General features: G+C 37.4%; 176 protein-coding genes, 1 pseudogene and 1 riboswitch (1 of these 178 cut by a window edge). Of the genes and pseudogenes, 37 read left to right on the plus strand and 140 right to left on the minus strand.

The annotated features are described in order from the left end of the window. The 3 genes in view from bshB2 to ACNHOZ_RS18790 are tightly spaced (at most 46 nt apart) and all read right to left on the minus strand, a layout consistent with a single transcriptional unit that may run on beyond the window. On the minus strand, positions 1–628 hold the 5' portion of the coding sequence (bshB2, locus tag ACNHOZ_RS18780) for a bacillithiol biosynthesis deacetylase BshB2 (RefSeq protein ID WP_048021287.1). Its footprint begins 35 nt before the window's first position; only the first 628 of its 663 coding nucleotides appear in the window; its start codon is at positions 626–628; its stop codon lies off the left edge, out of view. A gap of 23 nt (positions 629–651) precedes the next feature. Then, positions 652–999 carry a YojF family protein gene (locus ACNHOZ_RS18785; protein ID WP_013056714.1) on the minus strand — a complete coding sequence of 116 codons (348 nt, stop codon included), beginning with the start codon at positions 997–999 and terminating at the stop codon, positions 652–654. 46 nt (positions 1,000–1,045) lie between these two features. After that, the gene (locus tag ACNHOZ_RS18790) at positions 1,046–1,933 is read right to left on the minus strand and encodes a 5'-3' exonuclease (protein ID WP_048021288.1); all 888 of its coding nucleotides are present in this window, start codon (positions 1,931–1,933) and stop codon (positions 1,046–1,048) included. Between the two features lie 243 nt (positions 1,934–2,176). On the opposite strand from ACNHOZ_RS18790, the gene ACNHOZ_RS18795 reads away from it, so the two are divergent. Beyond that, positions 2,177–2,488 (plus strand): hypothetical protein, encoded by a 312-nt coding sequence (locus tag ACNHOZ_RS18795; protein WP_016763842.1) that lies wholly within the window; start codon positions 2,177–2,179, stop codon positions 2,486–2,488. 50 nt (positions 2,489–2,538) lie between these two features. On the opposite strand, the gene ACNHOZ_RS18800 is transcribed toward ACNHOZ_RS18795, so the two are convergent. Together ACNHOZ_RS18800 and panE are read right to left on the minus strand one after the other, a co-directional pair. Beyond that, positions 2,539–3,339, minus strand: coding sequence for a GIY-YIG nuclease family protein (locus ACNHOZ_RS18800; RefSeq protein ID WP_028413633.1), 801 nt, complete (start codon positions 3,337–3,339; stop codon positions 2,539–2,541). After that, on the minus strand, positions 3,339–4,268 hold the full coding sequence (gene panE, locus ACNHOZ_RS18805; protein ID WP_048021290.1) for a 2-dehydropantoate 2-reductase: 930 nt from the start codon (positions 4,266–4,268) through the stop codon (positions 3,339–3,341). Before panE ends, ACNHOZ_RS18800 begins: the two co-directional genes overlap by 1 nt. 251 nt (positions 4,269–4,519) lie before the next feature. On the opposite strand from panE, the gene ACNHOZ_RS18810 reads away from it, so the two are divergent. Beyond that, complete coding sequence (locus tag ACNHOZ_RS18810; RefSeq protein WP_014460454.1) at positions 4,520–5,440, plus strand: CobW family GTP-binding protein; 921 nt, start codon at positions 4,520–4,522, stop codon at positions 5,438–5,440. A 32-nt stretch (positions 5,441–5,472) separates the two neighbouring features. On the opposite strand, the gene ACNHOZ_RS18815 is transcribed toward ACNHOZ_RS18810, so the two are convergent. Further along, the gene (locus ACNHOZ_RS18815) at positions 5,473–5,631 is read right to left on the minus strand and encodes a hypothetical protein (protein WP_013056708.1); all 159 of its coding nucleotides are present in this window, start codon (positions 5,629–5,631) and stop codon (positions 5,473–5,475) included. Positions 5,632–5,925: 294 nt separating this feature from the next. Here ACNHOZ_RS18815 and ACNHOZ_RS18820 point away from each other — a divergent pair, with 294 nt between their 5' ends. After that, the gene (locus tag ACNHOZ_RS18820; RefSeq protein WP_013082852.1) at positions 5,926–6,252 is read left to right on the plus strand and encodes a MerR family transcriptional regulator; all 327 of its coding nucleotides are present in this window, start codon (positions 5,926–5,928) and stop codon (positions 6,250–6,252) included. Between the two features lie 91 nt (positions 6,253–6,343). Here ACNHOZ_RS18820 and rarD read toward each other — a convergent pair whose 3' ends face one another. The 14 genes from rarD to ACNHOZ_RS18890 all read right to left on the minus strand — a co-directional run bounded on the left by rarD (position 6,344) and on the right by ACNHOZ_RS18890 (position 17,281). Continuing rightward, positions 6,344–7,270 (minus strand): EamA family transporter RarD, encoded by a 927-nt coding sequence (gene rarD / locus ACNHOZ_RS18825; RefSeq protein ID WP_048021292.1) that lies wholly within the window; start codon positions 7,268–7,270, stop codon positions 6,344–6,346. A 147-nt stretch (positions 7,271–7,417) separates the two neighbouring features. Further along, a complete protein-coding gene (locus ACNHOZ_RS18830) occupies positions 7,418–7,987 on the minus strand; it encodes a cob(I)yrinic acid a,c-diamide adenosyltransferase (protein ID WP_048021293.1) in 570 nt (189 codons plus the stop codon). After that, a complete protein-coding gene (locus ACNHOZ_RS18835) occupies positions 7,984–8,409 on the minus strand; it encodes a bifunctional adenosylcobinamide kinase/adenosylcobinamide-phosphate guanylyltransferase (RefSeq protein ID WP_033578770.1) in 426 nt (141 codons plus the stop codon). The genes ACNHOZ_RS18830 and ACNHOZ_RS18835 overlap by 4 nt, the downstream gene beginning before the upstream one ends. Beyond that, a complete protein-coding gene (locus ACNHOZ_RS18840; protein ID WP_048021295.1) occupies positions 8,361–8,975 on the minus strand; it encodes a histidine phosphatase family protein in 615 nt (204 codons plus the stop codon). Before ACNHOZ_RS18840 ends, ACNHOZ_RS18835 begins: the two co-directional genes overlap by 49 nt. Next, entirely contained in the window at positions 8,933–9,706 is a 774-nt protein-coding gene (gene cobS, locus ACNHOZ_RS18845) for an adenosylcobinamide-GDP ribazoletransferase (RefSeq protein WP_028413639.1), read from the minus strand. The genes ACNHOZ_RS18840 and cobS overlap by 43 nt, the downstream gene beginning before the upstream one ends. Then, entirely contained in the window at positions 9,703–10,263 is a 561-nt protein-coding gene (locus tag ACNHOZ_RS18850) for a bifunctional adenosylcobinamide kinase/adenosylcobinamide-phosphate guanylyltransferase (RefSeq protein WP_028413640.1), read from the minus strand. Before ACNHOZ_RS18850 ends, cobS begins: the two co-directional genes overlap by 4 nt. Then, a complete protein-coding gene (gene cobD / locus ACNHOZ_RS18855; RefSeq protein ID WP_028413641.1) occupies positions 10,260–11,339 on the minus strand; it encodes a threonine-phosphate decarboxylase CobD in 1,080 nt (359 codons plus the stop codon). Before cobD ends, ACNHOZ_RS18850 begins: the two co-directional genes overlap by 4 nt. Next, positions 11,314–12,300 (minus strand): adenosylcobinamide-phosphate synthase CbiB, encoded by a 987-nt coding sequence (gene cbiB / locus ACNHOZ_RS18860; protein WP_033578767.1) that lies wholly within the window; start codon positions 12,298–12,300, stop codon positions 11,314–11,316. The genes cobD and cbiB overlap by 26 nt, the downstream gene beginning before the upstream one ends. Before the next feature lie 4 nt (positions 12,301–12,304). Next, positions 12,305–12,913 carry an adenosylcobinamide amidohydrolase gene (locus ACNHOZ_RS18865; RefSeq protein WP_048021298.1) on the minus strand — a complete coding sequence of 203 codons (609 nt, stop codon included), beginning with the start codon at positions 12,911–12,913 and terminating at the stop codon, positions 12,305–12,307. Between the two features lie 88 nt (positions 12,914–13,001). Further along, the gene (locus ACNHOZ_RS18870; RefSeq protein ID WP_028413644.1) at positions 13,002–13,961 is read right to left on the minus strand and encodes an ABC transporter substrate-binding protein; all 960 of its coding nucleotides are present in this window, start codon (positions 13,959–13,961) and stop codon (positions 13,002–13,004) included. 259 nt (positions 13,962–14,220) lie between these two features. Then, positions 14,221–14,353, minus strand: a riboswitch (cobalamin riboswitch). Between the two features lie 90 nt (positions 14,354–14,443). Further along, positions 14,444–14,758 (minus strand): thioredoxin family protein, encoded by a 315-nt coding sequence (locus tag ACNHOZ_RS18875; RefSeq protein WP_013056696.1) that lies wholly within the window; start codon positions 14,756–14,758, stop codon positions 14,444–14,446. Between the two features lie 188 nt (positions 14,759–14,946). Continuing rightward, the gene (locus ACNHOZ_RS18880) at positions 14,947–15,549 is read right to left on the minus strand and encodes a YpjP family protein (RefSeq protein WP_028413645.1); all 603 of its coding nucleotides are present in this window, start codon (positions 15,547–15,549) and stop codon (positions 14,947–14,949) included. 380 nt (positions 15,550–15,929) lie between these two features. Beyond that, positions 15,930–16,715 carry a class I SAM-dependent methyltransferase gene (locus ACNHOZ_RS18885; RefSeq protein WP_221833481.1) on the minus strand — a complete coding sequence of 262 codons (786 nt, stop codon included), beginning with the start codon at positions 16,713–16,715 and terminating at the stop codon, positions 15,930–15,932. Positions 16,716–16,843: 128 nt separating this feature from the next. Then, positions 16,844–17,281, minus strand: a complete 438-nt coding sequence (locus tag ACNHOZ_RS18890) for a BrxA/BrxB family bacilliredoxin (protein WP_013056693.1) — start codon at positions 17,279–17,281, stop codon at positions 16,844–16,846. Between the two features lie 241 nt (positions 17,282–17,522). Between ACNHOZ_RS18890 and ACNHOZ_RS18895 the strand changes: the two genes are divergently transcribed. Further along, the gene (locus ACNHOZ_RS18895) at positions 17,523–18,407 is read left to right on the plus strand and encodes a polysaccharide deacetylase family protein (RefSeq protein WP_028413647.1); all 885 of its coding nucleotides are present in this window, start codon (positions 17,523–17,525) and stop codon (positions 18,405–18,407) included. Positions 18,408–18,437: 30 nt separating this feature from the next. Here ACNHOZ_RS18895 and ACNHOZ_RS18900 read toward each other — a convergent pair whose 3' ends face one another. The 6 genes from ACNHOZ_RS18900 to ACNHOZ_RS18925 form a co-directional block, all read right to left on the minus strand. Further along, a complete protein-coding gene (locus ACNHOZ_RS18900; RefSeq protein ID WP_034269350.1) occupies positions 18,438–19,562 on the minus strand; it encodes a conserved virulence factor C family protein in 1,125 nt (374 codons plus the stop codon). 63 nt (positions 19,563–19,625) lie between these two features. After that, the gene (locus ACNHOZ_RS18905) at positions 19,626–21,524 is read right to left on the minus strand and encodes an ABC-F family ATP-binding cassette domain-containing protein (protein WP_033578764.1); all 1,899 of its coding nucleotides are present in this window, start codon (positions 21,522–21,524) and stop codon (positions 19,626–19,628) included. After that, complete coding sequence (locus tag ACNHOZ_RS18910) at positions 21,505–22,158, minus strand: HD domain-containing protein (RefSeq protein WP_033578763.1); 654 nt, start codon at positions 22,156–22,158, stop codon at positions 21,505–21,507. The genes ACNHOZ_RS18905 and ACNHOZ_RS18910 overlap by 20 nt, the downstream gene beginning before the upstream one ends. 124 nt (positions 22,159–22,282) lie before the next feature. Beyond that, on the minus strand, positions 22,283–22,759 hold the full coding sequence (locus ACNHOZ_RS18915) for a glutathione peroxidase (RefSeq protein WP_028413651.1): 477 nt from the start codon (positions 22,757–22,759) through the stop codon (positions 22,283–22,285). Between the two features lie 61 nt (positions 22,760–22,820). Then, positions 22,821–23,339: a hypothetical protein gene (locus ACNHOZ_RS18920; RefSeq protein ID WP_168760665.1), complete on the minus strand. Its 519-nt coding sequence runs from the start codon at positions 23,337–23,339 to the stop codon at positions 22,821–22,823. Between the two features lie 130 nt (positions 23,340–23,469). Beyond that, on the minus strand, positions 23,470–25,158 hold the full coding sequence (locus tag ACNHOZ_RS18925; protein ID WP_447697275.1) for a formate--tetrahydrofolate ligase: 1,689 nt from the start codon (positions 25,156–25,158) through the stop codon (positions 23,470–23,472). 351 nt (positions 25,159–25,509) lie between these two features. On the opposite strand from ACNHOZ_RS18925, the gene metA reads away from it, so the two are divergent. Beyond that, the gene (gene metA, locus ACNHOZ_RS18930) at positions 25,510–26,421 is read left to right on the plus strand and encodes a homoserine O-acetyltransferase MetA (RefSeq protein WP_025752026.1); all 912 of its coding nucleotides are present in this window, start codon (positions 25,510–25,512) and stop codon (positions 26,419–26,421) included. A 172-nt stretch (positions 26,422–26,593) separates the two neighbouring features. On the opposite strand, the gene ACNHOZ_RS18935 is transcribed toward metA, so the two are convergent. Then, entirely contained in the window at positions 26,594–26,782 is a 189-nt protein-coding gene (locus ACNHOZ_RS18935; protein WP_014460480.1) for a hypothetical protein, read from the minus strand. An 84-nt stretch (positions 26,783–26,866) separates the two neighbouring features. Continuing rightward, a complete protein-coding gene (locus tag ACNHOZ_RS18940) occupies positions 26,867–27,277 on the minus strand; it encodes a hypothetical protein (protein ID WP_048021305.1) in 411 nt (136 codons plus the stop codon). 160 nt (positions 27,278–27,437) lie between these two features. Here ACNHOZ_RS18940 and ACNHOZ_RS18945 point away from each other — a divergent pair, with 160 nt between their 5' ends. Together ACNHOZ_RS18945 and ACNHOZ_RS18950 are read left to right on the plus strand one after the other, a co-directional pair. Then, complete coding sequence (locus ACNHOZ_RS18945; RefSeq protein WP_048021307.1) at positions 27,438–28,169, plus strand: polysaccharide deacetylase family protein; 732 nt, start codon at positions 27,438–27,440, stop codon at positions 28,167–28,169. A gap of 464 nt (positions 28,170–28,633) precedes the next feature. Continuing rightward, positions 28,634–28,798: a hypothetical protein gene (locus ACNHOZ_RS18950; protein WP_013056680.1), complete on the plus strand. Its 165-nt coding sequence runs from the start codon at positions 28,634–28,636 to the stop codon at positions 28,796–28,798. A gap of 123 nt (positions 28,799–28,921) precedes the next feature. Here the strand turns inward: ACNHOZ_RS18950 and ACNHOZ_RS18955 are convergent, their stop codons facing one another. After that, positions 28,922–29,617 carry a peptidoglycan-binding protein gene (locus ACNHOZ_RS18955; RefSeq protein ID WP_048021309.1) on the minus strand — a complete coding sequence of 232 codons (696 nt, stop codon included), beginning with the start codon at positions 29,615–29,617 and terminating at the stop codon, positions 28,922–28,924. A 135-nt stretch (positions 29,618–29,752) separates the two neighbouring features. Beyond that, positions 29,753–30,502: a Cof-type HAD-IIB family hydrolase gene (locus ACNHOZ_RS18960; protein ID WP_048021311.1), complete on the minus strand. Its 750-nt coding sequence runs from the start codon at positions 30,500–30,502 to the stop codon at positions 29,753–29,755. 245 nt (positions 30,503–30,747) lie between these two features. On the opposite strand from ACNHOZ_RS18960, the gene ACNHOZ_RS18965 reads away from it, so the two are divergent. Beyond that, the gene (locus ACNHOZ_RS18965; RefSeq protein WP_048021313.1) at positions 30,748–31,590 is read left to right on the plus strand and encodes a sulfurtransferase; all 843 of its coding nucleotides are present in this window, start codon (positions 30,748–30,750) and stop codon (positions 31,588–31,590) included. Positions 31,591–31,665: 75 nt separating this feature from the next. Here the strand turns inward: ACNHOZ_RS18965 and ACNHOZ_RS18970 are convergent, their stop codons facing one another. The 4 genes from ACNHOZ_RS18970 to ACNHOZ_RS18985 all read right to left on the minus strand — a co-directional run bounded on the left by ACNHOZ_RS18970 (position 31,666) and on the right by ACNHOZ_RS18985 (position 33,965). Further along, on the minus strand, positions 31,666–32,310 hold the full coding sequence (locus ACNHOZ_RS18970; RefSeq protein WP_048021315.1) for a FusB/FusC family EF-G-binding protein: 645 nt from the start codon (positions 32,308–32,310) through the stop codon (positions 31,666–31,668). Between the two features lie 135 nt (positions 32,311–32,445). Next, complete coding sequence (locus ACNHOZ_RS18975) at positions 32,446–32,724, minus strand: CD3324 family protein (protein ID WP_285852074.1); 279 nt, start codon at positions 32,722–32,724, stop codon at positions 32,446–32,448. A gap of 366 nt (positions 32,725–33,090) precedes the next feature. After that, positions 33,091–33,219: a YuzL family protein gene (locus ACNHOZ_RS18980; RefSeq protein WP_013056674.1), complete on the minus strand. Its 129-nt coding sequence runs from the start codon at positions 33,217–33,219 to the stop codon at positions 33,091–33,093. Positions 33,220–33,284: 65 nt separating this feature from the next. Next, positions 33,285–33,965: a class I SAM-dependent methyltransferase gene (locus tag ACNHOZ_RS18985; RefSeq protein WP_028413664.1), complete on the minus strand. Its 681-nt coding sequence runs from the start codon at positions 33,963–33,965 to the stop codon at positions 33,285–33,287. 104 nt (positions 33,966–34,069) lie between these two features. Here ACNHOZ_RS18985 and ACNHOZ_RS18990 point away from each other — a divergent pair, with 104 nt between their 5' ends. Both ACNHOZ_RS18990 and ACNHOZ_RS18995 read left to right on the plus strand, forming a co-directional pair. Continuing rightward, entirely contained in the window at positions 34,070–34,294 is a 225-nt protein-coding gene (locus ACNHOZ_RS18990) for a DUF3892 domain-containing protein (RefSeq protein ID WP_013056672.1), read from the plus strand. A gap of 12 nt (positions 34,295–34,306) precedes the next feature. Continuing rightward, entirely contained in the window at positions 34,307–34,453 is a 147-nt protein-coding gene (locus ACNHOZ_RS18995) for a hypothetical protein (RefSeq protein ID WP_013056671.1), read from the plus strand. Positions 34,454–34,756: 303 nt separating this feature from the next. Here ACNHOZ_RS18995 and ACNHOZ_RS19000 read toward each other — a convergent pair whose 3' ends face one another. From ACNHOZ_RS19000 to ACNHOZ_RS19010, 3 genes are all read right to left on the minus strand, one after another. Then, positions 34,757–35,632, minus strand: a complete 876-nt coding sequence (locus tag ACNHOZ_RS19000) for a helix-turn-helix domain-containing protein (protein ID WP_014460489.1) — start codon at positions 35,630–35,632, stop codon at positions 34,757–34,759. 249 nt (positions 35,633–35,881) lie between these two features. Continuing rightward, on the minus strand, positions 35,882–36,973 hold the full coding sequence (gene ribD / locus ACNHOZ_RS19005) for a bifunctional diaminohydroxyphosphoribosylaminopyrimidine deaminase/5-amino-6-(5-phosphoribosylamino)uracil reductase RibD (RefSeq protein ID WP_048021317.1): 1,092 nt from the start codon (positions 36,971–36,973) through the stop codon (positions 35,882–35,884). Further along, positions 36,970–37,713, minus strand: a complete 744-nt coding sequence (locus ACNHOZ_RS19010) for a GTP cyclohydrolase II (RefSeq protein ID WP_033578753.1) — start codon at positions 37,711–37,713, stop codon at positions 36,970–36,972. Before ACNHOZ_RS19010 ends, ribD begins: the two co-directional genes overlap by 4 nt. A 362-nt stretch (positions 37,714–38,075) precedes the next feature. On the opposite strand from ACNHOZ_RS19010, the gene ACNHOZ_RS19015 reads away from it, so the two are divergent. After that, complete coding sequence (locus ACNHOZ_RS19015; RefSeq protein ID WP_014460492.1) at positions 38,076–38,399, plus strand: winged helix-turn-helix transcriptional regulator; 324 nt, start codon at positions 38,076–38,078, stop codon at positions 38,397–38,399. A gap of 118 nt (positions 38,400–38,517) precedes the next feature. Here ACNHOZ_RS19015 and ACNHOZ_RS19020 read toward each other — a convergent pair whose 3' ends face one another. The 4 genes from ACNHOZ_RS19020 to ACNHOZ_RS19035 form a co-directional block, all read right to left on the minus strand. Continuing rightward, a complete protein-coding gene (locus tag ACNHOZ_RS19020; RefSeq protein WP_048021319.1) occupies positions 38,518–39,729 on the minus strand; it encodes an MFS transporter in 1,212 nt (403 codons plus the stop codon). Positions 39,730–40,002: 273 nt separating this feature from the next. Further along, positions 40,003–41,058 (minus strand): tartrate dehydrogenase, encoded by a 1,056-nt coding sequence (locus ACNHOZ_RS19025; protein ID WP_048021321.1) that lies wholly within the window; start codon positions 41,056–41,058, stop codon positions 40,003–40,005. 149 nt (positions 41,059–41,207) lie between these two features. Beyond that, positions 41,208–42,707, minus strand: coding sequence for a glucose-6-phosphate dehydrogenase (zwf, locus tag ACNHOZ_RS19030; protein WP_048021323.1), 1,500 nt, complete (start codon positions 42,705–42,707; stop codon positions 41,208–41,210). A gap of 125 nt (positions 42,708–42,832) precedes the next feature. Next, positions 42,833–43,744 (minus strand): AEC family transporter, encoded by a 912-nt coding sequence (locus tag ACNHOZ_RS19035; protein ID WP_014460496.1) that lies wholly within the window; start codon positions 43,742–43,744, stop codon positions 42,833–42,835. A gap of 256 nt (positions 43,745–44,000) precedes the next feature. Between ACNHOZ_RS19035 and ACNHOZ_RS19040 the strand changes: the two genes are divergently transcribed. Next, the gene (locus ACNHOZ_RS19040) at positions 44,001–45,518 is read left to right on the plus strand and encodes a peptide chain release factor 2 (RefSeq protein ID WP_048021325.1); all 1,518 of its coding nucleotides are present in this window, start codon (positions 44,001–44,003) and stop codon (positions 45,516–45,518) included. A 23-nt stretch (positions 45,519–45,541) separates the two neighbouring features. Here the strand turns inward: ACNHOZ_RS19040 and ACNHOZ_RS19045 are convergent, their stop codons facing one another. Continuing rightward, positions 45,542–45,721, minus strand: a complete 180-nt coding sequence (locus tag ACNHOZ_RS19045) for a hypothetical protein (RefSeq protein ID WP_080968667.1) — start codon at positions 45,719–45,721, stop codon at positions 45,542–45,544. 119 nt (positions 45,722–45,840) lie between these two features. Continuing rightward, complete coding sequence (locus tag ACNHOZ_RS19050) at positions 45,841–46,530, minus strand: DUF421 domain-containing protein (protein WP_228123063.1); 690 nt, start codon at positions 46,528–46,530, stop codon at positions 45,841–45,843. A 139-nt stretch (positions 46,531–46,669) separates the two neighbouring features. Here ACNHOZ_RS19050 and ACNHOZ_RS19055 point away from each other — a divergent pair, with 139 nt between their 5' ends. Continuing rightward, a complete protein-coding gene (locus ACNHOZ_RS19055) occupies positions 46,670–47,296 on the plus strand; it encodes an NUDIX hydrolase (RefSeq protein WP_048021329.1) in 627 nt (208 codons plus the stop codon). 4 nt (positions 47,297–47,300) lie between these two features. Here ACNHOZ_RS19055 and ACNHOZ_RS19060 read toward each other — a convergent pair whose 3' ends face one another. From ACNHOZ_RS19060 to ACNHOZ_RS19075, 4 genes are all read right to left on the minus strand, one after another. After that, a complete protein-coding gene (locus ACNHOZ_RS19060) occupies positions 47,301–47,699 on the minus strand; it encodes a PaaI family thioesterase (protein WP_048021331.1) in 399 nt (132 codons plus the stop codon). A 117-nt stretch (positions 47,700–47,816) separates the two neighbouring features. Next, positions 47,817–49,970, minus strand: a complete 2,154-nt coding sequence (locus tag ACNHOZ_RS19065; protein ID WP_048021333.1) for a DNA topoisomerase III — start codon at positions 49,968–49,970, stop codon at positions 47,817–47,819. 265 nt (positions 49,971–50,235) lie between these two features. After that, positions 50,236–51,534: an arsenical efflux pump membrane protein ArsB gene (locus tag ACNHOZ_RS19070; protein ID WP_033578744.1), complete on the minus strand. Its 1,299-nt coding sequence runs from the start codon at positions 51,532–51,534 to the stop codon at positions 50,236–50,238. Between the two features lie 15 nt (positions 51,535–51,549). Beyond that, positions 51,550–51,900, minus strand: coding sequence for an ArsR/SmtB family transcription factor (locus ACNHOZ_RS19075; RefSeq protein WP_013056623.1), 351 nt, complete (start codon positions 51,898–51,900; stop codon positions 51,550–51,552). A gap of 291 nt (positions 51,901–52,191) precedes the next feature. Here ACNHOZ_RS19075 and ACNHOZ_RS19080 point away from each other — a divergent pair, with 291 nt between their 5' ends. After that, entirely contained in the window at positions 52,192–52,878 is a 687-nt protein-coding gene (locus ACNHOZ_RS19080) for a hypothetical protein (protein ID WP_223546544.1), read from the plus strand. Between the two features lie 72 nt (positions 52,879–52,950). Continuing rightward, on the plus strand, positions 52,951–53,652 hold the full coding sequence (locus tag ACNHOZ_RS19085) for a hypothetical protein (RefSeq protein ID WP_063247254.1): 702 nt from the start codon (positions 52,951–52,953) through the stop codon (positions 53,650–53,652). Between the two features lie 168 nt (positions 53,653–53,820). On the opposite strand, the gene ACNHOZ_RS19090 is transcribed toward ACNHOZ_RS19085, so the two are convergent. Then, entirely contained in the window at positions 53,821–54,603 is a 783-nt protein-coding gene (locus tag ACNHOZ_RS19090; protein WP_048021337.1) for a YibE/F family protein, read from the minus strand. Beyond that, on the minus strand, positions 54,600–55,592 hold the full coding sequence (locus ACNHOZ_RS19095; protein WP_034264529.1) for a YibE/F family protein: 993 nt from the start codon (positions 55,590–55,592) through the stop codon (positions 54,600–54,602). Before ACNHOZ_RS19095 ends, ACNHOZ_RS19090 begins: the two co-directional genes overlap by 4 nt. A 550-nt stretch (positions 55,593–56,142) precedes the next feature. Here ACNHOZ_RS19095 and ACNHOZ_RS19100 point away from each other — a divergent pair. After that, positions 56,143–56,709, plus strand: a complete 567-nt coding sequence (locus ACNHOZ_RS19100; protein ID WP_048021339.1) for a peptidoglycan-binding domain-containing protein — start codon at positions 56,143–56,145, stop codon at positions 56,707–56,709. 224 nt (positions 56,710–56,933) lie between these two features. On the opposite strand, the gene ACNHOZ_RS19105 is transcribed toward ACNHOZ_RS19100, so the two are convergent. The 3 genes from ACNHOZ_RS19105 to ACNHOZ_RS19115 all read right to left on the minus strand — a co-directional run bounded on the left by ACNHOZ_RS19105 (position 56,934) and on the right by ACNHOZ_RS19115 (position 59,858). Further along, positions 56,934–57,254 carry a 2Fe-2S iron-sulfur cluster-binding protein gene (locus ACNHOZ_RS19105; protein WP_048021341.1) on the minus strand — a complete coding sequence of 107 codons (321 nt, stop codon included), beginning with the start codon at positions 57,252–57,254 and terminating at the stop codon, positions 56,934–56,936. Positions 57,255–57,850: 596 nt separating this feature from the next. Then, positions 57,851–59,158, minus strand: a complete 1,308-nt coding sequence (locus tag ACNHOZ_RS19110; protein WP_034264501.1) for an MFS transporter — start codon at positions 59,156–59,158, stop codon at positions 57,851–57,853. Positions 59,159–59,300: 142 nt separating this feature from the next. Then, positions 59,301–59,858 (minus strand): YdhK family protein, encoded by a 558-nt coding sequence (locus tag ACNHOZ_RS19115; RefSeq protein ID WP_047751138.1) that lies wholly within the window; start codon positions 59,856–59,858, stop codon positions 59,301–59,303. A gap of 228 nt (positions 59,859–60,086) precedes the next feature. Between ACNHOZ_RS19115 and ACNHOZ_RS19120 the strand changes: the two genes are divergently transcribed. Beyond that, on the plus strand, positions 60,087–60,515 hold the full coding sequence (locus ACNHOZ_RS19120) for a hypothetical protein (RefSeq protein WP_028413685.1): 429 nt from the start codon (positions 60,087–60,089) through the stop codon (positions 60,513–60,515). Between the two features lie 137 nt (positions 60,516–60,652). Here ACNHOZ_RS19120 and ACNHOZ_RS19125 read toward each other — a convergent pair whose 3' ends face one another. From ACNHOZ_RS19125 to ACNHOZ_RS19175, 11 genes are all read right to left on the minus strand, one after another. Further along, positions 60,653–63,070, minus strand: coding sequence for a heavy metal translocating P-type ATPase (locus ACNHOZ_RS19125; RefSeq protein ID WP_255900515.1), 2,418 nt, complete (start codon positions 63,068–63,070; stop codon positions 60,653–60,655). Between the two features lie 85 nt (positions 63,071–63,155). Beyond that, the gene (gene copZ, locus ACNHOZ_RS19130) at positions 63,156–63,362 is read right to left on the minus strand and encodes a copper chaperone CopZ (protein ID WP_013082796.1); all 207 of its coding nucleotides are present in this window, start codon (positions 63,360–63,362) and stop codon (positions 63,156–63,158) included. Between the two features lie 14 nt (positions 63,363–63,376). Beyond that, positions 63,377–63,709 carry a metal-sensitive transcriptional regulator gene (locus ACNHOZ_RS19135; protein ID WP_014460516.1) on the minus strand — a complete coding sequence of 111 codons (333 nt, stop codon included), beginning with the start codon at positions 63,707–63,709 and terminating at the stop codon, positions 63,377–63,379. Positions 63,710–63,828: 119 nt separating this feature from the next. After that, entirely contained in the window at positions 63,829–64,509 is a 681-nt protein-coding gene (locus ACNHOZ_RS19140) for a response regulator transcription factor (RefSeq protein WP_047751141.1), read from the minus strand. A 1-nt stretch (position 64,510) separates the two neighbouring features. Then, on the minus strand, positions 64,511–65,887 hold the full coding sequence (locus tag ACNHOZ_RS19145) for a sensor histidine kinase (RefSeq protein WP_255900510.1): 1,377 nt from the start codon (positions 65,885–65,887) through the stop codon (positions 64,511–64,513). A 483-nt stretch (positions 65,888–66,370) separates the two neighbouring features. Further along, positions 66,371–66,790, minus strand: a complete 420-nt coding sequence (locus tag ACNHOZ_RS19150) for a universal stress protein (RefSeq protein WP_028413689.1) — start codon at positions 66,788–66,790, stop codon at positions 66,371–66,373. 226 nt (positions 66,791–67,016) lie between these two features. Further along, complete coding sequence (locus ACNHOZ_RS19155) at positions 67,017–67,214, minus strand: IDEAL domain-containing protein (RefSeq protein ID WP_013082792.1); 198 nt, start codon at positions 67,212–67,214, stop codon at positions 67,017–67,019. Between the two features lie 344 nt (positions 67,215–67,558). Continuing rightward, positions 67,559–69,055: a CoA transferase gene (locus tag ACNHOZ_RS19160; RefSeq protein ID WP_255900507.1), complete on the minus strand. Its 1,497-nt coding sequence runs from the start codon at positions 69,053–69,055 to the stop codon at positions 67,559–67,561. A 243-nt stretch (positions 69,056–69,298) separates the two neighbouring features. Continuing rightward, positions 69,299–69,502, minus strand: coding sequence for a DUF2164 domain-containing protein (locus tag ACNHOZ_RS19165; protein WP_255900504.1), 204 nt, complete (start codon positions 69,500–69,502; stop codon positions 69,299–69,301). Positions 69,503–69,662: 160 nt separating this feature from the next. Then, complete coding sequence (locus tag ACNHOZ_RS19170) at positions 69,663–71,027, minus strand: glycoside-pentoside-hexuronide (GPH):cation symporter (protein ID WP_033578731.1); 1,365 nt, start codon at positions 71,025–71,027, stop codon at positions 69,663–69,665. 95 nt (positions 71,028–71,122) lie between these two features. Then, a complete protein-coding gene (locus ACNHOZ_RS19175) occupies positions 71,123–73,072 on the minus strand; it encodes a beta-galactosidase (protein ID WP_255900501.1) in 1,950 nt (649 codons plus the stop codon). A gap of 1,056 nt (positions 73,073–74,128) precedes the next feature. Between ACNHOZ_RS19175 and ACNHOZ_RS19180 the strand changes: the two genes are divergently transcribed. Both ACNHOZ_RS19180 and ACNHOZ_RS19185 read left to right on the plus strand, forming a co-directional pair. Further along, positions 74,129–74,323, plus strand: a complete 195-nt coding sequence (locus tag ACNHOZ_RS19180; RefSeq protein ID WP_033578725.1) for a twin-arginine translocase TatA/TatE family subunit — start codon at positions 74,129–74,131, stop codon at positions 74,321–74,323. A 110-nt stretch (positions 74,324–74,433) separates the two neighbouring features. After that, the gene (locus ACNHOZ_RS19185; protein WP_025751972.1) at positions 74,434–75,525 is read left to right on the plus strand and encodes an AI-2E family transporter; all 1,092 of its coding nucleotides are present in this window, start codon (positions 74,434–74,436) and stop codon (positions 75,523–75,525) included. Between the two features lie 61 nt (positions 75,526–75,586). Here the strand turns inward: ACNHOZ_RS19185 and ACNHOZ_RS19190 are convergent, their stop codons facing one another. Next, positions 75,587–75,937, minus strand: coding sequence for a VOC family protein (locus ACNHOZ_RS19190; protein ID WP_063247246.1), 351 nt, complete (start codon positions 75,935–75,937; stop codon positions 75,587–75,589). Positions 75,938–76,313: 376 nt separating this feature from the next. Here ACNHOZ_RS19190 and ACNHOZ_RS19195 point away from each other — a divergent pair, with 376 nt between their 5' ends. Together ACNHOZ_RS19195 and ACNHOZ_RS19200 are read left to right on the plus strand one after the other, a co-directional pair. Next, entirely contained in the window at positions 76,314–77,744 is a 1,431-nt protein-coding gene (locus ACNHOZ_RS19195; RefSeq protein WP_028413700.1) for a hypothetical protein, read from the plus strand. An 899-nt stretch (positions 77,745–78,643) separates the two neighbouring features. Then, the gene (locus tag ACNHOZ_RS19200; protein ID WP_221833504.1) at positions 78,644–79,783 is read left to right on the plus strand and encodes a hypothetical protein; all 1,140 of its coding nucleotides are present in this window, start codon (positions 78,644–78,646) and stop codon (positions 79,781–79,783) included. 573 nt (positions 79,784–80,356) lie between these two features. On the opposite strand, the gene ACNHOZ_RS19205 is transcribed toward ACNHOZ_RS19200, so the two are convergent. From ACNHOZ_RS19205 to ACNHOZ_RS19230, 6 genes are all read right to left on the minus strand, one after another. Beyond that, complete coding sequence (locus tag ACNHOZ_RS19205; protein ID WP_045289477.1) at positions 80,357–81,061, minus strand: FadR/GntR family transcriptional regulator; 705 nt, start codon at positions 81,059–81,061, stop codon at positions 80,357–80,359. A gap of 218 nt (positions 81,062–81,279) precedes the next feature. Then, entirely contained in the window at positions 81,280–82,653 is a 1,374-nt protein-coding gene (gene gudD / locus ACNHOZ_RS19210; RefSeq protein WP_063247244.1) for a glucarate dehydratase, read from the minus strand. A gap of 36 nt (positions 82,654–82,689) precedes the next feature. After that, positions 82,690–84,063, minus strand: a complete 1,374-nt coding sequence (locus ACNHOZ_RS19215; protein WP_063247306.1) for an MFS transporter — start codon at positions 84,061–84,063, stop codon at positions 82,690–82,692. 119 nt (positions 84,064–84,182) lie between these two features. Next, a complete protein-coding gene (gene gucD, locus ACNHOZ_RS19220) occupies positions 84,183–85,649 on the minus strand; it encodes an alpha-ketoglutaric semialdehyde dehydrogenase GucD (RefSeq protein WP_063247243.1) in 1,467 nt (488 codons plus the stop codon). A 40-nt stretch (positions 85,650–85,689) separates the two neighbouring features. Then, a complete protein-coding gene (gene kdgD / locus ACNHOZ_RS19225; protein ID WP_255900489.1) occupies positions 85,690–86,622 on the minus strand; it encodes a 5-dehydro-4-deoxyglucarate dehydratase in 933 nt (310 codons plus the stop codon). A gap of 156 nt (positions 86,623–86,778) precedes the next feature. After that, positions 86,779–88,698: a sigma-54-dependent Fis family transcriptional regulator gene (locus tag ACNHOZ_RS19230; RefSeq protein WP_255900486.1), complete on the minus strand. Its 1,920-nt coding sequence runs from the start codon at positions 88,696–88,698 to the stop codon at positions 86,779–86,781. A gap of 209 nt (positions 88,699–88,907) precedes the next feature. Between ACNHOZ_RS19230 and garD the strand changes: the two genes are divergently transcribed. After that, a complete protein-coding gene (garD, locus tag ACNHOZ_RS19235) occupies positions 88,908–90,443 on the plus strand; it encodes a galactarate dehydratase (RefSeq protein ID WP_063247240.1) in 1,536 nt (511 codons plus the stop codon). 59 nt (positions 90,444–90,502) lie between these two features. Here the strand turns inward: garD and ACNHOZ_RS19240 are convergent, their stop codons facing one another. The 12 genes from ACNHOZ_RS19240 to ACNHOZ_RS19295 form a co-directional block, all read right to left on the minus strand. Continuing rightward, positions 90,503–91,537: a DUF3231 family protein gene (locus ACNHOZ_RS19240; RefSeq protein ID WP_221833506.1), complete on the minus strand. Its 1,035-nt coding sequence runs from the start codon at positions 91,535–91,537 to the stop codon at positions 90,503–90,505. 107 nt (positions 91,538–91,644) lie between these two features. Continuing rightward, a complete protein-coding gene (locus ACNHOZ_RS19245) occupies positions 91,645–92,805 on the minus strand; it encodes a Ger(x)C family spore germination protein (RefSeq protein ID WP_255900481.1) in 1,161 nt (386 codons plus the stop codon). Next, positions 92,805–94,328 (minus strand): spore germination protein, encoded by a 1,524-nt coding sequence (locus tag ACNHOZ_RS19250; RefSeq protein WP_447697276.1) that lies wholly within the window; start codon positions 94,326–94,328, stop codon positions 92,805–92,807. The genes ACNHOZ_RS19245 and ACNHOZ_RS19250 overlap by 1 nt, the downstream gene beginning before the upstream one ends. After that, the gene (locus ACNHOZ_RS19255) at positions 94,315–95,412 is read right to left on the minus strand and encodes an endospore germination permease (RefSeq protein ID WP_255900475.1); all 1,098 of its coding nucleotides are present in this window, start codon (positions 95,410–95,412) and stop codon (positions 94,315–94,317) included. Before ACNHOZ_RS19255 ends, ACNHOZ_RS19250 begins: the two co-directional genes overlap by 14 nt. Positions 95,413–95,606: 194 nt before the next feature. Beyond that, positions 95,607–96,179: an HTH-type transcriptional regulator Hpr gene (locus ACNHOZ_RS19260; protein WP_255900472.1), complete on the minus strand. Its 573-nt coding sequence runs from the start codon at positions 96,177–96,179 to the stop codon at positions 95,607–95,609. 232 nt (positions 96,180–96,411) lie between these two features. After that, on the minus strand, positions 96,412–97,626 hold the full coding sequence (locus tag ACNHOZ_RS19265; RefSeq protein WP_048021365.1) for a cystathionine gamma-synthase family protein: 1,215 nt from the start codon (positions 97,624–97,626) through the stop codon (positions 96,412–96,414). 196 nt (positions 97,627–97,822) lie between these two features. Continuing rightward, positions 97,823–97,954 (minus strand): hypothetical protein, encoded by a 132-nt coding sequence (locus ACNHOZ_RS19270; RefSeq protein ID WP_255900469.1) that lies wholly within the window; start codon positions 97,952–97,954, stop codon positions 97,823–97,825. A gap of 128 nt (positions 97,955–98,082) precedes the next feature. Continuing rightward, complete coding sequence (locus ACNHOZ_RS19275; RefSeq protein WP_255900466.1) at positions 98,083–99,960, minus strand: sigma-54-dependent Fis family transcriptional regulator; 1,878 nt, start codon at positions 99,958–99,960, stop codon at positions 98,083–98,085. Between the two features lie 264 nt (positions 99,961–100,224). Continuing rightward, positions 100,225–101,604 carry a dihydrolipoyl dehydrogenase gene (gene lpdA, locus ACNHOZ_RS19280; RefSeq protein ID WP_048021369.1) on the minus strand — a complete coding sequence of 460 codons (1,380 nt, stop codon included), beginning with the start codon at positions 101,602–101,604 and terminating at the stop codon, positions 100,225–100,227. Between the two features lie 16 nt (positions 101,605–101,620). Further along, on the minus strand, positions 101,621–102,847 hold the full coding sequence (locus ACNHOZ_RS19285) for a dihydrolipoamide acetyltransferase family protein (protein ID WP_048021372.1): 1,227 nt from the start codon (positions 102,845–102,847) through the stop codon (positions 101,621–101,623). A 25-nt stretch (positions 102,848–102,872) separates the two neighbouring features. Continuing rightward, entirely contained in the window at positions 102,873–103,907 is a 1,035-nt protein-coding gene (locus ACNHOZ_RS19290; RefSeq protein ID WP_028413711.1) for an alpha-ketoacid dehydrogenase subunit beta, read from the minus strand. 18 nt (positions 103,908–103,925) lie between these two features. Next, the gene (locus tag ACNHOZ_RS19295) at positions 103,926–104,918 is read right to left on the minus strand and encodes a thiamine pyrophosphate-dependent dehydrogenase E1 component subunit alpha (RefSeq protein ID WP_033578716.1); all 993 of its coding nucleotides are present in this window, start codon (positions 104,916–104,918) and stop codon (positions 103,926–103,928) included. 456 nt (positions 104,919–105,374) lie between these two features. Between ACNHOZ_RS19295 and ACNHOZ_RS19300 the strand changes: the two genes are divergently transcribed. Next, positions 105,375–106,709 (plus strand): ArsB/NhaD family transporter, encoded by a 1,335-nt coding sequence (locus tag ACNHOZ_RS19300; protein ID WP_033579516.1) that lies wholly within the window; start codon positions 105,375–105,377, stop codon positions 106,707–106,709. A 79-nt stretch (positions 106,710–106,788) separates the two neighbouring features. Here ACNHOZ_RS19300 and ACNHOZ_RS19305 read toward each other — a convergent pair whose 3' ends face one another. The 3 genes from ACNHOZ_RS19305 to ACNHOZ_RS19315 all read right to left on the minus strand — a co-directional run bounded on the left by ACNHOZ_RS19305 (position 106,789) and on the right by ACNHOZ_RS19315 (position 110,221). Further along, positions 106,789–108,165: an NCS2 family permease gene (locus ACNHOZ_RS19305; RefSeq protein ID WP_048021374.1), complete on the minus strand. Its 1,377-nt coding sequence runs from the start codon at positions 108,163–108,165 to the stop codon at positions 106,789–106,791. Between the two features lie 255 nt (positions 108,166–108,420). Then, on the minus strand, positions 108,421–108,747 hold the full coding sequence (locus ACNHOZ_RS19310; RefSeq protein WP_014460548.1) for a Na-translocating system protein MpsC family protein: 327 nt from the start codon (positions 108,745–108,747) through the stop codon (positions 108,421–108,423). A gap of 37 nt (positions 108,748–108,784) precedes the next feature. Continuing rightward, a complete protein-coding gene (locus tag ACNHOZ_RS19315; RefSeq protein WP_048021375.1) occupies positions 108,785–110,221 on the minus strand; it encodes an NAD(P)-binding domain-containing protein in 1,437 nt (478 codons plus the stop codon). Positions 110,222–110,612: 391 nt separating this feature from the next. Between ACNHOZ_RS19315 and ACNHOZ_RS19320 the strand changes: the two genes are divergently transcribed. Beyond that, positions 110,613–111,515, plus strand: a complete 903-nt coding sequence (locus ACNHOZ_RS19320; protein WP_014460550.1) for a COX15/CtaA family protein — start codon at positions 110,613–110,615, stop codon at positions 111,513–111,515. 44 nt (positions 111,516–111,559) lie between these two features. Here ACNHOZ_RS19320 and ACNHOZ_RS19325 read toward each other — a convergent pair whose 3' ends face one another. From ACNHOZ_RS19325 to ACNHOZ_RS19380, 12 genes are all read right to left on the minus strand, one after another. Further along, a complete protein-coding gene (locus ACNHOZ_RS19325; protein ID WP_048021377.1) occupies positions 111,560–112,444 on the minus strand; it encodes an SDR family oxidoreductase in 885 nt (294 codons plus the stop codon). Positions 112,445–112,783: 339 nt separating this feature from the next. After that, the gene (locus tag ACNHOZ_RS19330) at positions 112,784–113,278 is read right to left on the minus strand and encodes a universal stress protein (protein ID WP_026106550.1); all 495 of its coding nucleotides are present in this window, start codon (positions 113,276–113,278) and stop codon (positions 112,784–112,786) included. A 147-nt stretch (positions 113,279–113,425) separates the two neighbouring features. Beyond that, positions 113,426–113,722 carry a cytochrome o ubiquinol oxidase subunit IV gene (gene cyoD, locus ACNHOZ_RS19335; protein WP_048021379.1) on the minus strand — a complete coding sequence of 99 codons (297 nt, stop codon included), beginning with the start codon at positions 113,720–113,722 and terminating at the stop codon, positions 113,426–113,428. Further along, positions 113,723–114,322: a cytochrome o ubiquinol oxidase subunit III gene (gene cyoC, locus ACNHOZ_RS19340; protein ID WP_048021381.1), complete on the minus strand. Its 600-nt coding sequence runs from the start codon at positions 114,320–114,322 to the stop codon at positions 113,723–113,725. A 1-nt stretch (position 114,323) separates the two neighbouring features. Next, positions 114,324–116,291, minus strand: coding sequence for a cytochrome aa3 quinol oxidase subunit I (qoxB, locus tag ACNHOZ_RS19345; protein WP_048021383.1), 1,968 nt, complete (start codon positions 116,289–116,291; stop codon positions 114,324–114,326). Between the two features lies 1 nt (position 116,292). Beyond that, a complete protein-coding gene (locus ACNHOZ_RS19350) occupies positions 116,293–117,231 on the minus strand; it encodes a cytochrome c oxidase subunit II (RefSeq protein WP_048021513.1) in 939 nt (312 codons plus the stop codon). A gap of 397 nt (positions 117,232–117,628) precedes the next feature. Next, positions 117,629–118,726, minus strand: coding sequence for a chitobiase/beta-hexosaminidase C-terminal domain-containing protein (locus tag ACNHOZ_RS19355; RefSeq protein WP_048021385.1), 1,098 nt, complete (start codon positions 118,724–118,726; stop codon positions 117,629–117,631). A 28-nt stretch (positions 118,727–118,754) separates the two neighbouring features. After that, the gene (locus ACNHOZ_RS19360; protein ID WP_048021387.1) at positions 118,755–119,066 is read right to left on the minus strand and encodes an AtuA-related protein; all 312 of its coding nucleotides are present in this window, start codon (positions 119,064–119,066) and stop codon (positions 118,755–118,757) included. Further along, positions 119,047–120,381 (minus strand): acyclic terpene utilization AtuA family protein, encoded by a 1,335-nt coding sequence (locus ACNHOZ_RS19365; RefSeq protein ID WP_048021389.1) that lies wholly within the window; start codon positions 120,379–120,381, stop codon positions 119,047–119,049. Before ACNHOZ_RS19365 ends, ACNHOZ_RS19360 begins: the two co-directional genes overlap by 20 nt. A 10-nt stretch (positions 120,382–120,391) precedes the next feature. After that, positions 120,392–121,687, minus strand: a complete 1,296-nt coding sequence (locus ACNHOZ_RS19370) for a CitMHS family transporter (RefSeq protein WP_048021391.1) — start codon at positions 121,685–121,687, stop codon at positions 120,392–120,394. A gap of 315 nt (positions 121,688–122,002) precedes the next feature. Then, positions 122,003–123,412, minus strand: coding sequence for a sigma-54 interaction domain-containing protein (locus tag ACNHOZ_RS19375; protein WP_048021393.1), 1,410 nt, complete (start codon positions 123,410–123,412; stop codon positions 122,003–122,005). Positions 123,413–123,947: 535 nt separating this feature from the next. After that, positions 123,948–124,412, minus strand: coding sequence for a hypothetical protein (locus ACNHOZ_RS19380; protein ID WP_048021395.1), 465 nt, complete (start codon positions 124,410–124,412; stop codon positions 123,948–123,950). 216 nt (positions 124,413–124,628) lie between these two features. Here ACNHOZ_RS19380 and ACNHOZ_RS19385 point away from each other — a divergent pair, with 216 nt between their 5' ends. After that, positions 124,629–125,051, plus strand: coding sequence for a CBS domain-containing protein (locus ACNHOZ_RS19385; protein ID WP_013056563.1), 423 nt, complete (start codon positions 124,629–124,631; stop codon positions 125,049–125,051). A gap of 65 nt (positions 125,052–125,116) precedes the next feature. After that, positions 125,117–125,242 carry a hypothetical protein gene (locus ACNHOZ_RS19390; RefSeq protein WP_255900447.1) on the plus strand — a complete coding sequence of 42 codons (126 nt, stop codon included), beginning with the start codon at positions 125,117–125,119 and terminating at the stop codon, positions 125,240–125,242. Between the two features lie 62 nt (positions 125,243–125,304). Here ACNHOZ_RS19390 and ACNHOZ_RS19395 read toward each other — a convergent pair whose 3' ends face one another. Then, positions 125,305–126,360 (minus strand): aldose epimerase family protein, encoded by a 1,056-nt coding sequence (locus tag ACNHOZ_RS19395; RefSeq protein ID WP_048021397.1) that lies wholly within the window; start codon positions 126,358–126,360, stop codon positions 125,305–125,307. 189 nt (positions 126,361–126,549) lie between these two features. Next, a complete protein-coding gene (locus ACNHOZ_RS19400; RefSeq protein ID WP_028413738.1) occupies positions 126,550–127,074 on the minus strand; it encodes a DinB family protein in 525 nt (174 codons plus the stop codon). Positions 127,075–127,375: 301 nt separating this feature from the next. Between ACNHOZ_RS19400 and ACNHOZ_RS19405 the strand changes: the two genes are divergently transcribed. Beyond that, complete coding sequence (locus ACNHOZ_RS19405) at positions 127,376–128,269, plus strand: sigma-70 family RNA polymerase sigma factor (protein ID WP_048021398.1); 894 nt, start codon at positions 127,376–127,378, stop codon at positions 128,267–128,269. Positions 128,270–128,332: 63 nt separating this feature from the next. On the opposite strand, the gene fsa is transcribed toward ACNHOZ_RS19405, so the two are convergent. The 11 genes from fsa to ACNHOZ_RS19460 form a co-directional block, all read right to left on the minus strand. Then, positions 128,333–129,001 (minus strand): fructose-6-phosphate aldolase, encoded by a 669-nt coding sequence (gene fsa, locus ACNHOZ_RS19410; protein ID WP_013082751.1) that lies wholly within the window; start codon positions 128,999–129,001, stop codon positions 128,333–128,335. 60 nt (positions 129,002–129,061) lie between these two features. After that, positions 129,062–129,571, minus strand: a complete 510-nt coding sequence (locus tag ACNHOZ_RS19415) for a hypothetical protein (RefSeq protein ID WP_063247220.1) — start codon at positions 129,569–129,571, stop codon at positions 129,062–129,064. A gap of 256 nt (positions 129,572–129,827) precedes the next feature. Then, positions 129,828–130,730, minus strand: coding sequence for an AEC family transporter (locus ACNHOZ_RS19420; RefSeq protein WP_168760648.1), 903 nt, complete (start codon positions 130,728–130,730; stop codon positions 129,828–129,830). Between the two features lie 80 nt (positions 130,731–130,810). After that, positions 130,811–131,557, minus strand: coding sequence for an SDR family NAD(P)-dependent oxidoreductase (locus ACNHOZ_RS19425; RefSeq protein WP_033578703.1), 747 nt, complete (start codon positions 131,555–131,557; stop codon positions 130,811–130,813). A 29-nt stretch (positions 131,558–131,586) separates the two neighbouring features. Then, entirely contained in the window at positions 131,587–132,780 is a 1,194-nt protein-coding gene (locus tag ACNHOZ_RS19430) for a sialidase family protein (protein WP_168760647.1), read from the minus strand. Positions 132,781–132,825: 45 nt separating this feature from the next. Continuing rightward, positions 132,826–134,250, minus strand: a complete 1,425-nt coding sequence (locus ACNHOZ_RS19435) for a sodium:solute symporter family protein (RefSeq protein ID WP_033578701.1) — start codon at positions 134,248–134,250, stop codon at positions 132,826–132,828. Between the two features lie 323 nt (positions 134,251–134,573). Continuing rightward, complete coding sequence (gene pdxA, locus ACNHOZ_RS19440) at positions 134,574–135,587, minus strand: 4-hydroxythreonine-4-phosphate dehydrogenase PdxA (protein WP_168760646.1); 1,014 nt, start codon at positions 135,585–135,587, stop codon at positions 134,574–134,576. Positions 135,588–135,631: 44 nt separating this feature from the next. After that, the gene (locus ACNHOZ_RS19445; RefSeq protein WP_034264664.1) at positions 135,632–136,945 is read right to left on the minus strand and encodes a four-carbon acid sugar kinase family protein; all 1,314 of its coding nucleotides are present in this window, start codon (positions 136,943–136,945) and stop codon (positions 135,632–135,634) included. A gap of 17 nt (positions 136,946–136,962) precedes the next feature. Next, a complete protein-coding gene (locus tag ACNHOZ_RS19450; protein ID WP_221833696.1) occupies positions 136,963–138,129 on the minus strand; it encodes an iron-containing alcohol dehydrogenase in 1,167 nt (388 codons plus the stop codon). Positions 138,130–138,163: 34 nt separating this feature from the next. After that, positions 138,164–139,054, minus strand: a complete 891-nt coding sequence (gene dapA, locus ACNHOZ_RS19455) for a 4-hydroxy-tetrahydrodipicolinate synthase (RefSeq protein WP_221833549.1) — start codon at positions 139,052–139,054, stop codon at positions 138,164–138,166. 256 nt (positions 139,055–139,310) lie between these two features. After that, on the minus strand, positions 139,311–141,083 hold the full coding sequence (locus ACNHOZ_RS19460; RefSeq protein ID WP_221833551.1) for a PrpR N-terminal domain-containing protein: 1,773 nt from the start codon (positions 141,081–141,083) through the stop codon (positions 139,311–139,313). A gap of 356 nt (positions 141,084–141,439) precedes the next feature. Between ACNHOZ_RS19460 and ACNHOZ_RS19465 the strand changes: the two genes are divergently transcribed. Beyond that, complete coding sequence (locus tag ACNHOZ_RS19465; protein ID WP_028413740.1) at positions 141,440–141,736, plus strand: hypothetical protein; 297 nt, start codon at positions 141,440–141,442, stop codon at positions 141,734–141,736. A 106-nt stretch (positions 141,737–141,842) separates the two neighbouring features. Here the strand turns inward: ACNHOZ_RS19465 and ACNHOZ_RS19470 are convergent, their stop codons facing one another. Then, a complete protein-coding gene (locus ACNHOZ_RS19470) occupies positions 141,843–143,294 on the minus strand; it encodes an NADP-dependent glyceraldehyde-3-phosphate dehydrogenase (RefSeq protein ID WP_165635838.1) in 1,452 nt (483 codons plus the stop codon). 1,138 nt (positions 143,295–144,432) lie between these two features. On the opposite strand from ACNHOZ_RS19470, the gene ACNHOZ_RS19475 reads away from it, so the two are divergent. Then, entirely contained in the window at positions 144,433–144,588 is a 156-nt protein-coding gene (locus ACNHOZ_RS19475; RefSeq protein ID WP_016763750.1) for an aspartyl-phosphate phosphatase Spo0E family protein, read from the plus strand. A gap of 136 nt (positions 144,589–144,724) precedes the next feature. Here the strand turns inward: ACNHOZ_RS19475 and ACNHOZ_RS19480 are convergent, their stop codons facing one another. From ACNHOZ_RS19480 to ACNHOZ_RS19530, 11 genes are all read right to left on the minus strand, one after another. Next, a complete protein-coding gene (locus ACNHOZ_RS19480; protein ID WP_275211204.1) occupies positions 144,725–145,693 on the minus strand; it encodes an extracellular catalytic domain type 1 short-chain-length polyhydroxyalkanoate depolymerase in 969 nt (322 codons plus the stop codon). A gap of 412 nt (positions 145,694–146,105) precedes the next feature. Beyond that, the gene (locus ACNHOZ_RS19485; RefSeq protein WP_048021405.1) at positions 146,106–147,452 is read right to left on the minus strand and encodes an MFS transporter; all 1,347 of its coding nucleotides are present in this window, start codon (positions 147,450–147,452) and stop codon (positions 146,106–146,108) included. A 576-nt stretch (positions 147,453–148,028) separates the two neighbouring features. Next, entirely contained in the window at positions 148,029–148,439 is a 411-nt protein-coding gene (locus tag ACNHOZ_RS19490; protein WP_048021407.1) for a GNAT family N-acetyltransferase, read from the minus strand. Positions 148,440–148,532: 93 nt separating this feature from the next. Next, a complete protein-coding gene (locus ACNHOZ_RS19495) occupies positions 148,533–148,817 on the minus strand; it encodes a DUF5316 family protein (protein ID WP_048021410.1) in 285 nt (94 codons plus the stop codon). Between the two features lie 165 nt (positions 148,818–148,982). Further along, a complete protein-coding gene (ybaK, locus tag ACNHOZ_RS19500; RefSeq protein ID WP_048021514.1) occupies positions 148,983–149,465 on the minus strand; it encodes a Cys-tRNA(Pro) deacylase in 483 nt (160 codons plus the stop codon). Between the two features lie 96 nt (positions 149,466–149,561). Continuing rightward, complete coding sequence (locus tag ACNHOZ_RS19505) at positions 149,562–150,110, minus strand: hypothetical protein (protein ID WP_048021412.1); 549 nt, start codon at positions 150,108–150,110, stop codon at positions 149,562–149,564. A gap of 630 nt (positions 150,111–150,740) precedes the next feature. Then, positions 150,741–151,730 carry an ABC transporter ATP-binding protein gene (locus ACNHOZ_RS19510; RefSeq protein WP_047751176.1) on the minus strand — a complete coding sequence of 330 codons (990 nt, stop codon included), beginning with the start codon at positions 151,728–151,730 and terminating at the stop codon, positions 150,741–150,743. Further along, positions 151,723–152,721 (minus strand): ABC transporter ATP-binding protein, encoded by a 999-nt coding sequence (locus ACNHOZ_RS19515; RefSeq protein ID WP_048021416.1) that lies wholly within the window; start codon positions 152,719–152,721, stop codon positions 151,723–151,725. Before ACNHOZ_RS19515 ends, ACNHOZ_RS19510 begins: the two co-directional genes overlap by 8 nt. After that, on the minus strand, positions 152,718–153,626 hold the full coding sequence (locus tag ACNHOZ_RS19520) for an ABC transporter permease (RefSeq protein ID WP_034264721.1): 909 nt from the start codon (positions 153,624–153,626) through the stop codon (positions 152,718–152,720). The genes ACNHOZ_RS19515 and ACNHOZ_RS19520 overlap by 4 nt, the downstream gene beginning before the upstream one ends. Before the next feature lie 9 nt (positions 153,627–153,635). Next, complete coding sequence (locus ACNHOZ_RS19525) at positions 153,636–154,589, minus strand: ABC transporter permease (RefSeq protein ID WP_028413754.1); 954 nt, start codon at positions 154,587–154,589, stop codon at positions 153,636–153,638. Between the two features lie 59 nt (positions 154,590–154,648). Beyond that, on the minus strand, positions 154,649–156,187 hold the full coding sequence (locus ACNHOZ_RS19530; RefSeq protein ID WP_098112789.1) for an ABC transporter substrate-binding protein: 1,539 nt from the start codon (positions 156,185–156,187) through the stop codon (positions 154,649–154,651). A 291-nt stretch (positions 156,188–156,478) separates the two neighbouring features. Between ACNHOZ_RS19530 and ACNHOZ_RS19535 the strand changes: the two genes are divergently transcribed. Further along, the gene (locus ACNHOZ_RS19535) at positions 156,479–157,225 is read left to right on the plus strand and encodes a gamma-glutamyl-gamma-aminobutyrate hydrolase family protein (protein WP_048021418.1); all 747 of its coding nucleotides are present in this window, start codon (positions 156,479–156,481) and stop codon (positions 157,223–157,225) included. A gap of 140 nt (positions 157,226–157,365) precedes the next feature. Here the strand turns inward: ACNHOZ_RS19535 and ppsA are convergent, their stop codons facing one another. The 3 genes from ppsA to ACNHOZ_RS19550 form a co-directional block, all read right to left on the minus strand. Further along, positions 157,366–159,972 (minus strand): phosphoenolpyruvate synthase, encoded by a 2,607-nt coding sequence (gene ppsA / locus ACNHOZ_RS19540; RefSeq protein WP_048021420.1) that lies wholly within the window; start codon positions 159,970–159,972, stop codon positions 157,366–157,368. A gap of 369 nt (positions 159,973–160,341) precedes the next feature. Further along, positions 160,342–160,725: a hypothetical protein gene (locus ACNHOZ_RS19545; RefSeq protein WP_033578688.1), complete on the minus strand. Its 384-nt coding sequence runs from the start codon at positions 160,723–160,725 to the stop codon at positions 160,342–160,344. Positions 160,726–161,015: 290 nt separating this feature from the next. After that, positions 161,016–164,018 (minus strand): DEAD/DEAH box helicase, encoded by a 3,003-nt coding sequence (locus tag ACNHOZ_RS19550; RefSeq protein WP_048021422.1) that lies wholly within the window; start codon positions 164,016–164,018, stop codon positions 161,016–161,018. Between the two features lie 386 nt (positions 164,019–164,404). Here ACNHOZ_RS19550 and ACNHOZ_RS19555 point away from each other — a divergent pair, with 386 nt between their 5' ends. Together ACNHOZ_RS19555 and ACNHOZ_RS19560 are read left to right on the plus strand one after the other, a co-directional pair. Beyond that, positions 164,405–164,581 (plus strand): hypothetical protein, encoded by a 177-nt coding sequence (locus tag ACNHOZ_RS19555; protein ID WP_196299115.1) that lies wholly within the window; start codon positions 164,405–164,407, stop codon positions 164,579–164,581. A gap of 52 nt (positions 164,582–164,633) precedes the next feature. After that, entirely contained in the window at positions 164,634–164,834 is a 201-nt protein-coding gene (locus tag ACNHOZ_RS19560; RefSeq protein WP_048021424.1) for a hypothetical protein, read from the plus strand. 222 nt (positions 164,835–165,056) lie between these two features. Here the strand turns inward: ACNHOZ_RS19560 and ACNHOZ_RS19565 are convergent, their stop codons facing one another. The 8 genes from ACNHOZ_RS19565 to ACNHOZ_RS19600 all read right to left on the minus strand — a co-directional run bounded on the left by ACNHOZ_RS19565 (position 165,057) and on the right by ACNHOZ_RS19600 (position 169,704). After that, positions 165,057–165,500 (minus strand): hypothetical protein, encoded by a 444-nt coding sequence (locus ACNHOZ_RS19565; RefSeq protein ID WP_048021425.1) that lies wholly within the window; start codon positions 165,498–165,500, stop codon positions 165,057–165,059. A gap of 90 nt (positions 165,501–165,590) precedes the next feature. Beyond that, positions 165,591–166,025: a hypothetical protein gene (locus ACNHOZ_RS19570; protein ID WP_048021427.1), complete on the minus strand. Its 435-nt coding sequence runs from the start codon at positions 166,023–166,025 to the stop codon at positions 165,591–165,593. After that, the gene (locus ACNHOZ_RS19575) at positions 166,012–166,521 is read right to left on the minus strand and encodes a hypothetical protein (protein ID WP_048021429.1); all 510 of its coding nucleotides are present in this window, start codon (positions 166,519–166,521) and stop codon (positions 166,012–166,014) included. Before ACNHOZ_RS19575 ends, ACNHOZ_RS19570 begins: the two co-directional genes overlap by 14 nt. 77 nt (positions 166,522–166,598) lie before the next feature. After that, the gene (locus tag ACNHOZ_RS19580; RefSeq protein ID WP_033578686.1) at positions 166,599–166,931 is read right to left on the minus strand and encodes a hypothetical protein; all 333 of its coding nucleotides are present in this window, start codon (positions 166,929–166,931) and stop codon (positions 166,599–166,601) included. 132 nt (positions 166,932–167,063) lie between these two features. Then, positions 167,064–167,441, minus strand: a complete 378-nt coding sequence (locus ACNHOZ_RS19585) for a hypothetical protein (protein ID WP_048021431.1) — start codon at positions 167,439–167,441, stop codon at positions 167,064–167,066. 13 nt (positions 167,442–167,454) lie between these two features. Further along, positions 167,455–167,970 carry an SMI1/KNR4 family protein gene (locus tag ACNHOZ_RS19590; protein ID WP_048021433.1) on the minus strand — a complete coding sequence of 172 codons (516 nt, stop codon included), beginning with the start codon at positions 167,968–167,970 and terminating at the stop codon, positions 167,455–167,457. A 121-nt stretch (positions 167,971–168,091) separates the two neighbouring features. Continuing rightward, complete coding sequence (locus tag ACNHOZ_RS19595) at positions 168,092–168,424, minus strand: YolD-like family protein (protein WP_048021435.1); 333 nt, start codon at positions 168,422–168,424, stop codon at positions 168,092–168,094. Between the two features lie 14 nt (positions 168,425–168,438). After that, positions 168,439–169,704, minus strand: a complete 1,266-nt coding sequence (locus ACNHOZ_RS19600; RefSeq protein ID WP_048021437.1) for a Y-family DNA polymerase — start codon at positions 169,702–169,704, stop codon at positions 168,439–168,441. A gap of 193 nt (positions 169,705–169,897) precedes the next feature. On the opposite strand from ACNHOZ_RS19600, the gene ACNHOZ_RS19605 reads away from it, so the two are divergent. The 3 genes from ACNHOZ_RS19605 (at position 169,898) to ACNHOZ_RS19615 (ending at position 171,814) form a co-directional block, all read left to right on the plus strand. Beyond that, complete coding sequence (locus tag ACNHOZ_RS19605) at positions 169,898–170,461, plus strand: hypothetical protein (protein WP_230684700.1); 564 nt, start codon at positions 169,898–169,900, stop codon at positions 170,459–170,461. 35 nt (positions 170,462–170,496) lie between these two features. Continuing rightward, a complete protein-coding gene (locus ACNHOZ_RS19610) occupies positions 170,497–171,066 on the plus strand; it encodes a hypothetical protein (protein ID WP_048021438.1) in 570 nt (189 codons plus the stop codon). A gap of 391 nt (positions 171,067–171,457) precedes the next feature. Continuing rightward, the gene (locus tag ACNHOZ_RS19615; RefSeq protein WP_048021439.1) at positions 171,458–171,814 is read left to right on the plus strand and encodes a DUF4181 domain-containing protein; all 357 of its coding nucleotides are present in this window, start codon (positions 171,458–171,460) and stop codon (positions 171,812–171,814) included. Between the two features lie 884 nt (positions 171,815–172,698). Here ACNHOZ_RS19615 and ACNHOZ_RS19620 read toward each other — a convergent pair. From ACNHOZ_RS19620 to ACNHOZ_RS19640, 5 genes are all read right to left on the minus strand, one after another. Next, positions 172,699–172,923 (minus strand): hypothetical protein, encoded by a 225-nt coding sequence (locus ACNHOZ_RS19620; RefSeq protein WP_048021441.1) that lies wholly within the window; start codon positions 172,921–172,923, stop codon positions 172,699–172,701. A gap of 65 nt (positions 172,924–172,988) precedes the next feature. Then, positions 172,989–173,579: an HMA2 domain-containing protein gene (locus ACNHOZ_RS19625; protein WP_048021443.1), complete on the minus strand. Its 591-nt coding sequence runs from the start codon at positions 173,577–173,579 to the stop codon at positions 172,989–172,991. Then, complete coding sequence (locus ACNHOZ_RS19630; RefSeq protein ID WP_230683563.1) at positions 173,551–175,665, minus strand: heavy metal translocating P-type ATPase; 2,115 nt, start codon at positions 175,663–175,665, stop codon at positions 173,551–173,553. Before ACNHOZ_RS19630 ends, ACNHOZ_RS19625 begins: the two co-directional genes overlap by 29 nt. Continuing rightward, a complete protein-coding gene (locus ACNHOZ_RS19635; RefSeq protein WP_048021447.1) occupies positions 175,665–176,198 on the minus strand; it encodes an HMA2 domain-containing protein in 534 nt (177 codons plus the stop codon). Before ACNHOZ_RS19635 ends, ACNHOZ_RS19630 begins: the two co-directional genes overlap by 1 nt. Positions 176,199–176,216: 18 nt before the next feature. Beyond that, positions 176,217–176,501, minus strand: a complete 285-nt coding sequence (locus tag ACNHOZ_RS19640) for an HMA2 domain-containing protein (RefSeq protein WP_048021449.1) — start codon at positions 176,499–176,501, stop codon at positions 176,217–176,219. A 667-nt stretch (positions 176,502–177,168) separates the two neighbouring features. On the opposite strand from ACNHOZ_RS19640, the gene ACNHOZ_RS19645 reads away from it, so the two are divergent. Then, entirely contained in the window at positions 177,169–177,453 is a 285-nt protein-coding gene (locus ACNHOZ_RS19645; protein ID WP_048021451.1) for a hypothetical protein, read from the plus strand. A 375-nt stretch (positions 177,454–177,828) separates the two neighbouring features. Here the strand turns inward: ACNHOZ_RS19645 and ACNHOZ_RS19650 are convergent, their stop codons facing one another. Both ACNHOZ_RS19650 and ACNHOZ_RS19655 read right to left on the minus strand, forming a co-directional pair. Next, the gene (locus ACNHOZ_RS19650; protein ID WP_048021453.1) at positions 177,829–178,638 is read right to left on the minus strand and encodes an arylamine N-acetyltransferase family protein; all 810 of its coding nucleotides are present in this window, start codon (positions 178,636–178,638) and stop codon (positions 177,829–177,831) included. 195 nt (positions 178,639–178,833) lie between these two features. Continuing rightward, positions 178,834–179,076: pseudogene (locus ACNHOZ_RS19655) on the minus strand (superoxide dismutase). 120 nt (positions 179,077–179,196) lie between these two features. Between ACNHOZ_RS19655 and ACNHOZ_RS19660 the strand changes: the two are divergent. Beyond that, a partial coding sequence (locus ACNHOZ_RS19660; RefSeq protein WP_447697277.1) for an aminotransferase-like domain-containing protein occupies positions 179,197–179,995 on the plus strand: 799 nt, incomplete at its 3' end.

Genomic DNA, 179,995 nt, shown 5'->3' on the forward strand with positions numbered 1-179,995 from the left:
TTAATAGACGTTCCATTTGCGGATAGTCAGATAAGCGATCGAAGTCAATTGCGTTCATCATTCCTTCTGTTTGAGAACGATGGGCTTTTAACGCTTCAATTTTTTTATCTTTCATCGCTGTTACATCAAAAATAACATCTGGTTCTCCAATATGTTCAATACGATCTTTTGAAAACGCATGACACCAAACAACCGGCCGCTTTTCTTTTGGCATACGTTTTACCGCTTGGATCGTAGCTGCTCCCGTGGCATTGTGATCAGGGTGTACTGCAAAGCCAGGGTAATGCGTTAAAATGTGAGTCGGCTTTACATCGTTAATAATTTCTTCAATTTTATCTGCAAAAACATCAATATCAAGAAATTCTAGCGTTTTATCACGAAGCCCTAGCATACGCAAGTCTTGAATGTCTAAAACGTTTGCTAAATCTAAAAGTTCTTTTTCTCGGATTTGAGGTAGAGTTTCACGGTTAGCAAACAGCGGTCTACCCATGTTTCGTCCCATTTCACCTAGCGTAACACAAGCATATGTAACGGGCGTTCCTTTTTGTCTAGCTTGCGTGATCATTCCTGCTGCTCCATATGCTTCATCGTCAGGATGCGGAAATACAATTAATAATCTTTCTTCCATGTTCTATTCTCCTCTCTTTTCTGTTATGAAAACGGATGTTCACTTAATTGAAGGGCAACTGCTAAACGACCTTCAAAGTCATGCCCTGCTAAAAGAAGTCTGCCTTCTTCATCAATTTCCCAATCTGTTAATCCCTCTGCATAAATCCATCCTAAATCAATTTGAAGACCTACACGATAAGGACCTTCTCCAGTTATCTTTCCGTTTGAAATAGTGACTTTACCATTGCGAATAAAAGCCCCAACTGTCATTACTTTTTCATTTACGTGTGAAGCATATGCACCGTTTGTCGTTTCAAGGTGTACATATACGTCTTTATTTAAAAATGTTTGTATTTTTTTTTGAACTGTTTCTTTATGAATTGGTTGCACGCTTGTTACTCCTTTCTCATGTTCATAAATTGTATTGTACTAAAAATCAGGAGCGAATCCTAATGTTTAGTTCTAGACTTTGAATTTCTTTATTCCATCGTTCATAATCATACATAAATGTTAATTCTTCCCAATTCAACATACTGATTTCTTGAATGTCTATAATAATCTCAGCGAGTTCACGGCTAAGCATACCTAGTTCTTTTCCTTCTGCTAGCTTTTTTTTGTAACGATTAAAAGCTGGATCTAATTGTTCAATTTGTGCATAAATTTCATGGATAGAGCCATATTGTTGAATAAGAGGCAGTGCGGCTTTTTCTCCTACACCTGGAACGCCCGGAATATTATCAGATTTGTCACCAAGCAATGCTTTTACGTCCACCCATTGACGAGGATCAATATTATATTCTTCTTGAAAGTGCTTAAAGCCATAAACAAGATCGCCAACCTGCTTCTTAGCAATAATTTGCGAAATATGTTGATCTAGGAGCTGAAGCAAGTCTCGGTCGTTGCTATAGATGTACCCTGGACTTTGCTTTTCCTTACTCCACTTGCTTGCAAGTGCTCCAATTAAATCATCTGCTTCATAAGAAGACAATGACATTTGATAAATGCCTACTGTATCAAAAAATTGCTTTAACGTTTCGTACTGCTGAATCAGCGGATCAGGCAGCTCTGCTCTTGTTTGCTTATATAAAGCGTATGTATCTTTACGTTTTGTATCCTCGCGTTTAACATCCCAAGCGACGAAAATATGGCTTGGCTCATATTGGTGAATCAATGTATGCATTTTTTGAATCGTTACTCTCAGGGCATTCGTAAATTGGCCCTTACTGTTTCTTGTCAACGCTGCTTCATCTCTTCCATAAGAAGTAGCAAAATAACAGCGGCTTAATAAATTAAATCCATCAATTACTAATAGTGTTTCGTTCACATAGTCACGTCCTTTGAAAACTTTGCTCCTTTAGCTTTTAGAGCAAACATACTATAGCACTTGTTCTTTGCACGCGTCAATGAAGTACACAAAGCTCAAAACCCGCCCATTTTTTTCTCTCAATGTAAATGTAGTATAAAGATGTTAAATTGTTGTTATGATTTATTCGTTTGACTTTTAGAACTTTTGACTATCCTATAAAATGAGGATGAAAGATCAATCCTACAAATGAAGGTGAAAAAAGTGAATAAAAACACGATGATTAAAACATTAAAAGTTATATCTGTTGTGTCGCTTCTCGCTTTGTTATTTATCATTGCTTATGATCGTTCCATGTCTACATCCATGATTATTTTGTTCAGTTCGCTCATTTTCTTTGTATTTGTACTTAGCGACTTTTTTTTCGATCGCAAGCCGTGGGGATTAAAAGGCCTTCAATTATATATATCACTGATGTTATTCATCATTGCCATTTTTGAAATGCATCAAGTTGTCAGTTCACTTTGCGTTATTTCCATTATGGCTCTACCAAAAGTTATTGACGAATTAGCTTAAGCGCGAATGATAAATGATAAAATCCATGATCACAATGATCATGGATTTTATTACGTTTTGAGTAATTTTTCAGAGATGCGAAGAGCTTCTTCTATGCCAAATTTACGCACTAAACTGATGGCTTCCTTTATTTCTCTCTTTTTCAAATCATGAGTCGGATTTAAATTTAACAACACTTGAATAACAACTAAATCCCGCATCGTAAACATCATATTCTTTTTCATATCTCGCTGAAATGTATACTGTTCTTTTAAGAGCCGGTCACTTATTGCTAACACTTTCGACTCCGGAAGATGTAGCTGCGCTCCTGCTTCTTGACAAGACCACAATTTTTTCACTCGATCTTCAGCATTCATATTTGCGACTCGTGCATATGTAATATCGCTGTTTTCTTGACGAATCTCTATCTCTTTTAACGTTGGCTTTAGCACCGTTTTTCGCTTAGAGACTTTTTTCTTGTTAACTCCTGTATCCCTAAGGACTCTGCCGTGAACGGTGTAAATGTCGTATTCATTTTCTCTTTTTACATCTTGTTTATTGTATTTTGGAAAATAACCATTCACAAGCATCGTTCTCAACATATCTAATTCTTTTTTTAATCCATGAACTTCAATATATCCAACCGCATGAATTTCTTTGTGGAATTTTTTTGTATTGCTAACACCTTTTCCTGCAACGTGAGCTCTTACTCTTTCTGATAGAGAGCCCGTCGTGGTTCCGATATACAAAAGCCGGCCGGGTTCATCGAAGAAAAAATAAATGCCAGGAGCGGAAGGCAATTGTCCCATTTCTGCTGTACTTAGCAGCTTTTGCAATACTTGCATGACTGCTAAATCAATTTTTGCTGTCATTATTTTTGATAACCTTTTAACATTTCTTCATATACTTTTAGATGCGTATGTACAGTTTGAAGAAGCGGTACGTGTATAGACGATTTTTCAGCTAACTTCAGCAAATATCCTTGAAGGTGGTCTCCTTCAATTTGAGAGCTTTTTTCCATGTCGCGCTGCATCGATGACTTCATGTCATACGTCATTTTGTCCATCGTATTCATATGCTGTTCAATGATTCCTTCGGCTAATGGTGCATCGTAGGCCATCATAATATTTTCCACTTCTTTAAAAAGTTCTTGCACAAATTGACGCCCGCCTTTTGCTGCTAAAACTGGTCCAACAGGTGCGCGCATAAGAGTAGTCATGCCTGACATAACCGTAATAAACAAATACTTATGCCACATATCCTGTTCAATATATGAACTTTTCACAAACGAAGCTTTTGTACCACTGAACGCTTGCTCAATCAGTTGTAATCGTTCTGTGTCCTTCTGCTTAAATTCACCAAATACAAGTCTGTGAGCAGGACTCGTCTGGACGACCTCTCCATCTTGGTTTAAAGTAGTTTCAATAAAGCACAGCCCTCCAATGACTTTCTCTTCCCCAAAAGCTTCCTGCAATGGAGCGACATGAGCCATACCGTTTAACAAAGGTATTACAACGGTCTGATTCCCTACAAAAGGACGGACATCTTCAATTGCTTGTGTAAGATGATAAGCCTTCGTTGTGAACAAAATAACATCATAAGGTCCTTTTACCTCAGATTTTATAATAGCTTGTACAGGTGAAGTGAAGTCACCGTGTGCACTTTTAATCACAAGTCCGTTTTGTTCCAGCTCTTTTTTTCTGCGTTCTCTGACAAGGAAAGTAACATCTTCTCCTTTTTCCACAAGCCTGCCTCCAAAATAACCGCCAACGCCGCCTGCGCCTAAAACTAATATTCGCATAACTTTTGCTCCCCTTTTCTTTTTCTTTTATTGTAGCACAGCTAGTTTGAAATTTTATAATATTCTTATTTCATTGTATTTTGAGTTTTCTACAAAAGATAGCCATAGCGCTTTTAAAGTTGTTATAATGAATACAAAAAAGCATAAAAATTTACGTTTAGACATTTATCCCCTCTTGGATATACGATTTACCAACCCGTAATCGGAAAAATTCCGATTTAAATAATGTTATTTACATAGGAGAGACTGAAATGAAAACAGAAATCTACATTTTATCTGGATTTTTAGGCAGCGGAAAAACAACGTTGCTTAAACAGCTGCTTCAGCAAGAAAAAGATCGTAATCGCAATATTGCTGTTGTGATGAATGAGCTTGGCCAAGTTTCGATTGACTCAAATGAAGTAGAAGAAGACACGCCGTTAAAAGAATTGCTAAATGGCTGCGTGTGCTGTACGATTCAAGGTCAATTTGAAACGCAGCTTCATTCACTTTTACAGGAGAACACATTGGATGCTATCTATATAGAAACAACGGGAGTTGCCCATCCCATTGAAGTATTAGATGCTTGTATGTCTCCTCTTTTTGCGCATCAAGTTACGATTAAAAGTATTATCACCACACTGGATGCGACAAGATGGAAAGAACGTGGTTCCTTAAGCATTCAACTTCAAAAACTTCTTCAAGAACAAGTAAAACATGGGGATGTAATTTTATTAAATAAAACGGACATGCTGTCTGAGTCAGAAAAGTCTTCCCTGCTTTTTGAGATTCAATCCATTAACGCTAGTGCAAGGACATTATTAACGACATTTTCCCGCGTGAAGCTTGATGTGATTCAAAAAGCTCAGCTGTCTCAAAAACAGCCGCACCATAAGGCTCATGTTGAAGATCATCTTCATTTGAAAACATTTGTATATGAGTTTACAAAAAAAGTGGATCTTGAATTATTTGAAAATTGGCTGCGCCAAATGCCAGATACCATTTATCGCATTAAAGGCTATATGCGCTTCACTCATTCGAATGATACGTATTCGTTTCAATATTCATACGGCATGCCTCTATATATGAAAGAAATGATGAAGCTGCCCACCACTCTTGTCTTTATAGGTGAAAACCTCGATCACGCTAAGATGAAACAAGAATTATTTAATCTTGAACAACAATCTCATTAAAAATCCCGCTCTAGGCGGGATTTTTTTATTACTTATAAACAGGCATTTTGTACTCTGCGCAAAATTTCATATGCACGATTTCCGGCTAACTCTGTCAATTCTTCAAATTTTTCATCTCTTTTCAAATCGAGTTCAATAATTTCTTTTGCCAGCTCAATAATCTCTTCTTTTTTCAATTGTTGCACAGCCATGTAAAACGCCCTTCCCTTTTAGAATTTATGTATATTCTCACATTTATTTTCTATTCATCATTTTGAAAGCAAGTGATTAACCACAAGGCTTTATCCTGTATGGTTAACCACTTGGGATCGAGTTAATCATTAGTTTATAGGACTCTTTTCCCTATTTCATTATTTATGTCACTTTTTCTCACATAGTAATTCAAAAATATAACATATATATGTTAGAATGTATTACATGTTATAATTTTTTGTATTTTTTTCCTTTATAATAACATACTACTACGTACTCAGGGGTGAGGGAGATTGTCTACGAATGAAGCGTCATATCGAGATAAAAAAGTCATGTCTATTGGGATTGTAAAAGAATTAACCGGTTTATCAGAAAGACAAATTCGCTACTATGAGAAAAGAAGCCTGCTCTTTCCGGACCGAACCAATACGGGTATCCGGAAATATTCGTTTTCAGACGTCGAACGATTAATGGATATTGCCGATCGTATAGAAGAAGGAGTTCAAACGAGTGAAATACGCACAGAACTGGCTAAAAAAGATGAAGCGAGAAAAATGAAAGAAGTAAAAAACCAAATGCTTCAAGGTCAGTTGAACGCTCATTTCAAGCGGAAGCTATAAAGTATACATACGGTGACTTTTCCGTCTCCGTTTTTATTTCTTTACAGCAGACAAAAAAGCGCATATCTAAAGATATCCGCTTTTTTGTCCGTTAAGCTGAACGCCCTTTAAAGAATTTCGGCTGATGAGAGCTCATGAACTTAGTTTTAGATAAAATGAACATCACCGACCCGCCCCAAATGAACAAAAAGGCAATCATTTCCACGCTAGAAAACGGTTCGTGATACACGAATACCCCTAATAAAAGCGTCATGGTAGGAGCAATGTACTGCAAAAAACCGACCATCGATAGCGGAATAAGCGGGGCCCCTTTAGCGAAATACAATAGTGGCATAGCTGTAGCAACACCGCCTCCAATTAAAAGAGCACTCACATCAAGCGACTGAAGGGAAAAACTTGAAGATCCTTTCACTAAAAGAAAAATAAAATAAATAACTGCAATAGGTGCAACCATCATTGTTTCAATCGTTAATCCTACTTTTGCTTCTAACTGAATAGTCTTTTTTACAAGACCGTACAAACCAAAGCTAAACGCTAAGCTTAATGATACCCATGGGATATGTCCGTATGTAACTGTCATAACGATAACACCTATAGCAGCCAATCCAACCGAAGCACCTTGCCAAAAATTAAGCTTCTCTTTTAAAACGACTATGCCAAGCAAAATACTAACGAGCGGATTGATGTAGTAACCTAAACTTGTTTCAATAATATGATTATGGTTAACCGCCCAAATGTAAACGAACCAGTTGATGCTGATCAGCACTGAAGCCACAAATAAAATGGCCGCTTGTTTCGTATTACGAAATAATAAACCAAGCGTCTTCTTTAAAGAACTCATTTGCTTTGTCACAAGCAAAAGTAAAAGCATAAAAACAAATGACCATATAACGCGGTGAGCGAGTATTTCATTCGCATTCACCTCGCCAAGAAGCTTCCAGTAAAGCGGAAAAAGCCCCCACATAACGTAAGCGCTGGCTGTATAAACAATACCTGCTCGTTTAGAATCTTGATTCATTTCTCAACCTCTTTTCTTTATCTCTCTGTCTCTTATCATTATAGATGCATTTACCTCTTTTTTATAGCTTTATTTTGCCTATCGAAATAGCTCAAAAAAAAAAAAAAAAAAAAAACGATCGCTTTTAGCTCGACCGTTTTTTATACATTATTTTTTAGGTTGTTTAAATACTTTGGCACTGCGAATATACTCTACGTCTTGTACATTTTCTCGCGCGTTAGCGATTCGAGCCGCAGCAAAGAAATAATCGGATAAACGATTTAAATACTGAAGCACCGCCACATTAATTTTATGCTCACGCTGCACGCCAACAACAAGCCGTTCTGCGCGGCGTGTAATCGTCCGACAAATATGAAGCGTTGTCGCTGCAGGTGTGCCTCCAGGTAAAATAAAACGCTCAATGGCCGGCGCTTCTGACATATAGACATCAATGCGCTTTTCAAGTACTGCTATCATGTCATTCGTTACTTTGTACGGATGATCATCTTTTGCAAATGCTAAATCACTTCCACAGTCAAAAAGCTCATGCTGAATCGTAATTAGCTCTTCTTTTACATCTTTTAATGTTGTTTCATCCAGCTGATAAATCGCTTGACCTACAAAGCCATTTAGCTCATCAATCGTCCCGTATGCTTCCACTCGAATATCATCTTTATTTACTCTTCCTCCAATTAAGCTTGTCTGCCCTTTGTCCCCTGTTTTTGTGTAAATGTTCATTGTATTTCCTCCTTCAATCGATTAGCAATTCCGTACCAAATGTGATCTACTTTCTGGGCATGTGCCGCCAAATGCTGATACGCATACCCGCATTCATCTCTCCACTGCCGCTCTATTGGATCTAAAGGAACAATGCCTTTGCCGACTTCAGTTCCAATCACTATTAACTGTTCCCATACACCGCTGTCTCTCCACTTCTGTATGACCTTTTTAACAACAAGATGCGGAGCCTCCAGCTCGCTATGTATTAATTCCTTAACATAGTGCTCAAATCCTTCTAGCACAATGTAACTTTCTTCAAACTCAATGGCCGGTAAAACGGGGTCTTCATACAAACAATGCCATTTTATCGACTCACTGGCATACTGCTGCTTCACCCATTTTCTTTTGCCGGTAAATGCACCGCCGAATACGAAATGCATGCTCTTCTCTCCTTTGCCTGTTTGTATGTGCACGTTACTGAAAAACCTTCTCCATAAGAAAAAGAAACATCCCAAAGCGACGCTGTCTGTTTAAAATGGGACGCAAGTAAACGCAGTGGTCCGCCGTGTGAAACAATAGCAATGTGACGCAATTGCTGACTAGCCGCCAAATCGACCGCTTCTTCCCAAGCTTCCCAAACTCGGTTTGAAAATCCTGAGAAGCTTTCACCATTCGGAGGCGTATGTTCTGCCCAGTGATCGATCCAATTTCTATATGCCCGTATGTTTTTTAAATCTTCATACGTCTTCTCTTCCCAATCTCCAAAATGCAGCTCACGCCAACTTTCCCTTTTAATCACCTGAGATTTAGGAAAAACAATTGAACTTGTTTCTAGCGCTCTTTTTAAGTCACTGGAAATAACGAGCTCCGGCTCTAGAGAAAGCTCTTTTAATTCATTTTTCCCTTCTATACTTAAAGGCGGATCACTCCACCCTATATATTTTTTTTGTTGATTTTCAAGCGTCATGCCATGGCGAATACATGTGATAACCAAAGGATTATCCATAAAAACGTTTCTCCTCCTTCAATGGTTGCACCTATAACATCTCCTGTTACGCCACCAAACTGCGAACGATAAAACCGTATCCAGAGCCATAAAAAACCGGCAAAGAAAAAGATAATGAATTTATTGTCTATAAAAACAATGAAAATAGCAACTAAGAATAGGCTCATGACGATAAATGCATAAATAGACCATTTGGTGACTCCTTTTTGAAAATAAGCAGCAAGCCCCGTATCTTTAGCGGGCTTATCTCTCATGACTAAGAAAGCGGCTCCGATTCTTGGAAGTGTAAAGACGGTTATACATGCCCAAACCGATAAAGAAGAAAGAGACGTTAATTCATAGATTGCACTAAAGCGCAGCAGAAGCAGAACAATAAGAGAAAGAATAGCAAAAGACCCAACGTGCGGATCGCTTAAAATCTGCAGTTTCTTTTCCTTTGACTGATGGGAAAAATACGCATCACTTACATCCATCCACCCGTCTACATGAAGACCACCCGTTAAAACAAGCGGCAAAAGCAAAACTAAAATACTGCTAACAATAGCAGTGATAGGTGAATAGTGAAGCAGCTGTAAAAAGCTATAAAACATTAAACCTAGTAATATGCCAATCCAAGGCAGGACAAAAAGTGAGCGTGCCGTTCTTTTTTCAGTCCATTGAACGGTTTTAGCCAGTGGTAAGATCGTAAAAAACTGAAGAGAGATTCGTAGTATGGCTATCCATTCTTTCATTTGCTTACACATTCCTTTCCTTTTTTAAAACGGGAAAGTCCCGCTTCTACACAAATAGCCACATCTGCTTTTTCTACAATATACTGATGTAATTTCCCTAACATATGCATATAGCTATATGTCGGCTCCTCTAACACGCCCGCTTCAAACAGTTCATTAGATACTAGCACGACCGTCTGAGACTGCGCAAACAGCTTATCGAGCGCTTCTATCATCTGACGAAAAACCTCTTGTTTACCTTCTTTTGTTTGCCACCTTTTTTCGGTTAAAAAAAGCTCATTGGCAAGCCAGTTTGTGACACAGTCCAAGAGTATAGTATCATCACTTCGAAGGTTTGGAAGAATTTGTTGTAAATCTACAGACTGCTCGATCGTTGCCCAAGGCGTGTTCGCCGCTTGACGTTCTGTTTGATGAAGCTGGATACGTTTTTGCATTTCACTATCTGTTTGCCGGCTTGTGGCAATATAAACAGCGCGCTTTGTACAAAAAGTTTGAACCATATTCTCCGCTGCACGTGATTTGCCGCTTCGAACCCCTCCGCTAATAAAGATGATCATATTTCATCGAGTCCTTGTTTGATTACGTTAAGTAAATAGTCATTTTCTTCTTTCGTTTTCACAGCCAAACGGATATAGCGTCCATTTAAAAATGGGAAGTTTTCGGTATGCCGAGCTACCACACCGCGGCTTGCTAAATAGATAAGCCAATCGCGCGTTTTAATAGAAGACGGAACGCTGCAAAGATAATAGTTTGTTTGAGACGGAGAAACCAAAAGCCCCCATTCTTCTAATTGACTCAAGATCCGTTTTCGTTCTTGTTTAATATAATGTACGGTTTTTTTCACAAAATCTTTTTCATCTACACATATCATCCCTACTTGCTGCGACAATCCGTTTACACTCCAAGGAGGTTGTTTTTTAGACATCTTGCTAATGATTTTTTCATTTGCCAAAATATAGCCAAGGCGAAGCCCCGCAATATTAAACATCTTTGTCATCGAACGCACAACAATGAGATGTTCATAGTTTAGAATAAGAGAATCAAATGAAGGCTGATGTTCGACAAAATCAATAAATGCTTCATCAATTATTAAGTATGTACCATGATGAGCAGCAGCTTTTACTACTTTCATCCATTCCTCGTGACTATACATAACGCCCGTTGGATTATTTGGGTGACAAATCCATAGTACTTTTATATCCGGAAGAATACTCATAATCAACTCTATATCCCAGCTCCAGCCATTTTCTTCAGCTAAAGGAACGTATGTCACTTCACATCCATACGCTTTACTTGCCTGTTCGTATTCGACAAACGTCGGCTGTACAATCCCCGCTTTCTCTCCTGAAAATAAAGAAGCAATAAGGAAAAACGCTTCAGCGGCTCCATTTGTGGGCAGCACTTGAGCAGCGGAAACATGATGATGAGCTGCAAGTTTATTTTTTAGTTCTGTTACTTCAGGATCAGGGTAACTAAACGCAGCTTCCTTGAATTCGTTCCACTTTTCGTGAAGAACAAGGGGAGCCCCTAAAGGATTTGTGTTTACGCTAAAGTCTTTTAGATGCGACAAATTCTCGGCCCCTATTGCTTTTAAAAAGACATTGGGGTTAGCTCCATGTGTAGGTAATAGCACTAATAACTCCTCCTAACAAAAGATAGAATAACCACGTAGCATAGACCGTCCTTTTCATAATGAAAACAGCTTGTTCAATATGACCGGCTTGCAGGGGAATGAGTGGTTCGCCCATTTTTGCACGATTAGATTCTATGCCTTTATATGTATTAAGCCCGCCGAGTTGAATACCTAAAAGGGCAGCCACTGCACTTTCCCCGTATCCGCTATTTGGACTTGGATGCTTCTTAGCATCGCGCTTAATCAAACTCGTTACATGCCAAAGAGAATATTGGCTTTTTGCTACATTAACAGCGGTCATCACCACTGCAGTTAACCGACTTGGAATATAGTTTAATACGTCATCGGTTTTTGCACTAAAATAGCCGAACAGAAAGTAGCGGTCATTTTTATACCCAACCATTGAATCGCATGTGTTAATAGCTCGGTAAAAAAAGGCTAGGGCTCCTCCTCCTATAAATGCATAAAAAAGCGGAGCTGTAATACCATCACTTGTATTTTCAGCCACGGTCTCTACCGTCGCTCTGGCAATTTCTCCTTCTGATAAACGATCCGTATCTCGTCCCACAATCATGCTTACTTCATATCTAGCTTTCTCCATATCTCCTAGCTGAAGCGGCTTTTGCACCTTATAAGCAGCTTCGCTTAAGGAACGAGTGGATATAGTAGTCGCAATCATTACCCCCTCTACTAAAACACCTAGTATAAAATGAACTCCGTACAAAGCATGAAGGAATAAAAAAGGAATAACTCCTGCGAGCACCACCATACTTATCACAAGAAGCAATCCTTTGAATCGTTTTCCTGCGCCTTTATTTAATCTGGAATCCATCCAATAAATCCACTTGCCAAACCAGCGAACGGGATGCGGCCAATTTTCTGGGTCGCCTATGATTCGGTCAATGAGTAGAGCAATCGTCATGGCTGTCAGGTGTGCAATCATCGCTTGTGCAATACTCATTTCTTCACCTCTTTTCCTTAAGTGCCTGCTCTAAGCTTATTTTTACCAGCTTGGCTACCGCTTGACCTAAAGCGGTCATAGAGCCTGCATATTCATATAATGGTCCTTGCTGAGACGCTGCAACTGAGATACTGTCCGTAGATGTTCCCGTAGCAATCGTCTTTGTAGCTGGATCTATGACACCCAGCTGTGACAGCGTTTTTGTTTTGGCTTCTGTAGCGGCAATAAAAAGCTGTAAAAACGCTGCATCCGTAAGCGTGCCTTCCACGAAAAAAAACATATTAATTGTACCGGGAGAGGAATAAAATGGAACAGCTTCGTCAGCTGTAATATCTACTGCGTTTCCTACTCCAGCCGTTATCACGGAAGCTACTCTTACTCCGTAGCCTTCGTAACAGTAAACCGCTCTTTCTTTTAACCAAACCGCTGTCATCAACCCTACGATTTGCTCATGGCGCACATTTTCTTTCATCAAATATTGCTCATACTCTAAAGAAGGAGTATCTGAATAATAGTCTTTATGAACAAATCGATTGTAAAAGGTGTCCGTTTCCATGATGCCTGTTCCTAAAACGCCTGAGCTGTATGTTTTATAAGAAGTCTCGGTTTTCATGATTAAAAGCTCAGGCCGTTCTTCAATTTTAAGATGTGAAAAGGGACCAATCCCCTTTTCAATTCGAACTGGAATATGGTCCCTCTTTTTATTTATTGTACACCTCAGGGTATACTGCTTTTGCTAAGTCCTCTAAGCCATCTACAATACGAGGTCCTAAGCGGTTGATTTTGTTTTGATCAACCTTTTCGATGTTCCCCTCTTTTACAGCAGTCATGCTGCTCCAAGCGGGACGCTTCATAATCTCATTTTTGTCTGCATCATACGTTGCGATAATAACGTCAGGGTTTAACTTAACAACTTGCTCTTCAGAAAACTTAACCCAACCCTTTTCACTAGCCGCTACGTTATCAGCACCGATCATAGTAAGCATTTCGTTCATGAACGTACCTTTTCCTGTTGTATAAATCTCAGGAGCTCCCGATACCTCTATCCATACTTTTTTACGATCTTCTTTTGAAATCGTTTTTGCTTTTTTCTCAATTGAAGCTACTTTTTCTTTCATGTCTTTAATTGTTTGATTAGCTTCTTTTGTTTTACCCGTTAATTTACCAATTTGCGTAATAGAATCATAAACCGTATCAAACGTTGTTGAATCTTTTACAACAAATACCGGAATACCCGCACTTTCAATTTGTTTAAATACTTCATCTGAAACGCCCATACTTGAAGCGTGTGCCAGCACTAAATCAGGATTTAAAGCAATAACTTTTTCTGCATTAACGTTCATATCTCCCACCTGCGCTTTTTTCTTTACGCTTTTAGGATAATCATCGTTGCTTGTGACACCGACTAATTCTTTCTCAAGGCCAAGGGCATATACAATCTCCGTATTACTTGGCATTAATGAAACAATTTTCTTAGGCTGTTTTTTCAACGTAATTTCTTTATCACGCGCGTCTTTTACCTTCACTGGAAATGCAGCTTGTGACGTTTGTTCTGTATCTTGCTTCGTTTTTTTATCACTGTTGCTTTGGCTGCCTGCACCGCATGCAGCAAGTACGATGACTAACAGCGCAATAATGGAATACGAAAGCCATTTTTTCATCTAAATACTCCCCCTATATATTGTTCATTGTGAATACGAAACCTCCACGTTAAAGAAAAAGCAAATGATCATGCAAAAAGCAGCGCTATCCCGTTTTTTCCGCTTTGACTATGTATACTGCTCGGCAGCAGCTTCAAAACAAAAAAGCTTTACTTTCAATTGAAAGCAAAGCAGGTAACGTCAAGATAAGCAGGAAAAGAATCCGTTCACTATACTTGATATGTATGTTCATTACCCTGCTTCACCCTTCCTCGAAGGTTTCACAGCTAACAATAAGGCAGGTCTCCTGACTTACGCACAAAGCGCTTACAGTGGCGGGACCGCGCTGGTTTTTCACCAGACTTCCCTTTTCACTCAATCTTTAAATTGAGACCTTATTGCTTTACGATTATTCACTTGTCCTAGTATACCCCACTCATCGAAAAATGGAAATAGCCATTCTCACAAAAAAAGCTGCGAGAATGCTCTCGCAGCTTAGGGAATTAAAGAGTTGCTAAAAATTCACGGACCGCTTCAGGCGTTTTAGCATTTGCACTGTGCAGGTGCGCAATTTTTTCACCGTTTTTATATACAAGAAGAGAGGGAATACCCATTACATTGTTTTCAGCAGAAAGTTCTTCAAACTCATCCTTGTCAATTTTAAACCATGCTTTATCTGTATTTTCGTCAACGATTTCATCAATAAACATATCCAAACGTTTGCAATCAGGACACCACGTTGTCGTAAAAATCCCAACGCTTAGTGTTTCATTCTTAATTTGTTCGCGAAATTGTTTTTCTTCCGTAAATTGTTTCATTGTGTTACCTCCAGCGTCTATTCGTTCCTTCCTACAACTCTATAGTAAGAAGTCTGACTTCATTATAAACGATTTTTTTATCGTTGTGCTAATGTTTCAGCTTATTTAGACCATAACGGTTTTAGACGTAAAAAAATGCTAGCTTAAAAAAGCTAACATTTCGAAATTGTAGAATGTTGTGTCTATTATCAGCTGAACCACTTAGGCGGCATGTTTCGGTTCCAATAAATTTTCCCTAAATCATAATGCTTTTGAAAATTATCTGCGGCCGCATGATAGTGAAAATTAAACCAGTATCCATCTTTTGGAGGATTTTCACGCCGTACATGAAACCGTATTAAGTCCTGACCGGTTTCCCGGTCATATACATGGAAAATCTTTTCACCGTAGCCAGCAGCAGGGTGCTCGCTTATCTCGAGATTCTGAATTGACTGTTCACGTTCAGTGCCAATGTCGGTCAGCACTTCTTCAATTTTAGGTAACACTGCTTGACGAAATTCATCTTCAATGACAGGACCAATTTTTGTTCCGAATTTTTCCACTGACTGTTTTTCAGCTGATTCCATTGCATACGTAACAAATGATGAAACGTCTTCATATTTTGGTTCTTCATATGGCAAATGAATATCTTCTATAACAGCTGTGACAGGAGTTGTTTCTCTTACATACCCTGCTTTATGTTGCTTGTCCGCTTTTGCATCATCAACGTATAAATATTCTGGTGGAGTGACAAGCCCAAATGTAAATACTGTAATAAATACAATTAGCATTCTTTTTATCCATCTAGGCATTCGTATCTTTCCTTTCTCATCTTTTCCCATATGGTCTTTTCATATTGTAAAATTCATTATCATAACTCACTAGGTATTGTAACATACTTATTAATTTTTTACCTATATTTGCTTATTCATTTATGCTGTCTACGGGCATTTGACGACTTTTCAGTTACCACCTTCCTTCTTCTGTTTGAGGTTGTCACACCGAGCGGAAACCTATACAAGATATTCCTTTTTTGCTGGATGCTTAAACACAAAAGTATTTTTATGTTCAAAAATATATCATACTTTTATGAACTTTAGATGAAATTCATAAAAAAAACTTCCAAAACTTTTTAATTCCTAAAAGGTTTTGGAAGTCTTTTCAATGAGCGTAATTAATTTTACTTTTTTGGTTATTTTTGTATATAAATTGTCCCGTAATGAAATTTTGATGTTTTTCGTTTTTGCACAGTAAATCCATGCTCTTTAAAACGACTGCTTTTCCAATGATCTTTTAGCACGACCTTTTGTTTGGCTACTCTTTTTGCTTCTTGTATAGCCATTGGCGTCAGCGTGGTATACAGTGCTATTGCTTTAATACCATTAATTCCATTCGATTCCTCAATTTGTTCTTGAAACATCGGATCAAAGTAGACAACATCAAAAGAATTATCTTCACAACACGCCAAAAACGATTCAAAATTTTGATGAACCACGTTTATACGCTTCATTGCATCATTCAACTCTCGTACGTCACTTTCCCAATTTAAAAGTCCTTGTTTGACTAAATAAGCTACATAGCGGTTGCCTTCTAGTCCGACAACTTTCCCACTTTTCCCTACCGCTACGCTCGCCATCATACTATCCGATGCAAGACCAAGTGTACAGTCAAGCATGCTCATTCCTTTTTCTAAACCAGCAGCTTCAATAAACGGATCACGTTCTCCCCGCAGCCATCTCTTCACTCTAAACATAGCGGAGTTTGGATGAAAAAAAATAGGTTCCTCTTCATTTTGGACGTGCAACTCTACTCTATTTTTACCGACAACCAGCACGTCTGCCGCTTCAAGATTTTGAAGATCTGCAACAGATTTCTTCTCTCTTGTTACAAAAGGTATACTTAAATCAGCGGCTACTTGTTTGGCTTTTACAATCATCTGTTCATTTGTTCGACCAGCAGTCGTAACAATCACTTTCATAACTCCCCCTACACTGTTTGGCTATTTACATAAAGAAAAAGGATGCCGATAGACATCCTTTTTCTTATAAAGTATATGCGATTTTTCTTTAAAAATCTATATACTAGATGTGACAAAAGCAGGACATTTTATGAACAGTGCTGCTTAAAGCCATTTAAAATGTTTTCAAAAATAACTTCTAACGGCTGACCTTCAATTTCATGTCGAGGAATAAAATGAACAACTTCTTTTCCTTTTAAAAGTGCCATAGACGGTGATGAAGGCTCAATGTCCCCAAAATATTCACGCATTTTAGCTGTTGCTTCCTTATCTTGACCGGCAAAAACAGTTACCACTTGATCTGGTTTTTGCTCAGACTGTAAGTACGCTTGCGTTGCTGCAGGACGTGCTAAACCAGCAGCGCATCCACAAACTGAATTAACGACAACAAAAGTTGTTCCTTCTACGTTTTCCATAAAATCAACTACGGCTTCCTCTGTTGTTAATTCTTCATAACCAGCTTGAGTTAATTCTTGACGCATTGGTTTAACTAACTGACGCATATATTCTTCATATGCCATTGACATATTAACATTCCTCCTAACAATCATTCACGCTAAAAGCATACTATAAAAACCAGGAAAAATCTAGCTACTCACTCTTCAAATCCTTATCGCTGTCTCGTTCTCCTTTTTCATTTGACAAAAAAAGATTAAAACCGGGTCATATCATCTAATTTTTTTCCATAAAAATGTCGATTTTTACTATTAATATTCCATTTTTTGTACTATAGTAGTAAATAGTAGTTTAGTAGAAAGGATTTTCAAATTGAACCAGCGATTTAAACCGAACAAACGATTTAAGCCAAACAAACGATTTTATGCATTTTTGTCTTTAGTGTTAGTGATCGTCGCTTCTTTATTTTTTATTACAGAAGCCAAAGGAAGTGAATCCGCTGCATCTCAGCAAGTCTTAGCATCTACTGCATTGCCGCTGAAAGAAGCTGCATCTTCAGCACAACCTGAGAAGCTGCTTAATACACTTCACCATAATATGTATGTAGGAAATACCGTGAACGATCAAAATCAAGCTCTTACACAGCCTGTTTACCTTACGTTTGACGATGGCCCAACGCCTGATACCCTTCACATTTTAGATGCTTTGCGTCAATATAACGTAAAAGCAACTTTCTTTATGTTAAAGTATCAAATTGACGCTCACCCTGAAATTGCTAAAAAAGTAGCACAGGAAGGACATGCCATCGGCTGTCACGGCGTCTCTCATGATATTCATGTCATGTATAGTGAAGACGGCGCCGCGTTAAAAGAAATGCAGGAGTGTCAAGCGACAGTTAAGAAAGTAACCGGTGTTGACAGTAAGTTAATCCGCGTTCCTTACGGCAGCGTTCCTTATTTAAAAGAGCCGCACCGTACAGAGTTGCTAAGCCACTTTAAATTATGGGACTGGAATGTAGACAGTGAAGACTGGGCACTTCGTTCTGCACCTAGAATTATTCAGGGCCTTGAACCTCATATTCAAGGGGTTAACTCCAACGGAAGAACACCCGTCATTTTATTTCATGACAAATCCTTTACGGCACAGTCTCTGCCGACTATTTTGACTTACTTAAAACAGTCCGGTTATCAGCCTATTAAAATTGATAACACGATGCAGCCTATGCAGTTTCCAACTCCCGCTGCAAAACAGTCATAAAAAAAGATCATTCAAGTGAATGATCTTTTTTTATGCTTTTCTGCTTTCCGTCATTTGTTTCCAAACAGAACCTTTTGCTTCTTCTCCGCCTTCGATACGTTCAATCGCTAGCTTGATTTGTAAATCCACCTCAAATTCTTTGTCATTCTCTGCTGCTTTTAATGCAGGAAGAGCCGTCTCATCCCCTACCTCGTATAAATACATCGCTGCACGCCAGCGCACAAGCTTGTTTTTATCACCAAGGGCTTCACACATTGCCGGAATACCTTCTTCAAAACCTAAATCCGACATGCAGTCTCCAGCAGTACGGCGCACAGTGACTGATTTATCTTTTAATGCTTTGTATAAATAAGGCAGTACCGCTTTTGATTCAATCATTCCTAAGTAGACCGTAGCTAAGCGGCGAATAGATGCTTTTTCATCATCAAGCGCTTTATTTAAAACGTCTAAATCAGCTTCTGTTGGATCCATTTGTTCTAAATGGGCATAGCGCACTGACCAATCGTTGTCTTCTAGCATCTCTTCTGTAACTTTATAGGTTTTACGCGGCTGTACCGTTTTTCCGCCTTCTTTTTCTTCTTGTGCATTGGCTACAAGGCGAGTTAATCTTTCTTGCGGATATGCTGCTGCTAATTCTTCCACTACTTCGTCTCCGATAGCCGCTAACTCTCCGTAACGAACGCCTTGTTCTTTCCATTTCCGTTCTAGCACTACATTATCTGAAAAGCTTTGAAGCTCTGCTACCGCTTTTGCGAATCGTTCAGGCAGACCAAATCGTTTTTCTTCATTTCCATCCGTTAGCTTAACTTGCATTGGTACGTTTTTGAACATTTGAACGGACACATTGACCTCACCAAAATGCTCATTCATTTTGTGCTGTTCGCTGCTGCTTTGCAAATCTTCACCAAACGCTGCACGAACTTGCGGCAAAATTTGCTTCCAGTCATATTTAGCATTTCGCTCTACTGCTAAGAAGTCCGCTACGTGATAGACTCCTTTTACCCCTTCTACTTTCAAGATGTCTTGAACAACTTCAGGCGCTGCTTCAGCATTTTTTTCCGTATAGTTATTGCTTTTTCCGCCTGATAGCACTTCGTCTAAATTAATTTTCATTGTATTCGGACTTGGCGTTGGCTCAATTGATTTAATGTTCATATCGTATCGTACTCCTCTCATTAAAATTGTAGCATGTGGCTTATACTCAGTCTAACGACTTGTTTACGCGTTTTCAATTTCTTCAATCAGCTCTGAAAGCTCTGCCCAGCGATCAAGCAATGCATTTAATTCTTCATTTGCTTTTTCTTGTTCTAACGATAGGTTATGCGCTTTTGTATAATCGCTGCCCACCTGTTCAATTTCACTTGTTAAGCGTTCAATTTCTTCTTCTTTTGCTGCAATATGATCTTCGATTTCTTCCCATTCTTTTTGTTCTTTATACGTTAAGCGACGCTTTTTCGTTTTCTCCGGCTGTTTTGGCTTTTCTTCTTTCACTTTAGCCTGCTGAGCCATTGCCTGCTTCTTTTTCACCGCTTCTTCTAATTGATCTGTATAAGCGCCAAAATAAGTCGAAATGTTTCCTTCTCCTTCAAAGACAAGTAAGTAATCTGCTACTTTATCTAAGAAATAGCGATCATGTGATACCGTGATAACAACACCTGGAAATTCTTCCAGGTAGTCTTCAAGCACCGTTAGCGTTTGAGTATCCAAATCATTAGTCGGCTCATCTAGCAGTAAAACATTTGGCGATGTCATCAACAATTTCAATAAATATAAACGACGGCGCTCTCCTCCGGACAACTTTTGAATCGGTGTTCCGTGCGTATGTGAAGGAAATAGAAATCTCTCAAGCATTTGCGATGCAGAGATCATTTTCCCATCCGTCGTATGCACAACTTCTGCCGATTCTTTAATATAATCAAGCATGCGTTGATTCAAGTCCATATCATCGCTTTCTTGAGTATAGTAAGCAATTTTAACCGTTTGTCCTCTGTCAATTTCACCGCTGTCCGGCTCAATGCGTCCTGCAATCATATTCAATAGGGTAGACTTTCCGCTTCCGTTCTTACCGACAATTCCAATTCGGTCTTGTTTTTTCACGATGTGCGTAAAGTCTGAAAGAATGATTTTATTTTCATACGTCTTAGACACATCTTTTAATTCAAACACTTTTTTCCCAAGGCGGCTGCCTGCTAAACTTAAATCCAATGATTCTTTTTCAGAAGAATCGAGTTTTCCTTCTAATTCATCAAATCGCTGAATACGCGCTTTTTGTTTAGTCGTACGCGCTTTTGCTCCTCGGCGAATCCAAGCCAATTCATTGCGATATAAGTTGCTTAATTTTGCTTGAGTTGCTTTTTCCTGCTCTTCTCGAATCGCTTTTCCTTCTAGGAAAGCAGCATAGTTTCCTTTATAGCTATATAAATTTCCACCGTCTAATTCAAAAATTCGGTTTGTAACAGCATCCAAGAAATAGCGATCATGAGTAACAAGCAATACGGCTCCTTGATATTTGGATAAATATTCTTCGAGCCATTTAACCGTCTCATAATCCAAGTGGTTAGTGGGCTCATCTAAAATTAATAAATCAGGTGTTTGAATTAGGCTTTGGGCAATTGACACGCGCTTTTTCTGTCCACCTGAAAGTTCGCCGATTTTTGCACTCATATTTGAAATTCCCAGCTTCGTTAAGATCGACTGTGCGTTAGAATTGGCTTCCCACGCGTTCATCGCATCCATTTTCTGCTGTAAATCATACAGTGTCTGCTGGTTCTTCTCGTTTGCAGAATCTTGCTCTAACGCATATAGAGCTAGCTCATAGTTTTTTAATAAATTAAGAAGGGGCGTATCTCCGCTGAAAACTTGCTCTAAAACCGTTAAGTCTTCATCAAAATCGGGATGCTGAGGTAAATATGTCACGCTGTAGTCTTTAGCATGAACAATATCCCCTTCATCTCCCAGCTCTAGACCTGCGATAATTTTAAGAAGCGTCGATTTTCCTGTTCCGTTTACACCAATTAAGCCGATTCGCTCATTTTCCGTAATTGTAAACGTTAGCTGATGAAACAGCTCTTTTTCTCCATATGTTTTTGTTAAGTTTTCAACAGTCAGCATTTTCATAATGATAATTCCACTCTTTCTTAAATTGAACTAAAAATTCTTTCATATATGTATGTCGCTCTTGCGCTAGAGACCGTGCTGTTTGAGTATTCATTAACGCAGTCAGCTTTAACAACTTTTCATAAAAATGAGCAATAGCCGTTGATTTTCCGTGTCTGTATTCTTCCTCTGTCATCTCACTTCGTACAGCAATGTTTTCGTCATACAGAGCCGTGCCTTTAGAACCTGCATACATAAACGTACGTGCGATACCAATCGCACCAATTGCATCTAAGCGATCTGCATCTTGAACAACTTGACCTTCAAGCGTGGCCATAGCCGGACGGTTTCCGCCTTTAAATGACATCGTTTGTAAAATATGAACGATATGCTTGCAGTTCTCTTCTTCTACGCGCTGACTCTTCAGCCACTCCCGCACTTCTTCATACGCTTTTTCAACATCTTCCACTAGCTTATCATCTACCACATCGTGTAAAAGCGCGGCTAGTTCAATAACTTCCCGGTTGCCGCCTTCTTTTTTATATAAAAGCACTGCATTTCGACGCACGCGATCGATATGCTGCCAGTCATGTCCCGTCGTGTCATGCGCAAGCTTTGCTTGAACCCACTTTTCCGTCTTTTCTATTTTGTTCATTTGCTCACCTCAATTATATCCACCATTATTTTAGCACAAAGTAAGGCGCTCGTCTCACTGACAGCTGAGCACCCTTTGAAAACCCTGGCTGAAAAATAAAAAACAGATGGAGATCCACCTGCTTTTACAGCAATTCTTTTATATCTTTTTGAATATCTTTTGGTGCAGTTTGAGGTGCGTATCGCTTCACGACTTCACCTTGACGATTCACTAAAAACTTTGTGAAATTCCACTTTATCGCTTTAGAACCTAGCAGGCCAGGTGCTTGTTCTGTTAAGTATGCAAATAACGGATGTGCATGCTCACCTTTTACATCTACTTTTGCAAACATTGGAAACGAAACGCCGTAGTTTAACTCGCAAAATTGTTCAATATCATTTGAACTTCCTGGCTCTTGACCACCAAATTGATTGCAAGGAAAACCTAGAACCGTTAGACCGTTTTCTTTTTCTTCTTCATACAGCGCCTGTAAATCTTTATATTGAGGGGTGAAGCCGCATTTGCTAGCTGTATTCACAATCAAGAGTACGTCACCTTGATAGTTAGATAGTGATACGTCTTCGTCTTTAATTGTTTTTGCAGAGTATTCATACACGCTCATTAAAACGCCTCCTTTTCCCTATTGTAATTCACTTTATTTCTGAAGTACAACTGAAACGCTCTTATGATTTGTCGTAAAGAACCTTTAGCTGATCAGTCGTTTGCAGCATATAATCAATCATTTCGATTAAATCTCCTACTTGATCTTCGTAAATGAATCGGTTAAAGGTTACCGCAATATTGTTTTCATATTCGTTTCCTCCAACTTCATGAGTAATACGCTGCTTAACCACTCTTGTTGTTCCCCAGATCCTTTCACACATTTCCTGTATGTTTTGAAACTCAGCTTCTTCAAACGTTTTTTGTTTTTTCAGCTGAAAATGAATATAAACTGTACAACCTGGTTTTTCTACACGGGAAGGCGTTAATTCCGCATGAATATTATCTAAGTCGGTTGATAAAGTTAGCGACGCGGTACAGCAAAAATGCTGTTGAAAAGAAATGCGGTACGTTCGAGTAAACTGAGCTAAGTCTACAAAATCTTCGCGATTTGTAACAGATACTTGCCCAGATAAGTCAAGATCATAGATCTCTCCTTCTACAACCACTTTTAAATTATCAAATACAATTGGATCAAACATTTCAACTACTTCCTTTTTTTATAAAATACGAACAGTCAACTCTTCTTCTTTCTTGCCAAATTAATTCATAACATACCTGTTATTTTGTTTTATCTCATAAGAAAAGCGATGCCAAGGCATCGCTTTTCTCTTAAAAAATACCTAGTGCGTGTCCATTCTCGTCAATATCCATATTGAGCGCAGCAGGTTTTTTTGGAAGTCCAGGCATTGTCATAATTGAACCTGTTAGCGCAACGAGAAACCCAGCTCCGAGTGAAGGACGGAATTCCCTTACCGTAATCTTAAAATCTGTTGGTCGTCCAAGCTTCGTCTGATCGTCACTTAATGAATACTGCGTTTTGGCCATACAGATCGGCAGGTGATCCCATCCGTTTGCTTCAAATTGCTGTATTTGCTTTAACGCTTTTGGAGCAAAATCTACGCCTTGTGCTCCGTATACGGTTTTAGCAATAGCTTCTACTTTTTCTGGAATCGAAGCTGACACATCATAAAGAGGAGAAAACTGACTTTCTGTCTCGTTCATGACTTCAAGAATTTTTTCAGCAAGCATGACGCCGCCTTCTCCACCTTTTTCCCATACTTCTGTTAAAGCAACTGGAACATTCTTTGAAGCGCACCAATTCATAAGCGCTTCTACTTCACCTTTTGAATCTGTTACAAAACGGTTCACGGCTACCACATAAGGAACGCCGAATGCCTGAATCGTTTCAATATGTTTTTCAAGATTTTCAATTCCCGCTTCTAAAGCCTCAATGTTTTCTTCATTTAAACGCTCTTTAGGAACACCCCCATGCATTTTCAGAGCGCGAATTGTGGCAACGATTACTACCGTTTCTGGTTTAATATCTGCCACACGAGCTTTAATGTTCAGGAATTTTTCTGCGCCTAAATCTGCCCCAAATCCCGCTTCTGTTACTACATAGTCGCCTAGTTTTGCAGCCATTTTTGTTGCAATGACGCTATTGCAGCCGTGGGCAATGTTAGCAAAAGGACCTCCGTGAATGAGGGCTGGAGTATGTTCCAACGTCTGTACAAGGTTTGGTTTAATCGCATCTTTTAAAAGAAGGGTAAGCGCTCCTTGTGCACCTAAGTCTGCAACCGTTACAGGCTCATTGTCTATGTTATAAGCTACCACAATAGACGCTAAGCGACGCTTTAAGTCTTGTAAATCTGACGCTAAGCAGAAAATAGCCATAATTTCTGATGCAACGGTAATATCAAATCCATCTTCTCGAGGAACACCTTGCATCGGACCACCTAATCCAACGACAACCTGACGCAGCGCACGGTCGTTTAAATCCACCACTCGTTTCCACGTAATTTTACGTGTATCAATACGCAGTTCATTACCTTGATGTATATGGTTATCTAAAATGGCTGCCAGCGCGTTGTTAGTTGTTGTGATGGCATGCAGGTCTCCAGTAAAGTGTAAATTAATATCCTCCATTGGTAGCACTTGAGCATAGCCACCTCCAGCGGCACCTCCTTTAATTCCCATTACCGGACCAAGAGAAGGTTCACGCATGGCGACAATCGCTTTTTTACCTAATCTATGTAATGCCTGAGCTAAGCCAACCGTCACTGTCGACTTCCCTTCTCCTGCTGGAGTTGGATTAATAGCTGTAACTAAAATCACTTTTCCATCTTGTTTTGTGTGTAAACGTTCCATAACGGACAAAGAAAGCTTGGCTTTATAATGTCCGTACGGCTCTAGCTCGGCCTCTGAAATATCGAGCTGCTCGGCAATCTCTTTAATCGGTTTAATCGTTGCCTCTTGTGCAATTTGCAAATCACTTTTTATTTGCTTCTTAGTTGTCATATAAAAACCCCTTTTCTGCTGAGAATTCTTTTTAAACACTTCATCAAAAAAGGATAAAATCCGTTTTCTGGGGGAGATATGAAGTTTAATAAATACAGGAACGACTACTCTATAAATTTTACTGAGTTTCAGTCATGCTAAAAAAGCATAGCAACGCTCCAATTTAACCTTATTGTACCATTTCATTTTAACCATTACGCATATTAATGCTCTTTTTTTTCAAAATTCAATTGCTTAATATTCTGTATATTCCTATAATAGTATATTGTACATAAATGTTGAACCTCATCTTCACGTGAGAAAGAACATTTATACGCGTCATTACTTCGAAATCGAATAGGAGGAATTTTATTGCCTATTAATATTCCACGTGATCTTCCGGCAAAAGAAATTTTAGAAAAAGAGAGAATTTTCATCATGGACGACGTGCGCGCGGTTAACCAAGAAATTCGCCCGCTTAATATTGTTATCCTAAACTTAATGCCGGAAAAAGAAAAAGCTGAAACGCAATTATTACGTTTACTCGGGAACTCACCGCTGCAAGTGCATATTACACTTCTTTACACGGCAAGCCATAAAGCAAAAACAACGAGTAAAAATCACCTAGATCAGTTTTATAAAACGTTTGAACAAATTAAAGAACGAAAATATGACGGAATGATTATTACAGGAGCACCTGTAGAACATATACCATTTGAAGAAGTAAACTACTGGAAAGAACTTCAAGAAATTATGGATTGGTGTAAAACAAATGTGACTTCTACCCTTCATATCTGTTGGGGAGCCCAAGCCGGACTTTATCATCACTTTGGCATTGACAAGCGACCTCTTTCTGATAAATGCACGGGTGTATTTACACATGTTGTATCGAGTGAAGAACCGATTAAGCTCCTGCGAGGATTTGATGATGTCTTTTATTCTCCTCATTCCCGTCACACTGATGTAGACATGAATGAAGTGAAAAATCATCCTGACCTTGAGCTTCTTTCCTACTCTGAAGAAGCTGGTGTTTATATGGCGATGTCTAAAGACGAAAAGTTTGTTTTCGTGACAGGCCACCCAGAGTACGACGTTCAAACACTGCAAGAAGAATTTCTTCGAGATACAGAAAGAGGACTAGAACCAAAGCTTCCGGAACACTATTTCCCAAACAATGATCCTGACAAAAACCCTTTAAAAACATGGCGTTCTCATGCCAACCTGCTGTTTATGAATTGGCTAAACTATTATGTTTACCAAGAGACTCCATATCTGTGGGAATGAAAGAACCGAGTGGCCGTATATCAAACATAAAAAATGACAAGTCCTTATATGGATTTGTCGTTTTTGCATTGATTATATTTCTCTTTTGTAAGCAGCTAGCTTTCTTTTCGATTATTATTTAGAACATAGTTTTATCAAATAAATAAAACACAATCTTCTAAGAGATTGTGTTTTACAGCTCTTTAATATATTCAATGACCGAATCTGGAAATTCGTTTCGTATTCCGCAATTCCCACAATAAAATCCGCTATATTCGTCTGTCGCAACGTATTGCCTTAAAAGAAACAATGTTAACCTATTTGGGAGACCGCATTCTGTGCAAAACGCCAGGTATTTGCTGCGCTGTCTGTTTGCTGACATACGTTTCATCCTTTCGATTAACTATAGAAAGCGTTTTCTTATTTATATGGAGCTTTCTTACTAGTTTATGACAGCAATTACGGTCTATCTCCAATTATTGTCGCGACGAGAAGGGCGGAATAAACGCAGAATTAAATTAATTACAAGTACAATAGCCAAAATGTTAATTAATAACCCAAAAATCCCGCCCAGTGCACCCATATGACCAAGCAAACCGCCAAATAACATCCCTGCCAGACCGCCGTACAGCAGTCCACGAGCGAATCCTCCTCGTTTTGAACGGGTAACGCCTCGATTTACAGTTCCATTTCTGCGATTTGAAAAATTAGATCTCGGCTCATTTTGTCTAACGCTTGGCTGTCTATTAAACGACCGCTTCCCCGAACGATACGACCTTGCACTTACGTTATAGTCGTCTTGATAGGAAATATATTCAGCTAAGGGAGATAAACTTAGCGAAAAAATCAATGCTACGGCAATCATTATTTTTTTCATCTGCTTTTTCCTTTCTTCACCTAATAGTAACTGTTTATTATAGTGCGCTGTTTCATGCATATCATACGTTTTGACACAAAAGGGAAATTCAGCTTCATACAAAGTTTTTAATCGGGTATCATAACGTTATACTTTGCCCTAGAAAGGAGCGTGCATGTACATGATACGGAGAATTAGTATACTGCTGTTCACACTGTGCTTCTTATTTAATGGAGCCCTTCCTGCACTATGTAAAGCAGAACAAGTAAAAAGTGTAGCTGTGCGTGACCGTTTGCTTTATCAAGGTAATAACCACCTAAAGCAAACCGCCCTAACATTTGATGATGGACCGGATCCGCGCTTTACTCCACATGTATTAGATCAATTGAAAAAGCATGGTATTAAAGCAACCTTTTTTCTTATTGGGGCAAAAGCTCATGAACATCCTGAGCTGGTGAAGAGAATGGTAGCTGAAGGTCATGCTGTTGGGATTCATACCTATTGGCACCCCAACTTACTAAAAGAATCGACTGAAAAGTTTCACTGGGAAATTGCCAAAACTCAGGCTATTATTAAAAATATTACCGGGTTTGAAACACAGCTGTTTCGTCCTCCCTATGGAAATTTAACGCAAGAAATGATCAGCGAGCTGCCAAATGAAAATGTCTATGCGATTAACTGGTCTTCTGATTCATTAGACTGGAAGCAAATCCCAGAAGCAGAAATCACCAAGAATGTATTTAAGAACATGCACGCTGGAACAATTGTTTTGATGCACGACGGCGGCCATTGGACCATGGACCTTTCCAACACCCCAAAGTCGCTGGATACCATCATTCCTAGACTTAAACAAGAAGGATATCATTTTGTGACCGTCCCAGAACTATTGCACATCCCTTATCCAAAAAATTAAGCTCCAACGAGTTTCTGATATAGAAACTCGTTGGAGCTTTACGATTTACCTTAATAGAAAGTAAATATGCCTCTCCTACAAAAAGTGCGTGTCAAAAGATCTAATTCAAATCCATCTTAAAACTCAAAGATATGCCCTATTTCTTCAAAACGTTATCATACTAAAGATACAAAATGAGGCATTCTTTTTTTGTTCCATCACTCTACAATAAAGGGAATTTAAGGATAACCTCTAAAATAGGTTTTAAGTTGCATAATTAGGAGTAAATATTACTATAACTACTCTCATATTTTTAGACAAGCTGCATATGTATAAAATGAGAGAGTCGAACGCATTCCACATATCCCTAAATTTCTTCTTCTCACAAAAAAATTGACGAACTTTTTCTGTCAACAGGTGCGTATAGATATGATAGAATTCCTATATAATGACCTGGATTCATTTCTAAACAAGGAGTTTTGACTATGATTAATGAACAAGAGACGTTGTTATTTATTAAAGAACTTGGCCGCTTGTTGAAAGACTATCAAAACTGTTCAAACGCCTCTGTAAAAAGTGAAATATATAAAGATATCGTGTTGTTGAGCAATGTTATCCAGTTAGATCACGTGAACGTTTCTTACGCTTAGAAAATCCTTTTTATTTCTTTATAAATTTCAGTTTTTCTACCATAACTACAGAAAAGGAAGAAAAGAGACGATTTCCATCCATCTCTTTTCTTCCTTTTCTCGTTCTCATATTTTTATGGTTATTTAGAACATAGTTTTATTAAAATTGCTATAGAGTTTTTCGAGTGTCTTCGGTCCAACTATTCCATCTACCTGCAGATAAAGTGCTTGTTGAAAAGCTTTTACCGCTTTGAGAGTGGAAGACCCGAATATACCGTCTGCTCCTCCAAAAAGAGAATAGCCTAAGTGAATAAGCATACGTTGAATTAACTGTACTTGATTTCCTCGATCTCCGTATTCAATTAGCACTCTTGAAACCTTTTCCGTCTGTTTCTCAGGTTTTTTTCCACTTCGAAGCTCCGACAAAGATAAACCGAATGTATATTGAAAATGAGGATAATCTTTTAAGCTTTTCCAATCTCCTCCCCATTCCAACCCGATCCTTTTTCCTACCTCTCCCGCTTTGTTCCATCTTCGATCAATGGTCCAGTCAACTTCTCCGTTGTTATCAAGCAGCGCAATATCAATAGCTAGTCCATAATTATGATAAGAATAGCCGCCTTTGGCATTAGTCACGATACTTCCTGGTGTTGTTCGGCCTTGTGAATATAGTTTATGCTGCTGCTCTATCGATCTAAATCCTTCAGTGATCACAATAAATATACTTTCTTTATATGCTTGCCTAATGAGTTCGTACGCTTTTTCTTGCACTATTTCATGTACATTCTGCAGCTTATTTTCTGCTTTTTTTAACAGCTTGTCTAATGATAAATCGCTCATACTCCCCACTCCTTAACTAGATGGCTTCTCCTTATATATACGTATAAGACGAACTCTAAGGGAGGCATCCAGTATCAGTTTATGCGGAAAGTAGTTAAGTGGTGCAACAGTGCCGCCTGCTGTGTAGAGCTGCTGTTATTTCAGTACCCAGTGGCTGATAGCCTTCGCTACTCCGTTATTGACATTTGTATCTGTCACCCAGTCCGCTGCTTCTTTTACAGCTTCCTGAGCATTTCCCATGGCGATTCCACAACCTGCCGCTTCAATCATAGCCATATCATTTAAGCTGTCTCCCATTGCAATGACTTCATCCATTGAAATGCCCAAACGTTCACATACAGTCATGATCCCTTTTGCTTTGTTAATACCAAGTGCATTAATTTCTAGATTCGTTAAACTAGAGTTGCTGATTTCAAAATCTGAAATGCCTGCTATTTGTTTCAGCACTTCTTCTCGTAAAGCATCATCTGGAATATCGTAGCCAAACTTCAGCCATTCCTGTGAAGCAATATCTTCTGGAAATTCATCTCTCCATACTTTATCCGTCGTCACAGCCCAGAAGTTAAGCTTATGCTCTTGCGTTAAATTCCACATTTTCTCAATGTGTGAAGCATCAATTAACTTTCGTTCTACAAGCTGTCCAGATTCATCCCAAATTTCACTTCCGTTTACTGTAATAAGGTAAGAAGACAGCTGAAGAGACTGCGCGTATTCACGGCATGTTAAAAGAGATCGCCCCGTGCTTAATACCACATGAACACCTTGTTCTTGAGCTTTAGCAATGGCCGCACGATTTTCTTCAGAAACTTCTTGCTGATTGTTCAGCAGGGTTCCATCCATATCTAGTGCAATCAGTTTAAATTCTTTCTTTTCATTTGTTTGCATCTTTCTCTCTCCTTCTCATCAATAGTAAGTATGACATTACGCTGAGTATTTAACTTATACTATGTAACTCTTACTATAACTGTAGCACAGGAACATTTCACTCTGCATCAGATAAGCGCTAAAATGGTCAATTATTCTCTGGGGAATAATTGAAGGAAAGCAGCATACCTTTGCCGTAATTTATATTTAAAGCTTTTCATTTTTATTTATTTCAACTAGAATTTTGGTAAAAGGATGTGAATGTTATGAACACTATTATTTCACCGGCTGACTTACATACTGCATTACAGCAACCCCAACACTGCATTGTGTTGCTTGACTGCCGATTTACCCTTGGAAAGCCTGAGGCAGGAGCAGATGCTTATCAAAATGAGCACCTCCCGGATGCTCATTATTTGGATTTAGAAAAAGATTTGTCCTCTGTGGCTACTTCTCACGGAGGCAGACACCCGCTGCCCGATGTTCAAAAGCTCGCTCAGAAGCTCGGCAACTTAGGAATTAATGCTGATTCCAGAGTCGTCGTTTATGATGAACAAAACGGAATGATGGCTTCAAGAGCATGGTGGCTACTGCGATATATAGGAATTGAATACGTACAAATTTTAAATGGAGGTTTTAATAACTGGAAACAATCGGGATATGAAACAACTAAGAGCGTTCCAGCATCTTCTCCTCAAACTTTTGTACCTTTCGTTCAACAAGATTGGGGAGTTGCAGGAGTTGAATACATAAAAGAGAATCTTCATAATCCTAATGTTGTTCTTGTCGACTCTCGTGAAAAAAAGAGATATCTCGGCTTAGAAGAACCCATTGATTTTGTAGCAGGACATATTCCAGGCGCCATTCATTCTTTTTGGCAAGATGTGTTAACTTCAGAAGGTTTATGGAAAACAGATAAAGAGTGGAAGGAGATGTTTTCAGCTATTGATTCTCACGCTGAAATCATTGTATACTGCGGATCGGGTGTATCTGCTTGCCCTAACGTTTTGGCTTTAAAATCAGCCGGTTTTCCAAATGTAAAATTATATGCCGGCAGCTGGAGCGATTGGATTAGCTATCGTGACAATCCAATCGAGAAAAACAGATAGATAAAGAAGGCTCAGTCTCACCAAAAGTATAGAGACTGAACCTTCTTTTTTTATATTTTTCTTATTAGCCGCATGCTATTTACTGAGCCTCAACATAAAATCATGAAGCCGATCTAAGGTAAGCAAGTTTTGATTACACGCTTCGCTATCTTGACAAATATAATTTCCTCGTTGGGTAAATGTTCCTTGAACAGTTCCTTTGATTTCAGCAGTGAACATACCGACTTCCTCGTAGCTGTGGCAAAGTGTGCATATTCCCTTCTGGTTGATAGGCTTAAATGTTCCTTGAATACCTTTTAGCTTCTGAGTATAGAGATCCTGCGCTACGATAAACTTTTTGTTTGAGCCTTTATCGACCCAGCTAACATATGAAATGCTCCCTAGATCAATGGTATCAACTGAAGGAATCTTTAACTTTTTCACTTTCGGAAACAATTTTTTCACGCCAGCTTCTGTAAACGATTTAAATGAAATCACGTAAGGCTTTATCGTTTCTAAAAACACCTCTGCTTGTTCTTTATTTTTAACTTCAGCAACCGGTAGCAATAACTCTTCCTGTTCCTCAGTAAGAACTCCAAACGCGTTTAATACTTTTTCTTTTGCAAGAGCTTTTAAAGCCTGCAGCACATCGGAATTGTTCACTGTTCCATACCCATTGATAAGAATTTGCGTTTGGCTTTTGATAAAGTTATATTGATCATTTCTTATAAACGCTTCCACGTTCTTCACTCCTTCTTCAGGTAATCAGCTACTTTTTACTTTACCGTATGGATTCCTTTTACGAAATGTAAAAAATAAATCAGAAATAAACTATACCTAAAAAAGCGCGGGCATTCAGTCGCCCGCGCTTGATTTTTACCGTTGCTTTTTATATACAATTTTTTTGATGGTTTCGGTTGATAAGAAGTATTCACGGGCTAGCTCCTCGATTGAAGCTCCTTTTTTGAACAACGTCTTAATCTGTTCGTTTCGCTCATCAATCAACTTTCTTCCACCAGAGCAAGTGCCCCATTTCTTCCTTGCCTTCTGCGGCTTCGGAATATAAATGGTTTCTCCTTGAATATATTTTTGAATTTCACTAATCAGCTCTTCAGGTAAAATATTTGTTGCTTTTACATACGTCATTTCTGCCAGCTCCTTATGTGATTTTGCTTATACAATAAGGGGCAAAGCCGTATATATTAGAAATGAGATATGCTCGGTTAGGCGATGTCTATTACTAAACCGTCCACCCCATGCAAAGTATCGCCTCTCTAATATCAGGCTTTGCATGAGACGCTGCAGTATCCGGTAAATATCTTTTATTCACCATTTATTACACCTCCGCTTTACATCGAATGGAAACCAAGCTTGTAGAAAATTACAATTATTGGCTCAGATTTTATTATAAGCTATCTGCAATCTTGCAGACAATACTTTCTTACTTATAAAGATGACACCGTAAATAAAACGAACTTGCAGTGAGCTCGTTGTTCTCCCTGCAAGTTCGTTTTATTTTTGTTATGAACGCTTCTGCTTTTTGTTAGCTGAACTGCTTTGAACACCTTGTTCAGAAGTGGTCGTCCCTTGTCCTTCTACATTTGGTGAACCTAGCTCTGATTTTGAGCGGTCTTTTTTAATTTTACTCATGTCACTCACCTCCAGTTTGTAGTGTACCCTTTGTACAGCTACATATAAGGAGACGCGTGCTGTTTTTATTGTTTCTTGAGCATAAATAGCCATAGAAACGTTAAGGCTTGCTTTAATTCATTTGGGAGCTGTCCAATCAGCTTATCAGTAACATTTCGCTTATATACACCTTCGCCATCGATTACTTCCCATCCATTTTCTTTTGCAAGCTGTTCAAACTCCCACGGCATCATCGTATTGCAAATAACGTCTTCCCCATATAGTCTTTGATAACTGTTGGTACGAGGCTGAGCAGTTGGCCCAAGAATACCTACGCATGCATATCCTCCTGGTTTTACAACTCGGTACAATTCCTTCAAAGCTAATCGAGGATGCTCAGTCCATTCTAACGCATTGATTACCATAACCCCTTCTACTGATTCAGAAGACAGCGGGAGCTTCATAATATCAGCTTGAGCGAACGACAAATTTTCACTTTTATGCAGCTGCGATGCTTTTTGAATCATTTCTTCCGATAAATCAAGACCGATTGTTTTGTATCCAGAAGCAGCTAGAAGAGATGTCCCAAACCCATCACCGCAGCCCACGTCTGCCACTATACCACCTGATTTAAGATGTTTTTGAACAAATGGAATCACTGTTTTCCGACTTCCGTTTTTCCACATTTCTTCACTTCGACTATTCCAAAATGATACTTTTTGGTTCCACTCGTCTTGAGCTTGATCATGCCAATTAAATGTTGTCATTTTTTATCCCCTTTGCACTCTTTTCTTTACCTTATCACTTTTTATAATGAATAAAAACGACTATTTCAGCAACCATATAGATGTAAAGGAAGGTGTTTATTTGTATGAAAGAACGTTTCGTTGCAGTACGTAAAAATGCAGACGGTGACCTCTTAGAATTCCAAACGGCTTCAGGAGACGTTTTAACCTATGAAGAAGCGTTAAAGAAAGTAGAAGCTGGGGACGTTGAGCATGTGAGTACCTTTGTAGGGAAAGACGGCGGTACGTATATTCGCAGCATTCCTGACCATGACAAAACAAATAATCTCGATGCATTGCCATCGTTTTAAAGGAGAATGGATATGACAAAAAAGAATAACAAAGGAAGCGCTAATCAAAGTAATCCAAAAACGCAGCACCACCTTGTTGAAATGGGTGAAGAAATTTCAAGCGGGGATAATTCAAAGGGAAACAAACGCAACAAAGATCAGTCTAGTAAAACACAATAAAAAAAGCCGTGCTTTTTAGCACGGCTTTTTTTATTAATGTTGGCTTGGAAGACCTAATGTTGAAAAATCTCCTGTTGCTACGCTTGTTCCAACTGAAGCAACACCTGCTACTAATGTAAACGCTAATGCCATACCGACTAATACTTTTTTCATAATTATTTCCTCCTCTTTCTTTGATTTGACTCTAGTGTATCACAGGATAAAAGTAGATGAATTCCTTTCTATCAGCATTTATCACCTTAAAACCATGGATTTCCTCCATTTTGATAGAAATTTCTCAAAAATTATAATGATAGGAATATTTTAAACAAATAGAGCTTCAAGTTCTTTTTCTACTAGCTTGACGAATCGCTCGTTTCGCTGCAAGGTGAAAATGGTCATAGACTTTTCCATATATTCTTTACCTTGTTCAATTTTACCTAATTTGATTAAGCTCTCTCCTGCTTGGTAATGAAGTTCTCCAAATAAATACATTGATTCATTACTAATGCACAAATCGATTCCTCGGTTGCTATATATCAATGATTCATCATAGTTACTCATATCTCCAAGCGTTTTGGCAAGTGCATTTAAAATTCTAATTTTTATATTTTCGTCTTTTGTTTGGGGCAGCTCATTTAAGCTTTTGAGTGCTGTTTGATATGTATCTAGAGCCTGTTCATACTCTTTCTCTTCATAAAGAATAATCCCAATGCTATTTAAAATTTCAATTTCTCTTTCTTTATAAAACGTTGCCGATTGCTTAGTAAGCTCGATCGCTTGGTACATTTTAGACAGCGCATCTTCTTTATTATGATGAATGTAATACACGCAAATACCCTCGTGCCACATTAAAAATTGCTTGTTCAGCGGATTTTGAAACAGGGGACTTTCTTTTTCTTTTACAATGATATTATGAATAGCATCATAATCTCTCTGACGAATATATTGACGAATTAACGATTGAACCGCATCTACGTAATCAAGTCGAGGTGATTCTACACTATCAAAAAAGTAGTTAACATCTACGCCAAGGCGCTTAGAAATTTTATAGAGGGTAATGCTTGATGGATATTCTTCACCATTTTCAATTTTGCTGATTTGCGCTTGTGTACAAATGTCTCTTGATAATTCTTGTTGTGTCAACCCTGCCATTTTGCGAAGGTCTCTCATAACACTCCCAATTCTATACTCTCTCATCTCTTTTCTCACCCTTACTTTCACATAATATATTCTCTCTATAAACATATAGTGCTTTTATTTAGATAGTCAACTGTAAACACGTTAAAAATTTATGCAATGTTTCGAAATTGACCATTCCCTATAATAGCAAATTAATCTATAAGAGTAAAATAGTGTATTATTTTTCTTCTCTAAAAAATCCGAACGATAAATCGTTCGGATTTTCCTTCAACTAACATATTTTTGTTCCAGCCTCATTTACATTTTTCATTTATAAACAGGATATCCAACAAATTTAAAGTCTTTACCGATTGAAATAACAGAAAGACGCTCCACGTCCACTGCATCCCACATCTTTTCTACGCCTTTTCCTTCTAGAAAAGTAGGAGCTTCTTTTCCTCCTGAAAGCTTTGGAGCCATATACAGCACCAATTTATCAATTAAACGATTTTCTAGAAATGCGGCATTCACTTCGCCGCCTCCTTCAATTAAAAGAGACGACACAAATTTCTCACCTAGTATAGAAAGCATATCTTCAAGATTTACTTTGTCCTCACCGCTTGTGACAAATACTTCGACGCCTTGTTTCTCAAGCTGTTCTTTTTTTTCTTTTGAATAGCCCTGACTTGTAAATACCCATGTTGGGGCTAAAGAATCCGTTGCTAGCTTGGAATCAAGGGGCATACGCAACTTCGAATCCATCACAATACGAATCGGGCTTCGGCCGCCTTCGATGCGAGTTGTCAGCTCGGGGTTGTCCTTAATGACCGTGTTCACCCCTACTAAGATACCCGCCGTTTCATGACGAAGCTGATGTACATCCAAACGAGCTGCCTCAGACGTAATCCACTTGCTGTGAGAAAAAGCAGTAGCTATTTTACCGTCTAACGTAATCGCTGACTTTAACGAAACAAACGGCTTCTTCGTTACAATATACTTATTGAAGACTTCGTTCATTTGACGTGACTCTTCTTCACATACACCTGTTATGACCTCAATGCCTGCTTTTTCTAAAATTTCAACTCCATTACCTGCTACTAAAGGGTTGGGGTCTAAAGTTGCTATGACCACTTTTTTTACACCGGCTGCAACCAGCGCTTCAGCACAAGGACCTGTACGTCCGTGGTGTGAACAAGGCTCTAGCGTTACATAAGCAGTCGCTCCTTGTGCTTGTTCGCCAGCCATTCGCAGCGCATGAATTTCAGCGTGAGGCTCTCCCGCTTTTAAATGCGTACCGATTCCAACGATTCGATTATCGTTTACAATGACAGATCCTACAAGCGGATTTGGATCTGTTTGTCCTTTTGTTGCTTTTGCGTTTTGTAAAGCTATATTCATATAAAATTCGTGATTGATCAAAGAAGAACCTCCTCTTTTAAGTGTCCTGAACGTTTAACTTTGGTGTCTAGATACTTTTCATTAAACTGAGATACATCTCCCCAAAGTGGAACGCGCCCTGATAAAAGTGCGCCGTTTTTCTCAAGTGCGATTAGCTTTTTCGGATTATTCGTAATCAGCGTAACAGGTTTTTGACGCAGTACTTTTAACACACTGATGGCCTCGCTATAACTGCGAGTATCATCTTCAAATCCTAACCCTTCATTCGCCTCTACCGTATCAAATCCGTTTTCTTGAAGAACGTATGCCATTGCTTTGCTGAATAGGCCAATGCCGCGTCCTTCATGATTTGCTAAATAAAATAGCGCTCCGCTTCCATTTTCGACAATCATTTTCATCGATTGTTTTAATTGAAAACCACAGTCGCAGCGTTTGCTTCCGAATATGTCTCCCGTATGGCAGATACTGTGCATACGAATGAGTGCCTCATGCGATTCTTGAAAATCTCCGTACACAAGAACACTCGATTGCTGCATGTCAGCTAAATTAGCTCCTTGCATTTTTTCAATAAGCTCTTCCGTACTTAAAGATCCTTCTTTTACATTATCAGAACGCAACCATGAATACCAACTAAATACTTGTGTCTCTCCATCTAGATTCACCGGAAGCGTGATAGGTCCTACTATATAAATAAAATGATCATCATTTTTTACTACATTAATTTTATCTTTTAAAATTGAAACAACTTTTTCGTTAATCACAGTCATTTCCTCCTCTTATGTGTCTTTCACTTATCTACTCTTTTCACATTGTGCTCAATCTCTCACATGAACAAATATTTCTTCTAGCACTTCACTACATTTATCTTTTTTAATTGATGTATTAGCTTACTAAAAGTAAGTAACTTTACTTGCTTAAAGTATTATATGACGATACATTTATCTTGTAAAGCTTTTATGTTCTCTTTGTTACTTTTAGTAATTAACTTCTTTAATTATATAAATTATATAATTAAAACATAAAAACGTAAAGTAATTTATGTTCTTTAAGTAATTAAATTACACAACACTAGATAAAATGCTGACTTTGTTTTATAATATAGGAAGAGAATGGAGGTAATAACATGGACGGTTTAGCACTCTGCCCGCGTTTTGAAAAGGCTGTTACTATACTAACGAAACGTTGGACGAGTTTGATCATTTTTCAGCTGCTTTCCGGCTCACAGCGGTTTTCTCAAATGCAAGAAGCACTTCCAGTAAGCGGAAGGCTCTTATCCGAGCGCTTAAAAGAATTAGAGCATGAAGGAATCGTCATTCGTACGGTTATTCCGGAAACTCCTGTTCGAATCGAGTATTCGCTATCCGACAAAGGATTAGCACTGGCGCCGGTAATTCAGGAAATTCAGACATGGTCCAGTGAGTGGATTACAAAAGAAGAAGTGGAATAAAAGAAATCTCTAAAGAAATCAGGAAGGCTTCAATATCGATGTGCTCACAGCCGTTTTCTTTAGAGCTCCATAAATAAAAAAGGCATGCTCCCCTTGAGCACGCCTTTTTTTATTTATGTTATTTTCCTAATGATTCATTTTGAGAAATAATACGCTGTTTCTGGCTTTTTCGGCCGTGCAATACAAGGTATACTGCTATAGCTAAAAGAGCAACAATGGAACAGAATACATACATTCCTTTATATCCGGCTGCTGTAGATAAAATGCCTAATAAAAAGGACCCTAAACCCATTCCAGAGTCAAAAAACACAAAAAACGTAGCGGTGGCGACACCTCGGCGATGAGGAGAAGCTTTTTTTACAGCAATGGATTGAAAACTTGATGTAATCGTTCCAAATCCTAATCCAATCAATGCTCCAGCTAATAAAAACACCCAGCTTGTTGTCGCTTGGCTAAGCAAAAAGATACCGATAGCTAGAGATAAAATGGACGGATATACCACGCTGTTTTCTCCGTATTGATCAAACCATTTTCCAGTAAAAGGTCTAGAAGCTAATAAGCACACCGCGTATACAACAAAGAAAAAGCTTGAAGCTTGCGTAAAGCCCATTTCTTTTGCATACATAGACACAAACGAAATAACACTTGCATATGAAAAAGCTACCACAAGGCCAGCAACAGAAATAGGCAGCGAACGGTATTCAAAAAACGCCGCAAGACCTTTAGCTGGCTGTATTTTATTTGTTGCAGAAGAAGCTGGCTCCACCTCAGGTACACGAAGTACTAAACTGCATAATGCTGCTAAAACAGAAGATACAATCGCAACGGTAAAGACCGCTGCATGACCCAAAGTATTTGTTAACGTTAAGCCTACAAACGGACCCACTACCATCGCTAAATTCATGAACGTCGCATAGTATCCCATCCCTTCTCCTTTTCTCTGTTCAGGGATTACATTTGCAACAATTGCTCCTGTAGCAGTTGTGCTCATTCCAAAACCAATACCATGAAGCACACGCAGCAGCAGCAGCGCTGATAATGAGTGAATATTCATATATAAAATAGAACCAATTAAAAAGATGAAGACACCTATTAATAGGACTTTCTTTTGTCCTAATGTTGTCATCCACTTACCGGCTAGCGGTCTGAACACAATGCCGGAGACTAAAAAAATTGTCACAATTAACCCTAAGCTTTGCTTACTTGCATGAAGTTCATCCGTTGCAAACAGCGGCAATGTGACAGTTAACATATAAAAAATGACAAAAACAAAAAAGCTAGTCAGTGAGACCGCTAAAAAATCTTTTGTCCATAATTTCGATTTCTGCATGATTTTCCTCCTTTTATCTTTTCATTCGTACCTATTTATTAAAACAAACTAAAGCATAGTCCATAAATAATATGTATACGAATTATCTCAACTCAAACTATTATAGGGTTCATATATGTAAGTGTCAACATGTATTTATCGATTTCATTTTTCTATAGAAACAAATCAATAAATGAAACCTACATTCAACATCACAATGAAAAAATCCGAACGATTAATCGTTCGGATTTCCCTTCAACTACATTACTTTTATCCCAGCCTCTTTTAGAAGCGTCACTTTTTTAAATGAGAAATAATTTGATCCGTTACTTCACTAGTAGTTGCGCTGCCTCCAACATCTGGTGTAATGATACCCGATTCCGTCACTTGCTCAATAACCTCTAACAAATGACTGCCTACTTCTTGTTCACCAAAATGATCCAACATCATTTTAGCCGTCCAAATCTGTCCGATTGGATTTGCAATTCCTTTTCCGACAATATCAGGAGCAGACCCGTGCACCGGTTCAAACATCGAAGGATATTTTCCGTTCACATTAATATTTGCAGCAGGAGCAACGCCAATACTCCCCATAATAGCAGCTCCTATATCTGTTAAAATATCTCCAAATAAATTGCTTGCCACAATGACATCAAAACGACTTGGATTTGTTACGAAGAAAGCCGCCAGCGCATCGATGTGCTGGGAATCTGTTTCAATATGAGGATAACTCTTTGCAACATCTTGAAACACTTCGTCCCAAAACGGCATGGAATGAACAATTCCGTTTGACTTCGTGGCGCTTGTAACTTTGGCTTTTCTTTTAGAAGCTAATTCAAAGGCATAGCGCATCGCTCGTTCTGTTCCTTTTCGAGAAAAAACCGCATTTTGAATCGAAATTTGATCTTCTCCTTGATATATCCGGCCTCCTACTTCACTGTATTCCCCTTCGCTATTTTCACGAACAACAATTAAATCAAAGTCTTTTGGGTTCGTTAGTGGAGATGCGATGCCTTTTAGCCTCTTGGCCGGACGAATATTAATTACCTGCTGAAATTCTCGACGAATCTTAATAAGCAGACCCCATAACGACACGTGGTCTGGCACAAGATTTAAATTTCCTACGGCTCCTAAAAAAATTCCGTCAAAGTCTTGAAGCTGCTGTAGCCCATCTTCCGGCATCATTTGTCCGTACTTCAAATAATAATCACAGCTCCAAGGAAATTCTGTAAATTCAAATTTTAATCCCCCGTGAAGCTCTGCAATCATATGAAGAACTCTAACTGCCTCTGGAACAACTTCTTTCCCTACTCCATCTCCTGGTATATTCGCTATTTTTAACGTTTTCATCAAAAGTCCCCCTGCGTCTTTTTATATAGATCTATACACAATACCTCATGGATTATACTCTTTTGATTATACGCAGGGAAAATAATCATCTCAAGAAAATTCAGAATATACAAACCGTAAAAAAGACATCCCTCAAAGAGATGTCTTTTTCAAATCGGCAAAAACACTCCAGGTGCTTCCCCATGTTCATCGTCATCGAGCCACCATTTAAAGCCTTCCTGTGCAACTAATTTTTGTGCTTCTTCAGGGCCTTGTGAACCAGATGGATATTCATAAAGCGGCAGCATATCAGCTTCAAATGCATCTAATACTGGCTGTACCCACTGCCAAGATAGCTCTACTTCTTTCCAATGGGCAAAAAATGTGGAGTCGCCGATTAATGCGTCGTAAATAATTCGTTCATATGCCTCCGGCACACTTTCTTCTTCTCTTGAAAACGTAATACGAACCGGCTCAATCACACCATTTTTTAATGGATTTTTGCTATTAAGCTGCAAAGCGACGTTTTCGCTTGGGCTAATTTCAATAATAAATAAGTTTGGCGCTACTTTATCATAAGGAGTTTCATACAGACCTTTTAACGAATCTTTAAATTCAATGACGATACGAGTTGATTTTTCTTTCATTCGTTTACCCGTTCGAATATAAAAAGGAACACCTTTCCAAAATGGATTATCAATCCATAAGCGAGCGGCTACAAACGTGTCATTTTTAGAGTTTGCTTCTACGCCGGGCTCTTCTTTGTATCCTTTAACAGATTTGTGATCAATTTCTCCGCTTCCGTATTGTCCTCGTACAACATCGCGAGCTACTTCTTGTGCTGGAATTTTCCTCAGTAACTCCATTACTTTTTGCTTTTCTTCTAAAATGTTTTCTGAGCAAATTCGTTTTGGAAGATGCATGGCTGTCATCATGAGAACCTGCAGCATATGATTTTGAATCATGTCGCGTATGGCTCCCGTATGATCATAATACCCTGCACGATTTTCAACACCGACTGTTTCACTTGCTGTAATTTGGACATTCGCAATGTGTTTGTTATTCCACAATGATTGCAGTACAGGGTTCGTAAATTCAAGCGCTTCTAAATTTTGCACCATCGGTTTACCTAAATAATGATCAATTCGATAAATTTCTTCTTCTTTAAACGTACTGCTTAGCTTTTCATTAAGCTTTCTTGCAGAAGCAAGATCATGTCCAAATGGCTTTTCAATCATAAGACGCTTCCAGCCGCTCGTTTGGTCTAAGCCGCTTTTTTTTATATGCAGCGCAATTACATCAAAGTATTCTGGTGCTACGGACAAATAAAACAAACGATTTCCTTTACTTCTATGAGTTGTTTCTTGCTCATTCACAAGCTTTAGCAGCTGTTTGTAATCTTCTGTTTTGCTTGCGTCTACTGCTTGGTAATGAAACAGCGACAAAAAATCTTCCTCGTTACTTTCCATTTTCCTTCTTGAAAAATCGTTTATAGATTGCTTTACACGTTCTTTAAAATCCTCATGAGATAGCTTCTCGTATCCTGATCCAATAATAGAAATAGCATCAGGGAGCTTTTTGTCTGTAAATAAATTATAAAGAGCAGGAAAGATTTTTCTTTTTGCTAAATCACCCGTTGCGCCAAATAAAACAAAAGTTAAGGACTCCACTTTTTTTCCTCCCGTCAGGTTGTATGTATGATGGATTTTCTCTTCTCCTAGCTTACCTCTGTTTATTTGGGAATATCCTTTTTTCATCAAAAAGGACGCTCACAAGTGCGAGCGTCCTTTGTTATTCACATTAAAATATTTGTCATTCCCCACAGCAGCAAAAAGCTAAGCAGAATGGTCATATTTGAAACGGTCCCGACAAATTTCTGATCGTATTTGAATTCTACTGCGTAAGGTAAAACGGATCCCGCTACGGGTAGAATGAAACAAACTAAAATTGTATACCGGAACATATCTTCAAATGGAAGCAAGAAAAACAGCGCAATTCCTACGCCAAGTCCGATCACGTAGCGAATGCTTAAAAACATGATAATTTTTTTTAAGTAGCTTTTTTGGAACGAAAAATTTAAATATACGCCTAAAAGCAAAAGAGAAAGCGGCATATTCGCTTTAGAGATAATACCTGAGACGTCTAATACATATGATGGTAAATGAATGCCTATAATCGCAAGAAGACAAATGATTACATAGGTCAGAAGCGGCATCGATTTTAATACTTTGTATAAAATCTTTTTAAATTCAATGTCAATATCATCCCCTGAGTAGTAGCTGCCAATTACATAGCATAAAACAAAAATAACAAAAGCATTTCCGACATCAAACATACCAAAGTATTTAAGCCCTTCTTTTCCCCAAATGCCTTCTACTAACGGATAAGCAAACATTCCAATATTAAACCCTGGAATCATCATCGTCAGCATGCCTTTCACCTTTCGCTCATCTTTTCGAAAAACAAAAATTCCGACTGCAGCTAACAGCAAGCCATAGACAATCCCAATAACTAATAGTAAAATAAGCGATCCATCAATTTTAATACTGCTGAATGTAACAATAATCAAGCAAGGCATTGTAATATTAAAAATAATTCTTGCTAAAGCTTCCCCGTCTTTTTGCTGAAGGAGGTTTGTTCGTTTTAGTATGTATCCTAATAGAATAATTGTAATGGAATACAAAAACTGACTGTTAAAGCTACTCATAGACCTACTCCCTTACCTTCTTTTATACTTATTTAATCGATTGTTTTACCCTGTCTTTTTTAATCCTTGTTTCATTATAATATAAGCAGCCTAAAAAGAAACTAGAGAATTGGATGCAGTTTACCTATTTGTCAGACAAAAACAGCTTAGAAACAAACGCAAAAACTTTCTTCTAAATTGATTTTAAAACAGGATATTTTTCTTTTTTATGGAATTTACTTAAAAGGTGTGAGTATTTTCATGAGGAGGAAGAAACGTGAAACGAAAAATGATAGCGCTTACTTTTTCTGCTGCTCTTTGTTTTTCCGCTTCAGGATCTCTTGCTGAAGCTGCTAACAAAACAGATGTCATTCCAAATGCTGATCAGTCAGCAGAAACCTATTTTGACGGAGCGAACGGGAATTGGCTGACGACTAAAAACCCCGCTCAATATCAGCTGGCTACGCTCTATGGAAACATCGGGCTTACTCCTTATAACTGGGGAAAAGCTGAAGATGAATCAGGCTGGTATCGAATCAATCAGCCCGCTGCGGTTAAAGGAACGCAAGTAAATGGAATTTTTGAAGACGCTCAGTTCGTCATCCGTGTTCCTGATAACTGGAATGGAAAACTTGTGGTAGCCGGCATTCCTGCTACGCGCAACGAAACGTCCACCGATTTATTATTCAGCGATTACGTTCTTAAAAAAGGCTATGCGTTTGCCGCGATTGATAAAGGAACGCAAGGAGAAAGTGACCCTAACGATCCTTTTGCTAAAGTAAAAAATGCGCTTGCTAACGATGACGACAGCGTAGCAGAATGGAATATGCGCTATCGTCAAATGACAAAAGCAGCTCAGCAATACTTGACTACTCATTACTCGGACAAACTAATCAATCCGGCTAATCGAAAAAACCCTGCAAGCGATTTGATTCGCAACGATCATAAAGTACCCACGTATGCAATTGGCATTTCAAACGGCGGATACGTTGTCAGATACGCACTTGAACACGACGATCCAAAACAAACCAAAGAGCCTCGTTTATTTGATGGAGGCGTCGATTGGGAAGGCGTATTGTGGAGTGCAAAAGCGCCAAATTTAATCAGCTCACTAACACCGGTTGTAAACAACGCGGAAGAAGCGCTGTACGGAACCGGAAAAGAGCAGAAAAAAGCTATTAAACAAATGTATAAAGCCGGCCTTCCGAAAGGATCAGAAAAACTGTGGAGTTATCATGATCAAGTGTACTGGGCGGTCACTTTAAACATTTACCGTGACCACTTTGATCCGACAGCTCCAGGAAGAACAAACTGGCACAACTATTTAAACTTTACTTCATCAGGCCTGCGCGACCGTTCATGGGACTACATCTTTGAAAACTATCGCTATCAAACCCGTCCAAAAAGCGTAAAAGAAAATGTAGCAAAAGTAGAAAATACGGGCGATATCGATGTGCCTCTTATCAGTATGACTGGCTCTCTCGATTCACTTATCTTCCCGTCTATTCACGCCGAAGGCTATGAAAAACTCGTTAAAAAAGCTGGCAAGGCAAATCTTCATCGCCTTTATACTGTGAAAAACGGAAATCACGTTGATAGCTTAGTGTGGAATAAACAAACGGATCCAAATCAAGAGCTTCAGCCCCTGCTCCCATATGCTCATCAATCTTTTGATTTGTTAGTAGACTGGGTAGAAAATAAAAAAGCAGCGCCTGCAAGTAAAGATATTAAAGCACCAAAAGACAGCCTTAAAGTCATCGACATAAAATCTGGACGAGAAGTAGATCCCCGCTGAGGCTGAGACATAACGAAATGAATTCAGCCTAAAGGCGAACAAATGAGATACATGAGCTGGACTGCTTGTGACACCGAAGTTGATTTCCGTGCAAGACTTCGCTTTCTGCGGGCGGCCGCTGAGCCTCCTCGTCGCTTGCGCTCCTGCGGGGTCTCACCTGATCCGCTTTTTCCGCAGGAGTCTTTACCTTGCCCTCCAATCAACTGCTAGAGGGAACGAAACAGATAAAACGATATGTACCATCACAAAAAAACGAACCACTATTCAACATGTTGATTAGTGGTTCGTTTTTCACTTGGGCTAAAATACGTTTGTCCTAGCCTCAGTCTTCATAATAATCAAGATAGAGATGACCCGCTGAGTCTGCTTGCCCTAAAAATACTTTGTCGACTGCAGCACCTTTCTCTTTGAGCTGTTCTTTAACCCACGCTACGCTATACCCCAGCTCATGAACCGCTTCTTTCATTATATTTCCATCCATGATAATCGTTTGAGGTAATCTTGTATGTTCTTCTTTCAGTACTAAATCTTCACGCGTAACGTTCTGCTTTTCTTTTTTTAACAGCACGCTTAATTCGCCGTTTGTTTCGAGCATGGCAAAAGCGACGTCTTCCACATAAAAGATGTCTTTTTTGCGAAGCTGTTCCATGAGCTCATCTACGGTATATTTTTCTTTTTTTACATTTTCCTCAAGGATTTTTCCTTCTTTAATGAGGATCGTCGTCGTCCCTTCCACCGCTTTTCGAAAGCTTATACTTTTTAACGATACGTTTGAGACAAAAATAAGAAACGATGCCCACACTAAAATCGCGACTACCCCATGACTTGCCTGTAAATCTACGTCCATTGAAATGGTTCCCGCAATATCACCAATCGTAATGCCAACGATATATTCAAAAAAAGAAAGTTTAGATAACTGTTTTTTTCCTAACAGCTTTGTAATAAAAAACAAGCCAAGTAAAATCAGCACTGAACGAAGTACTACTTCCATCCAATGATTCAACGCATGCACCTTCTTTACTAAAATTGATGTGTCCTTTATTTTGTGCATATTTGTATGTATCAAAGCAGATTTTCATCTTCCATTATTTACATACCTTTCACGGCAGGTTAGAGTAGAAAGAAGTAGGAAAAAAATTGGGGGACTTACGATGAACGATGAAGTGTTAACCATATTTAACAACCAACAGGAGCGCATAGGAACCGCGTCTCGCAAAGAAGTTCACGAAAAAGGCTATTGGCACGAAGCGTTTCACTGCTGGTTTGTCAGCCGCGAAAATGATATAGACTATATTTATTTCCAAATTCGCAGCGAGCAAAAGCAAGATTACCCCGGTGCACTCGATATCACAGCTGCCGGACATTTGCTTCATACAGAAACCGCTAAGGACGGTGTAAGAGAAATTCACGAAGAGCTCGGCGTCAACATTTCATTTGATGAATTGCTTCCTTTAGATGTCTTTAAATACGAAGTATCTCAGCCGCACTATGTTGATAAAGAATTTGCGCATGTATTTTTATACTACAGCTCTCACCCTCTTAGTGCGTTTACGTTGCAGCAAGAAGAAGTATCAGGACTTGTAAAAGCTCCGTTTTCTCACTTTTGCGAACTGTGGCTTGGAAATCAAACAGAACTGATCATTGAAGGGATAACAAATGAAAAAGAGCCAATTCACCGTACAGCACATAAAAGTGAATTTGCTCCCCATCCCAAAGCTTACTATAAAACAATTATTGCATGTATTAGTCAGCAGCTGAATTCAGCAGAAAAAGCTTAGAATCCTAAGCTTTTTTTGCTGAAAAAATCATATATGTTGCACTGCCAAGCGCAACAAGCTTGCCGCTGCTGTCTTCAATTTTCACTTCTCCAACAGCAAGCGTTTTGCCGCGGTGAGACAATGTAGACTTTGCAACTAAATAATCACCTATACCCGGCCTTGTGTAATTTACTTTTAACTCAACTGTACTGGCACTTTCCTCCTCAGAAAGAGAAGAACGCACAGCCGAACCAACAGCCGCGTCGATAAGCGTGGCAATAACGCCTCCATGAACCGTTCCTCTTCCTTGCAGAAGCTGTGGTTGAATCGTAATTTTCAACTCTGCATATCCTTTTTCAAGCAGCGTTTCTTCAATGCCAATATAATCCCAAAACGGAATCATCCCTTTACTCGTTCGTTTCATTAATCTCATCCTTTACATAAATAAGCTATGTAGGAAATTCTAGAAAGGCTGGAAAACTCCTGTTTTTACATACAAAAAGCGCCTGCTCTTTATCTTTAGCAAGCACTTTTTATTTCTCTATTTTTCAAATAAAAACTGTACTTTGTTTTCTTTCCATTCTAACTTAGCGTTAAAAGTCTTGTCGCCTTTTTTAAAACCTTCAATCAAATCTGTCTGTCCTTCGCTTAACAGCTTTTTTAAATTAGCTTGAGTAACTGTTTTACCTAAAATCTTTTTTGATACGGTAAATGTACATTTTGTTTTTGCATAGTTTGAGCATCCGTAAAAGGAACCTTTATCGACTACTTTTCCGTCGCAAAGCTTACATGGACCAAACGATTTAGAGGAAAAACTTTTACCTTTTCCCTTGCCTTTTCGCTGAATGGATTCAGTGTCATATCCGCTGAAGTTCCACTTGCTTTCTGCTTCGACAGCGTCTTCAATAATTTTAGCTGACAGTTTCTTTGTTTGTTCCATAAAGGCAGCGGCCGATGCTGCTCCTTCTCCAATTTCAGCTAGACGCTGCTCCCACTTAGCCGTCATTTCTGGTGAAGCTAAAATTTTATCTCCAATCGCGTCAATCAATACCTTTCCTTTATCAGTCGCAAACACTTGGTTTTTTTTCACATCAATATATTTACGATCTTTAAGCATTGTAATGATTCCAGCACGCGTTGCTTCTGTTCCTAAGCCTTCTGACTTTGCTAGAATTTTCTCCAGCTCATCGTTATCTAAATGCTTACCCGCTGTCTTCATCAGTGTAATCAACTGACCTTCGGTGTAGCGTTTTGGAGGCTGTGTTTTGCCTTCTTTTACGTCTACCTTAATAACTTTACCTTCTTCGCCTTCTTGAACATTCGGAAGAATGACATCGTCGTCTTTCTCATTTTGAAAAATTACCTTGCGCCAGCCTTCTTGAATTTGCTGCTTTCCTTTTGAAATAAAAGCTGCTCGCTTTTCCACAAGTGTCGTAATCGTTGTGTAGTCGAAAATCGCTTTTTCGTAGTGTGCTGCAATTAGCCGTCTTACGACTAAGTCATAAATTTTCTGTTCGTCTCCTGACAGTTTGCTAGGGTCCTTCACTTGTTCCGTTGGGATAATCGCATAGTGATCGCTCACTTTTTTTGCATTTACGTAGCGTTTATTTCCTAGAATTGAAGAGTACGGAAGCGGAAATAAATGTTCGTATTCAGAAAAAGCGCTCAGCTTTTCTAAAATCTCAGGAAACGTTTCCGCTTCGCCTTCTGTTACGTAGTTTGAGTCTGATCGTGGATAAGAAACAATTCCTTTCTGGTACAGCCCTTGCAGCACATCAAGCGTCTTTTTAGGTGAAAACTTAAACGCTTTATTCGCCGTTGCTTGAAGTGATGATAAGTTAAATAATAAAGGCGGCTGGAACTCTTTTCGCTCCGTTACGAGTTCATGAACTTGTGCGTCTTTTCCTTCGCAAAACTGAGCAATTTTATACGCCATTTCTTTTTCTTTAAGACGCGACTCTCCGTCTTGATACCATTTGCCTTCATACTTTTTTCCTTCAATATCAAACTTAGCAAGCACTTCCCAAAAAGGCTCTGATTTAAAATTATCAATTTCCTTTTCACGCTTTACAATTAAAGCAAGCGTTGGTGTCTGCACGCGCCCTGCTGAAAAAACATCTGACATCCCATGCTTTTTCAATAAGATACTATACACGCGTGAAGCATTCATCCCAACGACCCAATCCGCGCATGCTCTTGTATAGGCTTCATAATAAAGGTTGCGCGTGTCGCTTTCGTCTTTTAACTGTTGAAACCCATCATAAATGGCTTTTGGCGTTAACGAAGAAATCCACAATCGCTTCATCGGCTTATGCACACCTGACAGCTGAATGATATTACGAACGATTAATTCTCCTTCGCGCCCCGCATCTCCCGCATGTATAATTTCTGTGACCGTCGGCTTTTTAAGCAATTTTTTTACCACTTGAAACTGCTTTGCTTTTGAGCGCGTCACTTCATATTGAAAACGGTCTGGAATCATCGGCAGCGTGTCAATTGACCACTTTTTCCACTCCGGCTTATAATCTTCCGGGCTCACAAGCTGACATAAATGCCCCACTGCCCACGTTACATATGCTCCGTCTGTAAACACTTCATTCGGTGGAATCTCTAAATAGCCGTCGTGACGCTTCGGCTTGAACTGTGAAGCGAGCGTCGATCCTTGATCCGGCTTTTCTGCAATAATTAACTTCATGTATTTAATCACCTTACATTTCAAATTTCCATGTGAAACTTATTCAGTTTTATTATTTTATCATAGAAAGAGCTGTTGGAGTATGAATGGGGAGAAAAGTAGTTTCAATGAGAAATACATATCCCATTTTAAAAGCGTGTCAGTGTCCGTTATACTTTTTCAATAAAAAAGCTGTAGATTATTTTCTACAGCTTCGATACACATCTAAAATTTTCTAATAACAGCGATTATCCTATTGACTGAAACACGTCTCTTTTAGGACATGTTATGAAATAATTAATAGCCAAATATACAAACCAACAAGCGTAATAAACAATGTCGGAATCGTTAAAATAATACCCGTTTTAAGATACGTTCCCCAGGAAATTTTCACGCCTTTTGTTGACAGAACATGAAGCCATAAAAGCGTTGCTAAAGAACCAATCGGGGTAATTTTCGGACCTAAATCCGATCCAATGACGTTTGCATAAACGAGCGCTTCCTTGATTGTGCCAGCTGCGTGTGTTGCATCGATTGCTAGTGCATCAATCATAACGGTTGGCATATTGTTCATAATTGATGAAAGAATAGCGGCAGTGAATCCCATGCCAATTGTTGCCGCAAACAGTCCATGACTAGCCGTTGCTTGGATCACATCAGCCAGAATTTCTGTTAAACCAGCATTACGCAAGCCGTATACAACGACATACATGCCGATAGAAAAAAAGACAATGGCCCATGGAGCTCCCTTTAGCACTTTTTTTGTATGAACCGCTCGGCTTTTTTTTGCCATCATCAAAAACAGAATAGCAATAATACCTGCGATGATTGAAACAGGGACGCTAAAGAATTCTCCAATTAAATAGCCTAGCACTAGCAAAACTAAGACAATTCCAGATAGTCGGAACATCTTTTCATCTTTGATGGCATCCACTGGCTTCTGCAAATCTGCTACATTGTATTTCTTAGGAATTCTTTTGCGGAAATACAGATACAAGACCATAATACTTGCAAACAGAGAAACTAAATCTGGAACAATCATGCGTGATGCAAATTCAGAAAAGCTAATGCCAAAGAAGTCGGCTGATACGATATTCACTAAGTTACTAACAACAAGCGGCAGCGAAGTTGTATCCGCAATAAATCCACTTGCGATAATAAACGGAAAAACCATTTTGTCGTCGAACTTTAATGCCCGAACCATGGCTAAAACAATGGGTGTTAAAATCAAAGCTGCTCCGTCATTAGCAAATAGCGCTGCTACAACGGCTCCAAGAAGAGATACGTAGACAAACATACGCACGCCGTTCCCTCCTGCAGCTCTAGCCATATGAAGCGCTGCCCATTCAAAGAAACCAATTTCATCTAAAATTAAAGAAATAATAATAATAGCAATAAACGTAAGAGTCGCATTCCACACAATGCTGGTTACCTCAAGAACGTCTTGAAAATCAACAACGCCTGCCAGTAAAGCAAGGATAGCTCCCCCGCAAGCCGACCAGCCGATTGACAAATTCTTCGGCTGCCAAATGACAAAAATTAGTGTTACTAAAAAAATCAATGATGCTAGTACAACTGATGCCACTTTTTAAACCTCCAATTATTCACAACAACTAATACGCAGTCCTTGTTTTTCTAGCTCTTTTAAACGTTCGTCCTGACTTGGTACAGATTCAAGTATACCTAGAACAAACTCATAGTACTGGCTTTCTTTATTAAGAGAATAAAAAACCCATTGCCCTTTTCTTCTTTCCTTCACAAGCTCAGCATCTCTTAATTTTCGCAAATGCTGACTAATTGAAGGTTGGCTAGCTTGATAGATATCCACGAACTCACACACACAACATTCATTGTTCTCTATTAATTTCACCATCGAAAGCCTTGTTTTATCTCCCAATAATTTTAAGATTTGAGCCGCCTTTTCAATACTATCTATAGATTTTGTACTCATTAATGAACACCTCCTACTCCCTTTCAGCTGATGTATAAATGGGCTTATGTATTAATGCTTCATTACTATAATTGATTTTTAACTGATTTACAATTTTTTAGTGAACTAAGAGTGATTTAGTAGTTGTTTAAGGATTGGATTTAAGAAATTATTTTTCCCTACTAATTTAAGTCAAATCTAACATACGATAATATAGATATGTTTTCTCGTAAAAATGCTCCTAATGTCCTTGGACAAACATACATACTTATTTTGTCTATCTGAATAAAATATAGAGAAAAATAAGAAAGGATGATTACGATTAAAAAACATTATTCCTATTATAATCCGCAAGATGGTAAATATTATGTAGACAAGCCTTACTCTCTTAGAGACGATAAAGTATCTCCCTCTGCTGCCCCTAAAATCCCTTTAAAAAATACAGCCGACAGAGCTTATAAAATTCCTGTATTCCTCAGCCACCCTTCTATGCTTAATGCTACTCAAACAAGATTTCTTAATCGTTTAATTGATGAAATTGAACGTGCTCTTCTTTTCCCTCGTACACTGCCTGATACGGAGCAATATCCTAATAAAACGATTACAAGCGTTCGCCGAATGATCCTCTCTAGCTATGGATTGATTGCGGTGAATATGCAGCAAGTCTTCGCCAATTATACCATGACGAATATTCCCGGCGGTACACCTCCGCCACCATCATGGGAAGGTGCTCCATTTTTACAAATAGAGCCAAGCATGGGTTACCAACGAGGCCTGCCTTTACTTCTTATCAAAGAAGCAGGTGTCAATAGTATAGGCGTATGGAATCCATCAGTAGTTCCGTTCTTTATCATTGAATGGGATTCTTCAAAGCCGCTTGATGAGTTTTTTAACCGTGTTGAATGGAGAGAAATATTTCAAAACTGGGTAGCTCAAGTACGAAATGGCTATTTTATTCAAACACAGCCTTCCTATCGATATGGCCCAGATGATCTATAGAAATCACTTCAAACGAAGAGTACTTTCGAAAGCTATTTCTATAAACAACGTTGAAATGTGAGGTGAATATAATTGACTCTAATTACTAGTGGGACATGCGTAGGAGTTCTATATCGAGCTAATGCCGGTGCATCATGCAGAAACGGGTACTGTGTTCATAATGGAAGATTAGTAGGCGGTGTCATAAGCTCAAATGCCGGTACCTTAACGGTTACAAGAAGCATCGATAACACAAAGTTACAGACCTATAATGGTATTCTTCTAAGTCACCGAGCCGTAAATCGAACGACAGGGCAAGTCACGCAGCAATATTTGTATTTTAGAAAAAATCAATTGGAAAAGGTAGAAGTCACACCTTATACACAATATAGTGACCCTAGCTGTCAAAGAGAAAGTCATTACAACATCCCTGATATTATCTATCCCGGTGAATGTGTAGGAATCAGATATCGGTCAGAAGATGAATGGCATATAGGAAACGGGCGATATCTATATTGGACAGGCCAAGTGAATCACTGTATATTTGATGAACGTCCACAAAGTACAAATAGACAATTTTTACGTCAGATTTGGTACGTACACTGGATACTTGACCCAAAAAACGAACGAAATATTATACCTCAAAAGACCTCCAGAGGGCCTGGATCTCCAAGAGGTGAACGTAGAATTTATGCTTTTAAGAATCTGCTTCCAGCTAATGGTGAGACGGTCCTTGTAAAAGCTGCTTCTCCTGTAAATTCTGCTTCTTGGCCTTTTCGTATTATCTATCAGTAAGAAAAACAGATTGTAATCCTTAATGCTATTACAACTCCCATCCTCCACCTAGTTTCCTCTCAAAATCCCACAAATAGGCCGAGGTTAATTTGAACTGCCCCTCCAATGGTTAACCATTGGAGGGGCAGTTTCTTATGACTTTCTGTTTTTATTTGTCCATACGCTTCTCTACTTTATTTCCTTGTACTGCTTCCCTTTTTCTCTTTTTTGTAAGAAAATAGAGGCACTAATCCAAGAGGTAATCGGAATAATAATGGCTACACCAATGCCCCCGCTTAAAATAGAAATGACTTCTGCACAAAAGGTTTTTGAATTGATAATGTCTCCAAACGAATACGACAATCTCTTAAACCAGATAATTAACGTCAAATATCCGCCTACAAAGGCAAAATACAGTGTATTGGTTGTGGTGCCCAAAATATCTCTTCCGATTTTCAAACCAGAATTGAAGAGATTCTTTTTAGTTACGGACGGATCATGAACAAATAATTCATTCATAGAAGACGAAATAGATAGCGAAATATCAATGATCGCTCCTATGGCACCCATAATAATTGTACAAATGGCTATTTTAGCAAAGTCAATTCCAACATAAAGTGAAAAAGCGTTAATTTCTTCTTCCTGTTCTTCTCCAAATCCTTGAATCATTGCATGATGTTCAATAATAAAAATAAAGAGTACTAAAACAGCTAAGGTAATAATCGTTGAAACAAACGCAGCAAGCGTTTTATGATTGAATTTATTAATATAAAATAAATTAATGCAGCTAATGATTGTACAAGCGATTAACGTAACAACAATCGTATTTTTTATAGACAGCATAAAGAGAATGGTGAGAAAAATAACGCCAAAATTCAAGAACAGCGCAAGGAAAGACCGGATTCCTTTTTTTCCGCCCACAACACTCATCAGAATAAATAAAATAAGAGCAAGCAATAGTAAAACGTTCACTTTCTGTTCCCCTTTCTAAAAATAAAAAGAATCGAAAGATAGAGTGTAATGGGAATCGTTAAAACAATGCCAATGCTGCCAGTAAGAGCACGGATTAACTCCAAGGAGAAATTCATCGAAAACGTATATCCTAAAGGAGAGCCATTCTTTAAATAAAGAAGAACCATTGGGATTGTTCCGCTTATATATGAAAAAAATAAAATATTCGTCATAGCTCCCATGATGTCTCCACCAATTTCTTTGCCTGATTTCAGTAAATCTTTGCGCGCAATCTCTTTATTTTTTTCATATAGTTCATAGACAGAAGAAGTAATCGTAATCGCTACATCCATAACAGCTCCTAAAGATCCTATTAATACCTCACTCATAAATATTTTTTGAGGAGGAATCGTCACAAACTCCATTCCTTCATAATGAAGGCCATTAGAATCTGTTAGTTGCATGACACCATACGCGATTAAAAGAGAAACAAATGTACCTATTAAAGTTGAAATAATTGCTACATGCGTTTTTTCTTTATTACCGCTTACTAATAACAAAGAAATAACCGTAAAAAGAACGACCGCAACAATACATACAGCTAGCAAGCTCACATTTCCTAGTGCTAAATATACATTGAGGGCCCCGATTAAAAGAACAATATTAATAAATAAGCTAATGATTGAATAAAAACCTTGTTTTCTTCCAATAGCCAGCAAAATTAATATAAATAAACCAGCGACAGCGGTAACCTGCTTGTCCCGCTTCACTCCTTCAATCGTTCCATTTAGAGCATGCTGTGAATTCTTTTCTAAGGAGACAAAAAGATCTGTTCCGACAGTATACTTTTGATCATAAGCACCTGAATATGAGTACGTATTCTCTAAATGGATAAGCCTTCCTTTATATTTTCCGTTCATTATTTTAGCAACAATTTCCTGAGAGTATACGGTATCTTTGTTATGATTTAAATCAGCAGATTTGTTTTTTTCTACAACATTCGTCTTCACTACCTGAGCTATTGGTTTTTTATAAAGAGAATAATTGTGGTTTGTTACAATGAGCGCTATACACAAACAGCAAATCCCTAATATGTAGAGAAAAATTTGTTTCCGTGATGATTTATTGGACTTTATTTTCGAAAAAAGGTTCCTTATGTGCTGAGCATACAAAGTAGACATAAATACTTTCCTTTCTGGTTATCAGTTGAACGCAGAGCTTTTGAACATGAAGAGACTGCAAAGAGATCCAAATTCCCTTTGCAGTCTTTTCATTCGTTTATTATGAGCGTTATAGAGCAAGACATACTCCAGGTACACAAGACGCTTAAACCTGCTGTTTTTTCCTTCCGTACTGTATCAGAGAAAAATGAAATTATAGTGAAAACATAGAACGATTTATCTACTTCACTAGTTTTTTATGACTATCTTATATAATCATAGGAATATAAAAACAAATAGAAAACTGCCTGCGCTATAATAAGTTGACTTTATAGCTACTAATTAGTTATAAAGCTCATGAAAAGCGACAAATAGTTGCTAAAAACAAGGAGGTTATTTCATGTTAACGAAAAAAACACTTGTCATGCTTTCTACTCTTACGCTTGCAACAACATGCGTAGCATTCAGCACTCCAACTACTGAAGCAGCTACTAAAGATGCCTACTCACAAAAAATTGAAGCTAAAGCAGAAACGAGGCCTACGCTTCGTAAAGGTTCCCACTCTAGCTACGTAAGAGACTTACAGCAAAGCTTAAAGGATGTGAAGTATAACACATCAGTTGATGGCATTTTCGGTACGCGAACGCAAACTGTAGTAAAAGAATTTCAAACCGATCACCGCTTGTCTCCAGATGGTATTGTTGGCCCCTTAACATGGGCAGCTTTAGATGAGAACAAGGTAGAAAGAAAGCAATTTCCTGTCAGCACGGCTATTGCATTCGGTAAAAAAGAACTCGGTGACAACATTGTCTTCAGTACAGACGACCGCTTACGGAAAGATAACAACGATAAAGCTTACTATAGATTCGTAGCAAAAAATAAAGACTGGATGGATCAAGGGGGATCAGGTACCATAGGCTGGTATCATATTTACAAAAGTGGAGATGTGATTGAAGAATCCAATTAAATCTATTTGCAGATAACCGTTCGAAAAAAGCCTTTATAATCACTCTTTTGAGTGATTTACTGCCCGCCTTACAGAATGCTAAAATTTAAAGGAATCATTCCGTAGGTATTTTACTTGAACAAGAACAGCTGCTACTCCCCTTAGCTGTTCTTGTTATTTTTTTAAGTAAACATACAAAAAGCAGCATGTAAACATTCCACACGCTGCTTTTTGCAATTACATGACTACTCTGTGGGTCGAGGTCCTGCTTCTCGTCCTGAGCTTTCTACCGTTAGTATTGGCCGAACGGTGACATCTTCATTTACACGAATTTGGCACGATAAGCGCAAATGATCTTCAATTGAACTTTCTGAGTATGCATTTTTCTCCGCATGTGTTAAATCACAATATTCACCTTCGAGCACTTCTACCCTGCAAGTCGTGCATTTAGCTTTCCCACCGCACCGATGAAGAATATTTATACCGTTGTCTTCGAGTGCCAAGACAAGCTTTTTTCCTTTTGCCACTTCAAAACTGCCGTATCCTAAAACGGTTACTCTTGGCATATATCTCCCTCTTTCCCTCTACTGTATCCAAGCGATTTGAATTACACTCTATGCAGTTTTTTTGTTGCATGCCTAAGTTGCAATCCATTATTTCTACTGATTGCGACGTCTGTTTGTACGTTACAGACCCCTTTTACATGCCTAGATCCAATTAAGAAGACCATCGTTTTGTAATACGGCCACTAAAACGACAAGCCCAAGTATAATAACAGGTATCAGTGCCTTTAAAATTTGGTACTTAGATAATTCTATGCGCTGAGGCTCCTTTAACAAATGACTTTGATTTAACTCAGTATTGCTTTCACTTTCTTTATGATTCATGTTCCTCTGCCTTTCTATTTTTTTATAGTGCGGTTCGTATCTACTTCTGCTGAAATAACAAAACTAGACACAAGGTTTCTTCATAAAAACCATCTTAACCTTTTTAAGAACATGCTATACTAACAATTCTGTTTTAAAATAAGTCTCTATCATATGTTTTAAACAAACAAATTTACCCTATTTCCCTTCTTAATAGCGTTTCTCACATCGCTAAACGCACAAGCAAGGTCGTTATTTATAATCAAAAGTAAAACCCCATAACGAGTCATGGGGTTTTACTTCGTACGTTGATTTTTTGGAATTTTAATTTGTTTAATATCTCCTAGCACATAAATATAAAAAATTAAGCCTAGCAACAATACAATTCCCGCTACCATAAAGCTTAGGTTAAAAGAACCTGTTTTATCTAAAAGGTACCCTGTTAAAGCTGTAGCTATAATTCCTCCAAACAAATTATTAGCTAAATTAACAATAGAACTAAGAAGGGAAATAGAGCCTGCAGGTGCAATTTCTGCAGAAATAGACCAGCCGATTGGTGCGGTTGCAGATATACCTGCCAGTCCAATCGAGATACAAATCATCGCTAAGACGACACTATTAGTGAAAATAGAGCCTAAAAAAACAAACCCTAAGCATAATCCTATAACAATGATGGTGCGATATACTTTTTGACTGTCATAACCTTTTTTTATGAGGTAATCAACAAGCCACCCACCTACTAAAATGCCAGCAAATGTAGCAATTAGCCAAGGTACTGCCGTAAGCAGGCCCGATGACATGATATCCATACCGTATTTTTCTTTTAAAAAAGTTGGCAGCCACGTTAACAGTAAATTAAACGTATATCCATAGCCTGTAAACCCAATCATTAGCCCCCAAACTTTTCGATTCGTAAATAATACTTTCAAGGTATGTAAAAATTTTGATGTTTGCTCATCGTTTGCATTTAGATTATTTTCTTGAATATACTTCAGCTCATCATCTGATATGCGTCTATGCTTTTCTGGCTTTTCGTAATAAAACCAAAACAGCAGCGTAAACAGCACGTTTATAATTCCAATAGATAAAAATGCTGTGCGCCAATCAAATTTGGTGATGAGAAACGCTACAAGAGGCGCGCCAAGTACATTCGAAAATTTGGCCGCTGAATCAAACAAAGAATTTGGTAAGCTTCTTTCATTTGGAGGAAACCATAGCGACGTAGCTTTTGATGCTGCCGGAAATGCAGAAGCACTCATTATTCCTATTAAAAATCGGACAATATAGAGAAGAAGTTTTCCTTGCAAAAAAGCCATCGACATCGTTAATAAACTCCAAATCACCATACCGACTCTTGTCACCCATGCTACTCCGAACCGATCAAGCAAGCTTCCCGCAGGTATTTGCATAATCGTATAAGAATACGTATAAATAGAAAAGACGATTCCAAGCTCTGTTCCCGTTAAGTGAAATGCATCTTGTATTGCAGGAGCGGCCACTGACACCGCTACACGATCAAAATAGTTTAAAATAATCATACTGCTTAACAAAGATGAAATGAACCATCGTGTGCGTCCTGTTCGCTTTACTGTATGTTCACTCATAGCTAGCTCCTTTCATCAGTAGTTTGTTCGTTTTATTACCGTAGCATTCTACTTAATACCGCAGCTAGAAGACACTACATAAAACCTACGCTCACCATACCCATAAAAAATACTTTTGTCCAGCTTTTTTCTCGCTAACAGTCTATTTTGCTGAAAGCTCATCTTCCGTTACCCACTTATGATTTTTCACTTTCTCTCCGCCTGTAGTCGGCGTGTAGTCTACCATATATACCGTTGTTTTTTCGGCTGAATCAATCGTTGCTTTTGCCCCTTTCATACCTTTCATATGATCTGCTTCAAGCGTCACTTCGCTGCCTGGCTTTAACTGCTCGTTACCCGCATCTTTTATTTCTTCTTGAATAACCCACTTATGATTTTTTACTTTTTCCCCGCCAGTCTTTGGCGTATACGAAACGGTATAGGCCGTAGTATCGTAAGCACCAACAATCGTTGCTTCAGCCCCGTTCATGCCTTTCATATGATCAGCTTTCATAACGGCTTTATCTCCAACTTTATATGTTGGATTCTCAGCTTGCTTTAATCCTTTTGGAACCTCTCCTGAACTAGAGTGATTCATCTCTGAGTGATCGTGCATGGATTCATTTTTGTCAGCTGAAGGTTTTTCATGACTAGAATCGTTTCCGCATCCGCTTAGTCCAATAATGACAGATGCACCAAGAATAAATAGCTGTTTTTTCATGACAGTCCCTCTTTTCCACCTAATAAATTTTAAAATAAAAATCCTTTAATCCTTAGAAACAACTTATCTTTGCATACTCTTCTTCTTTTCTTTATTGTAGCCAGACTTTGTGCAGATTTTGTGAAGATGAAGGTAATTAGGTACGAAAATTTCCTATGCCTAAAAAAGGCCTTCGTATGAAACACTTACCACTAGGAAAAAGTATAAAAATAAAAGGAGGAAAGAAACATGCTAAAAATACGCTTTGCTCTATCCTCACTCTTACTTGTAGTTAGCTTGGTGATGGGAGCCCCCTTTGCTTCCGCACAGTCCACGCTCTCACCTAGCGTACAAAAGATAGAAGTAACGTCCATTAAAATGAAAACACTCAAAACGTTTATCGATGAACAAGATATGAATACATTCACCAATAGTATAAAAAAGGCTGAGCGCATGAAACTTCTCTTAGATGAAGAGTCTGCTGGGAGCATCGATTGCAAAATGACTATTACCTATGGAGATGGTTCTAGCCGTCATTATTTCATTTGGATTATGGATGATGGACGTGATGTGTTAATTGCTCAGCAAAAGCATCCAGAAGACCTTCATCTTAAAGGATATGAATTGAATCAAAAAAATTCCTTGCACCTGACAAAGCTGCTAAAGAATATTCTTTAGCAGCTTTGTTTTACATCACTTTCACCGAAAATGGCTTGGTGACCCAAATATTTTTTAGTTTATATTTCCCACACAGCATATACTGCTATAACGGCAAGCACGTACAAAATAGCTGAGAGGATCCACTTTTTCATACCTTATAGCCTCACTCTCTGCAATCGCAGTGCATTTAATACAACCGATACGGAACTAAAAGCCATCGCGGCACCAGCAACCCAAGGAGCTAACAGCCCAACTGCTGCAATTGGAATACCGAGCGTGTTATAACCCATCGCCCAGAATAGATTTTGCTTGATATTAGAAATCGTTTTTCTACTCATTTCAATCGCATCTGCAATGCTCATCAAGTCTCCTCGCATCAGCGTAATATCAGCGGCTTCCATCGCTACATCCGTTCCTGTTCCGATGGCCATTCCAATATCAGCTAACGCAAGTGCAGGAGCATCGTTAATACCGTCTCCTACCATTGCGACTTTTTTACCTTGCTGCTGAAGCTTTTTCACTTCTTCTGCTTTGCCTTCTGGCAACACTTCTGCTATAACGTGCTCAATACCCGCTTGCATCGCAATAGCCTGAGCTGTTTGACGATTATCTCCGGTAATCATCATCACTTCTAAGCCCATCTCTTTTAACCTAGAAACTGCTTCTTTAGAAGTCTCTTTAATAGTGTCTGCAACAGCAAGCATGCCGGCATATTTTCCGTCAAGAGCAACGAGCATGGCCGTTTTTCCTTCTCGTTCTAAATTTGTCATTTCTTCTAAAGCTGCATCAATATTCACTTTATGTTGGTTCATAAGCTTTCTTGTTCCTACTAACAGCTCTCGTTCTTGTACAGTTGCCCTTACTCCATGCCCTGGAATCGCTTCAAAAGATAACGGATCTTGAATTTCTATACCTTTATTCTTTATACCTGCTACGAGTGCTTGAGCTAGAGGATGCTCTGATAAACGCTCAGCCGATGCGACTAACTGCAATAGCTCATTTTCTTCGTAGCCCTGTGCAATACGTACATCGGTTAGCTCAGGCGTTCCATTTGTAACAGTTCCCGTTTTATCTAAAAGAATTGTATCGATTTTATGCGTCGCTTCTAAATGCTCGCCGCCTTTAAACAAAATACCAAATTCTGCTGCGCGGCCCGACCCCGCCATAATGGAAGTTGGAGTAGCTAAACCTAATGCGCATGGACATGCAATCACTAATACGGCAATAAGCTTTTCTAAAGCCGGTGCAAATTCGCCAGGCACAATCCAAATGTACCAGACAAAGAACGTAAGAAGAGCAATTCCAACCACAATTGGCACGAATATACCTGAAATATAATCAGCTAATCTCTGAATAGGGGCTTTAGACCCCTGCGCTTCTTCTACTACTTTAATAATTTGCGCAAGCGCCGTCTCTTTTCCAACGTTTGTAGCTTTTATTTTTAGAAAACCATTTTTATTGAGTGTGGCTCCAATTACTTTATCTCCAATACTTTTATCTACCGGTACGCTTTCCCCTGTCAGCATGGACTCATCTAAAGCCGATTGTCCTTTAATAATCTCTCCGTCTACAGGTACTTTTTCACCGGGTTTAATAAAAATAACTTCGCCTTTTTGCACTTCTTCCACTGGAATTTCAATTTCCGCTCCGTCTCTTACTACAACGGCCGTTTTAGCTTGTAAACCCATCATCTTTTTAATTGCTTCTGAAGAACGGCCTTTGGCATTGGCTTCAAATAATTTCCCTAAAAGAATCAGCGTAATTAATATAGCACTCGTTTCATAGTAAAGCTGAGTAGTATGAGCAGATGAGCCAAGCGATTTAAGAGAAGAGTATAAACTATAGAAATAAGCTGCGCTTGTACCTAGTGCTACTAAAACATCCATGTTGGCACTTTTGTTACGAAGAGCTTTAAATGCGCCTATATAAAATTGCTTACCTACGACGAATTGAACAGGCGTAGCTAAAGCGAGCTGAACCCACGGATTCATCAGCATATGAGGCAAAGGAATAAACGACGTAAACGTAAAATGACTAACCATTGCCCATAATAACGGTACGCTTAAAATAAATGAAAACCAAAACTTCCCTTTTTGTTTACTCAGTTCTTTTTCTCTGTAGCTTTGCTCTTCTTCTTTTTCTTCTGACTTTAGCTTGGCTCCGTATCCAAGCTTTTCAACTCGCTGCGTTATGTCTTGCGGATCTATTTGAGAAGGGCTGTATTCAACAGAAGCCGTTTCTAAAGCAAGGTTAACACTTGCCTTTGTCACGCCTTCTAATTTGTTTAACCCTTTTTCAATCCGAGTCGAACAAGCGGCGCACGTCATGCCCGTAATAGCAAATTCGGCTTTTTCACTTACAACTCCGTACCCAAGCTTTTCGATTTTTTCTTCAAAGGCCTGTGGACTTGTTTTAGACGGATCAAATATGATAGTAGATCTTTCCAAAGCCAAATTCACATTTGCTTCTTTTACACCTTCTATTTTTTTTAACCCTTTTTCAATCCGGTTAGAACACGCTGCACATGTCATACCCGTAATTTGCAAGGTGGCTTCTTTTTGTTTGTCACTCACCGTGTTTCGCCTCCTGTCACATACCTACAAGGGGTATATTTTTCTCCTAAATCAAGCGTGCGAAGGTATTCGCACGCGATGCTGTTTATGCTACGTCATAACCTTGGTCATCAATAGCTTCTTTAATATCTTCGACCGTTACTTGACTTGGATCAAATGCAACCGTTACTTTTGCATCTTCTAAGCTTACTTCTACGCTTTTAACGCCATTAAGTTCTCCTACGCCGCCTTCAACAGCTTTGACACAATGACCGCAAGACATTCCTTGTACTGATAATGTTACGTTTTCCATTTCTAGCATCTCCTTTATTTCATTAATCGTTTAATGGTTGTTAATAATTCATCCACTACTTCTTCATCACCAGCTTGCACACGTTCTACAATGCAATGCTTCAAGTGACCTTCAAGCAAAATTTTACTTACACTATTCAAAGCAGACTGCGCAGCTGCGATTTGAGTAATCACGTCGTCACAATACGTATCTTTTTCAATTAATCCTTTAATTCCTCGAATTTGTCCTTCAATTCGATTTAATCGGCTTGTCAGGTTTTTTTTCACTTCTGGAGAATGGTGACTTTTTCTTTCACTATTTATCGTACAACATTTTTCTTCACTATTCATGTGATTCGCTTCGACCATCTAACATCCTCCCTTCATAACTTCATGATACTATACCCCCCTACCCTATGTAAAGCGAAAAGCTGGCTTCTGCTTACTTTATCTTTTCACCAATTTCAGTAGCTATGCTCATATCATTTTCAACTAACATCAACCCACTTATAGCCTATTCCCCATACGGTTTGCAAGTATTCGTCTACGGGAAAGCCCGCTTTTCTAAGCTTATCCCGAACATTTCGCACATGAGAGTCAATAGTACGGTCTCCAATCTCCGCCTCATATCCCCACACTAACACAAGCAAGTCGTCTCGGCTGAACACACGATTTAAATGCTGAAGAAGTAACCCCACCAATTCAAACTCTTTAGGCGTTACTTGAATCTGCTGATCTTTATATTGTAATACGTGATTTTCCTTGCTCCATACTAACCCTTTGTAGGTGATTTCATGTTTTTCCTTTAACGAACGTCTAAGAACCGCACCGATGCGTGCAACCAATTCTTCTTCGCTAAACGGTTTGGTAATATAGTCGTCTGCCCCTATATTTAATCCTTTTACTACATCTAACGTTTGACTGCGAGCTGTGAGCATAATGACCGGTAGATCAGACATTTTTCTTACTTTTTGACAAATCTCCCACCCATCTTCGCTTGGCATCATAATATCTAATAACATCAAATCTGCTTTGTTACCTTCATAAAGATAGCGCAGCGCTTCTGTGCCTTTTTCAAATTTTATACATGTAAATCCGTTTGGCAGCAGATAAAGTTCTAGTAAATCCAGCATCCTTGCTTCATCATCTACTAATAAAATAGTTGCCATCCTATCCATCCTCTCTTAATACAATCTCTACAGTCGTTCCTTTTCCCGTCTCGCTTGTGATTGTTATTTCTCCTCCATGAGCTTCTACAATCTCCTTTACAATTGATAAGCCTAATCCGTAGCCTCCGCTTTTTCTCGAGCGGGATTTTTCCACTCGATACAGCTTGTCAAATACGTAAGGTAGATCTTTTTCTGGAATGCCTATTCCTTGATCTTTAATAGTTATTGTCAATGATTCAGCTGATTTTTTTACACTTAAATCAATTTTAGTCCCTTCTTTTGAATAGTTCATTGCGTTATCAAGTAAATTGATAATCACTTGCTGAAATCTTTCAGGATCTAGTGAAACGTAAAGACCTTGAGGGCAGCTTATCTCCAGCTCCAGCTCCTTTTCTTTTAAAGCTAAATGAAAATGCGCGCATACGGTGTGCAAATACGTAGCTAGCTCTACTTTTTGTTTTTGAATAAAAAATGTATGCTGATCCAGCTGAGCCAGCTGAAACAAATCTTTGACTAACTGTGAAATTCTTCCTGCTTCTTCTTCCACAATAGCAAGATACTTATCACGTTCTTGCGGTGTATTAGAAGGCCTTCTTGCTACGTCTGCATAGCCCTTTAAATACATCAAAGGCGTTTGAAGTTCATGTGAAATGCTGCTTAAAAATTCATTTCTCTCTTTTCGTAACCGCTGCAGCTCATTCGCTAACGACTGAATGGACATTCCTAATTGTCCGAGTTCATCTCTTGAATGAGCGCCAAGTTTCACAGACAAATCTCCTTGACTCAGCTTCTCAGTTGCTTTTTTCATTTTGATTAAAGGAGCGGTTATAAATTTAGACAGAGCAAAAATAGTCACAATGGAAAATAAAACGGACACAGCTCCCGCTACGTAAAAATGATGCTGTAGTCTCGCAATCATTTCGTGAATATCCTTTGTGTTTTTGAACATATAAACCGTTCCGAACTGTTGATGGCCTTCTTTAATAGGTGATGCCGTGGCGATATAAGGTTTGCTTTTCCAGTCGCCTTGCATAATTTCACCTTTATATGTAAAAGACTTTCCTTTCCATTTCTCTACTGCTTTTCTTGCACCTTGAATTAAAGGTCTAGACGAACTGATAATTTCCCCTGTTTTATCCGTTATGATAACATCAGTTTCTGCTTCTGATTCCATCAGTGCAACATGGTTAAGCGTAGCAGAATCATGATGCTTCTCTAATACTTCCCGGTGACTGTTTCCTCTTAAACGCAAGCTTTGCAGCTCCTCTGAAATTCGTGTATTGGCAAGACCGCTATATAAATAGAAAAAGAGAGCGGCTTCAATTAGTAAAATGAACATTAAAAACAAGAGTCCAAGCTTAATAGAAATACGATTCATTTATTCACATCCCTTGCTTTCATTATAAAAGTAATAAATGAAGAAACTGTGCAGAATAAAACATACCTAATTAAATAACGATTATTCTTTGACATTTTACCACGGGTATCTGACAGCTTAGCGTATGAAGTAAGTTTATCATACAGCAAATTTCGAACTTACGAAGCGTACAGCAATACATAATCCAAAAGCAAAAAGAAATTGAGACCTAACAAAATCACTCTAATCTAAAGACGAACAAATTGGATAAGGGAGCTAGTATAAATTACTGGTCACACCGCAGTTGATTTTCGTGCAAGACTTCGCTTTCCCCGCAGGAGTCTTCGTCTTACCCTCCAATCAACTGCTAGAAGCAACTATATACATGAAACCTACGTTCACCATACCAATAAAAAAATCCAAACGAGTTGGATTCTTCATCAAGAATCTCGATTCATCGTTCGGATTTTTCTTTAACTAAACTACTTTTACCCCAGCCTCTTTTTATTTAACAATAATAACAGGACATTCTGCAGATTGAGCAACTTCGTGACTTACACTTCCTAGAAAGGTCTCTTTAACAAAGCCCTTTCCTCGGCTTCCTATCACAATGACGTCTTGTTGATTGTCACGTGCGTATTCAATAATTTTCTTTGAAGCGGTGCCTTCTACACCGTATGCCTCATATGGAATACCTGATTGAGTTAAATGATTGTGAGCTTCAGATAAAATATCGCGGTTTTCTTCTTCTATCAGTGCGTCCAAGTCAACGCTAAAAACAGGCTGCTGCAAGTGAATTCTTTCCTTAATATGTACAATTGTCAGCTTATTAGCATTTACGCTTTCAGCTAGTTTACTTGCATGTTGAAGAGCACGAATAGAAGGTGCGGAACCATCAAAGGCGACTAAGATTTTGTTATACATATCAAGAACCCTCTCTCTTTTTGTTCTTTCATGATGTATTACCATCTAGATGCTGTAGATGATAAAGCAACAAATAATAAAGTAAGAGACTTCTTGATTTTTGCTTTATCATCCATACTATACTTTTACCGCTTTCAGAAAAAACAAAACATTTATCCGTTTTTTCCCATATAAAAAGCCTTTGCTCACTAGAAGCAAAGGCTGATTGTTTATGTTGGTAGGTTATTTAACAAACTTCTTTTAACTCTTCAGTTAAACGTAAAAAAGTTTCTTTATCTCTTTTTTCTAAAGACTGATCGATTTGCAGTAAAAGCTGTGCTTTTTTAAAGTCACGAAGAGATTTGTTTAGCACTAGTTGAGCTGCTGTCGCGTCTGATACTTTTACTTCTTCTCGTGTCATTTTGCGGGACGTATAGTTTTCCATTACAAGTCAACTCCTCATCCTTTTCGCTATTATATAAGAAATCATATAATTATTCAAATATTTTTTCTTATTTTTCATTTTAAATTTTACCCCCAAAAACCGAGATTAAGACATAGCGAAATCAATTCAATCTAAAGACAAACAAATTGGATACATGAGCTGAACCGCTTGTGACACCGCTGTTGATTTCCGTGCAAGCGCTAGAAGCATCTACCCACATAAACGAAACCTACGTTCATCACAATAATAAAAAAATCCGAACGAGTTGGATCCTTTATCAAGAATCTCGATTCATCGTTCGGATTTTCTTTCCACTAAAATAATTTTGTCTCAGCCTCTTGTTATCACAACCACTCTGGGCGTGAAGAACCTCGAGGAACGAGAACCGTCTTATATTCCCCTGGAGTTTCCGACATTTCAATTTGTTCTGTAAGCCCTTGGTACAATCCTAAAGGTGTTTGGGCTGTAAAGAGATCCGGTGCAATGTACTCATGCTTCTCTGACGAACCAGCTGTTTGATGAGCATATGTTTTATCATAGATGCCCATTGATAAGATCCATAAAGATACGCGATCTAATGATACACGCACGCGGTAGCTGCCTCCTTCTTTTGCTCTTCTTTCTAGTGCCATTAAAGCACCAACTTCAAGCAGCCAAGAAACCGCATAATCATTTACCACTACAATAGGAGGCAGCTTAGGATTTTCTGGCGATCCTTCTAACGCCATGACTCCCGTTACGCTTCCCGCTGTTTGGTCAAATCCATTTCTTTTTGCCCACTCTCCTTGCGTTCCGTGCAGGTTAACGGTGCAGTGGATGATTCCAGGTTTTAATTTTGCACACTCTTCAGCTGTTAGACCGTATCTCTCTAGGAATCCGTAGCGACGGTTCCCAAAAAAGATATCGGCTTCTTTTAGAAGATCAACCATTTTTTCTTTTCCTTCTTTTTCACCGATATCCAGCGTTGAAGAGCGCATACCGACATTAGACGTAGCGTAAATCGTATCATGCTCCCAATCCGTTGGCTTCCAAATATTTAAGACGTCCGCACCGTGTAAAGCGAGAGCTCTACCAAATCCGGCTCCTGCAATAACGTGACCAAGCCCTAATGCTCGAATACCGTCTAGCGGCGTTTTAGGGTTCTTGGAAAAAGGAATTGGCTCACTTTCTCCAATCTTTTCAATTTCAATCAAAGGAAGCTGCGCTACTTCTTCATACACGGACTCATTCATAAACTCTTCAATTGTCCGCACAACAGGCATAATAACTCCTCGCTCCGCTGCAGCTTTTTCCAATTCTTCTGCATTCCATCCGCGAATCGCTTTTGCCACTGCATCAGGGTCTTCTATACAATTTAATAGCTTGAGCGTTTCATGCTTAGAGCGTGGATACGGATTCAGCGGCATTACCCATTTGCCATCTTTTGTTTGATAAAAGCGAAAGCCTAATGGATTATAAGGATCATTTGCTTTACTCGGTGCGTACCCATTAAGCTTTTCCCATTTTTTATCGTAAAAAGGTGATAATCTTCGAATCGCTTTTCGTAAATCCATATGAATATCTTGACCTTTTCCTCCGCGTATTCTCCAAATTTTTGAGACAGCTACTGACTTAGCAACCAGTGCAATAGCTGCTGCTGAGGCAAGTCGCAGCGTACTAGGAACAATTGGATCTTCTCCGTAAAATGTAATGTTTCCTCCACTGTCTTTTGCTGATAAGCCGACTCCTTGAAGCACATTTTCCAGCTCTTGATAGATATCAAAATCACTATTATCCGTTAAACGATTTTCATTTGCTTTCACAATAGATTTTGTTAGCTGACCTTTCGTAATGTTGCTCATGTGTAGTCCCTTCTTTCCTCGTATAATTACCTCATTATGTCCCTGCTTGCTGAAGTTATGCCCTCATCGAGTTAAATCAAAACACTTTAAATATAACCTTTACGTTAACGTTAATATTATCTTAAAACGAATTTATCATATATCACTTGGGCGAACAAATAATTTGTTTCATAAACAAACAAAAGCGTTTTATGTTTTTGTACATAAAACGCTTTTTTCCTATTTTATATTTTCTTTTTCGAACTACTTTTCGATTGGTTTTTTTAATGCATGTAAATTTTCTTCTGCAGAAAGCATGACCTGGTTCATAATATCTTCCGCATCTTTAATGGCTTGGTTATAAAAGTGAGGACCTATATGTTCTTTAATAAACTCCAATACATTTTCCGCTGCAAATTCACTGATTTCTTCATCTCGTTCGTTATAAAAAAAACGTTTGAATTTCATTCAGCATTTTATCTTTGTCTTCTTTTGAAAAATTAATAAACATAAACAAAACTCCTCTTTACATTGATATCTGTCTACCTGACATCATAGCAAGAGGAGCTGAGAAAATGCAGTCTTTTTTTCTTGTGATTTTTGTGTACAATGCTTGTGTTGATTTGAATTAGCTAGACACTTTCATAGCCGGTTTTTCTTTTATGCGGCTTGAGCGTTTTTTCATATCCTGTAAAATCTCTAAATATCTCTTTTCCGTCAACTCATATTTTACGAGTGGGACAAGTGATAACAAGCAAAGAATACCCGGAATAATCGTAAAGATTAAAGCAATCCAAATGAGCGTGCTGTGTGACTGAATTTGATTTGGCACGTACCCTACTGCTGAAAGGATGTACCCACCTACTGCTCCACCCACTGCTGAAGCGACCTTTGTTTTGAAAATATTCGTAGAAAACACCATTCCTTCTGCTCGGTTCCCCGTTTTCCATTCGCCGTATTCTACACAGTCAGCGAGCATAGATGTTTGAGCAATGTTACTAACCCCACCGCCAAAAGAAGCTAAAAAGCTTAAAATCATCACTGGCATAACGTGGAAACCCGTTGCAAACATTGTAAGAGTGGCTACAGCATTTAGGGCAATTCCCCCTATTGCTGCACGTTTCTTTCCAAATTTATTTGAAATGAAAGGAGACGCGATCGCTCCTACAATTTGTGCTGTAAAAAATAAGGTTAAATAAAGAGACGCGATATTCTCTGCATTTAAATTGTATTTAAAATAGTAAATAGAAAACGTAGTTCGAATTGTTAAAATCGTTTCAACTAAAAGCATTGAGAAAATTAGGTAGCGCAACGGTTTATTTTGAATAAATAAGTTCCAAACTGCTTTTGGCGTCTGCTTTTCCTGTCTTTTTACGGTATAGTTTTCTTTTACTCCTGAAAATGTAATAATCATTGTAATCATTAAGATACACGCATAAATAAGACTAAGCATAAACCAGTTTCCAAAATAATGAGCTAGTGGAAGAGTTAATAAACTAGCAAATAAAGACCCTACTGCTGCAATGGTTCTAGGAAAAGCCACAACTTTGTTTCGTTCTTTTACATCTTGTGTAATCGTTGCTGAAAGCGACCAATAAGGAATATCCATGATAGCAAAGCTTGTTCCCCACGCGATATAAGTGATATAAGCATAAATTAATTTTCCTGTGTGAGAAAGATCCGGACTAATAAAACACGCGACTGTAGCAACAGCTGCAAAAAATCCGCCTATTAAAAGATATGGCCTAAACTTACCAAATCTCGTTTCTGTATTATCAACAATCATTCCGATAATAATATCCGCAATCCCATCCCATATCCTAGCAATAAGAAATAAAGTTCCTACGGCTGCAGCGTTTAATCCTACACTATCCGTATAAAAAATCATTAAATATGTACTTGTTAATGCATAAATAATATTGTTTCCAAAACTCCCCATTCCGTATGATAATACGGTTTTGAGAGAAACTTTTGACTGTACCCCCATGTTCATGTAACCTAACTCCCTTCTCCTATAAAACGCTTTCATATCATATTATGAGTGACTAGAATCTCATTGCTTTATGAGATTCTAGTGTCCTGTTGCTACTACATGTTTTCTACAACTCGACTTTCGTAAGGCTGCAGAACAATATCTTTAAATACTTTTACTTCTGGCGTATGGTTCATAAGGAAGTAATAACTTGTCTCTCCAAGCTTGCGAGGATATACTTCAACTCCATCTTCACTTTCCGTATGCTCAATCTGCTGCTCTGTTACAATATCAAGCGCCATTTTTTCAAACGTTTGCCCTTCAATTCCACAGCCTACATAATAAACCGTCCCGCGACCAAACTGATTTTTTGTTACCGCCGCTTGATTATAGAATGGATCATCATACTCATACAGCACTTCAGCTGTTACAGGCGTGATAATATCTCTCCACACGGACGCACTTGCTTGTTCTCCTTCATACGGTCCTTTTCCTTTAATAGCTGCTTTTTGAGTAGAAGACAGTGCTTCCACTTCATGAATTTCAATCCCTGTTATTTCTTTTACATATCCGGGCAGCGTCTGTTTAAAGTGAATATTATTTTGTTTGTCTTTAATGCCGGTTCTAAACGTAAAAATGATGACGCCTCCGTTTTCAGTAAATTCAGTAAATCTTTTACCTAGTTCTTTATCAATGATTTGCAAAGCTGGAACAACCAGTACTTTATAGCTTGAAAAATCTCTTGTAGCAGGAATAACATCAATAGGTGTATTCAACTTATAAAACGGTGTATACCCTCTAAGAAGCTCTTGCGTAAAGTCAAACCCTTCACTTTGCTGCTGAAAACGCCATGACCATATATTTTCATAGTCATATAAAACGGCAATCTCCGATTTAATATCAGACTCAAGCACATGTTCGTAATGAACGATTTCACTAAATAACGACTGAACTTCTTTGTAACGTTTTCCATAATGATTATCGTGACCTACAATTCCGTAGCAGTATTGCTCAGCTCCTCTTGTCATTCCGCGCCAGCGAAAATACAGCATATTCGTGCATCCATGAGCAAAAGCTTGATAAGACCACATTTTTGCCTGATTAGGTCGCGGTAGATAACCGATGATATCATGACCTTGAGCACCCATTAATTCCTCTACAATCCAGAAATTTTTATGTAACAAGCCTCTATTAAAATCATGACCTAGTGCAATATGAGCCGGGGTAATTGGCTCTGTTTGACCGCCCCATACCGGATAATTATCATAGGATACAAAGTCCATTACTTCTAGGTTTTCTTCATGATCGAACCATTTATCAAAAAAGCCTCCTGATACGTTCGTGGTCAACAGCTGGTGATCACCTTTATATTTCTTCACAATCGCTGTTTGTTCGTGAGCGTATCTGTTTAACGAAAAAGAGCGAAAGCGGGCCCAGTCTAGCTTTAACGAAGGGCTGTGTGTCGTAATTGTTTTTACAGGCATAGGCACTTCGGTAAAGTCGTTATACGTTTGTCCCCAGAAAATAGTGCCATACTTTTCATTTAACTCATTAATATCTTTATATTTTCTTTCCAAAAACTGCTGAAACTCTTTATGACATTGTTCGCAGTAACACATATCACTGCCTTCATGGCCAAATTCATTGTCAACTTGCCATGCTACGATTGCTTCTTCTGAGCAGTAGTGCTTTACTAGTTGTTCTGTAATCTGAGCGCTATACTGCCGGTAAAGAGGAGAATTAAAACAATATTGACGTCTTCCTCCAAATGCTCTGACCGCCCCATTTTCATCTTTTGATAAAATAGAAGGATGCTGCTTCGCAAGCCAAGCCGGAAAAGTGGCAGTAGGGGTACCAAACATAACGTCAATATTCTGTTTTTTAAGCTTATTGATAACGCTATCAAAAAAAGAAAAGTCATATTGCCCTTCTTTAGGCTCCATAAGATGCCAAGCGAACTCCCCTATTCTCACCATATTTGATCCTAACTCTTTAATACCTTGAATATCTTCTTCTATCATATTCTCTGGCCAATGTTCAGGGTAATAATCGACGCCGATGTACATTTTTCTCTACTCCTATCTATTTCTTTATTTCATTAAATGAACGTTTTGCTGTTACTTGTTAAGGTATTCTTGGAAACGGTGATCAAAAGCAAAAAAATCACATTTCCTGTCTTCATAAATAATTCTCTATTCAACTTTTAAGATACATACTTTCTAATCTTTTAAAACGCTTACAAGTTTATTTTATGAACTTTATTCAAAATATTCAATGGTAAAATTTTAGAGAAAAACATCCTTTTTTTGCTCTTTATTAAAATAAAGAATAAAACGCTTACAAAGACAAATGTTTTTATAATTCTTTTATATATCTTCCCTCACACTCCCCACATCCACATTTAGGTAATAAATTGCTTAGAAAACAATCTTCAAAAGTCATTTCTTTCATACATGTTATCTATCAATTAGTAAGAGTCATTTTACTTATCTATAAAATAGGAAAAATTCCAGAGCAGGTTTTTACCATTATTAACACATTGATCCTACGTTCACCATCACAACAAAAAAAAGACCGCACAATGAATCGATAATCTCGATTCATTGTGCGGATACTTCTTGGGCTAAAATACGTTTGTTCTACCTCTTACTTGCATCTGATTATGAACACGCCCTTTTACGGATTTGTATTCATGCAGCTGCCATTTATACAAAACTCTTCAAACACAGGGTTCTTTACATTCTCCATTAACAATTGGGTTGCAACATGCTGGAAATTAGAATGGCGAATTGTTAGGTTTGTAACGGGAGAACGTTCATAGGCTCGAATCCATAAGCCGTATTTCCCTCCATTGCTTTGCAAATTCTTATGAAGACTTTTTTACATAGAGCTTATAAGGTTACTAAGACGAATAGCTATCTTTAATGCTATAATTAGCGTCGGATGCGAAAGAAAAAAGTATCACTACAAGCATTTAAATCATACATAATCGCTGCACCTTATTTTCGCATCATTTAAAATAAAGGAATTTTAAAGAGAAAAGTGAATAGTATAAACATGCACTTTATTTACTATCTCTTTTTAATTTTCATATATTCATTGCTTTTAAAGGAGAGGATATCATGCCAGGAGCCACAAGCATGGTCGTAATCGGGATTACTGCCTTAATTGTATTTGGACCAAGTAAATTGCCGGACATAGGACGAGCATTTGGACATTCCCTGCGAGAATTTAAAAATGCAGCAGAAGGAATTATACAGGATGACGACAAAAAAACTCCAGAGGATACTACTGAAGATAAAGAGGAAAAAGCCTAATTTTTATTTAAATGAAAGTTATACAGACTAAAAAAGCCCACTTTTAACGTGCAGTGGGTTTCTTTTTTGATGTATGATAGTAAAAAATAGTAAAGAAAGAGGGTAACTTTTTGTTTAAATCGAAACTGCATTTTTGGACATTAGAACTATTAATGATTGCTTTACTGATTTACATTTGTAAACATATTTCGTTTGTTTTTCTACCAATCGGTGTGTTTATCTCCACTTTGTTTTTCCCTATTCTTGTAGCTGGTTTTCTTTTCTTTTTATTCGAACCAATTGTGTCATTTCTCACAAGAAAAAAAGTGCCAAAAACACTGGCCATTTTACTATTATACGTTGTTTTTATCGGCGTAATTGCTTCTATTGTGGGCGGTGTGGGACCTACCTTATCTAAACAATTAACTGATTTGGCTAAGAATATTCCGTCTTACATTGTAGAAACGAGAGAGTACATAAATGATTTATCTAACTCAAGATGGTTTAACTGGCTGGTTGAACAAAAATATGTGTCGCTCGATCATATTGAAGAGTCACTTTTAAACTACGCGTCTACTTTACCTACGAATCTCACAAACAGTATTTCATCTGTTTTAAGCGTCGTAACAAATATTACACTTACGGTTGTAACCGTTCCTTTCATTCTTTTTTATATGCTCAAAGACAGCCATAAACTTCGTAAAAATACGCTGCGTATGGTTCCTGCTTCTTATCGAAAAGAAACGTTACGTACAATGAAAGAAACAACAAATACGCTAGCTACTTATATTCAAGGCCAAATGCTCGTTTGTTTGTTTGTCGGTATTAGTACATTCATTGGTTACCTCATCATCGGGTTGCCTTATGCATTAATACTCGCACTAATAGGAGCCCTTACTAATATTATCCCGTACGTCGGCCCTTTTATTGGCGTAGCACCCGCTTTAATCGTAGGCTTATTATACTCTCCTACAAAAGCGATATTAGTAATTATTGTCGTCGTAATCGTTCAACAGCTAGATGGGAACATTATTTCTCCGCTGGTAATTGGAAAGAAATTAAACACTCATCCTTTAACGATTATTATTTTATTGCTTGTTGCGGGTAATATTGCAGGAATACTCGGAATGATCTTAGCGATTCCGGCTTATGCTGTAACAAAAACAATTGTGATAAATATTGTAAGAATGATTCAATTCAGAAACAAATCTATCAAGTTATAAAATGCAAAGGCAATACAATAAAAGGACCTTCTCTTGAAGGTCCTTTTATTATTCCATAGGTTCAGCATTCACACACCATAAGATGATTTCCATCTGGATCTTTAAATATAAACCAGTGATTGTGTTCAATTCCTGTCGTTAGCTCTACTTTTTTCTGTTTCATATACTCATAAGCTTCTTTGATATCGTTTGTATTCAAATGAAAAGCCGGTGTTTTAAAAAGCGTATTTTTTGAATAAGTTTTGCTATCTAATACAATTCCTGTTCCATTCATAGGTATCACATATAAATGATCATATAAAATGTCTCCATCTGCCGGCAAACCTAGCACGTCACAATACCAGTCTCGTGCTTTTTGTATATCTTCTACAGGAATAAAAATCGTGCCTACTTCATTTAATATAGGGTTCATTCATGACCTCCAGGGTATGTTTAGTAGTTTTAGAAAGTATTCTCTTTTAACCGCTGATATCCTTTTATGTTAAATTGCTTGCTATTCATCCAGTAAACTCCGCGGCAGAATTAGCAGTCTTGCGAACAGAGTTATCCTTCTTACATAAGCTACACAGCAAATGTATATACTTCATGACCAAATTTAGATTACGAAAAAAGAAAATAAGAAAATTCCCCCCTTCGCCCCCTTTGCACGTGTATAATGAAAAATAGACTATAGATAGTAGCCGTCTTTTGTTTGTGGCATCGAACTTTCGTGCATTACAATAGATTTAAAGCTACTATCCGACTAAGGATTAAAATGACTAACTTAAGATTAAGGAGGTTAGATGTGTATGGATTATTCATCTTTACTCATACGCGAAGTCATTGATAGAGTATCTAAATTACGCCTCTTATCCGTTTATAACGAAAGTATAAAAGGTGATTTAGAGAGCACCATCCTCCCTCTTTATCAGCAGCACTTTGAAAATAAGGATGTAAACGAAGCGTTGAGGATTTTAAAAAAAGACTTTCTCAATCGTACGAAACGCAGATGGTTAGATGCTGCTATACGCGACTATGAGCAAAAAAAGCCCAAGAAGAATAAAGAGCTGATTGGGGAATACAGAGCGCTAACAGCTTATTATAAAACAAACGGAAAAGAACTCTTTTGCAAACAGTTTGAAAACATACCGTCTCCGGAAGAAGTCATTAATAAACGAATTGATATCCTACGTGAATGGAGTCAAGAAGATAGCTTCTTCTTAACTGATTATCCTTATATTCATCAAAAAACCAAAACGCAGCGAGAAAAAGCAATTCATACGGATATATCTATTATTATTGGGCTGACTATACTGGACCCTAGCTTCCAAAACGGAAACCATAGTATTATTGAAAGCCCTTTTTCAACTGTAGAGAACCCTTTTTTCTCTAACTCAAGAGCAAAGCTTCTCGTCGAGCAACCCCTATTAGAGAAAGAAGGAAAAGAATATTTCTTAAGTACTTATAACTCTGAAGACGGGACAGATTACGAATTGTTAATAGAAAAAGAATACGCTGAAGAAAATGGAAATAAAATTAGTGATTTAGATCGGTTTGATTATAAAGTGTTTTTAGAGATCATGAGCCAACGCGACGAGTTGTTCGCTACACAAAAAATCATTAATGTAAAGATTGGTGACCTTGTGAAAGCACTTTATAAAACAGACAGTAAGCGCAACTATCAGATGATAGAAGAAAGAATTACAAAAATGAAGCACTACAGCATGTCAAAAGTACAGCATAATAAGACAATTGCCTATGGTATTTTTGACTTTGTGGATATTACTACGATGCCAAACGGAACGCGAATTGCTGAAATTCACGTCAATGAAGTGATATATAGAGACTATATTCAACGCCAAACGGTGCGTATTTACAAAAATAAAGTAGAAAAATTAAGTTTAGACGCCGCTTACCATTTGCTATTCGTTATGCAAAAAGAGCGTCTCATTTGCTATGAAACAAAATCTTCATACAATGTCACAAGAGATTATTTATATTTTTCGACAAGAGTCCGCTTTCGAAAAAGACGCAAAAAAGAAAACCTTGTCGAAATTGAAACAGCCTTAGATGAGCTAGTCGAACAAAAACTAGCTGTCCAATCTTATAAAAGAGTGGGCCAAGTGTTTCAGATTACCTTTATTCCTGTGGGAGAAAGTGAAGTAAAAGACTTATTAGCCGGTGATTACGAATATGCTCCCCTTTCTATCTATCAAAACGTAACAAGTTCTATAGGCTAAAAAAAGAATGCTCTTATGATCTTTATAAGAGCATTCTTTTTTTAGCCTACCATTAGTTACTGCATTTTTTGCTCCACATTTCCGTGCAAAAGTGTTTTTTTGCTCCAATTCTCCATATAAACATACTATTTCCTCTGCTGATATAGTTATTAAACTTCACCTTCCCTATCATTTTGTGAACTTTTTGTGTCTAAAAGAAGTGTTATAACTAATTTTTGCTCCAGGTTCCCGTGCAAAAGTGTTGTTTTTCTTTCTATACTGCATTTACTATAAGTTTGGCTCCAATCTTCCGTGCAAATATGCCACTTTTACATAATTTTTCTTGAGACAGCGACTTTCCCCCTTCGTTTTCTGCATTTTTTGCTCCAAATCTCCGTGCAAAAGTGTTTTTTGCTCCAGATTTCCGTGCAAACATGCCACTTTTTAAAAAAAGCGCGATTTTTTCTGCAAATGTTCATTTATTCTTTGTAAAAATGTGAACTTTCTGTGTCTAAAAAAGGGCATTTTTTTGTTTTATGTCCCTATTTTCCGTGCAAATGTGTCACTTTGTTGCCCAAATCTTTATTTTTATCATTTTTGCTCCTATTCTCCGTGCAAATATGTCATTTTTACATCAAATTTTTTTTTGAATTTTTCACATTACGTGTATTTCATCCGTCATAATACGACATTTGTCTTAAGAATGCTGTTTTATCAACGTTTATGAAATGTAACGCTATTTTTGCTCCACATCTCCGTGCAAATATGTCACCTTGTAAATAGATGTCTCGTCCCTTGGTATCACTAGTCTTTTAAAAAAATGCACCATTTTTCCGTGCAAATATGTCATTTTACAGCCTATATGACTGTGTCTATACTGTAAAAGATGACGTATATAGTTTTGGAAAGGAGGTAACTACATGAGTATACAAAAGCTGGCACTAAAACGGCACACTCTGATAGCAAACAAGCTGCTGATTGTCATGAGCGGTTTAAATAGAGAGACGAAACGAGACAACAGCTATTACTATGAAAAACATTCATTTGGTCTAGCAAAAAACTTTGTAGACATAAAGTGGACGGGTTCTCTGATGAAGCAAATTTTAGCTTACGTAGCCAAATGTAACAGCCAAGGTCATATTTCAATTATTTCTGAGCAAGAACTGGCTAATACAATCCAATGTTCCGTTCGGACCGTTCAAAATAATAATAAGCTTTTAGAAGACTATGACATCATTCGCTGGGATCGTTTATGGGGAGACTATATTCAAGTTTCTTTAAACAACTATTTAGAGGATTTTTTAGATTTACATATAAAAGAAGCTGCTGATGCTCAAAACATATCATATACTCCGGAAATGCTTGATAAAGATCACAATACATATACTTCAAAAGGTGGTTACACTTCTGTTTCAATGGAAGTGATTTATCAATTGCTGGCTATCAAAAATATTAACATGCTGCGCCTGGCTTTACGTGCTTTGTATGTATACGAATCTGATGTAAACGTAAAGAAAGATTCAGAAGCACTTTTATCTTACACTGAGGTAAAACACATTCTTCCAAAATACATTGGCTATAAAGCTGCTATTAAAGAAATGGCTAGTAAATTGAGTACAATTTTCCGTATCGATATACTAGAAAAAGATGATTGTGTCAAAACATTATTAGAAGAAAAGCAGCCAAGAAAATCAATTATTGAAAAAATCAAGGATGGTTTTATTCTAAGCTTTAATTTAACTGGTGCTCATGATAGTAAAAAACAAAAAGAAATCGAAAAGATCCGTGGAGAGCATGCATTTGCTCAGTTTAAGAATTTCTTTAAATCTTTTGGTCATTATTCAATTAAAAAGGAAGATATTCATTCCATTGTACATGAGTTCGGTTTAGATATAATTGAAAAATCATTAACGTCCGTTCAGCTTTACCTGCAACAAACTTACATAGAAGAAAGTATGGATGCATTTCGCCCTCTTGTGCATGAAATGGAGTCAAACTTCTTTACGTATATCCGCAAAATTGCCAACGGGTATTATCAGGCAAAAATTAACGCTCTATAATACTCTTTTTTGTTATGCCTTTTTTCCTCATCTCTACTCTATTTCCCTCCTACTCTTCTTTTCTCTTTAACTTACTAAAACATATTTGTCTCTCAGCTATAATAAATCTCTTTAAATGATAATGATTTTCGTTTTCATGAAAAAAATCAACTAAATGAACAAAAAATACAATAAATAAACGTTATTTTCCGATCGATTGCGTAGAAAATATGACTGTTATAAAAAAATCCTATATTTTTTCGTGAAAATTCTTGTTGTTAACTGCAGTTTTTTTGATTCCTTAATACCCCTTAAACTCAGTCAGCAGAAGGCTTTTACCAATATAATTTTTAACAATGTTTATAATCTCTTTAATTTCTTTTTAATCTCTTATAAATGTATAGTAATTTCTTTAAAATAAAGAGCAGCGAATAAATATAATTCATATATCTGGATGCATTAAATTAAAATATATAACTCACTGAAAAAAGCGATCCTATAAAATGGAAACTCTCTTTCTTACTTCATGTATCTGTATCACTTCATAAAAAAACACACAAAACAAATTCTTTACATCTGCTTTGTGTGTTTTTTTTATTTAGTAGGATTATATTGTTTAAGAACTTTATCACGTACATATTTAAGATGATGATACATTTTCTTGAATGCATCATCTGGGTCATGATTAGCTAACGCATTATAAATAGCGGTATGATGTTCTACAGTAAGTGCTGGTTCTCTAAAGGTAATTTCGCTATCTGTTTTTTCATGAGTGAAAAGCAGGGAATTAATCATACCTTCTACCACCGGATTATCCGCGCTAACAGCAATAATTCGATGGAATTCCTTATCCGCTGCACCGTAATTGTTATCTGTGCTCTTTTTTATTTCCTCGATCGTTTCTTTTAACTGGCTTAATTGATCATCGTTTATTTTTTCCGCTGCCATGGTTACTAAGCCCAGTTCTAGTGCCATGCGCGCCTCCACTACTGCAGGTAAATTATCGATTGATAACGCTAACATAACGGAAAAAGGATGTGCTCCTATTTTGTTATTAAAATACGTACCTCCACGAGTTTTTCGTGTAATTACACCAAGTACTTCTAATGCACTCAAGGCTTCTCTCAATACAGGGCGACTTACATTCAGTACGTCTAATAACTCCATTTCAGTTGGCAGTTTGTCTCCTGGCTTTAATTGCCCGCTGACCAATAACTGAATAATACGGTCGACTACTTGTTTTGCCAGCGTATTACGATTAACGGATTCAAATGACACTTTTTTAGTCGAACCACTCATCTTCATCCACCCTTTTCTGAATATTGTTTATTTGTAAGACTAATTATATCATATAGAATTTTTTTATGTATTACCAACCGCTACTTCTTAACTATTCTTATTTCTTGTCTACATAAGATTATGTATTAAACTGCTCGTTATTATAAAAACAGAAGCTCGAACAAAGACGTAGAATTGTTCGAGCTAAAAGCACCCTATAATTATTTTTGAAAAAATTTTTAACGTACCAGACAAGGACGTTTATTATCAAAGCTCCAATTTTTAATTAAATACTGCATAGCTTTTGAATCATCACGTGCTCCTAATTGCATTTTCTTATATAGCTGATGTGCTTGCTCGATTCGTTCTAAATCCACCTCTATGCCAAGTCCTGGTTTCTTAGGTACTGCTACTCTTCCTCCCTCAATTTTAAAAGGATCTTTTGTCAATCGCTGACCATCTTGCCAAATCCAATGCGTATCAATAGCCGTTATTTTTCCAGGAGCGGCAGCAGCCACATGAGTAAACATGGCCAGGGAAATGTCAAAATGATTATTTGAATGTGATCCCCATGTAAGACCCCAATCATGACACATTTGAGCTACACGAACTGAGCCTTGCATCGTCCAAAAATGGGGATCTGCTAGAGGAATATCTACAGCGTTTAACTGGATAGCATGCCCCATTTGACGCCAGTCTGTAGCAATCATATTCGTAGCAGTTGGCAGTCCAGTTGCCCTGCGAAATTCCGCCATTGTTTCTCTTGCTGAATATCCATTTTCGCTTCCGCAAGGGTCCTCTGCATAGGCCAATATATGATGTTTATTTTTACATAGTTGAATAGCTTCTTCCAAAGACCAAGCTCCGTTGGGGTCTAAGGTAATGCGAGCTTCAGGGAATTTTGCAGCTAATGCTGCTACCGCTTCTATTTCTTGCTCACCTTGAAGTACACCGCCTTTTAATTTAAAATCATTAAATCCATACTGCTGATGAGCTGCCTGTGCAAGTTTTACAATTGCTTCAGGAGTCAGAGCTTCTTCATGACGAAGTCGGAACCACTCCACTTTTTCATTTTCACCACCTAGATAGTCCAAGTCGGTTTTTTTGCGATTTCCAATATAAAATAAATAACCTAGCATTTCCACATATTCTCTTTGTTGTCCTTCTCCTAATAATGCTGCAACTGGTACATCAAGAAATTTCCCTACTAAATCTAATAACGCCGCCTCCAACGCTGTAACGGCATGAATAGTCGTCCGTAAATCGAATGTTTGAAGGCCTCGACCTGCCATATCTCGATCTTCAAATTTTTTACGTACTGTATTTAAAATGTTATTATAATTTCCGATTGATTGACCTACTACAAATGTTTTCGCATCTTCAAGCGTTTGACGAATGTTTTCACCTCCAGGTACCTCTCCCACCCCTGTGCTTCCGGTACTGTCTTTTAAAATAACAATATTTCGAGTAAAAAAGGGACTGTGAGCTCCGCTGAGATTAAGCAGCATACTATCATACCCAGCCACTGGTATGACCTGCATATCTATAATTTGAGGCGTAGACGATTTTTTTTCGTTTTGAATTTCACTATTTGTAAGGACATAATTGTTCATGATTTCCACTCCTAATTTAGGTTTTATTGTATCCGCTTACATATTAAACGTACTTTCATCCTTTGCGGGGATATTCTTTAGTTCTACTCGTTTAATCTCTCCCACTAAAAGAAGATAGCAGAGAATAGCTACAAGAGCGTTAGCGCCCACAAAAACCAATGCTCCATTAAAAGAGCCTGTTGCATTGACAATGTACCCAATAATAATAGGTGTTGTAATAGAAGCAATGTTTCCAAATGTATTAAAAAGCCCGCCACTTAAACCCGCTATTTCTTTAGGGGAAGTGTCAGCGACAACAGCCCACCCTAATGCTCCAAATCCTTTTCCAAAAAAAGCAAGTGACATAATTACTACAACAATCCATTCAGCATCTACATAATTGCAAGCAACCATGCTACAGGAAAGCAACATGCCAATAACGATAGGTGTTTTACGTGCAAACGTTAATGAACGACCTCTCTTTAAAAAGAAATCAGATACAATTCCCCCTAACACCCCTCCTAAAAATCCGCATATAGCAGGTAGAGAAGCAATAAATCCAGCTTCCAAAATTGACATTCCGCGTGCTTGAACTAAATAAACAGGAAACCATGTTAAAAAGAAATAAGTGAGCGTCGTAATACAATATTGTCCAATATAAACCCCTAACAACATTCTGCTCTTAAGAAGTTGTTTAATTTGATTCCATCCCGGGCCGGTATTTTTCTTTTTTTCTATTTTTTTATCATCCATATCAATGAGCCCGCCGCCCTGCTGGATATAATTTACTTCTCCTTTTGTAATGCGAGGATGTTTGCTTGGACTGTAGATCACTTTCATCCAAACAGCAGCTAAGATTACCCCTAAGACACCCATAATAATAAATACAAAATGCCAGCCGAACCTGTGAGTGAGCCATGCCATAATAGGCGAAAATAATACTAGTGCAAAATACTGAGCCGAATTAAAAATCGCAGAGGCTGTCCCCCGTTCAGATTTTGGAAACCAGGCCGCTACAATACGGCTATTTCCTGGAAAAGAAGGGGCTTCAGCTAACCCAACCATAAAACGAAGCGTAAATAAGATAATTATAGCAGCACCGCCACTAAAAAAGCCGATAAATCCTTGAAAAAAGGTAAAAATAGACCAAAAAAATACACTGCATGCAATGATTATCTTTGATCCGAATTTGTCTAAAAACCAACCTCCAGGAAGCTGACCAATTACATAAGCCCATCCAAATGCTGAAAAAACATACCCCATTGAAACTGAATTTAAGCCTAATTCTTTTTGAACAGAGTCTCCTACAATGGACAGCGTCGCTCTATCGGCATAGTTAATCGTTGTCAAAACGAAAAGCATAAATACGACAAACCAGCGTACATGGCTTTTTTTGCTGCTTCCCGCTTCCAATTTTGATTTAGCTTGCATAATCACCTATTCCATCCCCCTTTTATCGTCTTGTTCTTTTCCTATGTTTATCTCTCTTAAAAAGAAGGAATTTTCCTCCTTTTCAAGAGAATAAAAGGTTCATAATACAATAAAGGTACTTAACTTTTTATAAAAACAGTTTTAATAGCAGTGAAAAACTCCTTAGCAGCCTCCCCTTGTTCTCTAGAGTGAGAACTTGATTGTTTCATGCCTCCAAACGGTGCCTGAAGTTCAACGCCTGCGCTTTCCGAGTTAATTCGAATAAGTCCAGCATCCATTTCATTAATAAATGAAAGCATATGAGAAATATTTGTAGTGAAAATAGAAGCGCTTAGCCCATATTGAACATCGTTAGCTAGTGCTAATGCTTCCTCTATGGATTCTACTTTCATCAGCGCTATGACAGGACCAAAAATTTCTTCTTGTGAAATCGTCATATTCGATTCTACGTTTTCAAAAATAGTAGGTTCTACGTAAAATCCATTTTCGTATTCCCCGTCAGTTAACTGACGTCCTCCGTATAAAAGAGTTGCACCTTCACTTTTTCCTTTTTCAATATATGACAATACGGTTTGTAACTGATTTTCGCTTGCACATGGCCCCATCCACGTTTCCACGTTTAACCCTTCTCCAACGGTAATTTCTTTTGTTTTTGCTAATAGCTTTTGTTTGAATTTTTCATATACCTCATGCTGAACAATTACCCGACTAGTCGCAGTACATTTTTGACCTGTGGAACGGAATGCACCGCTGATCGTACCTTCTACTGCTAAATCTAAATCTGCATCCGCCGCTACAATTACCGGGTTCTTCCCCCCCATTTCTAACTGATATTTAGCTCCTCGAACGAAAGCCTGTTGACCAATTTGTTTGCCTACTCGATCGGATCCTGTAAATGTAATCGCATTAATTTCTGGATGTTCAGCAATAGCTTGACCAATGATTGATCCAGAGCCCGTAATCATATTTACTACACCCGCTGGAATTTCTGCTTCTTCAAAACATTCGATAATCTTAGCACACGTAATAGCTGTTTCAGTAGCTGGCTTAATTATTACAGTATTTCCGTAAACAAGTGCCGGAGCTATTTTCCATATAGGAATAGCAATAGGAAAGTTCCATGGAGTGATAACTCCAACAACGCCTAACGGTACTCGAGATGTAAACATCAATGCTTCAGCATCCGTAGAAGGAATTACATCTCCCATTTTTCTCATACCTTCCCCTGCATAGTATCGAAGAATAGCTATTCCGCGAGCTGTTTCTCCTTTTGTTTCAGCCAAGGTTTTTCCCATTTCACGTGTAGCACATTCCGCAATTTCATCTAGTCTATCTTCCATAATATCCGCAGCTTTGTGAAGGTACTGTCCGCGAGCTGCGCCTGACAAACGCTTCCATTTTTCTTGAGCTTGTTTAGCTGCTTTTACCGCTAGATTTAAATCTTCAAGAGTTGATTTTTGTACATATCCTACAGCCTCTTTCCTATTGGCTGGGTTTAGACTCTCCATCATCTCTTGAGACGATGATGGAACACCTTTTCCGTTAATAAAATTTAAGTATTGTTTGTCTTGAACACTAATTGTCATATGAACTCTCCTTTTTTATAAAGCGTTTACATTTTATTGATTAAGATAAAACTTGTTTAGAGGATTTAGGATATTGATCAAATGCTTGTGTTAAAATCTTTTCAAGCTGTGCGTAATGTTCTTTATCTACTGAAACAATAGGAGGCCTTACTGTATCTGTAATAGGTAAACCTATAATTTCCATCCCTGCTTTAATCAATGAAACAGCATATCCTTTTTTTTGCTTGCGAATATCGTTAATTGGAAGAATTATATTTTGGTAGAGTTCACTTAGTAACTCTTGATCATGACTTAATAAAGCGTTGTAAAACATTCTTGATATGTGCGGGACATAGTTAGAGATTGCTGACGAATAAGAATCAAATCCAATTGGAGCGTATGCTGGCATCGTTACTTCAGCCATTGGCATTCCGTTTAGCCAGCTTAGTCGTTTTCCTAAAGACTGAGTTAATTCTATATTTAATTCCATATTTCCATATCCGTCTTTTAATCCTACTAGTTGGTTTAATTCTGTAAGCTTTTCTAAAGTTGGCAACTTTAAAATAGCATTATCTCTTTGATAAACAATTGCGTTTAAATTTGTATGCTCAATGATTGCTTTTAGATAGTTGTAAAGGCCCTCTTGTTCACCTTCAATTAAGTATGGAGGTAAAATTAAATAGCCATCTGCCTGTTTTTCCCCTGAAATACGAGCCCACTCTAAAGCTGTAGAAAGATTACCGCCCACACCTGTATAAACGGGAACTTTTCCGTTGACGACAGATATAGCTACTTCTAACATTGCTGTATATTCTTTTGTACTTAAGGATTGAAATTCCCCTGAACCGCAAGCGATGAAGATAGCCTCCAACCCTTCGTCTAATAAAAATTGAATATTCGCCTCTAAAGCCTTTTCATCTAATTTTCCTTGGTTATTAAGGGGAGCAACGGGGAAACCTAAAATTCCTGTAGGTGCTTTTCTATTCATATTCACATGCATATCCTCCTATAAATTTTCAGATAATTTTTACATTTTTATTGTAAGACAAATTAAATTGTTTGTCAATAAAATAAATAAGCTTAAATTATTAAATAAAGAATTTTAAAATAGAAACAAAAAACACCCCTAAGAAGGAGATGTTTTTTGTTTCTATTTATACGCCTTTTTTATTTCAATTTCATAGTTTCTCAACTTACGGTAAAGTGTACTTCGATCAATTCCTAACAATTTAGCTGCTTGAGATATATTGGAATGAGTTTCTGTTAAAGCAAGTAAAATTTGCTCTTTTTCAGGTTGAAGATGATTGGTGGTTTCTGCTTCTTCACCGATGTAATTTGTTTCAAAAGCATTTTCGTTTAGCTGCTCTTTTATATCCTGATCCGAAACTACATTATTTTTACTGATCACTACTAACCTTTCAATAAAATGCATCAATTCTCTTACATTTCCTTTCCATTCATAGGTAGTTAATTGGGAATAAGCTTTTTCTGTAATCTCTATATTTTTCTTTTGATAGAGTTTCGTATAATAGACTAAAAAATGCTGAGCAAGGTAACGGATATCACTTTTTCTTTTACGGAGCGGTGGAATATTTATAGTTAAGACCTTAAGCCTGTAAAGTAAATCCTCTCGAAATTTGCCTTTTTCTACGACTTTTAATAAATTTTTGTTCGTTGCTGCAATAACTCTTACATCTACAGGAATATATTTATTATCACCTAAGCGCATAACCTGTTTTTCTTGTAAAACTCTAAGTAAGCGCGATTGTCCATATGTATCCATCTCAGAGATTTCATCCAGAAAAATCGTTCCTCGATGCGCCATTTCAAACAAACCTTGCTTTCCTTTTCTGGTCGCCCCAGTAAAGGCCCCTTCTACATATCCAAATAACTCACTTTCCAGTAAATTAGGCGGAATGGCGGCACAATTAACAGCAACAAAAGGACCGTTTTTCCGCAAACTTTCTGCATGAATACTCTGAGCAAATAACTCTTTCCCAGTGCCAGACTCCCCATAAATTAGAACGGTTGCATCTACCGAAGACACTGTCTGTCCAATCCGTTTGGCTTCACAAATATGCTTAGAATGTCCTAAAATATCAGAAAATGTGTAGCGTGTCTCGAACTTTCTTGACAGTACTTCCCCTCTAATTTTAGCTTCCATTTCTTGAATACTTGTAATATCTTGAAAAGTTATCATTGCTCCAATAATGTCTTTCTCCACTTTAATTGGAGCAATATTAAATATTAAACTTTTATTTTTGATTTTTTTGATTATACCTAGATGCTCTTCTCCTTCAAAACAATTTTTAATAGGCAAAAAAGGCATAGCAGCATCGATCTGCTTTCCTAGCACTTCTTGCCTTTTTAATTCTAGTAAATGCTCAGCAGCATGATTAAATACTTCTACTTTTTTATTTCTATTAATACTAATAATTCCTTGTATAGAATAATCAATAAGGGCTTTAACTGTTTGGGAACGCTCTTTTTCAATTTTTCTTCCTAAAGAAATCTTTTTAGCTTCTAAAAATGCTGTTCTAACAGCGGAGTTTCCAGATTCAATAGGAATTGCCTTAAAGCCTTTCCTAAGCGATAAAGTAGTTGTTTTCATTCCACCAATAACAATATCTGTTTCTACCGAAGAAAGTTGCTCAATACAAGTTGGAATATCTTCAACTGAATTAAGAGGATAAATAGAAAGGTTGATACCCAAAATATCTGCTAAAATTTCCACATCATTTTTCATATTCTGAAAAGCGAGCATGGCCACTTTAGGATTCTCTAAGTCTGTTGCCTTCTTGCTTTTATAAAAGGCTTGAGCTAAATCTTGTCCTGTAATTGGAATTTCAACTAGAGGAATTCTGCTTACAGAATCAGTAATTAACCTTGCAGTCCCTCCTCTGCAAACGATAACATCACAACTGGGTTCTAATGTATTGGCGAGTTTTACGGCGCGACTTAACCTTGCAAGATAGATTTCAACCTCTCCTTGTAATCCTAACTCTTGAATTACTCTTCTCCCTTGTAAAAACAGTTGTTTATCTGGAGCAATAAAAGCAATTTTTGACATATTCGTTCCCTCCTTATTAGTTAGAATATTCTAGTTATTATAACGCATTGACACAACAATTGTTGCTTTATGTACAACAATTGTTGTATATTTCATCACTTTTATACGATATAAAGGCTTTTTTACCCGTTAAAGCACTTGGCATGCTTATTGCAATAAAGATGAACATGTTTAGAAAGAAATTAAAAACGATTAAGGAGAGATGAATCATGTCTTTGCAAATCAATCAAACGGAAAAACCCCTTTATATCAAAGTAAATGAAAACGATAATGTTGCTACTATTGTAAACTCAAAAGGATTGCCGAAAGGAACTGTTTTTCCATCTGGGTTAGAGTTAAAAGAATATATCCCTCAAGGGCATAAAGTTTCATTAAGAAACTTTGAGAAAGATGACAAAATTATTCGCTATGGAGAAATTATCGGAACTGCTTCCTCACCAATTTCTCAGGGAACTTGGGTAAAAGAATCATATGTTACCCTGCCTGATCCTCCTATTTTAGAAAAGTTGCCTTTGGAAACTAAAGTTTTTGCCCCTTTACCTCCTTTAGAAGGTTACACATTTGAAGGCTATAAAAATACAAATGGAAGTGTTGGAACAAAAAATATACTTGGGATTGCGACAAGTGTTCAATGTGTAGCAGGAGTACTTGATTATGCGGTTAAAAAAATCAAAACAGAGCTTCTTCCTTCTTATCCAAATGTAGAGGATGTAGTAGCTTTAACTCATAATTATGGCTGCGGAGTTGCTATTAATGCACCGGACGCCGTCATTCCGATTCGTACATTACAAAATCTTTCTACCCATCCAAATTTCGGGGGTGAAGTTTTAGTAGTTGGCTTAGGGTGTGAAAAGCTTCTTCCTGAACGTTTGATTCCCCAGGAGGATTCAGGAAATATAACACGTTTGCAAGACCAGACAGGTTTTAAGCAAATGGTTGCTACAATCATAGAGATGGCAGAGGGAAAATTAATTGAGCTAAATAACAGGACGCGCGTAACCTGCCCCCTATCTGATTTAACGGTAGGTTTACAATGTGGAGGAAGCGATGCCTTTTCCGGTGTTACCGCCAATCCAGCAGTTGGATATGCGGCAGATTTACTAGTAAGAGCAGGCGCTACTGTTTTATTTTCTGAAGTTACTGAAGTTCGAGATGCTATTCATTTGTTAACGCCACGAACAATTAATGAAGAAGTCGGTCAATCTCTAATTAATGAAATGAAGTGGTATGATCAATATTTAAAAAGAGGCGAAGCTGATAGAAGTGCAAATCCTTCACCTGGAAATAAAAAAGGCGGACTTGTAAACGTAGTAGAAAAAGCACTTGGCTCTATAGCTAAAGCAGGAACAACTCCAATCGTCGAAGTTTTATCGCCTGGAGAAAAGCCGACTAAAAAAGGCTTAATCTATGCAGCAACTCCGGCGAGTGATTTTGTATGCGGAACATTACAGTTAGCTTCTGGGATGAACATGCATATTTTCACAACAGGGAGAGGAACTCCATATGGCCTGGCAATGGCACCTGTTCTTAAAGTATCTACTAGAAGTTCATTAACTGAGCAATGGGACGATTTAATAGATTTAGATGCAGGAAGAATAGCACAAGGAGAGGCAACCATTGAGGAGGTGGGTTGGGAGCTCTTTCACTTAATTATAGAAATTGCAAGCGGCCATAAGAAAACGTGGAGTGATTATTGGGGGCTGCATAATGATTTATGTCTGTTTAATCCTGCTCCTTTAACTTAACAAGATAACGAGAACCTGTTTCTAAACTGGTTCTCGTTGTTTTATGACGCGTTGAGTAACTAATTGGAGATTAAATGACCTCTGTCTGCTGCTTCTGGCGGTGTTTCCATCCAGCCATTTTCCATCATAATATCCGCAGCCTCCTTTACAAACTTTGAGATATTTGTCATTGATTTTCCATATAACAGCGCCAAATCATGTCTTCCATTGACGGCTACCGAATTTCCAAAAGCCCTCATTTTCATTGAGAACATATCCATTTTGTGAAACAGCATTAATTTATCGGAAAATGGTGAAAAAGTCGAAGTAGTAATTAAATGATCAAGAAAAGATGGCGCTGGTAAATTATCTAGATGAAGCTTTTCAACATAGCGTTCTACCGCTTTATTTGTCAGATCTTCGCCTTTTACAAATAATGCACGAATTTTTTCACTTTTAACAACTTGACTAAATGCCAAAATTAAGGCTTTGCTTGTCACATTATTCTCGATGTTATCATACAGATGAGCAATTTCTAATGCGTGCAAAGGTCGAACATCTCCTATAAACCCGCTTAAATAATGAGTAGTAGCGATGTTCACTTTTTCTGGTGCGGGAATAATTGGCGGCTTAATAATAAATCCTTTATCCATTAAGATTGCCTTTATTTGTTCCATCAATTCCATTGTTGCTTTCATACAATACGTTAAAAGCGTCTTTACATCTTCTCTATACATTAGCGGCAGTGCAATACTGTAAATGCTTAAACCCGCTTTAGCAGCATATTTTAAATAATGCACGTAAAATTCATCTTCAAACAGCTTTGGAGCACCTAGGTTCACGTCTTCTTGCGTAAATCCATACGGAATTGGCACATTCTCTTTTGTGAAAATGTCTTTTACGTTACTTTGAAATTCTTCCGTTAAACCTTTTGCATGTTGTAACAGCTTTTTTATATCCGGATCTTCAACGTGTTCAAGAAAATAGCTTAAAATATGTGAAGACATGTTGTTGCCCATATAGGTTGCCCAAAGTTTACCCATTTCGGGGGCTGTTAATTTCTCTTTCACGCTTGTTTTTTTTGAACCTATTTTAGTTGGTTTGATTGTTTCCATCTATAATCTCCTAATTCGATTTGCTTTTTGGTTGGTCTTTTCTATTTTATCTATTCTTCCACTTTTGATTTAACATTATTAGGTGATAAATGCAGGTTTTCAGTATTTTAGTCTATAGTAGGACCTATTCGCTGTTTGTTTCCGTGCTTAACCTGTACATTGACCTTCACGTTTATTGAGTCTTTTGTTAGAGGAATAGCCCCGTTGCTTTGAACAGCTTTCCATTTACGCAGTTCTTTTTTGTAAAGAACATGAGAAAGCCTGTAAACATCGCTGTTTATACTTAAGCCTTGCGCGTATGTTTCAATAATTTGTTTCTTAATTTTCTGTTCAGCTTCTTTTTTTATAGTTGATAGTTTTTCGTGCTGCGGCATAACTAAAATCGTTGCTTTTGCCCGAACTTTTATATTAAAGGTTAGATTACTGCCTTTTAGAACAGGTTCGACCTTTACTTTTTTCTTGTCTACCACAAGATCAATATCGGAATGATCAGGCAGCCTTACCCGTAAACCAGCTCGTACAAATTCATCAGTTATCCATCTAAGCCCTTTGATTTTATTTTCAGAAAAAACTCCTTTTAATTCAGATGATGTAATAGCCACTGCTCCGTTTACTTGAATAGCTGTTTCACTTTTTTGATCCGTTGTTAAATGTTCTTTAGTCTGAACTAGAGGGATGTTTACTTCGTGACTTGGTTCATTAAGATGGATAATGAGCTCTCTTAAATCAACTGGTGGAATAAAGGAGTTTTGCTTGAAAATCACTTTAGGATCGCTCAAGCGAGAAAGAGCATTCGATACTTCGAACATCGGCGTAGCTAACAGCGTTTTTTTCAAAGGGCTTTTCGTCGCATACATCCAAATGTTATATCTCGTTTCCCGATAACGATCTAAAAAGTCCACCGCAGATTTGACAGCGCCATGCTTTAACGCATCGTCCGTTAGAACAAGAAAAGCTAAGTGCCCAAAAAAGATTCTGCGCTGAGAAATTTGATAATACCTAAAAATAGCTTCATCAATGGTTTTTCCTGTTGCGTGGCCAACTTCTACTTTGACTTGACCCGCGCCAGCACCGCTTGCCTCAGATTTTGCCAATAAACTTAAATTGATTGTCTGCAGGTAAAGAATGTAACGATTATCTTTAAAATCTACCCCCATTCCCTGTGCGTATACCATTTGTTCCGGTTCATTCGTATCCCAGCACCCCGAAAGAAACAATAAAAAAGAGCTCATAGCAAGTATAAGTAAGTTCCTTATGGTCCTTTTCACTAACTTCCTCCTTCTTCGCGGGTGGAATCGCTTGAGTTGAGCATACTAGCTCTCGTTGCTTTTTTACTTTCGGGCAGGCGGAAGAGAGATTTTAAAATATTTTTCACATCTAATCGGGTTGCTAATTCGAAATATGGCACACCAAACGTTCGAATGTTTGTAATATAGATCATGACTAAAAAGATGGAGATAAAAAAGCCAAAAAAACCTAAAATGCTAACACAGATAATACTAAAAAAGCGGATCAGTGAAATTGTTCCTATAAGGGACTGATTTGCTAGCGTAAAGGTAGCAATCGTAGAGCCTGCAATGACAACCAGCATGGCAGGACTTGTTAAACCGGCTCTAATGGCTGCATCACCGATAATAAGCCCTCCGATTACACTGAGTGTCTGTCCGACAGAAGTCGGGAGTCTAAACCCTGCCTCTCGAAACAATTCAAATAAAAGGAGCATTAATATTGCTTCAAGAGAGGTAGGAAACGGGACACCTCTTCTTGCTTCAACAATCGTAGCTAATAAGCTGAGAGGAAGCTGATTTTGATGAAAAGCCGTCATTGCAACCCAAAAACCGGGCAAAAAAGCAGCGATAGAAAGCCCGAAGATTCGAAGAATACGCTCAAAAGAGCTGTATAAATATGTATTTTCTTTATCCTCAGATCCTTTTAATAAGTAAAAAAGGTTAATAGGTGTAACATACGCATATGAAGTGCCATCAATTAATATAATGAACCGGCCATTTAACAGAGATTGAACCGCAAAATCAGGTCTCCCTGTATAAGCGTGGCGAGGAAAAAAGCTATACGGATTTTTATTAATGAGCTCTTCTAGCTGTGTTCCGCTGAAAATACCGTCGATATCGATATTCCCTAACTTCTCCATAATTTCGTCAAGTATCTTCTTATCAGCTACGTCTTCCATGTATAAAATGCTTACTTTTGTTTTTGTTCGTTTTCCAATTTCTAAAGATTTTGTTAACAAGGAAACCGATTTAAGACGCTTACGAATTAAAGCAATATTCACAGGTAAGTCTTCAATAAAATTATCTCTAGGACCCAATATGGTTACTTCATTTTTCGTTTCTTCTGGACTTCTTTGAGGACGGTCAGAAATATCGATAGATACAACAGCGTTCGGTAATCCAAAATCAATGAATAATTTCCCAGAAAAAATTTCCGAAACTGCCTGTTCTTCATTTTGAACGATAGAAACTGAGGGAAGGTTTAATAATTTTATGATCTTGTCTCCTTCTACTTCCCCCTCTAACTTAGCGCAGCATTCCTCTAATCTTTTAGGGATCATTCCATATAGCATTTCCGTACTCACTAAACCGGTACAATAAATCATAAGCACTCGTTTGTTATAAAAATAAACGGTCTCGAAGTTAATATCGCCGCATTTTCCAAATAAATCTCTTAACGTACGCTCATTGATGATCTGAGAACAAGAAGAACTTTCTTTTAAAAGACTTTCGGTCTTTTGTTTTTTAGAGCTGTAGTCTTTTTGCTTCTTAAAAAATTCCACTTTTATCCCTCCTTGTTTTATGAGAAATTAGAAAGACTATGACTACTAAGAAAAGAGAAAAAGCAACAAACAGCCAGAAAGTAGCCGGTATGATTGTAAAAAATAAAAGATTTGAAAAAGTAAAGTCTGTTATAGGAGCCAGCGTGCATACAGTGATAACCACTAAAATGAGTAAAAGAAACCTTTTGTGGCCTTTTTGAAATGGAACTAATTCTTTCATAATAAAAAGAAAGGTCGAAATGCGGATGAAGGTACCCGACAGCCACTGATAAATAGATAAAAAGTCGATATGCTCTATAAACTTTCCAAGTGATGCAATTCCCCATTCTTCATAGGGAGGGAAACGTTGCTTAGAGGCTTCTACAGGACCAAATTCAGTAATTGCCCCAATAAGAGGCCCAATTGTAAGGCCCGTTAAGAGAATTCCTGCCACCGCTAAATGCTTATAGCGTATAGGCTGCGGTACTTTGTGCTGCAAGAAAAGCAGCAGCAGCAGCTCTACCATCCCTGATCCTTGAAATACAATACTTTTAATAACCGGAAAATAGCCATTTTCTAAAACAGGCTGCAATAAAGAATAATCTTTAAATTGAAAGTTTGTAAAAGAAACAAAAAAACCTAATAGTACAATAAAAAATAAAAGAAATACGTTTACAATACTAATCGTTCTCATGCTCGTAGCGGCAAGTAAGCAACAGGTAAAACCAAATAATAAAACGAGTATAATTAAAGGTGTTCGCTGAAGAAAAATAATATTGATCCACGTAATCGTCTCTCGTAAGGTGGCAATTTCCATAATGGCCAAATAAGCGATTATAAGAAAAATAACAACATTGGTAAATGACTTATTCATATGTTTTTTCATCCATTGAAAAAGATGTTCGCCGTTTGTTTTTTTATTTACATATACGAGTAAAGGAACCCATATGAGTGTTAAAAGACAAGTAAGAAGAACAGTGACCCAAGCATCGCGCCCTGCCGTTTTAATTAATGGAGATATAAGCATCACATGAGTTTTTAAGCCAATAAACGTCATCGAAAGAAGGATCAGCTGAAAAACAGAAATTGAGTCTGACTTATTCATGGTAACCACTCCTTCTCTCTGATAAATTTACTACTGGTAGCTTATCCTAAATTTCTCATAATATAATGGAGAATCATTATTCACAAAATAAAAAAGAGCTGTTTTATACGTGAAGTTTCTCACGGATAAAACAGCTCGGTCTGTCATTCACTTATTTTCACGAAGCCCTATTCTCTGCCCATTATTCAGCGCGTTCAATTACTAGTTAGCTGGACTTCTTTCTTATCTTCATTTTCTTCTATTCCCGCTTCTTCTATATTCACAAAAGGTTGCTCAGCAACGGTCACGAGCTCGCCGCCGCAAACGTGACGAACAACGGTTACGAGCTCTGGAAAATCGGGAAATTTTCCGTATAACGTTTTTAAAGGAAGTGCGCCTTTGCATATCTTACTGTTATGTGGTTCATACCCTTTGAGCGTGTCAAGCAATAATTGTTCTCCCTTTTCAGTCAGTTTGATGTAGGTATTTCTTTTATCATTTTCCCTTTTGGATAAATGAAGGCATCCTTGATTTTCTAATTTTTTCGAAAAATTAAATGCTGTAGAGATATGCATAGCGCCTAAGTTAGCTAACTCTGACATAGAGATTTCTCCCGTGCTGCTAGCCAAACATAAAATATGATGCTCATTTACATTCAGACCATAAGGTTTCACCCATTGCTCCCAATCATCTTCTGCAGCTCGCCAGATGGCTTTACTTACCTGCATTAATTTAAATCCAAACAATGATGCATCTTTTATTGTGTATTCATTTTCTTGTTTCGACATACTATCATTCCTTATTTGTAGGCTATTGTAAGTTAGTTTATTTTTAAAGCGTGTAAAAACATTTTTATTTCATCTAATTTATCAGTATACCTACAAAATCAGACGAAAAAATACACGTGCAGTTTAATTTCTCAGCTTTATTCCACAATATCTCTGCAATTTTGAAGAAACGTCTACCAGCTAAAAAGAGTTGCTTACCTTATTTTTATTTAAAAAAGTAATACATGTCTTTTTAATTACTAATAGGTGATGCAGATTCTAAGTGAGCAAATGCTTGTTCTAAGTCTGCAATTAAATCTTCCGTATCTTCAATTCCTACAGATATGCGAACCAGTCCTTCGGATATTCCAAGAGCTTTACGTTCTTCAAGCGTACATTCTACGTGACTAGTCGTTCTTGCTGGACCGTAAATCGTTTCAACTGCTCCTAAATTACCGGCTTTATTTGCATACGTTAACTTTGGCAGCAAAATTTTAATAGCTTCCATTTCTCCTTTTAACACAAAGCTTAATATTCCGCCAAAGCCTTTCATTTGTTTTTTGGCAATATGATGATGAGGGTGTGTTTCCAATCCAGGATAATAGACGGCTTCAACCGCTTCTTTCTTTTGAAGAAATTTAGCAATTTCCAAAGCGCTTCGTTCTTGTTGACGTATACGCAGCTTTAACGTCTTCATTCCTCTTAAAATAAGATACGCTGACATAGGGTCCATGGTCGCGCCATTGATCTCACGGTAGTGATACACATGCTGCATTAATTCTTTAGAGCCGCATACTACTCCGCCTAAAGCATCGGCGTGTCCGCTTAAAAATTTTGTGGCACTGTGAATGACAAGATCTACTCCTAATTGAAGAGGGTTTTGGTTAATTGGTGTCGCAAACGTATTATCAATAATGACCACTGCCCCTACCGATTTTCCTGCTTTCGCTATTCTTTCAATATCAATAATTTTCATCGTAGGATTTGTAGGAGATTCTAAATACAGCACTTTACATCCTTTATTTACTTCCGCTTCAATTTCTTCATGATTCCCCGTATTACATAAGGTTACATCCACTCCAATGTTAGGAAGAAACTCAGTGAAGATTTTGTTTGTTCCTCCATATGTATCTTTTACCGATACGACTCGGTCTCCGGGTTTTAAAAACGTGTACAATGTGCTGCTAATAGCCGCCATGCCGGAGGAAAATGCGACCGACTCTTCTGCTTCTTCAAGTATCCTTACTTTTTCTTCAAAAGCTTTAACCGTAGGATTACTCATGCGATTATACGTATAGCCTGGCTTGTTTCCTAACGCAACTTCTTGCCATTCGTCTACATCATCATAATTGTAAGCTACGCTGAAGACGACGGGAACTTGGGTGGCATTGTAAGCAAGCGATTCTTTTTCTCCTGCCCATACCGCTTTTGTTCCGTCTTGTACATTTTTAAACTGTTTGTCTGTCATTCACTCATCACCTCTGGTTTTGTTAATTAGATATTGATTAAATTATATATTGTATACAATATACTGTATATAGTACAGAATAATCTGATAATGAAATATACGTACATTCCTCATTAAATTTAAAAAAGATCGAGATATAACGAAAGCAATTCAATCTAACGACGAACAAATAGGATACATGAGCTGAACGCTTGTGTCACGGCAGTTGATTCCGTACAAGACTTCGCTTTCCGCGGGCGGCCGCTGAGCCTTCTCGTCGCATACGCTCCTGTGGAGTCTCACCTGTTCCGCTTTTCCGACAGGAGTTTTCGTCTTGCCCTCCAATCAACTGCTAGAAGGGTCTAAACAAATCGAACCTACGTTCACTCTAAAAAAAAACGAACCACTAATCAAAAATCTTGATCAATGGTTCATTTTTTACTTCGTCTAAATTTAAAACAGCTAAAAACTCTCAGCTTATAAATTGAATTTTTTTAGTCTGTTATAAAATGTACTTCTTGGTATATCTAACAGTTTAGCGGCAAGTGACACATTACCCTGCGTTTTACGTAAAGCATCCATCATCAAGTCTTTTTGAACTTTTTCGCGAAATGTGAGTGCGGATAGGGACGTAAAATCGTTTTCTTCTATTTCTTGTGAAGTATCAGAGTGAGAGATGGTCCTCTGACCACCAAGATGTAAAGAACTCAAATAACTCAATATTGTCTCTTTTTCTGTGTCCGCGTTTAGTGAAATTTTCAAGCGTTCAAGTACATTAAATAATTCTCGAACGTTTCCGGGCCACTGGTAATCTATCAATTTATCTACTAGTTCCTTGGGGAAATTCATATTCCAATCATTCGTTTGACAAAAGTACCGCATAAGATGCGGAATATCTTCTTTTCTTTCCCGTAAAGGCGGAACATGCACGGGGTACACGTGAAGCCGGTAGTATAAATCTTCTCGAAACTTCCCTTCATTGACAAGTTGGCGAAGATCTCGATGAGTAGCGGTAATAATCCGGATGTCTACCGGAATTTCCTGATTGCTTCCCACAGGCGTGACCTTGCGCTCTTGCAATACTCTTAACAAAGAAACTTGCATAGAATGAGGAAGCTCACCTATTTCATCAAGAAAAATCGTACCATGATTAGCCTGTTCAAACTTCCCTTGATATCCTTGACGCCGTGCTCCTGTAAAAGCTCCTTCTGCATAGCCAAATAATTCACTTTCCATAAGTTCCTTCGGAATGGCACCACAATTAAGAGCAATAAAAGGCCCGTTTTCACGCGAACTGTTTTCATGAATCGTTCTCGCCACTATTTCTTTTCCAGTACCTGTTTCCCCTAAAATATAGACCGTTGTATCCGTAGGAGCCGCCTGCTTTATTTCTTCTAATGTTCGCTGAAAGGATCGGCTTATGCCTGCTTCTCCTTTAAAACAAAATGATTGAGCAGAGATCTGTTTAGTTGTTTGGTTATGAGTCGTTTCTTCTGATAAGTAAACAATCTTTCCAATAGAATGACCGTGTCTTTTTGAAATGACAGGCACTTCCATCACTATACGAAATCCCTGTTGTACAATTGTATTCAACTGTTGTCCTGACCATTTAGGTATACATTCCCGAACGGTTTTACTTGCTCCTACAATCACTTCTTTGTAATTGCAAAGCAGCAAGAGCTGCTTGCTATCGACAAAATTCATAGAAGCATGAACCAACTCAATTTCGTCTTTGTGCATTCGAATGCTTAACTCCCGTTCGATTGTATACGCAATGGACGTAACCATTCCAAGCATATAAGGATGCGCTCTGTTTACGGGACAGGAAATATTAATAATCCCAATTAAATTTCCGTCGTCATTTCGAACAGGCGCCGCCGAACAGCTCCATTGATGCGAAGCAATCGAATAATGTTCTGTACCTGTTATCATAATGGGTTCTTCCGTTTGCAGAGCCGTCCCGATTGCATTTGTTCCTACTTCTTTTTCTGTCCAACAGGCACCTTCCACAAAATTAATTTTTCTTGCTTCATTCAGTGTAAGTCTATTTCCTGTAATAGATAAAATATAGCCTTCTGGGTCAATTAATAGAGCAACCATTCCTAAATCTGCCGCTGATTGTCTGATTCTTTCTAAGTGCGGCAACGCCGTTTCAAGAAATAAAGAGTTCATTTGTTTTCGAGAATGGAAATCTTCGTTTCTTAAAATCGATCTGCCTTTATCTAGGTAAGGGTTAACATCTGCGCTTTTACAGCGGTGCCACGATTTTACAATGATGTCGTTTAACCTTGAAGATTCAAGTGCTCCTTCGTTTACAAAACGTTTCCATGTGTTTAAAGAAAGTGTGGATTCCATTTCTTACCTCTCCCCTATAAACTTAATTGAATATAGTAAATCAAGGCTTGTTACTATTATTATAAATCACAAAGAAAACGTTATCATTACCAAAGATAGATTCTTAAACTCACGTTATGTAAAAATTAATAGAAAAACTAGACGAGGATGCAGGAAAATCCCTCTCCCTCTTTCATGATTCCTTCATCCTCTAGTTTACCTTTTTGAATCATTCATTTTTACTTTTCATTCTTAAAGAGCTTAATAACTTGAGCACTTGTATAATCATGAGTGAACGGCCTGACCCGCTGAATGCAAAAGAGCTTCATGAATCGCTTCGGATAATGTAGGATGAGCAGCGATAAAGTCTTCCATTACATCCGTGGTCAACTCCCCGTGCAGCATGATAGTTCCTTGTCCAATTAATTCTGTAGCATGTGCACCTACAATGGAAAGCCCAATAATTTCATTAAACTGCGGTTCTACGATTACTTTCACTTTTCCAACAGAATCATTTGCAATCATCGCTTTGCCGTTTGCCGTAAACGAAAATTCTCCGATACGAACATCACCGTATTTTTCTCGGGCCTGTTTTTCTGTCAAACCGACACTTGCAATTTCAGGATGAGTATAGATGCAGCGTGGTACAGCTCGGTAATTCACGCTCTTATCTTTTCCGTATGCGTGCAAAGCAGCAACTGTGCCTTCATGAAAGGCTACATGGGCAAGCTGAATTCCACCGACTACATCTCCACAAGCATAGATATTAGGTATATTCGTTTGCATATGCTCATTAACATCAATTCCTTGTTTTGAAAAATGTATGCCAAGCTTTTCTAAACCTAAACCTAGCACTCTAGGCTTTCTCCCAATTGAAATTAATGCATAGTCAGCCTGCAGTTCATGCAGTTCTTCTTTATGTTTAAATAGAGCCGTTTTATCTTCTGGCTGCATTTCTGTTAGCGAAGCGGATGTATAAATCGTTACGCCTTTTTTCTCTAACTCTTCCTGCAACATAAAGGCGATATCGGCATCTTCACCAGAAAGCAGCTGATCTGCCGCTTCCACAATCGTTACTTTTGTTCCCATTTGACTGTAAATGCTTGCAAATTCACACCCAATTACCCCTCCTCCTACTATCAAAAGAGATGAAGGGATAGCAGGCAGCGACATCGCTTGTCCACTGTGAATGATCCACTTTCCATCAAACGGAGCAAACGGCAGGCTAGCAGGTTCTGAACCTGCAGCAATAATAAACTGTTCAGCCTCTATTTCTTCTACTTGATTTTCATTTCGCACGGCTAGGCGATGATTTGTCAAAAAAGAAGCTTCTCCTTTCATGACTTTAATACTGTTCTTTTTCATTAAATAGCCAATTCCCCTGACCAAGTTTTTAACAATGGTTGTTTTATGATGCTGAACGCCATCCCAGTTAATTCTCACTTGTTCTAAAGGAAGAGTGATGCCGAATTGCTCAGCTTGCTTTATTTTCTCATAGGCTTCCGCGCTTGCTAATAATGACTTTGTTGGCATGCAGCCCTCATTTAAACATGTTCCACCTAAATCTTTTTGTTCGATTAACGTAACTTGTTTTCCTTGCCGGGCGGCAGTGATTGCCGCCACATATCCTGCAGGACCGCCGCCAATGACAACTAAAGGTTTCATGGAATGCACCACCTTTCTATAAGAGTAGTAAAATAGGTTGCTCTAAGTATTGTTTAATAGTTCCAAGGAAATTAGCTGCAGGTGCTCCGTCCAGTACGCGATGATCAAACGTCAGGCTTAAAGGCAGCACGTTTCTTCTTTGTAAATCGTCTCCTATATACATAGGTACATCTTCAGTAGCTCCCACACCAAGGATTCCTGTTTCAGGCGGGTTCAATACAGGTGTAAAATACTCTACTCCGTAGGCACCGAGATTAGTAATAGTGAATGTGGAACCTTGCATGCTATCAGTACTCAACTGACCTTGCCGAGCATCTGCTGCTCGTGTTTTTATCTCTGCAGCTAATTCAACTAACGGCATTTTTTCAGCATGTTGCACAACAGGAACAACTAGCCCATTTTCTAAAGCCACGGCCATTCCAAGATGAACATGATGATAGAGATGAATTTCGTTATCGATATACGCACTGTTCATTTGCTTGTGTTCTTGAAGTGAAAGAACAACAGCGCGAGCAATAAAATCAGTTAGAGAGATTTTCACCTTATGGCGTTGTTGAATCACTTCTTTAATTTCTCGTTGAAGAGACAGCAAATCCGTCACGTCAGCTTTCATATTAATCGTTAATTGAGCACTGTTTAGTAAGCTATTATGCATTCGGCCTGCAATGACTTTCCTCATCCCCGCTACTGGAAGCGTTTCTTTTTTTGTAGCTTTATCTATTTCAACTGGTGGATGACTTGTTTCTGAAGCTTTTTCTGTCAGCACTTTCTCTACATCCGCTTTTGTGATTCTTCCTTTTGGTCCCGTGCCTTTAATCATTTCAATGTCAAGGTTTTCAGATTCTGCTATTTTCCGTGCAATTGGTGAAATGCGCACAGTTTCTTTGCTCTTCTTTGATGAAGCTGCGTTTGCTGGCGGCTCTTCTAAAGAGACAGCAGCCGCTACCTCGTTTTTAGGCGCTTGCAGCTCATTTGCTGAACGGTTCTGCTCAGTGAGCTGCTCGTTTGGCTTTCCAACATAACAGATAATCGTTCCAGGAGGCACTCCTATATCTTCTTGCACAAGGATATCAAGAATCACACCGTCCTGCGGCGCTTCAATTTCCATTTCTATTTTTTCAGAATTAATACTTGCAATCATATCTCCTTTTGAAACGGAGTCTCCCACTTTTTTATTCCATGTCGAAACGGTTCCTTCTTTCATTGCCATACCTAGTTTTGGCATTACAACCTCTGCAGCCATTTGCTTCCTCCTCCTTTCTCTTTACTTACACGCTTAGAAGCGATTTATCTCCTAGCAACTCCGATACAACTTCAATTACTTTTTGCGGTGTTGGCAGATAAATATCTTCTAATGGAGGTGAAAATGGTACAGGTGTATGTGGTGCTGTAATTCGTTTAATAGGTGCATCAAGCATATCAAATCCTTTATCAGCAACTAGCGCAGCAATATCTGTTGCGATGCTGCATCTTGGGTTAGCTTCGTCAATAACAATTAATCGATTCGTTTTTTCTACAGAAGAAAGAATCGTCTCTTCGTCAAAAGGTGATAGACTTCGCGGATCGACTACTTCTACGTCAATTCCTTTGTGAGATAATTGATCTGCGGCTGTAAGTGCAGTATTTACTTGTTTGCCAATCGCTACAATAGTTAAATCTGTTCCTTCGCGTTTCACGTCTGCTTTTCCTAATGGAATCGTATAATAGCCTTCAGGAACCTCACCTTTCATGTTGTACAATGTTTTGTCTTCAAAAAAGATAACCGGATCATTGTCTTCAATTGCTGCTAATAATAAACCTTTTGCATCGTAAGGGGTAGAAGGCACCACTACTTTAATGCCAGGAATGCTAGTGAACAAAGCATACAAGCTCTGAGAATGCTGAGCCGCAGCTCTGAATCCAGCTCCATGAGTCGTTCGAATTGTAACGGGCACTTCTGCTTTTCCTCCGAACATGTATCTAAATTTTGCGCCTTGATTCAGCACTTGATCTAAGCAGCAGCCAATAAAGTCATTAAACATTAATTCTGCAACCGGTCTTAACCCCGTAGCTGCCGCTCCCATTGCAGCTCCTATATAAGCTGCTTCTGAAATAGGCGTATCAAGAATTCGTTCACGTCCAAATTCTTGTACAAGTCCCTTTGTCACTCCAAGGACACCGCCCCAAGCCTCATCATCTTGCAGGTGGTCAATTTCCGCTCCGCCAGCTACATCTTCTCCCAGCAGAATCACATTCTCATCTTTTCGCATCGCTAGTTTCATTGCTTCATTGATAGCTTCAGACATACTTAATTTTCTAGTCATTTTCTTTTCCCCCTTTAATTAGTAAGATACATAAACATCTGTTAATAGTTCGGAAGCATCAGGATAATCGCTTGTTTCTGCTAGCTCAACTGCGCGTTTTACTGCTTTTTCTACGTCACTTTCAATATCTCTAAGCTCTTTTTCTGTTACTACTTGTTCTGAAAGCAAATAGTTTTCAAAAAGAGCAATCGCATCTTTTTCCTGAAGATGTTCTTTCTTTTCACTGCCTGATTTATAGGTTTGTGCGTCGCCTTCGAAATGCCCGTAATTTCGATACGTTACACATTCAATTAACGTGGGGCCTTCCCCTCTGCGAGCTCGTTGAATCGCTTCAGCAGCTGCTTCATAAACAGCCATCACGTCTTTTCCATCCACTCGCACGCCTGGAATATTGTAAGATGCGGCACGGTCTGCAATCGTGCTGCAGCTTGAAGCATAAGAAAAGGGAGTTGCCTCTCCGTAGCCATTATTCTCAGCAACAAAAACAACAGGCAGTTTCCAAATGGCTGCTAAGTTAATTCCTTCATGAAACGTTCCTTCATTGCCCGCTCCGTCTCCAAAAAAGCAAACGCTTACATCTTTTGTCTTTTTATATTTAGCAGTTAAAGCAGAACCACATGCAAGCGGAAATCCTCCTCCTACAATTCCATTTGCTCCTAAAATTCCTTTATCTAAATCCGCGATATGCATAGATCCGCCTTTTCCTTTGCCTAACCCGGTTACCTTCCCAAATAGTTCAGCCATCATTCCATCTAAATCGCCGCCTTTAGCAATACAATGACCGTGTCCACGATGAGTGCTCGTAATACTGTCACTGTCATTAAGGTGAGCGCACATTCCAACCGCTATCGCTTCTTCACCTGCATACAGATGAACAAAACCAGGCAGTACACCTTTTGCAAAAATTTGATGTACTTCATCTTCAAACTTTCGAATTTCTACCATTTTCTGATACATCCAGCTGGCTTTTTCTTTCGTAAGCTTTTCTGTTTTATTTTGAGCAGTTTTCATTATGGTAAGCCTCCTCATTTGATTATCAAACTTCACTTAATTACTCTTGCAAGTACCGTGCCAACATGAAAACCGCTTTATCTTAGCAATCCATTGTTTTATTTGTTCTCACAAAGTTAGACAAAATTGGACACTGTTCCAACTTTGTCTAACTTTGTCCGATATTAGAGGAATCAATTATGTAAACTGAATTTAAGGTGCATAATAAGCGTGTGGGTTGAAAATCACATGAATAATTAGCAAGAAAGCTTTTATGTAAATATGATATAATGCTGAAGGAATCGTCTGCATTTTGAAGAACACCAAAGCTTTTAAAGGAGGTTGGTTAAAGGAAAGCGGATTTTATAGAAGTTTCACCGTAAAGTTGGATGTAAATTAAACGATGAAAGATGAGGTGAAAACCTGGACAACATCCAAAGTTCTCGTCACTAGATGACATATCGCCAGGTTACTGTTATGCACAATGCAATTCAACACATTACAAGTTTTCATGTATACGCAGCCATTATTATATTTATCATTACATATTTTTTGATTATGACCGAGAAGATCAATCGCGCTTCAGCAGCTCTTTTAGGTGCTATATTGATGATTTTGTTAGGTATTGTTGACTTTAATAAGGCCATTATGGAGCATATTCAATGGGAAACGATTGTCCTGCTTATGGGTATGATGATTTTAGTCGGCATCACAAACAAAACAGGCGTGTTTCAATACGCAGCCATCAAGTCTGCTAAAATTGCTAAAGGTGATCCGGTTCGAATTCTAGTTATTTTATCGATTTTAACAGGCGTCGGATCAGCTTTTTTAGACAATGTGACAACCGTGTTATTAATTGTTCCGGTTACATTTTCGATTACTACTATTTTAAACATTAATCCTTTTCCGTTTCTTATATCAGAAGTGCTGTTTTCAAATATTGGAGGAACGGCAACTTTAATAGGCGACCCCCCTAATATCATGATTGGGGCAGCGAATCCTCACCTTGATTTTAATGCTTTTTTATTAAATTTAACTCCTGCAGTGCTGATTATCGGTGTTGTTACGCTGGGGATTCTTGTTCTTATCTATCGTAAAAAGTTAAAAGTAGAAGATAGTAAAAAGCAAGAGTTAATGAGTTTAAATGAAAAAGATTATATTCAAGATTCTGTTTTAATGAAAAAATCGTTAACTGTATTAGTATTAACGATTCTAGGTTTTACCCTGCATTCTGTTTTGCACATTGATGCGGCTATGGTAGCCATTACAGGTGCTGCTGTACTACTGGTAATTGGATTAAGAACTCATGATGAAGTAGAAAGCGCATTTGATTCTGTTGAATGGACAACCATTATTTTCTTTGCAGGTTTGTTTGTTCTTGTCGGAGGCTTAATCGATGTAGGCATTATTAAAAAGCTGGCTGCTGGCGCGTTAAACGTTACAGACGGCAATATCGCACTCTCAGCTTATCTCATTTTGTGGATTAGTGGCATTGCCTCAGCTGTTATTGATAACATTCCTTTTGTTGCTACAATGATTCCACTTATTCAAGATATGGCTCATGGAATGGGAATGAGCCCTGATTCTGCTCAAATCAATGTACTATGGTGGTCGCTGGCTCTAGGAGCATGTTTGGGAGGAAACGGTACGTTAATTGGAGCATCTGCCAACGTCATTGTAGCTGGCATGGCTGTAAAAAAAGGACATAAATTTTCGTTTATGGACTTTTTGAAAATTGGAGCTCCAATTATGCTTGTATCTCTTTTAATTTCAACGTTATATATCTTCCTTCGCTATCTTTTATTTCTGTAAGGGAGAGAGATTAAAATCTACACGATCAGTAAAAAAGACTTCTCAGCTGAGAAGTCTTTTTTGCTCTAGATATATGCGTTCAAGCAGCCCAGATGAAGTTGATAATAAAAGCGGCGCTAATGATGTACATAATCCAGTGGATTTCTTTCGCCTTGCCGGCTAACAATTTAACGAACGTATAAGATAAAAACCCTAGCGCTAAGCCTTCGCCGATACTAAATGTTAACGGCATCAAAATAATGGTGCAAAAAGCAGGTACAGCATCTGTTATTTCGTCGAGAGGAATGTTTTTAATTTCTGTTAACATGAGAGCTCCAACCATAATTAAAATAGGCGCTGTAGCAAAAGCAGGAATAATGCTGATCAATGGAGTGAACAAAATACTGACTAAAAACAGCATGGCAACAACCAGTGCTTTAAGACCCGTTTTGCCTCCTTCTGCAATTCCCGCCGCGTTTTCTACATACGCGTTCATTGCGGTAGATCCCATAGCAGCACTGGCTACAGTCGCAAAAGAATCTGCCATAAGCGCTTTATCTAACCCTTTAATTTCTCCTTTTTCATCCATTAGTCCAGCTTTTTTAGATAATCCAATCATCGATCCTAAATTATCAAATAGCTCCACAAGCGTAAATGAAAAAATAATAGAGAAAAGACCGTAGTGGAGAGCAGATTTAATATCCATTTGTAAAAAAGTTTCTGACATGCTTGGCATTGAAAACGACACAACGCTGCTGATGCTTTTAGGGGCTTCTACTATGCCCAGCACCATCCCTGCAATTGATACTAGTAAAATACTAATCAAAGCTGCTCCTTTAATTTTTCGAGCAGTTAATACAGTTACCGCGATAAAACCTAATAAAGCAAGTAATGGGCCCGGTTTTGTCAGTTGTCCAAGCGCTACTAAATTTTCTTTGTTGCTTACAATAATTCCAGCTTGCTTAAAACCGATAAAAGCAATAAATAGACCGATTCCAACGGAAATAGCACTTTTTAAAATAGCGGGTATCCCTTCAATAATCTTCTTGCGTAAGCCTGTTATGGTTAAAATAAAAAATACAACCCCTGAAATAAATACGGCTCCTAAACCTGTTTGCCACGTTAACCCTTCACCCAATACCACTGTATACGTAAAAAAAGCGTTTAGCCCCATTCCTGGTGCAACTGCAATAGGCATGTTCGCCCACAGTGCAAACAAAAGAGTTGCAAAAACAGTGGCAAAAATTGTTGCCGCAATTGCCGCTTCTTTTGGAATGCCTGCATCTGCTAAAATCGTCGGATTAACAAAGATAATATAGCTCATCGTCACAAAAGTCGTAATTCCCGCAAGAATTTCTGTTTTTACATCTGTTTTACGTTCTGTTAAATGAAACAGCTTATCTACCCATGAAGGGTTAGGTGCTGATTTTTTTATTAGTTCCATATGCTGAGTTTCAACTTTTTCATTTATCGCCACTTGCTTTTCACTCCTTTAATGATCGATTGGATTTTTTTAACTAGTTTTTACAGCCGCTTTATCAACAAGTGTATATTCAGTCATTTCCCCACTCCTTTTTTATGAAAATATGTATAAAAAGAGCCGTGAAAACAGAAGGAAACCCTTCTATCTTCACGGCTCTTTGCTTCTGTAAACAGAAGATAAGCATCCGTCTTTTACGTTTTTTGCAAAACCAACGATTTCATCGAACGTTTTGCCATTTATATAGAGAAGTTATTTAAAGCAAATAACCGTACAAGAATTCTCAGTAGCAGGATCATAATCTCTAAATAAAGAAGTGACCTGGATATCGAATAATAGCTCCACTTTTTGCTTTAGCATTTTTTTATATTTAGTCGACAAAGCCGCATCAAGAGACATCACTAATTCTTTATATTCTTCACTGAGGGCGTCTAGCGCTGGCATTCTTTTTGATTGAGCTAGTATAAGAATTTTATTATCAATAATATCTATTTTTTGAGTATTCACGCCTACATTAAAAATTTCTTGGCTAATTTGAGTATACAAAGTAGCTATCTTCTTTTTAGAGATCGGCTCCATATGCTTCACCTTTTTCATTGTTAAAAATGTAGTTTTATTATGTTGTTTTCACTTGATTAGCGTCTTTTGACCAGCTGCCGATAAATTCAGGCTCATTATAGTCAAAGAAATTGGTTAAATTCTCATGGCGGTTATCAATAAAAAGCTGATTGGCGACTTCTGATACGAGCTTCGGTATCGCATATTTCAGCCCTGAAAGAGCGGAAGCAGAAATTCCACAGCTAATTAAAGCGGAATAATTAAAAGCAAAAAGGCCATATACCATTTTTTGACCTTCCCCATTGCGATTTGAAAAAGCAAAGCCATTACTAAGGTAAGGGTGGGCATCCAATACTGGATTGGCAATTTCATGCGGTGCTTTGTAATAATCGCTCCAGCGGGCGATGTGTTTTTCAACAAGACGTAATTCTGGACGAAGAGCCGGATCTGTTAGCAGGCCTGTGCTAATAATTAAATAGTCAAATGTAAAGACTCCCTGAGGAGTTGTTACAACTGCTTTGTCCTGTTTTCCCTCGACATCGAGCCACGGTGCATGTACGTGCAAATGAAAACCTGGCCATGAGGAAGCGCGTCCAAATGTATCATTCGTAGGCGGCTGATTGTATTCGAAAAAATGAGCCATTACTTCATATTTTTCAGCATCTGACAGAGCATGAAAACGCTCAATCATTCCTGAATCTTCCATTTGTCTGATTGGATTAATACGCGGAAGTTCTTTTCGTCGAACAAATACATGAGCTTCAGCAACTCCTTCGGAAAGCGCATAGTTGGCGTTATCAAACGCCGAAGCTCCTCCTCCTAAAACAGCTACTTTTTTGTTCTTTAACGTAGTAAAATCAATCGTTTGGGAAGTATGAGAATAAAGATGAGGCGGCAATTTTTCAGAAATCATAGGCGGGACATGCCACTCTCCTCCTCCTTGAATTCCTGTAGCTAGTATAACTTTACGTGCCATCAGTGTAGGACACGAAGCTCCATTCCCTTCAATATGCAAGCGATGAATACCTGTTTCCGTCGGCTCAATTAACGTTAATTTTATTTCATTTGCCACAGGAAGGTTAAGAATACTCCGGTACCAGCGTAAATAATTCATCCAGTCTCCTCTTGGAATTTTGTCAAGAGCTTCCCAGCCCTCTGAGCCAAATTGTGCTTCCCACCACGCTTGAAACGTAAGCGAAGGCATACCTAAATCGATAGATGTTAAGTTTTTGGGCGTTCTCAGCGTAATCATTCGTGCATACGTTTCCCACGGACCTTCTAAACCCGAACGGTTTTCATCAATAACAAGAATATTTGACACGCGTTCTCGCAGCAAGCCAAAAGCCGTTCCTAAACCGCTTTGACCTCCTCCAATAATGATTACATCGTATACGTGTCCACTTTTAGGGATAATTGGCTGTGCTTCTGTTGGTTTCCTGAAAGAAAGGTAAGAAAGATCGGTTTCTACTCTTTTATTTAAAGCTTCTAAGCTCATCGTTATCTCTCCTTTCAATAAAGTTTCTCCGTGATAAAAAAGTTTATTTTATATCTAACATAAAATGATAGGTTTTATAACATCATTTGATTTATATTTATATTATCACTTTTGGAATATGATTGTATCTCCATTCTCTCTAAAGTTTTTTTTGCAAATTGTATAAAATCACTAATATAATTTTTTATACCTTATGTATGAAAGCATATTTACATTGTTTAAAAGAAAAAAACCATTACAAAGCTTAGTGAAGAAAGCTTTTCTGACATCAAATTTAAGGAAAACATGTGCGAGTTTGTGACAGTTATTTGTTAATTACGCTCTACTACTTGACTATCGTATTCATCAAATCTATAGTCATAATTAGTAACTCAACAAAGGGAGTCAACGTATGAGAAATTTATTTAAAATAACAGCTATATTTACAACGATTGTTATGTTTATTTTAATGATTGCCGGCAGTCTGGTCACAACCACAGGGTCTGGATTAGGGTGCGGAAACGAGTGGCCACTATGTAACGGGCAGTTAATACCCGAATACGCAGTAGCAACAATGATTGAATATACGCATCGTTTGATTACCGCATTTGCAGGTCTTCTTGTTTTAGCATTTTCTATTTGGGCTTGGATTCGTTATCGCAGAAACCGTGAAGTGAAAATTTTAGCGATCATGAGTATTGCATTTATCGTTATCGAGTCGTTGCTCGGGGCTTCTGCCGTTATCTGGCCTCAATCAGCTGAGGCGCTAGCCCTGCATTTCGGTCTTTCGCTTATTGCGTTTACCGGTGTATTTTTACTTTCAATATTTGTTATTCAAAAGGACCGTTCGGATCATTTTATTAAAGGAGCCGTTACAGGCAAATTTAGATGGCTCGCATGGTTTACGCTTATATTTACCTACTGCGATATTTATTTAGGTGCATATGTGCGTCACAAAGGTGCAAGCTTAGCGTGTACAAGCTTTCCGGCTTGTTATGGCAACACTCTTATTCCAAAGCTATCAGGAACAACAGGCATTCACTTTGCTCACCGATTTGCTGCTCTTGTGCTGTTTGTTCTTATCATTTGGATTATGGTATCTGCTATCAAACAGTATAAAGAAACTCGCCGTGATATTTACTACGCGTCCATCATTGCAGTTGCTTTAACCTTTGCTCAAATATTTAGCGGTATCTTTGTTGTCATGTCTCGTTTAAATGTCTTTGCTACACTGTCTCACTCGGCATTTATTACAGCGTTATTCGCTACGCTTAGCTACATTTGTGTACAAACTTTAAAAGGTAAAAGACGATAAAACCAAAAAACACGTGCAGTTATGAACTGCACGTGTTTTTTGGTTTAAGCTAGTTCTATTCCGCCTGTAATTCCGTAAACTTGAGCTGTTACGTAGCTTGCATCCGTTGAAGCTAAAAATACGTATACATTTGCTAACTCTACCGGCTGACCAGCACGCTGCAAAGGTGTATCTTGTCCAAAGCCTGGAATAGCGTCGCTTGGCTGCCCTCCAGAAATTTGAAGCGGCGTCCAGATAGGTCCTGGAGCAACGGAGTTAACGCGAATACCTTTTGGAGCTAATTGCTTGGCTAGTCCGCGAGTGAATCCGTTAATGGCAAACTTTGTAGCTGCATAATCTAATAAATTAGGACTTGGGCTATAGCCTTGTACAGAACTTGTGGTAATAATAGAAGCACCTGCCGGTAAATAAGGCAGCGCTGCTTTTACGGTCCAATATAAAGAGAATACATTTACTTCAAAGGTTTTGCGCAGCTGATCCGTTTCTAAATCAGCAAGATCTTCTACTGCCTGCTGTTTACCTGCTACGAGCGCTAAAACGTCTAATCCATCTAATTCTTTATAAGCTTTTTCTACTAGCTCCTTGCAAAAAGATTCTTCGCCTACATCACCAGGTATAAGTACTGCTTTTCTGCCTTCTGCCTCAATAAGCTTTTTTACTTCTTCTGCATCAGTTTGCTCTTGTGGCAAGTAATTAAGCGCAACGTCCGCTCCTTCTCTTGCGTAAGCGATAGCTGCTGCTCGGCCAATACCTGAATCTCCACCTGTCACAAGAGCTTTTCTGCCTTTTAATTTACCTGCACCTATGTAACTGTTCTCCCCGCAGTCTGGGATGACGTTCATTTCTTTTTGTACACCAGGCGGTTCTTGATACTGCTTTGGATAGTCTTCATGGAAATATTGAGTTAATGGATTATTTAACTTTGACATATTCGTCACTCCTTTATAAATCAACCTTAACCAACTAAGGAAAAGTTTTCTATATACTTGTTCTTCCCCTCTTCTTCTTTCATAAACATGTTTGATGTGCTCTACTATCCTCACCTTTCTTTCTGCCATTCCCCTTCAATCAACAGCTGGATACACGAAAAATACATTCACCATCACAATAAAAAAATCCGAACGAGTCACGTTCTCTCTTGAGAACCTTGACTCCTTGTTCGGATCTTCTTTTAACTAAAATACGTTCCCCCCCTCTTTAAATAAATGAAATAGTGAGAGCTTTTTATTTTGCTGTGCACAACAAGTTTTATTTCTCGTCTGTGCCTGCTACTCTGTTAGTTCTACTTGTAAAGGCTTTGATTCCTCTTCAGCTTCTTTAGGGGTGCGAACGATTAACACATCACATTTGGCATAGCGCAAAATATGCTGAGATACACTTCCAATTAAGATACGCTCTACCGCGTTTAACCCGGTTGCACCGCATACAATTAAATCAACGTGCTTATCGGGAGCAATTTTTTTAGATATTTTTGTTTTAGGAGAACCGTGTTCAATTAAGGTTTCGACTTTCGTTACTCCAGCCTTAATGGCTAGGTTACTATAGTTGGTTAAAAGTTCTTCAGCAAATTTCTCTGCATCTTGAAAGCGTGTATCCGTATAAAATGCATAAGGTGATGGACTTAACGCCTGTATATCGATAACGTGACAAATTATCAAATGAGCGTTATTTTTTTTCGCACTGTTAACTGCTTTTTTGAATGCCCACTCCGCTTCTACAGAACCGTCTACTGCTACGAGGATGTTACGATAAGCCATATTCATCATAATCTCTCCTTTAACATTCGTTTATAAAGAACTTTCTTTGCTACACTTTTATTGTACTTCTTGCGCAAGCGAAAGTATGTGATTTTTATCACAAGTTATAGAAATTAATAAAAAATAGAGCCGTGTGGGGGCACGGCTCCATTTTTATTGAACTTGAGAGTTAAAAGTCATTATCCAAATAGATCCTGCTACAATCGTAATAACAAAAACGATTCCAAGTATTAAAGCCATCACATTATAACGAGGCTTTTCTCCGTCTTTAATATGCATAAAGAAAAACAATTGAACAAAAAATTGAAGCACGGCCATTCCTAGAATGCTAGCTAGTAATATATTTTTAGCAAGTACGTGGTTTAATACCAGTAGCAGAGGAATAATGGTTAAAATAATCGAGAAAACAAATCCGGTTGTATAAGCTTTTAACGACCCTTGGTTCTCCATCTACATCACCCCCATTAAATACACAACCGTATAAAGGAAGATCCAGACAGCATCAAGAAAATGCCAGTATAAGCTGATAATCGTCACTTTTCGTTTTGTTATAGAGGTAATTCCGTATCGTTTTAACTGGATTGTAATTGAAATCATCCAAATGATTCCGACCGAAACGTGCAGCCCGTGTGTACTAACCAGCGTGTAGAAAGCCGTAAAAAATGCGCTCGTAGAAATGGTTGCTCCTTCGTGAACCATTGTTTGAAATTCATGAATTTCAAGTCCAACAAAGCATACACCTAAAAGCAGAGTTACAATTAGCCAGCCAATTAAAGGCTTTATTTTTCCTTTGTGCATGCTTAACACGGCCAATCCGCTTGTAAAGCTGCTCGTTAATAAGATAAACGTTTCAGAAACAAATCCTGGGACTTCAAAAAATTCCTTTCCTGTAAGGCCTCCCGCAGTATGATTAACAAGAACGGCATATGTAGCAAATAATGCTCCAAATAAGATGCAGTCCGTTACGAGGAAAAGCCAAAAACCCATAACTTTGATTTCATCATCATGTTCATGGTGATGTTCTTCGTGATGCGCTGTCGCATATGCCATGTTACCCGACCCTCCCTACTGAATCTTCTGTATGTCGAATTTCATCCACGGGAATATAATAGTCCGAGTTGTATTGAAAAGAACGGGCTAGTAAACAAGCTCCTACTCCTGTCAAACCGAATATCGCTACCCATACCCAGTGGAACGTTAAGCCAAAACCAGCAATGAACCAGAAAACCGACATGATAAATGGAATACCTGAATTCTTAGGCATATGAATTGGAGAAAAAGCCGCTGTTTCCTTCGCTTTTTTCTTTTTTCTTTCTTCTTTTATCGTCCACCACGCATCTTGCCCGGTTACTGTTGGAATCACTGCAAAATTGTAGTGCGGCGGCGGTGAAGGAATGGACCATTCTAATGTACGGCCATTCCAAGGATCTCCTGTTACATCTCGTTCTCCGTACTTAATGCCATGAATAATCTGCCATGCTTGAAAGATAAACCCTATGCCCATAAAGAAGGCTCCCACTGTAGAGATAACGTTCAGCGGTCCCCATCCCATGTCAAAATCGTACGTATAAATACGGCGTGTCATTCCCATAAATCCTAATGCATATTGAGGCATGAAGCATACGTAAAAACCAATATTCCACGTCCAAAACGCCCATTTACCAAGACGGTCATTTAACTTAAAGCCAAACATTTTTGGCCACCAATAGTACAAACCTGCAAAAAAGCCGAATACAACGCCTCCGATTAATACTTGGTGAAAGTGTGCAACTAAAAAATAGCTATTATGATACTGATAGTCTGCGGGAGCTGCTGAAAGCATAACACCGGTTGCTCCTCCTACAACAAAGCATGGGATAAAAGCAATTGTCCATAGCATTGGCTGAGTCATTTGAATACGGCCGCGGAACATCGTAAATAACCAGTTGAACACTTTAACACCCGTTGGAATTCCGATAGCCATCGTCGTAATAGCAAAAAACACATTTACATTAGCACCTGCACCCATCGTAAAGAAATGATGCACCCATGTGAAATACGATAGAACGCTAATAATCATCATTGAAAAAACCATAGATTTATAGCCAAATATCTTCTTTTGAGAAAACGTTGCAACAATTTCAGAAAAAATGCCGAATGCCGGAAGCACAACAATATACACTTCAGGATGTCCCCACATCCAAATTAAGTTAATGTACATCATCGGATTTCCACCGCCGGTCATGGTAAACAAGTGTCCGTCAAAGAAGCGGTCGACAAACAATAAAGCAAGCGTTACGGTTAATACAGGAAACGCGAAAATGATAATAATACAGCTTGCTAGAACAGACCACGTGAATAGCGGCATATGCATAAGTTTCATGCCAGGCGCACGCATTTTTAAAATGGTCATAATAAAATTAATTCCAGAAGCCAAGCTGCCAATACCTGATATTTGAATGCCCCAAATATAAAAATCTTGACCTGGTCCAGGACTGAACTGCATGCCAGAAAGCGGCGGATAACTCAACCACCCTGCATCTGGCGATCCTCCGATTACAAACGACAAATTGAAAAGCATGGCGCCAAAGAAAAATAGCCAAAAGCTTACCGCGTTTAAAAAAGGATAGGCGACATCTCTTGCTCCAATTTGAAGAGGTACAACAATATTAAAGAAAGCAAACATAAGCGGCATTGCCATAAATAGAATCATAATGGTTCCGTGCGTAGTAAAAATTTCGTTGTAATGATTAGAATCTAGAAAATGCCACTGAGGGAATGCTAGTTGCATACGCATCAATAATGCATCTACTCCGCCTCGAAACAGCATTAACAATGAAGAAAGCATATACATGATTCCAATTTTTTTATGATCCACCGTTGTGAGCCACTCACGCCATAGCCACTTCCACTTTTTAAGATACGTAAGAACAAAAATAATACCGGCTAGTGTTAACAATACGGCGACATCGGCTCCGTAAATCATTGGCTCCCCTGTCACAAAAAAATGAGATGAAAAATCTTTTAATTTGTCTAACAACTTAGTTTCCTCCTTCCTGGTGCTCGTGCTGTGTATGTGCTTGTTCATCAGAAGCCACATTCATTGTCTTCATGTCTTCATTTTTCATATGGTGATGCTGACTATAATATTGACCACCGTTTTTAATGACAGTTTCTTGGAACAAACCTTTAGGAATGGTAGAATACGATTTCTCTAAAGAAAGACCTTGTTTTGCAAGACTGTTATAATCAGCTTTTGTTAAAGCTGGTGATGTTTCTTTCACTTGCTTTACCCACTGATTAAATTCTTTTGTCGATGTAGATTTAACTTTAAAGTTCATATGGGCGAACCCTTCACCCGTAAAATTAGCACCCGAACCAAAATATTCTCCCTTGTGATTAGCTTGCAGCCAAAGCCCCATGGCCATTCCCGGCATTGTATATAATTGTCCTCCCAGCTGGGGTACCCAAAAGGAATTCATAGGTGCATCTGACGTTAGCACGAATTGAACGGGCACATTATTTGGAATTTCGACATAATTGACTGTCGCAATATCTTGATCCGGATATTGAAATAACCATTTCCAATCAAGAGACGTTACTTCAATCGTTAGCGGCTTTACATCTTTTTTCGGCGGATCTACTAATTCATAAGTCGTCTTGGCCGTAGCGAAACCTAAAATGCCAATAATAATAATAGGGATGCCCCACCAAATAAATTCAAGACGCTTGCTATCGTCCCAATCTGGTCGATACGGAGCCTTGTTTCCAGGCTTATCACGGTAGCGTAAAACGATATACACAAGCAGACCTAAAACAGGAATAACGACAATTGCGCATAAAATTATGGAAAAAATAATTAACTGGTATTCTTTTTGAGCTACCGCCCCCTGTGGATTTAAAATCAAATAACGACTATCACAGCCTGCTAAAAAAATTGTGATGAATACGGAGAGAATGATTAACTTGCTAATATGCATTGATTTTTGCTTTCTCACCTAAGTTCAGGCTCCCTTCCTCTAAATCCTCTGTACATAATAATGGTATATAAACGTTCATATTAGAGATGCATCTCAACAGATCAAAAGGTTAAAAACCTCCTAACATATTGAAGTTTGTCATGACATATTGCTTACTCCTAAAAAATTATCATGTTGTATGTTTAAAAGGTGTGATATTTCTCACACTTGAAGCGATTTTTATCTATTTTGAATACCTTTACCATAATTTCGTCACATATTTGGGTAAATGTGGGGGATAAAAGGTGCCTTGTGACTAGCCTAATAAAAGCAAAAAACTCTTCCAGATTTTATTAACTGGAAGAGTTTTTTCATAAGTACTAGATGAAGTATTGAGCTTTAACATTTACTGATTTGCTTATTTGACCTGCTGAAACATCCATTCAATCAGTTTCTGGTTTTGATACGCAGGAACCCATGAAGCATGATCATACTTTAATTCTTTAGGATATCCCGTATATAGCGGATGTCCTCCAGCTTTTTTTATAGCACTTATTATATTCCTTGAATAGGTAACAGGAATGACAGAATCGTCTTCAGCATGAAAAGCCCATATTGGTTTGTTGATAAGAAAGTGCGCCTTAGCTGGATCGGCTCCTCCCGCTATCGGAACCATCGCAGCAAACAAATTAGGGTGTTCTATATTTAAGTTAAATGTGCCAAATCCTCCCTGAGATAGTCCTGTAGAATAAAGGCGATTACTATCTATATTGTAGGATTTTCTTACACTTTGTAGAATTTCATAAGCCGTTTTTAAATCTTCTGATGTTTCGAATACTTTTGCTAAATCGACTTGATTGTTATCATCTCTTGTAACGGTGAAGCCTCCGCTTGGTACATTACGAGCTTGGGGAGTTAAAACAAAAGCAGGATGCTTTCGTTGATTTTCTGGTGAAGCCCAAATGATGGCTCCGTCGTTGCCAAGAAGCTGTTTTGTATTATCATTTCCTCGTTCACCACCTCCGTGTAAAAATAGCACCAGAGGATATGATTTTGTAGAATCATAGTCTTTAGGCACATAAAGTCGGTAGGGCATTGTTTTATAAGTGAATGATAAAAATAGAGTAGCTATAGATTCTCTGCTTTCAAATGAATAAGTAAATATAGCTATATCACTATGATTTTTCTGATTTTTATTTTTCGCGTTTCCTTTTATGGAAATTGCTTTAAGCACCGTATCGTTATTAATAATAATTGGGTTCGAATACTGATTGCTTTGACTGGTCGGAGTGCTCCCGTCAAGTGTATAGTAAATTTTCGCACCTGGTGTGCTTGTCTTTAATTCAATCTTCTGCTCCAAATAATAGTTACCTGATAAAACTGAAGAGGTTGGTTTTTTTACGTTTTTATAATTATTTTCTTCTTTTGCCGCAACACTACTTAAAGGAAAGAAAGCTAGAATAAGAACTCCTATAGTAATAAAACTTAGAACTTTTTGTATTGACGTATTGTTCACTGATAAAGTACCTCCTTTATACTATTATTCAAATGTCTACTTCCATTTCCAGCAGGGCATAACTTAAGCTTTTTCCGTGCGTATCCATTCCTAAAGAAGTAGTCACTCCACCAAGTAACGCGCGGTGACATACAAATTGAAACGCTGATATATTAGGAACCTCATAGCGAACAATGTCTCCTTCTACAATATTTTTTAAGTGTTTTTTCACTTCCGAAGCAGTCACTTTTTCATGTAATAAAAAATAATCTTTTTCGTCATACGGAATTAGTGATAGCATAAGCGTGTTTCCTTTATCCCCAGCTCGACTGTGAGCAAGTTCATATAATTTCTTTTTCATTTGTTATGCTCTCCTTTAATGTAAAGTAGGTTTCTATTTTGTTACGTGAAATCAACGTAGAAACAATTCCTACTACTTCATTAACATACTTTCTTGCTCCGCCTCCACCTGCGGGCCCATTTGTATAAAGAGCCTCTACCTCTTCTCCAATTTTGGCTGCTTCCTTTAAAGTAAGACATTTCCCTGCTACTCTCAGCCTGATTTCATAAGGATCTGATTCTTGAAAAGAGACTCTATGAACGGAAGAAATACCGATATAATCAATTCTTAAGTCGACCACTTTATCTTTTAAACGCTTATATAAAATTTCACCAGCTAGCTTAGCTCTTTCTAGAGCATTGGATCCAGCGTAGGAAATTTCCCCTTCTCCAATAACACCTGCTTCGTAACCTACGCTGACTTTTAACGTTTCAGGCCTTGTTATACCTGTTCCGCCAGACACTTGAATTTGGTTCAATTTAATTTCCTGTAAATGAACGGAAGTAAAATCTGCAATAACATCCGGTGTTATATATTGATGAGGGTTAGTTACTTCGTAAAGAAGCTGTTCTTTTACAGTAGCTAAGTTGATGACTCCTCCTGTCCCTTCTACTTTAGTAATGATGGCTGTCCCATCTTCTTTAACATCAGCAAATGGAAAACCTAATTCAGCAAGCTTTGGGACTTCTTTTTTTCCGGGATCAGCAAAATAACCACCAGCTACCTGTCCCCCACACTCCAATAAGTGTCCAATTACTGTTCCTTGAGCAATTTTATCTACGTCGTCTAAAGACCATCCAAAGTGGTGTACCATTGGAGCAACAAATAAAGACGGATCTGCTACTCTACCGGTAATAATAACTTGAGCCTCTGTCTCTAGAGCTGGCAATATTGTTCCTACACCAAGGTAAGCGTTTGCAGATATAACGTTACCAAAATGAGATATCGGTTCATTTGTTTCTAGAGTCAATCCATTTCTATCTATCAACTTTAGTACGTCATCTCCGGATACGGCCGCCACTTTTATCTCAATGTTCAATCGGTTAGCCATTTCCACAACTTTTTCAGCAGCACCTATTGGATTGGCTGCCCCCATATTTGTAATAATTCGCACTTTATTTTTCTTGATAATAGGCAAAAGAAGCTCTAGTCTTTTTTCCAATAAGGGATCATAACCCATTAAAGGATTTTGACTTTTTCTTTTTTGGGCAAGTGCGATTGTTCTTTCAGCTAAACATTCTAATACTAAATAATCTAAATTTCCTTTTTCAGCCAATATAACCGCCGGTTCTAATCGATCTCCTGAAAAACCCGCGCCTGATCCAATTCTTATCATTTTCATCACCTCAAATAGTAATTGCTCCCGTTATTAATGCCACAATCGTCATAACAATGGTGGTTCCAAATGCCCACTTAAAGATAAAACGCTGATGATCGCCTAAATTCACTCCCGCTAACCCTACAAGGATAAAGGTCGAGGCGGTTAAAGGACTTAATGGAAATCCAGTCGTCATCTGTCCTAAAATAGCTGCTCTGCCAATCTCAATTGGATTGATGCCAAAGTTAGAAGCCGTCTGGCTAATAATTGGTAAGACCCCAAAATAGTAGGCATCCGGTGTAAACACTAAGCTAAGAGGCATACTTGTAATTGCTACTAGTACAGGTAAGTAAGAAGCTAGTGATTCAGGGATAATACTAACCATTGCAGAAGCCATTCCATCTATCATCTTTGTTCCTGTCAAAATACCCGTGAAAATACCTGCAGCGAAAATCATCGTAGAAACAATTAAAACGTTATTTGCATGGCTTAGTAAGCGTTTTTGCTGCTCTTCTGGATTTGGATAATTGACTAAAAGAGCAATTGCAAACGCGACAATAAATAAAATCGGTAAAGGCAGCCATACTTTAATTAACGCGATAAGAAGCAAAATTGTTAAAGCAAGATTAAACCAAAAAAGCTGGGGCTTTTTCATTTCTAGAGCAGCTGCATGTTCTGTAAACCCTTGTATATGTTCTTCTAGTTCAATGACTCCTAGTCTCTGCCGCTCCTTTTTCCCAAGCCAAAAAGCAGATGCTAACACCCACACAATCCCAGCAATCATCGCGGGGATAACAGGGTTAAATAATTGAGAAGAATCTGCATTAAATGTAGTCATGGCTCTAGCAGTAGGCCCCCCCCAAGGAGCTAAGTTCATAACTCCTGCTCCTAAAGCAACCACTCCTGATAAAATAAGAGGATTCATCTTTAATCTTTTATAAAGAGGTAGCAGCGCTGTAATGGTAATCATAAAAGTAGATGCACCGTCACCGTCTAATGATACAAGCATCGTAACAATAGCTGTACCTACGACTACTTTTAATGGATCTCCTTTAACTAGACGAAGCATTTTAGAAATCATAGGATTAAATAAACCCGTATCAATCATTAAACCAAAGTACAAAACTGCAAAAACAATCATAATGCCTGTAGGTGCTACTTTTATAATGCCTTCTAACATCATGTCTCCCATTTCTAATCCAAATCCACCTATTAATGCAAAAACAGTTGGTACGAGAACTAAAGCAATCAATACAGATAAACGATTGGTCATAATTAAAAATAGAAATAAACCAATAATTAAAAATCCTAATAATGCTAACATGTAATCCCCCCTGCCCTAAATTTGTAGATTGATGAATCTTGGATGTAAAAAACTTCTGTACTTTTTATTCTTGCAGGATTCATGCCAAGGATATGTAAAAACAGCAACAAACCTTTACAAAACCCTTTCAAAATGTGACAAAAAAATTTATTGCACAACAAAAAAAGAAAGCGTTATCAATGAATCTGCTTTCTTTTTTTGTTCTTGTCAATTGAAATTCTAATATTTTAGAAATAATCACCGCTCAGTGAAGAGATACGTTTCTTAATACATAGTTTCCAGCATTTCTGAAAATCTAGAAATCTTTCTAACGACTTAGAAATGAATATTATATTTCTTCATTTTATTGTATAAAGTAGCTAAAGAAATACCTAAAACCTCTGCTGTTTTCCTTTTTCCCCCAATATTATTTGGGTATTTTCTTAATATTTCCTGAATAAATGCGCACTCTTTATCCTGTATAGCTTCCTGCAGTGTTTGATTAGGTTTATCTACCTTACCTAGAACGTCTGAAAAGCTTTGTTCATCTTTAATCATAAATTGTGGAAGGTGATGAAACATAATATCTGTACCTTCTGCCATACATGTGGCATAGTCAATCACATTTTTTAATTCTCTTACGTTGCCAGGCCAATGATAGGATTGAAGAAAGCCTAGTGTATATTCGTCAATTTTGTAAGATGCATTGGCGGTCGAGTATTTAATAAAGGAGGAGACGAGTTTACGTATATCTTCTTTCCTTTCTCTCAAAGGAGGTATCTCTAGTTGAATAACGTTAAGTCTATAAAATAAATCTTCTCGAAATTGTTTCTTATTCACAAGCTGCTGTAAGTTGCGGTGCGTAGCAGCAATAATTCTTACGTCAACTTCTCGTTCAGTAGCTTCTCCTACCCTTCTGATTTTCTTCTCTTGCAGAACTCTTAACAACTTAGCTTGAAGATCATATGACATATCTCCAATTTCATCTAAAAATATAGTTCCGTTGTTTGCTATTTCGAATAGTCCAGCCTTCCCGCCTTTTTTAGCATTTGTAAAAGCACCGTCTCCATATCCAAAAAGTTCACTTTCTAACAGAGACGAAGGAATAGCCGCACAATTTACAGGTATAAAAGGACCATGCTGGCGCTCACTTTTATTATGTATAGCCTGTGAAAATAATTCTTTTCCCGTGCCGCTTTCTCCCGTCACAAGAATAGGAAATTGAGATTCTGCTACTTTTTCAGCTATATGAACGGCGTGCCTTAACCCTTCTTCCCTACCAATTATTTGTTCAAATGTATATTTTGCTTCATAGATAGAATCCATTCGGTTTTCTAAATTCTTTAACTTTTCGGTTTGTCTTCTCAATTCCTTTGATAACTTGTCAACTTCATTAAGACTTTTACAAACCGATACGGCTCCTGCAACTTTACCTTCTATTATAATTGGAGCCATATCCACCATATATTCCCGATTTTTTTCTTTTCGATATACACCTACTCTGCATTGTTGGTCTTTTAGAGCATTTGTTAACTGAGCTCCTGGGCGATATTCTATTAGTGGCTTTCCAATAATATCACTTTTTACTCCTGTAATCTTTGTATACTCTGGGTTAATAAATCTGACAATCCCTTCTCTGTCGATAACTAGAATACCATCATTTATCGAATTTATAACTGCATGCCACCAGTTAAAATTTTTAGAAGAGCAGTCGACCTCTATGTGCTCTTGGAATGTATTCTTCACAGTATTGTAAGCTCCTTTCTATAATAACTTGAGAGTAGATTCTTGCTTTATTTATAATTATCAACTAACTTTCTCTTTTTTGAAACAGAGTCCGCTCAATTAATTTGAATAATCTGATTTATAAAAGCGGATATAACCGTGTTTGATCTTATTCCATTATTTATATTCAAGATGAAGCATTCTTTGAAAAGAGAAATATTTCTCTTTTCAAAGAAACTTATCACCGTAGTTTTTCCGTATTTACCCATTTTGAATTTTGAATTAGAACCGAATTTAACAGCTTCAGCTACTGGTCAATCTTTAACGTATTTGCCCATGACCGTGTACAGATAAAGTTTATATACATGACAAAAAAGAGAAACGTGAAAGAGATTGGTCTTCTCCCTCACGCTTCTCTTTTTATTATTTCGCTATTTATTGGACTTTTAGTATCTCTGCTAAGTATTTATGTACTACACTTGAAGACCTTTAATACCATTCAAGATTGACAGTAAGCGAAACTTAAATGCCGAGGAGCTCGTTAACGAACTATCAGCTATTGCCTTCTCTTCCTTAATACATCTTCTATAAAATAATGATAGAAATAATTAATAAGAGCAGTGGCAATCGAGATCACAAAAAGTTGAAAACGCGTCATGTTGACCATCTTGTATACCTTTAATTTTTCTGCCAAACTGGTCAAGGGATAAGCAAATAGATAGTCAAATAGGATGTTAATTAACAAATATTTTTTGAAATTCCCATAGGTCAGCTTGAATACCCAAAAATTAGCTATAAAAAACGGTCCAAATATAAAAGAAACGTCGCTTGAAAGTTTAGGGAAAAGAGGTTTGCTCACTTTCCACCATGTAAAGCTTTTAGATAACTCACTGATAAAAGCAATAACTAATGAACTAAATGTCAAAACAGGTAGGTATCTTTTAAAGACAAATTTATCAACTTTTATTATAGACAGCCAAGGCAATAAAAGTACTGCCAAAAGCGTTAACTTTCCTTTCATTATGTACCCAACTCCTGCCGTTACGAAAATGTAAGCTAAATCATATTCTCTTTAGTTTGTGTAATAGGCTCTTTTTTATGTGTTTATTACACTGCGTTCGTTCTTTTATTCGTCTTTTATTACAAGATTTTTTGCTTTCAGGAAATTATTAATTCTCATATTCTGCATGTGCATGGAGAAAATATGGAGGTGAATGTTTAAAAGGAGGAATTAAAAATGACTACAGTACGTGAAGTTATGACTAAAGATGTGAAAGCTTGTGCACCGCACGACCCAGTAACAGCTGCAGCAAAATTAATGCGTGATATTAATTGTGGGTCTGTGCCAGTGTGTCAAGAAAATCGAGTAATGGGAATGATCACAGACCGTGATATCGTGTTAAACTGCGTGGCGGATGGAAAAGATTGCAACACTGTGCATTGCCATGATTGTATGACTAAAGATGTGATTACTTGTTCTCCAGATACGGATATTCATGAATGTGCACGTATGATGGCCGATCATCAAATTCGCCGCATTATTGTAGTGGAGAATAATAATATGGTTGGAATCTGTGCAATCGGTGACCTTGCGACAGTGAACGTATATGTTGATGAAGCTGGTGCAGCATTGAGCGAAATTTCTAATCAAGTTCATTAAAACTTTTTAGCATATAAATCCTTAATGTTTGTACAAAATAACCCTGTCTGCAAGGAGGTGCTAATATGCCAGATTTAAACGATAACAAATTTAAAAAGATTCAGTCTGAGAGTCAAAAGCAAGGAAAGTCTCAAGAAGAATATGCGGCTGAGCTTGACGCTAATCGTGCAAAAAGCCAAAAGAAAAAGTAAGAATAAAAAAGGATTACAATCGGCAGAGGCTCGTTTGTAATCCTTTTTATCATTCCGTTTTGTTACAGGCTGCGATCAGTTATAAATGTATAGTGAGTAGATGCTTCATATTTCTCACCTGGCTTTAATACACAAGAAGGAAAATGCTTATGATGAATAGCGTCTGGTAAACCTTGTGTTTCCAAGCAAACACCGAGGTATTTCTCTGAGTGAACCCCTCTAATTTCAAATTCTTCATCTAGATGATTTCCCGTATAGAGAACAACTGAAGGCTGATCCGTTTTGACTTCTATTTTGCGACCGCTTGCTGGATCAAATAATGACATCTGATTTTCAGCTTCTGCTTCTAAAAGAAATGGATGATCGTATCCTTTACCAACTAATACATTTTGCGGATGTGTAGATTCCACTCCTTCCTTGAGGCTATGTCCTTCTCTAAAATCAAATGGGGTATCTGTGACACTTATCGTTTCTCCAGTAGGTAAAAGATCATCATTCAGCTCTAAGAATTCGTTACTTTTCAGCTTTAAAACATGATCTAAGACCGTTTCCTTTAGATTTCCGCTTAAATTGAAATACGTATGGTTTGTTAAATTGATAAGAGTGTCTTGATCTGTTGTTCCTTCGTAAGAGATATGAAACTCATTTTTATTAGTCAACGTATACGTAACTTTCACTTCAAGATTGCCAGGGTACCCTTCTTCTCCGTCTTTACTTACATATGTAAATTCAATACCTACGTGATCACTTGCCTCGATTGTTTTTGCATGCCATATTTTGTGGCTAAACCCTTCTGAACCGCCATGCAAATGGTTGTTTCCTTCATTTTTCTCTAGACGATAGGTTTCATTATTAAGCTGAAACTCCGCTCCCCCTATACGTCCTGCTACGCGTCCGACCACAGCTCCGAAATAAGGAGAATACTTTTGGTATTCTTCTATTGAATCAAATCCCAAGACAACACTTTCAATCTTCCCTTCAGAATCTGGCATTTCAATATTTGATATCACACATCCATAGTCAAGGCAGGTGATTTTAAGCCCTTCATCATTTAATAAGGTATAAGCATGTACAGCTTGATTGTTTAGTTCGCCAAATTTCTCAAAATTCACTTTCATTTTTAATCAGTCCAATCCTCTTTTTATTCGTAAATTGCTTAACGGACCCTACATGTTATACACATGGGATATGTTCTTATAGTTCCCTCTGCAATCCTTCCTGAATCTTCATTATTCTCATTTTATTGTAATCGTGTACATTTTCTAATTCAAGCTTGAATGATAAAGGCTGGCTACTGTTTGTCATTGCTATTTCTTTAGTATTCCTAAGTATTCTTCCCAAGGCCCTACATCTTCTCTGTATCGTTCTGCCATTACTCGAACAATTTGGGCAATGTGCGTTAAATCGTGAGCAACCCAAGTCGAGAGCAACTCTCTGACTTTTACTTCCCCAAACTCCGGGTGTTCTCCTCTCACTTCAAGATGCTTTTCAGGCTTAATTAACAGCTTTAGTTGTTGTAAATTCTGCATTCTTATCATGTTGAATTCAAGAAGCTTTTCTTCAATAGAACTAGTAGATTCCTTGTGTAAATGAGCATAGCGATCAAATGGAGGGAAAGCTCCTCCTTTTCCTTCTTGAAGGATGAATTTTAGCCTTGGTATCCAATTATTTTTTTCTGCTTCTATTAAATGTTCTATTACTTCCGAGGTACTCCAAGTTCCTTCTCCTTCATTACATTGCAGCCACCCTGCAGATAGACCCGACAAAAGTTTTTCAAGCGTCTTAGGCGTACGCTCAAGTATTTCGGTCGCTTCTTTTAAATTAAAATTCATGCTCATTCTCCTTTCTCAACGCAATGATGCTGAGCTGTCAGTTATGTAAATCTTTTAGAGATTATAGTCAATTTTACCATAATTCGCTTCTATTAAAGGAGCCAACTATTTTTCTAATTCCTTTTATGATGACTAAAACAAAATAAGAACACACGTTTGGTTTTTCTCTAGAAATATGATAAAATATATATAGGCTAAAACGCAGCGAGTATCAGTCTGAATGGATATTGCTCATCCGTAAAATAGATTACTAGATGCTTTTTCATCTTGAGCTTTCCGTGTGAATTGGAGTGAGACAACAGTGAGTAAAAATCAAAAGCGATGGACAAAAGAAGAAGATAAATTTCTTATCCAACACTATGGCGTTATGACGCTTCAAAAGATGGGTGAGCATTTACATAGAAGCAAGGAATCGGTTAATAAACGGCTTACTCGATTAAATCTTCGAGCTTCAGATACAGCTTTACGTAAAAAGTGGACGCCGAAACAAGATGCTTTTTTACAGCAGAACATTGATATCATGAACAACCGTGAAATGGCAGAATCCTTAGACAGAAGTCCTTCTTCTATTGCTACGCGCATAAAAGTTTTGGGTTTAACTCGAAAAACTGCGATGCGAAGATGGACCGTACAAGAAGACGAATATTTGCTAAGGTATTACGGAACAAAACCCCTTTCGCGCATATCAGCGAAATTGCAGCGAAGTGTGCAGGCACTAGAATCGAGGTTAAGTCGTTTAGAGGTGTATGGAGCTAAATCGCACGTAGGACATATCACAGCGTGTGAGCTAGCAGCCTGCCTCGAAGTAGATGTTCATACAATTTACAAGTGGATTCATAAAGAGAATCTACCGTATAAAATGATCATCGCCAAGACAAGAACATTCATGGGAATTGACATTCAATCTTTTTGGAAGTGGGCTGAACAAAATAAATCGTGCCTTAACTTTTTTAAAATACCTAAAAATACGCTTATTCCAGAACCAGCGTGGGTGAATGAACAAAGAAGGCTAGACTATGTAAAGCGCCCTAAATACGAGCATAAAAAGTGGACAGCAGAAGAAGATGCTAAATTGTGGCGTATGTTTTATCAGGAAAAGCGCAATCAGCGAGAAATTGGGCAGCTGCTCGGGCGTTCAAGAAATAGCGTGCAGCGCCGCTTAGAGCGTCTACGTAAAAAGAAACTAGCGAGTTAAACGAAAAAAAGCTTGGGATAAGCTATGCTTATCCCAAGCTTTTTTTATTGATATGACTTTTTGTTAAGCTTTAACTGCTTTTTCCCAATCTGCTGCAAATTTTTCCATTCCTTGGTCAGTTAACGGGTGTTTTGCTAATTGCTCAATAACAGCGTATGGAATTGTGGCAATATGAGCCCCTGCAAGTGCTACGCGCGTTACATGATCCGGGTGTCTTACAGATGCGGCGATAATTTGAGAGTCGATGTTTTGAACGCGGAATAACTCAGCAATTTTAGATACCAGCTGTACTCCGTCTTCTGAAATATCATCAAGACGTCCTAAAAATGGAGAAACATACGTCGCTCCAGCACGAGCTGCTAAAAGCGCTTGGTTTACTGTAAAGATTAGGGTTACATTTGTTTTTACGCCTTTTTTTGCAAGGTAGCGCGTCGCTTCCAAGCCAGCTAATGTCATAGGCAGCTTAATCGTAATATTTTTATCTCCATCGTTAATTTTAATCAGTTCTTCAGCTTGAGCGATCATGTCTTCAGCAGAAAGTGCGTCAGGCGTTACCTCAGCGGAAACGGATTCAACCTCCGGTACCATTTGAAGAATTTCTTCGATGCGGTCTTCAAATCTTACGCCTTCTTTTGCTACTAAAGATGGATTGGTTGTTACACCTGCTAGAACACCAACTTTATATGCTTTCTTAATATCCTCAAGGTTTGCTGTATCAATAAAAAATTTCATCTCACTATTCCTCCTTATTGTTGTACATCAATCTGCATTTCAGCGTACGCGAACTATAGCCTAGCCAATTTGCTGCAGCGCATATAGATTTTCTATAGAAGCGTTTTCAATCTCTTTTGCAGTTAATACCTTTAGTTTTTCTAAAAATTGTATAGCGTCCACGCGGTCTTCGATGTCTTCCTCTGTACGAATATTCTCCGTTTTAATCTGATGGATACATTCGTTGATGACTTCTTTATACGCATTCGTTTGGATAAACCATTCTGCTAATAGCGTTTTTGTTGCTTCTCTTTCTTCTTTACTTTTAACTGCAAACAAACTCTCTGTTTCCGTTTCACTCAGCATAAGGCTGCTAAAATCGTGATTCATACAAAGCCAGAAATAACCTTTTTGGCTATCGTAATACTTTCCTTCTCTTAAAAGAAAATACTTGATTCCAAATTTAATTTTATGAGATTGATTCTCTGAACTTGGCATATGAATTTCTTTTATTTCTACGCTTTCTGATACATCCAGATATGTTTCTAAACCGTACTTTGTATTCACTACTTTTGCATCCAATATGTCCATTCTCATTCTCCCTTTCTCAAGTTCTATTTATTTTTATAAAAAAACAGAGGTCTGATTTTATGTAATAACAAATCCAGTTTTTGTGGATGTTTTTCTTAACCAACCGACATGTTTTACTGTTTACGCTTTCATTATATATCAGATTATTCGAAAAATCATCAAAAACAATCAAATTCATTCAAAAAAAGTCATAAAATCGTAAAAAGTAGTCAAAAAAGTTCATATGACATAAAAATTACGTAGTCATAAAAGATTTTCACAATACAATTGTAAAAATTAGGGGTAAAGTAGCTAAACTCAACGATGTACTAATAAGCGTTGCACTTGAAACAAATTCTGGCTCAGTATCAAATTGCAGCGCATACATGGTCGTGTTTGCTGCTGTTGGCATAGCGGCCGTAATAATCATAATCTGTTTAACCATGTCATCAACTGGAAGAAACAAAGTAAGTAAATAAGCAACGGTAGGAGAAATGATCAGTTTAATTATAAGCGATAAAGAAACTTTGCTTTTGGCTAAATTTTTAACTGATATTTTTGCCAGCTGCATGCCGAGTACAATCATAACCGTAGGAATTGCTGCATTCGCAACTAAATCTACCGCTTCGAGGACTGATTTCCCTAAATGAATATTGGAAAATTGAAAAAAAGCTCCCAAAAAGGCGCTATATATAGCAGGCATGCGCTGAACAGCACGAATAGCTGAACGTATACCATTTCCTTCTGCACTTCCTTTTGCGGCGTAGTAGACTCCAATTGTACACATTGCCAGCTGTTGAATAACCATTAAAATGATTGCACAGTCAAGCCCTGAAACTCCAAAGATTAGTAAAACCACAGGAGTACCGTAATTCCCATTGTTCATAAAAGAAGAGGCTAATATCATTCCGCATGTCTCTCGAGTGGAATACTTCTGAATAAACGCCACAATATATACAACTATAATTAAAGTAAAACAAAGGGCAAACGTATAAAAAGCAAGATATAAATAATCCACCTGAAATTTTGTCGTATAAAACGTTCTAAAAACTAATATCGGAGACATTAAATAAAGCGCCATGGTGGATATCGCTTTTGTATCGAACCCTATTTTCTTTTGCCCAATAAAACCTAGTGTAAATATGCCGAAAATAGGTAATAGGATTGTTAAAAATTCCATTTTAATCACCTGTTTATATTCTATTCTTTAGAGAAACAATTGAAAAGCCTAGATAGTCAACTCTCTAGGCTTTTCATTCCCTAATTCATGTACGTTCCGCCATTCACATTAATAGATTCACCCGTTATAAAATCAGACATACTTGAAGCTAAAAACAAAACGCTTTCCCCAACATTTTGAGGAGTTCCTAACTTATTTAACGGAATTCGCTTTGTTACTTCTTTCCTGTATTCATCTGTCCATTGATTGCTCATGTCAGTTTCTACAGGACCTGGACATACAGCATTTACAAAAATATTATGATGCGCCATTTCTAAAGCTAAATGCATCGTAAGGTAGTTAACTGCAGCTTTTGAAGCTCCGTAAGATGGCGCTGCATTTCTATGCGCTGTTTTGGCTGTTGTAGAACTTACATTGACAATTTTCCCATAGTTTCGCTCTATCATATAAGGTAAGACGGCTTTACAGAAATATAAAGTTCCATTCAAATTAACATCTAATACCTTTTTCCAATCATCCAAAGTCATTTCTAATGTTGAGCTGCGCATATTGATACCCGCATTATTTATTAAAATATCAATTTTTCCAAAACGCTCTACAGCAGCTCTTACAACCTCGGTTGCAACATTTGGATCTGCTACGTCCCCAGCTTTTACAATACATTCTCTACCTAAGTCCTCAACCTGTAAAGCTAATTCATTTAATAAAGTCTGATTCGTACCGTGTATAACTAATGAGGCACCATTTTTAGCTAAAGTTAAAGCGATAGCCTTTCCAATACCTCTACTAGCTCCTGTAATAATCGCAATCTTGTTTTCCAACAGCATACTTTATCCCTCCGAAGTATATGAAGCTATTAAGACTTTATGAATTCTTCTGACACACATACATATTTAATAGCTTGTCTAAAATACGTAAAAGCGATATGAATTTTTCCATCAGCGCTTTGTTTAATAGAAGGATATGAGTATTCTCTATTTAATTTTTCTTTTGAATTATTGGTCATTGCATAGCCATCCCCTATTTCAATATCCTTTTTATATGGCCATGTTCTACCTCCATCTTCTGAAATCGCAACTGTCATCGGTGCTCTAGGTGCTCCCCAAAATGCTTGTCTGCCTTCATCATCTTTTTCAGGCGTATCTTGATTAGCAGACAGAATATCCGTACCCTCTTCATCTTCAATTTCATCATAAAGCGACAGCCTGCGCTCCGTACAATTATCGGCGTTCATATTGTTAAAAATTAGCGCTAAATGCCCGTTATTTAATTTTGTGAATTGAATAGAAGAATTGTTATTAGGTAACTGCGTTGGAATGGGCTCGCTCCACGTTTTCCCGTAATCAGTTGAACGGCTGCTATAAATATGATCAGCCCAGCGGCTGCGGAATAATGCTAAAAGCGTACCATCATCTAATTTTTCAATATTCATATGAACACACCCTAAGCTATTAGGCACTTCATACTCTTCCCAAGACTCACCTTGATCTTTTGAGATTTTCACCGCGCTTATATCTTTATTTCCTGTCCACTTTTGTCCCGGAGGCGTAATGCAATAGAAAACAGGTAAAAGCCAATCACCGTTATCTAATACAACAATAGGCTGTCGAATAAAAGTACCTGGCTGATCAAATAAAGTCTCAATAGGTCCCCACGAATAGCCTTCATCTTCCGAAATACGATATCTTACAATCGCTGTGTCTTGATTACCGGATTTTTGTGCCGTGTACAATAACCATAATTTATTGTCTGGAGCACGAAATAAAATGGGGTTTTGCTCAGAACGAGCGGGATCATCTGAAAGTTTTACAGCTTTACTCCATTCTTTTTGGCCTTTTTTAAGTCTTGATAGATAAATGTGAATGTCGGCTATTCCCTCTTGTGTGCCGCCAAACCAAGTGCATAACAGGTCACCGTTGTCTAACACAAGTAAATTAGAAGCATGATTTTGTATACAATCAGAGGGAATATATGCCTCTACATGTTCCAATCCGTCTGGACACATTTTTAATTTTCCATCTGCTACAATAGTCGTTGATTGATTACTCATTACATATCTCTCCTTTTAACGTATTAACGTAAACTAAGCTATTTTCTACTTTGCATCTATATATTCTACAGTATTGGATTCAGTATTTTCAGACTTTTTATCTTTTCCACCGATAAATCGGTCAATTACCATCACAATAAATGGTGTAATGACAGCGACATACATATTGTCAATACCAAAAGGGTTTCCTAGCAAATACCATACAGTTGTGAAAATACCGGACATTGCTAAGCCGATAGTTGCACCTCGGTTTGAACTAAAAAATGGAAGATAAAATCCCATTGCAGCTACCACAGCAATAGATGTTCTCAATGCACGAGTGAAAAAAGATAAAGTTAATAGTTCTGGGGCTAAAACCACACCAAGTAAAGGAATGATACCAACAACTACAGAAATAATTCGAGTCATCTTCATCTGTTGTTCTGGAGATGGTTTAGCTTTTGGAACATAAAAATCGTCAACAATTAATGTTGTTGTAGCTAAAGCCACGGTTGAAACCCCAACGAAAATGGATGCTACTAAGGAAGTTGCTACAATTGCTGTTAATACTGGATTCATATGTTCTAAGAATACTGGAAACGCATAGATAGGATCGATATTTGGATACAAATATCGTGCACATACCCCAATCACTCCGATTGCCAATGCAAGCGGCAAGCATAATAGTGCTGCATATAAACTTGATTTTTTAGCTGCTTTTGCACTTTTTGACGACGTAATGGCTTGAATAATAAATTGTGTAGAGAAAATAGCTCCCATATTCCCGATAAGCCATGCAAAAATAGTCCCTCCACCAATCGTTCCATCCCATGTAAAGTAGCTTTTTGGCAGTTCGTGCACGATAGGCTTGAACCCACCGCAAAGGTACAATGCCACTCCTACTGTGATCAAGACACCCGCATATTTCACGAATGAGTGAAGAATGGTTACCCAAGCAACCCCTTTCATTCCCCCAAATGTAAAATAAAATGTACTGACAATGGCTGTAATAATAGCACATGTCATTAATGGTAAACCTAACAAAGAAGCAATGGCCGCAGAACCACTCAAGTAGTTTCCTAGATTCACAAGTAAAAGAGCCGCTATCATAATAATTGATACAACCGTTTTTGTAGATCTTCCAAATTTTTGCTCAATTATACCGGAAATAGTATATTTTCCAGTCCCATAAAATTTATTAACCAAAAAGAATGAAAAGAGGAAAAAAGCAATTGTTACCGTAATAAGTGACCAAGAAGCCGCGATACCACCAGTAAATGATGATTCAGCAGTCCCTACTGTTGATTTCGTGCCGATAAACTCTGACATTAATAAGATTCCAACTACAAGCGCAGGCAATGTTTTGGCTGCGTTATTAAATTCCGCGCTGGATTTACTTCTTAATCTCATTGTTAACCATGTTGTAAATAGAATATATACAACAATTACTGCTAAAACAAAAACCAGGCTTGAAGGATTTAATGCTTTCATTATAGATTTCCTCCTATAATAACAACAGAATTTTGATATATGTCGATAAAACTTTCAATATTTTAGGATTTATTTTTCTCAATGCTTCTACCATTTTTTCTGTTCTAAAAAGATTCATTGGTCAGTAGTCAAACGTTTTATGCAGACATTTATTAAGCGCTTTCATTTGTGTTCTGTGAAGAAGCAATAAAACATTACCAAATATAACTCACTGTCTTCGGAGTTCTTTAATTACAATTCATATTATTACTACTATACTCATAGTAAAAGATGTTCAAATTCCTCCGAAGACATTTTATAAAAAATTGATAACAACGCCACTTTTAAAACTTATTTAAAACCTTTTTAGGTGATAGCTCAGCAGCTGATTGAAGAGCAGCTAACATACTTCTTTCATCAGCAATTCCTTTTCCTGCGATATCAAATGCTGTACCGTGATCGACAGAAGTGCGAATAACGCCGCCGTTTAAACCAACTGTGATGTTGACACCCTCTTCTAACCCTAGGACTTTAATAGGCACATGTCCCTGATCGTGATAACAAGCGATGACAATATCGAAATCTCCGCGAACTGCACGGAAAAATAGCGTATCCGCAGGGTATGGACCTGTAACATTTATCCCTTCAGAAGCTGCAATTTGAATACCAGGAATTAGTTTTTCTTCCTCTTCTCCTTCTCCAAATAAACCGTTCTCTCCAGCGTGAGGATTAATTCCGCAAACGGCAATTCGCGGGTTTTTATACCCTGCGCGACTTAATGTTTCATGAGCAAGTTTGATAACGGTGTATGTTCGTTCCGGTGTAATAGCATCTATTGCTTTTTTTAATCCTACATGAGTAGTAAGGTGGATGACTTTTAGCTTTGGTGAAGATAACATCATGGAATAATCCTTTGTATTCGTAAGCTCTGCCAAAATTTCAGTATGGCCAGGGTAAGTGTAGCCGCCTTTATGTAACGCTTCTTTATTTAAAGGTGCCGTACAAATGGCCTGTATCTCTTGCTGCTTTGCTAATTCAATCGCTTTTTTAATAAATTTAAACGCTGCGCTCCCAGCTAATGATGAGATTTCTCCAACTGGAAGATCTTCCGGCACTAAGTCCAAATGCAGACAATCAATTACGCCATGAGTAAATTCTCCTTGATTTACCTCGTTAACGCGATGGACAGTTAACGAGGTTCGTGTCATTTGGATCGCTCTTTCTACTATCTTAGCGTCTCCCACAACAATAGGACGACAAGCTTCATAAACCGATGGATCTGCTAGTGCTTTTACAATAACTTCTGGACCTACTCCAGCTGCATCGCCCATTGTAATTCCGATGACAGGTTTCATCATATGCCTCCTTTAAAATTCACTTCCATTTTTATTGCACTGTTTAATTATTTGCTTAATCTTACAGAGGGTTCCCAAACATCTTTTTTCCCCTGCAGCTTCGATTTAGCTTTAAGCATAGCTACATCTGTACCAAAACTTCCTGCTTTCGTTACAGCAAAAATCTCTCTTTTATAATCTAACTTGCCAAGCGGTATACCAGGCTCCACCTCGTCAACCAAATGAAGTCTATGAACCTGTAATTGACTTAACACTTGTTGAGCCGTGTCTCCTCCTGTAAGAAAAAGATTAGTAATAGTACATTGATTAATTAGATCTACAGCTACTTCTCCCATGGCCATTGAAATATAGTCACTTATTTCAATAGCGCTATAGCCTTGTTTTTTACCAATCTCTTGTGTTTCTTTTACTTCTTCTGAAGAGAATAAAGCAATACTTTTTCCTGTTTTCAGAAATGTTAAGGCCCTCTCTATTACCTGATCTATTTCTTTTTGTCTGGAAACACCGTCTAAAATGATTTTTGATGGGTTCATTTCTACACTAATGGTATCAGAGTATAGTAATAGTTGGTTCAGCTGATTTCTTCCAACTTTACTTACGCTTCCAATAACAAATAGCACGGGTTGATCATTTCTTAGAAAACTGACTTTCTTTGTGGATGGCTGTAGTCCATAAGCTTGAGGTAAATAGTTAATTAATCCGCTTGAACCGGACCATACAACAGAAAATTCCGTCTTTTTTATCGTTTCAACGAGACATTTAAGATCTGATTCATGAATTGAATCTACTGTGATGTATGAAATGTTTTGATTTTTGTATGCTTTAAGCTTTTTGAAGATAAATTCATATCCTGCATGAAGATCTTTGTACGAAAGATGGCCCACTTCCTTTTGCGCTTGGTTTTTAACCAGTCGGGCAATTAAAGAATCCTTTACGGGAGTTTTAGGATCGTTCGCTACTTCAGTTTCATCTAAACGTTTTTGATTCAAAAAATGTACGCCGTTAATCACTTGTCTTCCGGCGTTTGGAAAGGCTGGAGCGATAAAAACAAAATCAGGTTGAAATACGTCGTACACAGCATTAATTTCTTGTCCGATATTGCCTCTCATTGTAGAGTCAATTTTTTTGTAAATAACATCAAATGTTTCACCTTGAATTCTTTCACAAACGTTTTTAACTCTTTCGTAAGCCTCTTTCCCTGAAACAGCGCGGCTATCCGTATTAAATATAAAAGCTTCTTTTTTACTTAAATTACTATTGTCATCGGTTAAAACGACAGAAACATCTAACCCATAACGAACTAATTGTCCTCCGCAATCACTTGCGCCTGTTAAATCATCAGAAATAACGGATATTTTCATAGAATGTCATCACCTTTTTAAACAAGTAATTTACGGTAAATTCCTTCCATATCTTTCAAACTTACTTCTTTAGGATTATTATTTAATAATCGCGTTACTTTTGAAGCGGAAAGAGCTAGCTCTGGAACATCTTCTTCCTTTACTCCATATTCTTTTAGATTTTGTGGGATTTCTAAAACGTTTGTCCACTCTACAATACGATTTACTACTTTTTGAGCTACTTCCGTCTTTGAAAAACCCTCTATTTTAATTCCCATAGGCTCAGCTACGAGGAACAATCGATCTTCAATGGCATCCATGTTAAACTCCATCACATGGGGTAAAAGCATCGAATTAGCTACACCGTGAGGAATTTTAAATTTTCCGCCTAGCGGATATGCTAATGCATGAACCGCAGCAGTACCTGCACTTGTTAAAGCCATTCCGCCGTACATAGAACCTACAAGCATTTTTTCTCTCGCCTCGACCGAATTCCCATTTTGATAAGCTTCTATAATACTAGACGAGATGAGACGAATTGATTCTAATGCAACCATATCGCTTATTAAATTTGATTTATTTGAAATAAATGATTCTAATGAGTGAGTAAATGCATCCATCCCGGTTGCAGCTGTGATAGGTCTTGGCAAACTTAATGTTAGAACTGGATCGAGTACCACTAATTTAGGCAGTAAATACTTACTTACGATTCCAATCTTCAATTCTTCATCGGGCAGTGTAACAATCGCATTAGGCGTTACTTCCGAACCTGTTCCTGAAGTAGTTGGAATTAAGATAGTTGGTGTACCTGGGTTTTTAACTAAATCTGTACCTAATAGTTCACGGATAGATTGGTTATTTGTTTGTAAGACTGAAAGAATTTTTGTTGCATCCAGCACGCTTCCTCCACCAAATCCAATTAATACATCATACTGTTCTTTGCTAATGGCTTGAAAAACTTCTTCAATGTTTTCAACCGTTGGCTCTGGAAGAACATCAATATTCACATAGGCTGATACGCCTTTGTCAGATAAATGATGAATAAGCTTCTCGACAAAACCTAACCTTTTCATCGATGGTTGAGTAATAATTAAGGCTGACTTGACCTCTGTACCTAATAGAGAAAGGTATTCTCCTACTTTTTCAATTGAATTTGGTCCTGCGATAAGATGATTTGCTGTTTGAAATTGATAAAGCTTTTGCATCATTTTAACCTCTTTCCCTTATAGTTAGTTTATTTTAAAGTGCATTCTGTTTTTTATAGCCCGCAACCATTTCTTTTACCTTTTCAAGTCCCTCTCCTGATAGTTCAGAGACTGGCAGTTTAGGAGGGCCTACCGGAATTCCATATAGTTCTACAGCTTTTTTCAAAGCCGATGGAAGCGTACCGTATTGGAATGTGTCTCGAAGAGGCTGTAATTTTTTTTGAGCTTCTTCCGCTTCGTTATTAAATCCCTTTAACCAGCTGGCGTAAATAGATACGACAATATCAGGGACCATATTTGCAGTTGCTGCAACTGCTCCTACTCCTCCTGCTTCTAAGGTCTTTAGTATTAAAGAATCCGTTCCCGCAAACACGGAAAAGTCTTTGTCTTTTGTTACATGAATATAGTTTTTAATATTTTCGAAGCTGCCGCTGCTATCTTTAATTCCTACTATATTAGGAACGTCTGCTAGCTTGGCGACAGTATCGGGCTCTAAGCTCATTCCCGTTTTTGAAGGGATATTGTATAAAAGAACTGGTAATGATGTTTCTTCTGCTATTTGCTGAAAATGAACGATCACTTCTTCTTGAGTTGGTGTAACAAAGTAAGGAGTAATAACAGAAAGAGCATTTGCTCCAAGGTTTTCCATCTGCTTTGATAATTCAATAACTTCTTCTGTACTGTTCCCTCCCGTACCAACAATTACGGGGATTCTTCCTTTGACCTCATCAATGATCACTTGAGCAATTTTTAATTTCTCTTCTTTTGTGAAGAGATGAAATTCACCATTTGTTCCTAAAGCAAAAATGCCATGGACACCTGATTCAATAAGATGACTAGTTAATTGACGCAGTACCGGTTCGTTTATTTTCTGCTCTTTTGTTAAAGGCGTTAATAACGCTGGAATAATTCCTTTTAACTCCATATTCCTTCCTCCCTACACTATCTATTTGAATTTAGTTAATTGTTTATTTTTGCAACGTTTATGTATGATTTACTTTTTTAAAACGTTTACAATTTGAATTATATACATAAACGTTTAATTAATCAACAGTTAAAAGTGGTAAAATTTAATATTTTCTAAATTGTTTAAAAATTCAACAGGAAAAACCACTTTATCTTTACTAACTTATAGATAAAGTGGTTTTAAATTTGACTCAATCGAATATATATAGGAAATTTCATTTTAGTTTCCGCCACAGAGTGGTTCGATTTATACCTAGCCTTTCAGCTGTCTTTGTTTGATTCATACCCTCTTCTAACCATATTCTTTTTATGATTTTTCGTTCGATTTCTTCTAACGTTCCGTTTAAATCAATTTCCTGATTGTCACTTGTAACGCGAATGGTACTTATTACTTTCTTTAGATCATGAAGCTCTAAAAAAGCCCCTTCAGCTAATAGTACACTCTCTTTAATGATCTGTTTTAGCTGCTTTATGTTACCAGTCCATTCAAAATTCTTTAAGTTTTCGTTTGCATCGCTACGTATCCCTACGATTTGCTTGCCGAATTTTATATTGTATTCTCCGATAAAGAAAAGAGCTAAGCTTTCGATATCTTCTTTTCTTTCTGTTAATGAAGGAAGGTCCAAGGTTAAACTAGCTAATAAATAATACAACTCTTGATCAAAACGCTGTGTTTCAGTTAAGTATTCGATACTTTTACGCGATAAAGTTATAAAACGGCACGTAGTTGAATTCTTTTTTAAATAACTCGCTAATTGTTTTTGAGTATCCAATTCTAAAAGGTCTATATTGTTTAAAATAACGCTTCCATGCGGATTATGGGCTAATAAATCATCATAGGAACTTTTGTCTAGAAGGCGCGCCCACTGTGCTTTTGAGAGAACTTCACAATCTATAATAAGCAGTGGATATTCACGTCTTTCACTATTAAGATGAATAAGCTTTGCTAGTCGTTCTTTTCCAGTTCCTTCTTCACCGCTAATCCATACAGGTTCTTCCGTATTAGCATAAATAGTTGCAGCTTTTAAAACACCTTTCATTCTCTCATTTTTTGTGACGACAGTAGTAAGGTTACTTGCAGAGCTTGCTTCGTTTTGTAAAGACACAATTGAGATTCCATCTATACCTTGATTTTCATTGGACTTATATTGATTAATGCGAAACATAATCAATTTTGAATGTGAGGTTTCCAGAGGATATCCTTTTACTGTCAAAAAGTCATCATCCCTACTAAAGACTGTTTCAAAAGAACCTGTGTTACATACAGTCTTTACAGCCTCTTCTACATTGAGGTTTTGTTTAAAGCTGTCAGTAAAATTCTTATTAAAATAAGGATTAGAAAAAATAGCCCGAGACGTTGAATTGTATACAACAATTCCTTCCATTTCATTTTGAATAATATCATAAGACATCAAGTAGTTTTTTTTGAAAGACGAAAGAAATCCATATATTTTCTTTGCATTTTGAAAAGATTTTAAAACACTTTCTTTTCCAGAAGTCAGCAATATACCATTGAGTCCAAGCTTTTCAGCTATTTTTACCGTAATGGCATCTCCAATAATATTTGTATATCCATCTTGCTGTAATTGAACTAAAATAGGCTCGATTTCTTTCTCGCTTTTGACTTTGTATGCAGACATATTGATATCTAGTATTTCACAAATTGTAGAAGCTCCTTCTGAAATAGGAGAGAACCCAACAATTGCTTTTTTTCCTGGGTAACCTTTAGCAAGCGTCAGCACGCGAAGCATATCGTAACCAGAAACTTCAATTTCAACAACCGGGATAGTCAACTCTCTTTGGATGAGTTCCGCCGTTCCTCCTCGACTGATGATGATATCTATGCCATTATGTATTGCATCTTTAGCAAGAGTCAGGCCTTCTTCTAAATCACCTATCTCTACTTGCAACTCGAACTCTTCTTTTTCTCCTAGGGTAATCATTAGCTCTTTTAAACCGTTATAAGGAGCGATAGCCAGTACTTTCATCCAATCACCTTCTGTTGCATTTTTAAACACATCTATAATATACCAAAAAATTCTTTTGATGCAAAATGAATCAACTTACAAATATTTTTAAAAAAGCTTTATATCGATTAAATATATGTAAGGCTTGAAAACACGGACAAAGGTTACCTGCTAAATGACCTCTTCTTTTATTAGTACAAACTTCTCTATATTGAAAATATACCCACTCATTTCACCGTTTTTTCACTTTAACATGATATCCTGTAGTATACTTTTGTTTCACGTGCTAATTCCCATATTTTTTTACTTTTTAAGGTTATTCGTTTTTATTAGTGGGAAAGTTACATAAATACAACACGTTATAGGGGGACTTTAACATGGATAAAAGAATTGAAACATTAAAAGAAAAGCTGCCTGATAATCATAAAGAGGTTGCTGTTCTTACCTCTCATATTTTTGATGCGCTTGATAAATTAACAACTGAACATCGCAGATATGTTGATATTTCGGCAGCAGCCAAAATAAAGCCGAATCCGGATGAAGAGAAAGCTTTTTTTGATACCATCTATGAAGTAAAAACACTCATTATGTCAGAGCTCGAAAAAACCGTTGAAGATATCGAGCACAAAGGTGATAAAAACTGGCATAAGAACTATAAAGATGGAATCGAGTGATAGGTAAATAAGACGTTTAAAAGCCTGTGCTTTTTGGAGCACAGGCTTTTTTCCATGAGATTCTCTACATTTTACTGACTCGATTTGGATAGCTCTTGGAATTCAATCATTGAAGATTTAATACCGTTACTTTTTCACGAGTCATGGATTCAATGCTTTTACGAATGCCTTGAGCGCCCATACCGGATCCTTTTACGCCGATAAAAGGAAAATGATCAGGGCCGCGTTCTGTGCGGCCGTTGATTTGAACGGAACCGACTTCCATTTTATTTGCAATTGAGAAAGCTTTATTAATATCTTTTGTAAAAACGCTTGCTTGTAAGCCAAATTCTGATTCGTTTGCGATGTCAATGGCTTCTTGGTCAGAAGCGACGCGGATAATTGGTAACACAGGACCAAATGGTTCTTCCCATGCTACACGCATAGTATCATTCACGTTATCTAAAAGAGTAGGATAGATAAGGTTGCCTTCACGCTTGTTCCCAGTCACAACTTCTGCACCTTTTCCGAGCGCGTCTGCAATTAAAATTTGAATAAAGTCCGCTGCCTTACTATCAATTAATGGAACGATTGTACATCCATCTTCAGGAGAACCCACTGATAGTTTATGTACTTCTTCTTTTAGGATGTCGACCAGCTCGTTTGCCACTTTTTCATGTACAAGTACACGTTTAATAGCTGTACAGCGCTGACCCGAATAAGAAAATGCTCCGCTTATAATATGTTTTGCTGCCTCCTGTAAATCTGCATCTTCACATACAATACCCGGGTCTTTTCCTCCAAGTTCTAGTACAAGAGGAATCATGCCTGCCTTTTTAGCTAACTGAGTACCCGTATTTGTTCCTCCGGTAAACGAAATCATGTTAATGCCTTTATGTTCAACCAAGTAATCACCAATTACAGATCCCCGGCCCGTTACGACGTTTACAAGTCCTTGTGGAATCCCTGCTTGATCAAGAGCTTCAATCATCTTAATACCGCTGATCGCTCCTTGCGTTGCGGGTTTGAAGATAACTGCATTTCCTGAAATAAGAGCAGGCGCAAGCTTAGCAGCAGACAAATTTACCGGATAGTTAAAAGGAGGAATCGCGAGTACCACGCCTAAAGGCACGCGTTCAACAATCGCAACCTTTGACTTAGAACCTCCAGGAAAGCTATCTCCTTTCATGCTTTCTCCGTTCATATGAAGAGCTTCTTCAACTGTATAGCGAATGAAATCTGCCGTGCGTACGACTTCATTCCTTGCATCTTTTAAGCTTTTTCCAACTTCTCTCATAATAATTTCGGCAATTTCACTCTGCATTTTTACCAGCTCATCTGCCCACTTATATAAATATTTGGCACGGTCTTGCAGAGAAGTTTCTGCCCACCCTTGCTGAGCTTTCTGTGCGGCATGTACCGCTTCATCGACTTCTTCTTTTGTGATAGCCTGCACTTTTCCAATCACATCATGACGGTATGGAGAAACAATATCGATCGTCTGCCCTGATTTGCTTTCTTTCCACTCACCATTCAGATAAAAAGAATAAGTTGATACATTTAAAACCGTTGTTGTCATAAAAAGTCCCCCTTAATAAAAGTGAAATTTATTATCAAAATTTTCAGTCTTTTTTACGAATGAAAACTATGTGAATATTTGAGCAAAAAGAATTCTACTTGTATTCATTTCTATAACTTTTATATTCCGTGTAACTCCTTAATCTTATACTGCTTACTTGTTGCCTTTAAAGCAGCAGCTTTTTTCTTTTTAACTTAAAACAAACCCTTGTATAATTTAATGAATATTTCGTATTTTTAATATATATAAATTTCTTTCATTCGTACAATATAAATAAGTTATCTTAATGATTAATAATTTTAATGATTCATGCCCCGAATACGAAGAAATTTTTATGTTTTCCTACTTTTTTAAGCTCCCTTGATTGTATTTACTTTGGATGGATATTCAGGCGATGCATACCCTCTTTTTATTCTATGTGTTGAGAAAATAAAATAAGGGTATAAAATAAATATAGGAAAATGAAGATGAAAGTAGAATATATATTCTAAAGGGAGGGATTTATTGTGATTGTTACTTTAGGTTTTGTGGCATCAATTATTGCGTTGTTTATGCTTTTTACTAACCGGACGTCCAATATCCCGGAAGAAATAATCCATGAAACAACAAATACCAATAAAGAAGAGCAGTATATGTATTATATATAAAGCGTCTTAACAGACGCTTTTTTGTTGCGCTTTTTACAAAGTCTATAGCGGTTAGAAACGGCCCTCACCTATCATTTATCTTTATTTGTCAGTGCCTGATAGCCATAAATAGTTAAACAGAAACCAATAAATGAAAAAAAGATATGTTTTTGTTTAAAGTTGACTAACTTAAATAAGTCCAATCTTATGTTAACATGCCTAAATGTAATCTGATTATGCCTATATCCAAAAAACAGGGGAAGCTCTGTTACTCCGTCAGTTATTTACAACCGGTGGAACAATCATAATTAAGACAGAGCGCAGCTTCCAGCAAAACGTTTAAGAGTTAATTCTTTTTAAATGAAAATATCTGAATTCAAAATACGACAGACTTCGACACTATCTATTTGTTACTATATTTTTTAGGTTCTATTTTTAGATTTGAACCGTTTTTACATAAAAAATTCAATAATTTAAACCTTTAAAATGACGTGGCAAGTGGAGGAAACTTAATGTGTTTCAAATGTAGACTACTGCTGATAAAGATAGAATTTATACGAAAAATGATGATGATGATTGCCCTAGAAGAAGGGTTTACAAGTAGTAATACGATTAAAATCAGTCAGGATCTAGATGTATTGTTAAATCGGTTTGAAGCTACTTGTTAAGAAATGCTGGTTGATAACAGAAAAAGGATCTTTCGATAAGATCCTTTTTTTGCTGTTGGTCGACAATTATTTGTTTCAAAAAAATGAAGGCTGATGTTATTTAGTAGTACATCTTGATCGCTCGTTCATATTCTATTTAAACATTCTGTGCTTCAAAAAAATTCCACATCATTTTTGAAGCATTAGGACCTTTTGAATCAGTATCTGATCCATTGTCATTTCCACCTGACCATGCATGCCCCATATCCTCTACCATAATTTTTTTCATCCAGATTTTATTTTCTGCATCTACGTAGTCATAAGTTATGTAACTATAATGATTTTCGTTTTCCCTTGAAGTGTAAGAAGCAGCATTTTCATGTAGGTCGATACCGAAATACTTATATGTATAAATCCACTGCTGAATTAGTGTAGACGCATTAATTGGATTAACTGTTGTATCTGATTGGCCATGAAACGTAATGATGGGAACAGGCCGTGCGTAAGATCCCATTTTCTTATAAGCTTCATCACCGTCAAATTCAGGATTTAGAGATCCATATAGCATAACTTCTCCGGCTGTTATGAGGTCTACAGCATACGCATTACTGCCTGCTGAATGAATGCCTACCGCTTTAAATATATCAGGATAAGCAATAGCCATCACATTCGCCATAAAGCCTCCAGCTGACATGCCAGCAAGGTATATATTAGTAGAATCAATCGCATACTTAGTGGTTATGTGATCAATCATATCTTTTATTATGTCTGGCTCTCCATTACCGCGAAACTGGTTATACTCATAAAACCAATTCCAGCACCCGTTGGAATTAGCAAAGTAATTCATTTGGGGATAGAGAACAATAAAACCTTTTTCTTCCGCTAGCTTATTCATTTCCGTACCCGCAGCAAAATCATCTGCGTCTTGTTGACACCCATGAAGCATAACGATTAATGGTACTTTACTTAACCCAGTATATGTACTTGGAACATATACCTTGTAGGTAAAGTAATCATCATAATTATACTCTTTCCAAATAGGGCGAAAGAACGCACTCTGTAATTCTATTAAAAAAGTTGAAGCGCTTAAAACTGGATTCATAAAAAAGGAACATAAAGTATTCACGAAGTTTACCCTCTCTCTATTTCTGATGTATATACTCTCTATTTCGTTATATCACAAAATAATCCTTTTATTATGTATCTTATCTTTCATATATGTCTTTCATTATTTTTCTCTTCACTCTTTAGTGGTACAAATTCATAGAGTAAGTTACGCTCTGCGTTGGGTAACAACTTTGGTTAATTTTATTAAACTTACTATAACGACTATCCAATTGGGAAAATTTTAAAGGGAGTGTTCAAAATGCCGAAAATAAAGCCTAGTTTTAAACATTACTGGAATGAGATCATACAAGGACTTATTATCACTAAATAATATACGAAAATCCTATTATAGAATTAAGGGTATAAAAAAAGACTGGCTATAAAAAGCCCGTCTTTTTTATGTTACCAAACGATTATTTATTTAACCAAAATTAAAAGCTGATATTATTTGGCGGGACGTTGTCATCTTTGTCATCTGTCTTCAGCTCAGATTCTATATATGAATCTTTAGAGGATTCTCCCATACGCCAATAAACAAGAAAGCTGATGGCAATACACCCTGCTACATAGAAGAAGAAAATTGATTCATGGCCAATACTTTTTAGCCATAGTGCGATAAATTCTGCTGTCCCTCCAAATATGGCAACTGTAAGTCCGTACGGTAATCCTACACCAAGAGCTCGAATCTCCGTTGGGAAAAGCTCAGCTTTTACAATTGCGTTAATAGATGTATAACCGGTTACAATGATAAGTCCAACTGTCATTAATAGAAAGGCCATGACTGGGTTATGTGCTTGTTTCATAAAAAGAAACAGCGGTACAGTCAGCAATGTTCCCAAAATACCAAAGCTCATTAACAGAGGTCTGCGTCCAATTTTATCAGATAGCATCCCTGCTATTGGCTGAATGACAACAAATACAAGCAGCGCACAGAAGTTAATCCAGCTTACGACCCCTTTATCCAGCCCTACACTGTTTACCATGAATTTTTGTAGATACGTTGTATACGTATAAAATGCAACCGTTCCTCCTAATGTTAAACCAATAACGGTCAACACTGCTTTAGGGTGCTTCATAAGTGCTTTAATAGTCCCTGCATTTTCACGGCTTTCAGAGTCCATTTTAGAAAATTGCTCTGACTCATCCATGGTACGTCGCAGCCATAAAACGCTTAGCGCGCCGATGGCTCCAATAACAAAAGGAATACGCCAGCCCCATGAAATCATATCTGCTTCACTAAGAACGTTTTGCAGAATAATTTGAACACCTAATGCTACCAGCTGACCAGCAACAAGCGTTACATACTGAAAGCTTGAATAAAATCCTCTTCGCCCGCTGCTCGCCATTTCAGAAAGATAAGTTGCAGACGTTCCGTATTCTCCCCCTAAGGAGATTCCTTGAAGCAAACGTGCGAGTACTAGAATAATAGGAGATAATAACCCTATTGTGCCATAGCTAGGGGTACAAGCGATAATCAAAGAACCGCTCGCCATGATGGTAATAGATAAGGTAAGCGCAGCACGGCGACCATATCGATCGGCATAGCGTCCCATTAGCAAACTACCGATTGGACGCATTAAGAAACCAACAGCGAAGATTGCGGCTGTGTTAAGCAGCTGACTTGTTGGATCGCCTTCTGGGAAAAATTGCGATGAAAAATAGACGGCAAAAGCAGAGTAAACGTACCAATCGTACCATTCAATTAAATTTCCAACAGACCCCTTAAAAATATTACTTGTAACACGCCTGTTGTTTGCAGCTTCACTAGTATGAGCCATGAGCGATCCCTCTTTTCTTTGAGTGTTTAATGTTGGTTCTCCTGTAACATGAAGTAGTAAGTAATTTACCAGTAAATCTTTTTAAACAGCTAGATTGTATTGCTTTCTATAAAACCTATTCAACCAATCACTTATATAATGAGAGCGCTTAAAAAAGGTTGAATAATCCATTTCAATATCATTTATAGGTAACAAAATAAGGGTTTTAAAAGCGGCTGCTGTCTATTATATATGTAGTGTTAACCCTCCCTTCTATTTATATATTGTACTATTGATTAATTAGAAAATATAATATTTTCTAATTATTAATACAAAAATTTTACAAAGTTCGGCTTTCTAATTTATATGACAAACAGAAAAAAGCCATGTTCTTTAAGTGAGAACATGGTTAAGAAAATACTCTTTTCAACTTGTGAGTGTAAGCTGCTTACATTGACATAATATGTAGAATAAACATAACTTGTACTGAGCTCTAACCTAAATTTAAGATAATTATTGAATTTTAATCTTATCCCTTATTATATATACAGCCATAGATGCTCTATAATTTTGTTACATCGGCGACCTTAATTTATCTCATTGAACTTTAAATTCACACAAAAAGCGCTCCACTCCGAGATATTTTTCACCTAAACTTGTTATTTGGAAGCCAAACTTAGAATAAAAGTTTACTGCCTCTTTATCTGTCTCAGCAAAAATAGAATGTATATCATAGTTCTTACAAAGAAAGCGAATCATGCTGCTTCCTATTCCTTTCCCTCTCTCTTTTGGTAAAACAGCTATATGTTTTATAACAGCTTCCTTGGGGTTAAGAAATTTAACTCCCATACAGCTAACTGTGTCTCCATTTACTTCAATACTATATAATTTCCGACTTGGCAAACACGTGTATTTTTTATACTCCTCATTAACCTTCTCTTCTAAAGTGGCATAAGATAACAGCTTTTTTATTGTTGGATTCACTGCAGTTGAAGTAATTTCTTTCACCCTAGCACCTCTTTTCACTATTATCTTATGAATAAAATAATTAGTTTGTTTTTTTAGGACCTTGCGGCTTGCTCTTACATGTCGAAGAATAAACTATACAAAGTAATGAATGAGAAGAAATACCCCGAGAACTGGAGCGGCAGCTAACATAAGGTTTATAGAGTTTGTAATTCTCCACTTCTTGTCCGTTTTTGATTCTGTGGAAAGGTTAGCTCTCATTCGATCACCGCTTACAGCTGCTCCAGATATGATAAGAGCTAGCCCCACTAATATAATGAAAGCGGTGAAAAGTACTGTTTCTGAATTTACGTTAGCTATTGTACATGCTACTAAAAGAATAAAAGATAAAATGAACCCACCAATAATTGATTTAATCATTTCTGTCTTCCTCCTAGTTTTTTTATAAAACCCCCATGCATTATCTATATAATATCATTTTTTCTATATTTTTACTTTTATTTTTCGTTATTCCAACAGTAATTAAAGCAACTAAAAAAGCGAAACGCTTATGTCTAAGTGCGTTTCGCTCAAGGGAACTACATTTCAACTATCTTTTGTGATGTCTGCCGGACGTATACGAATTACTTTTGATAAGTCACTTAGTGGTAACTGTATCTGATGACCTACACGCCCGCCTGAAAAGTAAATCGTTTCACAGTCTTCTGCTGTAGAGTCAATGAAGGTTATGAACTGCTTTTTCATTCCGATAGGAGAACACCCGCCGTGAACATATCCTGTAAGTGGCAACAGCTCTCTTTGAGGAATCATTTCTAAGGACTTTTCACCAGCTGCTTTTGCCGCTTTCTTTAAGTCAAGCTCCTTTTCAACTGGTACCATGAAGACATAATGTTCTTTTGATTTCCCTACGGTCACAAGTGTCTTGAAGACTTTAGCAAGATCCTCTCCGAGCGAAGTAGCTACCTGTACCCCACTCAGATTTTTAGTTTCATAAGAATAATAATTGTACTCAATTTTTTTCTGATCTAAAATTCGCATTACGTTTGTTTTATCTGCTTTTTTACCCATAATTATCACCGATACCATCATAACACGTTTTGTTTTCATATCTCCATATATTAGGATGGATAGGTTAGTAAGGGGTCTTTTGTTTATAAAGATATTTTAGTTACTTTCTTTTAAATCAGCATATGCATCAGCTACTTCTCCAGTTTGCGGATTTACTGTATAAAAACCATAAAAAGCTTCGTGTTCAGTGGAATCGGCTGTTGCCTCTTGATATTGATAGACACGTATTGAATAATTTCCTTCTGGAGTATCCCCGTCATATACATAATACATATTATCCATTGATAAACTCAAAAATTCTTTTACACGCTGTTCTGCTTCTTCATGTGTCAACAGATTTTGTGATTTCCCTGATGGAATTTCTTTTTTACTTGATTTTTCGCTCTTTTCTTGGTCTTGCTTCTCTTGTTCGGCATCTTCTGAAGTTGTATTGTTATCGGTGTTCTCTTCTTGTGACACTATATCACCTTTTTGATATTTCCCATCATAATAAACGCCTACTCCACCACCAGAACTAGTGCAGCTCGGCTGAATTTTAACTTCTATATAACTTGTATAGTTAGTCATCGTAATCATACAACCACCGTCTATATCATCCGTTATTTGAGTAGCGACATTTCCTTTAATCTTTGCAATTCCTTCCACATCCCCTGCACTCACAATTCCTGTACTAACATCTTCTGGGTTGTCAAAATGATTTGCGTTTAATTTGAACTTAAACGTGTCGCCTTTTAAATTAGTAATATCTATTCCAGCGGGGTCTGTATCAATATTTCTGCTCCACGTGCTACCCCAGTCAACTTGACTAGACGCTGATTCAGTTTTATCTGCTGCTTGCGTAGAATCTTCTTTCTGTTTATCCCCTGGTTTTGAGGATTCTTTCTCTTTTTCTGTGACTTTATTTGTTTTTTTATCCGACTCTTCTGTAGCATTGTCTTGAGGCTCTTTTTTCTTGATTGCTTCGTTACTTTCTTCTTTTGCTTCTACGTTTTTCTTTGTTGCGTTCTCCTTGGTTTCTTGAGTGCTTGTAGCGGCTTCCTTTTCATCTAAAAACCCCTTTTTATGTATATTTATAGAACTATATTACCGTTAAAATATTCGTTTTTATATAAAAATGAATCTAATATGCTAAATAATGACTTTTCACTACCCTTGGAACCCGATGTTTTCAAAGAAAAAAGCCACTAGATGTACTAGTGACTTTTTCATTTCTATTCATTCAATTATGCTGCTGCATCAATATGTTTGTTTTCTCTATCGCTACAGATTTTCACCTTAACTATATAGATGACATTTTACTTTATGCTTGCTATCAATCACTGTATCTTCAGGTGTTTCTTTCATGCAGCGGTCAAATGCGAACGGGCATCTTTTATGAAACGCACAGCCTGAAGGTGGATTAAGAGGAGAAGGAATTTCACCTTTAACCTCGATTTTTTCGCGTTTTTCATGTTCATGAATCGCCGGAACAGAGGATAAAAGAAGTTTTGTATAAGGATGACGAGGATTTGAAAAAATCTCATCTGTTGGCCCTTCTTCTACTAATCTTCCTAAATACATTACGCCAACGCGGTCTGCAATATGTCTTACAACGCTTAAATCGTGGGAGATAAAGAGATATGAAAGCTTCATTTCTCTTTGCAAACTGCGCAGCAAGTTTAAGATTTGTGCTTGAATAGATACGTCCAGTGCTGAAACCGGCTCATCACAAATGATAAGCTTCGGGTTTAAAATTAACGAACGCGCAATCCCTATGCGCTGACGCTGGCCGCCTGAAAATTCGTGCGGATAGCGGTTGTAATCTTCTTCGTTAAACCCAAGCTTTTTTAATAATTCAATGACAAGCTGCTTTCGTTCGCTTTTGGCGCCTACATTATGAATTGTTAATGTTTCTTGAATGGAAGCCCCAATTTTTTTCCTTGGGTTAAGGGAAGTATGCGGATCTTGGAAAATCATTTGCAAATCTTTACGAATCGTCCGTAAGCGTGATGCTTTAGATTCGAAAATACTTTCTCCATTAAATTGTGCTTCCCCGCCCGTTGGTTCTACTAACTTTAAAAGCGTGCGCCCCGCTGTACTTTTCCCGCACCCAGATTCACCTACTAATCCGTACGTCTCGCCTTCATAAATATCAAAAGATAAATCTTGAACCGCTTTAATTTGGCCTTTTGCTTTTCCTAAAGCTGAACGAACCGGATAGTATTTTTGCAGGTTGCGAACTTCAAGCAAGGGCTTGGCGCTTTGCTGCTTTGCTTCACTAGACATACGCAACCTCTCCTTCTTGAATTTTTTCATAGTGCCAGCATCGAACGCGATGCGTATCATCGGCATGCTCTAAAACAGGTACTTCTTTATGGCATTTTTCCGTTGCAAACGGGCATCTTGGTGCAAAACGACAGCCGTCTGGCACGTTTGAAAGCGGCGGAACCGTTCCTGGAATGGACGAAAGCTCTTGTGTTCTGTCGCCATCTAAGTGAGGAACCGACTTAATTAAGCCCATTGTATAAGGATGAAGCGGTTTTGAAAACAGCGTTTTAACGTCCGTTTCTTCCATCACTTGTCCTAAATACATCACGGCTACTTTTGTACAAATATTAGCGACAACGCCTAAGTCATGGGTGATGAACAGCACGCCCATGTTGAGCTTGTCTTTTAAATCCATCATAAGGTCAAGGATTTGCGCTTGAATGGTTACATCTAAAGCCGTTGTTGGCTCGTCGGCAATAAGAAGCTTCGGCTCACAGGCTAAAGCCATCGCAATCATAATGCGCTGCCTCATTCCTCCCGAGATTTCATGCGGATACTCTTTTGCTCGCTGTTCTGGAGACGGAATGCCAGTTAGTCTCAAAAGCTCTACGACTTTCTTTTGCGCTTCTTTTTTAGAGACTTTTTGATGCAGACGAGTCACTTCAGCAATTTGTTTTCCAATTGGCATAACGGGATTTAATGACGACATGGGATCCTGGAAAATCATTGAGATTTCGTTTCCTCTTAGCTTTTGAATTTGTTTTGAAGACATGTCTAATAAGTTTTTTCCTTCAAACAAAATCTTACCATCGTAGCTTGTTAGGTCTTCATCTAATAACTGAAGAATAGATTCGGACGTTACGCTTTTTCCAGATCCGGATTCACCGACAATGCCCAATACTTCTCCTTTATTTAATTGAAGAGATACATTGTCAACAGCCGTTACTTCTCCGCTATACGTTGTAAAAGTTACTTGTAAGTCTTCTAATTTTAAAAGGGCGTTACTCAACGTTTTTTCCTCCTTTTCTTCAGCATTACGTTTTTCGGATTTAACCAATCGCGCAGACCGTCACCAAATAAATTAAGGCCAAGTACAATTAAAATGATAAATACACCCGGAAACACGGTCATCCACCACGCGTTGTAAATCGCAAGCTTTCCGTCATACAGCATATTTCCTAAGCTTGGTGTTGGCGCAGGAATTCCGGCTCCTAAAAAGCTTAGCGAAGCCTCTGTTAAAATCGTCACGGCAAACACGTATGTTACTTGAACGATTAAAGGCGATAAGACGTTTGGTGCCATATGAAAACAAATGATTCGAAGTGAGCTTGCTCCTTGAGCTTTTAGCGCTTCAATAAATGTTTTTTCTTTTACAACAAGCGCAGCTGAACGAACAATTCTCGCAATCGAAGGAATAAATACAAGGCTCAGTGCGATAATAACATTGCTTGTTTTAGGTCCTAAAGCAGACATGATGGCAATTGCTAGTAAAATAGACGGGAAAGCAAACAAGCCGTCACAAATTCTCATTAAAATATAATCAAGAATTTTATAATAAGAAGATAAAAGTCCAACGATTAAACCAAGTACAGTAGCAATAATCGTTACTGCGGCTCCAATCATTAACGATATTCTGACGCCGTACATTGTCCGACTAAATACATCTCGCCCAAAGTTATCCGTTCCAAACCAGTGCGTGCTTGACGGCGGTGCTAATCGATTTGCAGGGTCGATTTGTAAACTGCCAAAAGGAGAAATGAGCGGAGCAAAAACAGCAATCAAAATAGATAATAAAATAAGTATCGCTCCTCTTACTAGCAAACGATTTGAGAAGAAACGCGCTGCCGCTGGGTTTCTTTTTTTCTTTGAAGTTACTGAAATGGTCTCTGTATTTTGTTGTGCGTTCACATTCATCACCCTCCTTTAATCATGATAAGAATTGCGTACACGCGGATCAATCACGGCATACAGCAAATCAACAACTAAATTGATGACCACGTAAGCAACCGTAATTAAAAGTACAGCTCCTTGAATAAGCGCGTAATCTCGGCGTTCAATTGATGAAACAATCAGCTGACCTAATCCCGGGATGTTAAATAATGATTCTGTTACTGCCGCTCCGGTCACAAGTCCCGCAAATGATTCTCCGATAACTGTTAAAATCGGTAAAAAACTCACGCGCAGCGTATGCTTAAGCATAATTGTGCGTTCATTTAATCCTTTTGCTTTTGCCGTTTTAACAAAGTTTTCAGAAATGGTATCGAGTAAAGATGAACGCGTCATACGCGTAATTAATGCAGCTTGAATCGCTCCAAGCGTAATCGTTGGTAAAACTAAATACTTTAAGTATTCAAATAATCCGGCATTTAACGGAACGTATCCTGAAACAGGGAAAATTCGAAGCTGTACAGCAAAAAGCAAAATAAGGAATGAACCGAGAAGAAAGCTAGGAATAGAGATACCTAAAAGGCTGGCTCCCATAATGCTTTCATCACGAATCGTTCCTTTATGTTTAGCTGCATATATACCAAATAGTAAAGCAAACACCACGCCAAAAATTTGCGCAAGTATAGCTAGAGAAACCGTAGGACCTACGTTATCCCAAATTGCCCCGAGCACAGGTTTATTTAAAAAGTAGGAATAACCAAAATCTCCGTGAAAGATGTTTGATAGCCAGATAAAGTATTGATTGACAACAGGCTCATCCAATCCCATTTCTTTGCTTAGCGCTGCAATTTGTTCCGGACTTGCGCCTTGTCCTAAAATGATTGCTGCGGGACTCCCAGGCGTTAAGCGCGTAATTAAGAACACAACAATAGATACAATGAATAAAACAGGAATTAGTGCAAAAAGTCTCTTAAGTGTATAAGCTCCCATCGTAAACTCCTTTCTAAAACAGAGAGCATAAGCCCTCTGTTTATTAGAATAATAAGATATTATTTTGTTAAACTCATATTGTAGAAAATTGGACCTAAATTATACTCATAGCCTTTTGCATTGTTAGAAACGGCATTGATGTTCACTTTATGACCAATAAGCGTGAATGGAAGCTCGTCCCATACGTATTGCTGGATGGCATCAATGTCACCGCGAGCTTCTTTAACAGAAGGAGCAGCTTTAATTTTGTTTAAGTAGTCCATTGATTTTTCAACTGATGTACCTTTTGTCGTCCAGAATCCTTGGAAGATGGTAGAACGAGCATTCCAGTCAACAGGATAGATGTCCCATTGGTTTGTATCACTCATTTTATCGCTGAATGTCGCCCAGTCGTATACTTCTAATTTTACATTCATACCAATGTCTTTTAATTCTTGTTGAACCACAACAGCTGTATTGTATTGATCTTGGTAATCGCGAGACGCCATTAAGCGAATTTCTTCTCCGTTATAACCAGATTTCTTCAAATATTCTTTTGCTTTTTTCTTATCATGCTGGTTATATTCTTCTTTTCCAGCTGTACTGTAGTAGTTTGGATACTCTTTGTTCACAATGGATGAAGAAAGCTTGTAATAATCTGAGCTTCCGTAAGAACTGTCTAAGATATCTTTTGAGTTAAGAGCTGCGTTAACTGCTTTTCGCGCATTGATGTCTTTAAAGACGCCTTTATCTGCGTTGTAGAAAAGTCCCATAAATCCGCCTGGTGATGTTTCTACTTTTGCATTTTGACTGCCTTCAACTTGTTTGGCATTATCGCTTGATACAGATAGCGCAACGTCAAATTGTCCGGTTGTAATACCAGAAATCCTAGTTGACTCATCGCTTACGAAACTAATCTTAATTTCATCGACGTGAGGAGTTTTCTTAACTTCGCGGCCTTTCGAAGAATAATCTTTAAATTTTTCTAATAAAAGATATTGATTTTTCTTCCACTCTTTTACTTTATATGGACCTGTTCCTATGTAGTCTTTGATCCCTTCATCAGATGCATTGTCAACCACTTCTTTTGGTAAAATAGCTGCTGCGGGGATTGGATCAGCTAATAAAGATAGCGTGTTAACATTTGGTGATGGTAAATGAAGCTCTACCGTATAATCACCGGTTTTTGTCATTTCAGCACCAGAGAAGTTTGTTTTCCCAAGGGATGATAGCTTAATCCAGCGGTTAATAGAAGCGACAACGTCATCTGCAGTCATTTCTTTACCGTTATGGAATTTAACCCCTTTTCTTAATTGGAACGTGTATGTTTTTTTATCATCGCTAATATCTACTTTAGACGCTAAGTCAGGCTTAGGATTTCCTTTGTCGTCTAAAATCATTAACCCTTCATAGATACTGCGCGTTGCATCTTTCACATCTGAGTCCCCAGTGATTTGAGCATCTAGCGTTGCTGGCTCACTTTGAGACGCGACGTTTAGCGTTCCGCCTTCTTTTCCTTCTTTTTCACTTGAAGTATTTTTACTTGCGTTACCACTGCAGCCTGCTACCATGAGGACAATGGTTAAAAGAGAGATGAAAAGTAAATAAGTCCTTTTCACTAAAATCACTCCTATTTCCTTGTATAAAATTTTAATCCGACTATAATAAGAAGAATAGTAGGAATGTGAACAATTGTAGCACTACCTTCTACCTTTGGCAATTAGTATTTTTGACACACAGAGGCTATTATACCATTTTCTATTAAATAAATATGGTATATATGTATAATAGTTGAATAAAAGAACCATTTATTTCTTATAAAGCAAGCGATTGAAAACACTTTATCAACGCAGTAAAAAAGAGAAAACATCTTAAGAAATGGTAATTTAACAAAAAAGGAGAAAACAACAGTGGGATTTTTAATTGGTATATCAGGAAGCATTATTGTGGATCAAGGAGGACGCTTTCCAGGCTATAAGCGAGCGTATGTGAATAACGACTATATCGAATCAACAGCGCTCAGCGGCGGAGTTCCTTTTATCTTGCCAGTACTAGAAGATGAAGAAATGATTAAAGCGCAGGCAGAAAGTATAGACGGGTTGATTTTATCAGGTGGACAAGACGTCAATCCCCTTTTATACGGTGAAGAACCTACAACAAAAACAGGTTCACCTTTTTTAGCACGAGATCAGTCTGAACATCTATTGTTAAAGCATGTGATTGATCAAGGAAAGCCCGTATTAGCGATTTGCCGCGGTTTACAAATTTTAAACGTTGCTTACGGCGGCACGCTTTATCAAGACATGTCAGACATTAAAGAGTCATTTATCAAACATGATCAATACAACAATACAAGCGACCCTTCTCATTCCATCATGATTAAAGACGGAACACACCTACATGACCTTTACGGTAATCAAGCTCTTATTAATTCGTTTCACCATCAAGCGATTAAAGACGTAGCGCCAGGCTTTGAAGTTTCCGCATGGGCAAAAGACGGAGTCATTGAAGCCATTGAAAAACAAGGAAATCAATTTGTAGTCGGCGTCCAGTGGCATCCAGAAATGATGGCAAAAGAACATATTTCAATGCTGAACTTGTTTAAACTGTTTATGGAGCATGTGCAGCAGACAGCTACGAAAAAAGTCAGCATTTGACGTTTCAATCTACTTTGTTACCAATATAAAAAAGGCAGGCCATTGTGGCCTGCCTTTTTGTATGAACTGAAGATGCGCAAAGAAATCTAGACAAATCTTCATCTATTAATTAGATAAAATAGTGCAAGTATTTTTGGCTTTTACAGTATTTCAATATACCCTTCTGTTCCATGTACGCGAATTCGCTGACCGTCTTTTATTAGCCGAGTAGCATTCTCTACTCCAACAACCGCTGGCAATCCGTATTCGCGGGCAATGACTGCGCCGTGAGTCATCAATCCCCCAACTTCCGTAACAAGCCCCTTTATTCCTACGAATAACGGGGTCCAGCTAGGGTCAGTAAAGGAAGTGACTAATATATCTCCATCTGATAGATTAGCTTTTTCCATGTTTAAAATGACGCGCGCGCGCCCTTCTATCACTCCGGAAGAAACCGGTAAACCTACAATTGCTTGGGGCGGGAGGTTTTCTCGTTTGTACGCACCTGTAATAATTTCACCCTGAGACGTAATCACACGCGGAGGTGTTAGCTTTTCATATAATTTGTACTCTTCTTTTCGTTTACTGATGATTTGGTAATCTAGTTTACGTGTGCGTACAACTCCTTGAAGTTCTTCAAACGTCAAATAGTATATATCTTCTGATTCATCAATAACGCGGGCTTTTACTAGCAGAGCGGCTTCTTTCAGGAGAGCCTGCTTATAAACAAAATAACGGTTAATCATCCCGTATTTGGGATATTCACGATAACCGATAAAATTTCGGAGGAGATCAATTCTTTCTTTTGTTTCTTTTGCTTTTTGTTCGCCATCGGGCAATTGCTTTAATCGACTTAATAGCTCTTTCTCTTTTTTAAAGGCTTCCTGCAAACCTTTTTCAAATTTTTGTTTGCTGGCGTTAGCCTCAAAGTTTTTGATATTACCAAGAATCACAGGGATAAGTGCAGCTGGCTTTTCGCTCCACCGAGTTTTCGTAATATCAATTTCGCCGGGACATCGCATTCCGTATTTGCTGAGATAATCATAGATAGCGTCTTTGGTTTCCTGTCCACCTTCTAACTTAACCAGTTTCTCCAAAAAGTTATCATCTTTTACATGTTTTAAATAATGAATGACTTCTGGATAAGGACGAATTACATCTGCGACATCCAATAGCGCCAGACCCATTTCTGAAGTAATATTGTTTGGTACAGATTGAGAAAGCGCGTCTGCTGCGTTTTTTTTACCTAACCATGTCTCCATTTTTTCATTAATCCATGATGAAGCATCCATAGCGGCCATAAACACAGCTGTACTTTGTGGATCAAATAAAATCTTCTTTAATATCCCGATATCTTCTGAAATAAAATCGACTAATTCCGGCCCTGACTTCGTTTGGATGGTTTGCTTCAGCTCTTCTATTGATGCTTGATTCTTCTTGATCAAGTCAGAAACGATCGTCAAGTCGTTTTCGATTTGTACCTTAGGCTTCGTAGGCGGCACGCTTTTATTGCTTTTACCGGAACTTTGATCATTAGATAAAGATTTTATGAAATCTCCTCGCTCTATTATGCTTGTAAGTGCGTCTTTCATGAGCGGATCATGCTGTCCCATGGCACCTAACATCATTTTTCTGCTGTCAGGTGAAGCCAGCATAGGGGTGACATCAACAAACAACCTTCCACCGGCTGTACGCATCGGTGCATTAGTCGTTAACAGAAAAAAAGACAATCCCAGTGGTTTCATGGCATCGGTCATCATTTGTTGGTGTCCAACAGATACATACACGTGATTTTCTTGATCAGCTGCTTCTGGAATTGGATATAAAGTAGTGATTGGACGACTTTGGATAATATAAAATGTATCATCAGCCAAGCACCACTCGATATCTTGAGGACAATCAAAATAAGCTTCAAGCTGTCTTCCAACGCGTTCTAATTGTAAAATTTGAGAGTCAGTGAGCGCTTGCGTTTTTTGCAGATCAAAATGAACTTCCTTGGTTTCTGTTCCACCTTCTTTTAATCCGTAGATAGCTACCTTTTTAGCTGCTATTTTTTTATCAACGATTTCTCCTTCTTGTACTTTATAGCAATCGGCAGATACGAAACCAGACACCAGCGCTTCTCCAAGTCCAAATCCTGCATCAATTGATAACAGCTTTCGGTTAGAAGTAATTGGGTCAGCGGTAAATAAAATACCTGAAGCCTGCGGGAAAACCATTCGTTGAACAATAACCGATGCGTGCACTTGACTATGGTCAAATCCATTTTTTATACGGTAGGTTACCGCGCGATTTGTAAACAGGGAAGCCCAGCATTTGCTAATGTGCTCAAGGATGGCTTCTTTGCCTCTGATATTTAAATAGGTGTCATGCTGACCAGCAAAAGAAGCATGTGGCAGATCTTCAGCTGTCGCACTTGAACGAACTGCATAAGCATGCTCTTCCCCAAACTGAGAGAGAGAATGAATAACTGCTTTTACAACGTCAGAAGGAATTTTTATTTCCATAATGGTTTGGCGAATTTTTTCGCTGATTTCACCAATTTGATCTCGATCATCAGCATTTAGAATCGTCAGCTGGTTCAGTAACGCTCGAAATGTTTCATTTTGTTCAAGAGCTTTTTGATACCCGGCCGCTGTCACACAAAATCCTTCCGGTACTTGTATTCCTTGAATTTTTGATAACGCGCCTAAATTTAAAGCTTTTCCTCCAACAAGTGAAAGCTGTGTATCTTTTATTTCTTGAAAGCTAAGAACTAAAGAGTTCATTCAACATCTCTCCTAACCGGTAATGTTTTATTGATTTTACCAGCAGTAAATGAGAATAAACAGTCTATATCGGCATTTTTTTATGTGGTATAATTAAAGTAGGAAGAGAAATACATACCTTTTTGTTTGCGGTTACATATTTAAAAGTTGTAATAAATAGCTTACCTAATTGATTCGTATCCTGTTTAAAGCAGGTAAGTATATGCCTAATAACGCTTCTATTCTTCCCTCCTCGTTTGACTGCAAGAGAATTTTTTTCAATGTTTTTAATCGCTTTATCTTCTCATACAGAATGAATTTCTTTTTACCCCTTCTTTCAGCTAGTCATCTGAAGAGTTTGGCCCATCAAATGACTAACTCTTTTTTTTGCTATTTTGAAACCATAGCGTTACGAATGTATCTCTTCGCTCGCTTTCTAGCAACTGTATAAACAATCATCTGCAGTACAAGCGCCGCAAGGCTTATGAGTACGATTTGCTCAACCGAAGTAACAGGCGAAAAGTATTTTTCCCATTTTGGATCAGGAAGTCTTAACGCGTTATAAAAATATGAAGTACTAAAAGAAACGATATTTCCTAAAATAAGTGACAAATCTGCTCTAATCAGCCCGCTTAGATAAGATAGTACGACTGTAACCATGGCCATGATTATATAGTTTATTTTTGAATCATCTTCAAAATCTTTTCGTATAGATAGATAAACATATGGAATGCAATAAATGGTAAAAATTATAAAAGGAAGTATTCTTCTCATATAGCAATCTCTCCAATATTTAGGATTCGACATAGTTCTCTATTATTATAAATTATTAGAGAGAGTTTTTTCCAGTTTTTTGCACATGGAGAGTGTGGAAGTACCTATACATAAAATGATTGTTTTTAGAATTGTTCCTTAAGGCAAAGTAAAAAAGCACTCACAGGAGTGCTTTTTTAAAGTATATTTACTTAAAATAATATATTTGTTTTAATTAAACATTCTTTGTTTACTAGAGAATATTGCGTTTTTATATACTACTGCTGCGCTCATAGGTTTTTAAAACAGTATCATAGATTGATATGGCTAACTTGTTCTACAACCTCTAAGTGCTTTGCAAATTCCTTATAATTTCTCTTAGCACTTAAACGTTTAAAATCACCTACTAAATAAAATTCAAGTTTAGCACGTGATACCGCTACATTCAGTAGATTTGGTTTTGAACAAGACCAGTCCGCTGCAGTGTCTGATTGTTTATCTGTTCCGACAACAAAATATACAATATCTGCTTCTTTCCCTTGAAAAGTATGAACTGTCCCAACAGAATTTACAATCCACCTATTTAGCTTGCGCTCATCCATATGCACCCATTCTTCTTTCAACTTAGATTTTAATAACTTAGTAATTTCTGTTTTCACTTTCGTAAAAGGTGTAATAATAAAAACACTTGGGAACTCGGCCTTTTTCTCTGATTCCTGAAGGCGCTGAAAGTGTTGTTTGATTTTTTCTAAGACGAATTGACCTTGTTCCTTTACGTAATGTTTGTTTATGGCTCCACCATGACAGTCGTACCAAACACCAGCGCTTTGATCAGAATCCATAGCTAAAACCATTTTATTGTCATATGCAATTTCATTTGAAATAGAAAACATGGGATTGGCGCAGCGACGGTGAACCCAAAGTGGTATCCCAATTCGCTTACTATCGCCAGTATACGTTCCTATAGGATTTGCTAAGTCTGCTAGTCCCTGTACCGAAGCTTCTGGACCGATATATTGCTCGCCTATTTTAAAGCGCCTGCGGATATCGTTTAAAATGGTATCGTCCAAAGCAACAACGGGCTCAATTTGAATAGGATCCCCTACAATTATTGAACGTTTAGAACGCCATAATGCACCTGCAGCTTGCTGTGGAGAAGCTTGTCCAGCTTCATCGATGAATAAATAAGAGATAAAATCTTTTTTAATTCCTTTGTACATTTGAGAAAAGCTGGCAAATGTTGTACTGATGATTGGCGTTATAAGATGTATTACATCCCACATGTTTTCAGTTTCGCGAATACCTTCACTTGTATTTAAGTCAACTTCGCTACGATTAGCAAAAAGCTGAAGAGGGCGCTCTAAAGCTTGTTTATTGTAGATAAGAAAAAGCTTGTGAAGCTGTAAGGCCTTTATAAACAACAATCCCCGTTTGAAATTTAATGAGTCTGTCTGCCAAATAATATCCTTTTGACGTTTTTCATATGCTTCATCAGTTTGTGCCCAATGTGCATCAGTGGAAAGCTCTAATCTTTCTTTTTTAAAGGACTGCTGTAACATTAAAAAATGCTGTTTTTTCTGTTTAAGAGAATTCAATTCCGCTTCTAAGGTTTTAAGCCTTGATAAGCTTTGATCTTTTAATGCTCTTAAATCTTTTACATCTTGTTTAAGGTTCTTTGTTTGAATATCTTCTTTATTAAATAACCTTGTCAGAAAATTAGGCTTTGGTAGCTTTTTTAGTTCTTCTTCTTTTACTTCTATATCAGCATATATAGTACCAAGGGGATGTTTTATTTCCTGTATCATTTTTGTATACTTACATATCTCCAAGTCTATGTCTTCTACAACGTCCGGGCTCTGTTTTAATATCTCAATGTATTCATGTAAAACTTGTTTGTCATGCTCGATTTCTTTATATAAATTTGTAAACTCTGTTACTGCATCCAACCAAGATGAAGGAGCTAGATTTTGTACTTCTTTATCTAGTAAGTTTATAATCGTATCAACTTTTAGGACATCTGCTGCTTGGGTTTGATTGCTTTTCTTTCCGAGTGCTACCGATATTGGTGCAAAAATAATGTCTTCTGATTTCTGGGCTTCATAAGGCCCAAGAACTAATTGTTTTGAGAGTTCTTCAAAAAATGCTAGTTCTTTAATCTCCGCTAGATAGCTGTTGTCATTTTGGTTTTTAACTTTCAAATTTAATTCTTCTAATTTTGGTAAGTCTTTAGAAATATTTTCAACCGCTCCATTGTTACTTGAAGCAATGACCATTTTAAATTTTGTTAATGGCTCCTTTAAAAAAAGTTGATTTCCCTCAAATGCTTGCTTAGGATCAGAAAACTTCGCCATTTCAGTAGCACGATTAACGATAATTTGTGCAAAAATATCCTTTAATAATGTTGTTTTCCCTGTTCCTGGGGGCCCGTTCACTGAATTTATTCTTTCGTTTTCATTAAGAACTTGGTTTACAGCTACTTGCTGCATTAATGATAAACGATATTCATTTGTTGAAGGCCATCGCCCAGCGGGCAAGTTTTTTGGATCAAGAGCATTCTCAATGGCAGCACGATTTTCGTTAATATTAAGAGCTAATTTGCAACCTTCTAAAAAGTTTTTCAACGTTTCATTTGGTGTGTCATCTACAATAAGTTCTAAATCGTTCATGTAGAAACTTGTGAAGTTTTTGGACTCTAAGGAGTCCTCTTTCTTTAAAATAGAAATTTCAATATAATTCTCTGCATATTGAACTGATTGTTTTGCAAAACGATGAAATATTTCATCGTATTTTGTTAGAAGCTGAAGAATTGCTGATTCACTCACTCCATCTGTAAATACAGAATTAGCCAACTCCTCCCATTCCTTCGTCATTAATACGTATTGTTCTGAAAACTGTCCAATGTTATAACCTCCGTTCTTCACCATTTCTGTTGTAATTAAGTGAAGCGGTGGAATAAACAGCGACTCTTCAATATATTGACCGTTTTCATCCAATGAAAAAGTTAAACTAAAATTTTTATTCCACTTAGCATTAATAATTTCATCTGTAATTCCAAAGTGCTGTCTTAGAAATTTAACAAGATCGTTTTGTACGTAACAATCTAGATAGTATGTAAAAACTAGACTATCTTTTGCTGGGTTAGTTAACTCTACTTCTTTCCATAACTCTTCTTTTATGTTTACTTTGCGAACCCGTGGTTGATCAAATGTTTTCATACGCTTCCCTAATTTAATACCAGGGACTGGAGGAACAACTCCAGGGCTTAAATTTTCAGCAAAATGCCATGCCTTTAATATATTTTGTGTATTTGTCATATTATCAACCCTCTTTATTGTAAAGAATTTGCACGTTCAGCTTACAACGAATAACATATAATTAATTAAATGTCTTCTAGCTGTTGTATTTAGATGTTCACTTGCTAAAGTTATCTATAAAGGTTCATGTGTTAATACAAACTATTTTCATGAAGTATAATTATGGAGATGTATACTAATAATCTACCTTTTTCCACCATAATTGTAAATGAAAGAAGGGTTTTAGCTAATAAAGATTAAGTCTATGGATATCATCTTTGTAGTGTAAATACAGGTAAAAAAAGAATTTGCACATATCGTAAATTTATAAAGCCTCTAAAAATAATTTATCGCATTCTTTTTGAAAATTTACCTTAGGTTACTGTTGAAGATGAAAGGTTGGTAATATGTCAGAGAATGAAAAAACTATAGAAAAAGCTATAAACAATACAAAAGCAAGTTTTGCGGTAGAAGGCTTATACCTTTCCGATTCGGAAGAAAGACTCATTCAAAAAAAGATAACCGGTCAATTTTCAGATGAAGAATTTTTAAGTGAGGTAAAGAAATTAAATAAACTAGAGTAAATTCATAAGATGTATATTTCTTAGAAAAACCGTTAACAGGAGTGGTGCTTATATGCCAAGTCGCGAACAAAAATTAAAAAAGTTGTCTATCGAAGAGTTACGGGCAAAATTAAGCGAAGAGCTTAAGAAAAACCCGCCACGTAAAATCGAGAGCGATAAAGATGGCACAATTATATTAGATCCAAACAACCCTCAGGATTGTGAATGGTACGATAACGATGATGCTTATGGCGGATATAGAACTGATGACTAATTATATTATCTTTTTTTCATGGTTTTTAGTCTTATTTCTTCTATGGATTACCGTCTCATTCTTTGGAGGTGAAAACGGCCAGCGGTGGTCTATGTATCGTTTGAATTCTCATAAATATGGTCCGTGGGCCTTAGAGTTTTCTCTTCTGCTTTTGCTTGTAGCTTTCCTATCCTTAATGTTTTGAAAATGGATTTTAAGGCGATAGCTAGGTTATAAAAAACGTTAATCTAATTCTTCAGCCAGGACCCAAGGGACTTCTATCTCAAAATTCAGTTGAAGTACGGGTCTGGCAAATCCACCAGGGACAAATTTCAAATTTTTAGAAAAGCCAATATGTAAATTATTACTTATTTGGATTGCATCATCTGAATTTATAATTTCAAGAGGCGTTTGAAGAGATACCTTACCTACAAGATGATAACAGCCAATATAGAAGTGTAGCCCATTTTCTTGAGGATCAAAATGTGATAAGTGATTACATTGAGAAGGATTAATACCTAGTTGGTAAAAAAACTGAAGCTCTATCTCTGATCGTGACTTCATAGCTTCATAGAAGTTTAGACAATATAGACAATCGCACAAATCCCACTTCTTCAAATACTGTTTTTTTGTTTCTTCAACATCAATTTCTAAAATCCAATTACTAATCTTTATAGTTTGATACATAGTCTTCACTTCCCATACTTAGGCTATTTAGAAGTTACCTTCAGCTGCAGAATTCTTTAGCTTAATTTATAAGCTGATTAGAAAGATAAATTATAACGAATTAGCAAAAGCATCTAATAATTCTTCACCTTTAGTTTCTGCTTCTGTCTCATCAAATTCTTTCTCTTCTATCCATTGTTGGTAATGAACAATCTCGTGAGCCATACTGCGGAGTATAGCCCAAAGAGCATCAATTTCTCCCCTTTCCGATACTAATTCTTCATAGTCACCAGTAGCAATTCGTATATAAGGTTCTATCGCTTTATCATATGGTGCAAAGAAAGTAGCGCTTACTAGCTCTTTAGAATATTTATTTTTAATTTGATAATTCTTTTTTAAATACACAACAACTCTTACAGGAAATTCTATCGTTGAACGTAACCAGACTGCAAAGTTTAAGCAAGACTGTCTAACTGCTGGTTCTACACCTTTCTGACATCTAACCCTCAATCCTGATCGAGGACATTGTACCCTAGCTCTTCTCATTTAATTTCACCTTTAGTTTCTTAATGGCTCTTAATACTTCACTCCTGTTTTTAGCAAGCTTCATCCACTTTGGAAGTCGACTCTCGACACTTAAATAATAGGGATGTGATTCCCTGAGTTCAGCTTCTATATAGCTTTCGATATAATTTAAATGTTCTAGGTTTAATGCCCATAAGGTGTTTCCACTGCATGCGATTTGTAAGTAGAGTGGAAGTCGAAAATACCAGTCGCAGGGATTTTTGGCTAAAATCACTTCATAATTCACTTTAGGTTCATACGAGACCCTTGCTTTTCCATAACCGTTTGCTTTCATAACTTTGTTTTTTATGACTCCGCAAGCAGTACAAATAAACCTTCTTCTGACGTGAGCGATATAAGGACTCGGGTTATCTAAAGCTATGACTTTGGCGCAAGAAGCACAATGTGGACAAACGACTAGAAACTCATACCCTAACTCTATAAGTGTTTTATTTTTATTTAGAACTGTTTTTTTCAAGACGTTTCCCCTTTGAATTTATTCATTCATATTATCGAAGCGACGAAACCACAACATGGATTTCATTTAATTCTACATCAATCACCAGCTGCAAATACTAATTTATTTAGCTTCAGTGCTTCTAAGCAAAGATTCTTTAATGCTTCAGCAAAAGCTCTCGTATTCAGGTTTATCTCCGTTGGTTGTCTACAGGTAGTCTGTAATGCGTCACATATCTTTACTAATTGCTTTATTTCTTGTACAGAAAATAACTTGTCACCATACTGATCTAACCCCGTCAATAATTCAAATGGACCCTTGGATTCTCTCGCTAACAGATAGTCTTGTACTCTTTCCTCAAATTTTACACATTTAGTAGAAGAAGCTGCTTCTTTCTCATTATTAACGATATAGAAATCGATTCCTACCATCAGGGCCTTCCTCTCTCTACATTCTTTCTAAGTTTAATAGATGCTAAAAAAGAGGACAGCTAGGTAGATATTAAACTACTATCTGTCCTCTTCTGACCGTACTCTTATCAAAATCTTTTAACGAAGCCATAATTAAGTAACATCTTCTACAAACTCTTTTAGAGAATCATACATTTCTAAAGCGTCCCATTCACCCATACCATGTTCAGCTGTGAAAACTGGATAATCTTCATTCGCTATATCAATAAAAAGCGGATCACCGCCGATTTCTTCATCATACCCTATGACAAACCAGCTTTCTTGCCAATCTCCTTCTTGATTCCCTATAAGGAAATTGGCTTCTAGATCTTCTCTATAGCCTAATTGTCCATCTAAAAACTCGCTTTTAAGATAGATATAATAAGGAGTAGAAAGAATTTCTCCCACTTCATCTTCAAATTCTACTTTCACCGACGTACCTGGAAGTGCTTTAAGAATTTTATAGATTTTCTCTATATCCGGCTTTATCATTTGCTTCTCCCCTTTAATGATCTGTATGATTTATCGTGGCCATTACCCATTCTTCTAAGCTGTCTGCTATTACTTCGCGCTGTTCCCAATCGTGCCAAAAGGTGATAATTTGGCCGACTTTTCCTCCCTCAGCCGGATCCAAGTCTATACAAATATCATCTCCTCCCCCATTCGTGGCAATCGAAATCCAACGCGGGTTCCACCACAATTCTTTTTTCACTGGTCCAACAGGTTCTACTTCTGGAAAATCTTCAAATTCTCCTCCGTCTAAAAGCTCTTTTAAGGTTTGCCACGTATAAAGAATCTCCTCTAGAGGTAATAGAGTATAATTTTCAATAACTCCTATATACTCATCGCTCTGTCCATTATGTATCATTAACCAGTCTTTAAGGTTTTGGGGGAAGGTTAGTCCCACCTTTTGTTCAACCGCTGCAATTTCTGATTCAGCAGCTGCTTCGTTAAGTGTTCCTACTGCTTCTGGACGATTTATTCTCAACCACTGTTCAAATTCATGCCAAACCTGCTTCATTTTAAAGGTCTCCTTATATAACATCACTAAATGAATCTATGAAAAATGATTCTGTACTTTTTAAGCTTATACTAATTATGTATGGAAATCTTATGTAAATAAACTGTTTTATTACTTTCTACTACATGAAACGAATATCAATTAGCTCGCTTAACCTCATTTTATTCGCCTGGTTACCCCCCTCATCTATAAAAACAAATAATCCTCCTAGAGAATCAACGAACTGAATAACTCCTGTTTCTGTTATACACTGCCCATGCTTGTAATACGTCAGGTACACTTTTTTATGTGTATGAAGCGCTTCAATCAAAGTGAAATTAATCTGTTCCATTTGATCTTCTGTTAAAAAAGGTTGTGGTATTTCTGCTTGTTTTTTTATAATTTCCTGTAATCCTTTGTATTGCTCTGGCATAGTGGCGAACGGTCGCCATTTTTTCATTCCTCTGTTCTGCATAGCAGCTTCCTCCTTTATGCTTTATGACCTCCTAGAAGGCCGTTTCGATAACGAGCCGTTGAATGATCGAGATAGCTTGAGGCCCGTAGAACGCTATTCTTTCCATAACGAAGACGAATGTCATCGATCGTTTTTGCAAGTGCATAGGCTCTTTCCCGCTGATCAATATCCTCAAATAAGCTCATTTGTTCTTCTTCTTGAATGCGTGTGTTCGCCAAGGAAATCCCAATGGAACGAATCGGCATTCCGCTATCATGTGTATGTAAGATGGTTAAACAATACGGAAAGATATCTTGGCTTAAATTCGAAGCTCTCCTCATTTTCTTTTGTCTTGAGAAGCCTCCACCTGTTCGTTTGCTGTAACCAATGGATAAATGAACAGTCTGAGCCACTACTTGATGCATGCGTAAACGAAAACATACATCGTCTAATAGCTCCAACAGCAATAACTCCACTTCTTTTCGGTTTGTATAATCATGGAATAGAATCTGACTTTTTCCAAATGAACGAGAGCTAGGAATGTACACATCAGAAATGCGACTGTAATCAATCCCATTCGCGTGTTGATGCAACTCTTCACCCAGAATGCCAAATTCTTTTTGTAACATCTCCTTTGAAGAAAGAGCGAGTTCTTTGATGGTGTGAATGCCTAACCGTTGTAAGCGTCTTTCCGTAGCAGACGAAATTCCCCAGAAATCCTTCATCGGATGAATGGACCACAGTTTAAAGGGAATATCCTCATATCGCCAATACGCAACTCCTGTTGGGCTATTCTTAGCCTCATGATCTAAGCTCACTTTTGCCAGTAAGAGATTGGGACCGATGCCTGCGGTAGCTGTCAGCCGTGTCTTACGGTAAATCTCGTTGATGATTTTATGAGCTAATTCTTCTGGTGTTTTAGCGAATAAATGCAACGAAGCTGTCGCATCAATAAACAACTCATCAATGCTGTACGCATGAAAATCTTCAGGAGCCACATACTGTAACACCAAACTAGAAATATAGTTCGAAGCTTTGATATACCTCTCCATAGATGGATTCACGACATGGATATCTTTTCTTTTAGGAATGTCGAAAAGACGACTTCCTGTTTTGATTCCTTTTTTCTTTAATAAAGGTGTGGCAGCTAACACAACCGATCCAGACCGTTTGATATCTCCTACCACCGCAAGCTTTGTTTTCAGCGGATCTAACCCCCGTATGACAGAAGAAACTGAAGCAAAAAATGCTTTCATGTCGATGCATATAATGACTCTGTTTGGTAGCTGGGCATAATCCATTGAAAGAACTCCTTAGATAAAGAACGTTTGTTCTCTATTATATACGAACAAACGTTCTTTATTCAATGGAAATTCTAAATTTTTCCCGATTATTGCTATCACTTGCATAGAATTTATTGTTACATTAACAGAAGTAACTACTACATAACGTAATAGTAAGAGTTCAAAAAGACTAAACCCTAAAGGGGGATAAATGTTGAAAAAAGAATATTTTGTGCAATATTCAGACCAAAGTATAATTGATAGTTTTGACTTTCCAGAAGATAAATTTGTATCTATTACTGTAGGGATTAGGGACATTAATCATGATCTAATCATCTCTTTAGTTCGAAAAATGTTTGGTTTACCTGTTTTTTTTGTTTTAGACTCAATGCTCTCTGGACATGGAAAAGAAACATTGATTAAAAATAAAATTCCTTTTTATGAGCATTCATTAGATGGTGCTATTATTAAAGTTGATTCTGAAGAAAAATTGAGCCATGTTAGTGGATTAGCAGAAGAATTAGTTAATAATGGGCTGAGTATATTCATTTTCTACGGAGAAGGTATTGTAGAGCAGGATTTAATTCCTTCGAGACAATGGAATAAACCTATAGAATTTAAAAATGTCGATATAGATAAAGTCGATACATTTGTGGATGTGGAAGAGGTTGGATTTACGATATTCAGTAAGAGTGATCTATTTAACTCACCTGGAAAAGTCCAAAATTATATACCTCGTAGCTACTCACTTGATATTAATAGCAGCGATATTTAACATTTCTAAATGAAAAGGAGGAGGGTTCGTAGTCAATGAAGTATAAAAATAATAAGAGTATACTAAAAATGTTAGCTATCGTCCTTCTTTCTATAGATCTATTCTTTTATCTTTTAGCACTAAAGAGCCTATACGTTTTCTCTTCAAAGGTTTCGATATATTTTCTGATATTTGTTCTACACTTTATCTATTTATACATAGTCCTTATAACCGTTAGCAAAACAAAAGAGTCTAAAGTTTTTTGGGGAGTAATTGGGCCGTTTTTGATTGTACCTATAGCAATCATTGGGTGGTTCACGTTCTTTTATACTAATAGAGTTGACTATTATGATCTAAGTTCCCCTAAGAATACCCAAAAACTTATTATTGGTTATTCTAATTGGAGTCTTGGAGAAACTAATCATTACTATGATTTTTATAAACAAACGGAATTCCCTTTGGTGAAAAAACGAATAAATCAAGAACCTCTTCATGTTATGACACGAAATACGGATATGAGCGATTTAAATGTTTTAGGAGCTCATGATGCACAATGGAGAAATGAACAAACAGTAACTTTTACATCTCCATATCTAAATAAGGAAGTAACCTTGAATTTAAAGTAAGTACTTTTTTCTACTTAAACAACAGAGTTGAGAAAAAGCCTGTATCTAAGGAGATCCAGGCTTTTTTCTTTTCTAATTTAGTTAACATGCGTTTGATTATCGGAACCGTACAAAATATGAGTTCTTGATATACAAGGGCTCTTTACCCTTTCATATTTTTCGTCACACAGTTATTTTTTTATTGCATCATCTTCTCCAGTAACATATATTTTAAATCTTTATAAAACTCAATTTTATAACTTTCAATTGCTACTATGTCTTCATTCACAAGTGAAGCCTCTTCTTACTGTTCAATAAAACCTGCCTTAAATCATATGATTAATTCCACATTAAGTGGATTAATTTAATTAAAATAGAAAAAAATGATATTATTGGATATTAGGAGGTATTTATGTACAAATTTTTGATTTTTATTATAGTAGCGTTTTATATCGCTCATTATGTCGAAAAATACTTAAGAAAAAAGATGCACTTAGAAACCGATCCAGATATTTATAGAAAAAAAGTAAACAGGTGGCACTCAAGAATAGAAGTTGTACTATACATAATATTTTTATTTTCCCTAAGCTATTATAATCAAGTTCCTATGTGGATTATTTTAGCTGCTTTTTGTATTGTTTATCAGGGATTTAATATATTTATGGAATGGAAATTTGCAAGAGAAACAAAGGAACACCTTTTAGCCGTTATCTTCTTCTTCTTTTATTTAGCTTCTATAGGAGTTGGTACTTTGTTAAATGTATTTTAAATAGGAGTTGAATATTATTGCTAAAAACATTTTTATACCTCTTACTATTATTGTTGGAGCAATATTGAATGTTTTCTAATGGTTTATCTATACATACACAAAGAGCTATGTACGTTATAAAAAGCATAGAAAATAAATACACTATAATACATAAGAGCAGGTGGAAATAATTTTTATACCTATATTAGTTTTACTAATTGGTTTGTATCTATTAGTCTCGGGAATTTTAATCATCGTAAAAGATAAAAACACAAAAGGAAAGACTAAAAAAACTTTAGTTTTTTTAGCAGTAGCATCCGATATAGTTACTGATCCAGTGTCGTCTTCGGGGTTCCGTATTATGCTTGGTGCTGTTCTTATAATAGGTGGATTAATTTTATTATAAGAAATACCTATTGGTACATAACTATGTTTCAAAAGGATTCATATCGCTTAACCGGTATGAATCCTTTTTTATTACTAAAAACGTTCGTAAAAGTGCATGGATTCCAGAAGACGTTCGTAATTGTTTTTATAACTTAAGCGAACAATGAAAATAATAGTTTTCCTATATACAAGAAGAGTTTGTAAACGTATACTTTTACGGTCGGTACGTGCAATATTCTTCAAAAATTATAGAGGTAAAGTCAAGAGTTTTATTTGTAACTTTTTAACGCTGTTTAAATAAAAAGTAAATTACTCCTTCTGCTCATTTGTAAAATTAGAACATTTCCCTCTACAATTATTGATAATTTTCAAATTGCAGAATATAATAATAACAAGAGTTTACCACAGGAAACTTTTTAGCGTACGGTAAATAAGCGTTTAATCATTTAAAATGATTCCCTCATCATGAATAAAAAGAGTGAGAGGTAGCCTGGAACTATCTCTCACTCTTTTTATCATTATTTTACTTGTAGCTCAGCAATCATATCTTCTAGACGCTCTTTCTGTGCTTGAAGCTCTTCCATAGAAGGTTGATAAGATGATATAGTTTGTTGTCCACCATATGCCTGTTTAGGTTGAACCAAACGTTGTAATTGCTCACCGTTTTGTTCATATAAACGGTAGCCTACTGCGCCTACCACTGTTCCTGATACAAATCCCATTAGAAAATCGCGATTAATCATTATAAAACTCCCCCATAATCTTAAGTTTTTTATATCAATTCATACAAAAGGTATGAATGAATATCTTACGTAATTGTAGATAGCTTTTGTGATTGCACTTTCTGCTTTTCATGTAACAATTCCAATACATTCACAATCCATGTAATCATTGCTACATAGAGCATATTTGAGGGCCCTAGAGATAACATCGTAACAATTCCAGTTAAAATATCTGGGTGCCTCATTTTATTGCTCGTACCGTGGGATAAGACCGTATAGCCTGTCGCAACTACTGCTCCATATACGAGTGCATCTGGTTTATAAAAAGATGCTTTTCGAATACCTGCCAGTAGAAGTAATCCCCCGGAAAACAATGTACGTAGCCAATCATTTCGTGTGGCAGGATCCATTTGAATCATAATATCATCTAATGGATCTAAACGCGTTTGCTGAAAAAAGATAGATACATAACGAAAAATGGTATTGCGAGAAAGTTGTGAAACATCATAGTAAATAAGCATGGTTTGAATAGTGGGTTCTATTCTCACACTCGTTATACCTTTTAAAGCAGAAAACATATGCTCTATTTCTACATGATTTTTCTTATCTCTCAATGCTGGGATATGAAATCGAATACGACCTGGTATATCATGCAGAACGTAGAATTTGGGATTCATTGGTTTCCCTCCCTAGCCATAAAATTCTTGCACTATTTATTACTACACCAATAGTGGCCGCATTATGAATAGCTGCTCCCACAATTGGAGAGAAGATACCTAAAGCACCAAATAAAATTGCAATACCATTAATAGCAAACGTGGCAATGAAGTTTTGTTTAATAATGTTCATGGTCTTTTTAGATAGTCCAACTAACTCAGAAAGCATTTCTGGGTTATCAGACGTAATAATAACATCACTGGCTTCTGAAGCAATGTCTGTTCGTTTAGCACCCATAGTTACACCTACATGAGCATGAGCTAAAGCTGGTGCATCGTTGATGCCGTCACCTACCATCATGACAGCTCCCGTTCTTCCATACTTCTTCACATAAAAGGCTTTATCATCTGGCAGAGCCTCTGCATGATACCAATTCAGTTTTAAGCGACGCGCCATCTCTCTTGCAACCGTTCTCTTGTCTCCAGTAAGCATAATGATGTCGTTGATACCTTGATGTCGAAGATTATTCACTGCGCGGTGCATACCAGAACGTATTTTGTCAAAAATGCTGACTACTCCTACGAGTGTTTGATCATAGGCTACATAAATTACATTTTCATCGTTTTGCATGTGTTGAAGTAAGTTGGTTGTTTTAATCTTTAATTCATTCATAAAACGTAAACTTCCAACCACAACTCTTTTACCATTTAGCCAAATGGAAATTCCTTTTCCTACCGTTGTTTCTACCTGAGCATTATTGTCTCTAATAGGAATTAAAATGTTCCAATCTTTTGCTTGCTTCATAATTGCATCAGCAATAGGATGGGTAGAATTTTTCTCAGCTGCTGCAGCTAAACGAATGACATCTTCTTGATTAAAACCTTCAGCAGCAATTACTTGCTGAACCACAGGCGTGCCTTCTGTAATAGTTCCGGTCTTATCAAGAATAACTGTATTTAGTTTAGACATCTTTTCAATATGATCACTACCTTTAACAATAGCCCCTTCTTTTGCAGCACGTCCAATGGATGCGTATAAAGCTGTGGCTGTTGATAATTTGATTCCACAAATGAAATCAATAACTAACATACTCATCGCTCTATTAAGGTTTCGCGTGAAGAAAAACGTAACTAGTGCCAAACCAAAAGAGACAGGCACCATTTTTTCAGCTACTCTATCAGCTATATTTTGAATAGGAGCGCGTTTATCTTGTGCTTCCTCCAACAGTTTTACAATTTTAGAGAGAGATGTATCTTCTCCTACTTTTTCAACTGTTACAGTAACATGTCCACTCTGCAAAACACTTCCAGCGTACACATTATCTCCACCACTTATCTCTCTTGGCATATACTCCCCAGTAATGGAAGCTTCATCTGCTGTACCATTACCCTCTATTATGATTCCATCCACAGGAATTTTTTCTCCCGTAAAAACGACAACCTTATCACCAACTTGAATATCCTCGACTAAAACCTTTTCTTCAACGCCCTTTTCCTTTACTCTCCAGGCATATGAGACATCTAATTTTAGGACGGAGTGAATATAATGTTTGGTTTTTTCAGACGTATAGTCTGTTAATAGCTCGCTAATAGTAGACATCAAAGTAATAATTAAAGCCGATCCTGGATTCTTCATATACAAAGAAGCGAATATAGAAGCAGCTGTTAATGTATTAGCATTCCCTTTTCGTTCTTTTAGGACATGAACAACACCATCTTTAATTACGTCATAGGAAGTACTGATAGCAGTAAAGGTGCTAACCCAATAGGAAAGTGCTTTTACTATAGCAGGATACGAAGAACGTTGAAGGTACCAGTTAACTAAAAAAATAGTTCCACAAGCTATGATAGGTATAGCCTTTTTCCATGAACATGCTGCTTTCTTGAGTGTATGTTTGTATTTATGGATGAACGATTTGAGACTGTATAAAGAAAGAGTAATATGATGATAAATGAGTAGACTTCCGGTTACTTGATTATAGCTTGCAGAATATACCCCTGGAAAAGAGCGTAACCAAGTTTCAATGTAGTTTGTATCTAGCTGTTTAGGTATATAAAATCGGGTTCTTCCAGGGAGAGAATGAGCTACCTTTACCCCGAACATCATCACCTATTCTTTTCCCCCTTATCCTTAATGATGTTGTATGACCAATAAAGTAAGCTTGCAGAGAAAGCAGGCGCACTTCCAAACGACTGAATTCCTTTTCCTAATAAAAATAGAACAAATAAACTATCGAAGTCAGCAAAGCCATTAGTTTGCTTTTTAATCCCTTTATCTATAAATCCAAGTGTGTTAGTCATGCCATTCATCAATGTAGCATCTTTGTTTAAAATGGCGTTAGCTGCTATTTGTACGATATAACTCATCAGTTCATCTAGCTCTTCCTGGTTAATATGAGGTACAACAAATTGAAGCAGCAAACTTCCGGTTAGTTCTGAAGCTTCCGATGTTAAAATAAGAGGATGTTTTTTGACTTCTTCCGTTAGAGCACGTGCAATGATACGGTGCTTCCAACTGTCACATTGTATACGCAGTCGACCCGGCATCGCATGCACTACTTTTATTTTTTGATCACGGAATTGAGACATAATTTTTGGAGCAATAAAAGAAGCTCCTAAACCAATTACAGTAGGAAGCATGCTCATCCCTCCCTTTCCTTAAGCTCTATATTCTTCTTGATATATTTGTTCAATAAGTCGAAACCACTCTTCAATTTCTTTGTTATTTGTCATGTGGGAAGCTTTATATGTAATAAGTAAACTCCCGGTATCTGGTGTAAATACTGCGTCATAGACAAGAGGTTGAGATTTCAAATTTAAAATAATTAATTCAACTAGCTTACTATTATCTTTCCAAATAGTTGAACGAAGTCTAATTCTTCCTGGAATGAAATGTACAAGATTAATCTGTAACTTATTTAATTTCTTCTCTGCAAATTTCATTAATACTTTCTCTTTAATACTCATTAATATCCAAATACCACCAATCATTTTTCTTTATTTTACCAACTTATATATTTTATAACAATATGATTATTAAAATACTGTAAATTTTATTACATACAAATAAGTAATAAAATTTACAGTATTTTAGGATGATAATAGATATGTTTTTTATATAGATGCTTAAAGTTTCTTTATTTGTTAGGTTAGATACTTTTGAGTACAATGGTGTCTAAAAAACTATGTACTTCTAGACCACCCGCATTCGAGAAAACTTAATATTAGCAAAACAAAAAGCAACCTCGCTATTGGCAAGCGAGGTTGCTTTCATATAAGGGGTCGTTCAAACGTATCCGAGAATGAACAACCTGACTATAACATGTTTTTAATATTCATACTATTTTCGATGTGCTCTACATATGTATAAAAGGTGCACTTTTTATACATTGTTTTCCTCAATAGAATGCCTATTCTATCAACGATGTATAAAAAGCTGCATAACTCATAAATGAGACCTCTTTCGAACCCTTACTCCCATAAGGGTTCCTTTTTATGATGTGTTCCGGAAAGAGTGATTATGTCAACTAAAGTTGTATATAATATACATAGTGATTAGAAGTTATATTATTGATAAAATGGTATAAAATCCAACGTTGAGGTATTCTACATGTATTTATTTGAACATGCACAAAAAAGAAAAAAGTTAATTCGTAACTCATACTTATCCGTTTTTATTCTTTCTCTATTGCTAGGTTTGTACCTTTTTTTTACAGATTACGGATTAGGGATGCAATTTATTACGAGAGGAACAATCTCTGTGTTGTTTCATATTGTTGTTTTTTATTTTGCTATAAAAAACAAACAATGGGCCTTATTCTTCATTAAAGTTAATGTATTATTGCTAATTATTATGTTGATTGTGGCTATTATTGCTCTAATGTTTGGTCGTTAAGAGTACCGAGAATTCACATTATGGTAACTAACATAAATAGCCATAATTATTAACAGTAGTTACCATAACGTAAATTATCCGAAATAAAAAGCTTATCTATAAATAGATAAGCTTTTATCATTCTAAATTAATTCTGTTTTGTTTCGCTTAACGGTTACATTTATAATTTCTCCAAATGCTAGACCAGCAACTGCTACGGGAAAGACAACAAACATATTCCTTGGACTGAGTGTGCGGAGTAAGGCCATATCTTATAAAATGTGCGCTTTTCATACATTCTCCTTTCTTTCGACTATCCAAAAAATGTAGTCATATCAACGTTGCATAAAAATATGCATATTCCAGAGTAAAATTCTAGGTGGAACCCTGTAAAGGTTACCCAAGATGAGGAGGGTCCGTTAACATGGAACCCCATTTGAAATGTTTTTGAGCCAACTTTTTAAACGTTGCACCGTCAATTTTTTCTTTCACTGTTTCTCCATTAGCAAAGCGTGTAAAAGACGTATCTGTTAATGTCATATGCCCTGCATCGGTTAACTGCGCAAGCAAATAGTTTTTATTGAAAGGTGATTCTGGTTTTTCTACAATTATTTTTTGTAAGTCATTAAAATCTGATAAATTCCGTATCAGCTGTTTGGAATGGAAGATAAACCCTGTTTTCCATTCGCTGTCCCTATTATTTACCTTCATTTCGAATATACAATCACCTTGTTCAGTATCGACTCTTTTAATTCGAAACTCTCCATTGGACGAAACGACACTTGTTCCATCTAATGGAACGGGCTGCAAAGAAAGGTTGATTCCAAAACCCGTGTCGACTAAATATTTTTTTCCTTCATGAATTAAAAGATTGACGGCATGCGTTCTTCCGAGTTTGTACCAGTCTTGAGTAACTTGGTTATATACTATTCCACGAACCATTTGTACCTCAAAACCATTTTCAGCTAAGAAAAAATGAAGAAGTGAATTCAACTGATAACAAAGCCCTCCTTCATGCCTTATTAAAATTTTATGAATGATGTTTTCTTTCGTAACCTCTGCTATATTATTTTCTACAATATCTACGTTATCAAACGGAATAGCTTTTGCTGTTTTTTCAAGAATTCCCCCTAGCATATCAAACGTTATTTTTTCATCATCTGGAATACCTATTCGTTTACGAAACAATGTATTGATTTCCGTCATGTTCATAACCACCTTTCATCTTCATGTTAGTTCAAATCAGAAAACCTACACTTCATTTTTTAAAGCCAATATATATGCTCTCTGATCTACCCTAGTTAACAAGATAAATTAAAATAAAAGTTAAAACGCTTTGGTATAATGATATTAAAGAAAGCCGCAATGTAATCTGGACGTTTATTTTGATAATTGAGATAGTTAAGCATGTTCCCAAACGTCAAGACCTAGGATTGGTGTCTTACCTTCCATAAGAGGACTATCTTGTTTAGGTGTACTAGTAATTTAAAATTATCTCTTATCTACTACAGGCCACGCCCAGCCTGATCCAAAACAAGTTGTTGCTACTTTAGTAAATTGTTCTTTAAAGTTTTTATAGCTTCCGAATGTTTGATTGATGGCATAAGTAAGTGCGGCTATATATGCTTTTTTCTTTTCAATCATGTGAGTGACCCCCTTTAAATTTATCCGGCCGGTTATCACTATAGTAAGAAAAACTAGCAATATCTACGATATGAAAAATACACATCTGTATCGGTACAGATGTATATTCGGAGGAATACTATGCTTAAATACGAAACAATTTATCATTCTCTACTTCAAAAGATACAGGCTGGGGACTTTCCAGCAGGGGCAAAATTACCATCAATTAGAAGCTTATCGCACCAATATATTTGTAGTAAAAGCACCATAATATCTGCCTTAAAACGTTTGGAAGAGCAACATATTATTTATTCCATTCCAAAGAGTGGTTATTACGTTGTGGAACATCGAGTTTTCGAAGAACCCACATCTACCGAAGGCGTTGATTTTGCAACATCGTCTCCAACATGGCATGCATTTCCATATAAAGACTTTCAACAGTGTATTAATAAAGCGATTGATACATATCAAGAAGAATTGTTTCGTTATGGAACACCAAAAGGTTTCTCTTTATTAATTACAGAAGCTAAAAAGCTCTTAGAATCTTATCAAGTATTTACGAAATCTGAACAGATTTTCATCACTTCAGGGGTTCAACAAGCACTCGCTTTATTAAGTATGATGCCATTTCCAAATAACGGATCTACCATTTTAGTTGAACAACCTAGTTACCATTTGTATATGGATATGTTGAAGACATATGGAATTCGCGCAATAGGAATTCAACGTACAGCTCAAGGCATTGATCTAAAGCAACTAGAAAAAATATTTAATGAAGAAGAAATCAAATTTTTTTATACAATGCCACGCTTTCATAATCCTTTAGGAACGTCATATAGCAAAAAAGACAAAGAAGCCATTTTACAGTTAGCCTATAAATACAATGTGTATATTGTAGAAGATGACTATTTAGCAGATTTTGAATACAACATGAAGAATG

This window comes from Priestia sp. D51 (assembly GCF_053345675.1).

Bases quoted from the DNA above. Each gene is read 5' to 3' on its own strand.
- ACNHOZ_RS19200 (WP_221833504.1), top strand. From the start codon at position 78,644: ATGAGTATACAAAAGCTGGCACTAAAACGGCACACTCTGATAGCAAAC.
- ACNHOZ_RS19565 (WP_048021425.1), bottom strand. From the start codon at position 165,500: ATGTATCAAACTATAAAGATTAGTAATTGGATTTTAGAAATTGATGTT.
- ACNHOZ_RS19420 (WP_168760648.1), bottom strand. From the start codon at position 130,730: ATGGAATTTTTAACAATCCTATTACCTATTTTCGGCATATTTACACTA.
- ACNHOZ_RS19645 (WP_048021451.1), top strand. From the start codon at position 177,169: ATGTATTTATTTGAACATGCACAAAAAAGAAAAAAGTTAATTCGTAAC.
- ACNHOZ_RS19620 (WP_048021441.1), bottom strand. From the start codon at position 172,923: ATGATTAATCGCGATTTTCTAATGGGATTTGTATCAGGAACAGTGGTA.
- ACNHOZ_RS19290 (WP_028413711.1), bottom strand. From the start codon at position 103,907: ATGACTAGAAAATTAAGTATGTCTGAAGCTATCAATGAAGCAATGAAA.
- ACNHOZ_RS18990 (WP_013056672.1), top strand. From the start codon at position 34,070: ATGAAAGAACGTTTCGTTGCAGTACGTAAAAATGCAGACGGTGACCTC.
- ACNHOZ_RS18800 (WP_028413633.1), bottom strand. From the start codon at position 3,339: ATGACAGCAAAAATTGATTTAGCAGTCATGCAAGTATTGCAAAAGCTG.
- ACNHOZ_RS19650 (WP_048021453.1), bottom strand. From the start codon at position 178,638: ATGACGGAAATCAATACATTGTTTCGTAAACGAATAGGTATTCCAGAT.
- ACNHOZ_RS18850 (WP_028413640.1), bottom strand. From the start codon at position 10,263: ATGATCATCTTTATTAGCGGAGGGGTTCGAAGCGGCAAATCACGTGCA.
- dapA (WP_221833549.1), bottom strand. From the start codon at position 139,054: ATGGAGTTAAAAGGAATTATTCCAGCGTTATTAACGCCTTTAACAAAA.
- ACNHOZ_RS19470 (WP_165635838.1), bottom strand. From the start codon at position 143,294: ATGACAACAACGGTTTTAAATGTATCAACTTATTCTTTTTATCTGAAT.
- ACNHOZ_RS18980 (WP_013056674.1), bottom strand. From the start codon at position 33,219: ATGAGTAAAATTAAAAAAGACCGCTCAAAATCAGAGCTAGGTTCACCA.
- ACNHOZ_RS18835 (WP_033578770.1), bottom strand. From the start codon at position 8,409: ATGCATTTCGTATTCGGCGGTGCATTTACCGGCAAAAGAAAATGGGTG.
- panE (WP_048021290.1), bottom strand. From the start codon at position 4,268: ATGCGAATATTAGTTTTAGGCGCAGGCGGCGTTGGCGGTTATTTTGGA.
- ACNHOZ_RS19610 (WP_048021438.1), top strand. From the start codon at position 170,497: ATGAAGTATAAAAATAATAAGAGTATACTAAAAATGTTAGCTATCGTC.
- ACNHOZ_RS19635 (WP_048021447.1), bottom strand. From the start codon at position 176,198: ATGCTTCCTACTGTAATTGGTTTAGGAGCTTCTTTTATTGCTCCAAAA.
- ACNHOZ_RS19550 (WP_048021422.1), bottom strand. From the start codon at position 164,018: ATGACAAATACACAAAATATATTAAAGGCATGGCATTTTGCTGAAAAT.
- ACNHOZ_RS19120 (WP_028413685.1), top strand. From the start codon at position 60,087: ATGCTAAAAATACGCTTTGCTCTATCCTCACTCTTACTTGTAGTTAGC.
- copZ (WP_013082796.1), bottom strand. From the start codon at position 63,362: ATGGAAAACGTAACATTATCAGTACAAGGAATGTCTTGCGGTCATTGT.
- ACNHOZ_RS19580 (WP_033578686.1), bottom strand. From the start codon at position 166,931: ATGGTAGGAATCGATTTCTATATCGTTAATAATGAGAAAGAAGCAGCT.
- ACNHOZ_RS18940 (WP_048021305.1), bottom strand. From the start codon at position 27,277: ATGAAAAAAATAATGATTGCCGTAGCATTGATTTTTTCGCTAAGTTTA.
- ACNHOZ_RS19495 (WP_048021410.1), bottom strand. From the start codon at position 148,817: ATGATTAAATCAATTATTGGTGGGTTCATTTTATCTTTTATTCTTTTA.
- ACNHOZ_RS19165 (WP_255900504.1), bottom strand. From the start codon at position 69,502: ATGAAATTCAAACGTTTTTTTTATAACGAACGAGATGAAGAAATCAGT.
- ACNHOZ_RS19020 (WP_048021319.1), bottom strand. From the start codon at position 39,729: ATGCAGAAATCGAAATTATGGACAAAAGATTTTTTAGCGGTCTCACTG.
- cobS (WP_028413639.1), bottom strand. From the start codon at position 9,706: ATGAAAGAATGGATAGCCATACTACGAATCTCTCTTCAGTTTTTTACG.
- ACNHOZ_RS19385 (WP_013056563.1), top strand. From the start codon at position 124,629: ATGACTACAGTACGTGAAGTTATGACTAAAGATGTGAAAGCTTGTGCA.
- ACNHOZ_RS18945 (WP_048021307.1), top strand. From the start codon at position 27,438: ATGATACGGAGAATTAGTATACTGCTGTTCACACTGTGCTTCTTATTT.
- ACNHOZ_RS19230 (WP_255900486.1), bottom strand. From the start codon at position 88,698: ATGTCAAAAATTGCTTTTATTGCTCCAGATAAACAACTGTTTTTACAA.
- ACNHOZ_RS19000 (WP_014460489.1), bottom strand. From the start codon at position 35,632: ATGAGAGAGTATAGAATTGGGAGTGTTATGAGAGACCTTCGCAAAATG.
- ACNHOZ_RS19510 (WP_047751176.1), bottom strand. From the start codon at position 151,730: ATGTCTAGTGAAGCAAAGCAGCAAAGCGCCAAGCCCTTGCTTGAAGTT.
- ACNHOZ_RS19605 (WP_230684700.1), top strand. From the start codon at position 169,898: ATGTTGAAAAAAGAATATTTTGTGCAATATTCAGACCAAAGTATAATT.
- ACNHOZ_RS19600 (WP_048021437.1), bottom strand. From the start codon at position 169,704: ATGGATTATGCCCAGCTACCAAACAGAGTCATTATATGCATCGACATG.
- gudD (WP_063247244.1), bottom strand. From the start codon at position 82,653: ATGAACAATTATGTCCTTACAAATAGTGAAATTCAAAACGAAAAAAAA.
- ACNHOZ_RS18955 (WP_048021309.1), bottom strand. From the start codon at position 29,617: ATGAGCGATTTATCATTAGACAAGCTGTTAAAAAAAGCAGAAAATAAG.
- ACNHOZ_RS19175 (WP_255900501.1), bottom strand. From the start codon at position 73,072: ATGTACATCGGCGTCGATTATTACCCTGAACATTGGCCAGAGAATATG.
- cyoD (WP_048021379.1), bottom strand. From the start codon at position 113,722: ATGGAGAACCAAGGGTCGTTAAAAGCTTATACAACCGGATTTGTTTTC.
- ACNHOZ_RS19390 (WP_255900447.1), top strand. From the start codon at position 125,117: ATGCCAGATTTAAACGATAACAAATTTAAAAAGATTCAGTCTGAGAGT.
- ACNHOZ_RS19315 (WP_048021375.1), bottom strand. From the start codon at position 110,221: ATGAGCTTAGAAGCTTTAAATAAAAGAGTAGAAACCGATCTTTCTTAC.
- ACNHOZ_RS19110 (WP_034264501.1), bottom strand. From the start codon at position 59,158: ATGAGTGAACATACAGTAAAGCGAACAGGACGCACACGATGGTTCATT.
- ACNHOZ_RS19435 (WP_033578701.1), bottom strand. From the start codon at position 134,250: ATGAAAGCATTAAATCCTTCAAGCCTGGTTTTTGTTTTAGCAGTAATT.
- ACNHOZ_RS19475 (WP_016763750.1), top strand. From the start codon at position 144,433: ATGTGTTTCAAATGTAGACTACTGCTGATAAAGATAGAATTTATACGA.
- ACNHOZ_RS18870 (WP_028413644.1), bottom strand. From the start codon at position 13,961: ATGAAAAAATGGCTTTCGTATTCCATTATTGCGCTGTTAGTCATCGTA.
- ACNHOZ_RS19430 (WP_168760647.1), bottom strand. From the start codon at position 132,780: ATGAGTAATCAATCAACGACTATTGTAGCAGATGGAAAATTAAAAATG.
- ACNHOZ_RS19115 (WP_047751138.1), bottom strand. From the start codon at position 59,858: ATGAAAAAACAGCTATTTATTCTTGGTGCATCTGTCATTATTGGACTA.
- ACNHOZ_RS18900 (WP_034269350.1), bottom strand. From the start codon at position 19,562: ATGAACATTAAATCAATTGAGCCAACGCCAAGTCCGAATACAATGAAA.
- ACNHOZ_RS19295 (WP_033578716.1), bottom strand. From the start codon at position 104,918: ATGAAAACTGCTCAAAATAAAACAGAAAAGCTTACGAAAGAAAAAGCC.
- ACNHOZ_RS18920 (WP_168760665.1), bottom strand. From the start codon at position 23,339: ATGTTTGATCCAATTGTATTTGATAATTTAAAAGTGGTTGTAGAAGGA.
- ACNHOZ_RS18875 (WP_013056696.1), bottom strand. From the start codon at position 14,758: ATGAAACAATTTACGGAAGAAAAACAATTTCGCGAACAAATTAAGAAT.
- ACNHOZ_RS18840 (WP_048021295.1), bottom strand. From the start codon at position 8,975: ATGGATAATCCTTTGGTTATCACATGTATTCGCCATGGCATGACGCTT.
- ACNHOZ_RS19380 (WP_048021395.1), bottom strand. From the start codon at position 124,412: ATGAAAGGAAAGTTAACGCTTTTGGCAGTACTTTTATTGCCTTGGCTG.
- ACNHOZ_RS19570 (WP_048021427.1), bottom strand. From the start codon at position 166,025: ATGAGAAGAGCTAGGGTACAATGTCCTCGATCAGGATTGAGGGTTAGA.
- ACNHOZ_RS19195 (WP_028413700.1), top strand. From the start codon at position 76,314: ATGGATTATTCATCTTTACTCATACGCGAAGTCATTGATAGAGTATCT.
- ACNHOZ_RS19640 (WP_048021449.1), bottom strand. From the start codon at position 176,501: ATGAAATTTGCAGAGAAGAAATTAAATAAGTTACAGATTAATCTTGTA.
- ACNHOZ_RS18950 (WP_013056680.1), top strand. From the start codon at position 28,634: ATGATTAATGAACAAGAGACGTTGTTATTTATTAAAGAACTTGGCCGC.
- ACNHOZ_RS19445 (WP_034264664.1), bottom strand. From the start codon at position 136,945: ATGAAAATATCCGTTATTTCTGATGATTTAACAGGCGCAAGTGATTGC.
- ACNHOZ_RS19055 (WP_048021329.1), top strand. From the start codon at position 46,670: ATGAACGATGAAGTGTTAACCATATTTAACAACCAACAGGAGCGCATA.
- ACNHOZ_RS18815 (WP_013056708.1), bottom strand. From the start codon at position 5,631: ATGGCTGTGCAACAATTGAAAAAAGAAGAGATTATTGAGCTGGCAAAA.
- ACNHOZ_RS19485 (WP_048021405.1), bottom strand. From the start codon at position 147,452: ATGGCTCATACTAGTGAAGCTGCAAACAACAGGCGTGTTACAAGTAAT.
- ACNHOZ_RS19145 (WP_255900510.1), bottom strand. From the start codon at position 65,887: ATGAATCGTATTTCTATTAAGCTTGGACTCTTGTTTTTAATGTTCATT.
- ACNHOZ_RS18890 (WP_013056693.1), bottom strand. From the start codon at position 17,281: ATGTCAATGGCATATGAAGAATATATGCGTCAGTTAGTTAAACCAATG.
- garD (WP_063247240.1), top strand. From the start codon at position 88,908: ATGTCTTTGCAAATCAATCAAACGGAAAAACCCCTTTATATCAAAGTA.
- ACNHOZ_RS19595 (WP_048021435.1), bottom strand. From the start codon at position 168,424: ATGCAGAACAGAGGAATGAAAAAATGGCGACCGTTCGCCACTATGCCA.
- ACNHOZ_RS19065 (WP_048021333.1), bottom strand. From the start codon at position 49,970: ATGAAGTTAATTATTGCAGAAAAGCCGGATCAAGGATCGACGCTCGCT.
- ACNHOZ_RS19135 (WP_014460516.1), bottom strand. From the start codon at position 63,709: ATGGTCGAAGCGAATCACATGAATAGTGAAGAAAAATGTTGTACGATA.
- cyoC (WP_048021381.1), bottom strand. From the start codon at position 114,322: ATGGCATATGCGACAGCGCATCACGAAGAACATCACCATGAACATGAT.
- ACNHOZ_RS19255 (WP_255900475.1), bottom strand. From the start codon at position 95,412: ATGAATAAGTCAGACTCAATTTCTGTTTTTCAGCTGATCCTTCTTTCG.
- ACNHOZ_RS19155 (WP_013082792.1), bottom strand. From the start codon at position 67,214: ATGGAAAACTATACGTCCCGCAAAATGACACGAGAAGAAGTAAAAGTA.
- ACNHOZ_RS18880 (WP_028413645.1), bottom strand. From the start codon at position 15,549: ATGCCTAGATGGATAAAAAGAATGCTAATTGTATTTATTACAGTATTT.
- ACNHOZ_RS19275 (WP_255900466.1), bottom strand. From the start codon at position 99,960: ATGGAATCCACACTTTCTTTAAACACATGGAAACGTTTTGTAAACGAA.
- ACNHOZ_RS19590 (WP_048021433.1), bottom strand. From the start codon at position 167,970: ATGAAGCAGGTTTGGCATGAATTTGAACAGTGGTTGAGAATAAATCGT.
- ACNHOZ_RS19075 (WP_013056623.1), bottom strand. From the start codon at position 51,900: ATGAGTACAAAATCTATAGATAGTATTGAAAAGGCGGCTCAAATCTTA.
- ACNHOZ_RS18810 (WP_014460454.1), top strand. From the start codon at position 4,520: ATGAAAACAGAAATCTACATTTTATCTGGATTTTTAGGCAGCGGAAAA.
- ACNHOZ_RS18865 (WP_048021298.1), bottom strand. From the start codon at position 12,913: ATGAAAACCGAGACTTCTTATAAAACATACAGCTCAGGCGTTTTAGGA.
- ACNHOZ_RS19140 (WP_047751141.1), bottom strand. From the start codon at position 64,509: ATGGCAACTATTTTATTAGTAGATGATGAAGCAAGGATGCTGGATTTA.
- ACNHOZ_RS18965 (WP_048021313.1), top strand. From the start codon at position 30,748: ATGAACACTATTATTTCACCGGCTGACTTACATACTGCATTACAGCAA.
- ACNHOZ_RS18960 (WP_048021311.1), bottom strand. From the start codon at position 30,502: ATGCAAACAAATGAAAAGAAAGAATTTAAACTGATTGCACTAGATATG.
- ACNHOZ_RS19625 (WP_048021443.1), bottom strand. From the start codon at position 173,579: ATGAATCCCAAATTCTACGTTCTGCATGATATACCAGGTCGTATTCGA.
- ACNHOZ_RS19100 (WP_048021339.1), top strand. From the start codon at position 56,143: ATGTTAACGAAAAAAACACTTGTCATGCTTTCTACTCTTACGCTTGCA.
- ACNHOZ_RS19370 (WP_048021391.1), bottom strand. From the start codon at position 121,687: ATGTTAGCATTATTAGGATTTTTAATTATTGGTTTATTTCTATTTTTA.
- ACNHOZ_RS19425 (WP_033578703.1), bottom strand. From the start codon at position 131,557: ATGCTGTTGGAAAACAAGATTGCGATTATTACAGGAGCTAGTAGAGGT.
- ACNHOZ_RS19615 (WP_048021439.1), top strand. From the start codon at position 171,458: ATGTACAAATTTTTGATTTTTATTATAGTAGCGTTTTATATCGCTCAT.
- ACNHOZ_RS19310 (WP_014460548.1), bottom strand. From the start codon at position 108,747: ATGGAGCCGATCTCTAAAAAGAAGATAGCTACTTTGTATACTCAAATT.
- ACNHOZ_RS19585 (WP_048021431.1), bottom strand. From the start codon at position 167,441: ATGATAAAGCCGGATATAGAGAAAATCTATAAAATTCTTAAAGCACTT.
- ACNHOZ_RS19025 (WP_048021321.1), bottom strand. From the start codon at position 41,058: ATGAAAACGTTAAAAATAGCGAATATACCAGGAGATGGAGTAGGGAAA.
- ACNHOZ_RS19395 (WP_048021397.1), bottom strand. From the start codon at position 126,360: ATGAAAGTGAATTTTGAGAAATTTGGCGAACTAAACAATCAAGCTGTA.
- ACNHOZ_RS19285 (WP_048021372.1), bottom strand. From the start codon at position 102,847: ATGGCTGCAGAGGTTGTAATGCCAAAACTAGGTATGGCAATGAAAGAA.
- ACNHOZ_RS19460 (WP_221833551.1), bottom strand. From the start codon at position 141,083: ATGAAAGTACTGGCTATCGCTCCTTATAACGGTTTAAAAGAGCTAATG.
- ACNHOZ_RS19215 (WP_063247306.1), bottom strand. From the start codon at position 84,063: ATGCAAGCTAAATCAAAATTGGAAGCGGGAAGCAGCAAAAAAAGCCAT.
- ACNHOZ_RS19240 (WP_221833506.1), bottom strand. From the start codon at position 91,537: ATGGAAACAATCAAACCAACTAAAATAGGTTCAAAAAAAACAAGCGTG.
- ybaK (WP_048021514.1), bottom strand. From the start codon at position 149,465: ATGGGTAAAAAAGCAGATAAAACAAACGTAATGCGAATTTTAGATCAG.
- ACNHOZ_RS18910 (WP_033578763.1), bottom strand. From the start codon at position 22,158: ATGAACAAAATAGAAAAGACGGAAAAGTGGGTTCAAGCAAAGCTTGCG.
- ACNHOZ_RS18985 (WP_028413664.1), bottom strand. From the start codon at position 33,965: ATGACAACATTTAATTGGCATGATCAAGCTCAAGACGAGTGGAACCAA.
- ACNHOZ_RS19415 (WP_063247220.1), bottom strand. From the start codon at position 129,571: ATGGACATATTGGATGCAAAAGTAGTGAATACAAAGTACGGTTTAGAA.
- lpdA (WP_048021369.1), bottom strand. From the start codon at position 101,604: ATGAAACCTTTAGTTGTCATTGGCGGCGGTCCTGCAGGATATGTGGCG.
- ACNHOZ_RS18995 (WP_013056671.1), top strand. From the start codon at position 34,307: ATGACAAAAAAGAATAACAAAGGAAGCGCTAATCAAAGTAATCCAAAA.
- ACNHOZ_RS19525 (WP_028413754.1), bottom strand. From the start codon at position 154,589: ATGGGAGCTTATACACTTAAGAGACTTTTTGCACTAATTCCTGTTTTA.
- cbiB (WP_033578767.1), bottom strand. From the start codon at position 12,300: ATGAGTATTGCACAAGCGATGATTGCACACCTGACAGCCATGACGATT.
- gucD (WP_063247243.1), bottom strand. From the start codon at position 85,649: ATGACAATTAGTGTTCAAGACAAACAATACTTAAATTTTATTAACGGA.
- ACNHOZ_RS19520 (WP_034264721.1), bottom strand. From the start codon at position 153,626: ATGAATGTGAACGCACAACAAAATACAGAGACCATTTCAGTAACTTCA.
- ACNHOZ_RS18885 (WP_221833481.1), bottom strand. From the start codon at position 16,715: ATGAAAGTGATTGTTACGACTGCTGGTCGAACAAATGAACAGATGATT.
- ACNHOZ_RS19260 (WP_255900472.1), bottom strand. From the start codon at position 96,179: ATGTCGAAACAAGAAAATGAATACACAATAAAAGATGCATCATTGTTT.
- ACNHOZ_RS19360 (WP_048021387.1), bottom strand. From the start codon at position 119,066: ATGAAAAAGAAATTATATGAACTTGCTCACAGTCGAGCTGGGGATAAA.
- ACNHOZ_RS19545 (WP_033578688.1), bottom strand. From the start codon at position 160,725: ATGAGAAGAATACTTCCTTTTATAATTTTTACCATTTATTGCATTCCA.
- ACNHOZ_RS18925 (WP_447697275.1), bottom strand. From the start codon at position 25,158: ATGACAACTAAGAAGCAAATAAAAAGTGATTTGCAAATTGCACAAGAG.
- ACNHOZ_RS19180 (WP_033578725.1), top strand. From the start codon at position 74,129: ATGCCAGGAGCCACAAGCATGGTCGTAATCGGGATTACTGCCTTAATT.
- ACNHOZ_RS19630 (WP_230683563.1), bottom strand. From the start codon at position 175,665: ATGATGTTCGGGGTAAAGGTAGCTCATTCTCTCCCTGGAAGAACCCGA.
- ACNHOZ_RS19205 (WP_045289477.1), bottom strand. From the start codon at position 81,061: ATGAGTGGTTCGACTAAAAAAGTGTCATTTGAATCCGTTAATCGTAAT.
- ppsA (WP_048021420.1), bottom strand. From the start codon at position 159,972: ATGAACTCTTTAGTTCTTAGCTTTCAAGAAATAAAAGATACACAGCTT.
- ACNHOZ_RS18830 (WP_048021293.1), bottom strand. From the start codon at position 7,987: ATGAACATTTACACAAAAACAGGGGACAAAGGGCAGACAAGCTTAATT.
- ACNHOZ_RS18935 (WP_014460480.1), bottom strand. From the start codon at position 26,782: ATGTCAGCAAACAGACAGCGCAGCAAATACCTGGCGTTTTGCACAGAA.
- ACNHOZ_RS19300 (WP_033579516.1), top strand. From the start codon at position 105,375: ATGCACAATGCAATTCAACACATTACAAGTTTTCATGTATACGCAGCC.
- pdxA (WP_168760646.1), bottom strand. From the start codon at position 135,587: ATGATGAAACCTGTCATCGGAATTACAATGGGCGATGCAGCTGGAGTA.
- ACNHOZ_RS19035 (WP_014460496.1), bottom strand. From the start codon at position 43,744: ATGAGTAGCTTTAACAGTCAGTTTTTGTATTCCATTACAATTATTCTA.
- ACNHOZ_RS19080 (WP_223546544.1), top strand. From the start codon at position 52,192: ATGATTACGATTAAAAAACATTATTCCTATTATAATCCGCAAGATGGT.
- fsa (WP_013082751.1), bottom strand. From the start codon at position 129,001: ATGAAATTTTTTATTGATACAGCAAACCTTGAGGATATTAAGAAAGCA.
- ACNHOZ_RS19325 (WP_048021377.1), bottom strand. From the start codon at position 112,444: ATGTCAAAGTTAAATAATCCATTAACTCAATATTTCCATGAAGACTAT.
- ACNHOZ_RS18915 (WP_028413651.1), bottom strand. From the start codon at position 22,759: ATGAGCGTGTATGAATACTCTGCAAAAACAATTAAAGACGAAGACGTA.
- ACNHOZ_RS18905 (WP_033578764.1), bottom strand. From the start codon at position 21,524: ATGAAAATGCTGACTGTTGAAAACTTAACAAAAACATATGGAGAAAAA.
- ACNHOZ_RS19330 (WP_026106550.1), bottom strand. From the start codon at position 113,278: ATGAATATGGCTTATCGTAACATCCTCGTAGCAGTAGACGGTTCTGTA.
- ACNHOZ_RS19320 (WP_014460550.1), top strand. From the start codon at position 110,613: ATGAGAAATTTATTTAAAATAACAGCTATATTTACAACGATTGTTATG.
- ACNHOZ_RS19555 (WP_196299115.1), top strand. From the start codon at position 164,405: ATGTCAGAGAATGAAAAAACTATAGAAAAAGCTATAAACAATACAAAA.
- ACNHOZ_RS19350 (WP_048021513.1), bottom strand. From the start codon at position 117,231: ATGCATATTAGCAAGTTAATCATTCTCTCCGTATTCATCACAATTTTT.
- ACNHOZ_RS19560 (WP_048021424.1), top strand. From the start codon at position 164,634: ATGCCAAGTCGCGAACAAAAATTAAAAAAGTTGTCTATCGAAGAGTTA.
- ACNHOZ_RS19265 (WP_048021365.1), bottom strand. From the start codon at position 97,626: ATGACAGACAAACAGTTTAAAAATGTACAAGACGGAACAAAAGCGGTA.
- ACNHOZ_RS19170 (WP_033578731.1), bottom strand. From the start codon at position 71,027: ATGAACATGGGGGTACAGTCAAAAGTTTCTCTCAAAACCGTATTATCA.
- ACNHOZ_RS19105 (WP_048021341.1), bottom strand. From the start codon at position 57,254: ATGCCAAGAGTAACCGTTTTAGGATACGGCAGTTTTGAAGTGGCAAAA.
- ACNHOZ_RS19465 (WP_028413740.1), top strand. From the start codon at position 141,440: ATGGATAAAAGAATTGAAACATTAAAAGAAAAGCTGCCTGATAATCAT.
- ACNHOZ_RS19450 (WP_221833696.1), bottom strand. From the start codon at position 138,129: ATGCAAAAGCTTTATCAATTTCAAACAGCAAATCATCTTATCGCAGGA.
- rarD (WP_048021292.1), bottom strand. From the start codon at position 7,270: ATGAATCAAGATTCTAAACGAGCAGGTATTGTTTATACAGCCAGCGCT.
- ACNHOZ_RS19190 (WP_063247246.1), bottom strand. From the start codon at position 75,937: ATGAACCCTATATTAAATGAAGTAGGCACGATTTTTATTCCTGTAGAA.
- ACNHOZ_RS19060 (WP_048021331.1), bottom strand. From the start codon at position 47,699: ATGAAACGAACGAGTAAAGGGATGATTCCGTTTTGGGATTATATTGGC.
- ACNHOZ_RS19160 (WP_255900507.1), bottom strand. From the start codon at position 69,055: ATGAGCAACATTACGAAAGGTCAGCTAACAAAATCTATTGTGAAAGCA.
- ACNHOZ_RS19150 (WP_028413689.1), bottom strand. From the start codon at position 66,790: ATGTATAACAAAATCTTAGTCGCCTTTGATGGTTCCGCACCTTCTATT.
- ACNHOZ_RS19365 (WP_048021389.1), bottom strand. From the start codon at position 120,381: ATGATAAGAATTGGATCAGGCGCGGGTTTTTCAGGAGATCGATTAGAA.
- ACNHOZ_RS19400 (WP_028413738.1), bottom strand. From the start codon at position 127,074: ATGAATTTTAATTTAAAAGAAGCGACCGAAATACTTGAGCGTACGCCT.
- ACNHOZ_RS19015 (WP_014460492.1), top strand. From the start codon at position 38,076: ATGGACGGTTTAGCACTCTGCCCGCGTTTTGAAAAGGCTGTTACTATA.